This window comes from Maribacter sp. Asnod2-G09 (assembly GCF_045063795.1).
Lineage (GTDB): Bacteria > Bacteroidota > Bacteroidia > Flavobacteriales > Flavobacteriaceae > Maribacter.
Map to the genome: position 1 here is coordinate 1614801 of NZ_JBEFOA010000005.1, position 230686 is coordinate 1845486.

Consider the following 230686-nt stretch of genomic DNA (forward strand, 5'->3'; position numbering starts at 1 on the left):
AGAGTAAATTACGGCTGTAGTCATTAAGGTTACGAATACTACAACACTGTGTACTACCCAACGCTCAACTTTCCAAGCGAATTTAGATTTATCACTTAGCTGACGAAAAGAGTCACCTGCAGTTTCAGCCAATCCGCCACAACCACAAACCCAAGAGCAATACCAACGTTTACCGTATTTATAAGTTAAAAAAGGAGAAATTACAAAGATTGATATAATACCGAAAAACAACATCGTCATACCAACACTGCCAGAATCGATGAACCCGTTAATACGGTAACGTTCAAAGTTGTAATAGTTTAAAGGCCACATGTTTTTAAGGTCATAATATGGCAAATCGCCATTTAAACGGGCCATAATTTCGGGAATGAAAAAAGCGAATGCGGTCTGAAAAAACATAACACTGACCGTTCTCAATTGCTCGTATTTATTATGACGGTATTTCCAAATGAATTTAGCGCCAAAAGCCAAAATAGCAACGGTATACATAGTACCGTAAACGAACCATTGGCTGGCAGGGTTTCCACTTAGTCCTTTACTTAAGGGGTCAAATAAAGCAATTAAACCCGTGTTGTCCCCATCTTTTACCAGACCTAAATACTGCGGATAAAAATAGAGCACAATATAAAACCCTGTTAAGGCGATACCACCCATCCAAGCAAGTACACCGCGGCTAGAAATAGATTTAAACCAAACACCATCATTTTTAATACCCTTGTGTTTGTGGGCATATGCAGCTTGTGAAAACCAGATGATTCCCGCGAAAATGGCAACAATTGAAACCGTTAACCAGAGCGCAGTATTACCAAGGTTTAAATTGAACAATTGTAAAATGAGAATGCCCAGACCGATCATTCCTGTTACTACTGCCAATTTTTGGCCTGTATTTAATGCTTTAGGCGGCTCTCCCGCAAGTGACATACTTCTGTCAAAATTACCCATATTAGGTGTTGTTTGTGTTTGTTATTTAGTTAGGCGATACTGAAAATACGTTTCCAGCTTTTTTTCTTCGGACTGATGTTCTTGTTGAAATCAGCATTGTATTTAGCGATAATCTCATCCTCATAAAGTTTAAAGAACTCTGGGTCGAAATTGGCATCTTTTAAATAGGTCATGACATGGTCAATATCTTTGTTTTCTGTCAACCACTGATCAAAAATTTCGTGTCGCATTCGAATACCAAAAGTGTTTAGACCTAAGAATTGATGGCTGTCTTTATCAAAGGCAACGGTTATACATATCTTTTCAGTAGCGTGACGCCAGTGAAAATGGTGTTCATTATCTTTTTTGCTACGTTCGCTAAAAACCCATCCGTAGGTTTGGTATTCTACATCTAAAAATTTAGCTGAATTGAACCAGTGCCCAGGGTTGTATTCTCTTGGTTTGCCGCAAATGGTTTGGGCCAACGCTTCGCCCATCATTCTGCCTGTATACCAAACAGCTTCAATTGGTCTTCTGCTGCCAATACCCTCATGCTGTTCTGCACAATCGCCAATGGCAAATACATCTTTCACGTTGGTCTCTAAAAAACGATTAACCTTAACGCCTCTGCCTAATTCAATACCAGAATCTTTAAGAAAATCGATATTTGGTGTTACACCAGCAGTTAAGCCAACTACGTTACATTCAATGGTTTCGCCTTTGTCCGTGACTACAGCTTTTGCTCGCCCATTGTCATCGGAAATTATCTTTTCAAGGTTGGTGTCTAACTGTAAATCAATATGATGTTCTAGAATATGTTCGTTAATCATTGCAGATTCACCTGCCGGTAATACTCCGTTCCAAAAGCTCTTTTCACGAACCAAAAAAGTAACCGGTATTTCGCGAGAACGCAGCATTTCTGCCATTTCAATACCTATGAGTCCGCCACCGACGATAACCGCACGGTTACAAACCTTTTTATTAGGGGCATTTTTCTCAAGCATTTCTAGATCTTGTTTAGAATACAGACCTTGTACACCCTTTAAATCTTGACCAGGCCAACCAAATTTGTTCGGTTTAGAACCTGTTGCAATAATTAGCTTATCATATGAAATAGAAGAACCACCTTTTAAAAGAAGCTTCTTGGAGTCGGTCTCCACTTTTTCCACAAATCCGTTAACGAGGTCGATTCTGTTTTTTTTCCAAAACCAATTTTCGTAAGGTTGTGTATGTTCAAATTTCATGTGCCCCATGTATACATACATTAATGCGGTACGGGAGAAGAAATAGTCGCTTTCTGCAGAAATAATGGTGATTCTTTTGTCTGATAGCTTTCGTATATGCCGAGCTAAGGTGACCCCTGAAATGCCATTACCAATAATTACAATATGATCCATAAAATGCTTTTGTTGATGGTTGTGTCGGTATTAAAGGTAAGAACTTAACAGCCTACTTTTAATTTAGAAAGATTATAAACTTGTTATACTTCTGTGATACTTTTAAACGTAGTTTGCGTTTTAATAGAATTAAAACGGATTTGTAACATACAGTAAATCAGTGTTTAATTGGCTTAAAAATTTTAAATAAAATAAATTATTTTTTTTAGGAAGTGTATGTTTTTGAAAAAAGCCACGACCTAAACAAACTCAAAAGCGAATTTAAATTTCGAATATCATGAAAAGAACTTTACTACAGACACTATTTTTTCTTTTAATAGTAACTAACATATCTGCACAAGATGTAGCCACCTTTTTTAGTAAGAGCGATAGCTTTTTTAAAACCAATGTAGTTGACGGTAAAGTGAAATATGCAGGGATAAAAAACAATCCTGAAGCTTTGAATGCGGTATTGGCATCAGCAAAAGGTATTACAGTATCGAAATCTGACGCTACCATTTATCAATCTTTTTGGATCAATGCTTATAATCTACTCGTTATAGATGGCATTGTTAAGAATTATCCATTAAAATCGCCTTTAGATGTATCTGGATTTTTCGATAAAACAAAACACGAGATTGGTGGAAAATCAACAACCTTAAACGGAATAGAGAATGATTTGCTAAGAGCACAATTTCCAACAGAAGCAAGATTCCATTTTGTTTTGGTATGTGCAGGCTTAGGTTGTCCACCAATTATAAATACGGCATATAAGCCAGCTACTCTAGAGAGTCAGTTACAGAAGCAGACCGTTTTAGCGTTGAACAATCCTAATTTTATTAAAGTAAATAAGAATAAAGCTCAGATTTCACAATTGTTCGAATGGTATAAAGGAGATTTTGAACGAAAAGGAAGTACAGTAGATTTTATCAATACGTATAGAAAAGAGCAATTACCAGAAAATGCAAAGGTTTCTTATTACCCTTACGACTGGTCTTTGAACGAAGCTAAATAATTAACAAAACCTAAAAACCTTATTATGAGTATTATAACTAGAAATTTATTTCTTGCAGTGGCTTTTTGTGCCTTTTTTAAAGGGTATAGTCAAGATACTTGGCAACAGAAAAGTAATATACAGCAGTACACACCTTCAAAATTAGTAGGCAAAGGGCAATACGATATTAAATGGTTTAATAATTTATATACCCAAACCGAAAGCACATTTACAGAAGGTAAAGAACCTAGGCAAACATTTTTCACATCTACCATTGAAGGGTATACTGGTGTTGGTACTAACAAAAGATGGAATGTAGGTGCCATTTTGGAATTCAGATCCAATGTGATTGGGGATAGAAGTGCCTTAGATGTATTCAAATTCGATGGGGAAAACAACACCGCTAGATCCGGGTTAACATCTATAGCGCCTTCGGTAAAATTTGTGCCAATTGCTTCCGTCAGTAATTTTTCTATTCAGAGTTCATTCTTTATTCCGTTGGTAGATAATGAAACGGAGAACGGAGTCTTCCTAGATCAAAAGGGATACATCTGGCAAAATAGATTCTTTTATGACTATACTTTTCCAGGTGATAAATGGCAGCTTTTTAGTGAGATCAACTCAGAATTAAGCTTTGGTGACAAAGAAGAGAGTTTTGCAAATAATAGTTTAAATCTTAGTCCGGGTTTATTTCTTAGCTATTTTCCATCAAGCAAGTTTACCATTTTGGCATTGGCGCAACATTCTCAGCGTTTAGATTTAGGTAACAACTTTACACAAGATTTTACGGCCTTAGGCGGTGGTGCAAAATACCAACTAACAAATGCATTGAATTTAGAAGTGCTGTATACCAATTTTGTTCGTGGTAATAATACAGGGCTAGGGCAAACCTTCAATTTAGGATTGCGCGGTATATTTTAATATTAGTTTGAGTGTTCCTTTAAAGAGCCTTTAGTTGATAAAACAACTAGGCTCTTTTTTGGTATTTATAGGTATGCTTTTGAGCTATAATTGATTACGCGATTATTTTGTTCTATATTGAAAATCTTGATGAAAGATTCATTTGGGTTATAGTAGGAGTCTTTGAAAAAAAATGAAAATAAAAACACTTCTTTTTTATATACTACTGTTTGCCTTTTACTTCATGATAGGGCAAGATGTTAAGGTGGTAGAATTGAAGTTTGAGGGTGCTAAGCGTACCAAAGTATCTTTCATTGAAAATCTTGTAGATATACAAAAAGGTAAGGTATTAGATTCTGTTCTAATGGATCGAGACATACTCCGTCTAAAAAGATTACCCTCTATTTCTCATGCCTATTACAAGGTTGAAAATTTAGCAAATGAAACTTGCGAGGTAGCGTATGTAATTGAAGAGAACTTTACGTTAATTCCGTTTGCTAATCTATTTAGCTCCTCAAATGATGATTTTGCATTTAGAATTGGGTTGCAAGAGTTTAATTCTTTTGGTCGAAACATAACTTTGGGTGCTTTTTATCAATATGATAATTATAGTTCGTTCGGGTTAAGTGTACGAGCACCATATCTATTCTCTAATAAGCTTGGGCTTGCGGTAAATTATAATGATTTTACCACACTAGAACCTGTTTTTTTTCAAGATGATACAGCAGATTATAAGTACAGCAATACCGGCTTTGAACTCTTAGGGTTGTATGAATTCAATTTCAAAAATAGGATGGAGCTGGGTTTTAGCTTTTTTACTGAAGATTATGAATATGTTGAAGGCGCTACCAGTGCAGGCGTGCCATTAAACCTAAATGTAGATAAGCATTTGTTCAAGTTTATTTATGATTATAACGGTTTAGACTATTTCTATCACTATTTAGAAGGATTCAGAAGTCAATTGAATCTGCAATATGTGGGTAGTACCAATACTAATTTGCCTGAATTTTTAATTGGCTTTAATGATTTTACGTATTTCAAAAGAATAGGTGATCGAGGTAACTGGGCAAACAGGCTGCGTTTAGGTTTGGCTAGTAATGTTGATAGTCCGTTCGCACCCTTTACGGTAGATAATAATTTAAATATTAGAGGGGTCGGTAATACCATTGATAGAGGTACAGGTATGGTTGTTTTAAATACCGAATACCGACAAACCTTAATAGATAAAAATAAGTTTGTATTACAAGGAAATGTCTTTATAGATGGAGGCACATGGCGAAACCCCGCAGGCGGATTTGATGATTTACTAAAGAGTGAGAATCTTAGAATTTATCCTGGTGTCGGACTCCGGTTTATGCATAAACGAATCTTCAATGCGATTTTTAGAATAGATTACGGCTACGGAATCACAAAAGACGGTGACAACGGAATTGTCTTTGGTATTGGTCAATATTTTTAGCAATCTTTGTGCTTCAATAGTTAGTCATAAATGAATTATGGCATAGACATTGCGTTTGTTAATAGCATGAAACACAACAGTTTTACAGTTATATTTTTATTGGTTTTTAGCGTTTTTTGCGTTGCGCAAGATTCGTTGAAAACGGTTGTGGCAGAACCCGGCGACGGAATTTTATCGCTGTTAAGAAAGCAAGGTGTTAATCCGTATGAGGCTTATGATGAATTTGTAGCCCTAAATCATCATGATTTACGCGATAGTGTGCACCTCGTTGCGGGTAGAATCTATGTGCTTCCAAGAATAAAATTAGATACCGTGGCGATTGTAGATTCTTTACAATTACAGTCAAAAGAAATTAAAGAGCTAGAAACTGATTCTTATGACATTTTTGGAGAGAAGCATAAAACGGTTATTGCTAAAAGCGAACGGTTAGAAGGCAATGTTTATTATTTAGTTTCGGGTCACGGTGGTCCTGACCCAGGAGCGATGGGCGTTTATGCAGGTAAAGCGATAGCAGAAGATGAATATGCCTATGATATTACTTTACGGCTAGCTAAAGAATTATTGGCTCATGGTGCAGAAGTTTATATCATTATACAAGATGAAAATGACGGAATTAGAGATGATTTCGTTCTTGAAATCGACCATGATGAAGTGGCTTCTTTGAATAAAACAATACCGCTAAACCAATTGGCAAGATTAAAACAACGTGTAGATATCGTCAATGATCTCTATAAAGAAAATAGAGGAAAATACCAGCGATTGATTGTTACGCATGTAGATAGTAGAAGCGAAAATCAAAATATAGATGTCTTCTTTTATCACCATGAGAAAAGTAAAAACGGAGAAAAACTAGCGGAAAGCATTCATAAGACCTTCGGAGCCAAGTATAAAAAATATCAACCTAATAGAACCTATTCAGGTACTTTTGAAGATAGAACATCGCTGTATTTGGTAAAGAAAACGCACCCTGCAATGGCATACATTGAGATTGGGAATATTAGAAATAAAAAAGATCAGGTCAGAATTTTAGATCCAGACAATCGCCAGGCACTTGCCAAATGGATCAGTGAAGGTGTGTTGTTAGATTTTGAAGGGGAATAGTTTATTCCCCTTCAAAATGATATTTTTTATTGAGTACAAGTGCCTTCTTCTAATTCTTGTTGTGTTGGGTTGTATTCATTATCAGAAGAAGTAAATGTGCCAGTTAGCCCAGCCGCATCATTAATAAGTGGTAGTAATCCGCAGAATTCTGACAGCGAAGCATTTTCACGAATATCGATAGAACCGTCTACGTAGATTAGATTTTCCAATTGGTCTAAATTTGTAGCTGTAGTTCTTCTTATGGTTAAATTACCATTGATCCTTCTTAAGTTTTCTAGCTTAAGTGATTCAATAAGAAGGTTCTCTCTGCCATCGATATATAGCCCGCCATCAATTTGTTCAAAGCCTTTTTCATTAAACTTATCCATAACTCCTTGTAAGGTAATGGATAAGTATCCATGATATACACCTAAAGGTATATCTTTTTGACATTCACCATTTTTAATTTCTGAAGTGCCAGGGTTGTACTTGTTAAAACTACGGGCATAAAAAATACCGCCTATACCATCATTTATCAATAAAGGTTTTATGCCGCAGTAATTATCTAACCTGTCATTGTCTTCTATAGAAACATTGCCACTGACGGTTGTTAAATTAGCTAGTCCATTTAAATTAGTTATAAAAAAGTTTTCACTTACATTTAAATCAGTTTCGATAGATGATAAACTCATTAAACCATCAATATTTTCTAATACATCATTACCATTTATAAAAACCACCGCAGCTGTTGTAATATTAGATAGCCCATCTATATTTTTTAATAATTTATTATAACCTATTTGTAAAGTAGAGGATAAGGTTGTAATTGTAGAAAGTGCATCAATATTTAGTAAGCCATCATTTTGCAAAATAGAAAGAACACCAGTTACATTGACATTTTCTAAACCATCTAAGTTTAATAATAAAGGATTTCTTCTAATACGCAAATTCGCTACTTTGGTCAATGTGACTAATGGAGTTAAATCTACGATGTCTGTTTCGCTAAAACCATTTTCAGAACCTATGATTATGCCTTCTGTAGCTTCGGTATAACCTATGTTTCCAAAATCGTTCACCTCTTGTTGGGTAGTTAATATAGCCCCTTCGAAAACTTCATTTACTCCGGTACCAGAGCAGTTTATAGTGTTTTTACCGCTTAAGGCATTACTTTCAAATACAATTTGACCTTCATAATTTGAAACTTCAGTTGGTTCGAAGTAAACTGTTATGTCTTTTGAAGAATTGGGCGTAATAGTTACGCTGTTCAAATCTAAGCTATATCCAATTGGCGCTGTAATTGATGTAATGACAAGATTGGCATCGCCAGTATTTGAAACAGTAAAAATTTTTGAATCACTACTGTTTGCTACTTTTTTGTCAAATTTCAGTGAATTTTCTCCAAGTTCGGTGCTAATGGCGATTATGGCATTAGCGGTAATTTCATTCTCTTCTTTAGTTATGATTACATCGTCATCATTATCAGATGAACTACAGCTAATTATTAATAAAGAACTTAATAGTAGAATTGATAATTTAAAGTAATTGGTCATATGGTCTTATAGGTTTGGATCTATAAAACGATATGGATTTATTTATTATTGTAAATTTTTTTGATAGTATTTGTAAAGCTCTGAAGGACTGTAACCTAGATAATATTTTAAATGAATCATTCCGAAATGATACTGTAATTTAACCATACCTCGTTCTTCATATCGCCTGGCAGATGTAGTCACGGCAGAAGAAATAATCTTAAAAGTTTTTATTTTGTAAACCCGTCGAATGAATTCGTTGTCTTCGTAGATCACAAATTTTTCATTGAAGCCATTGAGTTGGTGAAAAAGTTTGTTGGTGATAAACAATGACTGATCTCCGCCACGACAAATTTGATGATTAATACGGGTGCACCAGGCGAAAAATTTCAAAAAGCGGCTGTTGCTATTAAAACGCATTTGAAAGCAACCTACCTCAAAACCCTTGTCGATTTCATTTAGAATAGCATTGTCAAAATCTTTCGGAGGTAAAGAATCTACATGTAAAAAATAGAGGATATCTCCAGTGGCCTTGGTTGCCCCGAGGTTCATTTGCGCAGCACGTCCTTTTTTACTGTTAACAACAGATGCGCCATATTTTATAGCGTTTGCAACGGTATGATCTGTACTACCGCCATCAACCACTAGTATTTCTTTAATGCGGTCAGAGCCTGCATTGTTTGAAATAGCGAAAAGTACATCTTTAATGTACTTTTCTTCATTCAAAACTGGTATAATAATACTAATGGTTGGCTGGTGGGTACTCATACAATATTGTTTGCTTACTTATGGTAGCCAAATACTGTTAAACCTTACAATTGCTTGATTAATTCTTGAAATAATTGCACCATTTTTGGCTCTGTTTTTTCAGCAATAGCGATGATTTCGCTAATGTCTACAGGCTTTAAATTGTCTGGATCGCATTCATCGGTCAATACAGAAACAGCAACAATAGGTAATGACAAATGATTGGCAACGATAACCTCTGGTACGGTACTCATACCAACAGCATCTGCACCAATTAATTTAATCATTCTATATTCTGCCTTTGTCTCTAGTTGAGGTCCGACTACAGAAGCATACACTCCGCTTTTCAATGAAATGTTAAGCTCTTTTGCAATAGCGGTCAACTTGTTACGCATATCTAAATCGTAAGGTTCGGACATATCTGCAAAACGCTCGCCAAAATCACTAACACCTTTAAATGCTAATGGAGAACCACCTTGTAGGTTAATATGATCTTCGATCAGCATCATGTCTCCCTTTTTATAATCAAGGTTTACTGCACCGGCAGCATTAGAAATAAATAATTTAGAAATACCCAACATGTGCATAACGCGAATAGGGTAGGTGATATCTAAAAAGTCGTAGCCTTCGTATAAGTGAAAACGACCTTGCATTACCACTACTTTCTTGCCAGAAATGGTACCGTATACCAATTTACCAGTATGAAATTCAACTGTTGCCAATGGAAAAAATGGAATGTGATTGTAATGAGCTTCAATAGGGTCTTCAACACTATCAACTAATTTACCTAATCCTGTACCTAGTACAATACCTATTTCGGGTTTGTCAAAACCTTTGTTTTTAAGGTATGCTACAGATTCTAAAAGTTCATCTTTCATCATAATTTTATATGTTTTAAAAAGGGTGCAAAGTCATCGATATCCTTTATATCCTCGTAATAATCTACGTCGTTTCTTGTTTCTAAAAGGGCGGTAGTTTCATTTTTAAGGTCAGCTAAAGTGTCCTTTAAAACCGTTTCTGTTCCCCATGTTTTGTTTTTGAAAAGAGCTGGTAAAAATTTCTTCATCCCAAGTAAATAGTATCCGCCATCTTCTGCGGGACCAACCACAAAATCGTTTTTCTCTAAAGATTTAAATGCTTCTTCTAAATCTTCTTGAGAAAGATCAAGCATGTCACTACCAATGATAATGATTTTTTGATATTCATTTTGAAACCCTTGTTGAAAGGCATTTGCCATACGAACACCTAAATCTTCGCCGACTTGTAATTTTTTACCAAATTTTTGATTGTCCCAAATATCGTTTTCCCAAATTTCTTCAGAATAATACACCTCTTTTTCAGCATATAAATTTTTGGTAATCGCTACGGTATGGTCTAATAAAAATTTATAAATATCAAATGCAGCTTGGTCGCCAACAGTAGCGGCTAAGCGTCTTTTCCCTTTGCCTATTTCAGGGTTTCTAGTGAAAATCAGTAAAAGATTGTTTGAGTTTGCGAGGGTAAAATCTATGACTTTCTCGTCTCGTACTGCTTTGTTGTTTTGTAGTATTGCCAATGTAATTTTTTAATTTTCCTAACTCCTAACTCCTAACTCCTAACTCCTAACTAGTATACTTTAATTCCTTCTTGTAAAAGCTTGCCCCAGTGTTTACTAAAAGCATGAACGCTATCGGTTGCAATTTCTTTGTCGTTAAAAACGGTGCCACCTTTATTTTTCCATTCAAAAATACCACCATGTAAGTTTAGAATTTTGGTGTACCCCAATTCTTTTAGCTTTTCACCAATATCTTCTGATCTTACACCGATAGAACAATACACGATTATGGGCTGCGATTTGTCAGTAATCGTTTTCAGTACCTTTTTCTCGTCGAAATTTTTATAGCCGACCCAAATAGCATTTTTAAGGTGGCTTACTTCAAATTCTTCTTTTTCTCTAGTGTCTAAATATGCGATAGAATCTGTTTCGGGTATATTATCAAAATACGCATAAGGTATCGTTCCTTGGTTCCAAGAGTTTAGTGCCTTTGAAATTTTGTCTTGTCCCGAGCTATATTTTGAAAAAGAAAGGAAGGCAAGAACACAGAGTAATAACTTATAATTTAGTATTTTCATTACTACAAAGGTACTATAATTAGCATTTAAGAAGTACCGGTATAAAAGTGAATTTATGGTTAAAACTTTGCAAAATAAAGGTTTAGCAGTATTTGTATTACTGTGTGTTATTTTCAATTTCAGTTGTAAACAAGAGGTAAAGCAAGAGTTGATCGAAGAAGAAGAGATTCCAACCGGGTATTATATAGAAAAATATAGACCACAATATCATTTTACACCAGAAGAAAAATGGATGAATGACCCTAACGGATTGGTTTATAAAGATAGCGTGTATCACCTTTTTTACCAATATTATCCAGATAGTACGGTTTGGGGACCCATGCATTGGGGACATGCGGTTAGTAAAGATATGATGGTTTGGAAGCATAAACCAGTTGCTTTATTTCCTGATGAAAACGGATTCATATTTTCAGGTAGTGCTGTGGTGGATCATAATAATACTTCGGGCTTTGGTACAAAAGAAAATCCCGCCATGGTGGCTATATTCACCTATCATGATATGGCAGGTGAACAAGCTGGAAAAAATGATTTTCAAACACAAGGTATTGCCTATAGTTTAGATAATGGTGATAGTTGGACGAAGTATGAGAACAACCCTGTAATTGAAAATACGGGAATTAAAGATTTTAGAGATCCCAAAGTATTTTGGAATGATAAAGCTGAGCTTTGGACAATGCTTCTGGTAGCGGGAGACCATTTGCAAATATGGAATTCACCAAATTTAAAAGAGTGGAAAAAAGTAAGTGAGTTCGGTAAAGAAACCGGTGCGCATGGTGGTGTATGGGAATGCCCAGATTTGTTTCCATTAAAAATAGAAGGTACCGATGAAGTAAAATGGGTGCTTTTAATTAGCATAAACCCTGGTGCACCAAATGGAGGTAGTGGCACGCAATATTTTATAGGAGATTTTGATGGAACAACATTTACCACAGATCAAGTAGAGCATAAATGGATAGATTTAGGTAGAGATAATTATGCAGGTGTAACCTATAACGACACACCGAATGATGAACGCATATTTATTGGTTGGATGAGTAATTGGGACTATGCCCGCGAAACACCAACTGAAAAATGGCGTAGTGCGATGACAGTGCCAAGAACGTTGACGTTGCGAAAGGTTGGTGATGAAGTATCATTATTTAATTATCCGGTAATAGGTTTTGAAAAGCATGTTGCCTTGGCATACCCAGAAAGTATAATAAAGATTCTGCCTACTAGAAAAAGGATTATTCCGCTGAAATATGGTAACCAAAGCAAGACGAAATTCACCTTGTCCGTTCCGAATGCTCAAATGTATTTTAGGAATAAAAATGGAGATAGCCTAAGTATCGATATTGACAGGACTAAAAAGTTGGTTACACTAGATCGAAGAAAATCGGGCAATGTTGATTTTAGTGATAAATTTTCGCCGGGAGTTCAGCAAATGAAAATTCCGAGTTTACCAGATGGTCCAATTGAAATAGTATTTCTACTAGATCATTCTTCATTAGAACTTTTTATAAATGACGGTCAGTATGTAATGACCAATCAAATTTTCCCTAATGAATTTTTTAGGGCGATAACGATTGTGAATAATTCAGAAGAAGAGTTGGTTATAGAAGACTTTACAGAGCATAAAGTAGAACGTGTTTGGGATTAGTCTCTACAGTGTTGTCGCGTAGGTCAAGACTTCTTCATTTGTGCTTCTGCTTGCTATATTTGATTTTTATATAATTTGCTAGGTAGATTTTGGTGTCTCTAAGCTAAAGTCGGGCTAATTGTGTTTACTGAAACGTTGGTATAATGACGTGTTCGCTATTACAATAATTCTAAAACCTTATTTTATTTCAAGGAGTTTTTAAAATATCTGATTTTTTTTGTCAAAGAATAGGCGAAAATCACAACGCAATTCTATGAATTGTAAACTAACCTATATAGTTTTGTATTAGAAAGAAGGGTGTTAAAACAAAAAAATCCTTACCGTTAAGTAAGGATTTATTGTGGTGCCTCCAGGAATCGAACCAGGGACACATGGATTTTCAGTCCATTGCTCTACCAACTGAGCTAAGGCACCATGTCGCTATAAGCGGCTGCAAATATAATTTCAATTTTATGATTTACAAACAAAATCGTGAAAAAAGAAAAATGTTTTTTTAATTTTTAATCTTTGTAACATGAATTTAATAATTGATGCAGGTAATACAAACGTTAAGTTAGCAATCTTTAAAAAGTCAGAAATAATTCATTTAGAGACTGTTGTTGTCGATTTGTTTGTTGAAGCGGTTAAAAAAATCTTCAAAGAATTTCCAAGAATAAAATCTTCAATAGTTTCTAGTGTTGGATCACTTTCTAAGGAGCAAATGAAGGTTGTGGCCGTTTTTTGTGAGCTACATGAACTTTCAAATGCCTCAAAAGTGCCATTTAAGAACTCATATGCCTCACCTCAAACGTTAGGTGTGGATCGTTTGGCTTTGGCTACGGCTGCATATTATTTCAATCCGCATCAGAATAATTTGGTAATTGACGCTGGTTCATGTGTTACTTATGATATGTTGAATGATTTTGATGAATATTTGGGCGGTGCCATATCACCTGGGGTTCAAATGCGGTATAATGCCATGCATCAGCAAACGGCAAAGTTACCTTTACTCGAAAAAAAAGAACTGTTAGACTATATAGGTAACACGACAGAAAACTGTCTTCATAGTGGTGTCGTTAATGGTATAACTCTTGAAATAGACGGTGTCATTGATCTCTACAAAGCAAGATTTAAAAATTTAACAGTTATTTTAACTGGTGGAGACACACTATTTTTGTCTAAACGATTAAAAAATACCATATTTGCGGATTCCAAATTTCTCCTGAAAGGGCTTAATTATTTGCTGGAATACAACAAGCACTAAATGATCAGAAAAATTGTAATTGCAATTGTATACATAACCACCGTGGGTATGTACGCTCAAGATGGCACCGTTTCTCCCTATTCTTTCTTCGGAATTGGCGATTTAAAAAACGAAAGCACGGTTGAAAATCAAATGATGGGTGGTATTGGCGTATATGCCGATAGTATTCATATAAACTTGAAAAACCCTGCTGCTTATGGTAAGCTTGGTTTAGAGGTAATGGATAGAGAAGGTCTGGTAACCTATACGGCCGGTGTCTCTAATAAACAGTATACACTTAAAAGTTTTACCGAAGAACAACAAAGTTCCATTACTAATTTAGATTATTTGGCATTAGGTTTTAGTGTAGGTAATGGTCTAGGTATGGGGTTTGGTATTATGCCATATTCTTCAGTTGGTTATAATTTGGTTGAAGAACGTACAAATGCAAGTGGCTCAGATTTAGTTAATGTATATAATGGAGAAGGCGGTTTAACACGTGCTTTTTATTCTATAGGATATGAAGTTGTTAAAGACTTGAGTATTGGGGCTACTGTAAATTTCAACTTCGGTACCTTAGATAGTGAAAGATTGCAACAGGTAGAAGATATTCAATTTGGTACTTTTGATAGAAGAAGTTCTCGAATAAACGGATTTGATTTTAACTACGCATTAAATTATACGCCAATAATAAAAGGAAGACAACGACTACATTCTTCTATTCGTGTAAATACCCAAGGTAATTTAGTTTCTAAGAACGATAGACAAATAGGTTCTTTCTCGGTTGCTAATGGTGGTACAATAGAAGAGGTAGAAGTAAACTTGGCTGCTCAGAATTTGAGTAATACCGAGTTGAAGATACCTACGACTACTACATTAGGTTTAGGTTATGGAGAAGATTATAAATGGTTTATAGGTGCTGAATATAGTTTTCAAGAGATGAGTTCTTTTGAAAATTCTTTCTTAGGTGCTGATAGTATAGCATACGAAGATGCAAGTTCGTTTGCATTAGGTGCTTTTATAACACCAGATCATAATTCGTTTTCAAGTTACTTAAAACGAATTACTTACCGTGCAGGTATGCGTTTAGATAAGACTGGTATGTTGGTGAACGATGTTGATATAAATAACTTTGGCATAACTTTTGGATTAGGCTTACCACTGGGTAGAAGTTTCTCTAATCTTAACTTAGGTTTTGAGTTTGGCAAAAGAGGAACGACTAGAGCTAACCTAATCGAAGAGAGCTACTTTAAATTCAATGTAGGTCTTTCGTTGAACGATCGTTGGTTCCAGAAAAGAAAAATCAATTAATAAAAAATTAGTACATTAACCATTTAAAAAGAGAAATATGAAATCGAAACTTTACTTCACGGCAATAATGTTCCTAGGGATGATGGGAGTAAGTAATGCACAGGCACAGAACCCTGAATGTATGACTAACTTATCTATATTTTCTGAGCATTCGAAAGTTAAAAATTATGATGCGGCTTATGAGCCATGGAAAATGGTTTATGAAACTTGTCCTCAACTAAATAACGCTATCTATGTATATGGTGAACGTATACTTAAAGATAAGATGGGTAAGGCGACAGGTGCTGATAAAGAGAAGTTTGCTACTGATCTTATGGGTCTTTATGATAATAAGTTGAAGTATTTTGCATCTAAAACTAGCCAAGGCGAGACTGAAGTTGATAAAGCTTTAGTAATGTATGATAATAAAATGGCTGATGATGCTAAAATGTACAGCATGTTGAGTGATGCCTTTACAAAGGATAAAGAAAACTTCACAAACCCTAAAGCGTTATATATCTATTTCTCTAGTTTAGTTGATGAGAATAAAGCAGGTAGAAAAGATTTGCAAGAAGTTTTTGATGTATACGATGCTGTTACAGAGAAAATTGAAGTAGAAAACGAAAAAATCACTGGTAAAATTTCAAAGCTTTTACCTAAAGAAGAAGCTGGTACATTAACTTCTAAAGAAAAGTCTCGTTTAAAGTCTTACAATTCTTATTCTGAAGTTTACGGTAAAATCGCAGGAAGTATCGATTCTAAATTAGGTCCTTTAGCTGATTGTAGTAACTTAATTCCTCTTTACGAAAAGAGTTTTGAAGAGAAGCAGAACGATGTTGTTTGGGTAAAAAGAGCGGTTGGTCTTATGTTCAACAAAGAATGTACAGATGATCCAATGTTCCAGAAATTATTCGAAGCGCAATTAAGATTAGATCCATCTGCCGATGCTTATGTATATGGTGGTACTTTAAAGATGAAAAACGGAGACACTAAAGGTGCTCTTGCAGATTTCGATAAAGCATTGTCTTTAGAAACGAATAATGAGAAAAAATCTAAGATTGCTTACAAAGTAGCGGTTATTAATAAGAGAAAAGGTAGTAAGTCTACAGCTCGTAGCTACGCACAGAAAGCGATTGATGCAAATGCATCTAACGGTCGTGCTTATTTATTAATTGCTAACTTATATGCAACAAGTGCAAACAGTTGTGGTACATCTGCTTTCGAGAAAAGAGCTATCTATTGGAAAGCTGCAGATATGGCAAGAAAAGCTGGTAGAGTAGATCCATCATTAAGTGGTTCTTCTAGTCAAGCTGCAAACAGCTATAGTGCAAAAGCACCTACTAAAGAAATGATTTTTAGTGCAGGTATGGCTGGTAAAACTGTTACTTTCAACTGTTGGGTTGGTGGTAGCGTGAAAGTACCTTCTTTATAGAAAAAATGATACAGATTAAAAATTTTAAAGGCATTGCCGTGGTATGTACCATGGCAATGCTTTTTTTATCTTGTAAAGATGATTACAAGAGAGTTGGTGAAGAAGCGGTAAAGGAAGTTTTTCCTAGAAGTGTAGCAGAAAACTTCGTGGCCACTTATACCGAATCTCCTGAAAAATTAGGCTCTGAAGATGAGGGATCTTCTAGAGTTATGGCGGTGCTATCAGGACCTATAAGAAACGATTTTGAGCAGCTGTCTTTTCCATATCAAACCTTTCCAGAAGGCTTATTGGTAGAGATTTTTAATGAAAAAAATGAAAAAACAACAATAGAAGCAGACTACGGGGTGTTGTACTCTAAGACTTCTATCGTAGATTTGCGCGGTAATGTGCTTATAAAAAGTGATGATGGTAAGAAATTAGCAACATCTCAATTGTATTATGATCGCGGTAATGAATGGGCATTTACGCAAGAGAAATTTACATTTACCAATCCTGATGATGGAACGGTGATGGATGGTGAGGGAATGGATATTCAGAAAGACCTTAAGTTTTTGAATGCGCATAAAACCTACGGTCTTATGTTGATAAAAGAAGATAAAGAACAAGAGAATGATTAATATTTTAAGGTATACAGAGTACTTGTATGTTATAGTAGCCGGTTTTTCAATTTTTAGAATTTTTACAGATTGGAATACAGATAGAAGTATGGCTTATTTTTTCATATTTTTTGCTATAGTATCTATAGGTATGTTCTTGTTTAGAAGAAACTACAGAAAAAAATTCGAACAACGTAAACGGGATAATCAAAACAAATAGTGGGTACAGCCGGTATTATCATTATACTTTCCTTGATTTTTTCAGCATTTTTCTCAGGAATGGAAATTGCCTTTATTTCTGCGAACAAAATCCATATTGAAATAGAGAAAAAACAAGAAGGCTTTTTGGCTAGGGTATTAACTAGATTAACCAAAAAACCATCTAAGTTTATTGCGACCATGCTTATTGGTAACAATATAGCCCTAGTTATTTATGGTCTTTTCATGGGCGAAGTACTTATGAATTGGTTTGCGGGTATTGTGCCAGATAATGCTCTTTTAAAGTTGTTGATAACAGATTTTAGTCTGTTGACCCAAACATTTATTTCTACCTTCGTTATTTTAATAACAGCAGAATTTTTGCCAAAGGTGCTCTTTCAGATTTATGCAAATAACCTGTTGAAGTTATTGGCAATCCCTGCATTTTTATTTTACATATTATTCTCGTTTATATCAGATTTCATTATTTGGATTTCTGATTTGATATTGAAATATGTTTTTGGAACATCGGGTGATGAAGTGCAACTCGCCTTTAGTAAACTAGAGTTAGGTGATTATATTACCGAACAGATGGAAACCATAGAGGAGGAAGATGAGGTAGATACCGAAATACAGATATTTCAGAATGCATTAGAATTTGCGGCTGTAAAAGCCCGCGAGGTTATGGTTCCAAGAACTGAAATCGTAGCTGTAGAAATGTATGAGAGTCCGAAAAACTTAGCTAAGATATTTACAGAAACAGGCTACTCCAAGATATTAGTATTTAATGACACGGTAGATAATGTCATTGGCTATGTGCATTCTTATGAGTTGTTCAAGAAGCCAAAGACAATTAAAAGCATTTTGTTGCCTGTAGAGTTTGTGCCAGAAACAATGCTAATTCAAGATATACTAAACGTGTTGATCAAAAAACGCAAGAGTATAGCAGTGGTTTTAGATGAATATGGTGGTACTTCGGGTCTTGTAACGGTCGAAGATATTGTAGAAGAGTTATTTGGAGAGATAGAAGATGAACATGATACTACAGATTTAAGAGAAGAAGTAGTTGATGAACGTCACTTTTTGTTCTCTGCAAGATTAGAAGTTGATGATATTAATGAAAATCATAAATTAAATCTTCCGGTATCAGATGAATATGAGACCTTAGGTGGTCTTTTGGTGCATACCCTAGGGGAAATTCCAGATAAAGAAGTAGAGCTTACCATAGCGTCTTATAAGTTTACTGTGCTAGAAGTTTCTAACACCAAAATCGATTTGATTTCGATAGAAGTTTTGGAAGAGGAATAACAGTGCATCAATCAATAAATTAGGAGTCTTTTTAGTTTTTATTATTTCAATTAAAAATGGTAGTTTTGCCTCCCAATAACCACAAACGATTATTTTAAACGTTAATTAGAATGGCAGTATTAGAAAATATTAGGAAACGTACAACAGTGTTGATCTTGATAATAGGTTTAGCACTTTTTGCATTTGTTATTTCTGGGGTTTTTACCAGTAGCAATTTTGGAGGAGAAAAAGTAGGCTCATCAGTAGCTGAAATTAATGGAGAAGATATTTCTATTGATGAATTCAGAAGAGAAGTTGAAGTAGCTTCAAATAGAGTTGGTCCAACAGCATCATCTATGCAGGTTGTAAACCAAGTTTGGGAAAATAAAGTAAGAAAGACAATCTTAGGGGAGCAATTTGAAGATTTAGGTATTGGTATTGAGCAAGATCAAATTGTTGATTTTCTTAGAACTACCGGTTATGCACAGAATCCTCAGTTTCAAGATCAGAACGGTCAGTTCGATGCTAACATGTTTAGACAGACTGTAGCAGATTGGAAAGTAAACAACCCTGCACAATACGAAGCTTGGTTGCAAACAGAAGATGAAATTATTGAATTGGCAAAAGAGCAGACTTACTTTAATATGGTAAGAGCTGGTGTTGGTGCTACTTTGAAAGAAGGTGAGTTAGATTATAAGTTGGCTAACGAAAAAATGGACATAAAGTACGTAAGAGTACCTTATACTTCAATTGCCGATAGTACTATTTCTGTTAATAAAAGTGAAATTGCTGATTATGTAAGTAAGCATAAAGAGGAATATAAGCAAGATCCTGCTAGAGATTTACAATATGTATATTTTCAAGAAAAACCATCTGAAGCTGATCAAGCTGCTATTAAAGCTGAGATCACTAAACTTTTAGATGATACAGTTGAGTACAATTCTCAAACAGATCGTAACGATACTATTAAAGGTTTTAGAAATACAAAAGATGTTACTTCATTTTTAGATAGGTATTCAGACACTAAGTTTGATACTATCTTTAAAGCAAAAAAGAATTTGCCTTCTAGTGTTGCCGATACATTGATGAGTTTAAATGTTGGTCAAATCTACGGTCCTTATAAAGATGGAGATTCTTATAAGATTTCTAAAATGATCGCTAGAAAGCCAAATGGTTCTGTAAAAGCTAGTCATATTCTATTGGCTTACGCAGGTGCAACTAGAGCTAACCCTGCTGTAACAAGAACAAAAGAAGAAGCTGAAGCTAAAGCAAAAGAATTATTAAGAGAGGCTAAGAAATCTGGAGTAGTATTTTCAGAGTTGGCAAGAGATAACTCAGACGGACCATCTGCACCAAACGGTGGAGATTTAGGATACTTCCAAAAAGGAGTTATGGTTCCTAAATTCAATGACTTTGCTTTTAATAATAATGAAGGGTCAATTGGTTTGGTTGAAACTGATTTCGGTTTTCACGTTATCAAAATAGATGACAAAGAAGATGTAGTTCAAGTTGCTACGATCTCAAGAGAAATTGTTGCATCAGAAGAAACAATAAATACATTGTTTACAAGTGCTACTAAATTTGAAATGGAAACTACAGATGATGAAAGTGCATTTTCAACATTGGCTAAGAAAGATGAATATGTAGTTCGTCCGGTAAATAAGATTAAGGCTTTAGATGAAAATCTTCCTGGTTTAACAAATCAAAGAAACATTGTTCAATGGGCTTTTAATGGTGATACTAAAGTTGGCGATGTAAAGAGATTCAACATTAACAACGGTTATGCTGTAGTTCAGTTGACAGGTAGTTATGCTGAAGGTGTAATGAGTGCTGAAGATGCTTCTGTACTTGTTTTACCTATTATCAGAAAAGAACGTAAGGCAGCTCAAATAATAGCGGCTAACAAGGGTAAAGATATGAGTGCTATTGCATCTGATAACGGTGTAAGTATTTCAAATGGTTCTGCGTTAACAGTGAAGTCTCCAACAATACCTGGTGCAGGTAGTGAACCAGTTGTAGTAGGTACTGCTTACGGAATGGCTGCTGGTGCAACTTCAGGGTTGATTCAAGGAAACACGGGTGTTTTCAAAATTGAAATCGTGAAGAAGACAGAAGCTCCGAAATTAGATAACTACAGTGTATATGCTAATACTTTAAAAACAGGAGCAGCTAGCCGTGTGAACACTGCAGTATACAACGCGTTAAAAGACGGTTCGGAAATAGAAGATAAAAGAGCTGCTTTCTACTAGTAGTTATTTTAAGATTTATAAAAAAAAGAGCATCCATTTTGGATGCTCTTTTTTTTATAGTATCATTTTTGAGTAGGGGAGAATAGTATTGTAACCTTTTTTCTTGAAGTATTGCATATCATCTTCGGTACCTGTGGCTAGCACAAAATCGCCACCCCAGGCTCCTAAGCTCTTAATAGTTCTGGAATAATCAGAAAAAAGAGCTGCTTTAATAGTAGGTATTTGAAGCGTTTCTGATAAAATAGCTTCGTGTTCGTTCAATAAACCTTCAAACTCAGCTATGGCAGCACTCTTTTGAATGTTATCGGTTATAGCATCAATCTTGGTGATAAGAGCCTCTTTGTTAATGTCTAAACTACGGTAGCTATTAATGGCATCTCTACTATTCTTTTTCTGGTTTAGATAAACAAAAAATAGCTCACCCTTAAAATCCGGATTAAAAATCACCTCGTTTATTTTGGGTTCAAAACCATTTCTTTGGTAGGTAATAGCGGTATTATGTGTGGCACATGCAATATCATAACCACTGCCGCCAAATGTAGCTTCTAATAATTCATACGGATTAACATTTGCCCATGTAGACATATTTGCAATCAACGTAGAAGAAGTACCTAAGCCCCAGTCTTTAGGGAAGGTAATTTTAGCTTCAATTACACTATATGTAGAAATACGTGATAAGAACTCAGAATTCAACTTTTGCGTTTCAGTCAATATCTGTTGTAATCTATCTGAAACGGCTTCGTCAGTTGTATTAATAGTTTTAAAATCTGACTTAGAAAATTCAGCATAAAACCAAGTGTCGTCATTCTCGTCTACACTAAACCAGTGAATGGTTTCAGAATTTTTATTTCTAAGTTTTAATGATTGTCCGAAAGATGTAGGTAAGGCCAAACCTTTTGCACCGTCAAGAATGGCATATTCACCTGTGAGCAATAATTTTCCATTACTATAAAATTCTTTCATAGATACCTTACTTTCTTAAGTTACTTAGTTGAATTTCTACACCGTGGTGCGTAACAGGGTTGGTTTTAAAATACTCGACCAATGTAGTTTTTTCGTTTTCATTTGCACCTAATTGGTTTAATATGTTCAGCAGGTGCATTTTCATATGTCCTTTTTGAATTCCGGTAGTAACCAAAGAACTAACTGCGGCAAAGTTTTGTGCTAGTCCTGCGACCGCTACAATTTGCATGAGTTCTTCTGCAGATGGTCGTTGAAGTATCTCCATATTTAACTTCACTAACGGATGCAGGTTTGTGAGTCCGCCAACAGTTCCCAGTGCTAATGGTAGTTCAATCCAGAATCTAAAAATTCCGTTTTTAATTTCGGCATGTGTTAAGCTGCTGTATTGACCATTTCTACAAGCATATGCATGTACACCGGCTTCTACTGCTCTAAAGTCATTTCCTGTAGCTAGAACCACGGCGTCAATGCCGTTCATGATTCCTTTATTGTGTGTAACCGCGCGATATGGTTCTACTTTAGCGATTTTAATCGCCTGTATAATTTTTTCTGCGGTATGTTGTGGTGTTAATTCTGCTGTTAGTTTTAAATCTTCAACAGGGCAGCTGACCTCGGCGCGAACAGTACAATTGGGTACATAGTTAGAGAGTATGCTCATCACAACTTCCACATCTTTCTCTAGGGCTGAGAAGTCATCATAATTGGCAGCTTCTTTTTTCAATGTAGCCGCAAATTGTTCTAAGCAGCTATTTATGAAATTAGCGCCCATGGCGTCTTTCGTTTGAAAAGTGGCGTGTAGTTGAAAGTAATTTTCTAGTTCGCTAGTTTTATCCTTGAGAATAATATCAGAAATACCACCGCCTCTTTTTTCCATGCTAGTAGTCAAAGAGGCACTTTCGGCAAGTAAAATAGGTTTTACATAGGTGAAAAAGGAATTCAGCTTCGTTGCTTCCCCTTTAAAAATAAAATGAACTTGACCTACTTTTTCGGTGCCTATAATCTCAGCTTTGAATCCGCCTTTGTTTAGCCAAAATTTCGCTGCTTTACTAGCAGCTGCAATAACCGAACTTTCTTCAATAGCCATGGGTATGGCATAAAGCGTTTCGTTAATTAAAAAATTAGGGGCAATGCCTAAGGGCATATAAAGATTGGTGAGTGTATTTTCGATAAACTCATCATGTAATTGCTGAATACTAGAATTTTCATTCCAATAGGTTTGCAATATTTTCTTTGATTGCGTTGCGTTTTGGGTGTAATTAGTGGTGACCCAATCTATTTTTTCTTCTTTCGTAAGCTTGGAGAAACCGCTTATTGGCTTGGTCATTTAGGTATAACTTTCAACTAATATTCAATGTTATGTAAAGGTCTAGATTTAGAAAAATACTACACATTTTTACGGTTGTAAAGATAAGCATATTGGCAAGAATCTATTTTCTTAAGGCAAAGCGTTAAAAGCGCTTTCTTTTTCACCTTAAAGCGTGTTTTTTTGAGGAAATAGTGGTAAACTTGAGAGATTTAACAAAATTCAAATTTTTATGCGAAAAACACACTTATTTGCGTTGATTTTACTTTCGTTCACCGCAATTACTTGGGCACAGGAAAAACAGATTGAAGTTGCTGAAATATATCAAGGCGCTTTTAGAACAGAAGGGATGGATGCCCTTAGATCCATGAAGAATGGCACCCAGTATACGGTTCTTAATTCGAATAGGTTCAGCCAGATTACTACGGTTGATAAATACGATTACAAAACATTAGAAAAAGTAGGGACAGTAGTTTCTTCTGCAGATTTAGCAGATATTCCTTCATTTTCATCTTATGACTTCAGTTCAGATGAAAAAAAGATTTTATTATCTACAGAAGTAGAGCCTATTTTTAGACACTCTACATTAGGTATTTTTTATGTGTACGATATAGCTACAAAAAAAGTAGTGAAAGTTAGTGCAGACAAAATACAAGAACCGTTATTGTCACCAGACGGCAGTAAAGTGGCTTATGTAAAGAATAATAATATCTACATTTTTAATTTGGGTTCGGGTGAAACCAAGCAGATTACTACGGACGGAGTAACAAATAAAATTATCAATGGCGTTACCGACTGGGTTTATGAAGAGGAGTTTGCTTTTGTTCGTGCTTTCGAATGGAATGCCGATGGTTCTAAAATAGCTTTTTTACGTTTTGATGAAACCAATGTTCCAGAGTTTTCTATGGATGTTTATGGAACGGGATTATATCAACAACAACATGTATTTAAATATCCAAAAGCTGGCGAGAATAATTCTATAGTGACGTTGCATCTTTTAGATGTTGCAAGTGGAGCGATTTCTGCAGTAAATACCAATAATGCAAATTACATTCCGCGTATTAAATGGATGAACAATAAAAATATGTTGAGTGTCCAAACCTTGAACAGGCATCAAAATCATTTGACCATGTATGCGGTGAATGCAAAAAAAGGTGAAGTGGCTGTTCTATTAGAAGAGAAAGATGATGCGTATGTTGATATTACAGATAACCTAACATTTTTAGAAGATGATAGCTTTATCTGGACTAGCGAAAAAGATGGTTATAACCATATTTACCTTTATGGGGAAGATGGTAGTTTAATGAACCAGATTACAAAAGGTGATTGGGAAGTAACCAAGTACTACGGTTACGACCAAAACGAAGATAAAATTTACTATCAATCAACTGAAAATGGGTCTATAAACCGTGGGGTCTATAATATTAGCAGCGGTGGTGATGATAAAAAAGGTTTAGCAGTAACTAAAGGAGCTAATAATGCATCTTTTAGTACTGATTTTACATATTTCATTAATACATTCTCTAGTGCAGAAATGCCTCAGGTATATACCTTGCATCAAGCCATTAATGGTAAGAAGGTTAAAGATATAAAAGACAATAGTCAATTATTGAAGAGGTTAGAAGGGTACGCTGTTAGTCCAAAAGAGTTCTCTACAATTGCTATTAATGGCAATGATCTTAATATGTATATGATTAAACCAAAAGATTTTGATCCTTCAAAAAAGTATCCTTTATTTATGTATCAGTATAGTGGTCCCGGTTCACAAAATGTGAGCAATAGTTGGATGGGCGCTAATGATTACTGGCACCAAATGTTAGTAGCTGAAGGGTATATTGTTGCTTGTGTTGATGGTCGTGGAACCGGATTCAAAGGAAGAGATTTCAAAAAAGTTACTCAAAAAGAATTAGGAAAATACGAGGTAGAAGACCAAATAGCCGCTGCTAAAAAATTGAGTGAGTTACCGTATATAGATGAAGAAAGAACTGGTATATGGGGTTGGAGCTATGGTGGCTTTATGTCAACGAATTGTATTTTAAAAGGTAATGATACTTTTGAAATGGCAATTGCTGTTGCGCCTGTTACATCATGGGCTTTTTATGATACTATTTATACGGAGCGCTACATGCAAACTCCGCAAGAAAACCCAAGTGGTTATGATGACAACTCACCATTTAATTACCCGCAGTTATTAAAAGGTGATTATTTGTTGATACATGGTACTGGTGATGATAATGTACATGTACAGAATTCTATGCGTATGATAGAAGCTTTAATTCAGGCTGACAAGCAATTCGATTGGGGAATCTATCCAGATAAAAATCATGGAATTTACGGTGGAAACACTAGAATTCACCTTTATAACAAAATGACCAATTTCATAAAAGAGAAATTATAACTAACTAATTGAACTATGACTGAAAGTACTGAAATTTCAGACCAAAAACAGATTTTTGGACACCCGCAGGGTTTATTTTACTTATTTTTTGCAGAGTTGTGGGAGCGTTTTAGCTTCTACGGTATGCGAGCGTTGCTGACGCTTTACATGATTGATGTAATCTTTAAAGCCTTGGCAGAAAGAGATTATGCAACAGCAGCTGTTTACTCTTCTTATGGTTCATTGGTTTACGCCTCTACGGTTATTGGGGGGAAATTATCGGATAAGATTTTAGGGATGCGAAATTCCATTTTCTTAGGGGGAATCTTAATGTCTATAGGTCACTTTGTTCTGGCTGTTGAAAATGATATTGCTTTTTTCTTGGCGCTATCATTGATCATTGTAGGTAACGGATTTTTTAAGCCAAATATTTCCACATTTGTTGGTACGTTATATGAAAAAGGAGATCCCAAAAAAGATTCTGGTTTTACCATTTTCTACATGGGTATTAATATTGGTGGTTGGGTTGCTCCACTTTTATGTGGTTGGCTAGCGGCTACCTATGGTTGGCACTATGGTTTTGGTTTAGCAGGTATTGGTATGTTAACTGGTCTAATTGTTTTTTGGAGAGGTATACAAGCAAACGTTTTTGGAGATAGAGGCTTGCCACCTAATGAGCATGTATTAGAAAAAAAAGTACTTGGTGTTAAACAAGGTATTCTTGTGCCTGTACTTGCTGTATTGGCAGCGCCATTAATAGCACTATTATTGTCATCTTATAAAGCGATTGCTACAGATGGAATGTTCGCAGATCAGAATATCGTTAATGTGATTTTTACAGGTATCGGTATTGCAGTATTGGCGTATTTAGCATATGAGATGTTTAAGGCAAATGTTAAGGAGAGAAAAGAGCTGTTCGTAGCTGTATTGCTAACTTTTTTCATGACCATATTCTGGGGTTTCCATGAGTTATCTGGTAGTGTTATTACCTTGTTTGCAGCTAGAAATATTGATTTAGATGGTATCATGTCTGCGGCACAAACTAATTCATTAAACTCTATGTTCATTATTATCTTGGCTATTCCGATTTCCATGATGTGGACTTGGTTAAGCAAGAAAAATTGGAATCCTAGAACTCCTTATAAATTCGGATTAGGATTACTTTTTGCCGGTATCAGTTTTTATGTTTTAGCATTAAGTGGTGGTAGCGCCAATGAAAGCGGATTTGTTCCTTTTACATACCTTTTGTTAATGTATTTCTTATTGTCGGTTGGTGAGCTGTTTATGTCACCAGTAGGCTTATCTAAAATGACCGATTTAGCACCAATGCGTTTAATCGCCTTTATTATGGGTGTTTGGTTTTTATCATCTGCATTTGCATTTCAGATTGTAGGTTTTATTGGAAAACAACTAGCTATCGAAAGTACAGATGGCGATGTAAGCGGATTTGCAACTTTAACTGTATATACAGATGGCTTTATGCTTATTGCAAAATATGCTTTAGGTGCGGGTGCTATAGTTCTTTTAGCATCACCGTTAATTAAAAAGTTAATGGGTAAGGTGCATTAATTTACACTACTCAAAATAATAAGCTCCCTTTTCGCCAGTATAGTGAAAAGGGATTTTATTTTTTATACAAGTAGCTTCCCAACGAGCAATGTAGCTTTTGTAGTTACTACCATCTGCGATAATTACTTTTGGGTTGATGCTATCGAGCAATCTGTCGAGATTAATTTTCGGTGATTGTATTAGTAGAATTTTATTGGATGCCGACTTCGGATAAATTCCCGCACTATCAATTATCAAAAGCAATTCATCTTCAAAAGTATAGCTGTTTTTTAAAGAATCATATCGAACAGAATCTATACGTTCAGCAGTTTTGTGTTCCGAAATTAAATAATCCGGAGTGTTATTTGAATTTGTTAGGATGGATAAATCAACTCCATTTCTGTTAAAAACGAGACTCTTTCTCGTTTGATGAAGCACTAATACTTTCGACTTGTTTTGAGCTTCATATTCCTGATAGATTGTATAACCTTGAAAACATAGAATACTTAATAAGAAGAAAACTATTCGTTTGTAGTTGAATTTTGTGCAAAGTTCTATGCCCATTACCAGAACCAAAACACTTAATAACAGCTGAATAAAATCAAAAGAGATAGCACTGAAAATATAATTTTCTTGTTTTGCCACCCAAGCTATTAAGCTATTCATTAAACCAATAATTTCATTGTAAAACCATGCTAATGGAGAGGGAAGCCAATTTAATAATGATAATGCAATCACTAAAATGCCCATACCTAGAATCAATCCTAAAGCAGGCACAATTACTAAATTCGAAACAAAGAACAATCCTGGGAATTGATGAAAATAAAATAAGCTAATAGGTAAAACACCTAATTGCGCGGCGATGCTAACACAAAGCAGTTGCCAAAAGTATCGTACCACTTTATTCTTCGGAAACCATAATTGTTTAAGTAAGGGGAAAATCCAAAGTATGGCAAAAACAGCAGCATAACTCATTTGAAATCCGACTTGAAACAATAAATTCGGATTGATGAATAGTAGAATAAATAATATGGAAAGCGCAAGTATATTGAAGGTGTTACTAGGTCTATTTAAATACAGTGCATAAGCCACAAAAGTGAACATGGTGGTTGCACGAATAATACTAGCAGACAACCCAGCAATAAAGGCAAAAACCCATAAAAAGAGAACCGATAGAATTAAAATAAGGGTTCGCCCATTAGGGATGTTTTTTAGCGGACTCAATAAAAATTGAATTACTAAAAGTAGAATACCAATGTGTAGTCCAGATACTGCTAAAATATGCACGGCACCCGCTTTCTGATAGTTGGTATACGTTTCTTCTGATATATCTGAACGCTGCCCAAGTAATAGTGCTTGTATGACTCCTAATTCATCTGCTCCGAAATTTTCTTTATCAAGTTTTTTAATAATATGATTTCTAGCTCTTGCAGCGATGCCGAGAAGGGTAGTTTGCGAACTTTTAATTTTCACAAGCTTATCATGTTCTATTTGTATACTATGATATACACCTAGATTCTCCAAATATTTTTTATAATCAAATTGATGTGGATTTAACGGAAAGGAAATAGCTTTAGCTTCGGTATAGGTTACAAATTCATCATCGATAGCTAAGCTTAAATTCGCTGAATCTCTGGGTATGGTGAGAAGAATAGTGCCACTTACATGCTCATTCTCGATATTTTTTACAGTGGCAAAATAGCGGGTCGAAAACTGATTAGGTTTTAGAACCTCTTTAATCTTTAGCGTCCATAATTCGTTCTTGGTGCTTTGGTGATTACTGTAATGACTGTTGTGATTTATGGGTTGTGCAGCAGTATAACTGTAGACGCCTAATGATACAAATGTTAGCGCGGCAATGGTTCCAAATAAAACCGATTTTGTATTCTTCTCAAAAAAGAAAATTGCAGCAAGTAACAGAAAAAGAAAAACGGTGAGGAGAAGCGTATATAATAAGTTAAAGGAAAAAAAGTAACCTATTAAGATTCCAAGGATGAGTAAGAGCGTTAATCTGATAGGAATAAACGCTAAGAGCTTCATGCTATAATATTCTTGTAGCCTTTACGAATGCTTGGTTCCAGAATCCGTCTCGTAAAGATGAAACGGTAACGCCACGAGATGTTGATGCGTGTATAAATGTAATTTCGTTATTGTCTGTACCGACAACCATACCTACATGGTTAATACGTTTAGAACCTCTTGAAGTCTTAAAAAATAGTAAGTCGCCCTTCTCTACATTTTTAACCGTAACACGATGCCCTTCTTCCGCCATGTGAATAGAAGTTCTAGGCAGTTGCACATCATGTTCACCAAAAGAAATATATAGCAGACCAGAGCAATCCATTCCTTTTTTGGTGGTACCACCAAACTTATAACGTGTTCCAGAAAATGAAAGGGCGGTGTTGATAATCTCGTCAGCCTTTGTGTTCGATGAAGAAGTTATTACTCTTCTTTCTTCAGTTCTTGTAGGTTGGGCAACATTACCTGTTCTGGCATTATTTGCTGCAGCAACAGATATTTTACGCTCCTTGTCAGAAGTGCTTGTCTTTTTGACTCCGCAACTGGCTAAAAAGCAAATGATTAAAAAGTATGGTAATATTCGCATAAAATAGAGTGTACCCTGTAGTACGTGTAACTCCAAAATTATAGAATTATTTTTTAAAATTAATAAAGCTATGAAACTTTAGCATTTGCAATGATAAGCGAAGCAGCCTCGGCACTAGCTCCAGAACCACCCAATTTAGCAATTAGCTCATCATAAGAAGCCAGTTGTTTAGTTCTTGCTTCACCATCTAAAATTAGGGTCAGTTCCTTTTTTAGATTCTGTTTCGTGAAATCATCTTGTATCAATTCTTTAACTACTTCCTTTTTCATGATAAGGTTTACCAAAGAAATATATTCTAAAGTGATAATACGTTTTGCAATTTGGTAAGAAATCCAGTTTGCCTTGTAGCAGACCACCTGTGGTACTTTGAACAAAGCAGTTTCTAAAGTGGCGGTACCACTGGTAACTAAGGCAGCAGTTGATATAGAAAGTAAATCGTAAGTTTTGTTTTGAATGAATTTTACATTCGCATTGGTAAGAAAAGCAGCGTAAAATTCTTTGTCTAAACTTGGTGCACCTGCAATAACAAATTCATATTCAGCAAAGTCGTTGGTTAAAGAAAGCATCAAAGAAAGCATTTTTTGAACTTCTTGTTTTCGACTGCCAGGAAGTAAGGCTATAATTGGTTTGTTTGGATTTATGCCATTCTCTGATCTAAATAGACTTTCGTTTAATTCTGGTCTATTATCAATGGCGTCTAGTAAAGGGTGTCCTACAAAGTTGACCGGGTAATTGTGTTTCTTTTCGTAAAAATCTTTCTCAAAAGGGAGAATCACATACATGTGGTCAACCGTAGCTTTTATTTTCTCGATTCTACCTTCTCTAGAAGCCCAAATCTGTGGAGAAATGTAATAGTTGGTTAGAAAGTTGTTTTCTTTTGCCCACTTAGCAATTCGTAAATTAAATCCTGAGTAATCAATAAAAATTATAGCATCTGGGTTGAAGGCTACTATGTCTTGCTTACAGAATTTTATGTTTTTGAAAATGGAGTTTAAGTTCAAAAGAACTTCAAGAAATCCCATGAAAGCCAATTCCTTATAGTGTTTGGCTAAAGTTCCGCCAGCTTGTTGCATTAAATCTCCGCCCCAACATCTAATGTCGGCATTCGGGTCTTGTTTTTTCAGAGCCTTAATTAAATTAGAGCCATGAAGATCACCAGAAGCTTCGCCTGCAATTATGTAGTATTTCATTTTAAAATACTTTGTAGTAAAGAATTGCGAAAGCGGTTAATATGGTAGCAATCAAAACCCCTTTAGCTCTATTATCTCTCTTAATTCTTAGAAATCCGAAAAAAGCAACTAAGTTTAGAATGGCGCCTAATGCCAAAAGGCTGCCAACATGTTCTTGGTTAACAGCGGCTTCAAAAGTTTCGGCAATGCTTAATTCTGAAAATATAAGAATGTATAGTAATGTACCAAGCGTGTTTGCAATGATGCCTACTATAAAACCTATTAGAATTTCTTTTTTAGTATTCATTTAAAATAGTTGTGCGTAATAATTAAATCTTTAAACTGTGTTTTCCTAAAGCTCCCAAGTATTCAATTCTTGAATTACATGATGGGCAGTTAAATCGAATTGTACAGGCACAACAGAAATGTAACCATTTGCTAATGCCCATTCGTCGGTATCTTCGCCTTTGTCGAGTAGTTCAAATTCACCGGTAAGCCAATAGTAATCTTTACCCATGGGATTAGTTCGCTTATCGAACTTTTCTTTCCAATTTGCTTTTGCTTGTCTGCACACCTTAATACCTTTTATCTCATTTTTGGTAAGCTTAGGTATATTTACATTTAACACGGTACCTTTTGGAATTCCGTTGGTTAAAGCTTGGGAGACAATACTGTGAATAAAATCATGAGCTTGCTCAAAATCAGCATTCCAGCTATAGTCACATAACGAAAAACCAATAGCAGGAATTCCCTCTATACCAGCTTCTACCGCAGCACTCATAGTACCTGAATAAATAACATTAATTGAAGAATTAGAGCCGTGATTAATGCCGCTAACACAAATGTCGGGTCTTTTTGGTAGTATTTCTTGAAGCGCTAATTTTACACAATCTGCAGGTGTACCGCTACAGCTATATTCGTCAATACCATCTTGGTCTAGATCGATTTTCATTTTTTTAGAAAAAAGGGCAGTATCTAAGGTAATTGCATGACCCATGCCAGATTGCGGACTGTCAGGTGCTACGACAACTACATCGCCTATTTTTTTCATTATCGTGATTAACATGCGTAAACCAGGCGCAGTAATTCCGTCATCATTCGTTATTAAAATCAGTGGTTTTTCCATATCATATACTTTCTGTAGTAAAAATACGTTTTTAAATATGATAAGCCCGAAATGCCGTTTAACAAAAAATTAGTTCTAAGCACATTTAATTGGCATGGTTTTTTCTTTACCTTAGGGGTTTAAGTAACTTTTAATGTTGCTTACAACCCTCAAATTCGGAGATATTGAAAAGGAAAGTAAAAGATAATTTTATGAAAAGAAATTTAGCCTACGTACTGTTGTTGATGCTCGCAGCTGTAGCATCATGCAGTTTTACAAATAAGACTTTTGAAAATGACGATAAGGACAAATTGTTGTTAGATTTAATAACCTATGTGTTAGAAAAAGGACATTATGAGCCTAAAGCGCTTAACGATGATTTTTCGGTACATGTGTTTGAAGATTTTATTGATGTTATTGATCCTACCAAAAGATACTTTATAGCATCTGATATTGCTGAATTTGAAAAGTACAAATATCAGATAGATGACGAAATCAAAAATACAGATATCACATTTTTCAATGTAGTATATGAAAGATTGATGGAACGTATGGGCGATGCAAAAGGAATTTATAAAGAAGTCTTAGAAACTCCTTTTGATTATTCTGAGAATGAAAGCATCAGTATTAAATATGATGAAGAGCCATTTGCTGCAAATAGAAAAGAGCTTAAAGAACGTTGGAGAAAGCAATTGAAATATGCAACTTTAGGTACGTATGATTCTAAAATTTCTCATATGGAGAATGATGAAATCGAAAGTACAGATGAGCATGATCATACTGCACATTCACAAAAAGAAGCAGAAGAAGAATCAAGAAAATCTACAGAAACTACTTTAGATGAGTTCTTTGATTTTGTAAATGATTTAGAGCGTAAAGATTGGTTCGTACAGTATATTAATACTATTGTTGATGAATTTGATCCACATACATTTTACTTCGCTCCAGAAGAAAAAGAGAAGTTTGATACCAGCATGTCAGGTAAGTTTGAAGGTATTGGAGCAAGACTTCAGAAAAAAGCGGAAGGTGCAAAAATCGTAGAAATTATTTCTGGTGGACCAGTATGGAGGGATGCAAGATTAGAAGTTGGTGATGAAATTATAAAAGTTGGTCAGAATGGTGAAGAGCCTATTAATATAGTTGGTATGCGTTTAGACGATGCCATTAAATTAATAAAAGGTGCTCAAGGTACTATTGTAGATTTAACGGTTAAAAAAGTTGATGGTTCTTTAGATGTTGTTTCTTTAACAAGAGACGTTGTAGAACTAGAAGAGTCATATGCGAAATCTGCCAACATTATAAAGGGAGAAGAAAAATTCGGAATTATTAATCTTCCAAAATTCTATGTTGATTTTAATGATTACAGCGAAAGAAATGCGGCAACAGATGTTGCTAAAGAAGTAGAGCGTTTAAAAGAAGAAGGCATGGAAGGTCTTATTTTAGATTTACGTGACAATGGTGGCGGATCTTTAAAGACCGTTGTTGAAATGGCTGGTTTGTTTATTAAAGATGGTCCTATTGTGCAAGTGCAGTCTAGAGATAAGGGTAAAGATGTATATGATGATAAAGATGAAAGAATTCAATGGGATGGTCCATTGGTAATTCTAGTAAATGAGTTATCTGCTTCTGCTTCAGAAATTTTAGCAGCTGCGATGCAAGATTATAAAAGAGCTATTGTAATAGGTAGTAAGCAAACATTTGGTAAAGGAACGGTACAGAACGTTATTCCTTTGAACAACATGTTGCGTAGTAACGAGCACGGAGATTTAGGTGCTATTAAAATTACTACTCAGAAGTTCTATAGAATTAATGGAGGTTCTACGCAATTAGAAGGTGTAAAGAGTGATATTGTGGTGCCAGACAGATATAGCTATATTGATTTAGGAGAAAGAGATCAGTCTAATCCGTTAGGATGGGATAAAATCACACCTGCAAATTATAAAGCTTGGGACGGTTATATTAATTATGAGAAAACTATTGCCGATAGCGAAAAGAGAATGGCAACGAGTCAACAAATTAAGTTGATAGAAGAAAATGCAAAGTGGTTAAAAGCCGAGCAAGACGAAACGGAGATCTCTTTAAATTTCGATACTTATAAGGAAGAAAAAAACAAGGATAAAGAACAATCGAATTACTTTAAGAAGTTAACCGATTACGATTCTCAACTTACGTTTAAGTCTTTAGGATATGAAGAGCAGTTATTTACTAAAGATTCTGTGTTACGAGAGAAGCGTAATAGATGGCATAAAAATTTAGCAAAAGATGTTTATGTTGAAGAAGCAGTAAATGTTTTAGAAGACTTAAAAATGAATAATATTAAGCAAGGTAAATTGGCTAGTGTAAAGAACTAGAGTTCTTATATTACACATTAAAAAAGCCGCTATATAAATTATATAGCGGCTTTTTTAATGTGTAATTTTTTTAAATAAACTTAGCGTGCTTATTTTTTCCAAATTCAGCTAACTCATTGTTTGTGTTGCGTATTTTTTTACTTTGAATATAGGTTACAAATAAAAGTACAGTGCATATTACCGCAGATGCTCCATTGCCATCTTTAACTGCCAAGTGAGCAATAGCACCCAATGTGTAATTCATAAAGAACCCGGCATAAATCCATTCTAATGACCAGTGCGATTTATTGAATATGATCATTAAAAGACCAATGGATTGGAATACGCCAAGAAGATATATGAGGTAAGTAGGATAGCCAAGTTTTTCAAAGGTAATGGCAACTGTATCAAAATTAATAATGGAGTTAATGATTGAACCAGCAACGGCGATAGCGAAAAGCCCTAATGCGATGTAGTAAAAAGATTTTTGAGAATTCATAATAAGTAGGTTTTAATGTTATGATGTCTCAAAAATAAGTTCACCTATAAAAAGTTTTAAGTTTTTATAGGTGAACTGAAAATTGCTGTAGTTGAATAGAATATCTCTTAAGTTAAACCGGACTACATATTAAGATAAAAGTTTGTCTGCATGTAATTGTCTAAGTTTAGCCAACTTTGGGTTGATTACAACTTGGCAATATCCTTGTTCAGAATTGTTCTTGTAATAATCTTGATGATACACTTCAGCATCGTAGAAAATACCTAAAGGACTTAATTCAGTTACAATTGGCTTCTCATATACTGCCTGCATTTCATTCAATACTACTTTTGCTTTTTGCTCTTGTTCGTCATTATGAAAATAAATAACAGAACGGTATTGAGTACCAGTATCAGCTCCCTGCCTGTTTAAAGAAGTAGGGTCATGTGTAGTCATGAAAATAATTAATATATCTTCATAGGAAATGATACTAGGGTCAAAAGTAACCTGAACTACTTCTGCATGACCGGTTAAGCCAGAGCAGATTTCTCTGTATGTTGGTCTTCCCGGAGCTTTTCCGCCTGTGTATCCAGAAACTACTTTATGTATACCTTTTACCTCTTGAAATACCGCTTCGGTACACCAAAAGCAACCACCACCAACTGTGGCGATTTCTAGATTCGTATTAGCCATTAGCTTCCTCCTTTTCTAATTGCATAGATTCAGAATTAATGCAGTAGCGTAATCCACTAGGTTCTGGTCCATCAGGGAATATATGTCCCAAATGCGCATCGCAAGTATTACACATTACTTCTACGCGTATCATACCAAAGGTTGTGTCCTTATGATATTTTATAGCATTCTCTTTAATGGGTTGTGTAAAACTAGGCCACCCAGTGCCAGATTCAAATTTAATAGTAGAATCAAATAATGGTGTGCCACAACAAACACATTCATACTTGCCAGCTTCGTGAGCAGTGCAAAGCGCACCAGAATGCGGAGCTTCAGTACCTTTTTTTCGAGTAACTCTAAACTGTTCAGGTGTCAAAATCTCTTTCCATTCCTGTTCTGTTTTTTCAACTCTTCTATCAGGTTCAGGGTTACCATTCACTGAAAAATGAATTACATCTTTCCAAGTTAACATCATAATTTTCCTTTCGTTTAGACTTTGTTTACTAGGTTTATTGGTCGGTAATTTACCATATATCTTACAAAATTAGGTAATTTTGGCGTATGGCATACCGCAAAAAAAATGGATCTCTGTATAGTATTTTAATTCTTGTCTGTATTGTTGGTTTTTGGCTGTTTGAAAACTTTTATACTCCCGCAACATATTCTGAAAATGAAGAGGGTGTTATTTCAAATGAGTTTCCAAAAGAATTACTGCCTTCATCAACAACGGGCGAAATTGTAAATCATGAGTATTTTACCTTGTCTTACAATGAGCCTTATGAGCAAGCCGAATGGGTAGCATATACACTGAGTAAAAGTCATTTGACTTATGATGATAGAAAGCGCCCCTATTTTATAGAAGATCCATTTGTTTCTTCTAAATCTGCAGATTGGCGAAATTATAAAGGGTCGGGTTATGATCGTGGACATTTACTACCAGCTGGTGATCGTAGATTCTCGTTACAGGCATACAATGAGACTTTTTATACGAGTAATATAAGTCCGCAAGACAGAGAGTTCAATGCAGGTATTTGGAACGACTTAGAGCAGCAAACAAGACGCTGGGCAAAACAGTACGGAACTTTATATGTATTTACAGGTGGGGTGTTAGAAAGTGGATTAGAAGAGATCGGAGAAGAAGATGTAGATGTGCCTGATACTTTCTATAAAATCATTGCCCGTAAAAAGGGAGATAAGATATATACCCTTTCTTTTTTAATGCCAAATAAACCTCAGTTTACTTCTTTGCGCAATTTCGTAGTGTCTATTGATGATATAGAAAAAGAAACAGGAATCGACTTTTTTGCTAAACTAACAGAAAAGCAACAAAGTGCTTTTGAAGGAAGTAAGAATACTACTGGGTGGAAGTTTTAGAAACTCTCCTTTAATCTGTTCGTATCTAGCCTTAAGAAAATAAAGAGTAGAATAGTAAAGAATAGGAGTCCTGATCCACCATAACTAAAGAAGGGTAGTGGAATACCAATAGTGGGCAGAATACCGATTACCATACCTATGTTAATGAAATAATGGATGAGTAGAATTGAAATTACCCCATAGCCATACATTCTTGCAAAGGCATTTTTCTGTCGTTCTGCCAAAGAAATTAAGCGCAGAAACAAGACGGTGAATAGAATAATTACTGTTGCAGTACCTAAGAAGCCCCATTCTTCACCAACGGTACTAAAAATATAATCTGTGTGTTGTTCAGGTACAAAATCTCCTTTTGTACGGGTTCCTTCTAAAAATCCTTTACCGAAGAATCCGCCAGATTCAATTGCCTTTTCAGATTGATAAGTATTATATCCAATCGACTTTCTAATCTGCTCTAATTTTTTCGGATCTTTTTCTAATCGCAACCATAAGCCAAAACGATCTCTATGGCGTTGCTCGAACACGTTATTGAAAACGAAATTTACCGAAAGCGAGAATAGAATAACAGCTACACTAATTAGACTAAGCGGTATTACAGGAATTTTTAATGTTTTACGTTTGGTAGCGAATAAAATTATAATCAATAATGCCAAGCCAATAATTAGCCAAACGGTGCCGAACATTAAGGTTGTGACAAAAACGAGAATTAAACTCAATATAATTACTAAATAATACAATGGTAATCCTTCTCTAAAAATCACGAAAATCATTGCAAAGAATACTAGTGCACTACCGGGATCAGGTTGTGGTATAATTAAAATGGCTGGTACAAGTATAATAAGAAGTGCATAGAACTGATCTTTTCTACGTTTAATATCTGTTTGTATATCGCTGAGATATTTAGCGAGTGCTAGTGCAGTAGCTACTTTTGCAAGTTCAGAAGGCTGTAAATTGAAAAAACCAAGGTCGTACCAAGATGTTGCACCGGCAATAGTTTTACCGAAAACAAACAGGCCTAGTAGCGAGACCATAGAAATGAGATATAGTAAACTAGCAAAACGTTCATAAAAATTGACCTCTAAGGCAAGTACCACAACTATAGTGACTAAACTAACCCCGATAAAAAATAACTGCTTTCCATAAAGCGTACTGAAATCAAAGATAGAGCTATGCTCGTCGGTAAATGTACTAGAGTAAATATTGATCCAGCCAATAAAAACAAGTGCGAAATAGATGAAAACACTTAGCCAGTCAATTCTTTTTAAGATGCTTCTACCAGACACGTTCGTTTATTTTAAACTCCTCCCCACTGTAGGGTTTCGCGTATTCTGCTTCTAGTGTTTTATCTAGCATTCTCTTTTCAAGGGTCTTCAAGGTAATTTCACCTTTAAGGTATTTTTCAATCATAAGAGTAGCGATATGTCCGGCGTATCTCGATCCAAAATATCCATTTTCAATATATACCGCTATAGCAATTTTAGGGTCATCGACAGGTGCGAACGCTACGAAAACCGAGTGGTCTGTTAATTGTGTACGAACACCATCTATTTTAGTAAAATTCTCGGCAGTACCTGTTTTTCCGGCCACTTCAATACCTGGTATTTGCAACCATCTTGCGGTACCACTTACATAAACATCTGCCATACCTTGAACCACAGGTTCGAAATGTTTAGGGTCGATTGTGGTATGTTTAGCTTCGGTAAATTTAGGTTCAGTGATATTCTTACCTTCAATTTTCTTTAAAATATGCGGAGTAAAATAATGTCCTCTATTAGCAATGGCAGCCGTCATATTTGCCAATTGTACCGGTGTAGCCAATATTTCTCCTTGTCCAATTGAATTCGATATGATATAGGAAGAACTCCATCTGTTATCTCCGTACCATTTATCGTAGTATTCTTTGCTAGGTATACGCCCTTTTTGTCCGAATGGTAGATCGTAACCTAAATAGTCGCCCAGACCGAAGCTTTTCATATGTTTTTCCCACACATCCATACCTTCATCAGTAGTTTCGAACTTTTCATATATTTTTCTGAAAGCTCCTGCGAAGTAAGCATTACATGATTGCGATATTCCTTTATTCAAACTTCGTAAACCACCACCACAGTGACAACCTCTTTTTTTCTTGCCCACATAAAACCCGTGGTAACATTGTATGGTCGTATTTACATCTAGAACACCTTCCTGTAAGGCTATTAATGCATTCAAGGTTTTAAATGGTGAACCAGGTGGTTGCTGTGCGTGAATAGAGCGATCCCAAGTTGGGTTCGCTATTGTGTCATTATACAGTTTTGTGTAATTTTTAGAACGTTCTCTACCAACTAAAAGAGCAGGATCATAAGTTGGTCCTGAAATCATGGAAAGGATTTCACCTGTTGCAGGCTCTATAGCTACAATTCCGCCTCTTTTACCATTCATTAATAATTCTCCATATTCTTGCAATGCTTTGTCAATGGTGATGCTTATTTGTTTCCCTTGCTCAGGTAGAGTATCTATGGTTCCGTTTTTATACGGACCGATATCCCTATTGAATCGATCTTTCTGAATGTATTGTACGCCTTTGCGACCTCTCAATAAATCTTCGTAGTAACGTTCAACTCCCGTTCTACCTTTCAGTTCGCCTTGAACATAATACTTATTGACTGCTAAGTCACCTTCATTTACTTCACTGATATAGCCTAAAACATTTGCCGCACTAGGGGTGTCGTAATAACGTAAAGATCTTTTTTGGATATAGAAGCCCTTATACTTACGCATTTTCTCTTGAAGCTTTGCGTAATCTTGTTTTGAAAGTTGTGGAACCAATACAGAAGGTAGTCTTGGTGAGTACACCCTTGCTCTTCTAAGTTTTTCTACGAATTTTTCTTTGTCAATACCTAATAATCCGCAAAATTCAAGAGTATCTAAAGGTTGAACTTCTCTAGGAATAACCATGACGTCATAAGCAGGGTCATTACCAACTAAAAGATGACCGTTTCGGTCATAAATGTAGCCACGCTCAGGATAATCATATATCGCCTTAATTGCGGGGTCCTCTAAAACTTGCTCTGCAGAAAAGCTAAAAATTTGCAAATAAGATAGCCTTCCCAGAAAGGTAATTGCGATGACAACTATAATTAATGATAAAAGAATTTTTCTCATTCTTTTTTACTGCTGAATAAAGTACTGAACAATATGCCTAAAATCAACGTAGATACACCCACTGTTAGTGTTTTTTGCAAAATTAGCAAGCTGTTAGAAAAGCTAAAAATTTCTAACGTGAAGTATACCAAGTGATGTATTATAATCAATAACGCTAAAAACGTAAATTGTTGTGCCTTTGTACTGTTGTTTAACTTAAAACTTTGAAATTCATAATTGACACCAAAGACAAAACGCATAATGGTTGGTCGAAGATAAGCTATGGTAACGGTAGCTGCTGCGTTTATGGCAAGTGTGTCAGAAAAAATATCTACGCATAATCCTAAGAAAAAGCATAATATTATAAAGGTAGTTCTATTTTGTTTGATAGGATACCAATACAAGAAAAGAATATAGATTAGCGGATTTATGTAGCCAAAGAAATTCAGCTTATTGAATACTAGCACCTGTAGTAGCACCAATAAAATAAATCGGAGTACAATTAAAAATGAAGTACTATTAATCATTGGCTTCTGTTTCTGCTTCTAATTCTAAAACCTCTTTACGGTTCAAATTTCTAATAATATAAATATTGTCAATATTTGTCATATCATTGAAAAGTTCTACATCTATAAAATAGAAACTTTTTGAGTTATCTAAATCAAATCTTTTAATCGTACCAATAGGAATGTTTTCTGGGAAGATGCTACTCATGGCTCCCGTAACAATAGTGTCACCTATGGTCAATGGTACCAGTCTTGGAATGTCGATTAATTGAACAACATTATAATCTGTGGTATTTTCCCAAACTAAAGATCCAAAGTGATTAGAGTTTTTGATTTTTGCATTTATGTTCGATTTGTCACTTAAAATACTCTGTACGGTAGAAAATTTATCTGATGTATTTTCAACGATACCTAAAATACCCTTGTCTGTAATAACACCCATATCTTGTACAATACTATCATTTTCACCTTTGTTGATAGTGATGTAGTTACGCTGGTCCGCATAACTGTTATTGATGACACGACCTCTTACCACTTCATAGTCCACAGAAGTAGAATCTATTAGTGAAGGTGAAAGAACTACATTGTTAAAGAGCTTATCTCTAAGTCTTTTGTTTTCTTCAACAAGCTTGTTGTTTTCTTCCCTTAAGCCAAAATACGAAGTTACATTATCTGAAAAAGTATAAATACTCCCAGAAATATAGTTGGAGGAATTTAAAAATTTAGATTGATGGTACGAGTGCGATTGAAACGTAAAGATGCAGGAAATCAATAACAGAAAAAGGTAAAGTAAAAATATCTTATACCTAATTAGAAAATTTATGATCTGTTGCATTCACCCTTAAATTTTTACTCGATAATCGAGATTTAAACCTGACTGCCGTTAGGCAAGCTACTTCGAGGCTTGCCTCGAAGTTCTATCAATACTTAATACTAAATAGCTCTTGAAATTTTTTCAAGGTTTTCTGCCATTATTTAAGAAGTTGTTCGCAAAATGAACTTCTTACTTAATTAATATGCTCTTGTAGCGTTCTAAATTCTTTAATGCGATTCCTGTACCACGTACTACGGCACGTAATGGGTCTTCTGCAATATAAACTGGTAAGTCGGTTTTTTGAGATAACCTTCTGTCCAATCCACGTAACATAGAGCCACCACCTGCAAGGTAGATACCAGTATTGTAAATATCGGCAGCTAATTCTGGGGGAGTCTGAGATAATGTTTCCATAACCGCATCTTCAACACGCAGAATAGATTTATCTAAAGCCTTCGCTATTTCTCTATAAGATATTTGAACTTGTTTTGGTTTTCCTGTCAGTAGATCACGTCCCTGTACAGATTTCTCATCTGGTGGAGATTGTAAATCTTCTGTTGCAGAACCTATTTCAATCTTAATTGCTTCAGCCGTACTTTCACCAACATATAAGTTGTGCTGTGTACGCATGTAATAAATGATGTCGTTTGTGAAAACGTCACCTGCAATCTTTACAGATTTGTCACAAACGATACCGCCTAATGCAATAACCGCAATCTCGGTAGTACCACCACCTATATCAACGATCATATTTCCTTTTGGTTGCATAATGTCCAAACCGATACCAATAGCTGCAGCCATTGGTTCATGAATAAGATACACCTCTTTACCGTTTACACGTTCTGCAGATTCCTTTACCGCACGCATTTCAACTTCAGTAATACCAGAAGGTATACAGATTACCAAACGCAATGCTGGCGGAAACCATTTTTTCTTTAATGCAGGAATATTCTTGATGAACATCATCAACATCTTTTCAGATGCGTCAAAATCTGCAATTACACCATCTTTCAATGGTCTAATTGTTTTTATGTTCTCATGGGTTTTACCTTGCATCATGTTGGCTTCTTTACCAACTGCAATGATTTTTCCGCTAATTCTATCTCTGGCAACGATGGATGGGCTATCGACAACTACCTTGTCATTATGAATGATAAGAGTGTTAGCTGTACCTAAATCTATAGCTATTTCCTCGGTCAAGAAATCAAAAAATCCCATATGTGATATTTAAATTTTAGATAAAAGGGTGTATTTCATCGACAAAAGTAATGAAATTAATGCTTGAAATGACGTGTGCCTGTCATCACCATTGAAATTTTGTGCTCGTTGCAATAATCTACACTTAATTGGTCTTTAATAGATCCGCCAGGTTGAATAACACTAGTAATCCCGGCTTTGTCTGCAATCTCCACACAATCAGGGAAAGGGAAGAAAGCATCACTTGCCATAACTGAACCTTTTAAGTCGAAATTAAAGGTCTGGGCTTTGTGTATTGCTTGGTTTAAGGCGTCAACTCTACTTGTTTGTCCAGTGCCACTTGCGCAAAGTTGTTTGTTTTTTGCGATTACAATAGTATTTGACTTCGTGTGCTTACAAAGTTTAGATGCAAAAATTAAATCTTCTAATTCTTGTTCTGTTGGCTTTGTGTGGGTGGCATTTGTAAGATCGGCAAGCGTATCTGTTTTATGATCTTTTTCTTGAAGAAGCATACCGTTTAAACAAGTTCTTACTTGCATCTCTGGCATTTCAACTTCATTCTGGATTAGAATGATTCTATTTTTCTTTCCTTTTAATATCTCAAGCGCCTCTGCATTATAACTTGGTGCTATAACTACTTCACAGAATAATTTATGAATCTCTTCTGCCGTAGCTTTATCAATTTCTTTGTTGCTAATAAGAACTCCGCCAAAAGCAGAAACAGGGTCACCGGCTAGAGCGTCAACATAAGCTTGGTGTAAAGTATCTCTTTGCGAAAGTCCGCAGGCATTGTTGTGTTTCAATATTGCGAAAGTCGGAGCATCATTTTTAAATTCCAACATCAAATTAACTGCAGCATCAACATCTAAAAGGTTGTTGTATGATAATTCTTTACCGTGCAATTTAGAGAACATAGCATCAAAATCGCCGAAGAAGAATCCTTTTTGGTGTGGGTTTTCTCCGTAGCGTAAAACTTTACCTTGAGTTTCGCTAACTTTTAAAGCAGCGATATCATGGTTTTTATTGAAATAGTTAAATATAGCAGTATCGTAATTAGAAGAAACATTAAAAGACTTAGCGGCAAAACGCTTTCTGTCTTCTAAGCTAATGTTGCCATTATCAGCAGAAACAACGTCAAGAAACTCTGCATAATCTTCCATGGAAGAAACACAGGTAACATCTTTAAAGTTTTTTGCTGCAGCACGAATAAGAGAAATTCCGCCTATATCGATTTTCTCAATGATATCTTGTTCAGAAGCACCACTGGCAACTGTTTTTTCAAAAGGATATAAATCAACAATGACGATATCTATTTGTGGAATTTCAAATTCAGCTAATTGGGCAACATCACTTTCGTTGTCCTGTCTGTTTAAAATACCACCAAATACTTTTGGGTGTAAAGTTTTTACTCTTCCTCCTAGAATAGAAGGGTAGCTGGTTACATCTTCTACAGGAACCACGTCGATTCCTAAATCAGTTATGAATTTTTCGGTTCCTCCGGTGGAGTAAATAGTGATTCCTAATTCTTGAAATTTTCTTACTATTGGCTCTAATCCGTCTTTATGAAAAACTGAAATTAAGGCTGAAGACGCTTTTTTTACACTGCTCATTGTATGATGCTTAAATGTTTTTAATAAGCAAGCAAAAGTAATTTTTTTGCAGTTATAAAATGAGCTAGTTTATCAACAAAAAGCCTAAAGTTTTAAAGAATTTTGGCTACTTCAAAATTTACGAATTCTAAAAAGGTCTCATCTGCCTCTGTAAAAGGGTCAGGAGTGTTAGAGTCGATATCTATTTGACCAATGTTTTCACCATTAACAAATAACGGTACCACTATCTCTGCTTTAACGGTTATGCTACATGCGATGTAGTTGTCTTGAGCTTGTACATCTGGTACTACAAAATTCTCGTTACTTTCAGCCACTTGACCACAAATACCTTTTCCGAAGGGAATAATAATATGATCCGTTGGCGCACCAGCATAAGAACCTAGTTTTAGTTCGCGCTTATCGCCATTCTTAAAATAAAACCCTACCCAGTCATAATGCGGAACGTTAGCTTTTAAAAGCTCGCATATATCCTGCATTTTTGCATCTGAGGTTTTGTTAGAATCAATAATAGAACTTACTTGAGGGCGTAGCGCTTTGAACATAACTTTTTTTTGCAAAAATACATATTGTTGTAATGTAACGGTGAACGCTAAAACAAAAAAAGAGGATGTTTTTTGAAACATCCTCTTTTAAAACTAAATTTTATTTGTAAAACTTATGGTTGAATCTTAACATCGAACTCAATAAAGTCAGCATTACCAAATCCTGGTTGTATGGAAGTAACTTTAATTAATCCTTTTTTACCGTAGTTGTCAACGAATTCAATAACATCACCTACGCTTAGGTTAGTGATTTTTTGAGCATCTGGAGTTGCTGTAAAATCGATATCACCAGATAATGTTATAGCGTCAAATGCAGCAGCATCTGTAGCGGTAGAAGTAGCAAAAAACATTTGGTTCAATGTTTCTGTTGCTGCGTTCTCTTCGTCTGCACCTGGCTCTAAACCTTCTACATCAAATCCAAAAGAAGCGTCATATTGTTCAGTTGAAGCAAAAGAAGCATTGTCATCTGCAGAGATACCGGAAGCACCGTAGTAGTATCCGAAATCCCAGAATGCTCTAAACTCAGGTCCAACATTAATCTTGTAAACAGTTTCGTTCAATAAAGAAAAGAATGTTTCTGTATTACCATTTACATCTGGTGCAAATAATTTTACATCATTAAATTCTCTTATTGCAGCAGCAGGGTTGGCACCTGTACCAACTGTTACTGTAATTTGACCAGCACCTAAGGCCAATCTTTTGGTAGAATCTCTAAAATCTCCTTTACCAGTAGTTGTCCAAAAAGTATATACTATCTCACCATTGTCAATATCTGGAACTGGAAGAGGAAAAGAAAAATCGATTTCTTTCTTTGTAGCGCCATCTAAGTCAATAGATCCATCAGCTTTTAAGGCTTTTGTTAAATCATCACTTACCAAATCAAAAGAACTAAAAGGCATTTCTCCTTGTCCTAAATAATTTTGGGTAATATACATTCTACGTTGTGTAGTAGCGTCTGAAGTAAAAATAACTCTACCAGTAACGTTAGTACCTGCTTCTCCGCTTGCAGATGCTGTTGTAATGTTTACAGAAGGTAATGCTTCGTTAAAAACTATCGTAGCCACTTCTGGCTCATCAGAGTCATCAGCGCCATCATCTCCTGTAGTATCATCTGGTAATGGAGTGTCAAAAATTGATCCATCGTCAGAGCTACAACTGCTTATAAATAGGGCAATAGTGCATATTAAGAAGACCTGTTTAATTTGTTTTTTCATAATTTTTAATTTTGATGATTAGTGTTTATTGATTGTATTTGTTAATGTGTTAACTCTTTTAACTTAAAAATATTAAGAATCGTATATATTCTACTTAGTTTATTTTGTAGGATATTTCTTAAATAAATGTTTTGTTAAAGAAATGCTGTAAAAGCTCTTGGCTATTCAATATTTTGTAATTTTACAGTGTGAGACAATTGCTACATAAACTATTTTCTGTGTTCATGGCAATGCTATTATTACTGTCAACAATTTCTTGGACAGTAGAAAAGCATTTGTGTATGGGTCGTGTTATGGACGTTGCATTGTTTAATCACGCAGATGATTGTGGCATGGAAGCTGGTCTGTCTTTATTGGAAGATGCACCTAAAGTAAAAAAGCACTGTTGTAATGACGAAGCTTTTACCGTGCAAGGTCAAGATGATTTAACACATGATATTTCTAGTTTTGATTTTTCACAGCAGGTATTCTTAATCTCTTTTACAAGTTCTTATATAGGCTTGTTTGAAGAAACTACAGATGAGAATATCGATTTTAATTTATATCCTCCGCCTTTATTGGCTGAAGATTTGAATATTCTACACCAAGTTTTCTTGATTTGATTTCAACTGATGATTAGCGTTAGTTCGCAAATACAGTGTAATCAATTACTACTTTTAACTATTTACTTTTTTATAATGCTGTAAAGCAAGTCTACCTCTATGTAGTTGTTTTATATGTAGATTTTTAAAAGTTAGTGAATACGATTAGTTTAAATAGTAGAAACAGTTTGTAATAACTGGAAGAAATCATAATCTCATTATGAAAAATACATATCAAATTCACGGAATGACTTGCAATGGCTGCAGAGGTCATGTTGAGCAAACCTTGGCTAAAATTAGCGGAGTATCGAATGCTGCGGTGAATTTAGAAAAGGCTGAAGCAGTTTTGGAAATGGATAATGAAATTCCCTTAAAAACTCTGCAGGCGGCTATGGAAGCTGACGGAGGGCATTATTCCATCCATGAACTGGGTGCTCATGTGCATGAGGCTACAAAACCCAAGGCGGTAGAGAATGGTAATGGCGTTTTTTACTGCCCAATGCATTGCGAAGGGGAAAAGACATATACAGAACCTGGCGATTGCCCAATTTGTGGTATGGATTTGGTAGAAGAGGCGAGTGCCACAACGAATAAAGGTCAAGAGTATACGTGCCCAATGCATCCAGAGGTTGTTAGTGATGAACCTGGCGATTGCCCAATTTGTGGTATGGACTTAGTACCGAAGCAAGCAGATATTTCCGCCGAAGAAAAGAGCTATCAAAAACTACTGAATAAGTTTAAAATAGCAGTAGGGTTTACGTTGCCGATTTTTTTAATTGCAATGTCAGAAATGATACCTAATAATCCGCTTCAAAATATTTTGAGTTTAAAATATTGGAACTGGGTACAATTTGCATTATCGATACCTGTGGTGTTTTATGCCACGTGGATGTTTTTTGAACGTGCTTATCGTTCTGTTAAAACATGGAATTTAAACATGTTCACATTAATAGGTATTGGAGCAGGGGTGGCGTGGTTGTTTAGTGTATTCGCTATTTTAGTGCCCGATTTTTTTCCGCCACAATTTAAAACAGAGCAGGGTACGGTTCATGTATATTTTGAAGCTGCTACGGTGATTTTGACTTTAGTATTATTTGGTCAGTTATTAGAAGCCCGCGCACATAGTAAAACGAATTCTGCGGTAAAAGAGCTTCTGAAATTAGCGCCTTATAAAGCTGTTAAGATTGTTGAAGGTAAAGAAGAGAGCATTTCTATTGACCAGATTTCAAAAGGAGATTTACTTCGTGTAAAACCAGGCGATAAAATACCTGTAGATGGAAGTATTTATGAAGGTGAAAGTACCGTGGATGAATCTATGATTACGGGTGAACCTGTCCCAGTTCAAAAAGTGGTTGGTGATATAATAAGTTCAGGTACTATAAATGGTAAGGGTTCTTTTATAATGACAGCAGAGAAAGTAGGGGCAGATACGTTGTTGTCGCAAATCATCGATATGGTGAACAAGGCGAGTCGTAGCCAAGCGCCTATTCAAAAACTAGCAGATAAAATATCTAGTTATTTTGTACCGGCAGTTGTCTTTATTTCTATTGTAACCTTTATAGTTTGGATTATTTTCGGACCTGAGCCAGCTTATGTATATGCGTTGGTAAATGCTATTGCGGTATTAATTATTGCTTGTCCGTGTGCATTAGGTTTGGCAACACCCATGTCTGTTATGGTAGGTGTGGGTAAAGGAGCGCAATCTGGTGTGTTGATTAAAAATGCCGAAGCACTTGAGCGTATGGATAAAATTGATACGCTAATTATAGATAAAACAGGAACTATAACCGAAGGGAAGCCATCGGTAGAAAAAGTAGGGAGCATAGCAGAAAGTGACTCAGAAAAGGTGCTGCAGTATATCGTTTCTTTAAATCAGTTAAGTGAGCATCCATTGGCAGATGCTATCGTTAATTACGGAAAATCTCAAAATGTAGAACTATTAAAAGTTGATGATTTTAATTCTATTACAGGTATGGGTGTTGCTGGTAAAATTAATGGAGAATCTGTTGTTTTAGGAAATGATAAAATGATGGGTGAGGCTAAAGTGGCTATTCCTGAAAATTTACAAGTAGTTGTTGTTGCTCATCAAAAGCAAGGTAAAACAGTTTCTTATGTAGCGATCGATGGTAATGCTGTTGGTTTTGTGGCTATTGGTGATCAAATTAAAGAGACAAGTAAAAAGGCGATTGAAGCGCTTCAAAAATCTGGTATCTCGGTAATCATGTTAACAGGTGATAATTATGATACGGCAAAGGCTGTAGCTGAACATTTGAATTTAGCAGAATTTAAAGCAGGAATGCTCCCTCAAGACAAGCTAGCAGAAGTGGAACGTTTGCAGTCAGAGGGTAAAAAAGTTGCTGTTGCTGGCGATGGTATAAATGACGCGCCTGCATTAGCAAAAAGTGATGTTGGTATTGCTATGGGTACAGGTACAGATGTTGCTATTGAGAGTGCAACTATTACGCTGGTTAAAGGTGACTTACATGGTATTGTAAAAGCACACAACTTGAGTAAAGCTGTTATGAAAAATATCAAGCAAAACTTATTTTTTGCACTGATTTATAATACCGTTGGTATCCCAATTGCTGCTGGAGTTTTGTATCCGTTTTTTGGATTGTTGCTATCGCCTATGATTGCCTCTTTAGCAATGAGTTTCAGCTCTGTTTCAGTGATTGCAAATGCATTGCGATTAAGAGCAGCAAAAATTGATTAATAAAATTGAATAAAAAATTAAATGAATAAATATATAATACTAATAGTAGCCATGTTGCCCTGGTTTGCTTTTTCTCAAGAAAAGGTAGAAGGTGTAGTGTTAGATTCTGAAGGATCTAATGCGTTGACACTTTCGGGTGCAAATGTCTATTGGCAAGACTCTCAGACGGGAGTGGTGACAGATTTTGACGGTAAATTTTCAATTCCGTATAAAAATGAATTTAATAAATTAATAATTAGTTATGTCGGTTTTGAAACTGATACATTAACAATAAATGAACCAAAGACAATTCGCGTAAGTTTAAAACCATCTAATGAATTAGATGAGGTTGTGGTTCAACAAGAGCGAGATGCAATACAGAAGACGTATTTCAGTCCGCAGAACGTCATTACCGTTAATAGTGCTGAGTTATTGAAAGCAGCTTGCTGTAATTTGGCGGAGAGTTTTGAAACCAATCCATCTATAGATGTAAATCTTTCTGACGGATTAACGGGTACCAAACAAATACAAATGTTGGGATTAACGAGTCCATATTTATTAATCACCCAAGAGAATATTCCTATGGTTCGTGGAGCATCACAGGCATACGGCTTAACATTTACACCTGGTACTTGGATAGAGAGTATTCAAATTACCAAAGGTGCAGGTAGTGTTGTAAATGGGTATGAAAGTATATCCGGACAAATAAATACAGAGTTGGTAAAACCATTAACTGATAATGCTGTTTTTGTAAACGGATATGCCAATCAAAATGGACGTTATGAACTGAATACGCATTTTAATAGAAAGTTGACCGACAAGTGGAGTACAGGGTTGTATATTCATGGAAACAAGCGAACACAAAAAGAAGATAATAATAAAGACGGATTTTTAGATGCTCCTTTGGCTGATCAAATAAATGTAATGAACCGTTGGCAGTATCAAGATGCAGAAAAGGGGTGGGTTAGTTTTTTTAATGTTCGTTTTTTAAATGATGAAAAACAAGTGGGGCAAGTAGATTTTAATCCTGATAGGGATAAGTTTACGACCAACGCTTGGGGAAGTGAAATTAATACGCGTAGGTTCGATACTTCATTAAAACTGGGTTATGTTTTTCCTGAATTGCCCTTTCAAAGTTTAGGTTTTCAAACATCATACAGTTTACATAAACAAGATTCCTATTTCGGATTTAGAACCTATGATATCAATCATGAAAGTTTGTATAGTAATTTGCTTTTCAATTCTATAATTGGCGATACTAGAAATAAGTTTAAAACTGGAATTACATTTGCTTATGATGGTTATGATGAAATGGTTGCTGCAACAGATTATTCTAGAGACGACACGTCTGTAGGAGCATTTTTTGAATATAGCTATGAGAATCTAGAAAAAGTAAGTCTTACTGCTGGTTTACGAGTAGATAACCATAATAGGTTAGGTACTTTTGTAACGCCTAGATTTCATATTAGATATACACCATGGGAAAAAGGGAGTCTAAGAGGTTCATTTGGTAGAGGTAAAAGAGCTGCAAATATTTTTGCAGAGAATCAGCAGTTATTTGCATCCGCAAGGCAAATTAATATAGGCGATACAGGTGGTAAAGTGTATGGTTTGGATCCGGAAGATGCATGGAATTACGGAGTAAGCTTTTTGCAGGGATTCAATTTTTTAAATAAAAAAGGAGATATTTCGTTGGATTATTACATCACCGATTTTGAAAATCAGGTAGTGGTAGATTGGGAAAATCCGCAAGAGGTTTCTTTTTATAATTTAGATGGAGATAGTAGTGCTAAGAGTTTTCAAGTTGAGGTTAATTACGAGCTATTAACGCGTTTAAATTTTAGAACGTCATATAAGTTTTATGATGTATCGACCGATTATAATAGCGGCAATCTACAAAAACCGTTATTGGCTCAAAACCGATTTTTTGCTAATTTAGGTTATGAGACCGAAGCAAAAGAAAACGGTGCACAGTGGAAGTTCGATTATACTTTGCATGCTTTAGGTAAAATGAGATTACCTGATACCAGTGTTAATGAGCCGGCGTATCAATTAGGCGAATATTCATCACCCTATAGTTTAATGAATGCCCAAATAACCAAGGTGTTTTCTAATAGGATAGAGTTATATATAGGTGGCGAGAATTTAACGGGAGAACAACAAAATAATCCAGTTTTAGGAGCAAATGACCCTTTTGGTCCCAATTTTGATACAACCATAGTATATGCGCCAATTATGGGAAGAATGTTCTATGGCGGATTCAGATTTAAAATTCAGTAACTAACGATTAATATAAAAACAATGAAAGCAACGATTTTATCAATAGCAATGATGCTTATTGCAGTAGTAACCTATGCACAAGACAAGAACAAGAAAGTGACTTTTGATGTTAATGGTAGATGTGCCATGTGTAAAGAGCGTATAGAAGAAGCAGCCTTAAATGTGAAAGGTGTAAAATATGCAAATTGGAGTATACCAACACATCAGCTAAATATAATAATGGATGAGCGTAAGACCGATGCCATGAAGGTTAAAACAGCAATAGTTGCTGTGGGTCACGATACCAAAGAATTAAAAGCAACTGATGAGGCATACAATAGTGTGCACCCTTGCTGTTTGTATAGAGAAGACAATTCTGATGATGGAAAACACCATGAAAATAAGTAGTAAATACTGCTTTTATTTGGGTTTGATTTGGAGTTGAAAATTGGTTAAAAAGTTTTAGTTAATTTTTTGCCAACGCAATTATCACGAATCAAAATCTGAAATACATTAGCTATAGATTTATCTTTAATTCTATAACAATGGCACAGGCAAAATCAGCAGGCAAACCAGCTGCAAAACCTTCTCCGGCAAAAGCTGGAAAAAAGGCTGCTCCAAAAGCTGCTCCTAAAAAGAAGTAGTTAAGTTATTGCCTTTAGAAGGCGATACCGTTTGGACGATAAAACCACCTTCTGTAAATAAAGTAGGTGGTTTTTTTGTTGGTATAGGTATAAAAAAACCGTTCTTGAAATTTCAAGAACGGTTTTAAATAATATAAACTGTAAGAACAAGCTAGTAATTGCCTGTCGACTCACGACACTACATCATGCCTGGCATTCCACCACCACCCATAGGAGGCATAGCAGGAGTATCTTCTTTAATGTCAGTTAAAGCACATTCGGTAGTTAAGATCATACCGGCAACAGAAGCAGCGTTCTCTAATGCTACTCTAGTTACTTTCTTAGGATCGATAATACCAGCTTTAGTCATTTCAACATACTGCTCAGATTTAGCATCGTATCCGAAATCACCTTTACCTTCAAGTATTTTAGCGATAACTACAGAACCTTCACCACCAGCATTAGAAACGATAGTTCTTAAAGGAGCTTCGATAGCACGGGCAACAATTTGTAAACCTGTAGCTTCATCTTCATTTTCAGTAGAAACCTTCGCAAGAACTGATTTAGCTCTTACCAATGCAACACCACCACCAGCAACAATACCTTCTTCAACGGCAGCTCTTGTAGCGTGTAATGCATCGTCAACACGGTCTTTTTTCTCTTTCATTTCAACTTCAGAAGCTGCACCTACGTAAAGTACTGCAACACCACCAGCTAATTTAGCTAGACGTTCTTGTAGTTTTTCTTTATCGTAATCAGATGTAGTTGTCTCAATTTGAGATTTAATCTGGTTAACTCTAGTTTTGATATCTTTTGCAACACCACCACCATTAACGATAGTTGTATTGTCTTTGTCAATCTGTACTTTTTCACAAGTACCTAACATATCTAAAGTGGTATTGTCTAAAGAAAAACCTCTTTCTTCAGAAATAACGGTACCACCAGTTAAGATTGCGATATCTTCTAACATTGCTTTTCTACGGTCGCCAAAACCTGGAGCCTTAACAGCAGCAATTTTTAAAGAACCTCTTAATTTGTTTACCACCAATGTAGCTAATGCTTCACCATCAACATCTTCAGCGATAATCAATAAAGGCTTACCTGATTGAGCAACTGGCTCTAATACAGGAAGTAAATCTTTCATTGAAGAGATTTTCTTATCGAACAACAAGATATAAGGACTCTCTAATTCAGAAACCATCTTTTCAGAATCGGTTACGAAATAAGGAGAAAGGTAACCTCTATCGAACTGCATACCTTCAACAACATCAACATATGTATCTGTTCCTTTAGCTTCTTCAACAGTAATAACCCCTTCTTTACCAACTTTACCGAAAGCTTGTGCGATTAAATCGCCAATAGTTTCGTCATTGTTAGCTGAGATAGAAGCAACTTGCTTAATTTTTTCAGAAGAATCACCAACTTTTTTAGCTTGTTTAGCTAAATCGGCAACAATAGCTTCAACAGCTTTATCGATACCTCTTTTTAAATCCATTGGGTTTGCACCTGCGGCAACATTTTTCAAACCTTCTTTTACGATAGCTTGAGCTAAAACTGTAGCGGTAGTAGTACCGTCACCGGCTAGGTCATTGGTCTTTGAAGCAACTTCTTTTACCATTTGTGCGCCCATGTTTTCTAATGGGTCAGCCAATTCAATTTCTTTAGCTACAGTAACACCATCTTTAGTTACTTGTGGTGCACCAAATGATTTACTGATAATAACGTTTCTACCCTTTGGGCCTAATGTTACTTTTACAGCATTTGCCAATGCATCAACACCTCTTTTAAGGCCGTCTCTTGCATCTATATCAAACTTAATATCTTTTGCCATTTTTAATTTTATTTTGATTTATGACTTTTTGCACTCGGCGTAAAGTCAAGAAAATTGTTAATTTTTTAAATGAAAATTCAAAAGGCTAATGACTTTGAGTCAGCAGCCAGTTGCTATTTTTAGATAATAGCAAGAATATCACTTTCTCTCATCATCAAGTAATCTGTGCCTTCTAACTTCAATTCGGTTCCGGCGTATTTTCCGTAAAGAACGGTATCACCAACTTTAACGGTAACACTGTCATCTTTTGTTCCAGGACCCACGGCTACAACTTTGCCTTTCTGTGGTTTCTCTTTTGCAGTATCAGGAATATAAAGTCCAGACGCAGTCTTAGTTTCAGCTGCCATTGGCTCGATAAGAACTCGGTCTGCCAATGGTTTGATATTAACTTTAGCCATAATTATTAATTTTTAAATTGATTTTTAGTTTCGTGGTAATATAAAGGCAGAAATTATGCCATTGCCTATTTCCTGACAAATTGTAAACGAAAAATGCCAGCTTATGACAAGCTGGCATTTAAATATTATATAGTAATAATTTTATAAACTATTCTGAAGGTGTTTCATCATTAGTTACAGGCGGTGTTACTGTCTCTGGTAGTGTTTCTGGCACTACAGTTTCGATATCATCACCTTGTAATAATTTTGAATCTGCATCACCATAATTACCTTTAAGGGCAACATTAGATGCTAAGATTAAAACTATTAATAAACCTGCTAGAGTCCATGTACTTTTATCTAAAAAGTCACCTGTTTTTTTAACTCCACCAACAACTTGGTTACCTCCTCCACCAAAAGAAGAAGAAAGTCCGCCACCTTTTGGGTTCTGTACCATAATCACTAATACTAACAATAAGCAAACGACAATGATAAGTATTAGGAAAATTGAAAATGTACTCATTCTAAATTATTTATTATCTTTTCGTAATTTTTCTACCGCTTTTATTCGGTCTGCAAAGAAACTACTTTTTTCTGGATATTTCAAAATTAAAATTTTGTAAGCCTGAATTGCATTTTTGTACTTCTTTTGCTCTAGATAAACCCTCGCTAAAGTCTCTGTCATCAGTTCGTTATGGTCAATTCTTGAGGACTTTGAAATGTCTATAACTGTACTCTGCTCTGTAGGCACTATTTTAGGGTTAGAGGCTATGAACTTATCTATACGGTCGTATTTCTTTTTAATTGCCTCGCTTTTAACCTTAGGTTTTCTGATAGGTTTCGGCGTAATTTTAAGCTCTTTTACCTTTTGTACCGTCTTTTTAATGTTGCTTTCTCTTACCTCTGGTTCTTGCTCAATAATTTTTTCTTCTTCTTGAATCTCAGCAATTTCTTCTTCAGGCTCTTCTAATGGTTTTTTAGATGCGAGACTTAGCCATTCAGAAAAAGAATATTTTTCTTTCGCATCGAAAGTTAAAGGCTTGCCTATATCAAGGGCATCTTCTTCTTCGGTATTTGCTGGATCTTTAGTTTGAAATAATTCGGGATCTAGTATTTGGTCAGCATCATGCTCGTCTTGCGGTAGGGGCTTGTCCTCAGATGGTGTAATTAAAGATGCTACAGCTATTTCACTTGTAGAAAAATTATTTTCTTCTATAGGTATAATTTCATCTTCTGAAATCGAATCTTCAACTTCGATTTCTGTTTCAATTTCAGATACTTCTTCTACATCTTTAACAATCTCGATGTAATTTTCTTCTAAAACTTCTTCTGTTTCTTCAATTTGGTCGACCGTTTCTTTACTTTCTGATGTTACGATATCCTCTTTTGAAATATCACCATCATATTGTAGAAAATCTTTAGAGGTTATAAACTCAAAAAGTACATCTCTGTCTGTAGTGTAGGCAGCAGTTACTTTAAGTGCTTTGTTGTATTTATAGCTATTTAAATTTTTTAATCCTTTTAAATGTAAGGCACGTGCAGCTTGAAAATAAGGATATTCAGCAATAATATCTTCTAGGTGTTTTGTATGTATAGGTTCTACCACTTTGGTAGGATGTTCTAGAAAATATGTAAAGTCCTTAACGTTCATGTGGTCTACCAATCTGCCAATGAGGCGTTGAAAATATCTTGAGTTAGCCTTTCGAAAATTATCTCGTGGGCTTCACTCTTTATGCTTGCTAGTTGTGTGTCTGCAGGATAATCATAAAAGAATGAAAAACTTTGGTCAAAAGCAGCATCTTCTTTTAATTGATTGTAAAAACGCACTTTTACTCTTACAGATAGTCTGTTTTGAGCAGCTGTTTGAGCAGCGGTTGCAGACATTGGTGAAATTTTATATTCGGTTATTTCACCTTCATATAATAAATCTGGATTACCAGAAGAAATAAGATCTAAACTGGTCTGATTTAATATTCTGTCCTGTAATGCCAAAGTGAAATCTCTATCTACCCCTGGTTCAAAAGTAGAACCCGGACTTTGGGTGGCATAATTTTGAAAGTAATTTACTTTAAAGGTTTTTGCTTCGCCAACATTACCGCCGGTAAAATTGTAAACACCGCAGCTTAAAAGTAAGATGACGGGTAATATGAAGATTATAGATTTTTTAAGGTATCTCATTGAAATGGGATTCATTTTAGATTAAAGATCGTATTGTTTTATTTTACGGTAAAGCGTTCGTTCAGATATACCTAATTCTGTTGCTGCAGCCTTTCTTTTTCCACGGTTACGCTCCAAAGATTTTTTGATCAATTCTACTTCCTTCTCTTGTAAAGATAGGGTTTCTTCTTCTTGAATTTCTTCGGCAAAATGATATTTGTCTTCGTACGATTCTTGAATTAAAGAAGGCTCTTCTTTTTTAGGTTCGGGTAAATGCAAAAGATTTCTTGGCGATTCTTCTTGAGTATCATGATCGATATCTGCATCATCTTCATCGTCGTTACCGTAGATTTTACGTATCAAGTTTTCGTTATCCTTTTGAACCTTTTCCGAATCGTTGTTTTTTAACAACTCCATCGTTAACTTTTTAAGGTCGTTAAGGTCACCTTTCATATCGAACAATACCTTGTATAGAATCTCTCTTTCGTTGCTGAAATCACTTTCAGATTTAGTGTTGGAGACTACTGCAGGTAGATTGCTTGTCGTATTATGAGGTAAATACCCATTTAAGGTTGCAGCGGTAATAGCTCTGTTTTCTTCTAAAACTGAAACTTGTTCAGCAATATTTCTTAACTGACGAATGTTACCCGGCCATCTATATTTTATTAATAACGATACCGCATGGTCGTCTAATCGAATGGTAGGCATTTTATATTTCTGACTGAAATCAGACGCAAATTTTCTGAATAATAAGTGAATATCATCTTGACGTTCGCGTAATGGCGGAATATTAATTTCTACGGTACTTAATCGATAGTACAGGTCTTCTCGAAAACGCTCTTTTTTGATTGCCTCGAACATATTTACATTCGTGGCAGCAACAATACGTACATCTGTTTTTTGAACTTGAGATGATCCCACTTTTAGAAATTCACCATTTTCTAGCACACGTAAAAGTCGTACTTGGGTTGTTAATGGTAATTCGCCAACTTCATCTAAAAATATGGTACCACCATCGGCAACTTCGAAATAACCGCTTCTTGTTTGTGTAGCGCCTGTAAAAGCTCCTTTTTCATGTCCGAATAGTTCGCTGTCAATAGTACCTTCTGGTATTGCACCACAGTTTACGGCGATATATTTTGCATGTTTTCTATGAGAAAGCGAATGAATAATTTTCGGAATAGATTCTTTACCGACCCCACTTTCACCAGTAACCAAAACTGAAATATCTGTAGCCGCAACTTGCATTGCTTTTTCAATGGCACGGTTCAATTTTGGGTCTTGCCCAATAATTTCAAAACGTTGTTTTATACTTTGTATGCTTTCCATATAAAATGGGTACTATAAAATTAGTTATTGTCAGAATACCCAACAGCAACACCTTTTAAGGTTGCAGAAGTGCAGTCGTTAATTTGTACGTTTACAAAGTCGCCTACCTTGTAATTCTCTTTCGGAAAAACCACAACAGTGCTTTGAGTGTTTCTTCCTTTCCATTCGTGTTCCGATTTTTTAGAAGTGCCTTCTATTAAAACCTCTTGAATCTGACCTACATGTTTTTCTGTTCTAAACTGGCAGTGACTTCTCTGTAAAGCTATAATTTCAGAAAGGCGTCTTTTCTTTGTAGCCTCGGGCACATCATCTTCCATTTTTCTGCCGGCCATGGTGCCAGGTCTTTCAGAATATGAATACATAAATCCGAAATCATACTTTACATGCTCTAGGGCTTTTAAAGTAGCAGCATGATCTTCTTCTGTTTCTGTAGGAAAACCAGTAATGATATCTTGAGAAATTGAGCAGCCAGGTAGAATTTTTCTAATTTCATCTGTCAGTTCAAAATACTCTTCGATAGTGTGTAAACGATTCATTTCCTTTAAAATACGATTACTACCGCTTTGTACAGGTAAATGAACGTGGTTACAAATATTTTTATGCTTGGCCATGGTTCTAATCACATCCAAAGTCATGTCTTGCGGGTTCGATGTAGAAAAACGAATACGCATTTTAGGGTTTGCCAATGCGACCATCTCTAATAATTTAGAAAAGTTGGTAGCTGTCGCTTTTTGCATATCAGAAGCATTCACAAAATTTTTCTTGAGTCCGCCGCCATACCATAAATAACTATCCACATTCTGTCCAAGTAATGTAATTTCTTTGAACCCGTTTTTAGAAAGTTCTTTTACCTCGCTTAAAATAGATTGTGGGTCTCTGCTACGTTCACGACCTCTGGTGAATGGTACAACACAAAATGTGCACATATTATCACAACCTCTGGTGATAGAAACAAAAGCCGTAACTCCGTTTGTATTTAATCTAACAGGTGCAATATCGCCGTAAGTTTCATCCTTCGAGAGAATAACATTAACAGCATCTCTGCCAGAATCTACTTCTTTTATTAAATTGGGTAAATCTTTATAGGCGTCTGGTCCAACGACCATATCAACTATTTTTTCCTCATCTAAAAGCTTGTCTTTTAAGCGTTCAGCCATACAACCAAGAACACCGACTTTTAAATGTGGCCTCGTTTTTTTTACCTTATTATATTCGGTTAATCTTTTACGTATGGTCTGTTCTGCTTTATCTCTAATAGAACACGTGTTTACAAGTACTAAATCGGCATCTTCTAACGTTTTGGTGGTGTTAAAACCTTCGGTCGCTAATATAGATGCTACAATTTCACTGTCTGCAAAGTTCATGGCACAACCGTAACTCTCAATGTAGAGATTACGCTTGTTCATTTCTTTTCCTTTAATTACCAAAGTTGTGCCCTGCACATTTTCGTCTATGGTTTTCTCCATTTTTGTAATACGTTGCAATAAAATATTTTGGATGGCAAAGATACTATTATAATCAAAAATATGACAAGATGACATGATTATTTAGGGTTTGTTTATGCTTTCTACTCTAAAATTATTTAGTTTTATCACCAATTATAACCACCGATACTTATGAATTTAGAAGACTTAACGCAACACATTAAAACGAAGCCAGATTTAGAATTTGGCACCATTTTCAGTAGGTCTATTGAACTATTTAAAAAAGTATGGTTGCAAGGCTTTATTATTTTGCTCTTAACATTCGTTGTAATACTACCATTTTATATTGTTTTATATATACCAATGATTGCTTTGGGTATAACAGATCCAGAGGCGCTTCAGCATAACGAATTGCCACCGATGGCCGCTATTGCAATGGCTATTCTTTTTCCAGTTTTTGCGATAGGGGTAACCACGTTCGCTTTGGCATTAAATGCAGCATTTTTAAAGATGTGTCGAGAAAAAGACTTAGGAAAAGAATCTAGCGATGACTACTTCTTTTTCTTTAAAGAAGGGCGATTAGGTAAGGTTTTCATTCTTGCTTTGTATACATTCGGACTCTCAATTCTGGGGGCGATGGCCTGTGGTGTTGGTATGTTCTATGTTATGGTTCCAGTTTCATTGATTCCTGCTTTTTTAGCGTTTTCGAATGAACTTTCTCCTTTAGAAATGGTGAAGGCTAGTTTTACCTTAGGTAATAAAAACTGGTTGGTCATATTTGGTCTGGTTTTCGTTTCGGCATTTGTAGCGCAACTAGGGTTGGTTTTATGTTGTGTAGGGGTGCTATTTACGGCAATGCTTGCTAAAGTACCGACCTATTATATGTATAAAGACGGAGTTGGTTTTAACGAAGTTGAAGAAGTTTCAAACTATTGATAACGCAACTATTACTTATTTCTTCATCTATTAGTTACAACCAGCTAAATTATAGAACATGAAGAATTTTATTTTTCTTATTTGTGCCATCGTATTGTCTGCATCAGTTTCTTGTGATGATGATGGACCCTATGAAGATTACCTAGTGGCTAGACCAATTGTGCAAGATGCAATATCGTTTAAGGCAGAAGCGATTGATATTACAGAACCTGTAGCTATTGTGTCATCAGGTAAAATATATGCTTACCAAGATTATATTTTTGTGAATGATGTCAACCTTGGTTTTCATGTTTTAGATAATAAGAAGCCGTCAGCGCCAGAAAGTATTGCTTTTATAAAGTTAGAGGGCAACTTCGATATTTCGATAAAAGACGATAAGCTGTATGCAGATAGTTATGGCGATTTGGTAATTTTTGACATATCGGATATTACAAATATTACCATTCAAAGTAGAATCGTAAATGCCATATATAATAATGATGTATGGCTTTCGAATATAGAATATCCTGAGGCAGATTTTTATGAGTATGGCGATATCGATTATGGTAAAGATATTGTTGTGGGCTGGGAAGTGAACACCGAAAGAAGGTCTGTTGAAGAGTATGAAGAGCGATATCGGTATACCGATGATTTAGCGCTTCAAACCGCAGAAAGTAATGATTCGGATCAGCCTAGTACTGGTCAAGGCGGCTCTTTGGCGCGTTTTAAAATCATAGACGATTATTTATATGTAGTAGATTATAGTAACATCAATATTTTTAACATTGCCGATGTTGAAAATGTAAAAGTTTTAGATGATGTTCAAGTCGCTTGGGATATTGAAACGATATACAGTCAAGGAGATATTTTATTTATTGGCGGTGCCCAGGGTATGTATATTTATGGAATAGAAGATCCGAAAAATCCGAAGTTTATTTCAGAGTTTAGGCATGGTACAGCTTGTGATCCTGTTGTTGTCGATGGCGATTATGCATATGTTACTTTAAAAGGAGGAGGTTTTTGTGGTAATACAGAAAGTGGATTGTATGTGATCGATATATCTAATCTTGAGAATCCAGAATTAAAAGTGATTTATCCTATGGATGGTCCAAACGGATTAGGTGTAAAAGGCAACACACTGTTTGTCTGCGACGGCGATTCAGGTTTAAAAGTATATGATAAAACAGATGCGCCAAATGTTACTTTAGTAAATACATTCGAAGATATTATCGCCTATGATGTAATACCGTTGCAATCATCATTATTAATGATCGGTGATCGCACATTGTATCAATATGAATATGTAGATAATGACATTAGGTTGTTAAGTACATTTCAATTGTAAGAATAATAAAAGGTTAAAAAAAAGGGAAGCTAGTTTAGCTTCCCTTTTTTTATTTCAGTGCTCTAATAGGTTTGTGGCTTGTTATATAGCCGCTAGAATAATGATGAATTTTATGAATTTATAGGCTAAACTCTATTGAAATATGGTAAAAAATAAATTCCTGAAATTCCAAAGTTTAATTTTTAGTATACATTTGTAAGTATAAACAAGGTTGATGGCGAAAAATTTAGTAATTGTTGAGTCTCCTGCAAAGGCCAAAACTATAGAGAAGTTTTTGGGAAAAGATTTTAAGGTTGAATCGAGCTTTGGTCACATTGCCGATTTACCTTCAAAGGAGTTGGGAGTAGATGTTGAAGGCGATTTTACACCGAAATATATAGTCGATAAAGACAAGCAAGCTTTAGTGAAAAAGCTTAAGAGTCTTGCCGATAAAGCAGAAACTATATGGCTCGCGAGTGATGAGGATCGAGAGGGAGAGGCTATTTCTTGGCACTTGGCAGAAGAGCTAGGTTTAGACAAGAAGAAGACAAAACGTATTGTTTTCAACTCGGTTACAAAAGCTGCTATCCAAAAAGCGATTGAGAACCCAAGAGAGATCAATTATAACCTTGTAAATGCGCAACAGGCGAGACGAGTATTGGACCGTTTGGTTGGGTATCAATTATCGCCAGTACTTTGGAAAAAAATTAAGCCGGGTCTTTCTGCCGGTCGTGTTCAATCTGTAGCTGTTAGGTTAATTGTTGAACGAGAAAGAGATATTGAAGGCTTTGAGCCGCAAGCTTCATTTAAGATTGCAGCGGAGTTTCAAACAGAAGCGGGAAGTACTTTTTCAGCTAAGTTGAACAAGACCTTTAAATCAGAAAAAGAAGCAAAAGCATTTTTAGAGAAAAATAAAGCTGCAGATTTTTCGGTAAGTAAATTAGATAAGAAACCAGCTAAGAAGTCGCCATCTGCGCCGTTTACAACTTCTACATTACAGCAAGAGGCATCAAGAAAATTATATTTTTCTGTGGGTAGAACCATGCAAGTTGCCCAACGTTTATATGAAGCGGGTTTAATTACTTACATGAGAACAGATAGTGTTAACCTTTCTAACGAAGCGTTGACGTCTGCAAAAGAAGCTATTGAAAAAAATTACGGTAAAGAATATAGCGAAACAAGAAATTTTAAGGGGAAGTCTAAAGGAGCTCAAGAAGCACACGAAGCTATTAGACCTACAGATATGGGTAATCAATCTCCATCATTGGAGCGTGATCAATCTAAATTATACGACTTAATTTGGAAACGTACAGTTGCATCTCAAATGAGCGATGCACAATTAGAACGTACCAATGTTAAAATTAAGGCAAGCAAGCATTCAGAAGAATTTACTGCAAACGGTGAGGTTATAAAGTTCGATGGTTTCTTAAAAGTGTACATGGAAGGTGTAGATGATGAAGATGTTGCCGAAGAACAAGAAGGTATGCTACCGGCAATGAAAAAAGGGGAGCGTTTGTTGAACAACTTTATTTCAGCAACAGAACGTTTTACAAGAGCACCATATAGATTTACAGAAGCATCTTTAGTTAAGAAGTTAGAAGAATTGGGTATCGGTAGACCATCTACTTATGCACCAACAATATCTACAATTCTTAATAGAGGCTATGTTGAAAAAGGTACAATTGAAGGTACAGAGCGTAAGTATCAACAATTAATATTAGCATCAGATATAATAGAAGAAAAGAATCTTACTGAAAATGTAGGTTCAGATAAAGGTAAAATGGTGCCAACAGATATTGGTATGATTGTTACCGATTTCTTGGTGACTAATTTTGCCAATATTTTAGATTACAATTTTACTGCACAAGTAGAGGAAGATTTTGATGAAATAGCTTCTGGTGATGAAGACTGGAAGAAAATGATGAAAGATTTCTATAAAGATTTTCATCCGAACGTAGTAGATGTAGAAGAAAACGCAGATCGTGCAAGCGGTGAAAGAATATTAGGTAAGGATCCTAAAAGCGGAAAACAAGTTTCCGTACGTTTAGGTAGATTCGGACCAATGGTACAAATAGGTACTGTTGATGATGAAGAAAAACCAACCTTCGCAAGTTTATTACCAGAGCAATCTTTAAATACCATTTCTTACGAAGAGGCAATGGATCTTTTTAAGCTTCCTAGAAAATTAGGAGTTTATGAAGGTGAAGAAGTATTGGCTAACGTAGGTAGATTTGGACCGTATGTAAAATTCGGAGAAAAGTTTATTTCAATGGATAAAGGCGAAAGTGCTTTTGAAATAGAGATGGATAGAGCAATAGAACTTATTGTTGCTAAGCAGAAAGCCGATGCGCCGATTGCTATGTACGAAGATCTTGAGGTTACTAAAGGTACTGGTAGATTTGGACCGTTCATTAAGTGGAACGGTATGTTTATAAATGTGAACAAAAAGTACGATTTTGATAATTTATCAAATGACGACATTATAGAGCTTATCGAAGTCAAGAAGCAAAAAGAAATAGATAAGGTTATTCATAACTGGGAAGAAGAAGGCATTCGTATAGAAAAAGCAAGATGGGGCCGTCATAATGTTATAAAAGGAAAGATCAAGGTAGAATTGGCTAAAACTGTCGATGTAGTTAAGATGTCTTTAGAAGAGGCTCAGAAGTTGATAGAGGCAAAGACTCCGAAGAAAAAAACTCCAAAGAAAAAGGCAAAAGCTAAACCTAAGTCAAAAAAGTAATTTAATTTTAGGTCGAAGATTAGTATAGTATTTTATGATTTCTAAAAACCTTTAATAAATGGCCTTTGATTTTCTAGTACCAGTATCAGATAAAGTTTTGGCTCATAATGAGTTACTACCTAGTCAGGCCATTGGTAAAAATACCCATATACATACCGAAAAGGATGGTTTGCCTGTATTGGCAAATGCCACGGTAGCAATAATTGGGGTTAGAGAATCTAGAAACGCCTACGAAAAGAAGCATGAGAAGTTAGATGTCTCTGCTATACGATTACAATTCTACAAACTTCTAATCGGAAACTGGAATGCAACTATTGTAGATCTAGGTGATATTGAAGAGGGTGCCACCGTAAATGACACTTATTTTGTTGTTAAAGAAGTAGTGGCCGAGTTATTAGAAGAACATGTTATACCTATTATTCTAGGAGCAACACAAGATATAACCTACCCAGCTTACAGAGCTTTTGATAGTATCAGAGACATGATAAATCTGGTAGCGATAGATAGTAGGTTCGATTTCGGAATAGAAGATGAGCTTATTTCATCGCATTCATATATGAGTAAAATCATAACAGATAAGCCGAATAATCTTTTTAATTTCTCAAATATTGGCTATCAAAGTTATTTTAATGCACAAGAAGAAATAGATTTAATGGAGCGTTTATTTTTTGACGCTTATAGACTTGGAGAGGTTGCAAACGATATTTCTTTGGCAGAACCTGTGCTTAGAAATGCGCATATGGTAAGTTTAGACTTACGATCTGTTAAGGCAAGTGAAATTTCTTCTTCAGCAAATTTTTCACCGAACGGATTTAATGGTAGAGAGATCTGTGCCATTTCTAGATATGCCGGTATTAGCGATAAGGTTTCTGTATTTGGGTTGTACGAAATGGAGAACACCGTACAGTCGCAACAGCTGATAGCGCAGATAATATGGTACTTTATAGAAGGTATCAATTTTAGAATTAAAGAATCTCCATATACCAAAACTGATGACTTTGTTAAGTATAATGTACCTAGCGAAGACGAAGAATTGGTGTTCTACAAAAGTTTATTAACAGAAAGATGGTGGACAGAAGTTCCATCTATTTTTACTTCACATACTAAAGGCCATACACCAGCGTTATTACCTTGCACCGAGAAGGATTATTTAGATGCATGTAATCAACAAATTCCCGAAAGGTGGTTTAAGGCCTACAAGAAAGGCTTTAATTAACATTATTTTTTTTAAAGCATAAAAAGACTTTAATACAATATTTTATATAAAACCTAGTTTTAGTTGTTAGAATAAATTATTGTATTCTGAGTTTAACCATAATCGAAATTTAACCTAAAGTATGAAGAAGCTATTGTTATCCTCTATGGCGTTTGTTTTTTTACTCACAAGTTGTGGGTCTAAGCAAAAAGGTGAGCTAACTGGAGTCCAGGGAAAAAAATGGTACCCGGAAAAACCATATGGAATGGAACTTATCCCAAGGGGTTCTTTCATAATGGGTAAGAGTGAAGAAGATCAAGGAAAGTTATTGAATGCGCCGACTAAGACAGTTACGGTACGTTCTTTTTACATGGATGATACAGAAATCACGAATAGTGAGTATCGTCAGTTTGTAGAATGGGTAAAGGATTCTATTGTTAGAACCAAGTTAGCCATTTTAGCTGATGAGTTAGGTATCGGCCCAGAAGAAGGCGGTATTGGTGACTATGCTTTTAAAGATGCAGATACTACAAGAGCATCTGTATACGATAAGTATATGTTGGACAATTACTCAGGTATGGGCGAAACGGGCTACGAAGGTAGAGCGTTGAGCAAAGATGAAGACCTAGTATGGAACACATCAGACTATCCAGATGAGTATTATACCGAAATTATGGATTCTATCTATCTATCTGAAGAAGAGTCTTATAACGGTCAGCGTACCATAGATGTTAAGAGTCTTAAGTATAAGTATAGCTGGATGGATATCGAAGCAGCTGCACGTGCTTCTGTAAAAGGAAACAAGAGTCGTAAAGACTTCATTCGTACAGAAGAAGTAGAGATATACCCAGATACAACAGTTTGGATCAGAGATTTCTCTTATTCTTATAACGAACCAATGCACAATGATTATTTCTGGCATGATGCGTATAGCGAATACCCTGTAGTTGGTATCAGCTGGCAACAAGCTAAAGCATTCTGTAACTGGAGAACAAAGTTTAAAAATGATGATAACAAGAGTCGTAATAGACAATTCGTTAATCAATTTAGACTTCCAACAGAAGCTGAATGGGAATACGCTGCAAGAGGTGGTATCGAAGGTGGTACGTACCCATGGGGTGGACCATATGTAATCAGTGATACTGGTTGTTTTATGGCAAACTTTAAACCACAACGAGGAGATTATGCTGCAGATGCTGCTTTATATACAGTAGAAGCGAAATCTTACGAGCCTAATGACTTTAATATGTACAACATGGCCGGTAACGTTTCTGAGTGGACAAATTCAAGTTACGATCCAAGTGCATACGATTATGTATCAACTATGAACCCTAATGGTGGTGACTCATCTAATACTAGAAAAGTTATTAGAGGTGGATCCTGGAAAGATGTGGCTTACTTCTTACAAGTGAGTACAAGAGATTACGAATACGCTGATTCAGCTCGTAGTTACATCGGTTTCAGAACAGTACAAGATTATATGGGTGAGGAAGATTCCACACAATAAATAATAATATTAACAGTTTTAATATAAATTCAAATTCATTTTTTTAACCAAATCTTTATTTTTTAAACCTTAAAATTAAATTAAACATGGCACAGTCAAAATCCACAAAAAAATTATTTAACATGGCCTACGGGCTAGGAGCATCAGTTGTAATTATTGGTGCATTATTTAAAATTCTTCACTGGGAGTTAGGACCATTAAATGGTGGTATTCTTTTAGCGATAGGTCTTATTACAGAAGCATTAATTTTCGCGATCAGTGCATTCGAACCAGTAGATGACGAATTAGATTGGGCATTAGTATACCCAGAATTAGCAGGTGGTGAAGGTAAAGCACCTAAGAAAGCACAAGCTGCAACAGAAGTAAAAGAAGCTGAAGCATCTTTATCTAAGAAATTAGATGATTTATTAAAAGAAGCTGGTGTAGACGCAAGTCTTATGGAAAGCTTAGGTTCAAGCATTAAAAACTTTGAAGGTGCTGCTAAAGGTATCGCTCCAACAGTTGATGCAATGGAATCTACTAAGAAATATTCTAGTGAAATGGTTCAGGCTGCCTCTCAAATGGAGTCTTTGAACAGTCTTTATAAAGTACAATTAGAAAGTGCTAGCAAACAAGCTTCAGTTAATGAAGAAGTTGTTCAAAATGCAAGTGCACTTAAAGATCAAATGGCATCTTTGTCTACAAACCTTTCTTCATTGAATGGTGTATATGGTGGTATGTTATCTGCAATGAGCAAAAACTAATTTGGATTTTTACCAACCCGAATCAATTATTAATAAAAATCTAAATTAAAAATCCATGGCAGGAGGAAAAAATTCACCACGTCAGAAGATGGTCAACTTAATGTATTTGATCTTCATCGCAATGCTGGCATTAAACATGAGTAAAGAAGTATTAGCCGCATTCGGTATAATGAATGAAAAGCTAGAGACTTCAAATCAAAAGACAACCGCAAGTAACGATGCGTTCTTGGAAAGTCTTGGAACTAAAGCATCTGAAGATGCTGCAAAGTACGATAAGTTATATAAGAATGCTCAAGAGATTAAAGCAATGTCTCAAGAATATTATGATTACTTAGAAGGACTTAAAACAGGTATGATGGAAGGGATCGAAGACCCTAAAGATTATGCTCGTATGGATATGGCTGATTACTTAGATCAGAAATTATTCCAAGGTGAAACTTTATCAGAAGACGGTAAAAAATTCATGAGTAACCTAACAGGTTATAGAGATCAAGTTGCGGCAATAGTGCCTGCAGCCTTAAAGCAATCTGTTATTGATCGTTTCCAAACAGGAGATGAGAACGGTAAAGTTGAAAAAAGAGACGGTACCAAGCAAGATTGGATCAACTATCACTATGAAGGTTATCCTTTAGTAGCATCTTTGGCAAAATTAACTCAGTTACAAGCTGACGTTAAAATAACTGAAGAAGCAGCGTTGAAATCAATGTTAGCAGGTGAGTTATCTAACCAAGTTTCTTTAAAGAACTTCGCAACATCGCTTTCTTCTACTAAATCTGCATACTATGCAGGTGAGAAGTATGATGGTAAGATTATTATTAGCAAAACTGATAATTCTTCTACTCCGATAAAAGCTGAGTTAACTTTAGATGGTAGAAAATTAACTGAAGGTTCTGATTATAAATTAGAAGCTGGTGGTGTTAAAATGTTGATTGGTTCTGGTTCTGCTGGTGATCATGAAGTAAAAGGTACTATCTACTTTAAGCAAGACGGTGAAGAAATTCCTGTTGAGGTTAAAAATTCATTCGCAACTATATCTAAGCCAAATGCTGCTTTAATTGCTGCTGATAAAATGAATGTTGTATATAGAGGTGTTGCTAACCCAATGTCTATCTCTATACCAGGTATACCAAATAATAAGGTAAGAGCATCTGCTCCAGGTCTTAAATCTGTAAGTGGTAGTAAGTATGTTATGACTCCAGGTACTGGAAGAAACGTTACTATTACAGCTTCAGGTACTTTACCAGATGGTCAATCTGTATCTTCTAAATCTGAATTCAGAATTAAAGATATTCCAAGACCAGAAGGTTCTGTAAGTAAGCAAACAGGTAGTATTAAACTTCCAAAAAGGAATGTTGAGATTGCTACTGTAGGTGCTGGCTTAGAAGATTTCGATTTTGATTTAAACCTTGCAGTAAGCGGATTTAAATTCAAAGTACCAGGTCAACCAACTGTTTCAGTAAGAGGAAACAAAATGAATGCTAAGGCTAAACAAGCTTTATCACGTGCTAAAAGAGGAGATATCGTTCAAATATTTGATATCGAAGCTTATATCACAAACAATAAGAGTTACAAGTTGAAGAAAGTATCTCCAGTAGTTGTGGAGATTACAAACTAAATAAATAGAATGATACCGGGTAAGCCCATTGGTCTTGCCCGGTTAATTTTAAAGTGAAGCAAACATGAATTGGAAAAATGTTTTAGTAATGGGAGCGGTAACAATGTTACCTTTATCAATGATGGCCCAAGCAAATGTATTGAATGCAAAGAAACCAGATGAGGTTGGTATTCGTACAGAAGCACAGAAAGCTGTCGATAACGATGCTCCATTAGAATATGGTTATGTAGATGATAGGGATATCCTTTGGTCTAAAACGTTATGGGAAACCATAGATTTAGATGAGAGAGTTAATTTCCCATTATATTATCCAACAGATACTATGGATATTGGCCCAGATAGAAGGTCTTTATACCACGTTCTAGTTAAAAATTTAAAAAGTGGAAAATTAGAAACTTATACAGATTCTTATTTTACACAAAAAAGAACTTTTGGCGATTTAAAAGATGCCTTGCAAATGGTCGATACTCTAGATTATGGGTATGAGCAAATGAATGCAGGCGAAACTGTTTCAGAAGAATATATTACTCGTAGAACTATTTCTGCAGCTGATATTGAAGAGTACCACGTTAAAGGAATATGGTATTTTGATAAGAGACAGGGAGAATTAAAATACCGTCTTTTAGGTATTGCTCCAGTAGCGCCAGATGTAAACTTTATGGATGATGACAATCCAGATATGGTAGAGCTTTTTTGGGTATGGTATCCAGATGCTCGTGAAATGTTACACGAAGCTAAAGTTTTCAACTCACAGAATTCAGCTCAGCCTATCTCATTTGATATGTTGTTAAATGCAAGAAGATTCGATGCCGTTATTTATAAAGAAGATAACGTACAAGGCGATAGAAAAGTAGATGATTACATTTCTGACAATGCTTTGTTCCAATTATTGGAAGCAAAACGAATTAAAGAAACAATTAGAGATAAGGAACAAGACATGTGGGCTTACTAAGCTTACTGAAAATCCAATTCACATAATAAAGACCCGATCGAAAGATCGGGTCTTTTGTTTTTATATCATGTTTTGTGCAATTGTCATTACATTTGTGTCATGGTAGATTTTATAGTGGTAGGGTTAGGATTGGCGGGTACCGCATTTTGCGAAACCTTGCGTAAAAACAACAAAACGTTTGTAGTTTTTAATGATCGATCGCAAACATCTTCTAGGGTTGCGGGCGGTTTGTATAATCCTGTTATTTTAAAACGATTTACCCTTTCTTGGCGCGCAGATGAGCAACTGCCTATTGCAACTGAATTTTATACCCAATTAGAGCAATTTTTAAATGTAAAGTTTGATGAAAAGCTCAATGTGCTGCGCAAATTTGCATCTATAGAAGAGCAGAACCTTTGGTTTGAAGCTGCTGATAAAGAAAAGCTAAAACCATACCTAGATTCGAAATTGGTAAATAATGAGAATACCTCACTTAAAGCGCCACACCAATTCGGAAAAGTATTGGAAACAGGTAAGTTAGATACCAAGTTACTTTTTAATAGCTATGCAAACTGGTTAGAGCAAGAAAACAAGTTATATAAAGATACATTTGATTATGGTCAGCTTCAAGTAGAACAAGAGGTTGTAAGTTATCAAGATATAAAAGCCAAAAATATAGTCTTCACCGAAGGTTATGGTATGATGCAGAATCCGTATTTCAACCATTTACCAATGCAAGGGTCAAAAGGGGAGTATATTGTTATTAAGGCGAAAGCGTTAAAAGAAACTCAAATAATTAAATCATCTATATTTTTAATTCCGCTAGGCGATGATTTGTACAAAGTAGGAGCTACGTATAATAGAGGTCAAAAAGACAATTTAACGACTTTAGAGGCTAAAAATGAGCTTGCGAATAAATTAGATAGCCTTTTAGATTGCGTGTATGATATAGTTGATCACGAAGCAGGTATGCGCCCTACGGTAAAAGATAGAAGGCCGTTGGTTGGTAGGCATACGCAGTATAACAACCTATGGCTGTTAAATGGTTTTGGATCTCATGGTATAACCATTGCACCTTGGGCGGCTAAATCTCTTTATGAGTATATAGAGCATGAAATTCCTTTATTGGAAGAAATGAATATAGCGCGTTTCGCTTCGAATTAAGATTTTTTATGGGTAGCGTTAGCATCGTATTTAATGAACATGTTAATCCAAATGTTACGAGATACTCTCATTATTACCGGCATAAATACAATAAGGGTAATAATTATAGCAATAAACGCTTCTATTAAGCCAGCACCAAGAAAAAGATTTGCGATAACAAACGCTGCTACGGCAAATGCAATACCGACTCCATAACTCACATACATAGCACCGTAAAAGAACGAAGGTTCTATTTTATATTTTAAGTCACAATGGCTACATCTTTCGTGCATTTTAAAGATTTTGCCCATATGGTAGGGGTTTTTATCCAAATACATGCTTTCTTCGTGACATCTAGGGCAACTTCCTGTTAAAATAGTGTAGAGTTTGTTTCCTTTTTTTAACATTTGCAAAACTTTATACTAAGGTACAATTTTAAGGTATTTTTTATGCCTGATATGTATCATGGCAAATGATAAATTTAACTTAAAAGTTATCTGTGATAAAATAGATTTTGCTTTTGAGAAAAAACTAGAATAATTAGAATTTATGTTAAACGTTCACAACCTATCAGTCTCTTTTGGAGGAGAATATTTATTTGAAGAAATATCATTTCGCTTAAATGGAGGAAATAGAGCAGGGCTAGTAGGTAAAAACGGCGCAGGTAAATCAACCTTGTTGAAATTGCTTAACAAGGATATGGCTTTGGATACCGGTGTTATTGCAATAGAAAAAGATATTAAAATCGGTTTTCTTAGACAAGATATAGATTTTGTAGAAGGTCGGTCAGTTTTAGAAGAGGCGTATCAAGCTTTTGAAGAAATTAAAGCTTTAGAGTTGAAATTAGATGAAATCAATCATCAATTGGCAGAACGTACCGATTACGAATCTGATATATACAGTCAGCTTATTGTAGATCTAAGTGATATTACACATCATTATGAGATTTTAGGCGGATATAATTACCAAGGCGAGACAGAAAAAATATTACAAGGCTTAGGTTTTAGAAGAGAAGATTTTGATAAAAAGACCGAAACCTTCTCTGGTGGGTGGCGTATGCGTATAGAGCTTGCTAAATTATTATTACAGACCAATGATGTGTTGTTGCTCGATGAGCCTACCAACCACTTAGATATAGAGTCTATTATTTGGTTCGAGCAGTTTTTGAACAATTATACGGGTGCGGTGGTTATTGTATCTCACGATAAAATGTTTTTAGATAATGTTACCAACAGAACTATTGAAATTTCATTAGGTCGTATTTACGATTATAATAAACCATATACCGAATACCTGGTATTGAGAAATGAGATAAAACAACAACAGGTAAATGCTCAAAAGAACCAAGAAAAAGAAATTCAGCAGGCAGAAAGGTTAATTGAAAAGTTTAGGGCAAAATCGACCAAAGCTTCAATGGCACAATCTTTAATTAAGAAATTAGACAAAATAGAGCGTATAGAGGTCGATGAAGATGATAACAGTGTAATGAGTCTTCGTTTTCCAATTTCTGTTACTCCTGGTAAAGTGGTGGTAGAGATAGAAGACCTATCAAAAGCTTATGGTGATAATTTAGTTTTGAACGATATCAACTTGCTTATTGAGCGGGATAGTAAAACTGCCTTTGTTGGTCAAAACGGACAAGGTAAATCTACTCTGGCAAAAATCATTGTAGGTGAGCTTAAACATGACGGACACCTAAAGCTGGGTCATAATGTACAAATAGGATATTTTGCTCAGAACCAGGCGGAGTATCTTGATGGTAATAAGACCATTTTAGATACCATGATCGATGCCGCAAACGAAAAGAATAGAAGTAAGGTAAGAGATATTTTAGGGTCGTTCTTATTTAGAGGCGATGAAGTAGATAAGTATGTAAAAGTATTATCAGGTGGTGAACGTAACCGTTTAGCTTTGGCAAAAATGTTATTACAGCCTTTTAATGTGCTGGTAATGGATGAGCCTACCAACCACTTAGATATTAAATCGAAGAATGTACTTAAGCAGGCATGCTTAAACTTTGAAGGTACTTTAATATTGGTTTCTCACGATAGAGATTTTTTGCAGGGGTTAACCAACAAGGTATACGAATTCAAAGATCAAAAAATTAGAGAGTATTTAGGTGATGTAGATTTTTATTTAGAGCAACGTAAGGTTGAGAACTTTAGGGCTATTGAGAAAAAGCAGGCTGTTGTTGTCGAAAAGGCTAAACCAAAAGCGTCTAATTCTTTTCAAGATCAAAAAAAGCTAAAAAGCTTAAAAAATCAATTGAGTTCTGTAGAAAGTAAAATAGGAAGTCTTGAAAAAGAGATTAAAGATATCGACCATAACCTCTTGGTAGACTACGATACTACTATTGCCAAGCCTGACTTTTTCGAAGGTTACCAAGCGAAAAAGAAAAAATTGGAAACATTAATGCAGAACTGGGAAACGCTTACAATTGATATTGATGAATTAGCGTAGTACTGTATTTACTGACATACAGTTTTGGCGGTTTCACAACATATTCCACTACTTTCACAACAAACAGGGGTCAGTGAACGATAAAATTTCAGTTTTCAACGTTATTAGTTCAAATTTGTAGGAGAATTCTTAGTGTAAAGAATTTATCAAACCACCATCTTATGAAAAAATTATACTATTTAAGTTTCAGTCTATTATTTCTGACAACCGTTTGTTTTGCAGAAGTATCTAAAAAAGAGAAGAAAGCGTTAATTGATCTTTACGAGACTACCAACGGTAATCATTGGGTAAAGAAATGGGATTTAAAAACTCCGGTTTCTCAATGGCATGGTGTAACGGTAGAAAATGATAAAGTAGTAGAAATTAATTTATTCCATAATAACCTTATGGGAGCAATTTCTTCACAAATAGGAAATTTGGAGAATCTTAAGGTGTTGAATCTTGCATTCAATTCACTAACAGGTGCTTTGCCTGCGGAAATAGCTAGTCTTTCTAAATTAAGAGTATTGAAGTTAGAAATGAATAGGCTTAATGGTGAGTTACCAGAAGGTATTGGTAGCTTATTACAGTTAGAAGAGCTTTCAGCTTTCAATAATTTTTTTACAGGTAAAATTCCAGCTACGGTAGGTAACCTTACAGGTTTGAAAGTATTGAACCTTTCAAGTAATGAGTTTTATGGTGACATACCAAGTTCATTAGGGGCATTATCTCAATTAGAAACGTTAGGTCTATTTGAAAATAGATTAGAAGGAGCTATACCAAGAGATATGGGTAAACTAAGCAAGTTAAAAGAATTGGTTTTGGCAAATAATAGATTTGTAGGTGACATACCTAATGAGTTTGCTGATTTGGCAAGTTTAGAAGTATTTCAAATTCAGAATAATAATTTCAGTTCTTTCAAAGCTCTAGAGTTTTTAGAAACGAAAGAGTATTTGGTGTTTGACTATGATAAAGATGATAGAAAATTAGAGTTTAAAGATGTCAACTTCAGTAAAACCAGAATGGCAGATACGAAGTTCGAAGATATAGAAGAGTAAGAGTAGTTTACACTTTTAGTTAGTTTGGTGAAAGAAAGAGATGTTGAACAGCATCTCTTTCTTGTTTTTTAGCATTATCGCTAGCTATGTATCATAAATGTATTTTTTGCACGTTATAATAAAAGTACTTTTTACACTAGTTCTGTTGAATAGCAGTCTTATAGCGTAAATGGTATGAGTGAAGTTCCCCCAAATAATATAATTTTTTTCAATATGAAAAATGTACTAACCAATGCCTGCTTAATTTTTGTGCTGACCTGCAGTTTTGTGGTCAATGCACAAATACCTAAAAGCGAAAAAGAATACCTATTAGATTTTAATAAAAGTACCATTGGAAATCAATGGCAAAATAAATGGGATGTAAAAGCTGACCCATCTACTTGGTACGGTGTAGAGGTTACTGATGGTCATGTGACAGCATTAAAGCTATATCGTAATAATCTTACAGGAGCTATTCCTGAAGGTATTTCAGCACTTTCTCATTTACAAACATTGAATCTTGCTTTTAACGTTATCGAAGGTAATTTGCCAGATGATATATTTCAATTAGAAAATTTGACATCTATGCGTTTAGAGATGAATAAACTTACAGGTAATTTACCTCAAGATTATTCAAAAATGAAGCAATTAGAAGAGTTGTCAATGTTCAATAATTTGTTGCAAGGTGAAATTCCGAATGGTATAGGAGAAATATCAAACCTAAAATCATTAAATCTTTCAAGTAACTATTTAGAAGGAAGTCTACCGAAGTCAATTGAAAAATTAAGTAAGTTAGAAAGGTTAGAACTTTTTGGTAATAAATTAGCAGGTGCTATTGAAGTAGATTTAGGGCGTTTGGTGAATTTAAAAGAATTGATTCTTTCTTATAACCAGTTCGAAGGTGATTTGCCAACTGGAATGGCAACATTAAGTAATCTAGAGTTTGTACAATTACAGGGTAACGATTTTAGATCTTTAAATTCACTGTTAAGAATGCAAAGCTCGAAACTCGCAGTTTTTGATAGTGACGATGAATTTTTAAATATGAAATTTGGCACAACAGAAGCTAGTAGAACACGTATTGTAGATACTAAATACGAAGATGTGAAACGAAATTAAAAAAACCCGAAAAATTGATAAAAAGAGATGCAATAGCATCTCTTTTTTTGTTTTTAAAATACTGAGGTTGCGACTTTTTTTATGATTACTTTAACCATTACGGCTTTCATTGTCAGAAGTGTTTTTTCGTAGTTTCGCCGATGATTAATTGATTTCCAAAAGTTTCTGGTTAAAGTCTATATAAAATTAAGGTTCAATTTTAACAATACTTTGATTGTTTAAAGACATGAAGAGCTGAATTTAAGACGTTAGTATTGATGTTTTATGGAAATAAAGTTCTGGAAGGGTTATTGAGAATTGAGCTGAAATAGAGTCAAAGTCGTTTCACTTTGAAATTTGGTCGTTTCATTTCATTAGCAAAATTCTAACCGATATTAAAAAGTATTTTTGACCCTGTGTTTTTTAAAATACGCTTATAAATTATAATAAAATGCGAAAAATTATTTTTACCGTTCTAGGTATTTTACTAATAGTAGTATCTTTTTTTCTAGCTGGAGCTATTATTGATAGTAAGAAAACTTTCAAGCCGAAATCTGAAAAGGTAGTGAAAACTGTTTTTACAGAGGTAGTAAAAAATGGCACGGTACCAATTGTAGTATCTGCAAATGGTAATCTAACCGCAAAGCAACGTGTAGAGTTATATGCTGAGGTACAGGGTGTATTTAAAAAAGGAAGTAAGCTATTTAAAGAAGGGCAAGCTTTTCGTAAAGGTGAGACTATTATAAGCATCGATGCAAATGAATATGCGGCAAGCGTACAATCTGCAAAGAGTAATCTTTTTAACCAGTTAACAGCAGTAATGCCTGATTTACGATTAGACTATCCAGATATCTATTCTAAGTGGCAAGATTACCTTTCAAACTTCGATATGTCGAAAACTACTCCGCCTCTTCCAGAATTGGCAACTGAGAAAGAAAAGTTTTTCATATCAGGTAGAGGTATATTGACCAGCTTTTATAATGTTAAGAATTTAGAGCAACGTTTATCTAAATATCGTATCGTGGCTCCATTTTCAGGGGTTCTAACCGAGACCTTGGTAACCGAGGGTACTTTAGTGAGGTCAGGTCAGAAATTAGGAGAATTCATTAATACTGAAATTTACGAACTTGAAGTAGCTATCAGTAAACGTTACACAGATTTATTAAAAGTAGGTGAATCTGTAGAATTGACCAATTTAGATGATAATAGCACGTATAAAGGAAAAGTCACTAGAATCAGCGGTAGTATTGACCAATTAACACAAACGGTAAATGCGTACATAGAAGTTGATGATAAAAATTTAAGAGAAGGTATGTACCTAGAGGCAGATTTAGATGCCAAAAAAGAGGAAGATGCTATTGAGGTAGATAGAGGATTACTTTTAGACGGAAATCAAATATTTGTAGTTAGAGATTCGATACTTGATAAAATAGATGTAGAGCCTGTTTATTTTTCTGACAAGCGTGTTGTATTAAAGAATGTGCCCGATGGCGTTACTATAGTTTCTAAACCAATTAGTGGTGCATTTACAGGAATGGCTGTAAAAATTTATGCTGAACAACCAGAAAACACGAAGGAATAATGCGTAAACTGATAGAATATTTTATTCGGTATCATGTTGCCGTTAACGTAGTTGTAATATCTTTTGCTTTATTCGGTATCGTAGGGGCAAAGGCATTAAAGTCTTCTTTCTTTCCGTTGACGGATTCTAAGAATATTGCCATTACAATTACTTACCCAGGTGCTTCGCCACAAGAGGTAGAAGAAGGTATTGTTCTTAAAATTGAAGATAACTTAAAAGGACTTGAAGGTGTTGATCGTGTAACCTCTACTTCTAGAGAGAATAGTGGTACTATTAATGTAGAGATCGAAAAAGGAGAGAATATCGATTTCATGCTTTTAGAGGTAAAGAATGCAGTAGATAGAGTGCCTACTTTTCCAACAGGTATGGAGCCTTTAATTGTTTCTATTCTAGAGACTGTTCGTCAAACGATTTCATTTGCTATTAGTGGTGAAGATATTCCATTAGCAACCCTAAAAAGTGTAGGTAGAGATATTGAAAATGATTTAAGGGCTATGGAAGGAATTTCTCAAATAGAAATTTCCGGATTCCCAGATGAGGAGATTGAAATTGCTGTTAATGAAAATGACCTTTTAGCATATGGCTTATCATTCTCAGAAGTTGCTAGTTCTGTATCAAATGCCAATATTTTAGTAACAGGTGGTAATATTAAGACCGATGCCGAAGAGTATTTAATACGTGCTAATAACCGTTCATACTACGGTAGCGAATTGAGTAACCTTGTTGTTCGTGCAGATCAATCAGGTAATGTGATCCGTTTAAAAGATGTAGCAATTGTAAGAGATCGATTTGCTGAAAGTCCTAATGCAACATTCTTCAATGGTAATTTATCGGTAAGTACAACTATTACTAGTACCAATAATGAAGATTTAATTGCGGCTGCAGATCAAGTAAATGAATATGTAGATGAGTTTAACGAAAAGTATAACAACATTACATTAGATGTTGTTTCTGATCAGTCTACGACGTTAAATCAAAGAACACAGTTATTGACAGAGAATGCCATAATGGGTATGGTATTGGTATTAATATTTCTATCATTGTTCTTGAATACAAGATTAGCATTTTGGGTAGCTTTCGGTTTACCTGTTGCGTTTTTAGGAATGTTCGTTTTTGCGGGCTTCTTTGATGTAACTATCAATGTACTTTCATTGTTCGGTATGATTATCGTTATCGGTATTTTGGTAGATGATGGTATTGTAATTGCCGAGAATATATATCAACATTATGAAAAGGGTAAATCTCCTGTTCAGGCAGCTGTAGATGGTACTATGGAGGTATTGCCTCCAATTATATCGGCGATTATTACAACAATATTAGCCTTCTCTATATTCTTGTTCTTAGATAGTAGAATTGGTGAGTTTTTTGGTGAAGTATCGGTTATTGTAATCTTGACATTAGTGGTGTCGTTAGTAGAGGCCTTGGTTATTTTACCAGCTCACTTAGCACATTCAAAAGCATTACAGCCAATAGATAACAAGCCGAAAAGTGGATTAGCAAATGCATTTGCAAAGCTTAGGGTAATCAATGAATTTGGTGACCGATTAATGGTATGGATGCGTGATAAATTATATACTCCAGTATTACGTTTCTCAATGAATCATAAAATATTCATGTTTGCTGTATTTGCATCGGCATTCATTCTAACATTAGGTTCTGTAGGTGGTGGTATTATTAGAACGGCATTCTTTCCAAGAATTGCCAGTGATAGAGTAGGTATAGAGTTAGAGATGCCAAACGGTACCAACGAAAAAATTACAGATTCTATAATCTCATTAATAGAAGAAAAAGCCATGATTGTCAATAAAGAATTGACAGAAGAGTATATTGTTGGGTCTGATAAAGATGTTTTTGAAAATGTAATCAAAAGATTGGGTCCGGGTTCATCTTCAGCAGTTTTGACGATTAACTTGTTACCAGGTGAAGAAAGACCAAACGAAATTTCTGCCGATATGGTTACCAGTAGGTTAGAAGAACTAGTTGGTCCGGTTGTGGGTGTAGAAAGTCTTATTTATGGTTCTGGTGGTAACTTTGGTGGATCGCCGGTTTCAGTTTCCTTATTGGGTAACAACATAGAACAGTTAAAAGCTGCAAAGGCAGAATTAAAGGGAATATTGACTAAAAATCCAAGATTAAAAGATATTGCAGATAATGACCCAGCTGGTATAAAAGAGATTCGATTGACTTTAAAAGAGAATGCTTATTTATTGGGGTTAGATCTTCAAGCATTAATGACTCAAGTTCGTGCAGGTTTCTTCGGGGTACAGGCACAACGATTCCAAAGGTCACAAGATGAGATTAGGGTTTGGGTTCGTTACGACAGAGATGAGCGTTCGTCAATTTCTAATTTAGATGATATGCGTATCGTAACTCCGTCAGGTGATCGAGTTCCGTTAAGTGAAATTGCAGATTATACAATTGAACGTGGCGATGTAGCTATCAATCGTTTAGAAGGTAGACGAGAAATTCAGATTTCTGCCGATATGAAAGATGTAAAGGATAGTCCAACAGAAATCATGACCGAAATTCAGAATGTACACATGCCAGAGATACAGTCAAAATATCCAACGGTAAGTGCATCATATGAAGGTCAGAATAGAGAATTAGAGAAACTTACAGGCTCATTAAAGTTGGTTGGTTTTACGGTAATATTGTTAATCTATATCACCATTGCATTTACATTTAGAAGTTTCAGTCAGCCATTAATGCTACTATTGTTAGTGCCATTTAGTTTTACGGCAGTTGCATGGGGACACTGGATCCACGATTTTCCAATAAACGTACTTTCTATATTAGGAATCATTGCATTGATAGGTATTATGGTGAACGATGGTCTGGTGCTTATCGGTAAGTTCAATTCGAATTTACGAGAAGGTATGACTTTTGATAATGCCATTTTCGAAGCAGGTAAATCTAGATTTAGAGCAATTTTCTTAACATCGATAACCACTATCGCAGGTTTAGCACCATTAATGTTAGAGACCAGTAGACAAGCACAATTCTTAAAGCCTATGGCAATCTCTATTGCTTATGGTATAGGTATTGCTACGGTACTTACCTTATTGATGTTACCATTGTTCTTATCGTTCAGTAATAACTTAAAAGCTCAGAATTTATCTTTCGCTTCAGGTCATAAGATTACGAAAGAAGAAGTAGAAAGAGCGATTAAAGAACGAAAAGAAGCTGCTCATCTAGAAGGTCATTCGCAAGAAGCAATTGAAGGTGGTGAACATCAAGAGCAAATAGAAGGTGGTTCACACCCATTTAAGAATATAGATAAGTTATAATGATTAGATTAAGATTCATCACATTATTGGTATTTCTCCCTATTTGCACAATTTTTGCACAAGAGAAAACACTTTCAAAAGAAGAGGCGGTTATAAAAGCCTTGGAAAATAATTACGGAATTGAGATTGCGAAAGGTCAGGTTGATATTGCAGAGAATAATGCCAGTATTTTAAATTCAGGGTATTTGCCTACTTTGACAGGTACCGCTGGAGCTGATTATAATAGAGATGATTCAACAATTGAATTTCCTGGTAGAATTTTGACAGAGGATGGTGTAGATGTAATTGATCCAATAACAGGAGAGCCTACTCCATTTCCTGACACCGATATTTATAAAGCTGAAGCTCAACGTTATTCTGCAGCTCTTACTGCTAACTACACATTATTTGATGGAATGGGTAGATTTTATAATTATAAAAAATTAAAAGAACAATATAATTTAAGTACGCTACAGGCTAGGGAGACTATAGAAAATACCATGATTCAAATGTTTACGGTATATTTTGAAATTGCTAGACTTACAGAGAATAAAAATGTACAAAAGCAAGCATTGGAAATTTCTACGGATAGAATTCAGAGAGCTGAATATTCATTTGAATATGGTCAAAATACAAAATTAGATATATTGAACGCTCAGGTAGATATGACTAATGATAGTATTAATCTATTGAATACAGAGCAGCAATTGGCAAATGCAAAACGCGATTTAAATGTGGTGTTAAATCAAGATTTAAGTTCTCAGTTTACAGTAGACACAACCATTGTATTTATACCAAAGTTTCAGATCATAGAGTTTATGGATCAGGCAATCACTAATAATGTTGCGGTACTACAAACGGAATCAAATTTAAGTATTAATGAATATGATATTAAAGTAAGTAAATCTGGGTATTTACCAACTGTTGGTCTTTCCGGTTCTTATGGGTGGAATTTAAATCAAAGTGCAGCTTCAGCATTCTTTCCTGGATCAAACAATGAAACTTATAATTTTGCTTTAGGAGCAAGCCTTACATGGAATCTCTTTGATGGTGGTAGCACTACGGTAAGTGTTAAGAATGCCAAGATTACATACGCTAATCAAGAATTACTACGCAAGCAGGTAGAATTAGAGGTGAGCAGAGATATGCAGAATGCAATGGCATTGTATGAGAATCTTTTAAAAATATATCAGATTCAAGAGCAGAATGTATTTACCAACCAAAACAATTTTGAGCGTTCTAAAGAGCAGTTTCAATTAGGGAGTATTACATCGATAGAATTTAGACAGGCGCAAATCAATTTGTTGAATGCGCAGACTAATAAGAACTTGGCAAAGTACGATGCAAAGTTGGCAGAGCTTCAATTATTGCAGCTTACAGGTCAGTTATTGAATATAGAATTGTAAAAGGCTTAGAGATTTTAACCTCGATTGTCGAGTAATTTAATTAGGGAATAACATGTATAGCGATAGAACAAATGGCGAGCTTATAGAGATTCTGGATCAACATTCATTACTCACTTTTGAAGCGCAGTTAAGTTTGCGAGACGAGCTTGAAAAACGAGCTGTTGTGGTAGATTTAAGTGGTTTAGAAGCAACTATTGCCAATAAGCTAGCTCAAATCAACAATCTAGAATATTTAAAGGATTTCGGATTTCAAGCAAATAAATCGGCAGACGGATTGGTGGTTACTAGAACAAATAAGGCATTGCTAACCGATGTACTTGCTGTAATCGTTGGTCTATTGGTATTCTTATTAGGTATTTATGGCTGTATCAACTTGGTATATACTTTTATAAACGGCGATGAGCTAGACGTATTTACCTTGGCATATAAATTTGCCATGGCAGGTCTAATTTTTATAGGAATAAGCTTTTTCAGCGGGTTACAACGATTGTTTGATTTCTACGGATTCGAATTGAGTAAGTTTAACGGACTGGTAACTTTAAAAAAGCGTTTTGATGTGAAGTTAGAGGAAATCAAGGTAAATCCTTCAGACATTCATTTAGATACTGATGAAGATATACTTTCCTTAAAATTGGGTCACGATACTATTTTTACTTCTAATGGCGGTAATTTAATACAGAGCCTAACCTTAAAAGAGCTTGCAAAAGAATTAAAATCATAAATTACAGTCATGTTCGAGCATTATTTTCAATGTCCGTATTGCTGGGAAGAAGTGTCTATGCTGTTAGATCCATCAATCTCACAACAGACCTATGTTGAAGATTGCGAAGTATGCTGTAACCCTATAGAGGTTACTCCACAGTTTCAAGATAATGAACTAATCGGTTTTGATGTTCAGAGTATAGAACAATAATTATTCTGGTATTGCAATTTCACCACCAAAAGTATCATCTTTATCCACAGATTTTGGATTGCCGTATACGGTAATCGATCCACCTGCTTTTACTTTAGCAATGACTGCTTCACTAGCATAAACTTCTGCGCTGCCACCAGATAGCACAATTACAGTACTACTTTTGGTCTTTAGACCTTTATTAAAAAGTCTACCTCCTGTATTGATCATCACTTCTTGATTACCACTAGTGCCAGATAATTTTATTTCACTACCGCTTGTGCTCTTTGCCGATACATTATTATAGGCAATATTTAAAGTAATGGTACTGGCATCTTGGGCTTCAATAGCTAAATCTGTACCAATGACTAATCCGGTAGAAACAATACGAGAGTTCTTATTTGCATCAATAACTGAAAGTGCTTCGGTAAAGAAAAGTTTAATGTTTAAGATGGAGTTCAGTACAGATTCCCCAGAGCACATTTTTAGTCGTAAACGACCGTCGTTTTCGGTAATGCTCAAATCTTTTTTATTCTCGGTAGATATTTCAATTTTATTCTCTTCGCCTTTCACTAGGGTAACACTAATTCTATCATATACTCGAAGCTCTGTATATTTCTCTAGAGAAATAGTTGCGACGCCTTGCCCGAAAGTAGTCAAGGTATAAAAGCAAATACAAGCAAAAAGTAGAATTGATCTCATGTAGCGTTGACTATTTAATAGTACAAAGTTAAGGTACAAATGGGTTTGTATCACAAAAGGGCAGAAGGGGATTTTACTTGTGATATTTTATTCAATTTTGAAAAATGATAGGTTCAAGCAAAACGCATTGTCAGTTCGAGTGTTTTTGAAAGAAGCGTAGCGTATTTTAAAAATGTATCGAGAACAGGTTTGGAACATGCGAGCTTCTCGATACATATTTCTTCGTGCCTTGAAATTCACTCGAAGTGACATTTGAGATAGACAAAAAAAAATAGATGAATCGGAAACGCATTGTCAGTTCGAGTGTTTTTGAAAGAAGCGTAGCGTATTTTAAAAATGTATCGAGAATAGGTCTGGAGCACGCGAGCTTCTCGATACATATTTCTTCGTGCCTTGAAATTCACTCGAAGTGACATTTGAGATAGACAAAGAAGAATAGATGAATCGGAAACGCATTGTCAGTTCAAGTGTTTTTGAAAGGAGCATGGCCTATTTTCAAAAATATATAGAGAACAGGTTTGGAATACGCTATTACATAAACCCTTTTTAAAAGTTAAATAGCACCTTAAACAGAGGTAGGTTTTGCAGTTTTGTTATCTTAAACGATAGTTTGTTCATTGTTGCATATATGAAAAAGAAATATCTCTTTGTTGTGTTATTTGTTATTGTTGGTATCGTTGGTTTTGCCGGTGCAGAATACTTTCCGGTAGCTGAAAATAATGACATTCCCGCTACTGTAGATTCAGTTGCCACGCGTAGGGATCTTCGCAGAAGTTTCTTTGATAAACGGGAGATTTTAGTGGTATATGGTGCAAAAGATACTGCATTGCAACAGCAATATAAAAATATTCTTCATGAGCTTTCTTTAAAGGAGGTTTCCAAATCTTGGCGCAGTGTAAAGGTCAGTTACCAAAATGTTGCTGAGGTAAGCAAAGAATCATTGAGCAATAGCATTGTTTTTTTGGTAGGTGCCGTAGATGAGAATCCGCTGATAAAAAAATACATGGGTGATACCCCTTTTCAGGTTTCACACTCAGAAATAAAAATAGGGGCGAAAGAAGTACCCAATAACAATTCTATATTGGGAGTCTGTTTTTATCCGAATCCCACAGATCCTAAAATACCTTTTAGTTTTTTAACTGGTACAGATGCACAAGAAGTATTTTCATTATTTGCGGAAAAAGTAGCTGAACGAGGTCAGTCGTTCTACCGCCAGAATTTAGAATATGAGGTGTATGTGAATAAAGAGCGATTGGTCATGGGTGATTTCAATACCAATTGGGGAATTGAAGGATCTACATTTTTCAATTTTGCCACGGGTACCAGAGTTTTGTTAGATACGGATGATTTTAAATTTATAAACCACCAAAAAGCTATTGAACCAGCAGATGTTGCTACTTGGCAAGCCAAGGTTATGGCATCAAAAGCAACCATTGTCGATTTTGTACATGGTAATAGTGTACCAAAAATTACTTATAATTTTTATACTTGTACAGAAGAGAAGGGTTTGATGACGGGGAATACCGATCACTCTACTTTTGATACAGTTACAAATTCGGTACATACAATTGTCAATAAAATCTATGACAATAATAACATCGGTAGAGATAATGCCTTGGTACTGCACAACCTTATTGGTAAGAGTGATAAGAATATAATTACATTAGGTCTGCCAATTTATTTTACAGAAACCTGGCAAATGAAAGGCTACCAATATTGGGCGGCAAGATTGGTAGAATCTGAGAATACGTTTACAATAGCAGAACTGTTAGATAATTCTTTTATGGAGATGGAATCATCACTTATTAGAGATTGTATGGCAGGGGCATTTACCGATTTTCTAATTACAACCTGGGGAAAAGATACGTACCTAAAACGTTACAAAAATGCATCAATCTCTGAAGGGGAAATAAAAACCCTGGAAGTAAAGTGGCAGAATTATTTAATGGGATTACCAAAAGCACATCCGAAGAAAAAAACGGAAAAGAAAAAATTACCCTACTTAAAAGGTTTCAATTTTGCACATGAAGGCTATAGTATTTACAATGGCTATGGTTCTCAAAAAGCCACGGAATCTTTATTGAAGCAAAAGAATATGGGCAGTAATGCCATGGCAATTGTACCATATACTGGCATTAACGATATAAATACACCTACGCCCTTACATTTTAGTGATAATGCCGGTAGTGAGAATGATGATGCTGTTGTGCATGCCGTTTCTATGGCAAGTGATATGGGTATGTATACGTTATTAAAACCTCAAATATATGTTGGTGGTAGCTGGCCAGGTGGTATAGATATGCCTACAGATGCGCAATGGGACAAGTTTCATGATTACTATTACCGGTGGATTCGCCACTACGCATTTTTAGCAGAAATTCATGAGATGGATGCCTTATGTATTGGAGTGGAGTTCACCAAAGCTACATTGTCACAACCCGATGCTTGGCGTGCGATGATTAAGAAAACCCGAGCACTGTATTCTGGGCAACTGACCTATGCTGCGAATTGGGGAGCCGAATTTGAGAAAATTGAGTTTTGGGACGATTTAGATTTTATTGGTTTAAACTCTTATTACCCATTGAGTAAAAAAGACAATCCTACGAACGAAGAATTAAGTCTGCAGTTCGATACGGTAAAGACGAAAATTAAAAAGGTCTACGATCATTTTAAAAAGCCCATTGTATTTACTGAAATAGGCTTTAGAAGTGTTGAAACCCCATGGAAGAATCCGCATGCTGAGGCAGACGATACCATTAACGAAGAAGCACAGCGCAGATCTTACGAAATCATTTTTGAAGGCATACAAGACGAACCTTGGTGTCAAGGTATACTGTGGTGGAAATTCCCCAGCTACATCGAATACCGAGGTGAGCATAACAGTGCTTTTACACCCAATAACAAATTGGCAGAAGAATCGGTGCGCGATTGGTTCACCAAATAAAATGTATCTGGGTTTTGAATAGAGTAAAATCAGTTTGTATGTGTCTGATTTGCCGTGTGTGGTTTTCTATTTATCCTAAAATATTTCCGCTTTTTATCCTATTGTAATCCAACAGAAAAACTTCATAATAGTCTAAGGTTGTTTTAGATGGCATTATAGACGGTTGGGTTAGTAATACCATTCGTTAGTCATATTACGCAATACCTTTGTACCATAGAAAAAAACAATTCTAAAAACTTAAAAACATACATAATGAAAAACATTAAAATTTTATCTGCAGTGGTCATCGTGGCCGTCACCTTTATGTCATTTATAGGAATAGAAAAAAATAAAGAAACCGAAAAGGCTGAAATCACCGCGATTTTCGATGATTGTGTTATCGATTTAGAAGCACAATTAGAGGCATCTTTAAAGATGGACGAATTAAACGCCAGTGACATTCAAGTGATAGAAATCAATGAAGAAATCAACTTAGGTTTCGATGCCTTTGAATATTTGCCAATAGATTTTAATGCCTATGCAGGTACAGAATTAACAGCGGAAGATTTTGAAATATTTGAAAACGAAGAAATAGTAGATTTAGGTTTTGATACCGCAGCATATTTGCCAACAGAGTTCAATGCCTATGCACTTTAAGAAGTTAATGTAGTTTAAATTAAGTTGGTCTTCGCTTGGGTGAAGACCAACTTTTCGTGGGTTACGGTTACAAACGTTTATTAAGGTATATTTGAGAGATACCGATTAGAAAAGAAGTTACATGACATTAACAAAAGTAAAACAGGGCGAGGTAATAAAGACAGCGCTATTGTTAGGTATTCTGGTATCATTACCTAAAACCATTTATTTATATAATGGTATTATGGAGGGGAATTTAGATTTCTCTATGTCTTGGGTAACAGATTTTCTATACCGTTACCTATTCTTCTTTTGTTTCTCTTGGTCTGTTATACAGCTCAATGCCAACATTGATTACGATAGTTTTAAATGGCCTCCATTTTTAAAATGGATTGTTATTTTAATTATTAACGTTGTGGTGTTATTTATGGTAATTAATGTAATTAAGCTGTGCTACCCGCTTATAAATGGTAGGGTTTTAGAATCTCGTGAAGAAGGATGGATCAATTTTACATTTATAAATTTAGCTACAGTATTATTTTTTATTGCGCGATTGTTACGTGTAAGTACCGATAAGCAAGAGAGTAGAATAGAGAACGAACAGTTAAAACAGCAGAATTTAGAGAATGAACTCGCGGCATTAAAAAACCAGATCGATCCTCACTTTTTGTTCAATTCGCTAAATTCTTTATCGTCCTTAATTAGAGATAATGAAAATGCCACCAAGTTCGTAAATAAGCTGTCGTATATGTATCGCTATATATTGCAGAGTGGCGAAACTAACTTGGTTTCAACAAAAGAAGAGTTGAAGTTTTTAGATTGTTATACCTTCTTGATGAAAACCCGGTATAGAGATCGTATTGAGATAGACGTAAATATCGATGAAGAATTTATGGATATGAAAATTCCGCCATTGGCATTGCAGTCATTGGTAGAAAATTCGGTGAAGCATAACGAAATTTCATCGACCAACCCATTGACCGTAAAAGTATACTCTAACGGAGAATCATTAGTTGTAGAAAACCCCATTCGAAACCGTAGTACATTGGCAGAGGGTATGGGAACCGGACTCTATAATTTGAAGAAGCGGTATTCTCTTTTATTGAAAAAAGAAGTACTGGTAAGTACCGAAAATGATATTTTTAAAGTAGAATTACCTTTAAAGCAACCAGCATGAAAGTAATACTAGTAGAAGATGAACTTGCTGCAAGCGATAACCTAACATATCTGCTAACGAAGATCAACCCTGCAATAGAGGTTGTAGCAGTTTTAGATACCGTAAAGGCTACCGTAGCATATTTTTCAAAGCCACATGAAGGTGTTTTGGTGTTTATGGATATTCATTTGGCAGACGGCATATCTTTCGAGATTTTTGACCAGGTAGAAATCAACATACCTATCATATTTACTACGGCATATGATCAATATGCATTAAAGGCATTTAAGGTAAACAGCATTGATTATTTATTGAAGCCGATAGACCAAGAAGAATTGTCAGATGCCTTAGATCGTTTCGAAGCTCAAAATCAGCAAAAAGGTATCGATGAGCAACAAATGCAAAGTTTAATGCAGCTCATTCAGCACAAACCCACAAATTTTAAACAAACATTCTTAGTAGGGCTGGGCGACCAATTGTTGCCGGTAAAAACAGCCGATATTGCCTATTTCTTTATTGATACAGGTCTTGTAAAAGCTGTAACGGTACAGGAACGTTCGTATGTGCTCGACATTAAATTAGAAGACATAGAAGAATCTTTAGACCCCGAAGTGTTCTATAGGGCAAACAGACAATTTATAGTGCGTAGAGAGGCTATAACCGCTATTAAGTTTCATTTTAATAGTAAGTTATTGGTAGATGTTCACCCTGTGTGTAGCGAGCGTATAGTAGTGAGCAAGGCAAAAGCATCGGAATTTAAAAATTGGGTAGGCTCTTGATTAAGCGTTACTAGAAAAGAAACCTACACTACTGATTTTCAATTTTATCGATCATCTCTTTAAAAAGGTTCAATAAAAATTTCAGTTTATCTGGGTCACCTGCGGCGGTAAATTTTTGGTTGGCAATTTTGACTCCGTACCAATCCTGTTTACTGGTTTCATTAAGAATCCAGTCTAGGTTCATAGAGGCAATAGAAGTATTGGAAATGTCAATTTCAACCTCCCATCCAGGATTATCTATATTGGTAATTTGTATAACCTCTCCATGTTCCCAATCACCATCACAATTGTCTTTAAACCAATCTTGTATCCAATCTAAAATATCCATGTGTTATGCTTTCGTGAACTTGAGTCGTAATTGTGTAATGTGCTAATATAGGTTTTTAGAGGGATTGAAAATTTATTTCAACGTATGCTGTAACAAATATGTTCAATAAGCTACCAATTAGTAGTTGCTATATATAATTCCCATTATGATGAAAAAATTAAAGACTTCATATTATTGGCACATGGTTATATTTTTGATTATGAACTTATTAGCGTTCGGGTATTTTTTTGAGTTGGGCGAGAAATTTGGAACGGCATTAGCAAAAACACATTAAATCATATACTATGAAATTCTTAAAATATTTTTTACTTACTATTGGCGTTTTAGGCTTGGTTGCTACTATTTTAAATGTTTTTTATTTTAAAGATGCTTCAAGTAGTAATATTTACAGTGCCGCAGGATGTATTTACCTAATTTGGATATCGTTCAAAGTCGAAAAAATGATCGCTCAGCTAAATTCAAAAACAAGGAGCACTTAGGGTAACGTGTATTTCGCAATGCGCCAAACGCATCACGCAAAATAAAAAGCGCGCAGCGCAAAACCATTAATTCAATAGCAAACTAGCTCACTAACAAACTATTTCACTAACCCACTATCGAACTTATTAATCATCTATCTCTGCATCCGGTAATTCCAGAATGGTCGAAGTAGATAACGCATTACCCGCAATCCCTTTAATAGAACCGAAGAGTACGTTTATATTTTCTTGTACACCCCAAATTTGCTTCTCACGAACTGCAAAATTCTTGAACGCCGCTTTCTTTTCGTAGTTCAGTTGCTTAATCATAGAATCGTAGTTCTCTATAATTCTATTAATGTTCTGTACAAACTCGTTACTGGTAAGGTAAGAATATAGCAGCTCCATCTTATCACCTTTATTCTCGTCCGAAGATTTAATAGATTGAGTTTTTAAAAGCAACTCACGCAGTACAAGCGATACACTTTTTACCTCGTTGAATCCGCAGATCCACACGCCGTTTTTCTCTCCAAACCGTTCCATATCTGGTGGAAAAGTTTCTGTTACAATCACCGCAATATCTGCCTTGCAGTTTATTTGATCTTGCTTTAATTTATTAATCCAGTCGTTACTAAAATTCTTGGTTCGCTTACTCTCATATACAATAGAGCCGCAGGTTTGCTGTAGCGAGTTAATAACCGTTTGCACGCAATCTGCACCACGTACGCCTTTGCCCACTTCATCTATATCATCAAAAGGGTAGGTAGCACGTAACAGCTCTTCTAAAGCTAATTCTTGCACCTCGCCCTGCATTTGCATAGAACCTTGCTCCGCCTTGCGCTTCATTTCATCAATAAGCTTCTTTTGGTCTTCTAGCTGCTTTTGGTATTCCTTCTCTTTCATCGCCATAGACTCGCGTTCTTTGGCTTTGGCTTTTTCTTCGATTTCTGTCTGCTTCTCCAGCAATTCTTTTTGCACGTTCAGCTTTAGATCCTCTGCTTTTTCTTTAAGCTCGTTCTCTCGTTTAAGCAAATCTATTTCTTGTGAACGTAATGCCCTGTTTTCCTCTTTCTTTTTCTCGTTCTCTTGTTGCAGGGCTTTTAACTTTTGCTCAAAAGACTCATTGGTCTGCAGTTGTATTTTTTCAGATTCTTTGGCAAGGCGTTGTGCAAGTTTTTCTTTAAAAAGCTCGTTTTCCTTCTCCTTTTTCTTCTCAAACTCTTCTACTTCTAGAGCCAGTTTATTACGCTCTTTATTAAAGATCTCTGCCTGTTCCGCTACCTTACGCTCGTACTCTGCCTTAAAATGCGCCTGCATTTTACCAGATAACGCCTCTTCAACATCAAACTCATGCGCACAATTAGGACACTTAATTTTATCTACCATTATTTATAACATACCAAATTCAACTATAAAAATACAGAACCCGTACCAAGCTTACAATATTTGGCGGCACTCTTATGAAATGAAAATTTGTAATAAGCGTAGTATTTTGATTTACTGACAATTGTCATATGATGCCTTGCAACTTCATTATATTTTTGTTACTCTAAAATAACCGACCTATGATATCACAGATGATACCCCTTGTTAATTGGAGCTATGGCGTAATTCTTATAGCCATTTTCGCAGCCGTATGTTTAGGACTTGTACTTATAGTGCTAAATTTAATGAAGAACGATAAGAAAAAGCAAGAGTAAATTTCTTATTGATACAACACATACCTAGGCGGCACCAGCCCATTTAATCGCATGGATACCAGCATTTGTGCCCTGTGGTGCGTAATATGGTCTGCCAATAGCATATAAATTTGTCGTTTGGAGCGTGTAAGTCCAAAATAATCCAATTCATTATCTAACTGTTCAGGTGCAACATCTTGTAAAAGGGCAATGGCTTCTGTAAACGTTTGGTCTATACGAGCCATCATTTCTGCCTTTGTTTTATTGGCAGGCTTAAAAACGGTGTCCGTTTGGTATACGCGTGCTTCTCGGTCGCCTATAAGTGACTGACTGTGCCAATCTAGTGCATACCCAATATGCATTAAATTCTCAGAAAAACTCAGGGACTCATCTGTTGCTTTATACCCATACTTCTCTTCGGGCATCATATCGGCAACTAGTAATAAGTACTTGCGTGAGTTTTCTAATCGCTCTATGGAGTCTTCAATGAATTTGTCTTGTTGGGCTAGAAGACAAGTTGTTGTAAATAAGAGGAAGGTGATAAGTGTGATTGTTTTTTTCATGATGATTGATGATGAGGTGAACAACTAATTTACTTCATTTGGGACAATGCACAGCCATTTTCACGTTCTTCTTGAGTTAATGTCCAAATATTGATGACTTTTTCAGTTAAGTTATTTTCATTATTTGGGGCTACCAGTTCCACTTCTGCAATACTTTCTGTAGCAATGGTATACGTGTCATGTTCCAATAAATAACCGTTTACATATACAGGGTTATTTTCATCCAAATCCAGAAAGGTGTTCAGCTCAGCTTGTGTTTTAGAGGCTATTTCCTTTTTTAATTTTGCAAACAGAATACCATTTGCCGTAAGATTATAAAAATGCGTTTCGCGACTAGGTTTATCTTTTATTACGCCTATTTCTTCAATGTCTTCCTTTGAAGTGATAATATTTTTATTGGCGATGATATGCTCATCAATCAATAGCATTGGGCAGCTGATTTTTGCTGCTTGTGGGAGTTTGTTGAAACTGTCTTGGGCATAAGCGCTTAAATAGAATAGGGTAAATACTAAGAAGATAAAGTTTCTTTTCATAACGAAATTATATTGAGATGCTCCACTAATGTATTCTATTTTTCAAAAGCGACTACTCATTAAGCTAATTCCCTGTATATGCTCTGTAATTTACAATATCTATAAAAAAGAGGCCGCCTAACTATTTAGAAAGAACAAGATTTACCACCCTTCAGGCAATGGGTCTAATAACTGCACTATGGGTGATGGTAATTGGTCTCCCGGTAACTTATGCAGAATATTGGCAAATTCACGCTCCTGAAATCCAAGGGCCGCATTCCAATATAACTCGTTAGCTCTTCCGGTACGCAGCGGTCTAATTTGACTGCCAGGCCATTCTTCTTCACCCAGAATAAAAGGTGTAATGTAATCTATGGCAAGTCGTATACTTCTACCTTCGGTGCTGCGATAGGCAAAAAGGTCAAAATCAAGATGGCGACCAAGGCGGGCAACACCTACTAGCGCCCGTGCACCGTAAATACTATAGCTTAATGCATTTGTACGAATAAGTTCTTGCGGTTGGCGACCATCTATAAAAACCTGTCCAAAAATACGTGCAGGCATGCGTTCAAGAAAGGCACGTGCAATATCAGGTTTTTCACCGTAGAGCGAAAAGAGGATTAGATGCTGATTATACCAAGCACCATGGTTATTAGGCTGCATAGCTTCTTCAATACCTTCCGGACTTTCCACCATCCAGGTAGCTAGTTCGCCAAACCACTTACGCAGTTCGGTTTGGTCTTTATTTGTCCAGCCAGAAAAGTCCTCTAGCAGAATGGCACAATCAACCATCCAATCCATTCGGTTAGATTCTAGTATGCCACCACTACTGTTATAGTCATGACCACGGCGTTTTTGACCATAGCGAAAATTAGGGTTCATTCTAGTTTCAGGATCTAAATACCAAGCACGAATTTGCTGCACGGCACGTTCGGCATACTTTTCTTCGCCCGTGAAATACCAAGCAGGAACAAGAGAAGTTACCGCTTTGTTCATTGCCTCAAGCCTAGAGACATCAGAGGTACGGCGATCTGGGTTGGTAACTCCGTCACGCCAAATGTAAGGACCATCAGGGTTTTCAGCATCTGGCCACCAATATGGGCTGTAGCTGAAGTAATCATGAGCGTCGCCACTTGGTGGCAAAGCACCTTCTGCTACTACATTTACAATAGGTTGCTCAAGTGCAGCATCTGCTTCTTCAACGATTTTTTTCAAAGCAGCCACCAAAGCAGCATTACCCGCTGCAAGCTCTTTTTTTATTCGAGGAAGTTGATCACCTTGACCAAGTAATAAAGATGGTGTGGTATTGGTGCTATTATTTTGAGGAAAGATTGAAAGGAATGAAAATAGGAAAATGATAGTAATTGCAAACTGTCTCATAATAGTTTAGTGGTAATAGGTTTTTATAGCAATACTTAATATCTGTTACTTATGAAGTTAAGCATTCATTTCTTCATACTTTCTTTTTTCTTAGATAAGTGCTTACGGCAGAGACAAGTAATGCAATGACAAGTAATAGCATTCCATAAAAAGTCAAATCGTCAGATTCACCTTCGCTTTCTCGTCCATAAATTGCTAAGGCTAGTCCAGTAATAGATAGTATGATTGAGATAATGCTTAGTAGTTTATGTTTTTTCATGAAGTAAATTTCGATAGCAAGATTATAATGAAAATTGTAATCAACAATCTAATTAGATTTATCATCTTACTTTATGCTTATAGCGTATACCAAAAATGCTATTAATGCACAGAAATAGCTGTTTTCAATAAGATGCTATTGAAAATAGTGATAATTGCTATCATATTGCTGTAAAATGGGGAGAAATTATTGAGTGGGTGTGTTTTGGTGAACAGGTTTTACGGGACAGGTTTGAAATTGATTGGGATGCTTTTAAATAGATTTTATGTAACGGTTATGTATAAGGATAGTTGCGGGTTTGTATGCGAGGATTTTCCGAAGGAAAATCAGATGCAGGCAAACACGCAATTGCCTTTGATTAAGCACTAAGCCGCAATTATTTTTATACGGTGTTATATGCTGCCTTTTTATCTTCTAAATAGTTCAGAATATTCCTCTTCATATTCATCAAATAAGTTATGTGTTTCAATAATCAGATTTCTAATTTTTATCAAAGAATTTTCATCTAGTTGATTAAACTCTTGAATTATATCATTTTCTTTAAATCGAAATTTTGTAAACGCAAAACCTTCTAGGTCAACTGAATTCCATTCTGCGTGAACAACCATATTTCTTAAACGTCCAGATTCTTTCAAATCTTCAATCATTTTCTTGTGAGTTGATACTTCTTTATCTACAATGTTTTGCATATATGAAGAATACCTGTTAAACAAATCGACTTTGGCAGAATAAGTCATATTATGAGTTAGTAATACTCCCTTTGAATCACTTCTTTCACTAATTAACAACCAAATAAATGATGTAAGTCTCTCTTCTAATAAATTAAATTCAAAAATAAGATGTCCTACGTGAGACGAAATAAGTTCTAAAAATTCTTCATTATTGTCCTCTAGGTTTTTCGTTAAGAATGAAAACTGTTCTAATGGAATTTTTTTTGATTTCATTTAAAGTCGCATTGGTTTTTGTGGTTGCATATAACGGTTACGTATAAGAATAGTGCGGTTTTGTGTGCGAGGATTTTCCGAAGGAAAATCAGATGTTACAAACACGCAACGACCTTTGTTTTGTCACTAAACCGCAATTATTTTTATACGGTGTTGTAACCAGTTTTTATTCCAATATTTTCATTCTTAGCTTATTTACTAAGTCAGATACTTCAACGCTCAACTTTTTGTAAGAATCAGTAATTTGTTCTTGACTTTTGTTAGCTAAGAAAAATAGTTTTGAAGATATTTCATATAATAGTTTTATTAGTTCCGAATTTTTGTCGAGTTTATTATCCGACAACCATCTTTTAATTGCACTATCTGAAAGACCAGTTATTTGAATATCTAAACCTTTTTGGTTGATAATCTTAATTACTTCCCTTTGAAGTTCTATTCTGTTATTAAATTCGCTCATATACTAAATAAAATTCTTTGAAACCAAGTTCTGATTATATCTAATTCCGACAAAACCATTTCAGTTTCTTTTTGTGTGATTAATTTCCCTATTCCTCTGGTTGATAATATGCGAGCTCTTTCTAATACTTTAAAAGTATCACTTGAAATTTCAAGTTTATTTGATTTTAAATGTAAAGCGGAATATCTTGAGAAATTGTAATCCTTTAAGTGACCTAATGAATAACAAGATGCAAAATTCCTTATTGCTAAAAAAATCATTGATAAATCAAATATTACTGAGCTGTTAGATTCGTTTATTGATTTTACAGAATCATTAAATAAGTTTGAAAATTTTTCCAAATCTCTCCTAGAGTTTAAATATAAATTTGGTTTACCCCATTTTTTAAACAAATTTGATTTATTAGTACTAAAAACTAACTTTGATTCAATAAACAAATGCCAAGCAAAAGGATTTCCTTCTTGCCACATTTCTTTTAGTCTTTTTACTGTGTAAACAGAAAATTTATTTATGTCGAAATTAGAATTGTCTTCTCCATTTTCAATAATAGCTAACAAGTCAACATCAGACAGTTTGTCAATTTCTCCTCTACAAATAGACCCGAAAATATAAATATACATTGGTCTATCTTTTATTATATCTCTTTAGTAAAATTGACATAAATAGACCAAATGCAATAATTCTAATTATGTAAATTATACTTAGGTAAACGTCTGAATAATCTGCTGGCTTTTCGATACTCAAAAATATTTGAGGCATTTTCACAAACGAAGTCCAATAACTTGAAATTTCATTTAAATTTCCAAATTTGAATACGTCATAAATTGTCATCAAAAGCCATAACAGTAGTCCTGAACGAAGAAGTTTTATAGTGCTTTCTCCATTTCCCCAAACAAATGCTTGCATTTTGAACCTAAACCATTTTAAATAAGCAAAGAATCTATTCTTACCTTTATATTTATTTCGGTAGTATGCCTCGTTGCTTTTCCAAGATTTTTTAAGATGAGATTCTCTTGCTTCTAGTTCGATTTGTATTGCTTTATTTGCAGATTCAGCGTCTCCTAAACCTTGAAAATTTGTTCTTAATGACCTTGCAAATTTTAATTTAAGATTGTCATAACCAGGAAATCCCGTGTCCAAAATTTCTTCATCAACTAAAGTGTTTTGAAAAGTAGCATAATCAAATTTACAGCCTAAAAACGTTGAACTAGCAAAATTTGAATTTATGAATTTACAACCATTGAAGTTACAGGAATCAAAAACACAATTCCGGAAATAGCAATTGTCGAAATAGGTATGGCTAAAATCAACATTTTTGTATGTGTCAGCTTTTGAGCCGACACGAATGAACAATTTGTTATGATAATTTACTTCAGTTAGAGTCCCATCAATTACTTTGTCGACAATATGTTCCTTACCACTTTCCTTTAAACTACTCATATTTTTAATTCTATTACTGGTGTTTCTCAAATTGGTTACAACAATTGTATATGTGTACAATTACACATATTCGCAAATAGTAAGGTATATATGCAATTGCTATTATAAAATATTTTCAGCTAAAGTGGTAGGGGGAGTGTACTTTACTTGGAACTGCAATATAAAGAAGTTTACGGTATATTTTCTTACGGGTTTCCGTAAAACTGTAAGAAAAATAAAAGAGGTGTAAAGAGATTATAACGAGCTGCGTTTGTAGTTTAAGTTAGAACACCGTAGCACCCACCCCTCAATCCCCTCCCAAGAGGGGAGGTTTTCGTTTTGTTTGCGGGTTTGTTGGTGGTTGGGGAGTTGCGTTTTTATAATGCCAGCGCTCGCCCCGACCCTAAAGGGTGCCATTGCGCAGTTCGGTGTTGATATATCTAAAAAGATGAATAATAATTATAAGCTGTTCCCCTCTTGGGAGGGGCTAGGGGTGGGTGTTTTATTCTATAATTTCATAATCAATACTAAGCTTTCGCAAAGCACGTAATGCAGAACCGGTATTTTTATCATCCAATTCTATGTCAACGGCATCACCTTCTAAAAGTATATCGGTAAGTTCATTTGCTAGCGATGCACTACAGTTAGTTGATATCTCTACAATACAATTGGCAATAGCCCTTCTGTCTGGTCTTGGGGCATCACAAGACAATAAATTGATTTTCATAATGGTAATTTATTTATGCAAGATACCAGTGTTGAGTGAGGTAAAGGGTATAGGTATGCAATTATTCATTTTTAGTCAACGGCTATTCCCTTCTTGAGAGGGGAGGTTTTTGTTATTGGTGATTGGGGAGTTGCGTTTTTATAATACCAGCCGCTCGCCCCAACCCTAAAGGGTGCCCACGCGCAATTTTGAGTTAATTTGATCAATTAGCGCTTCAAATTCATTTATTACTTGATTATTTGTAAATCTAATTTCTGAAATACCAATATCCTGTAGGTACATCGTTCTTTCTTTATCTTTTTCTATTTGTTCTTGTTTTAAATGATAGCCACCATCAATTTCAATGGATAGCTTTAATTTATGACAATAGAAATCTAGCACATAACCTGCAATAGGGTGTTGCCTTCTAAACTTGAAACCTTGTGGTTTAGTTTTAAGATAATTCCATAAAATACATTCTGCTTCGGTCATAGAAGCTCTCAGTTTTGCGGCATTTTTAAATACCGAAGGTGTTGCTCCATGATGCATTCCAGATATGTTTGCTTTATCTTTTTTCATTTCTCCATTGTAGAAAATCCACCCTTTAGGGTTGGGGTAAGATTTTCGGGCTTCTAGTTTGGGTCTGTGGTGTCTACGTTCTAAGGTTAAATAATCTCACACTACTCCACCTTCTTACCATTCATTTCTTGCCCGTTTTGAAATAGAGTTAAACTTTCAATTGCTCCGTTTTCATCTTTAATAAACTGAATTTGAGCAGCAACTTCTTTTAAGTAAAAAGTATCGTTTGATTTGGCGAGAATATCCAACATGGGCTGCCCTGTTGCTTGTGCTTTTAATTGCTTGCCTTCTTTGGTTATGGTAATTTTAAAAGTGGGCATTAATTCATAGACACCAACGTAGCTTTCTAATAGTGCTTCTGGTACTTCGAACTCTTTTGTTAAGTTACTGGTATCGACACCTAATTTTGTAAGCATATCTATGGCATTTTCATTACCAGGATTCATTTCTACCGCTTTTGTGTAGTTCTCAATAGCACCTTTGTTATCGCCTGATATCATTAATGCTTCGGCATAACTATCATATGCATTAGGCGATTTTGGATACGCGTCTACGTTCAGTTTAAAAACTTGAATTGCTTCTTTTGTTTTGTCAGACCCTAATAGTTGATATCCCGTTTGGTTCATCTCATTTTCATTGACATCAAAATCTTTATTATCCTTATTCTTGTTAAAATACGCAACCCCTGCATCAATGCCTTTCGTTTCTATGACCTCTAAAAGTTTAGATGCTAAAGGAGTTTTTGGGAGGTCGTAACTTTTATCGTTTATAATACCAAGAATTGATTGCGTGATTTTACCTAATGGGGCACCACCTGTATTATTTAAAAGCACAATCAGTGACTTGTCTGAAAGCTGTCTTGAAATTTGTGTATTGAATCCGTTAATACCACCACCATGGGTAATTACTGCGATACTATCGGTTGTGTTGCCTAGGGCTTCATTGCCAACCATCCATCCGTAGGCATAATGAAAACTGCCGAAAGCGGGTGTGTGTGGCTTAAAATACATATCCATATATTCTTGGGATAATAATTTATTGGTATACAATGCCTGGTCCCATAGATATAAATCTTCTACGGTAGCGTATAGCGAGCCTGCACCATACGGAATAGACATATCTAGGTAAGGTGAATTGATAAATCCGTTTCCATTATTCTCGTAACCTGTTGCTCTATTTTTTAGGATTTCTGAATGATGATCGAATCCGGATTCCTTCATGCCTAATGGAAAAAATATCTTCTCGTCTAGCATTTCTTCATACGTTTTACCGGATAGTTTTTCAATAAGCACTCCCAATAAAAAATAACCGGAATTACTGTAATTGAACTTTTCGCCGGGAGTAAACTCTAGCTCCATATCTTGAAACTTTGTAGTAAACTCTTCTGGAGTATAGGGATCGCGACTATCCTCTTCAAAAAACTTAGGAAATGAAGTGTAATTAGGTATGCCAGCTGTGTGGGTTAATAAATGATGGGTGGTAATTTTGTCACCGTTTTCTTTTGGGTACTCTGGTAAGTAGGTAGAAATAGGTGCCTGCAGATCTAGTTTACCTTCTGCTGCCAATTGTAGAATAAGCATGGCGGTAAATTGTTTGGTCACAGAACCTAGGCGATGTTTGGTGTTGGGGTTGTTGGGGATATCCCATTCCATATTCGCCATACCGTATCCCTTTTTAAAAATGACTTTCCCATCTTTGGCAACAAGTGCAGAGCCATTGAATTTAGTATAGGCTAGATACTCTTTTAGAAGCTCATCTATTTGTTCGGTTTTCGTTTGTCCGAATGCCATGGAGCCCGTAAATAATAATACGGAAATGCCTAGAAGAAGTGTTCTGATTAAAATGTGTTGTGATGATTTCATGATGTTCGTTTTTTTATTGATTGGCTATTTTGCTGCAACGTTATTTTTACTTTTTATTCTTATAAATGACTCCGTTTTTCATAACAAACTTTACATCTTCTAAAGTGGAGATATCATTTATGGGGTTGGCATCTACGGCAATAATATCTGCCAGTAAACCTTCTTTTACTTCACCACGATCAGTAAGCCCTAGCATTTCTGCACTATTGGTAGTAGCGGTTTTAATTGCTTCTTTAGTACTCATGCCACAGTCAATCAATGCTGCGAATTCAATGGCATTTTTACCATGAGGGATTATAGGGGTATCTGTACCAAAGGCAATTTTTACATCTGCTTTAATAGCTTTTGTAAGGTTCTGTTTAGCAATAGGCATCACATAGTTTGCTTTGCCGGCCATAACAGGATCCATTTTGTCGATCATAGGCTCGATAATGGTAGCGAGCCCTCTTGTTGGTACTAGGTAAACACCATTTTCTTTCATTAACTGAATACCTTCATCATCAATAATAGATCCATGCTCAATAGAATACACACCAGCTTTAATAGCTTCTTTGATACCTTCGGTACCATGTGCGTGGGCGGCAACTTTTATATGGTGTCTTGCAGCTTCATCTACAATGGTTTTCATTTCTTCATTACTTAGCTGTTGTGCGCCAATGGCATCTTCCATAGAAAGAACACCCGCAGTAGCATGCATTTTAATGAATTTTGCTCCGTGCTTAATTTGATAGCGTACCGCTTCAATGGCATCATATTTTCCGTTGATGATTCCGTCATTTGGACCAACGGTTACTAAACCTTCAGCCAGCCCCAAAGAAATATCTCCGTGTCCGCCACTTATAGAAATCATATGTCCCGATGGGATTATTCTAGGTGCGGCGATCATCCCTTTATCAGAAGCTTCAGAAACGGCAACATCAATAAGCTCTGGTGTTATGTGTAATTGCCCTATGCTTCTTATGGTAGTGAAACCGGCCATTAAAGTTTTTTCTGCGTTGACCACAGCCCTTACAGTACCTTGACTAGCACTTTCCTTATAGACATAGTCCCAGCTGCCTCTAAAATCGCCATCTAAATGCACGTGCATATCCATAAGTCCCGGTAATAGTATCTTACCCGTTAAGTCTATGGTTTCTAAACCTTCCGGCAATACCTTTGGATTAATAGATTTAATGGTTCCGTTTTCGATGAGCAGATTAGCCGGAGAAATTAATTTTCCGGTTCTAACATCTAAATACGAATCTGCTTTTATCAGTTTAGATTGGGCATGAATGGAAATTGTAATAGTGAACAATAGTACTAGTAACAAGAGGTTTTTCATTTGAAAATGTTTGATTTTGATGGTCTTTATTTGAGTTAGATTATTTTATATGAAAGTAGTGAAAATAAGTTGTTTACGTTGCTTTTTTTATTGAAGAAGTAGCGTAATATTATCGCGGCACCCACCCCTTTATTCCCCTCCCAAAAGGGGAGAATTTCGTTTTTTGGTTGCGGTTTTTTTAATTGTTGGGGAGTTGCGTTTTTATAATGCCAGCGCTCGCCCCGTCCCTAAAGGGTGCCCACGCGCAGTTTGTTATTGATATATGGTCTTAATCTAAGAAGTCTAATTAATGTAAGAAACTGTTCCCCTCCTTGGAGGGGCTAGGGGTGGGTGTTTTTAGTTAGAATGTTCAATGAAATCTTCATCCTCCGATTACCCACCCCTCAATCCCCTCCCGAGAGGGGAGGTTTTCGTTTTTAGTTGTGAGTTAGTTGGTTGTTGGGGAGTTGCGTTTTTATAATGACGGCGCTCGCCCTGACCCTAAAGGGAGCCCACGCGCAGTTTGGTGTAGTTATGTGGTCTTAATCTAAAAAAGTTAATTACAAGTCAGAAACTATTCCCCTCCTTGGAGGGGCTAGGGGTGGGTTCTTAATGGTTACAGTGTTTATCAAAACCCAAAAATCCGCTTTAAAGAAATGTCTTTAAAGCGGATTAAATATTAATCTCATGCTGTTACACGAACAGCAAAATAATGGTTAGAACGATACCGCCAAGTGAAAAGTATAGTCCTTTTTTAAATACAGTAGTTTTAGGCATGAACATCCAAAAAGAGGAGACTACGAAGAATAATAGTGAAAGTCCGAAAAATATGTTCAGAAAATATACAGGGCTATTTGTGGTTGCCTTATGCAGGTGTTCCATCTTATCTAAAATAAAAGGAAGCTCCATTTTTTTAATGGTAGCCATACCTGTTACTGTATTGTATTCACCTTGCTTAAAGTAAACAACATCACCTTCTGTCTTTTGAGGTTTTACACCGCCTTTAATTCGCAATGCACCACTAAGCTCAGCGGTTTTTAAATTTGGTTTTAGTTGTTGTTCTATGATTTTTTCACTTTTTAGAAAGTCTGTATTTCTATAGATCATTATGATTCCGCTAATAGAGTACATTGCCATGATACCGGCTAAAAAGAAACCTAGGTATCTGTGTATAATTCTCATGCGTAAACTTGTAGTCATTTTCATGTGGTCACTTTTTGAAATTTGGTTTTGCTTGCGCTAAAATAGGCACATATTTTTATAAGTGATTAAGACATCGTTTGGAATGAAAGGTTTAATGAGAAAGATGCTAAAAAAGAAAACCCCAAAGAGAAAAATCTCTTCGGGGCTATCTCCGTTGTTTGGTATTAGTAATTATTTGAATCCTATTTCTTTTAGTCCGTCGTGACTAATTTTAATAGCATCTAACGGTTTTAATCCGTCGAAAGTCATATCCTGTTCAACCATATAATACTTCATGCCTGAAAGCTCTTTATTAGCTAGAATGTTTTGAAAGCCGATAGATCCTTTGCCTACAGGGGCAAACCTTCCTTGCTCATCCATATCTTTTACATGCCAGATTTTAAAACGACCTGGATATTTGTTGAAATAAGCGATTGGGTTGGCGCCAGCTTTGGTTACCCAAAATAAATCCATTTGAAAGTTTAATAATTTTGAATCTACATTTTCTAACAAATAGTCTATTGGTACAATTCCGTCAGTATTCTTTTTGAATTCAAAATCGTGATTGTGGTATAATAACTTTAATCCAGCTTTGTTAGCTTTCTCACCAAGAGTGGTTAGAATTTTAGCTAAATCTTCTACAGTACCGGTCATGCCCATTGTTCTATCTTCTTGGTTGAACGTGAACATACCCATTGGCGGGATTGGAACTACAAAATATTTGAAGCCTGCAGTCTTAGCATCAGCCATCATCTTATCGGCATTGTCAAGAGTTACTGCGCTTTGGTGTGTGCTAATCGGCTTTAATTTTAGAGATTTTAATAAGTCTTTAAAATCTGCCGGAGTCATACCATAATACTTGCCGTCTTCGTACCCTGCAGCTTCGATATTTTTATAACCTGCATCAGATACGGCTTGTAAAGTTGCTTTAGCATCGGTACCCATATCGTCTCTAACAGTGTAAAGCGCAAGACCGCCAAATTTCTTTTGAGCGTAGGTTGTTAAAGTACCGAACATAAGAGCTGCGAGAACGGTACATTTTAAAAAGTTGTTAAGTGTTGATTTGTTCATTGTTGTTGTTAGTTTAAGTATGTAATATTATTTAAAACTGTATAGGTATGGAGCTTTGTGGGCTTTACCTTCAAAAAGCTTTTCATGTCGTTGTAATATATCTAGAGACAACATTTTACGTTGAAAACTGGTTCGCCTTAGCGTTTGGTCTAAAAGAGCTTCGAAGACTTGTTGTAATTGCTTCATTGTAAATTTTGCAGGAAGCAGGTTCATACCTATTATTTTCTCACTAATGTTATTGCGAAGTACCTCAAGCGCTTTTTCTACAATCTCGTTATGATCCATCATTAGTTTGGGTACGCTATTAATGTCGTACCAATCAATACTATCTGAAAGGTGATCGGGTTTCGGATTAACATCTTCGTAGTTGATTAGTGCATAATGACCCACGGTAATAAAGCGGTCCATCATCCATTCATTTTTCTCTAAATTCTTGTTGTTTGCTTCTAGAATACGACGTGTGGCAGCTGGGTCGGTTCTATCTAATTTTCCGAAAATTTGAAATTGATCTAAGAACACATTTTTTAGTCCGGTGCGTTCTTCTACACCTTTATTTACTGCATCTTGTAAACTTTCGTTTTTTTTGATATATCCCCCCGGAAGTGCAAATAAACCCGTGTTGTGGTATTCTAAAATAAGAATTTTTAGATTTATTCCATTGAATCCAAAAATTACACAATCATAAGAAAGGTTAGGAATGAATTTCTTATTTTTAGGGCCTTTCATTAGTGAATTTGATAAATTTCAGTTGTCTTTATCAAATAAAGCACAAAAAAACATGTAATCAAAGAATTATTGTCATAAAGTGAGACAATAGAATTTGACTATTACATATTAAACTAGTAATTATTTAAAATGCAATAGTCAAAAAACTGTTTTCTATTCTAATAAGTCGCATGTAGCACGACTGTAAATATATCGCTTCTACCTTTTAAATACTCAGGTGATGCGTATTAATGATTTACAATTATATTGAATTTACCTTTTCTTTTCCGAGTTCAACTGCACGCTCAAATGCTGCGAAAGCTGCTTCTTTTATAAGTTCACCTACATTGTTGTTTTCCATAGAATCTAGTGCTGCACGAGTAGTACCGCCTTTACTAGCAACCTTGTCCATCCAAGAATTTGGTGATAGTTCATTTTGGTTGAAAAGTTCAATAGCTCCCGTAAATGTTTGTGCGACCAAAACTTTAGATACATTTGGTGTAAAGCCCATTTTTAGTGCAGCTTCCATCATGCTTTGCATAAAGTAAAATACATAAGCCGGACCACTACCAGATATACCGGTAGAAGCGTCAATGAAGTTTTCATTGCTTACTTGAATAGATTTACCCGTAGTGTCTAACAAACTTTCAATCGTTAACAGTTCAATACGCGTTACTTCTTTTGAGGCTACGAATGACGTTAGTCCTCTACCAATTGATGCTGGTAGATTCGGCATAGCGCGTACAATTTTTGTGAGTCCTGTTAAGTTTTGGATAGTATCTATAGTAACACCGGCCATAATCGAAATAACAATTTGACCAGGTTTTACAAGCGGATTCAGTTTTAAGAAAACACTTTCGGCGTGATATGGTTTTACGGCAATAAAAATAATATCTGCTTCTGGAGCACACTTCTTTAAATCATCAAAAGCATCGAATTGCGGATTCTCTCGTAGTTCTTCTAACTTCTCTTCAGAAGTATCGAGCACCATGATATTTCTCTTTTTAAGTAATTTCGATTTCGACATGCCCTCTGCATAAGTCAATCCCATATTGCCGGCTCCTATTACTAGTATTTTCATGAATTCAATTTTAATTATTGGATAATATGTATGATTATATAATTAGATAAATAGCATTTTTTCAATAGCGTTATTCTTACGCCTGTAATAAATTTGTCTGTAGGTGTGCAGGGTTTTTATGGGGATACCCAAAAAGTATTTCGTGATCGAGGTCACCTTTGACTTTTTGAGTCCGTTACGTGTTCTGTATAATTCTTTGGTATTGCTTTCTCTTTTAATGTAAATAAGTTTCATGTAATGGTATTTAAAACAGTAACATAACAAATGCATTACCAACTCCTAATTAGAGCTGTTAAGCTAATGTTATACTATTATAAGTGGTTAAAATGAATGTTGGAAAATATTTTTCCTAGTGATGATAAATACTGATTTAATAATTAAAGATAGGCGCGTAATAACTCGGTATTCGATGTACGTCTAAGAGATTTAATTCCCTTATCTTTTATTTGTCGTACGCGTTCTCTAGTAACATCAAAGACTTCACCTATTTCAACAAGACTCATTGCAGGCCCGTTGCCTAAACCAAAGTAAAGCCGTAAAACATCACCTTGTCTTTCTGGAATTTTTCTCAATACTTGATTGATGTCCGTTTCTAATGATTCGGCCATCATTTCTTTATCAGGACTATTTAGTTTTGTAGACTCTAACACATTATATAACGATGAAGATTCCCCGTCTTTAAAAGGAGCGTCTAAAGAAATAGATTTTCCCGAATTTTTCATGGAGCTTTTTACTTTAGAAACGCTAATATCTAATTCAGATGCAATTTCAGAAGCGCTTGGTGGTCTTTCATTAGCTTGCTCCAATGCAGAATATACTTGATAGATTTTTGAACTGACCGCAATTTTATTTTGAGGAAGACGAATAATACGAGATTTGTTGGATAGCGCTTGAAGAATAGATTGTCTAATCCACCAAACGGCATAAGAGATAAATTTAAAACCTCTAGTTTCATCAAAACGTTTAGCTGCCTTAACCAATCCTAAATTACCTTCGTTAATAAGGTCGGTAAGGCGCAGACCTCTACCTTGATACTGCTTAGCGGCAGATACCACGAACCTTAAATTGGCACTCACCAATTTGTCTAGCGCTTTCTGATCACCATTACGAATTTTCTGAGCCAGTTCTACCTCTTCGCTTGCAGTAATTAAATCTATTTTACTGATTTCTTGAAAATATTTTTCTAATGATTTGGCATCTCTGTTCGTAATTTGTTTGGTGATCTTTAGTTGTCGCATAGATTATTTTTAAGTTCATATATAACATACTATAATTTCGTTAAAATGCAAGAAAAAGACACCTTTTGTGATAAGTTTGGTTAATTTAAAGGGTTTTTTGCTTGATTTTGAGTGAAAATGAGCTGTTTTTGAAATATTTGAATTTTGGTAATTTTTACTGGTTTACTATTATGTTGATCATGTCATACATAACAGTGCACTTCAAATTTTATAGAGTTAATTCTATAATGCTAAAATTGGTTTATTTGACGTTTTGATTTAAAATACGTTTTCCAAAAATGTTAATCTTTATGACGTATTTTTATTGATGTTTAATGTAGACGTTTATCTAATTATAGATCCTTATGAATAAAGAATTTCATTTTCTTGATGATGGTGGCGAGATGGGTAAGTTAATGCGCGAAAAAGATTGGTCGTTGACTCCACTTGGTCCGCCAGTAGGGTGGCCGCAGAGTTTACGTACTACTATTAATATTATTCTGAATTCTCCTTTTCCAATGTTCTTATTTTGGGGCGACACCCTAAAAGGATTTTATAATGATGCCTATAGACCAATTTTAGGTGTAGATGGCAAACACCCTAAAATTTTAGGTTTAAACGGAGCAGAGGCTTGGTCAGAAATATGGAAAGATATTTACCCCATGCTTAGCGTAGTTACCAAAAAGGGAGAATCCATTTGGAGAGAAAATTTAATGATTCCTATTTACAGGAACGGTAGGATGGAAGATGTATACTGGACATTTAGTTATAGTCCCGTTAAAGATGAATCTGGTAACGTATCTGGAGTATTAGTTATTGTAACAGATACTACAGAGGCTGTTTTGGCAGAGCGAAGGTTACGAGAGAGTGAGCGCAGATTTAGAGAATTGGCAGACCTATCTCCAGTTTGGATTTGGATTACCGATAATGAGATAAATATAGAATATTCGAATAAGGCACTATTAGATTATGTAGGCGTAGAAAACGAATCTGAATTTACAGGGCAAGTTTGGGTAGATGTGGTTCATCCTGATGATTTAGACGTGGTATATTCAGGCTTCGGAAAAGCATTAGAAGATCAAACTGGTTTTACATTAGAGTATAGGGTTAAAAATAATAGCACCGATAAATATGAGTGGTTTAAGGTTTTAGGTGTTCCCAAGTTCGAAGAAGGTAAAATGATAGGATTTATTGGCACGGGTATGAATATTGATAAGCAAAAATCATTTGCAGATCAATTAAAAGAAGAGGTAGGTAATCGTACGAGACAGTTGGCCGATAGTAATTTAAAGCTTGAGGCTATGAATAAAGAGCTTCAGTCTTTTGCCTATATTTCTAGTCACGATTTACAAGAGCCTTTACGTAAAATTCAAATGTTTTCAGAGGTACTGATGGAAAACGAATTTGATAAACTTTCCACTTCTGGAAAGACTAAATTCGAAAAAATACAATCTGCCGCAAATAGAATGCAATCGCTCATAAATGACTTGTTATCGTACTCGCGTACAGATACCGAAAAAAGGATTTTTGAAACGGTCGATTTAAAAAATCTTGTAGAAGATGTTAAAAACGATTTAGGTGAAGAGCTTCATAAAAAGAATGGTACCATAACTATCGTAAATTCAGTTGAGATTGAAATGGTGAAATTTCAATTTCGCCAATTAATGTACAATCTGCTATCTAACTCCATTAAATATTCAAAAAGCGACGTGCCACCGGTGGTCACTATAGAAATTGAAATAATTACCAATGCGAATACCATAGACGAAAATCTATTAAATGATAAAGAATATGTTCAAATTACGATTACCGATAATGGTATTGGTTTTGATGAACAGTTCTCAGAAAAAATATTCGAAGTATTTCAACGATTACACTCCAAACAAGAATATGTAGGTACAGGTATTGGCTTGGCAATTGTAAAGAAAATTGTGCAAAACCACGCTGGGGTCATTAGTGCTTCAGGTGAGTTAAACAAGGGATCTGTCTTTACTATTATACTTCCTAGAAAACAATAAATAGCATCTAGTTTCTTATTTACATCTTTTACCATACACTCGATTTTATTAATTGAGTAAAGTGTGTATGTTATTGTAATTCATATAAATAGATATATTAAATTTATTTTTATTGAGTTAAAGCATATTTTTTTAAGGGTATTATTTGGGTGAATTCGAATCTATTTTTGAATTATGAACACTACAATTACAAAATCGGCAGGTATGGGTGCTATCATAAATGATGGTGCTGTAACCTTTAGAGTATGGGCTCCTAATGCAAAGAAAGTCTTCGTTGGCGGAAGCTTTAATAACTGGGCTAAAAAAGATATTTCACTTGAAATAGAAGATAATGGGTATTGGTCTGTTATTACAGATCAGGCATCAGAAGGCGATGAGTATAAATTCTTTATTGAATATAAGGGCGAACTTTTATCGAGAAACGATCCGTATGCTTTTGAGGTCACTAATAGCAACGGTAATTCTATCGTTAGAACCTTAGATTTTGAATGGGACGATACCGATTTTAAAATGCCAAGCTGGAACGAGTTGGTTATATATGAACTTCATGTAGGTACTTTTAATCGTTCTTCACCGGATGCCGTTGGTACTTTTGAAGATGTAATCGCCAAGCTCGACTATTTAAAAAATTTAGGAATTAACTGTATTGAATTATTACCGGTTGCTGAGTTCGCTGGTGGAATATCTTGGGGATATAATCCTGCTCACCCATTTGCAATAGAGCAAGATTATGGCGGACCAGATGCATTTGCTGAATTGGTCAATGAAGCGCATAAAATAGGAATTGCAGTAATAATGGATGTGGTATATAATCATTTTGGACCATCAGATGTAGATTTATGGCAATTCGATGGGTGGAGTGAAAATGATAAAGGCGGAATTTATTTCTACAATGATCATAGAAGCGATACCCCTTGGGGCGACACTAGACCAGATTATGGTAGAGAAGAAGTACGTCAATATTTACGTGATAATGCCTTAATGTGGATAGAAAAATACCATTGTGATGGTTTACGAATGGATGCCACTTCGTACATACGTTATGAGGGCGGAGGGTTAGGCTACGATACTGAGATTGAAGAAGGTAATATTTTAATGAGGGATATAAATTCAGAAATTAGAGAGAAATATCCTCATGTATTAACCATTGCAGAAGATTTAAAAGGCGATAGTAGGGTTACCGATGCTATAGAGCATAATGGGCTTGCATATGGTTCACAATGGGATATGAATTTTGTTCATCCAGTAAGAGAAGTCATAGAAGATACCCATGACGACAGTAGAGATCTACAGAAAATAGTTGATGCCTTAGAATTTAAGTATAGTAATGATGCCTTTTGCCGTATTGTATATACCGAATCTCATGATGAGGTTGCCAATGGTAAAGCGAGGGTTCCAGAGGAAATTCAACCAGGTGATGCAGAAAGTGATTTTGCCAAGAAAAGAGCCATATTAGGTATGGTATTAACACTGACAGCACCAGGTATACCAATGCTATTTCAAGGTCAAGAGTTTATTGAAGACGAATATTTTCAAGACACCGAAGGCTTAGATTGGGAAAAAGAAGAAAAGCACAAGGGTATAGAAAACTTGATCAGCGATATTATTAAGTTAAGAACAGGAGAAACTGAGGGTGGTAAAGGGTTAAGAAGTCAGCATATAGAGATTTTACATAATAACCACGAAACTAAAATATTGGCATATAACCGTTTCGACGGTAATGATCCAACAGAACCGGTTCTTGTAGTTTTGAATTTTAGCAATCAAGATTACCAAGACTATGGTATTGGTTTAAATGAAAACGAACCATTTGAATTAAAGATTAATGCGGGTAGTAAAATCTACGATAAAGATTTCTCAGAATTACCGGTAGATACTGTTGAAGTAGTAAAAGAAAGTACCGACGCTAAAACCTGGACAGGGAAAATAAACATTCCGGCTTATGGTGCGTTGATTTTTACGAAATCTTAATCATCTTTCTGTTATTTATTACTGTAGAAGAATTTTTTGTAGTCTAAAACTTACAATTAAAATGTTTTTTAAGTTGAGTTTCAAAAGTGCTAATAATTTATTGTATTTTGTTATATAATGTTTTTCTAAAATAATAATTTTACAAACTTTTATGCAGAGAATTAATTGTGTTTATTAAATGGAATATAGTTTCATATATAGCCCTGAAAAAATGGTTAATGAAGTGTTTAGAAAAACAATGATTGCTGCAGAAGTGAATTTTGAAATGTTGCAAGATGGGACCATTAAGTTACCTAAAGATTTAAGTGATGAAAAGCTTAAATCTATTCAGATTGAGCTTGAAGGTTTTGGTATAAAGATTCAAACAAGAGAGAATAGAGATATTGTAGAAGAGATAAAAATCTACATAAAGAAAATGGTTTATGAGGGTGATATTAGAAATGTAAAAATGTCAGAATCGCTTTCCGATCAGTTGGGTTTTAGTTATCCATATCTGTCAAATCTATTTTCTAGTAAAACGTTCACCTCAATAGAGAATTTTTATATATTAGTGCGCATTGAAAAAGTAAAGGAGTTGGTACTATTGGAAAATACAAGTTTAAGTGAAATTGCACATGACTTGAATTTTAGTAGTGTTCCTCATTTATCAAATCAGTTCAAAAAAGTTACTGGGTTAACCATTACTCAGTATTTGAAGTTTAGAAAAAAGTGAGAAGAATGGTTCTTCTTTCAATACATGAAAATTGAAAATGGATAAATTAAGAATACTACTCGTTGACGATGACGAAGACGACAGACAGTTTTTTGCCGATGCATTGGAAGGAATCGAATTGAATACAGATTTACACCAGTTAGAGAATGGTAAAAGCTGTATGGAATATTTACTGACCGATACAGACAATACTCCTGATTTGGTGTTTCTAGATTTGAATATGCCAATTATGAATGGGTTTGAATGTTTAGAAGCAATAAGACGTACTCCTCATTTAAAAGATTTATTGGTGGCTATTTATTCTACATCTTCTGCAGAAAGAGATATAGAAGAAACTTTTGAAAAAGGAGCGAACATCTATATTAAAAAGCCTTCTAGTTTCAATGAACTTAAAAAATCACTAAAACAAGTGGTTAAAATGAACTGGGCATATCATTTAAATGATTTTAAGAAAGAGAATTTTTTATTGAAAATATAAGGTCTCAAATAAAGCTATAGTAAAAAAGTTGTTTCATTCGGAACAACTTTTTTTGTTTTAGCACCAAGCAAGTCGCATAATTATCGGTTAATTCGCAGTACCTTAACTAAGGTTTGAAAAGTGATATAGTATGAAGAATAATTTAGCAGATGATATTTTTAGAACAATGGTCGATAATGCCGACACTGCTGTATTATACACTGAGTCATCTGTGCCTAATTCTTTAAATGCAAAAGAATATCTTGTTAATTATGCGAACCAAAAAGCACAAGGTTTCTTTTCTATCTCAAATGATACTAATCAAAATCAATCTTTAGAAGAAATTGTAAAATATGATGAACTTCTTATTTTGGCCAATAAAGTTCTGAAAACAGAAGAAGATGAGAACTTTAATATCATAGTAAAAGAAGGAGATAATATACTTAATTATCATGTTAGAATTAGATTGTTTAATAAAGGACTATTGTTTGCCTTATCGTTAATTAAGCCAAAGTTTATTACAGATAAAGAATCTAAGCTTCCTTTAGGTACACTACAATCTAGAAATAGAGAACTTGAAATTTCTAATCTTTTTGGTATACGAGTATTAGATAGTAATGATAGTATTATCTCTTATCTAAAACCAATTTTTAATAAGAAAGGCGATGTTGAAGACTTCCGTATAGATTATATTAATAATCGAATGGGTGAAATTGCCAATGATGATTCAGGGTTTATTGAAGGGCAGACCATACTCGAGTATTATCCTAAGAATGCGGAAAACGGAGTTTTAGAGATTCTAGCAGATGGGTATCTGTCTGGTGAGAATAAAGAATATACAAAAGAATTTATTTTTGATAAAGAGCCTGTTTGGTTGACCACCAAGGCAGTAAAAATGAACGATGGTCTAATACTATTCTCTAAAGATGTAACGCAAGAGAAGGCGTATGAAGCACAATTGTTTATACAGAACAGATTACTTTCAGAGGCTGAGCATGTAGCCAATATTGGTAGTTTTCGTTGGAATTTAGCTAAGGAGCAAATAAAATACTCAGACAATGTATACAGGTTGTTTGGCTATGACCCTAATGAGTTTGATGATAAGTATGATCGCTTACTTACATTTTTGCATCCGAATGATTTTGAGAAGGTGAAATCTAGTTTTAAAGCGGCTAGAAAGAATAAATCTAAAACTGATTTAGTTTTTCGTGTGTACACAAAATCTAAGGAGTTGAGGTATATGAACACCATTGGCGAATGTTACCAGAAAGAAGGTAATTGGTATATGGTAGGTGTTATTAGAGATGTTACCAAGCAAATAGAAGCAGAGTCTGTATTACAGATTAAGAATACAGAATTAAAAAGAACCAATGCCGATTTAGAAGCCTTTAACCGGGTGGCCAGTCATGACCTGCAAGAACCACTTCGTAAAATTCAAATGTTCGTTAGTCGGTTAGATGAAGAAGAAGAGGGTCGGTTAAGTAATCGATCACAAGGCTACTTATCTAAAATAAAGTACTCTTCAGATAGAATGCGTAACCTTATTAATAATCTACTGTCTTATTCTAAAATAGACGAGGTGGGCGAACAACCAAGGCGCGTAGACCTTAATGATGTATTAAATAATGTTCTTGAAGATTTAGGGGAACGTATAAATGATTTAGATGCTCAGGTAGCGTCTGTGAGTTTACCGGTAGTAAACGGTATTCAATTTCAGTTAGAACAGTTATTTGCCAATCTCATTGGTAATTCACTCAAATATGTAAATGAAGGAGTACAGCCCAATATTCAAATTATAGGTAGTATTGTTAGTGGCGATAAAAGTTTGGTAGAAAGTTTATTGCCAAACATAAATTACGTAAAGCTACAATTCATAGACAATGGTATAGGATTCGAAAAAAAGTATCAAGAGAAAATTTTTGAAATATTTCAAAGACTTCATGGTAAGACAGAATTTTCAGGTACTGGTTTGGGCTTATCTATCTGTAAAAAAATTGTTCAATCGCATAACGGTACCATCACGGCAAAAGGCGAGTTGAACAAAGGTGCTGAGTTCACCGTTTATCTTCCAACCTTATTATAGGTTTTACCAGTGTAAAATATACCCTTCTTAAAATTGTGTAACAGCTTCTAAAAATGTTGTAACAGATTTACATTGCGTTGGCCGCATCTTTGTATCAACAAGAAATGTAAGCCTTTATGAATAATCTTCAATATGCTAGAGTAGGTAATGTAAGACGAAAAGATTCTTATGACCAGACTTTAAATGTACAGAGTAGTACTCCTGGTTTTTCCGAAAACTTTAAAGCACAAGAGGCTTCATTAAATAATAACCATCTAAATAATATATCATGCAAATAGTTCATAATCAGTTAAGTCATTTCAATAATATTTTAGGAGGAAGTATCTCTAGTTTTCAAGGAGATCGTATTCTTCAATACGATAATGATAAAGGTACAGGTAGAATACAGACCGTTTCATTAGGATCAGGAATTTCTTATACCGAATATGATTTGGATTTGAACGATGATTTCAATTTCGATTTAAAGTTGGATGAGAATCGTAGTTTATACTTCATTTATTGCTTAGAAGGTAGTTTTAGATTTTCAAAAGGTAAAGAGACTAGTAAAGTAGAAGCTTTACAAACAGTAGTTATTGGCGGTTCTAATGAAACTATTAATATTAAACTAAGAGAGGCTACAAAATCTAACTTGTCTATTATTAAAGTAACACAAGACGGTGAGTCATTAAGTAAGAATGTTAACAATAATGAATTATATGAGCAATTGTTTGCTTCGTTTTTAAATGAAGATGGTAGTGCACACATAGGTACATTCAACCTTAAAATAAAAGAACAATTATTACAGATTAGGTCAATTACCCAAGTAGGTTTGGTAAGAAAGCTGCTTATTGAGGGTATTGTAAACTTTACATTAGCATTAGAGATTTTACACTGTAAGCAAGATATTGAAAATAGCGGTCAAGTTTCGACTATGCTAACAAAGAAAGAGCTGTTAAGAATTGAAGAAGCAGTAAATGCTATTAAGAGAAAACCAGAATTTCCTTATACAGTAACCGATTTAAGTAAAGAATACGGTCTTTCGCCAACAAAATTACAAGAAGGATTTAAAGTAATGGAAGGTACAACGGTAACCAATTTCATTAGAAATGAGCGTTTGATACTAGCGGAAGAATTAATACAAACATCTGACATGAACATTTCAGAGATAGTTTATTCTATAGGGTTTACAAGTAGAAGCTACTTCTCTAAAATCTTTAGAAACAAATTTAAGTGTACGCCAAAAGCATACTTAATGAACATTAGAAACGTATCTATTTCAGCATAGAAAAACATATATGAAAAAGATGAAGCCAGCTCAATAGAGCTGGCTTTTTTGCTTTATTATTTTAGGGAAATACTTTTTTAAGGATTGAAAAATTTAAACAGGAAAGTACTTTTAGCTAAAACCTAAGTAAGATTGTACATATAAAATGATAATATGGAGAGTATATAATAACTAGGTTAAATAGAAATAACGAACTCTTTTTCGTTTCTTTCAGAATCATTTACATAGCGTAGACATTTGTGTAAAAGTGTTTTAAGCTGGTTGTATGAAGAAGGTTTTTGTAAATATAAAGAAGCACCCATTTCATTTAAACGTGTAATCTCTTTAGGGTGATAAGATGTAGAATAGATAATTACGGGCGTATCTGCATATTTCTCTAGGTCACGAATATCTGCAAGACACTCAAATCCGTCCATCATAGGCATTTTTAAATCTAAGAATATAACATCTGGTTTCTCATCAGTATTTGATAGTAAACCTGCCATTAGGTCTACACCATTATTAAATTCAGAAATTTTAGTCTGTATAGGAATCTCTCTTAGTGCATCAGAAAAGAAAGTTCTGTCATCACTATCATCGTCAGCTAGGAAGACATTTAGTAAATTTTTGCTCATGGCAATTAATAATTTAAAACGCTAAAAAATGTTTGTTCAAAAAGACTTTGATTTAAAATTTCAATCAAAATCTAAAAGCAAGGTAAAACTTAAGGAGCCTACTCTCTAATGCGATTCGTTTAAAAAATAGCTCAATAACTAAAATATAACGATGAGATATGAGCACATATTACTATTTTATGTGAAAATGAGTAACATGTTCTGTAAGCTACATAGGCGGTTCTACTACCATTGATTTAATCTTCTTCCAAAAGTGTTTTGATGTAACATTCGTAGGTTCAATTAAATCTGCCATTAAAATTAGATTTCTCTTGAATTGCTCGTACTCGTATTTGTTAGTATTGTTCTCATCAATGGGGTAGTAGGCCATTCCCCAATTTGGGAATGTTCGCTTGCTTATTTCATCATCAGAGAAAAGAGTGACATTTTTATGGCGAGGATCCATTTTAATCTTGCGGTAAAGTTCTTCTATTCTTACTTTGTTGCCTTCTAACAGTTGAACAAAACGGCCTTTATAATAGATCAAACAACCTGTAATAGCATCACGTTGATTATTAGCACGTGCTTTTTCAAGTAATTCTTCCATTGCTGCGCTGTTAATCTTATCGGTAGCAACAGATTCATAAGTCAATGTATACATCTAAAATGAAATTGGTCTAGTCAGGCAAAAATAATAAAAATGTCAAAAAATGAAAAAGACTTCTTAAATAAGTGAATAAATGGAAGCTGTAGAAAGTGATATAAAACAAAAAAGCCCCTAAAAGGGGCTTTTGAGTGATCGCAGGAGGATTCGAACCTCCGACCGTCTGCTTAGAAGGCAGATGCTCTATCCAGCTGAGCTATGCGACCGACACCATTTTTTCAAATGTGGGTGCAAACTTAGTGATTTTTATAGACTGGTAAAACCAAAATCAATAAAAATTTAATTATTTCTTTTATCTACCTATTTAAGGTTATGAACGACCTTCATACTGGTCAAAATTTTCCCATAACTGATCAAGAACTTTATAGAATATTTCAAACTCTTCTTCAGTGATACCCAGTGTACTAACTTTTCTTAAATCGGTTATAAACGGCATTACTTGTTTTATGAGTGCAGAACCTTCGTCTGTTATTACAAGCTTGTATCTTTTTTGATCATCTCTAAATCTAGACTTTCGTAAGAAGCCTTTTTTACATAATCCGCTAATAACTCGAGAGGTTGTAGCCCTATTCCTAAAATTAGATTTGGCAATATCTGCCTGTGAAGCATCTTTACCTTCTAACTGTACACGTTGTAATATGACCCATTGCTCAATGGTCAAATCAATATTATTCTCTGCAAAAACCTGTAGAAAGGTACTCTGTACTTTTTTTAATGTACGATCAATATATACGCCGAAGCCTTCCGTCCTGTCCATAATCCAAATGTTATTCCTCCAAAAGTAACAGAGTTTATCGTTAATATTGTTGTTAGTGCAACAATAATTAAAAAAAAGTGTATATTTACTACGGATAAATTGGTCAAAAGAAGTAGAAATATGCAACTAGGTTTCAAGAAATATATATTAGAAGATAGCACCTATAAAGGTGGTGGAAAGAAAATTGTTATGCCTGATGGTGTTACGGTACACAAGCTTTCGTCTAATGAGAATCCGCTAGGGTATTCCCCAAAAGTGAAAGAAGCATTAGCTAAAACATTAGACGATTTAAGTTTCTATCCAGATAATACAGATATCAGATTACGTGAAGCATTGGTAAAGGATTTTGATGGTGCTTTAGTTGCCGACAATTTCATTACAGCAAATAGTGGTTCTGAAATTATTGATATGATTTCGAAAGCATTTTTGAATGAAGACGATGAGGTAATTGTGAGTCAGCCATGTTTTCTTCCATATACAGCATTTACCAGATGGATGGGGGCAAAGGCTATCAATGTACCCATGACCGAGAATTATGACTATAATCTAGAAGGTATCATAGCCGCAATCACAGAGAGAACGAAGTTGGTATTTCTAGCATCACCTAATAATCCGTCAGGAAATTACATTCCTATGTCGGAGTTGCGAAGCTTTATAGAGAAATTACCTGAGCATGTTATTCTGGTATTGGATGAGGTGTACAGACATTTTGCAGAAGCAGAAGATTACATTTCTGGTTTGCCTTTTGTAGTAGAAGGTAAAAATGTAATTGCTATAAATAGTTTTTCAAAAACCTATGGTTTAGCAGGTTTACGTGTAGGGTATTGCTATGCTCCGTTAGAGATTAGTAATTACATGCGTAGAATTTGTAAGCCATTTTTACTGTCTTCTTTAGCTTTAGAAGGTGCTATTGCAGCATTAGAAGATGTAGATTTTGTAAATAAAACGGTAGCATTGGTAAAGGAAGAAAGAAGGTTTGTTTTGAACGGACTTGATGCTTTACAGATTAAATATTGGCCTGCACAAGGTAATTTTGTACTAATAGATCCTCCTATCAATGATTTGGAGTTTACGGCGTTCTTAGAACAGCGAGGTATTATGGTACGCCCAGTAGGCAATTTTGGAGCACCGGGAAAAGTTAGAATTTCATTTGGAGTAAGAGAAGCAAATAAAGCACTTTTGGCAGCACTAGAGGTATTGATGAAATCTCAAACCACAACAGCATAAAAAAATTTAATATATATGTTGCAGAAGCAACAATAAACGAAATATAAATATAAAACCCAGAACTATGTCAACAACAACATTAGCACAAAACAATCACAAAGAGGCACAAGATTTTATGCCTATTAATGGTACAGATTATTTAGAGCTGTACGTAAGTAATTCTAAACAAGCAGCGCATTATTACAAAACAGCATTCGGATTTAAATCATTAGCGTATAAGGGTCTTGAGACTGGTAGTAGAGAGTTCGAATCTTATGTATTAGAGCAAGATAAAATTAGGTTGGTATTGACATCTCCTCTAAAAAGTGGAACTGATGTAGGTAGACATATTGACAAGCATGGTGACGGAGTAAAAGTTACTGCGCTATGGGTAGATGATGCTACGTACGCTTATGAAGAGGCAATGAAAAGAGGTGCCAAAAGTTATATGGAGCCTAAAACAGAAAAGGATGAAGACGGTAAAGTCGTTACCTCTGGTATCTATTCTTACGGTGAGGTCGTACATATTTTTGTAGAGCGTAAAGATTACAATGGTACTTTTTTACCTGGCTACCAAAAATGGGAAAGTGATTACCAACCAACTTCTACAGGTTTAAAATTTGTGGATCATATGGTAGGTAATGTGCATGAAGGTAAAATGAACTATTGGGTAGATTTTTATGCTAATGTTATGGGCTTTAAGCAGATTATGTCTTTTGATGATAAAGATATCTCTACAGATTTTACGGCATTGATGAGTAAGGTGATGAGTAATGGTAACGGTCGTATTAAGTTTCCAATTAACGAACCCGCGCCAGGAAAGAAAAAATCTCAAGTAGATGAGTATTTGGAGTTCTATGAAGGTGAAGGCGTTCAGCATATAGCAGTAGCAACAGACGATATTGTAAAGACAGTTTCAGATCTTAAAAGTAGAGGGGTAGAGTTTTTGAACATACCAACTACGTATTATGATGTATTGACGGAAAGAGTTGGTGAAATTGATGAAGATATAGAGTCACTTAGAAAACTAGGTATCTTGGTAGATCGTGATGATGAAGGGTATTTATTGCAGATTTTTACAAAAACTGTACAAGCAAGACCAACCATGTTCTTTGAAATTATTCAACGTAAAGGAGCAACTTCTTTTGGAAAAGGAAACTTTAAAGCCTTATTTGAAGCTATTGAGCGTGAGCAAGAATTAAGAGGAACTTTATAGGTTCAACAAATTTCTTGAGAATCTTAAAATAGATTATTTTTAAAGGAAGTATTCATGAATACCTCGAGGCTAGAACTCGGGGTATTTATAACGAAGCAATTTTGATATTTCGAGGTAAGTCTTGAGGTATTTAATCTCTATTATCGAGTAAAACGAACGTATATGCCTATATATCATAAACAAGGAGCGTTGCCACCTAAAAGGCATACGCAATTTAGAAAACCAGACGGCGAATTGTATTCAGAGCAATTGTTCGGTACCATTGGTTTTGACGGTATGTCTTCTTTACTATATCACCATAACCGACCAACAATGGTTAAGGAGATATTGAAAAGTACCGATGTTTCTCCGAAAATTGCTTTAGAAAAAAATATACGATCGTTGAAGTTGGTCAGTTTTAATGCTCCTGCAAAAGATGATTTTTTAGAGGCTCGTGAACCTTTGTTGGTGAACAGTGATATTATTATTGGAGTAGCAGCGCCACGAAAATCGTTACGAGATTATTTTTATAAGAATACTGATGCTGATGAAATGTTGTTCATTCATAAAGGTACAGGTACGTTACGAACTATTTTTGGGCAGATTCCCTTTGAATACGGAGACTATTTAATTATCCCTAGAGGTACTATTTATCAGATAGATTTTGATGGTGAAGACAATCGTATTTTGTTTGCAGAATCGTATTCTCCTATTTATACTCCGAAGAGATATCGCAATTGGTTCGGACAGTTATTAGAACATTCTCCATTTTGTGAGCGTGATTATAAATTACCACAGAATCTAGAAACGTTTACCGATACCGATGAGCACTTAATAAAAGTGAAAAAGCAAGGGGTCATGCATGAAATGGTCTACATTGGGCACCCTTTTGATGTTGTAGGTTGGGATGGATATAATTTTCCATACGGATTCTCAATTCACAATTTTGAACCCATTACAGGTAGAGTTCACCAACCGCCACCAGTACACCAAACATTTGAGACGAATGCCTTTGTAATTTGCTCTTTTGTACCAAGGTTATACGATTATCATCCACTGTCGATACCTGCACCATACAATCATTCGAATATAGATTCTGATGAAATGCTGTATTATGTTGACGGAGATTTTATGAGCAGAAACGGAGTGCAGCCAGGTAACATATCTCTGCATCCCGCTGGTATACCACATGGTCCACACCCAGGAGCAGCAGAACGCAGCATAGGTCAAAAAGGTTCAGAAGAACTAGCGGTTATGATAGATACGTTCAAGCCATTGATGGTTACCGAAAATGCCTTAAAATTAGACGACGGAGATTACTACAAATCGTGGTTGAATAAATAAAAAAACAAGCACTTGACAACACTAAATACATGGGTGTTAGTACCCGCAAATTCAGATTTTTCTATCTATAATCTCCCTTTCGGAATCTTCTCTGTAAACGGTGAAGCTCCAAAAGCAGGTATTGCCATTGGTGAGAAGATAGTTGATTTGGCAGCAGTATCAGAATTAGGTTTATTAGAAGTCAGTGCTTCTTATTTTCGGCAGAAAACCTTAAATGAGTTTATCGCATTAGGTAAGAAAATAACGAATAAGGTCCGTTTAGATATTCAAAATTTATTGATATCTGAGAATTCTCCACTAAAGAATCATCAAGAAGTTTTTGTATCGCAGCAGGATGCCAAAATGCATCTACCAGTTCATGTAGGCGATTATACAGATTTCTATTCTAGTATAGAACATGCCACGAATGTGGGTAAAATGTTTCGTGATCCGGAGAATGCATTGTTGCCGAATTGGAGACACATTCCGGTTGGGTATCATGGTCGTGCTTCGTCGATAGTGGTGAGTGGTACAAATATTCATAGACCAATGGGTCAAGTGAAAACCAATGAAATGGCAGTTCCGGTTTTTAAAGCTTCAGGAAATTTAGATTTTGAATTGGAAATGGGCTTTGTAGTTGGTAAAAGTACCGAATTGGGCGAACGCGTTTCTACAAAAGAAGCTGCTGAACATATTTTCGGCTTGGTGCTGTTCAATGACTGGTCAGCTAGAGATATTCAGAAGTGGGAATACGTGCCTTTAGGTCCGTTTTTAGGAAAGAGCTTTGCATCATCTATGTCACCGTGGATTGTAACGTTAGAAGCCTTAGAACCATTTAAAGTTCAAGGTCCGGAGCAACAACCAGAAGTCCTGTCGTATTTAAAATATGAAGGAGAAAAGAATTATGACATTCAATTAGAGGTCGGCATGTCATCAAAAACATCAGGTGAAACATCCATTAGTAAGTCTAATTTCAAATACATGTATTGGAATATGATGCAACAATTAGCACACCATACCGTAAACGGCTGTAATTTGAATGTAGGTGATGTAATGGCATCGGGTACCATATCCGGAAAAGATGAAAGTTCATATGGCTCATTATTAGAAATCTCTTGGGGCGGTAAAAAACCATTTGAATTAAAAGATGGTAGCAAACGTACTTTTATAGAAGATAATGATACGGTTACAATAAGAGGTTTTGCAGAAAAAGATGGTAAACGAGTAGGATTCGGACAAGTAACCGGAACCATTTTACCAAGTAAATAAAATAAATTTTTAAATAGCTTAATAGTAGCACAATGTCAAAGAACGAAGAAATCAATTCTATAGATCCAAACAGTATTTCTCAACAAGAATTACATGGGTATTTATTATCTGCCGTAGCGCCAAGACCTATATGTTTTGCCAGTACAATTGATAAAGATGGCAATGTTAATTTGAGTCCGTTCAGCTACTTTAATTTATTCAGTGTAAATCCGCCAATGATGATATTTTCACCTTCTAGAAGAGGTAGAGATAATACCACGAAGCATACGTTAGAGAACGTATTGGAGGTAAAAGAAACGGTTATCAATATCGTGAATTATGACATGGTAGAACAAATGTCATTGTCAAGTACCGAGTATGGTGACGGTGTAAATGAATTTGTAAAAGCAGGATTCACACAAGTACCAAGTGATAAAGTGAAACCACCAAGAGTAGGTGAGGCACCGGTAGCATTTGAATGTGTAGTTGATCAAGTAATAGCCTTGGGTGACGGACCAGGAGCAGGTAATTTAGTACTCGCAAAAGTTGTTCAGATTCACGTAAAGAAAGCGTTTTTAGATGCAGAGGGGAAATTAGATACTCCCAAATTAGATTTAGTGGCTCGTATGGGTGGTAATTGGTATTGTAGAGCCAATGGCGATGCTTTATTTGAAATACCTAAACCAATACGTACCCAAGGAATAGGGGTAGACATGTTACCCGAAGCTGTTCGTAATAGTTCCGTTTTAACGGGAAATAATTTAGGGAGACTAGGTAATTTAGAAGAACTGCCAACCAAAGAAGCTATCGCAAAGATTACAGAACACCCTGAGGTGAAATCTATATTAAATGGTGCTGAAGATAGTATTGAATTACACCAACTAGCGCAACGATGGTTAGCTGAAGGCAAAACTGAAGATGCGCTGGCATTATTGCATTTGTAGTTCTTAATTAAAGATCATCAGGTTCAATATGAATCAGTACATGTTCTAGGTTAGGGATTTCTCTATTAAGATGATCTTGTAGCAGGTGGGCAATGTCATGCCCTTCGGTAACAGAAATTTCACCATCTACCATGGCATGTAAGTCCACATGAAACTTCATTCCCGCTTTGCGAATAAAACATTTTTCGGTACCGGTAACACCTGGCACTTCTAATGATTTAATTCTAATTTCTTCTAATAGATCGTCGTAACGTTGTTCGTCCATTATTTCTCCTAAAGCTGGTCTTAGAATTAAATAGCTATTGTAAAGAATAAAGCCCGATGCCATAAGGGCGGCCCAATCATCTGCCGTTTCATAACCTTTGCCAAGTACTACGGCAATAGAAATACCAATAAATGCCATTATAGAAGTAATAGCATCACTTCTGTGATGCCAAGCGTCTGCTTTTAAAGAGGTGCTTTGGGTCTCTTCACTTTTTTTGATAATAATGCGGTACGAGATTTCTTTCCATACGATTATTATACCCAGAACAATTAATGTCCAAGCTTTTGGAACTTTATGCGGAGTCTGAATATTTTCGATACTTTCGTAAGCAATGACCGTTGCGGAAATAACTAAAAAGGCAACGACAAGAAAAGTGATGATAGGTTCTATTTTTCCATGTCCGTATGGGTGATTTTCATCTGCCGGTCTTTCTGCATATTTGAAACCTAAGAGTACAAGAATAGAAGAAAAAATATCTGTGGTAGATTCAATAGCATCGGCTATAAGGGCATAAGAATTGCCAAAAAAACCTGCAATACCTTTAATCAAAGCCAGGCATATGTTCCCGATAATGCTAAAATAAGTGGTCTTTATTGCCGTCTGTTCAATACTCATATTGCAAAGGTAAGATACTCAAATTATCAGGTTCGCTTTTTGAAATCAAATTTAGCGTTAGAAAATATTATTCTGCCTTCTCATAAGCCTCCTTCATCCAAACAATTAATTCGTCATCAACCTGACTAGCATCGTTAAGTTGTACTCTATGGGTGCACATACTACCAAATGGTCCTGAAGATTCTAGTCGGTCAGTGGTCGGCTTGTCTTTTATTTTGAGTCCGAGGTCAATTCTTGTTTTAGTTGCAGGTTTTATAAGTGCAAATTGTTTTTTACGAATAATACTTACCGTAGTTTTCTTTGGAGTGATGGTAACATCATTGCCAAATATTTTTACCACTTTTAAAAGAGTTTCGTAAATAGGGATTAAGCTTTCTTTTCCCTTGTACTGTTGGGTAACTAAGTCGGTTGGGGAGTTGTTTTCTTCTTTAGACAAAGTGACGATGGTATTCGCAAAACCATGGGTGACTCCGTGTTCTTTCTTTAGAAAATTGACACCTTCAGAATGTTTGGTAAAAGATTTTGTTTTTAAAAGTGATTTCCATTCGTTTAAAGATTTGCCTGTTTTCTCGGGCATATTATCAATCATGGTCTGTAGCGCCTTATCCATTTTCTTAGAGTTTGGTTGGAACATTCAATTTACAAAAATTAAAAATCATCGGTCTTTCCATTTTAATTCATCCACAGAAAAACAAGAATTACGTCTTAACATTAAGAATCTGTCAATAAAATACGCCGCAACTCTAAAATGAATAATAATTTTATGAATAACGGCTAGTATTCAATAATTGCTGATATTAGTGCTTATATTAGGTAGTACTGAAATCCCACCAAATTATGGCATTAAAAGTTGCAATTAAACACAAGACGAAATATATCTATGATAGAAGTATAAATCTATCTCCACACATATTCAGGTTACGACCTGCACCACACAGTAGAACACCTATAGAGGCGTATTCAATAAAAATAAAACCAGAGAACCATTTCTTCAATTGGCAACAAGATCCATTTGGTAATTATATGGCGAGAATTGTTTTCCCAGATAAGACCACAGAGCTTTCTGTTGATGTAGAAATCATAGCAGATTTAAAGACCATTAATCCGTTCGATTTTTTCGTAGAAGAAGCGAGTGAAGAATTTCCTTTCAAGTATTCTGAAGAAGCTAAAAAGGAGCTTTTACCTTATTTAGAAAAAGTGGAAAGTGGACCGCTGCTAAAAGAGTATCTCTCTAAAATAGATTTAACGCCACTACGAAGTATCGATTTCTTAATTAACCTTAATAGCAACTTGTATAATTACCTGAACTATACCTTACGTATGGAGCCTGGTGTGCAAACATGCGAAGAAACCCTAGAAGCTAAATTGGGTTCTTGTAGAGATTTTGCCTGGTTATTGGTGCAGATACTTCGTCATTTAGGTTTGGCGGCGCGTTTTGTGTCTGGGTATTTAGTACAATTAAAATCAGATGAAAAATCATTAGACGGTCCGTCAGGTCCTGAAGAAGATTTTACAGATTTACATGCATGGGCAGAAGTATATTTACCTGGTGCTGGGTGGGTTGGTTTAGATGCTACATCTGGACTCTTTACCGGTGAAGGTCATATACCGTTGGCTTGTACACCATCTTATGAAAGTGCGGCACCAGTAAGCGGATTTAGCGATTTTGCAGAAACTACCTTTGAATTTGAAAATTCGGTTACTAGAATATTCGAATCTCCGAGGGTTACAAAACCATATACCGATGAACAATGGAATGCTATATACAATCTTGGTTTTAAGGTAGAAGAAGAATTACAGGCCAATGATGTTCGTTTGACCATGGGTGGTGAACCTACATTCGTTTCTATAGATGATATGGAATCTGAAGAGTGGAATACCGCTGCAGATGGTGAACACAAAAGAGAACTGGCAAGTAAATTGTCTATTCGATTATTAGAGGTTTTTGGTAAAGGCGGCTTGTTGCATCATGCGCAAGGTAAGTGGTATCCGGGTGAGGCGCTACCTCGTTGGTTGATCGGCATACATTGGAGAAAAGACGGAAAACCAATTTGGAAAGACCCAAGTTTATTGGCATCATTTTCTGAGGAATATAAAATGCCCAGAAATATTACCAAACGATTTTTAAAGACTTTAGGTGGTTACTTAGGCTGTAAAACCAATAGTATAATGCCTGCCTATGAAGATGCATTTTACTTCTTATGGGAAGAGGGGAAGTTACCTGTAGATGTTAATCCGAAAAAATATAATAAAGATGATACCCACCTTCGTAGAAAACTAGGTGAAATATTAGAACAAGGCATAGGGAAAGTAGTAGGTCATGTATACCCGCTAACCCACAAGAACAATAAATGGTTGACCAATAAATGGGAATTCAGAAATAAAAATTTATTACTTACTCCCGGTAATTCGGCAATTGGCTTACGTTTGCCTTTAGCAGCATTACCGAAAGACCCGCCAATTCCGTCAGAACCAACGGCAGAAGTAGAGCTGTTTGAAAATACGCCCGATTTACCAACGACTGATGACGCGTTACGAAAGCGAATGAAGTTGAAATCTACTTCGCACCCACGAAAGCACCCTTATGTACGCACGGCTATTTGCGCCGAGGTTCGTGAGAAAAAGTTATTTCTATACCTGCCTCCATTAGACAGTGCCGAAGACTTTTTAGATTTGGTAGCATGTATTGAAGCTACTGCAAAAGAATTGAAAGTGCCTGTTATTTTAGAAGGTTACGAACCACCAAGAGATAATAGGTTAGAGGTGTTGAAAGTTACTCCTGATCCGGGGGTGATCGAAGTAAATGTGCATCCGGCGAAAAACTGGCAAGAGTTAACAGATAATACGTTGACATTATATGCCGAGGCAAAACAAGCCCGTTTAGGAACAGAAAAATTCATGTTAGATGGCAAGCACACCGGTACAGGTGGTGGCAACCATGTAACCTTGGGCGGAGTAACGCCAGCTGATAGTCCGCTCTTGCGAAATCCTCAATTATTACGAAGCTTATTAACCTTCTGGCAGCATCACCCAGGCTTATCTTACCTGTTTTCAGGCGCGTTTATTGGTCCTACAAGTCAGGCACCACGAGTAGATGAGGCTAGGTTAGAGAATTTGTATGAGCTGGAAATTGCCTTTTCTCAAATTCCTGATGATGAAGAAGTCCCGTTTTGGATTACCGACCGTTTATTCCGTCACCTATTAACAGATATTACGGGGAATACCCACAGGGCAGAATTCTGTATCGATAAATTATACTCGCCAGATTCTTCTTCTGGTCGCTTAGGTATATTAGAGCTACGTGCTTTTGATATGCCGCCACATGCACAAATGAGTTTAATGCAAATGTTGCTCGTGCGTACATTAGTATCTTGGTTTTGGAAAAAGCCGTACAAGCACGATTTGGTACGTTGGGGTACAGAGTTGCATGATAAATTCTTGCTAGAGCATTATGTAAAAGAAGATATAAAAGATATTGTGGCGCAATTGAACGACGCTGGTTATCCGTTTAAGTTAGATTGGTTCGATCCATTTTTTGAATTCCGTTTTCCTTTATATGGCATGGTCGAAATAAATTCAATTCAAATGGAATTGCGAATGGCGATAGAACCATGGAATGTTCTTGGTGAAGAAATGACCGGTGGTGGTACATCGCGTTATGTAGATTCGTCATTAGAACGTGTTCAGGTAAAAGTGAATAATTTTAATAGTAAACGATATATACTGACCTGTAATGGAGTAAAAATAGAACTCAGCTCGACAGGTACAAAAGGAGAGTATGTTGCGGGAGTTCGTTTTAAAGCATGGGAACCATGGTCGGCACTACACCCAACTATCGGTGTAGACACTCCGCTAGTATTTGATATCGTTGACGATTGGAACCAAAAGTCTATTGGTGGTTGCACCTATTTTGTAGCACACCCAGGTGGGCGTTCTTACGATACATACCCTGTAAATAGTTTAGAGGCAGAATCGAGAAGAATTAATCGTTTTTGGGATATTGGGGTAACACAAGATGAGGTAACACCTACAGAATTGGTCGCTTCAACAAATTTTACGGGTAGAATGGTAGAACCTAAGGCAGGTTCAAATACATTTGTATACAAAGAGATGCCGATTAACCCCGAGTATCCACATGTAACAGATTTACGTAAGAAGTAATTGAAGAGGTAATGCCAACAACAAAAACGCGCTGGTTTAATAATTATGATACCCAAAAGGGCAATGATGAAATGTATTCATTGAACAATGGTATGAAGCCCTATTGGAATAAATTATTAACCGAATTTGACACCTTAGGAATAACAGGATTAAACGCCCGTCAAAAAGATATTGACTGGTTGTTATCAGAAAATGGTGTCACTTATAATGTATATAATGACCCAAAAGGGTTGCATAGGCCTTGGAATCTGAACGTGGTTCCTTTTATGTTGCACCAAGATGAGTGGACGAAGGTAGAGGCAGGCTTAAAGCAAAGAGCAGAACTGCTTAATTTGGTACTTAAAGATGTCTATGGTGAACGAAAACTGATTAAAAACGGTATTGTGCCTTATGAAGTTATTTATGGTCACCGTGGTTTTCTAAGGCAATGTTCTGGTATGGAATTGAAACTAGAACAGTATCTATCGATTTATGCAGCAGATCTTTGCCGTGGTACAGATGGGCGTTTGTGGGTCGTAAATGATCGCACAGAAGCACCCTCAGGTATGGGGTATGCTTTAGAGAATAGATCTACCACAAGTAGAGTTTTGTCAGATATGTACGCCGAAATGAAGGTGAAGCGATTGTCTGGCTTCTTTCAAGAATTCAATCAAATGCTTATTGATGCGGCGCCAGGTAAAAAAGAGAATCCGACAATTGTAATACTTACTCCCGGTTCACATAACGAAACCTATTTTGAACATGCCTATATGGCTTCGTTCTTAGGTTACCCGTTAGTTCAGGGTAATGATTTAGTAGTACGAGATGGTTTTCTTTGGATGAAATCATTGCAAGGCTTAAAGCAGATAGATGTCGTTTTACGTAGAGTAGACGATGCTTTTACAGATCCTTTAGAGTTACGTGAAGATTCCCATTTGGGCGTTGCCGGATTGTTAGATGTGGTACGAAGAAAAAATGTAGCTGTCATCAACCCTATTGGTAGCGGAGTAATCGAAAATCCCGGATTGATTCCGTTTATGCCTGCAATTGCAAAGTATTTTCTGAAGGAAGAATTAAAACTACCTCAGATAGCGTCTTGGTGGTGTGGGCAAGAGAAAGAAAGAAACTATGTGCTAGAGCATATATCTGAATTAGTAATAAAGAGAATTGATCGCACCAATAGAGAGAGTATATACTTTTGCGAGCAAATGAGCGCTAAAGAATTAGAAGAGCTTAAAAAAGTTATTCTAGAGCGCCCGTATCGTTTTGTGGCGCAAGAGCGTATAAATTTTTCAACTGCACCGAATCTTTCCAAAGATAAATTAGAACCTCGTAATGTAGTTGCTAGATCATTTTGTATTGCATCTAAAGGTGAATATTCTGTTATGCCAGGTGGTTTAGTACGAGTAGCACCCGATGGCGAAACGGTAAGAGTTTCAAACCAAAGAGGAGGCACCAGTAAAGATTTTTGGATATTAGATGATGCTGAAATAAAAGAAGAAAAGAACAGGCATTGGCAAAAGAAATCATCGATAGCTATTTCTGGTCTTGATGATCTGCCAAGTTTAACAGCCGAGAATTTATATTGGGCGGGTCGTTATGTAGGGCGTACATTGGTAAATGCACGTTTTTTAAGAACTGTAATGCGCCAAATGGCAATTGTTCAGAATAGAGATGAAAAGCCAGATTCTGAGAAGCTTAAAGTACTGTTTAAAGCTGTTACGCAATTAACAGGTACATACCCGGGGTTCGTAGAAAAGGACAAGGACGGTAAACTGGCAATGGATAATCCGTATGAAGAAATGTTGTCGGTAATTCTCGATAAAAACAGAATAGGCAGTTTGGCGCATACCATTAGCATGTTCAGTAATTCTTATTACTCTATTCGTAATCTCTGGTCTTCAGATATGTGGCGTGTATTTGAAAATATTCAGAAACTATGGAATGCCTTGGTAGATGGCAAGGATCATTCAATCAACAAAATATTAAAAGTGTTGAATCAATTAATTACTCGCTTAATAGCATTTATGGGGTTAATTGAAGAAAGCATCATGGTGCAACAAGGTTTGTTGTTATATTTCATCGGCTTGCAATTAGAGCAAAGCACTTTAAATATCACCAAATGCAGAGCCTTATTGACTATAAAATATGATGAGCAGGTAGAGTATGACCTGTTAGAGTATTTATTGACCAGTCACGAAAGTTTAAATATTTACAGATATAGTTACCGTTCTCATATAGAGTTGGCACATGTGCTAGATTTGGTTGTATTAGATTTAGACTATGCACGTTCGTTAACCTTTATGATCAATAGAATTCAAAAGGATATTGCACGTTTACCACATTCTAAACATGACCATCAATTAAATAATTATCAAAAGTATATTTTCGAGGCATTCTCTAAGTTGAGGTTGGCAGAGTCTACAAAGTTGGCAATGACCAAGTCAGAAACAGATTTTAAACGAGAAGATTTAGATACGCTGTTAGAAGAACTAACAGATTTGTTGTACAAGGCATCGCAGTCCATCTCCAATACCTATTTCAATCATACAGACAAGCAGACCCAATTGTTTACACAGTCTTTTCCTATTTGATTATGATATTTAACGTTACACATATCACTAAGTACGATTATAACGCTCCAGTAAGCTATTGTCATAATATAGCAACGCTACGTCCCAGAGAATCTAAAGGGCAAGAGTTATTAGAATACAGTATTGATATTTCACCAGAACCGGCAGAAATAAGTGAACGAGTAGATTTCTTCGGTAATTATATTACCCGTTTTTCCATACAGACAGAACATAGAACCCTAAAGGTTACAACTCGAAGTAAAATTAAAAGAGAATACGCTCAGTTTCACGAATCTTTCAAGAGTGACACCTGTAAGATTATAACAATGAGCGAAGCATTAGCAGCATTAAATGGCATGCACCCAGAAATTCTAGAGGCAAAGCAATATATACTAGAATCTATTTTTATAAGAAGAACAGATAAGGCGATACGAGATTATGCCGAGGTTTCTTTTAAAGGGGATAGGTCTGTATTTGAAGCCGCTTACGAATTGATGCAACGCATTTATACAGATTTTGATTTTGATTCAGAATTCTCGACCATATCAACTCCGATAGAAGAGGTGATGAAAGAGAAGAAGGGTGTCTGTCAAGATTTTGCGCAAATTGCTATTGCTTGTATACGCTCTGTTGGATTGCCGGCGAGGTATATAAGTGGGTATATCGAGACATTACCTGCGCCAGGTAAAAAGAAGTTGGTAGGTGCCGATGCATCCCACGCCTGGTTCGCTATTTTTATACCAGGTTTTGGCTGGGTAGATTTTGACCCTACGAATAACCAAATACCTAAAGACCAACATATTGTAGTAGGTTGGGGTAGAGATTATTATGATGTGCCACCTTTAAAAGGAGTGGTGTATGGTAGTGGACAGAGTAAATTACATGTATCGGTTGATATTGCTGCTGTAGAGTAGTTTAGGGTGTTGGTTTAAAAATAGGCCATACCCACCAAATCGGTTAGTTCCCCCGAAATACCTTTTCGGTAGGATGGCCATAGCACTAAATATTTATAGATATTGACTAGTGTTTATTCTTGTTTTAAGTAGGGCAAAATTAATACCATTTAACGAAAAAGCATTACGGTTTTCCGTAATGTGATATGATTTTTCAGTTTTTAAATCAGCCCTAAATCTTTCACTATAGCCACAAGGTGTATAGCATTGTTGGCATTGAATTGAATACGTAATTTATTTAAACGCTTTTCGATAGAACTTAAGCTGGCAGGTGAAATATTCTCTTTTCTATATAATGCACTAATTTCATCTTGAGATAATCCTTTACTTAAATTATCTAGAAGAGAAATATCGTAATCATCTATCTCTAATTCATTTTCACTGCTAAAGGCATTAGCCACTTCAGGAGATAAAAAAGTATTGCCCTCAGCTATTTCAGTAATAGCTTGTGTAAGATTTTTGAGTCCGTTTCTGCTCTTACATACATAGGCATCAATATGATGCTGTGTAAACAAAGTTCTTACGGCTTGTAATCTATCTTCAACAGAATAGACAATAACTTTTAATTCTGGAAATTCTGTTTTTAATTTTTCTACTAGCGAATGCCCAGAAGGGTAGGTTTGTGATCTATGGTCTACTTTAAAAGATAGGTCAGATATTACCAAATCAAAAGACTCGCCATCTAAATTGGCTCTTTTAACTTTTAAGTACGCATCATCGCAATACTGTACTTGGTCTATTTGAGAAACACCTAATTCGGTCAGTAATGAAAATACACCTTTGTTGATGTCTTCCATATCTTCCGCGATTAAAACTTTTTTGAACATGCATTAAATTATTATTGATGCCTTAAAGCCATCACCTTGCTTAGATTCAAAATTAATAGTTCCATTTAAAGAAGCGATACGGGATTCCGTATGTTGTAGCCCATTTTTTTTAAAAAGATCACAACCCACCCCATTATCGCGGTAAATTATTTGAATTTTAGACCCTTCTTTTTTGAAAATTAGGGTGACAAATGATGCCTGGCTATGCTTGCGCATATTGGTCATAAGTTCTTGTAAGACCCTATAAATAGCGGTTTTCTTATGTTCTGTTACGGTATTCCATGATATTTTAGAAAGGTTACGGGTAATCACATTTACCTTGTTGTTTTTGTAGCCAAGTAATAAATCATTTAATTGAAGATCGAAATCATTTCTTAGGTCAATTGCACTATTTTCTCTTGAAATATCTCTTGTTTTGGTATAAATCTTCTCCATTTCATCAATAACCTTACTGTCAATACCCGAATTATTTTCAAGTGAGGTCATCACTTTATACATATCATTAGCTACTTCGTCATGTACTTTTTTAGCAATTCTGGTTTCTGTTTTATAGATTTCTTCAATTTTAGCTTTGCGGTATCTGTTCCGATAGATAAAATAAGAACCAACTAATATTAAAAAAATGATAAAGGCAAGCGATTGATATGCCAGTCGCTTACGAGATTCAATTTCTTGAAGTAATATACTGGCTTGCGTTTTTTTCTGTTCTTCGGCAACATTATATTTTAGAAAAGCATTTTTGTTTTCTGCTATTTGTTTGGCATTGGTAATACTATCGTTTAATCTTATATATTCATGAACAAGCGGATTCTTATTTAGATTCATGAGTAAAGAAATAGCTTCGATCTTAAATGAGCTACTATTTATTTTATTTGATAATGCCAGTGTTTTTTCAGCAAATACCAATGCCTTGGTCGTGTCTTTTCTATCTAAATAATATTGAGACAAATGTGTGGTGCTAGAGTGTAAACCAATAATATCATTGTTTTTTTCACGAATATCAAAAGCCCTTTTTAAATTCTTTAATGCATCTGGTTGGTTTAGTTTGGCCTGCACGTGCCCTAAGTTATCGACTACTAAACCTAGTTCGTAATTGTTTAATTGCGATTGTTTTTGGTGAAGTAACCTATATATTTCGAGGGCTTTAGAATAGGATAATTGGTCGGTGTATATATTGGCTTTATTATTCAGTATAATAACACTGTCCTTTAGTTTTGTGGCTATTTGTAAAGCCTGATCAAATGAATTAATAGCTTCATTAAAATTATTAGAGGTTCTATAAATTCTGCCTAATTGATTGTATAAGCCTACTCTGGCGTTAATCAACGTGTCTTTGGTAGCCATAGAATTGATGAGGTTCAAGGCTTCCACAACATGGTTTTCACTATTGAAATTGTTTCCTATTTTAAATTCAGCAATAGATAAAAGCCTTAAATCGTAAATGACTTTTAGTGTGTCGTGCAATTCTAAATGATTCTCTTTTTGCTTTGTAAAAAAGTTAATACCTGATGGAAGGTCTTGAGGTTCAACCGGATTTACAATCGAATTTCGAAAAAAAAGCGAACTATCAGATGGGGTTTGTGCAGCAGAGCTTAAAGAAAAGCAAAATGCAAAAACGTAAAGAATTAGAGTAGGTAGAATAAATGAAACTTTGTTGTATTTCATTCCTCTAATGTAGAAACTTTTTAGGTATTAGTTTAGGTCTTATATAAGCAAAAACAATAATATCTACTTAAAACGTAATTGTGGGCTTTATTGTTTTATCTCTTTAGTAAATATTGTGCATTCTGTTTTCTAAGAGATTAAGATGCTATTATTAAAATTGAGTCTTACTATAATGTCTTAAAGATCTTTTTTATATATTATTGTCTTTTTTAAATCATAGATAGCTAAGATGACCTTATACGATAAAATAAATAGTTTAAGAGAAATTAATACTCTTTCTAAGCACGAACAACTGGTCAATGGTATTATACAGGCTATCGATGAAAAGATCTTAGAAAGAGGTGATAAGTTGCCATCCATAAATCAAATGGTGTCGCAATTGGGTTTTGCAAGACAAACAATAGTCAAGGCTTATGAAGAGCTTAAAGATCGAGGTTTAGTAGAATCAAAAAAACTAAAAGGTTACTTTGTTGTCAGTAATGAGACCAAGGTAATATTAAAGGTTGCGCTAATAATGTTCTCTTTTCAGCGATTTCAACAAGATTTTTATGACTCCTTTAGAAAAGGATTGGGTAAAAAATATCAAATAGATGTTTTCTTTCATCATAATAACTTAGAAATATTTAATAGTATATTTCAAAATATTCAGGGTAAATATGGCATGTATGCTATTGCCCCGATACAAGATCCTAGTTTACGTCAGGTATTAGAATCTATTCCGCCTTCCAATTTATTAATAATAGATAGGTTTATTGAACTTGATAAATCGTACTCTTATATCTCACAAGAGTTTGAAGAATCTACCTATGCAAAGCTGGTAGAACTATTATCTGAAATTACTAAGTATAAAAAGTTTGTATTATTCTTTAAGGAAGATGCAGATTACCCGATCGGAATTTTAAAAGCGTTTAATAGGTTTTGTGAAGATTACGATATAGAGGCATCTGTTATAAGTAAGTATAAATCGAAATCTATAAAAAAAGGAAGTTTATACTTTTTTGTGAGTGATACTTATATATGGGATGTTTTAAAAGATATTAGAAACAGTGAATATAAAGTGGGTAAGGAAATCGGGATCTTATCACATAATGATCACGTAGTAAAAGAAATTATATTTGGAGGTATTACCACCATTTCAACAGACTTCAAAGAAATGGGAAAAAAGGCAGCTAGCCATATCAAAAACCACGGTGATACTCATATTATTATGCCTTCAGACTTGATTATAAGGCATTCTCTTTAGTAATATAATCACTTATTTTATTCTCATATTATCAAATCTTCACTATTAGTATAGATAAATTATTATATCCTAAATTTTAACTTAATATTTTGATAGTATCCAAATATTTATATATTTGCATAATAGCATAGACTGGCATAGTACAATTTTATGTCAATCAGCTAAAATCAACTAACGAAAAAAAATTATTAACAGACATTAATTTTATGATGGGAAAAACACTCAAACAAATTATGGGTTTTGCTTTTGCACTACTTGGTAGTATTGCTTTTGCGCAAACCACACAGGTATCTGGGACGGTATCTGATATGCAAGGACCATTACCCGGCGTTAACATTGTAGTAAAAGGAACTACGAATGGGGTTACTTCAGATTTTGACGGAAATTATACTATTTCCGATTTAAATACTGATGATGTTTTAATATTCAGTTACATTGGGTTTACTACCCAAGAAATAGCAGTTTCAGAACGTTCTATTATTGACGTACAACTTAATGAAGATTCTGCTCAACTTGATGAAGTAGTGGTTGTGGGTTATGGTACTCAAAGCCGAAGAGAGGTTACCGGTGCTATTGCTTCTATTAAAGCAAAAGATATCGCACAGGTAGTTACGGGTAATCCTACGGCTGCCCTTCAAGGTAAACTGGCAGGTGTACAAGTAGAAACATTTGGTGGTCAGCCTGGTGGATCTGCAAACGTCTTTGTTCGTGGAATTGGTTCTTTAACCAATTCTTTTCCATTATATGTAATAGATGGAACTTTTGCCGAAAATATGGATTTTGTAAATCCAAACGATATTGAGTCGATAGAGGTGTTAAAGGATGCTTCATCTGCGGCAATATATGGATCACGTGCTTCAAACGGCGTGGTTTTGATTACCACTAAAAAGGGAAATAGAGGTGATATTTCGGTTAATCTTAATATAAGGGGAGGGTTTGAAGTAGCTTCTAAAAAGTTGGATTTTCTGAATAGCGAACAATTTTTAGATTACAGAAGAGACTTTGAAGCAAACGATGCAAGTGGTTTTCAAATAGACCCTGCTAATTTTTCAGAGAACGGAAGCTTAACTTATACAGATTGGCAAGATAAATCTTTAAGTACAGGTCCTATTCAAGATTACGGTGTTTCAGTAGCAGGTGGCAGTGAAAACTCGAGGTATTTTTTTTCTACCAATTATTATAACCAAGATGGTATTCTTATTGGATCTGGTTTTGAAAGAATCAATGCACGTGTTAATGGCGAATTTAAGATCGGGAAAATTACAATTACGGAGTCTATCGGTTTAGCGCAAAGTAAAATTCAAGAGAACGAATATTTCGGATTTGAAGCAGCTACAGCTCCCATTTTAAGATTTAACGTACCAGAGAATGAAGGTGGGTTTGAAGCTCCAGTTAGAGAAACCGCAGGTTTCGGGGGTATAAATAATTATGCGCTAGCTGTATTAGATGATAATCTTGAAACTAGAAGAAACTTGTTAGGTAATGTTAGTGTTGCTTATAAAATAGTAGATGGTTTAACGGCAAAATTAAATCTTGGTATAGATTACACAAACAGTTTTCGTGAAACGTTCAGACCAACTTATTTTATGAGTCCGACCGATGCCCGTTTTAATGATAACCCTCAAAATGATTTAACTCATGTTCGTTCAGAATTCTTAAGAACTCAGATAGAACCTACGTTAAACTATAATAAAGAATTTGGTGATCATAAGGTAGACGTTGTTGTTGGTTATGGTCAATTAAAAACTCGATATGATGTGTTGGCAAACTATGTTGGTAACTTGCCATCTAATAATATTCGTACAACTGGTGCTGCAGGTGTTGACAATATTATAGGGAACGCTGGTTTCAAAGAAATTGACGGACTAATCTCTTCATTTGGGCGTCTTAACTATTCATTTGGTGGTAAGTACTTGTTTTCAGGAACTATTAGACGTGATGAATCTTCAAAATTTGCGGAAGGATTCCGTTCAGATGTTTTCCCTTCTTTCTCCTTAGGTTGGAGAATAAGTGATGAAAACTTTTTCCCTAAAGATGGTATTATTTCAGAAGTTAAATTACGTGGAGGTTACGGTGAGTTAGGAGCACAGAATGTTGGTAATTACCTTTATCAATCTGTTGTAGGTACTACCTCTTCTTCTTCATTCGGTAATTCTATATTACCTGGTTTTGCCCAAACTTCATTTGCGAATGACGGCTTACAATGGGAAACCTCCTCTACGGCAAATTTTGGAGTTGACTTTGGTTTCTTCGATAATGCTTTAACCTTTTCGGCAGAATATTATAAAAAACAAATTGAAAATTTATTAGTAGCCGTGCCTATACCAAGTTCGAATGGTACCAATGTTCCTTTAACACAGAATGCAGGTGGTCTAGATAATAGTGGTGTAGAATTTTTGTTGAACTATAGAAAAACCGAGGGAGACTTCAAATTTAATGTTGGTCTTAATCTTGCTACACAAAAGAGTACTTTGACTCAGGTGCCAAGTGAATTTTTTGGTCCTTCTGTAAATGAAGGTATACAGAGTGTAAATATTTTTAGGGCTGGGGAAGATCCGGGTTCGTTTTATGGTTTTGTTGTTGATGGTGTGTATGATGATCAAGCTCAAATTAATAGCGATCCTAATAGAATTAACGACCCTAATATTTCAGCTCTTTCTCCGGGTGATTTTATAAAGAAAGATATAAATGGTGATGGGCAAATCAATAATGATGACCAAACAATTTTAGGTAGTCCGGTTCCTGATTTTACTTATGGTATAAATTTAAGTGGAGAGTATAAAAAATTCGATTTCAGTATATTTTTTAATGGTGTGCAAGGAAATGAAATTTATAACCAAGCTCGTGTGTTCAATACATTAGGGGCTGACGGTAATAAGTTTACAGATGTTTTAGATAGATGGTCACCACAAAATACGACAGGAAGTCTACCTAGACCTACATCAACAGACCCTGGACAGAATGCACTACCTTCATCATATGCAGTTGAAGACGGTTCTTTTCTTAGATTACAAAATCTTACTATCGGATATGATTTTTCAGAATACATCAAAACAGAATGGATAAAGCGTTTTCGTTTGTCTGCCACTGGTCAGAATTTGTTTGTAATCACCAATTACTCGGGTTATGATCCCGATGTTGCTTCTACTAATGGGGCTCGTTCCAATGAAAACAATGGTTTTTTTGGATTTAGGCCTACTGTAAATTCAGTAACTGGTCGTGGTATAGATATTAGAGCATATCCAAGAGCTACTGGTATTATTTTCGGATTAGAGGTAGGATTTTAAAAAAAAATAAAACATAAGACTATGATAACTATAAAACAATTTAAAATCATTGCAATGGTCGGGTTACTCGTTCCCTTTGGATGTAGTGATGAGATTCTTGATCAAACAAATCCTAATGAAATTGCTGTGCAAGGATTTTGGAGAAATGCAGAAGATGCAAAATTAGCTGTGAATGGAATGTACCACCCGATAACCGGAACTTTTTTCTGGGGTCGTATAGTTCATGTTGGTGCATTATTGAGAACAGATGCAATCAATCCTATTCCTTCAGGGGGTAATACTTCACTATCAACATTTCAAGGTAGTCCAGGTGTAGCCCGTTGGGCACAAGAGCCCTGGGAAGAAGCTTATAAATCAATATTTAGAGCAAATTCAATTCTTGAGAACGTTAATGAAGAAAATGTTCCTAATACAAGTGATCGTAATGAAATATTAGGACAAGCACATTTTTTTAGAGCCTTCGTATATTTCTACATGGTAAATATATACGGGAATGTTCCTTTAGTGGACAAAACCCCGGACCCTAAGAACGATGATGAGTTATTTCCAACTCAGGCATCTCAGCAGGCCGTGTGGGATTTAATTATTGAAGATTTGCAACTAGCAGAGTCTATGTTGCCAGATAGTTGGTCTTCAGATAATTTAGGTCGTCCTACCAGTTGGTCTGCGACTGCGCTAAAGGGTAAAAGCCATTTATATAGAAGTGGTTTGCTTAATGTTGATGAGTATGCAGTGGCTGAAGCTGCTTTATTAGAAGTAGTAAATAACGGGCCGTTTAACTTGTTACCTTCTGAGCAGTACCAAGATAACTTTACACAAACGAATGAGAACAATGTAGAGTCTGTTTTTGAACTACAGTACCATCCTATAGGTAATGGTAATTTTGTTTGGGGACAAGATATTCCAAGAGCAGGAACTCAAGGTAATTTTGTTATTGAATATGCTCCGCCAAGTCAAACACCTGATAATGGACATGTGATTAATCCATGGGTGAAAAATGTATTTGAGAGCAATAATGATGAGGTGAGAAGAAATGCAACCTTGGCTTATGATTATCCAGGTAGTGTTATTAATGTTGATGTTCCTTTTACAGAGGGTCTAGCATCTGATATTGAAACAGTAAATTCTTTGCTAGGTCAGCCACAGAATACTGGTCTAGAACCGATATTCACACGTAAATATTCTGGTTTGGAACTACCTGCGGGGGCTACAGGTTTCTTAGGTGACGATTACGGTGTAAACTGGAGAATAATTCGTTATTCTGATGTTTTATTGATGTTGGCAGAAGCTATTAATGAGCAAAATAGACCAGCAGATGCAGAACCTTTTTTAAATCAAGTAAGAACTAGGGCCCAAATAGATGTAATTACAGGACTAGATCAGGTTAATATGCGTCAAGCGATTATAGATGAACGTGTAATGGAACTTACGGGTGAAGGGCATAGGTTTTTTGATTTGGTAAGATGGAATTTAGCGGAAACATATTTAGGTGCGAATTCAGCACATGAAGGTCCGCACCCAAAATCAATTGCTGGCGGTTTTTTCCAATCCAGTAAACATGAGTTGGTATTTATTCCACAGAGTGAATTGCAGTCAAATCCTAATTTAATTCAGAATCAAGGATATTAAAAAGTTTGTTAGTTTTAGTTGTTGAGTTTAATAAGCCAAGTATGTTGAGATACTTGGCTTTAAACTTAAATTATTATATTTCTTATGAATAGATATGCTTCCTTATTATGTTTTCTACAGCTATTTTTAAGTAGCTGCGATTCTAATAACGAAGGTTTTGTTTTCAATACTGTTTCAGAGCAAACAACACATATCAATTTTTCAAATACAATTACTGAAACCGAAGAAATCAATATTATCGATTTTCAATATTGCTACAATGGTGGCGGTGTTGGTATAGGTGATTTTAATAACGACTCGCTTCAAGATATTGTCTTTACGGGAAACCAGGTATCATCAAGAGTTTATTTGAATAATGGAAATTTAGCATTTACAGATATTTCTGAGAAAGCTAAATTTTTTACAGATTCTTGGGTTACAGGTGTTTCGATCGTAGATATTAATTCTGATGGTTGGGACGATATTTACCTAAATGTCGGTGGTGCAAATTGCAATAATGATTGTCCGAATTTATTATTTGTTAATCAAGGTTTAGATAGAGAAGGTATTCCATTTTTTAAAGAAGAAGCAAAGGCATATGGTCTAAATGATGCAAATTATGCGCAGCAAGCTGTTTTTTTTGACTATGATCAAGATGGTGATTTAGATGTCTATATAGTTCATAACGGTAATACTACACATGATAAAAATACTCCAATGCCTAAAAGATATTTACCAAGGCATTTATCAGATTATCTGTTAAAGAATGAAACTGTAATGGGTTTAGACCATCCTGTTTATAGAAATGTTTCAGACACTTTACATATTACGGGCAAAGGTTTTGGTCTAGGGGTTGGTATACATGACTTTAATGGAGATAATTTACCAGATATATACGTGTCCAATGATTTTATAACAGATGATTTTCTGTATATCAATAATGCTTCGATATCGAACGAGGATCCGGCTTTTAAAGAATCTAGTAAAGATTATGTATCTCATGAAACATATAATGCCATGGGTGTAGATATTGCAGATATTAATAACGATGCTATACCAGACATTTTGGTGGTAGATATGTTGCCCAATCAATATAAAAGGCAAAAGTTGATGTTGGGCAGTATGAATTATGATAAATACCTCTTGTCACAGACAAATGCGTATACTGATCAGTTCATGCGAAACACACTTCAGTTAGGTAACGGTTTTATAGATAAAAAGCCTTTAAAGTATAGCGAAGTAGGTTTTCAAAAAGGAATTTCAAGTACCGATTGGAGCTGGGCTCCGTTAATGGTAGATTTTGATAACGATGGCGATAAAGACATATATATTACCAATGGTTATGTAAAAGATATTACAGATTTAGATTTTATCAACTATTCTAACGAAAACAGCATATTTGGTACACAAGAAGCAAGAAGTAAAAGGGTTAAAGAGTCTGTCTCGAAATTACCGGGTATTCATTTACCTAATTTTATTTATGAGCAAGTTTCAAGTGATAACTTTAACGATGTTTCTACAACATGGATTAAAGAAAAAGAATCATTTTCGAATGGTACGGCATATGCAGATTTGGATAATGATGGCGATTTAGATTTGGTGGTCAATAATATCAACGAGAAAGCCTTTGTATTAGAGAATACAACATCAAAAAATAAGTCTACCAATTATTTACGACTAAGTCTAAACGGAGGTGTTTACAATAAAAAAGCTATAGGAGCTAAAATTTCGATTTACCATAATGGTAGTGTTCAAAATCAATATCATTCTGTAATTAGAGGGTATTTATCATCAATGGAACCAATTGTACATTTCGGCTTAAAAGACACCATAATTGATTCGTTAAAAGTACAATGGCCCAATGGTAAAACCACTATGAAGTATAGTGTAGAGGCGAATCAAATATTGACTTTAAAGGAGCGTGACGCAAAATTAAAAATAGAAAACCATAAACAAAAAACACTTTTTTTTGGATCAGATACTACGTTGTTAAACTATACACAAGATGACACACCTTTAAACGAATACACATTTCAGCATCTATTAGTAAAGCAAAATACGGCAAAAAGTTCTTGTATAGTAGCGGCGAATATTGATGGTATTGCTGGTGATGAATTATTTATAGGCGGCAGTAAAGGTAAACCTAGTAGTATATGGTTTCAGAATACCTATGGTACATATATGCCTGTTCAGTTTTTAGATACAGAATATGATGATGTGGCTGCGGTTTTTTTCGATGTTGACCAAGATGGTGATTTAGACTTATATGTTGCCAGCGGTGGTAATAGATTTGAAGATGGCTCTGCAAATTATCAAGACAGAGTCTATTTAAATAATGGTCATGGAGTGTTTACTAAAAGTAAAGGTATAGTGCCTGCAATTCATGAAAGTACTAGTACGATTGCTGCAGAAGATTTTGATAGAGACGGTGATATTGATGTTTTTGTTGGGTCAAGACTAACTCCAAAAGAGTATCCGTTACTACCAGAAAGTACATTTCTGATAAATGAAAAAGGAAGATTTCATAAAAAGTTTCAATCACTATTCGAAGGATTGGGGATGGTAACCAGCGCATTATGGGAAGATGTAGACAATGACTCATGGAAAGATTTGGTCGTGGTTGGAGAGTTTATGGAAATCACCATTTTTAAGAATAATAAGGGCGATTTAAATCGCATGCCAATAGCATGGCTAAATGATAAGGATGAAAACATAAACACATCTGGATGGTGGAATAAGGTTGTAGCAACCGATATTGATAACGATGGTGATATAGATTTCATCTTAGGTAACCAAGGTACAAATGGCTTTATGAAACCAACACAAGCCAAACCAGTATATGTGTATACCAGAGATTATGATAAGAACGGAAGTTTTGATCCTGTTTTGGCAATGTATTTTAATACAGAAGAAGGTGAGCAATTATTACCGGTGCATTCTAGAGATGATGTTATGAAACAGCTTACCGTTTTAAAGAATGACCACACCTCTTATCAAGACTTTGCAAATGCGAGTTTTGAAGAGTTGTTGAAAATTAAAGACCTATCATTAGAAACCCTACAGGTGTCAATTTTTGAAAGTAGTTATGCAGAAAATTTAGGAAACGGAAAATTCAGATTGGTAGCACTGCCAGATAAATGTCAAGTAGCACCAATTCAAGATATTTTGGTCGATGATTTAGATAACGATGGTAATATAGATGTGCTTTTGGTGGGTAATGACCTAACAACAGAAACTCATTACGGTAACCAAGATGCACTGTCTGGTTTACTAATAGAAAGAGATAATAATGAATTTGTGGTGTATGATAGTAGAGATTCTGGTTTTTACGTGCCCGGGCAATCGAATCACCTAATTCAAGCAAAAGATAAAAATGGGAGGACTTTTTTAATGGCGACCCAATATAATAACGAAGCAAAAGTATTTTTTAAAAACTAATTAAAGAATTTTTTATGAATGTTGATAGTATTGATGCTACTATAGAAGCTATGGAAATAATAGGAGATGATGCCAATGTGTCTTCTTCCATCCAAAAAATAAGTGCTGATAATGGCTTAGAAATTTATCAGTTTCACGTCTCGTGCAGTGAAAAGAAATTTCCAAAACCAATAACATTAAGGTGGAAAGTACCTGCCGTAAATGTAAAAGGTGTATGGAAACCTACAACAGATTTCTCAAAAAGAATTCAGGCAGATTGGGAGTTGGATCATATGGAATCTAGAATTTCTATCGATGCTCCAGTAATAAGTTTGTTTGGTCATAATGATGAAAATATAATCACCTTCGCATGTTCTAATGCAATAAATAAATTGCAAATGAACGCGCGAATTAGAGAAGAGGATAATTACTTCTATTGCCATATTACTTTCTTTTCTGAAGAAGAGCAGGCTCTTGAAAATTTCGATGCACAAATTCGAATAGATACTAGAAATACAGGCTTTTCCACAGCGTTAAAAGAGGTATCTAAATGGTGGGAAACTTTTGATGATTTAAAACCGACAACAGTACCTGCAATAGCGAAAATGCCATTGTATTCTACTTGGTATCAATTTCACCAGAATTTAGATTTAGAACTTTTACTTGAAGAATGCAAGCTAGCAAGTAATTTAGGATATAAGGCGATAATTATTGATGACGGCTGGCAAACTTTCGACAATAACAGAGGTTATGATTATACGGGCGATTGGAAACCAGAACGTATACCGAATATGGCAGCATATGTAAAACAAATACATGATACCGGGCTAAAAGCTGCGATATGGTATTCAGTGCCATTCTGTGGTCCAAAATCAGAAGCTTTCAAGAGGTTTAAAGGTAAGTTTTTAACAGAAGATCATAGATGGGCACCAGTTTTCGATCCAAGATATCCAGAAGTAAGGGATTATTTGATCGGTATTTATACAAATGCAGTCAAAGAATGGAATTTAGACGGATTAAAACTTGATTTTATTGATGATTTTAGGTTGTACGAAAGCACGCCTTTGGGCATGGAGAATGGTAGAGATTACGCATCTATAAATGAAGCGGTAGACAGATTGATGACCGATGTAATCAAAAACTTGCAAGCAATTAAGCCAGATATTTTTATTGAGTTTAGACAAAAATATGTTGGTCCGGCTATGCGTAAATTTGGTAATATGCTTCGTGCATTCGATTGCCCGGGCGATGCGACCATGAATAGAATTCGTATAGCAGATATTAGAATGTTATGTGGCAATACCGCTGTACATTCAGACATGGTTACCTGGCATGATTCTGAACCTGTAGAAATTGCAGCGCTTCAATTGATCAATACACTTTTTGGGGTTCCACAGCTATCCATGTTTATTTCAAAAGCTTCTATTGAGCATAAGAAAATGATAGCTTTTTATACCGATTATTGGAATAAGAATGCAGATGTGCTTATGAATGGAGATTTTACGCCGTATAGACCATTAGCCAATTATCCGTTGCAGAAAGTCACTACGCCTGACAAGACAATTTTTGGAGTATATGATGCATATGTTATCGATTTAGAAAATGTGGGTAGTGAATTCCATATTTTAAACGGACAAATTGCTGATTCTGTTATCATCAGAAATGCAAACGATTTTGAAGATTACCAATGTTACGTATATGACTGTCAAGGTCAGCTTGTAGCAGAAAAATCAATATCGTTTAACAAAGGTATACTAGAGGTAGCCATACCGCCATGTGGAATTTTAATTGCGAAGAAAGCTTAAATCTGCAATATGAGCGAAAAAGAAAAAATGACCCAAGGTCTACCTTACGATCCAAACGATGCAGAATTGGTTAAAGGTAGATTAAGTGCTCGCAGATTATTGCGAGAAATTACGGCGATATCAGAAGATGATGAGCAAGATCGAAAAATCTTGTTTAGAAAACTCTTTGCAGAGACTGGTAACGAATTTTATATTGAAAATCCGTTCATATGCGATTATGGTTTTAATATACATTGGGGTGAAAATGCGTATGCGAATTTTGGTTGCATCATTTTAGATGCCGCCCCGGTTTATATAGGTAAGAATGTAATGATGGCGCCTGGGGTTAGATTGATGACGGCGACGCATCCTTTAGATTATAAGGCACGTAATTCAGGTATTGAATTTGCAAAACCTATTCATATTGGTGACAATGTATGGATTGGTGCGGGTGTAATAGTAAACCCAGGGGTAAAGATTGGTAATAATTCTGTCATAGGTTCTGGTAGCGTTGTAGTAAAAGACATTCCAGAAAATGTGGTTGCCGTAGGTAACCCTTGTAAAGTGCTGAAAAGCATTGATAATCCAGAATAATTGTCAAGTAATCTAATAGTAACTAACAACTAAAATATAATAAGCATGCTCTCAATTATTTCTTTTTTAGGTTTCACAATTTTAGTTGCAGTAATAGCTTGGTACAACACACGCAAAACAGATGAGAAATCTGCAGATGGTTATTTTCTTGCAGGTAGAAGTTTGGGCGCAATTACTATTGGCGGGTCTATACTCTTAACCAATCTTTCGGCAGAACAAATAGTTGGGCTAAATGGACAGTCTTTTGCTCAAGGAGTTTTAGTAATGGCATGGGAAACTTTGGCTGCTATAGCATTAATATTTACCGCTATATATCTTTTGCCAAAATATATGCGAGCGGGTATAACTACGATACCTGAGTTTGTAGAAGAACGTTTCGATTCGCAAACGAAATCAATATTGGCATTACTTTTTTTAGTTGCCTTTGGTATAGTATTATTACCTACCATTCTTTATTCGGGCTCTATAGCTTTTAGCACAATGTTCGATTTACCCGAGTTATTGGGTACATCACAATCTACCGTAATTTGGATCTGCGTATGGTCTATTGGCTTAATAGGTTCTGTATATGCGATTTTCGGAGGATTGAAAGCTGTTGCGGTATCAGATTTAGTGAATGCAATAGGCTTGTTGATCGGTGGCTTGTTAATACCTGTTTTTGGGTTAATGCTTATCGGTGACGGTAGCGTTTCTGATGGCTTTAGCGAATTATGGACTGCAAACCCAGATAAGTTTAATGCCAAGGGTGAAGTTGATTCTTATCTGCCGTTTAGTACATTGTTTACTGGTTTAATGATTGCTCAAATGTATTATTGGGGAACGAACCAATCTATATTACAAAGAGTGTTCGGTGCAAAAAGTTTGGCAGAAGGTCAAAAAGGAATGATACTAGCTGGCTTCGTAAAGTTTTTGATTCCGATTATTGTGGTTCTACCAGGTATAATTGCGTGGCATATATTTGGTGCTGAATTAGAGAATCCGGATCAGGCTTATCCAGCTTTGGTTAAAAAGGTTTTGCCAGGGGCATTTCTTGGCTTCTTCGCTGCAGTATTGTTCGGTGCAATTTTGAGTTCTTTCAATAGCTTGTTAAATAGTAGTTCAACACTTTTTGGTATTGATTTATATCGTCAGTATTTCAATAAAAATGCATCAGACACCCAAATGGTGCGTGCAGGTAAGATTTTCGGTTTGTTTTTAGCGTTTATATCAATGATTCTGGCTCCGTTTATCGCGAATGCACCAGATGGTTTGTTTGCCTATATTCAAGAATCTTTGGGCAGTTTAAGTGTTCCTATATTAGCTGTTGTAGTTATAGGTATGTTGACAAAAAACGTACCTGCAAAAGCAGCGAAAATTGTTTTAACAGGCGGTGTTGTAATGTATTTAGTAAGTCAGTTTGTATTGAGCCCCTATTTTATTGATACAGCAATGGCAGAAGCAGCCGCGAATGGTATAACAAATGCCAAAGAGCTAGGTATTATAAAGGCACAGGCATATCCTCATTTTCTGCATGTAATGGGCATATTGTTTGTTATCAATGTTGGTTTTTTATTGCTAATGGGTAAAATGTACCCTAATAAGAATACGTATAATCCTAAAGTTACAGATCAAATAGATGTAACGCCGTGGAAACATGCCAAGCTAGTAGGTCTACTTATTACGGTATTAGTATTAAGTACGTATTTGATTTTTTAAAGAAGATAAAATTATATGAAGAAATATGTCATCGCCTTAGATCAAGGTACAACAAGCACGAGAACTATTGTTTTCGATAAAGAAGGTACTATTATTTCAATTGCTCAAAAAGAATTAAAGCAATATTATCCGCAATCTGGTTGGGTAGAACATGATGCATTAGAAATTTATAACGACCAATTAGAAACTTTTAACGAGGCGATAGAAAAATCTGGTATAGATCCTAATGAAATAGCATCTATAGGTATTACAAATCAAAGAGAAACCACCGTAGTTTGGGATAGAGAGACAGGTGAGCCCATACACAAAGCTATTGTTTGGTTAGATAAAAGAACTACGGCTATTTGTAATGATTTAGAGGAGAAAGGCTTAACGAATTATATAAGGCAGAATACGGGTCTAGTAATTGATTCTTATTTTTCTGGAACAAAGTTAAAGTGGATTTTAGATCATGTAGATGGTGCTCAAGAAAAAGCCGAAGCTGGTAAATTAATGTTCGGTACTATCGATAGTTGGTTGATATATAAATTTACGGAAGGTGAAAAACATGTAACGGATCATACCAATGCATCGCGTACCTTAATTTATAATATTAAAAAATTAGAATGGGACGATAAACTACTTGAAGAATTAAATATTCCCAAATCATTACTGCCAAAGGTTCAAAACTCATCTTCAGATTTTGGAGCAATAAATTATAAAGGTATTCAGATTCCAATTTATGGTGTAGCCGGTGATCAACAAGCCGCTTTATTTGGTCAAGGTGGTTTTGAAGAAGGTATCGCTAAAAGTACATTTGGTACTGGTTGCTTTATACTTTTAAATACAGGTGGAAAACTGGTAAATTCAAAAAGAGGCTTGCTGTCCACATTAACCTGTAGTTTAGAAAATGAACCCGTACACTATGCATTAGAAGGCAGTATTTTTGCTGGTGGTGCTTCTATACAGTGGTTGAGAGATAGAATGAAGGTGATAGATAGCGCGAGCGAAACAGAAGCTATTTGTACAAGTATACCTCCTTTAAAAAATGTATATGTAGTACCCGCTTTTGCAGGTTTAGGTGCTCCACATTGGGATTCTGAGGCAAAGGGAAGTATTTACGGAATGACGTTGGATACCGGTAGAGAAGAATTGATTAAGGCGACCGTAAACTCATTGGCATATCAGACCAAAGATGTTATCGGTGCAATGGAAAAAGATTGTAAGAGTAAGAGTGTTACCTTAAAGGTTGATGGTGGTGCTAGCGCAAATAATTATTTGATGCAGTTTCAATCAGATATTTTAAATGTAGAGGTAGATCGTCCAAAAATGATAGAGGTTACGGCATTTGGTGCAGCTTTACTTGCAGGTATTAAAGCAGGTGTTTGGACTAAAAATGATATAGCAAAAATTAGAGAGGTCGATACGATTTTTAGTCCTAAAATGGACAAAAAGGAAAGAAAATCGAATTATAAAGGCTGGAAAAAAGCAGTTAAACGTACAAAAACAAAGTAAGGAAATGAAGGAGGGTACTATGTTGGAATTTTCGGTATTAAATAGAGCAGAGCAAATCAAAAAATTACAAGATGGTAAGTTTGATTTAGCTATAATCGGTGGTGGTGTAACAGGTGCAGGTATAGCCTTAGATGCAGCTTCAAGAGGATTGAAGGTTTGCTTGGTAGAGAAGAATGATTTTGCATCTGGCACAAGTAATAAATCTACCAAACTTATACATGGAGGGCTAAGATATCTTAAGCAATTCGAAATTGGTTTAGTTAGAGAATCAGGTTCTGAGCGGGCAATAGTTCATAAATTGGCACCACATTTAGTAATACCGGAAAAAATGCTGCTGCCCTTAGTTGAAGGTGGTACATATGGTAAAATGATGACCTCAATTGGTTTGCAGGTATATGATTTTCTAGCAGATGTTAAAGGTGATGATAGGCGAAAAATGCTCGATAAAGCAGAGACCATAGAAAAAGAGCCCTTGCTTAATGAAAGTGTAGTTTTAGGTGGTGGTCTTTATGCTGAATATAGAACAGATGATGCTCGACTAACCATAGAGATATTAAAAAAAGCAGCATCGTATGGGGCAACGATTATCAATTATTGTGAGATGGAGTCGTTTGATTACGATGAAAATCATAAAATAAAAGGATTAAACTGTAAAGACGGTAATACCGGAGAGGAATTAAAAATAAAGGCTAGAAATTATGTTTCTGCTGCAGGACCGTGGGTCGATACTTTGAGAACTAAAGATCAATCGATGAACAATAAGCATTTGCATTTAACCAAAGGGGTGCATATTGTTTTTCCGTATGAGAAATTACCGGTAAATCAGCCTTTGTACTTTGATGTACCTGATGGCAGAATGATTTTCGCGATACCAAGAGGTAGAGCGACTTATGTAGGTACTACAGACACAAATTACTCTGGTAGTCTAGATAGGGTAGTAGCAACAGAAGATGACGCTAATTACATTCTAAATGCGATTAATGGTACTTTTCCTGATGTGCATCTTACTGTAGGTGATATAGAATCTAATTGGGCAGGTTTACGACCTTTAATTCATGAAGAAGATAAAGATCCGTCTGAGTTGTCTAGAAAAGATGAATTGTTTGTTTCTGATAGCGGATTGATTTCAATTGCAGGTGGTAAATTAACGGGATACCGAAGAATGGCAGATCGTGTAATTGAAGCCGTGTTGAAAACCATGAAGAAAAAGCATACTGCTGATTTAAAAAAGTCAGATACGTCTAAAATATCTTTGGTATCACCTTCTCTTGATAATTCTAAAAATGTATCTACATATCAAAAGGAATTAGAGGTAAGACTTAAAGAAATGGGTGTTGTTGATACGTATCATGCTTGGTATTTATGTACAACTTATGGTAAGCAAGCAGAAATCGTCCTAGATAAATCTAAAACATTTAAAAATGAAGATGCTCTAGAGAGAATTATTAGAGCAGAATTGTGGTTCTGCATTCATCATGAAATGACAAACACACTTACCGATTTCTTTGTACGTAGAACAGGTAGATTGTATTTTGATATTCCTAGCGTTAAAAAGTACGCAAATATAATTCTAGATGATTGTGTAGTGTATTTGAACTGGAATGATGCGTATGCTAATAATGAAAAAGAGAAATTAGAAGTGTTGATTACAGATGCAACTACGTATTATGTTAAAGAGTTTGTTTAAAATATAATTAAAACAAAAAGAGCACCAAACTTCAGCGTAATGCCTAAGTTTAAATGCCCTTTTCCAACTAACAACTTAAATATGCACTTTTAAAAGGCAGCACTTAGTGAATGTTGAATTCACATGGTGTTGCCTCTATACTTTATGAACGTAACTTTTTTATTCTAGCTAAAGTATCTTTAACCAATGCTTCTAAACCAGCATAATCTTTATTTGCTAAAATATCTTTACTTATTAATTTTGATCCCATACCAACACAAGTAACACCTGCATCGAACCAACCTTTAAGGTTAGCTTCATCGGTACTAACACCACCTGTCGGCATAATGCTTGTCCAAGGTTGAGGTCCTTTGATTCCTTTAACGAAACCAGGTCCGTAAAGGTCACCAGGGAATAATTTTACAATCTCACAGCCCATTTCTTCGGCTTTGTTGATTTCGGTTAATGAACCACAACCAGGAGACCATAAAACTTTTCTACGGTTACAAACAATTGCAATATCTTCTCTTAAAGAAGGGGTTACAATGAAATTTGCACCAATAGACATGTAGTATGAAGCGGCACCGGCATCTGTAATAGACCCTACACCCATAATCATACCTGGTAAGTTTTTGATAGCATATTTGTTTAATTCTGAAAATACTTCGAAAGCGAAATCGCCACGAGCGGTAAATTCCATTAAACGTGCACCACCATCGTAACAAGCTTGTAAAACCTTTTTACCTAACTCTACATCTGGGTGATAAAATAAAGGAACCATACCAGTTTCCTTCATTACGTTTGCTACTTCTATTCTTGAATATTGTGCCATCTATTTTTTTATTTCTCAGTTAAAATTTTGTTGAAATCGTAGTCCGAAGGATTGTCTACATATTTTTTTGCATTCTCATAATCGTCTTCACCTATATAGAATAAGTTTTGAAAGCATAATTCTGCTAATTCTGAATTGATATCTACCAAACGCGGGGCAATTTTACCGTTCTCATCTTGAATTTCAGATAAGAATAACGGTGTAATTTCACCTCTAGAATTTGCAGTAACCATACAGCCACTTTTACCTTCGTCAAATAATTTTTTTACGCCAAGACCTAGAACCGTACATAAAGTAAGGTCAAAACCAATAGGTCTGCAACAGCGTAATTCGTAGCCTAGTTCTACTGGTCTACTTTTAATATCAATACCTAACTCTTTTAATTTCTTTTGAACGAGCATATTAAAAATATGCGCTTTACTTACATTTCCTAACTCTGGGTGCCCATGGTCATCATAGGTGAATTTAATATCACACTTATTTAATTCGGAGTCTGGCATATTATGAAAAACCCCTTCACTAATTAGTGCTACACCGTAATTGATATTTTCAATTTTACGTTTGATCATTGAAGAAATGACCATTCTTACTACCTTATCAAAAGTGATAGAAGTGCGGTCAAACATTTCTGGAATAATCATCATAGGGTAGTGGCAGCTAGCTGCAATACCGAATGCTAAATGACCCGCAGAACGACCCATGGTAGACATTACAAACCAGTTTTGACTGGTGCGAGCGTCTTCATAGGTTGTGTTACCAATACGCACACCTTCATCTTTTGCAGAATGGAAACCAAATGTTGGGTTTCTATCTGGTAACGGTAAATCGTTATCAATGGTTTTAGGTACGTGAATGTTAGCAATTGAAATACCTTCTTTCTTTAAAAACCCAGTAATTCTGTTGGCAGTAGAAGCAGTGTCGTCACCACCAATACTTACCAACAGTTTTACATTATTATCAATAAACAGGTTAGTGTTTAGTTTTTCGTTTTTAGGTTTAAAACGGCTCATTATTAATGTTGAGCCACCTCTACTGAAAATCCTATCGGCATGGAAAAAATCGAATTCCTTGATTTGCGGATTTTCATCAAAAATTCCTTTAAAGCCTTCGTGTAATCCTAAAACGCGATAATTATCTTTTAAGAAAGCCTTTGCTACGGTACTGATTACGGTATTTATACCAGGTGCAGGTCCGCCACCGCAAAGAATTAAAACAGATTTTTTCGACATTTTTAGTTTTTAGGAGGTCTAAAGCAATTTGTTAATTATCTAGCAACTCTACCAGAAGCATCACCACCCATTAGTTTCTCAACTTCAGAAACCGTTACAAGGTTGGCATCACCTTTAATAGTATGCTTTAAACAAGATGCAGCAACTGCAAAGTCAAGTGCATTCTGGTCATCTTCTGGGTATTTCAATAATCCGTAGATCAAACCACCCATAAAAGAATCTCCACCACCAACACGGTCAACTATATCTGTAATTTGGTATTGACGAGTTTCGTACATTTTAGTACCATCCCAAAGTACACCTGCCCACGTATTGTGAGATGCAGAAATAGAACCTCTTAAGGTTGTAATTACCTTTTTAGCTTTAGGGAATTTCTTCATCATCTGCTTACAAACAGATAAGAAAGCTTCCGCTTTAACATCGGCACCATCTTTATGAACATCAAGTCCTTCTGGGTGAATTCCAAAATGCTTTTCAGCATCTTCTTCGTTCCCTAAAATAATGTCACAATATTCGGTTAATCCCGCCATTACTTTTTCTCTGTGAGCATCGTCACAGTATGTCCAAAGTTTAGCTCTATAATTTAAATCTGTTGAGATTGTAATTCCTTTTGCACTAGCAGCTTTAACAGCTTCTAAACAAACATCTGCAGCTCCTTGAGAAATAGCTGGTGTAATACCTGTCCAATGAAACCATTCAACATCTTCAAAAACAGCATCCCAATCGATCATTCCAGATTCTATTTCTGAAATAGCTGAATGAGCTCTATCGTAAACTACTTTACTACCTCTAGATACCGCTCCGGTTTCTAAGAAATAGATTCCTAAACGATCACCACCGTAAACAATTTTATCTACGCCAACGCCTCTTTTACGCATTTCCATCATTGCACATTCCCCAATATCATTTTTTGGTAAACGTGTTACGAAATCTACAGGAACACCATAGTTAGCTAAAGATACAGCTACGTTAGATTCTCCACCTCCGTAAACTACATCGAAATTGTTAGCTTGAGAAAATCTTAAAAATCCTTGTGGTGCTAAACGAAGCATGATTTCACCGAATGTTACTACTTTTTTCATGTTGTTTTATAAGTTTAATAAGTACTGATTTAAAATTTGTTTAATCGATTAACCACTTTAGGTAAAAAATAACCAAAACAGACATTTTTTGTTAAAGTTAATTAAAGTCTTACTTTTGGTTAATCGATTAAACAAATATATACAAACTAATTGAATAAAAAAAGAACAACTTTAAAAGACATTGCAAATGTTTTGAGTATTTCGACTGCGGCTGTTTCAAAAGCTTTAAACGATGATGCGCGCATAAGTGTAAAAACTAAGAAAGCCGTAAAACAGGTAGCAAAAGAATTAAATTATCAACCTAATCATTTGGCAAGTGCCTTAAGGAAAGGGAAAAGTAAGTTAGTAGGCTTAATAGTGCCTAGAACTAATAGTAATTTCTTTTCTTCTGTAGTAGAGAATATGGAAGAGGTTCTTAATAAAGCCGGATACAATATTATAATAACCCAGTCTAACGAGTCTTTTGAAAAGGAATGTGATAATATAGATACGCTATTGTATTTACAGGTTGATGGTATTATCGCATCCATGGCAAATGAAACAGTTGATTTATCTTTCTATGAGAAAATAAAGTCTAACGGAATTCCTTTAGTTCTTTTTGATAGGGGGGAGAACGATTTAAATGTTGATTATATAGGGATCAATGATTATGATAGTAGTCATATGATTATAGAGCATTTGATAGCGCAAGGTTGTAAACGAATAGCCCATATAGGCGGTTACCGGAGAACACGAATATTTAATAACAGAATACGAGGTTATATAGATGCAATTAAAAAGCACAACCTACCACATGATGATGAATTACTTATTGAAAGTAGCCTGACATTAGAAGATGGGAGACATCAAATAGAAAAATTATTGGCGTTAAGAAATAGACCCGATGCAGTGTATGTAGCAAGTGATTATGCTGCCTTGGGAGCATTGCAGGTTTTAAAAGAGAGAAATATTAAAGTACCGGAGGAAATAAAACTAGTAGGTTTTGGTAATGAACCCTTTACTTCTTTGGTAACACCTTCAATTACAAGTATTAGTCAGCACAGTAAGCAAATAGGAAAATTGGCCGCAGAAACTTTTTTGGGTTATGTTGATAAAGAGGTGATACGGCAATCTTTGAATAAGATAATTCTAGATTCGGAATTAATTGTACGAGATTCCTCTAAATAGAAAAAGCGTTATTGTGAATTCACAATAACGCTTTTTTATAAAGTATGGACAATTATTAGATACCTAAAGCTTGACCACCACCAATTTGTACAGTTTCGGCAGTAATGAAAGCAGCATCTTTGCTAGCTAAGAAAGAAACAACACCAGCAACATCTTCTGGCTGACCTAATCTACCTAACATAATGTTATTTGCCCAAGAAGCGAAAACTTCTGGTTTTGTAGCTTTAATTTGAGCATGGAAAGGAGTGTCAATAGTACCTGGAGATACTGCATTTGCTCTAATACCATATTCAGCTAAATCTTTTGCTAATGCTCTAGTTAACGCATGAACTCCTGCTTTAGAAGTACCGTAGATACCAGCACCTGGTCCACCAGCTGTCCATCCTGCGTTAGATGTATAGTTAATTATAGAAGGGTGATCACCTTTTTTAAGGTAAGGTATTGCAGCTCTAGAAGCAAAGAAAGCTGAATCTAAGTTCAAAGCCATTACACCTCTGTAGAATTCAGTAGTCATTTCTTCGAAACGAGCTCTACCACCTAGACCGCCTGCATTGTTTATAAGGGTATCTATTTTACCGTATTTTTCACCTATTGCTTTAATGTTTTTTGTTACAGCTTCTTCGTCGGTAACATCAAATCCTAAGTACTCAGCAGTAATACCTTCTGCAGTAAGTTCTTTAATTCTTTCAGCACCAGCTGCGTCATCTATTCCGTTTAAGATAACGGTGTAACCATCTTGTCCTAATCTTTTAGCAACTGCAAATCCGATTCCTCCAGTTGCTCCTGTAATTACTGCTACTTTTCCTTCTGTACTCATGTTATAATTTATTTAATCTATTCTTAATTCAGTTTATTTATTTTCATTTAACGGCTCAATTTTACCGCATAATAACCAGATACTTGCTAGAGCTATAATTGCCATTGTCGCACCTATAACAAATGCAGGTGTATAATTACCACCAGAAGTTAACCAAGGCACTAAATAAATTAATGCGGCAGCTGTTAACTTAGCGGCCATTCCTGCTATACCTGATAAAGTTCCAATTGTTTTGCCTCCAAAAAAATCACTAGGCAAAGTTTGAACATTACCGATTGCGGTTTGGAAACCAAATAATATAAGTGCCATTATTAATACAGCACCAGTAGGTCCACCAGGGTTCGCCATTGCCAGTAAACTCGGTAGCATAATCAAACAACCAATTGTAATTATAATTTTTCGCGTCTTGTCTACAGTCCATCCAGCTTTCAAGCGATTCTGAGCAAATAGTCCGCCGAACCAAGCACCTAGCATTGCACCTACATATGGCACCCATCCATAAATACCTATTGTTTTTACGTCCATACCGTAAACCTCATTTAGATATATAGGAATCCATACAACAAATAGCCACCAGATTGGATCGATAGCTGCTGATGCAATGATTACACCCCAACTTTGTTTGTGCTTTAAAAGTTTAGAAGTATCTGGATTATATCCATCATCTGGAGTGCCATCGTTATCTATATCTTGATTTTTTTGACCTGTTAAGATGTAATTTCGTTCTTCATCAGAAATCCAAGGGTGTTTTTTTGGTGGTGCTTTAACTAAAATCAACCAGGGTATTAACCATAATAGCCCTAATACACCAACGATAACAAATATCATCTGCCAACTAAAATAAACGGTCATAAATGCGATAGCTGGTATTGCGATAATACCACCGATAGCAGCACCAGAGTTAAATAAACCCTGAGCAAATGCACGTTCTTCAGTGGGAAACCATTCTGCATTTGCCTTGGCCGCTCCTGGCCAGTTACCAGCTTCTGCAATTCCTAAAATTGTTCTAAAGAAACCAAAACTTAAAACACCTTGAGCTAATGCATGAAGTGCAGTAGCAATAGACCAAACACCAATTGAAATAGCAAAACCGATTCGTGTGCCAACCCAGTCTAAGATTTTACCAAAAATGGCTTGTCCAAAAGCATAAGCGAACATAAAAACAACTGAAATAGTTGCAAAAATTTCTTTCCGTTCATCATTTGTGCTTTCTGGGAATAAATCTTCTGCAATATCAGGCCAAAGAACTCCGATAGACTGACGATCAATATAATTGATAATAGTGGCTATTGCAATCAGAGCAATAACCCACCATCTTAATCCTTTAATTTTCATAATTCTGTTCTTTATTGGTTATGGCTTGTTGATGAAAATAAATTGGTAGACCTAGGTTTGAAATCTAAAAAAAACCTTACTATTTTCAATCTGTTGGTTAATAGAGATACTATCGTTTGTCTCTTATAAGTTGTAACAATATTTATAAAGTTCAACAAAATGATCTTTCATCATTTGTTTTGCTTTTTGTGTATTTTGTTCTTTAATGGCTTCAAAAATATCTTGATGCTCTTTTAATCTTTTTTCACTCTGGTTTTTATCGCAGACGTGGTACTTTTCAAAATTGTTAATGATCTCTGGCGTAATAATCAACATCATTCTATTAATGGTACTGTTGCCGCATGCCTGAGCAATTGCTAAATGAAAAAGTAAATCTTCTTGAACAGCGTCTTCATTGTTCAGTACTTTTTCTTTGAAAGCCTCTAATGCCGATTCCATTGATTTTAAATCGTCATCGGTTCTTCTTTTTGCTGCTAGTCTAACTGTTTTTAGTTCTAACAGAATTCTTGTTTCAACCAGTGATTTAAAATCAGGGTCTTCTAATCCAAGAATATCATCCATCATGCCGTTCATGGCTACTTGCCCAATATCGGCTACGAATGTTCCACTTTGTGGTTTCGATTTTAAAATACCGTAGAATTCTAGTTTTTGAATTGCTTCACGAACATTACTTCTACTAACTTCAAATTTTTCAGAGAGCATACGCTCAGAGGGTAATTTGTCGCCTGGTTCAAGATTTTTGTTGTTTATTAAATCTCTAATATTGGCAATAATATCATTGTGAAGTTCTTTGTGTTCATTTCTTGTAAGAATCTCTAGCTTCATATATCACATTTTATTACTGAAATAAATTGGTTAACCAGATTGGTTTATCAAATTTATGAAAATAACTGTGTTATCAAATTTTTCAAGAGCTTAATATTGAGAACTTCATGGAAAATATTGATTATGAAAGATTGCTGACCCGCTTAACAAGCCAGCAATCTTAAAAACAACTAACTCAAACAACTTTCTTTAAACAATGCTTTAATTTTTAATATCGATATATTCTATTAGCTAATTCATGAATTTACAGATAGCAAAAATTAAAGCCTATAACTTAATACCCTGGGTTTTGTGTAATTACACCATCACTTGCAAGTATTTCAGATGGTGGAATTGGAAACACATAATAATTACTGTCAATAGCTTGACCCATTGTTGCATCAACACTACCGGTTCTAACTAAATCGAACCATCTTTGTCCCTCAAAGGCCAGCTCTAATCTTCTTTCTTGAGCAATAACAGTTCTTACTTCAGCTTGTGAGCTTGCAGTACCTGTTAAACTTGTTAAGCCTGCTCTTGTTCTAATAGGGTCTAATAATGGAAGTACTGTAGAAGCGGGTTCACTAGTTTCATTTAGCGCTTCTGCATACATTAGTATAACATCAGATAATCTTAGTTCAATAAAATCTTGATCTAGACCACCTAAGTATTTTACACCTTTTCTTGCAGCCACATCAACTGTTAAAGCTTCTCTTAAGTCAGTACCACCACCAGCGCTAGCACTTGCCTCAAAAGCATCTATTAAACTTAAGGTAACGTTTTGTTCATCAGCCTTTGTATCACCACCTTGAAACCATCCAGAAAAAATAGTTCCACTAGCTGAATTTGAAATAGAGCTTGATATTTGAGTTGCAAATAAAATTTCTGAACTTTCGTCTATTACAACATTGGCAAAATCAGGTTCTAAAGTAACTCCTGCGCCGGCAGCTGCATTGACAGCAGTTTCAAGAGCAGTTTTTGCATTTGGGTAATCATTGATGTACATGTATACTTTACCTAATAATCCCTGAGCTGCGATCTTAGATGCACGCCCCGTAGCCAATCCTGCATTATCTAAACCAGCTATTGCGCTAGTTAAATCTGGAATGATTATTTCAGAATAAATATTTTCTGCTGGTTGTCTAGTTAAAAGAGACAAATCGGCTGAATCTGGTGAAGGAGATAAATTTACCGAGACATCACCAAATGCGACAACTAATTTAAAATAAGATAATCCTCTCAAAAATTGAGCTTCGGCTATTTGTGTAGGGTCGTCAGAATTATCAATTACATTGTTAGTACTTAAAATTGACTTATATAAATTGCTGTAAAACGGGCGAAAAAATATTTCTGATACTGCTAAACCTCCTAGATCTGAATTGTACTTATGAAAATCTGGATAAGGTGGTTCGTCATCAAAAATGATATTGTCTGCTCTAAATTCACCCATTACCGCTTGTGGTGTAACAACACCTGTATGGTAATAATAGGCAGCATTTAAAACTCCTTCGAAATTTGTTAAAGCACTAGATTCAAGTTCTACAGGGGGTGTTTGATCTAGTTCATTGTCACATGATATCATCAACATCATGGAAATGGCTATTATGGATATAGATTTTATTTTTATCATCGTTTCTTTATTAAAAATTAACATTAAGACCAAGAGTGAAGCTTCTTACAATAGGGCTTGCACCTTCTTGATAACCATAGGTTGTTGGACCTGCATAGCCAGAATTTTCAACTTCTACACCTTCTGGGTTAAATGAGGTGTAATTGTCTGCCATGATATAAAGTAAGTTCGTCGCTGCAGCGTAAAGTCTTAAAGAACTAAGACCAACTCTTTCAGTTAAATCTGAACTAAGCGTATAACCTAAAGTAAGGTTTCTTAATGCTACATATGAAGCATCTTGAACAAGTGCACCGTGGGCATTTCTAGTTTCAACATAATGCTTGCCTGCGTTAGGACCAATATTAGCAATACGATCACCTTCAGGATCAAAAGCATCTGTTAATCTACCACCGAACTGAGATTTCCAGTATATTGGGTCAAGGTTATAAACTTCTGCACCTTGAGAACCTTGAAATTGGAACGCAAAATCAAAATTCTTATAAGTCATATCACTAGAAAGACCCCAATAAAAATCTGGAGTAGCAGATCCTAGTTTCACATAGTCACCCTCATAAGTGATTTCTCCGTCACCATTTTGATCAACTACATACCATTCTGAACTACCGAAACCTATATTTCTTGAAGGATCATTAATAAATTGTGTTTCAACTTCGCTTGTAACTGCATATCCCCACATTTCACCAATTTCACCACCAACGTAGTTTCTAAATTCTGCACCTCTACCACTTGGACCACCATAAACTTGTCTTGGTAATTCATCTAATGCACCTAAACTTGTAATTTCTGAATTTACAGTAGAATAGTTAGCACTAACATTCCACGAAAAGTTTTCATTGGTTATTAGTTTTGTAGTTAATTCTAGTTCTAAACCTGAACTTGTAACATCACCACGATTTAAAGCTATAGAAGGTGTACCATTAACTTCAGATATACTTTGATTAATCAACATATCATTAACATCAGAAGTATAATAATCAGCACTTAGTCTAAAACGATTATTGATGAAGCCAAAATCAACACCATAGTTGGTCTCTGTGTTCGTTTGCCATGTTAAATTTGGATTAGCTACATCTTCTGGTATAAGGAAACCTGTTCCGAATGCGGTTGGGGAAGTTCCTAAAATACTTAATGATTGGTATGAGCCTAAGAAAGCAGCAGTACCTAAAGAACCTGTACTAAATCGTAATTTAAGTAGGCTTAATTTTTCGTTATCCTCTAAAAAAGATTCGTTGCTTACATTCCATCCTAAAGAAAGTGCTGGGAAAACTGCATATTTTTCATTTGCTCCAAAACGAGAGTCACCATCTCTTCTTAAAGAAGCAGATATTAAATAACGGTCATCGTACGCATAAGCAACTCTACCAAAGAAACCTCTTCTTGACTGTGCTTCATCTATAGTGGTTGTATTAACATCTTCTGGACTTACAAAAGAATAGTTAAGAGGTAAACCAAATGGTAAATTTGTAGCATCCGATGATGTTCCTTTAAAATAAGTGTTAACAAATTCCATACCTATTACAGCAGAAACATCGTGTTTTTCAGCAAATGTTTTTGCGTAACTTAAGGTTGTCGTGCTTAAAATAGTAGATTTCTTAATACTTGAATTTGATAACTGAGAACGATCTGATCTTTGTTGACCATCTGTTACTTGACCATGGTACTCATAGGTTTGAGTATCTTGAATATCAGCTCCGAATATGGTTTTTAAATTTAATCCTTCTAAAAGTTCATATTGTAAATAAGAACTAGCGTTTGCAAAATATGTTTTTTTGAATCTTCTAGATTCATTGAATTTAGAACCGACACCAGCATCACCAGTTCCACCAATACCATTTTGGTTTCTACCATATTGCCAATCGTTAACTACATCACCTGGCTGTAAATCGTAAATACTTGTAGGGTCTAAGCCTATACCTCTATAGTTGCTATCGAATGAACTACTAAGTTGCGATATTGGCTCTCCACGTGCAACACTAGCATCGTACACCGATTGTCTAGTTTGATCTAATTGTTGAACGAAATCAATAGACTCTTGTGTGTGGTAAACAGGGCTAATACTATAAGCTCTTAAAAGATCTCTCATTTCCCAAGGCACAATTTCTTGATCACCAACAAATCCGTTCATGCTAATACCTGCCTTTAATTTTTCACTTAAGTTGGCGTCAATGTTTACACGACCATTGTATCTTTCATAACCTTGACCTCTTACGATACCATCGGTGTTTAAATAACCTAATGAAGCAAATGCTTTTAAGTTTTCAGAACCACCGCTTACGCTAACATCATGGCTAGTTGAACTACCATTTCTAAATAACCAATCTTCCATACTAATTACATCAGGTGCATTAGTATAAGCATCTAATCTATATTGTAATAAAGCTGGGTCTGTATTAGATAAATCATAGTCACCCGATTGTAAATCTTGAGCCCATTCACCTGCAGTCTTAAGCATTTCAATGTCTTTAACATATTTGCTAGAAGTACTAGTATAGGTATTGTAATTAAAATTAACTTTCCCTTTCTTTCCTTTTTTAGTAGTCACTAATATAACACCATTAGCGCCCAAAGAACCATAAATAGCAGCAGAAGCAGCATCTTTTAATACTTCTAAACTTTCAATATCGTTCGGGTTAACTGTTGCTAGGTTACCTGAAATAGGAAATCCGTCAACTACGATAAGCGGGTCAGAATCTCCAGAAACCGAAGAAGCGGCTCTAATCTGAATTTTTGGAGCAGAACCTGGTTCTCCACTTTGATTTTGAATTCTTACCCCAGGTAACTTACCTGCTAATGCATCATCTACACGCGCAACTTGAACAGCGGCAACCTCTGCACCACCAATTTTTGCCACAGCACCTGTAAGGTGAGATTTTTTAATAGTACCGTAACCTACAACAACCACCTCTTCAAGTTGGCTAGCATCTTCTGCCAGTATAACATCTAAAGTTTGTTGACCAGTTATAGCAACTTCTTTTTTGGCATAACCAATAGAAGAAAATTCTAATACGTCACCATTTTTAACAGTAATAGAAAAATTACCGTCAAAATCGGTAGAAGTACCGGTGGTTGTATTTTTAATAACAACATTGGCACCTGGCACTGGTATACCGGTATTGTCATTTACAGTACCGGTAACATTGTACCCGTCTTGTGCAAACAATGTTATGTTGAATAACATAATCATCATTAATACTAATTTTGTTTTTAAATTCATTTGTTGTCTTGTTATGTTAATTTAAGTTCGACTAACTAAAGTCTGATTAAAGCATTCTAAAATGAAAATTGAGTTTTGTTTCATTTTTATTCTGTTACATTTTTTAATTCTTTTGCCTAGAAGTTTGTGTTAACAGTTTAATAATATTCTTATCTAACAATAAGAGGTTTTTAGTAAATGTTTTAGGGTGTTTTTTGTCATTGAGTTTTAATTAATATTAAGTTCGATAATAATTTGAGTAAGCTATTATTTTGGTTTCCCAAATTGGTTATCCAATTTGGTTTACCAAATATATGTTATTTATTCGTTAAAAAAAGAGAAATATACATTTTAACAACTTTGGGCTTGATAAATTTTTTGAATTCCTCTTTTAAGCACTACAAATATTGAGGATATGGTATTTTGTTAACAAATGAAGTGTTTTTTTAAATGAATATTTTTCAGGCTGTTTAGAGCATTTTTTTATCTATAATTCACGTATAAATTGCTAGATTTGAACGGTTTTCCTCTCTAAATTTTCAAAAAGTCATTTGGTTTTAGGATAAAATACATGAATTCAACATTTTGATTTTCATTGATTTTCATTGATTTCCATGATTTTTAATGAACACTAATACATTATTATGAATACTGATTTTGAGCAATACGCGTATATACCTTTAAAACAATTTTCTAACAGAGTTTGGCGAACTTATGAAGGTGGAGCATTAATTGATAAATGGAAAAAAGATGTTCCAGAAGTAGATGGTAGCATGCCAGAAGAATGGATTATGTCTACTGTAACTGCAAGAGGCAATGGTCGCCCTGAAAACGAAGGGCTCTCTCTTGTGGAAACTCCGTCAGGTACTCATTCGTTAAAAGAATTGGTTGCCTCGAACAAAGAGCTGTATTTAGGTAAAGCATTAGCTGATAAATTTGGTACTACGGGAGTATTGATAAAAATGCTCGATTCTAAAGAAAGGTTAACGATACAAGTTCACCCAGATAAAGATTATGCCAAGACCATGTTGAATTCCGCTTTCGGAAAAACTGAGTCATGGTACGTTTTGAATAAGAGAGAAATAAATGGAGAGAAGAGTGTCATTTATATGGGCTTTAAAGAAGGTGTGACTAAAGAGCAATGGGAAACCTTATTTGTTGCTCAAGATATAGAAGGTATGTTGAACAGTCTTCATAAGATAGAGGTAAACCCTGGTGATGCATATATGATATATGGTGGTGTACCACATGCAATTGGTAGTGGTTGCTTTTTAATGGAAGTTCAAGAGCCTACAGATTATACCATGCGTGTAGAAAAAGTTACTCCTGCAGGATTAACAATTTCTGATGAATTAATACACCAAGGGGTGGGGGAGCAAAATATGCTTGATTGTTTTCATTACGATGGTTGTTCTTATGAAGAAGCAATAAAAAGATGGAAGGTTTCCCCTAAAACGATAGATTCATCAGATACCCATACCTTAAATACGATTTTCAATGAAACTCATACAGATTGTTTTGGTCTAAGTGAGTTAGATTTAAACGGATCACATACCATTAAAGCAAATGGAAGCTTTTTTGTAGCTGTTATTTACTTTGGGGAAGGAACTATAATTAGTGGTGGTAATGAATACAGTTTTACGGAAGGTGATGAAATTTTCTTTTCTGCAGCAATAGACCAAGTAGAGTTTAAGTCTACTATAGCATCGAAAATCTTATTATGTTACCCACCAAAATAAGGAGTTTGGAAATTAAATATAACAGCGGAAACCAGAAATTATCTTAATATAGAATTTTTAGCTTCTGCTGTTCTTCTACTTTAATTTCACCAGAATTTATAGTTGAATTATTCTTATGATGATTATTCTTTTCTCCCCATAAAAGAGCAGCATAGCTAACAGGATTGTTCTTGAAAGTGTTATCTGCAATTAGCACGTTGATTATACCCTTGGTTTTTAATAGGATATCACTTTTTTCATTCTTTCCACAATTTGTAAAGCTGCTATTTTTTATTGTAAAATAACCACCAATAGTAGATTCGTCATAACCACCTCTATAAAAATCTATGACATTCTGCCCAATATTTTCAAACTCGCATTGGTCAATAGTAACCATTTCGGCATTGTAATCGCCTTTTTCGTCTGCAGCGAGAACTATGCCGTTTAGACAATTATTGAAAGCAGTATTTTTAAGTGATATACTATTTGCAAAAGAGCCTTTGTAAGCTTTTAAAATAAAGGCGAAATTGCTTAATTCACAACCCACTATATCTAGTTTGTAGGCAGATGACATATCTGTTGTCAATGGAGCAAAAGCAATCTGGTTATCTAAGCCTTTTACTATAATATGTTCCAATCTTAAATTCCCTTTAGGCTTCATTTTAAAAGCCACGCTATCGCTATCATTAGTGAATACTAACTGAGCTTTAATAGTAGCGTCTTTTGAACGTATGGTGATACTTTTGTCAATAGCTATGGGAGTATTTATTTGATAAATGGCATCGGTTAATTCTATAATGTCACCAGCGTGTGCCTGTTGAATTTTAGCAACAAGTTCACCTTCTGCAGCGGTGGCTTTTATTATTTGAGGTTCATAAACTTCTTCTTCGGGCGAGAACCAATCGGGTCCGTACTTTTTCTTGTCGATTATAAATTTTTTAGCTGAAGAAAGGTCGTTTATGGCACCTGGGCGATTTTTATCGCTTCGTGATGCACCAAAAATATCTTTGTCGATTTTGCTAAAATTGAATCCGTTATACACCACTTTCGAAATACTATCTTTAAAATTGGCAGGAGCAAAGAGCCATTCATTAATTTGCTCCATTTTTACTTCTCCATTTTGTAGTACATCATACTCAGAATATACAGTGCCATTATTGTCAATAATATTATTCTTAAATAAAATGCCATCCATTTCACTGTGATTTATAATAGGAGTTTTATCTGACTCCGAATTATAGATCAGGTTGTTCGCAACGATAGATCGTATAGGTGGCGCAGATCGAATTTCACTCGCAGGCAGTACACTGGCACTTTCTAAATTTTGACCAATACCTATTTGCCAAGGTGATGTGCAATCTACCCAGGTATTAAAAGCGACCACAACATCTGATACTTGTAGATATCTGTTTAAAGGAGTCATTGGTATGCCGTTCATAATCGCAAGTGGTGACCTAAATTCTTCACCTCTGATTTTGTAGAAATAATTATTGGTAATCCAATGACCTGCATTTACAACTCTAATGCCACCATAAAATTCAGAATCATCACCACCTATAAAAATATTACCATTTACTTTAGCGTAATTACTATGTCGTAATACCAAAGAGCCTTCAGATTTGTAAAAGATATTATGATTGAAAGAATTGAAGTTTGTCTTGTCTGATATTATCTCGACCTCACCATTACAGGCGTCAAAATAATTATCTGATACGTTTACATAACCTGGTGAAAAACGGGTTTTACTATCACCTATACGTATAGTCTCACCTCTAGGGCCTCCTTTTCTGGGACGTGGTCCAAAATAGTTGTTTACTATTTGATGGTGATTTTCTATATGTTGGTTACCCGTGAAGAATACTCTTAGCGTTTCTCCGTCATTCGATTTTCCGGATATATAATTATGGTCGAATTGGTTGTGTTTACCGTAAAGCTCTATCCAACGGTCATTGGTATACCTATTCAGTTGATTAAAATCTTTTATTACGGTATTGGTTACTCGGCAATGATTGGCAACGCTATCTTCGTTGATCATAAAGCGAATAATAGCACCGTTAGGGGAGTAGCCATTTCTAAAGTAGAAATCGCTGACGTTTAAATATGCTCCACCTAGTTCTAGAAATGAATTGCCTTCTAGAAATACTTTTCCAGGCGTTTCTGCGCTAATGGTAATTGGTTCTTTTTCCGTACCGTGACCGTAGAATTTAATGGCAGCATCTTTCCAAATACCATCGGCTAATAAAATCTTATCTCCTGGGCTTGCTTTTGATATTGCTGTGTTTAATTCAGAAATGTCATTAACAACAAGACCTATTTTAGAGGTATGTTCTGTACAAGAAGTTAGTGCAATAATAACCGTAATCGCTAGTAGAAAATTCTTCATAAAAGTTACTTGTTAAATAAAATGAACTAGCGTTTGTTTGTCTACTGAATGAAATCAATAAATCCGTTTAACGCAACGTAAAGCATATAACAGTTGAAAATAAAAGTGGCACCTAAAGCCAAATTCATACCGACACCTACTTTGTACTCTTTCATGATACTCTCTTTGTTTAAAAGGATAATTAGAAAAAGTGTAATCAATGGCATTACAAACGGGCTTAATGCTTGTGACGCAATTAATATCCAAACTGGTTTTCCTCCTAGTATTGGAACAATTAAACCAGATAGTGCTACCAAAACTACAATTAGTTTATACAGCGGTTTTTTCATGTCGCGTTCTGTACCTGTGTAATCAGCAACTAACCAAGGGAATAATAATAGGTTGGGAAAGATGGATGACAAACCCGCACCGATAATACCTAATGTAAATAGGGTAAGGGCAAAATCGCCAGCCCATGGTCCCAATGCGTGCATCATATCTGTAGCGTCTTCAACAGGAGCTCCTTTAAAATATAATGTACCCGTTGCGCTGATCATTATGGCAAGACTTATAAAAAAAGTCATTACCATAGAAGACATCGCATCTTTGTTTTCAGTTTTTAAATCTTTTAGTCCCCAGTTTTGCTCTTGAACAAGAATGCTTCGAGATGCTAAACAAACACCTGCCATAGTAGTACCTACTATACCGGCAATTACCAATCCGTTATTATCACCTTTAGGCAATTCTGGAAAAAATTCGGTAATAGAAGTACCTGCTTCTTTAACCACCATAAAGCTGGTGATAATAAAAGCTAGAGCCATAAAGCCAACCATAATACTCATGGCTTTTATGAAATTTTCGTGTTTGCCGGTCCAAAAAAGACCGATAAGTAAGGCGATAAAAAAGATGGAAACTACAGGTTTGTTAAGAAATGAAATGGAAGTTTTTACTGAAATCCATTCTATTGTTACTTCTGCCACTACGCCCATAACACCTATGCAAGATGAAACTATAGAGACGAGTAAAGCAGTAATAATAAAAATAGTGAGTGGTTTACCGAATGTCTTTTTAAAATTGAACATTAGGGTATTTCCAGAAACAATGGTCAATTTACTAATAGAGACCAATAAGAAGTAGGTAAAAAAACAAGAGAGTAGTAATGCCCATGAAAGGCTAAGACCATATTTGGCACCAGACACTACCATTGAGGTAACACTACCAGTACCTACAACATAACCAATAATAAAAAATGCTGGACCAAAATCTTTGAGACGTTTTTTGAATTTTCCTGAAAAGGACATATTTCCTGTTGTCATAAGTATTGGTTCAGCATTTAATATGATATAAAATAGTACTTCAAAAAATCTATTTAAAGCCGCAAAAAGTAACTGTAAATAGATTAGGTCTTACTCTTTGTCTCCGAAATAAGATGGACCCACACCACTTAAGAAATCTTCTCTTACAGGGCTAAAAGTATCAATAAGTTCCCCTTCTTCAAGGCAAACAGCACTATGTAATAAATTTGGTTCAATATAAACTCCGTCACCTGCTTCTACTATTTGCTTCTCACCGTCAATTACAAATTCGAATTTACCTGAAACGCAATAGGTAGCTTGTGTGTGAAAATGTTGATGAGGGGCACCTAATGCACCTTTGTCAAATTTTACTCTAACCATCATAATTTGGTTGTCATAACCTAAAAACTTTCTTGATACTCCTCCTCCAAGTACTTCCCATTCCATGTCTTTAGTGATGACGTATTTTTCACTGAATCTTTTCATAATTTTTATTCTTTTAATTTTTATTTAAAATAATAAGAACCAGACCACTCATAATTCTTATCGTTAATTTTTAATGTATGTGTAGCTTCTTTTGAAGCATTGGTATTTGCAATAATAAATAGTTTAGTAGTTCCTTGAACAGTTGTAATTGAAATAGCAGTGTAATCTACAGTGTCTAAAACTATTTTTAATGCTGAGATTGAACTATTGGAATTAACAGCTGATTCGGAAACCGGACTATAGCTTCCATGCGCTTCTATAGTTGAGACAAAAAGTGTGTTTTCAGTATCTTTTCTGCGGATAATAAAACCAGCTTCTCTTCTTAAATTAAATTCAGGGTCATTGGCACCTATTCTTACAAATCTTAACTCGTCATCTTTTGAGGTTGCAGATGTTAAGGTATAGAACTTCCCTTTTTCTAGCCAACTCAATTTAGTGTTTTCTTCTGTTGTACTTCCGCAACCTTCTGACCATAAATGTTGATAGCCGCTATCAATACCTAAAGGCTCAAGTGTTTTTGGAACTTCGTATTCAAAATTTGTGTTCAATACTTGACCCATAAAATAAAAGGGCAAATCATATTGGTTGGTACTATCAGACTTAACCCGTAGAATATCAAGCATCAAAGGTTTTTCAAATGCATCATCTTTAATAATAGCCATTGTTCTGTGCATCTCTGTTCCAGGATACGCATTAGTTTCTATTGCACTAACAATTTGTATATCGGCATTAGAATCATCAAAAAGATACAACTCTGGATTGTACTTACTACCAATATCAAATTTGCCTTGGTAGTGAGATTTCTCATTCTGCACAAGGGTGTTATGGGCAATGGTTTGCTTCGCCCAAGTTTTATTTTCTTTCAGATAATTACCACCACCTTTTTGTTCAATATTTACAAAACGAGCTAATCCGTAATCTTGCAATACTTCATCACCATTTTCGTTGTAAGAGTATGATAACTTATCATAGTGCCCATGACTTGAGCCTTGTGCTGCATATTTAAAAACAAGTTCTAAATCATCGCTTCGTAAAATACCTACACCACCTTGTTTTCCGTTAGGACCGTCAGATAAATTAATTGATTTTTTAGCGAAAGGTTTTGCTTTTCCATTTTTTACTCCAAGAGCAACAGCTAAACCAGAATCGTCTAACAATACTTTGTTTTGCTTTTCTGCTATACTTAATAATCCAGGGTCTTGGTTTCCGAAATAATAAGAAATATCTACAGCAGTAACTAAGGCATCATTGTAATAAGACATTCCTTTTTGCCCGTCGTTAAGGGGAAAGAAATCTCCATCTGCATCAGATAAATTTAAAAGGGCATTGATTGATTTTAAAAGTACTCCGTCCTTGTATTCAAAAATTGTCAATTCTGGTTTTACATTGTGTAATCCTTCTGCAAAAATTAAAAATGGATACATGGCATAACGCTGGTAGTATGGACCTTCGTTATAATACCCATCAGGAGAAAAAGGTTCTTCAATGTTTGCTAGAAATCCGGCTTTACCTTCTTTATTAATAAATCCGCCATCATCGTCTTTAGCGGTTTTGTCCATTTCTAAATCTGGAATACCGTATAAAGCACGATCAATTAATTCTTTATCGTTCATTACTAAACCAATCATACCAACAGCTGCATTACCCCATGTACTATGATTGTGTACTCTTTGGTAAAACTGCGGACTATCAACTGAAATGTGATCTGCGAATGGTTTAAAAAGATTTTTCTCTAGCTTTTTTCTTTCGGCTGCACTTAAATAATTATATACACAATCGTAAGCTTGGCTAACGTACACCAGCCAGTTAGAATCGTTTAAACATTGCCAAAATAGCTTACCTCGTGCATAAGATCTGGTTTTGGGGTGCAGAGGTAATGTTTTATACATTCCTTCATATTGCATAAGCATGTCTTTTACATACTTTGCATACTTTTCGTCGTCTAAAATTTGATATAACACCCCAGCTTGTTGCATTACAATCATGTTCCGTTTATGACGAACATGAGTATAGCCGCCAGAATAATCTTTTGGTATAGGAGTGTCTATGCCTAAAGCTATTTCGGCATCGATCTCTGCTTTTAACTTTTGTAACGAGGCATCAAATAAAGGAACAGAACCTAATTCTGCTCTTATTTTTTCAACTCCCTCTTTAGTGAGAATAAGGCTAGGGTGTTCTTGTGCAGCTGCGCTGAACGTTATTAAAATAGCGCAAATAAAAATTTGCAATGTTGTTAAGTATTTGATCATGCTTGTTATTCGTTTTTAAGTAGGCCTAAGTCTTTGCCATCAGTACCTTTTCCTTTCAATGGAGAATCTGAAGGTAATGCGTAGTTGGTGTCTTTAGAAAATTCAGGGACAAGTTCCCATTGATTTTCCACTTGGTATTTTTGATTGCCTGTGACCATTAGTTTTTCTGAATTACTCAAAGCATTATTAAGAACTTTTACAATTGGCTCACCGACTACAAGGTGCATGTTAATAGCCTTACTATCTTTAAAAATATTGTTTTTAATGGCTGTTTCTTGAACTCCGTATAAAGAAACGGTAGCATCATATTTATTTTTAGAACCGTAACCAACATGGTCAAATACATTGTGCTCCATTTCTAAAAATGGTCCAAAGGTACTTTCGTCTTTACCACCTCTATACAAACGTAATGCAGCGCCTTGTAAATCATTAATGGCATTGTTTTTCATTAAAAAGTATTCCACATTGTAAGCACCGATATCATCAGTTTCTTTATCTAAGGCTGCAATGCTACCAGAGATGTTTTTAAAGCTAGAATTTTGAATACTAATAGTGTCGGCAAAAGTTCCTTTTGAAACTCGTAGTACATCAAAAGAGTGGTTTACGATCATGTCTTTAAACTCACATCTATCAATGAATAATTTATAATTATCGATCATTGATTTTTTACTAGTACTAATAACCGAGTTGCCTGCGTAGTCTGGGGATTTGGTACCGTCAAAAGTGATATTTTTTAAAGAAAGACTACCGCCATTTTCAATTTCAAAAGCCATCATTCTTTCAAATAAGATTGTAGCTTTTTCTTTGCCAAGTGTTTTAAAGGTAAGAGGATGGTTGATTTTTACCGCTTTGGTCAGTAAATAAGTTCCACCATCTTCAAGAATGATGATATCACCAGGTTTTGTTTCTTTTACTTTATCGTACAAGGTATTTATACCAGCAGCTACGTTAATAGTATTACCAGAATTTAACGCAACCGTATTATCTGCTTTTGAATACCAAGATGCTCCCGTATTTTCTTTAGTTGCGATTTTAGGACTAATAAAAACTTTAGTTTTAATCTTGTTTGAAGTAGGAATCGGGAATCCGTTTTTGTCTTTTACCAGTTTAATCTTAGCATTCTTAAAACCTTCTTCAATAGTTGTTTCTGAATTTTCACCAAGGATGTTGTTCTTGAAAGTTATACCACTAATATCGTCATCAATAGTAAACACATCTTTTTTGGTATCGTTGTAAATAATGTTTTCTGAAAACTCAGAGGTTCTTGGTGCCTGACTTCTTTCAGCATCGCTACCTGCACCAAAAAGAATATTATCGCAGTTTACAAAAGTGTTGTTGTTTACTTTAGAATCGATAACGGGTACATACCTATTTGGTGGTGAATTAGGTACACCGTTCATCATTACAAAGGCACCTCTAAAACGATATCCTGTCAAGCCAACATGGTAGTTGTTAATAACTGTTTGCGTTTCATTAATGACACGAACGCCGCCAGTACTTGGTTTATTATTTCCTATAAACACATTACCATCTACCAATGTTTCGTTGCCATGGCGCATAGTCAAGGTACCAGCGCATTCAAAAAATGTATTGTACTTAAAAGTGTTATTACAAGATTTATTAGAGATGATTTCGTGCTCTCCGTTAGTTCTATCAAAATAGTTAGATTCAACCAAGGTGTTGGATTTTTCTAATGCATGGTGGCTAGTTCCTATTCTTAAGGTTTCTCCTCCATTGTTTCCGTAGGTAGGGCGTGGTCCAAAATAGTTATGATCTATTTGATGATTGTTCGCTCTACTGTCTTCAGTATCTAAACCAACAATCATAGTAACTCCTAAATTCTTTTTACCTGCAATATGGTTATGGTCAATTCGGTTATTTTTTCCGTAGATGGTTATCCAATAATCTTGAACTTGACGCTCAGGATTATTAAAGTTATCGATTACACATTCGGTAAGGCGAGAATTATTAGCCATTTGTTCTCTACTTTTTCTGAAGGAAATAACAGCGTTGGTCGGCGTATAACCGTTTTTGAATACAAGACCTTTTACGATTAAATGATCACCGGCGATTCTTAAATTAGATGCGCCAGATAAAATCACTTTTCCTTTTTCTTCTGCTATAAGCGTAATCGGATTTTCTGCGGTACCATTTGCTTCGAAGAGTAGTTCAGAATCCATCCAAACACCATTGGCGAGAACGATACTATCACCAGGCTGTACTTTTTGAAGTATAGCTGTAAACTCTGCTACATTTTTTACGTTATAAGTTTGTTGTGGTGTTGAAAAGGAATATGCTAGGCATATAAAAACAGATAAGAATAGAAGGTGATATCGTTTCATGAGTTGAAATTGGTTAACCAAATTGGTTTACCAAAAATAAGGATATTTGCAAGACTAGCAAATATTTAACATAAAAAGGGTGGTTTAAATTACGAATCGATAAATATCTACTTTAAAAATCATCAATTAGATAAATTTCATTACTTGTAAATCTATCAGTAATTAGAAGTCTATTTGGTCACATAAAAAGTGATTTGTTTATGGTCTAAATAAACTTCAAAATAACCCTATAAGAAAACTGAATGCTATTCCTCATTTGGTTTAGTACCTGCACCTACCGTTGCTTCTCTAAACCACACTTCTGCATAATCACCATTTGCATATTGCTTTGCAATATCGCCATCATAAGTATCGGCACCAGTACTCCATACGATATTATCTTCAGGAGATTTACCATTGGTTTGGTTGTAAGCCCCTTGTTTGAAATACTGAATCTCACCAGCATATGCATTTTCACGTTCTAGGCCATCACGCCCTATTGAGGCATATAGTGTTTTAATTTGCTCAGGTAAGGTTTTAGTAAATTCTGACGCCAATAGGTTTTTGGTGAATTTTACGGTTTCATGACCTTCACTTGTAAAAGTTAGGTACATGATGCCTTTATAAACATTGATTTCATAGCTGAACTCTTCACCTAGTTCAATACCATTTTTTGGTTCTTCTGGAGCGGTCGTTGCGTCTGATCCAACAACAGACATGTCATTACCCCAAACAGCTGATGAGTAATCCCATCTTTTTGAATTATCACCTTCTGTGTTGATTTCATAATTCCAGAAAACAGATCCTTTTGTATGTCCGGGAAATTTCTTGTAGAATATCTTTATAGGTTCATTCTCATGTCCCTCATCACTATGTATTTGTCCTACTACAACAGCATAAGAAGCGGCAACTCTTGCATCGCCAGAGGTAGATACGTGTTGTACTTTTAAAGTTCCGGTTAATTTTCCGCCAGTTTCTGGTATCCAATGTGCTTTTTGTCCTAGTTCTGTTCTTGTATTGCTAGATGTACGAGATGTTATGCCGCTATTTGGTGTTTTGTAAACTACCCAATCCGTTTTTCCGTCATTAGCAACATAAAAGAAATCATCTTTGGCGTAATCTTTAAGGTTATCCTCGTAGGTGCCATCACCTAATAGAATTTTCCATTCGGCCATAAACGGAATAACATCACTTGGGTATTTAACGGCAGTTTCACCTTCGGTCGTTGATTCTTCATTAGAAACTGTAGTTTTCTTTGAGTTGTCTTTACAGGCAAATAAAGCTACTACTGCTATGATGGTAATTATTGATTTTTTCATTGGTAATATATTTTTGCGTGGTATTAATACATAAGTTTAAGGGGAAGGTTTTCTTGTACAACCAGCTCCCCGGAATTTTTTATTTCATTGTTAGAAGCCTTGTTGTTTTTTGCACCCCAAAGGCGCGCGACTATTTTTACAGGGTTGTCAATGAATTTATTGTTAGCAAGGTTTACATTGATAATACCGTAAGTATTAAGAAGTAGTCCTTCTTCAGCTTTAGATCCGCAATGTGTGAATGTGCTGTTAGTTACTATTAAATTACCACCAACCGTAGATTCATCATAGCCACCTCTATAGTAGTCCAGGACATTACTCGCAATCCCATCAAATAAACAATTTTCAATGGTGATGTTCTCGGCATTGTATTCCCCCTTATCATCTGTTTCTTCAGACAATTCTAAACCATTTGCGCAATCTTTAATTTGAGTAGATTTGAAAGTAATATGTTCAGAGAACGAAAGCTTGTATGCTTTTAAAACATAAACGAAATTCGATATTTCACAATCGACAACGGTTAAATTGTACAGGCTCGACATATTGTTCTTTAAACTAGCAAAAGCATACTGTTCTTTAGCTCCAATAAGTTGAACATTTTTAAGTGTAAGTTGCCCTTTAGGATTCATTTCAAAAGCCGGAGTTTCAGATGCTCCTTTATATTGAATAATGGCTTTTGTATCAGAGGTAGTAGCCATTATGGTAATACCTTTATTAATTATTAAAGGGGTATCTAAATTGTAACGCTCGGCAGATAGTACAATAGTATCTCCACTATTTGCAGTTGCAAGGGCGCTGGTAAGCTCGGCAACGGTACTTGCTGAATGTGTTTTGTTTTCGGTGCTCGTAGAAGTTGTTTTAGAATACCAGTCAGGACCATATTGCGATACATCCATCATATCTTTTTTATTCACTGGCTTACCAATAACAGCACCGACCAAATTTTTGTCAGCTCTAGAGTTACCGAACAAATCGGCTTTGATCTGGTCAAATTCAAATCCGTTATAAAGTTCAAAGCTAGACAACGAACTATCTGGCATTAAAATATCACCATCGGCTACAGTGGTACCGAAATCTTTTTGGGTAAGTCCGTCAACAGCCTTAAACATCACCCCTTGATTATTGATTACATTACTTTTAAAATCAACACCATCAATAGAATCGTGCTCAACGATAGGTTGCTTGTCACCCTTATCATTATAAATAAGGTTATTTGCTACAATAGTTCGAATTGGAGTAGCAGATCGAATCTCAGATTTAGGTAAAATATCTTTTTGATCGGTATTTGATCCTACACCAAATTGCCAAGGTGATTCACAATTTACCCAAGAATTATTGGCTACAACAACATCTGTAACTTGTAAATATCTATTCAAAGGTGATTTTGGAATTCCGTTCATTACGGCAAGCGGACTCCTAAAAGTTTTACCATTTAAGTTATAGAAATAATTATTGGTCACCCAATGTCCTGTTCCTATTAATCGAATACCACCTATTTGTTCAGAATTTTCATCTCCTATAAATACATTGCCATCAATAATGCAGTAGTTACCATGCCTTGTAACAAGAGAACCTTCGCTTTTATAAAACACATTATTTCTAAATTCATTGAAATTGGTTTTACTAGAAATAATCTCTACTTCACCATTACAGTGGTCAAAAAAGTTATTTTCAACTAAAGTATAACTAGGGGCCATAGAGGTAAAGCTATTACCAAGTTGAATGGTCTCGGCACTAGGTCCGCCTTTAGGTGGTCGAGGTCCAAAATAGTTATTGGTAATTTTATGGTAATTCTTAATACTATTATTACCTGCCAAATCAATTCTAACCGTTGGTCCTCTATTCGACTTTCCTGAAATATAGCAATGGTCTAGCTCATTGTGCCGACCTTTAAATAATACCCATAAATCTGTTTGATTACGTTGTGCTTTGTTGAAATCTATAATAGCAGAATTGGTAATCTTACAATGGTTTGCAACGGAGTCTTCACTAATACCGAAATCGATAACTGCTGAAGATGGAGATGATCCATCAGTGAAGGTTAAGCCATTTACATTCAAATACTCACCGGCAAGTTTTAAATCAGAAGTACCGGTAATTAATACTTCGCCAGGAGTTTCTGCTCGTAAAGTAATAGGGTTTTGCTCATTACCGTAGGCAACAAATTTGATGTTTACGTCTTTCCAATCTCCATTAACCATAACAATATCATCGCCAGGTTTTGCTTTTGATATAGCTGTATTCAATTCATTAATATCGTTTACAGTGATAGCGTTACTGGTTGATTCTTCACCACAAGAAAGTAGTAAGAAAACGGAAGCTAATAGTATGAAATACTTTTTCATTAGATAGTATATTAATCTGGTTTGAAACTCAATGTAGGTCTGTGATTTATTGTGCAATCACTATAAACTGGTTAACCAGTTTGGTTGACCAAAAATACATATATTTGTAAGAATGACAACTAATTAACACAAAACCTATTAATAAAATATAAAAGAGATATCAAAAATGAGAGAAGATAAAAAGGGTGTTTCTAGAAGGAATTTTGCGAAAAAATCAGCTATGGCTTTGGCGGGCATACCTTTGGTACAGTTAGATAGTGATTTTCTAAAACCATTTTTAACTACAGATGATAGTGCTGAAGTACACCTATTCTCTAAACATTTACAATTTCTTGATTATAATGAGATGTCTGCCGCAACAGCAGAAATGGGTTTTAATGGGTTAGATTTAACAGTACGCCCCAAAGGGCATGTATTACCAGACAGGGTAGATGAAGATTTACTGGCGTCAGTAGAAGCCATGAAAAAATATGGATTGAAGCCCAAGATGATGACCACCAATGTTTGGGATATTACAGATGCCGGTCAGCAAAAAGTTTTAAAGACAGCTAGCACTTTAGGGTTCCAATATTACCGAACGGGTTGGTTAAGCTATCCCGAAGAAAAATCAATAGAAGAAAGTCTGGCATTATATGCCACGCAGGCTAAACATTTAGAAATCTTAAATAAGGAATTAGGATTAATCGGATGCTATCAAAATCATGCAGGTAATCACGTAGGGGCACCAATTTGGGATTTGCCTACAATTTTTTCAAAAACGGATACTGAATTTTTAGGATGTCAGTATGATATAAGGCATGCAGTAGTAGAAGGCGGCAAAAGTTGGGAGTTAGATTTGCGACGCATTCAGCCGTATATTAAATCTATAGTTATTAAAGATTTTAAATGGGGAAAGAAAGATGGAGTATGGGAGCCTATCAATACACCTTTAGGGGAAGGTATGATAGATTTTAACCGATACTTTTCTTTACTTAAAAAGTACAAAATCAACGTGCCAATATCATTACATTTAGAATATGATCTGGGCGGGGCAGAGCACGGTGCATCAAAAATTACAATAGATAAAAAAGAAGTGTTCGCTAAGATGAAAAAGGATTTAACCTTTATCAAGGAAGCATGGAAAAAAGCGGAATAATATAAATTTTCAGATCAAATAGAATGACCAAAATAGCTAAAGCAACAAAAGATAAATTAAGAAAGGTTAGTACGGCAACCGTTGCAACCTGTTTATTTAAAAAGGGATTAAAAAATCAGTTTATACAACACGTAAAACCATTAAAATTAGGTCGACCGACAATGGTGGGCGAGGCGTATACCTTACGTTACATACCTGCGCGAGAAGATCTGAATCCCATTACGGTTTTTAGAGATCCTAAGCATTTACAAAGAGTAGCGGTAGAAGAATGTCCTGAAGGTAGTGTTATGGTAATCGATAGTAGGCAAAATGCCAGAGCTGCATCTGCAGGGTCTATTTTAGTAACACGGTTAATGGTTAGAAAAGCCGAAGGTATTGTTACTGATGGCGGATTTAGGGACTCCGCCGAAATTGCCGATTTAGATTTTTCGTCATATCATAATAGACCTACAGCACCTACCAATTTGACTTTGCACCAAGCTATTGCTATAAATGATCCTATTGGTTGTGGCGATGTAGCAGTTTTTCCTGGTGATATTATACTTGGTGATGATGACGGAGTAATGGTAATACCAGCACATCTTGCCGATGAGGTTGCAGATGAATGTATTCAGATGACCTTATATGAAGATTTCGTTTTGGAAATGGTAGAAGGAGGAGAACCTGTTATAGGGCTATACCCAATGGTAAGTGATGAAGCTAAAGTAAAGTTTGAAAAATGGAAGTTAGATAACATGTAGTTGAGCCATTTAGGTAGATAATAAAATAAGGTGATTAGCGCTATAACAGCACTAATCACCTTATTTATGTAAAGTATTCTTGAAATGTATTCTACTCACCACCTCTTGCAGGGTAGTTATTTTTCTTGACGTAATCTATTGCGTTCAAAATATCATCCCAATGAGGTCTTGCAAATGGCATTGTTTGAATAGCACTTGCATATAAGGTATTGTCAGGGCGAATTAAAAATAAACCAGGTTCTGAAAATTCATCCGGTTCTTTGTCCGATGTTTTTTTAGAAACATATAATCCCCATTCTCTAGCAGTCTCAATAGGTAAATTATAACCCACAGGTAATTCTGGTATATTCCATTCTTTACCAGCTTTCTTAGCTCTTTCCTCACTATCACTACTAATAGCGATTAAGTGAACACCTCTGTCGCTAAAATCTTTCAGTTTTGTTGCAAGATCTTCCAAATAGTTTTTACAAACTGGGCAATGTAATCCCCTATAAAAAACAATCATGGTAAAAGATTTACTGGCTTGGTCATACAGGCTCCATTGTGTATCGTTAATTAAAGGTATTTTTAAATCAGGTACTTCTGTTGTGGGTTTTATCATGGTAATATTATTTTATAATTAGTATGCTGTAAAGGTATCAGAGGTTCTTTCAAAAGCTTTGTTGCATACCTTTTAGTATTAATGCAATTCATGTATATGAATTGGCTACTTATTGATTATCTGTTAACCATTGCTCGTATTTAGCATACTGTGCGCTAGACAAAATACCTTCCATTTGTCGTGTTCGCTCACTTTCAATACTACCTAACATTTCGCCACTAGCCGTATTTGCCTGTTTTGTTTTAAAACGTTCTATAGAAGATTGGAAAATGCTAATTTGATTTTCGCTCATTTCTAAGGCAGTAAACATTTCTGAATACTCGGTACCTAAACCAATCGAGCTATTTTTTGCGCCAATATTGTTCATGGCACCAGTTGATCCATTCACTTGCGTCGCCATATTATTTTGAACCATTGGTGATTCGGTAGTAGTACTTATTGTTGCTTTCGTGCTTGTTACATTTTGCTCAGTATTTGTTTCGGTACTGTTCGAAGTTGTCTTTTTAGTACTCGAACATGAGCTCAAAATGGCAGTTAATGCGAGGGTAATTATAATTTTATTTTTCATGATTTTCATATTTTAGATTCCATCGAAAATTATGGCTTAAAATAGATTTCTATAGTCGCTATCACATTTAAAATTGACTCGTAATATGTGTTTGTTATTGTAGTTAAGGGTAAACATTAACGGCGTATGAGTATTGTAAGAAAAATAACATACTTAAATTGATGTAATTGATTGAAAGTTGGTATCTTAATGATAGTTTTAAGCAGTTCTATATACCTTAATATATGTACAATCTTGTGTATAAGTCAGTTGCCAATAGCTTAACATCTGCTCAAGTTGATGAAATTCTAACGGAATCAAGAAATTTCAACGGCAAACATGATATTACAGGATGTCTTATTTACCATGATGGTTTTTTTGTGCAATACTTAGAAGGCGATGCCGAGATAGTCATGGCGTTATTCGAGAAAATTAGGGTAGATACTCGGCATTATGAAGTAATTCTACTATCTCAAGGTAATATTTATTCAAGGGAGTTCGATACATGGAGTATGGCTTACCTCTCAGATAAACTACCAAACGAAGCTTTTCAATATATTAAGTTAATGGTTAGTCCTGAATTTGAAATTCCCGATATGTCGGTTATACCTAATCCGACCTCAAAAAGATTTTGGCTAGCGGCAAAGAATTTGTTGAATAAAATAGGGCATGATAATTTTAATTAGAAATCATTAAAGACGAAAAGTATACATGCTTATATAATGACTTTGGTATCTAATCTTATATTCAAATGCTGATTTGGAATTAATTATTCAATGTCTGATGATAGTTTAGAATTATTTACGACTAGAATTAATTTCAGTAAATTTTCTGCAAATCTTTCAGAATATTCATTTAAATCGGTCAAACTTTCAATTGTTTTTAAGTCTTCATGTCTCTTGTGAAATTCTAACGTACAATTCTTACTTTTAAATTGAATTCTGGGTAGCACCTCTGAAAGTATTGTGTATACTTTTAATGCTTTGCCTTTAGTGAAATAATCGAGCTGATACTGTTTTAGTAACACTGAAAGCTCATTACTATCTTTAAATGCCATAATTTATTTTATAAATTAAATGGGAGAGCATTTGTATATTAACGCAAAAAATTAAATGTAAGTATTTTACTATAAATATTTTTATTTGTCGTATAGTTATTATGATAATTATGCTATTGAGTTATTTTTCCATTTTATTGGTCGAATTTTAAATACGACTTTCTATTAATTTTGAAGGACTTACTGTTCTTGTATAGAAATAATGAAAGATTTGAAAATATATATTGCGGATGATGATTTTGATGACCGCGATTTTTTTATGGATGCATTGAAGAGTATTGATATAAATACAGAAGTATCTCAATTTGATAATGGCGTCGATTTAATGGATAGATTATTCTCTGATGTTACCTTGCCACATGTAATATTTCTAGATTTATATATGCCTATTATGGATGGTTTTGAGTGTCTTATTGATATCAGAAATTTCAAAAAATTTAAGGATATATACATCATTGCCTATTCTTCAATTTATAGAGATAGAGAAGTGAATCAGCTTAAAGAAGATGGGGCTAATCAATTCTTAAAAAAATCATCTTCCTTGAAAGAATTAAGAGAGCTGTTGTCGAAGTCTTTGAGAAAGGTGCCGTTCAAGAATGATGAAGTAGTACATAAAGATGAATTCGTTGTTCTATTGTAAATGAAGTGAACTTTGCTATAATTTTTATAATCGATTGATGGTGTTATGTAATGCTAAAAAACGATTCCTTTTTTTATCATCCCTAAATTAATATTTAGAACTATTTTTCTGTATTTTTAAATAACAAATACATCCATCAAAATAGAAATTATGAATAATATTTTACGAACACTTTTAGTAGTTATTGTAATGATTGCTAGTGGCACACAAGCATATGGACAAAAAAAATTAGACGAACAAGCTGTTGCTGATTTACAGAAAACACCTAAATATGGTTTTATACTTACTACAGAAAGACATTTTAAGGGTGTGCTAAGTATGTATGACCTTCTTATTGAGAACGGCGTTAAAATAGAGGATTATGAAATTGTGGTAAAAGGTAAAGTGGTGACCCAATTGGTAAAAGGTTCAGAGCTTGAAGAGTTCTTTAAAAAATATAAGGGAAAGGTGAAAGTAAGTGTATGCAGTGTTGCTATGGAGAAACTAGGTGTAGCAGAAGAAACACTTTTTGATGGTCTTGATGTTACGCCGACCGCATCGGTACGTGTACTGCAACTACAAGCAAACGGTTACAATACGTTAACCTATTAAGAGAATACATGAAAATTAAAATTACCCTATTTTTTTTGAAAGGATTTTTTTTTTGAACACTCTGGTAATTGGCATCATTTTTATGTTAGCTAAATAACTAGAATTAAAAAGCTTCTAAAACTCAGTTTTAGAAGCTTTTTATATACTATTACCTATGACAAACTATTTCTATATTTGTCCAAATAAAAATGTCCGACGGTTGTGAATTTTAGTTATCATAAATAATATGACTGCTTAGACTAAGATCAATGCCTAAATCTTTAATTTTCAATTCATAAAATGAAAGTCTGTATTGCCGAAAAACCATCTGTAGCTCGAGAAATCGCTTCCGTTCTTGGGGCAAATACCAAACATGATGGTTATTACGAAGGCAATGGCTATGCAGTAACATACACTTTCGGACACCTTTGCACGCTCAAAGAGCCAAATGATTATAAGCCACATTGGAAAAGTTGGGATTTAAATAATCTACCAATGTTACCCGAACATTTTGAAACCAAAGTGACAAAAGATTCTGGTATTCAAAAACAGTTTAAAATTATAAAGCAATTATTCGATAAGGCAGATGTTGTTATAAACTGTGGTGATGCCGGGCAAGAGGGAGAATTGATACAACGTTGGGTATTAAATCAAGCGAACTATAAAGGCAAAGTTGAAAGACTTTGGATTTCATCACTTACCACAGAAGCTATAAAAGAAGGGTTCAATAATTTAAAATCATCTGCAGATTACGATAATTTATATTATGCAGGCTTTTCTCGTGCTATTGGCGATTGGCTTTTGGGTATGAATGCCACTCGTTTATACACTTTAAAACATGGTGGCTACAAACAAGTATTGTCTGTTGGGCGTGTACAAACACCGACCTTGGCTATGCTGGTAGACCGGTTTAAGGAGATAGAAAATTTTAAGCCACAACCCTATTGGGAGCTGCAAACATTATATCGCGAGACCTTGTTCAGTTATGAAGAAGGTCGTTTTTTGAAAGTAGAAGATGGCGAAAAACTTGCCAATATTGTAAAAGAACACGATTTCGAAATTGTTTCCACTACCAAAAAAGCGGGGAATGAATATGCACCAAAACTTTTTGATTTAACAGGGTTGCAGGTGTATTGTAACACCAAATTTGGATTTAGTGCAGACGAGACATTAAAGATTGTTCAGAAATTATATGAGCAAAAAGTAGTAACCTACCCAAGAGTAGATACCACATTTTTGCCTAATGATGTGTACCCTAAAGTGCCGGGAATACTTAAGAAACTTACGAAGTATGATACGTTAACGAAGCCTCTTGATGGTAAAAAAATAAAGAAAACCAAAAAGGTTTTTGACGATAGTAAGGTTACAGATCACCACGCTATTATTCCTACCGGTCAACAAATGAACTTGCAATACAACCAGCAGCAGGTTTATGATATAATTGTCCGTCGTTTTATTGCGGTGTTTTATCCAGATTGTAAAGTTTCGAATACTACAGTGATAGGTAAAGCTGAAACAGTAAAGTTTAAAACCACAGGGAAAGAGATTTTAGAAAAGGGGTGGCGTGTTGTTTTTGAAACACCTGATTCATCATCAAAAGAAACGGGAATATTGCCAACTTTTAAGAAAGGCGAAAAGGGACCACACGAACCTTCATTTCTAGAAAAGCAAACAAAGCCACCAAAGCAGTATACAGAAGCTTCACTCTTGCGTGCAATGGAAACAGCAGGTAAAAAGGTCGATGACGATGAACTTCGTGAGCTAATGAAAGAAAACGGAATTGGTAGACCTTCTACACGTGCCAATATCATTGAAACATTGTTTCGCAGAAAATATATAAAGCGAAATAAAAAGCAAGTGATTCCCACCGTTACAGGAATTCAGTTAATAGATACCATTCAAAATGAAATGCTGAAGTCTGCCGAACTTACCGGTAAATGGGAAAAGCAATTAAAAGATATAGAGAAAGGTACTTTTAGTGCAGGTAGTTTCATTAAACAGATGAAACAAATGGTGGATCAATTGGTTTACGACGTTCGAAGTGAAACTAGAAAGGCTAATATTTCGGCTGTAAATAATAAACCGGCAGCAGCGACTTCTAAGAAAATAGCAATTAAAAAGGCTACAGGAATAACATCAGAGGTTTGTCCTAAATGTAAGAAAGGAACCATACGAAAAGGGAAATCAGCCTATGGCTGTTCTGAGTTTAATAAGACTTGCGATTTTGTAATTCCTTTTAAGTTTGAAGGAAAAACTATTTCAGAAAAACAATACATTAGGCTGTTTCAAAAAGGTTCGACAGTAAATTTAAAAGGCTTTAAAGTCAACAATGCTTCCGTTGAAGGTTTGGTTAGATTTGATGAAAGCTTTAAGCTGAAGTTAGAACCTAAGAAGTCTAAAGTTCAAGCAAAGAATACTACTGAAGAAAATAAGTGTCCTAAATGTAATAAAGGTACTATAGTTAAAGGAAAAACTGCGTATGGCTGTAGTGAATACAAAGCAGGTTGTGATTTTAGGTTTAGTTTTGAAACTATTCGCCAAAAAGCAAATGGTCAGCCTTTGACCAAGGACTTGGTTTTTCAAATATTTACGGGAGCATAAAAATATCCATCAGTTTACTGAAAAGCTTTTTTTATCGAGAACAAAACTCCGTCCTGTGACTTTCGGGTTATGATTTCAAAAAAATCCCTACTTTTTCCAAAGGTTTAATTTTCCATGGATTTCGCTGAGTATAACTTGAAATAATTTTAGCGGTATGGTACGAATGTTTTTTTGGGTCAAGCATATCCTTTAAGTCTTCTAGACTAGATACCGATTGAGAATTATCAAGAAAACCGAAGCCTTGGTAAACACCATGAAGAACTAAAACAAAACCACGTTCTTCTTTGGTTCTTCCTTTTTCAAAAAGTACATAATTGTCTTTTTCGTTGTTGAGATAATCTAAGGCATTTTCAACTTTCTCGTTATATAATCCTACTGCTTCTTCTCCAGTACAGATTCCATCGCATTCATTATATTCGCCGTGGGTACATCTACCTAACTTGCTTTTCAACCCTGTTTGTAAAGGACATAAGCTATACTTTTTAGTCAGTTCTAATAAGCGTTTAATGGCATCACCTCGCTTTAAGAATATTTCGGTAGGGGAGTGTTGAAAAGGCCTTCTTTCTATTTTTAATTGTAGAATGCCCTTTCTATTTTTTTGTGGTACGATATGGTAGGTGACATAACTTTTCTTTTGAATATAATTAAACGGTGGGTCTAATTTATCGATCAGGTCCGCCTCTCGTAATAGGGCAATCAGTTCGCTACCGGTAGTTTCAAAATCTATGTGGTAAGTAGCATCACAAAGAGTTATTTCTTTCTCGCTCGAGTTATAGAAATGGCTCAATACCCTTTTTTTAATATCCTTGGCCTTACCTACATAAACTACTTCACCTCTTTGGTCCTGAAACTTATAAATTCCGGGGGAGCTAGGTAAAGAGTTTAGTTTTTGATAAGCTATATTTTTGGGTGCTATATTTTCTTTCTCAACTTTAGGTTCTAAGAATTTAGAGATGACCATTTCATCATCATCAAGCAAAATCAATCTTTGAAATAGTAGGGCAACCGCAGCATTGTCATCGTCCAAATCATTTGATTCTATGTAGGGAATATTAAGAACACTGCTCAAATAAGGCAGTTCATAACTGGTCATATTTGGTATTAACTTCTTCGCCAATCGCACGGTACATAGCTGGGGAGTTTTAAAAGAATACCCCAAATATTTAAATTCAGATTGTAAAGCATAATGTAAAAATGATGCGTTATGACCAACCAATATGTGGTCTTCAAGTTCTCTTAATATAGTATTAGCAATTTCTAAGAAGGTAGGTGCCTTCAACAACATGGTATCTGTCAAGCCTGTTTTTTGCTGAATGTAATTTGGTATACGTTCTTCAGGGTTAATGTTAGTTTGAAATATAGGTTCGTAATAATCACCATTAAGTTTGCTTATAGTCAGCTGAACTATTCTTAAGGGATTTGGTTTGTAACCAAAAGTGGACATCGAAATAATGGCAAATTTTCTTTCTGGCATTCCTGATATTTAGCTAAAATCCATCCCTGAAGATAAGTCCATATTGTTCGGTTCTGCGGCATCCTTCACAGGCTTAAAATCGTAACCAATGGTTTCTTGTTTTACCAATCCGTCAGGTATAGCCGTTAAAAAATACGTTTCTGCGTCATCTGCTTTCTGACCTGAATTTGTGGGAAGAGATTTACCATGAATTGCTGATATAGAAGCGGTATTTCTAGTAATAATTAATCTGTTCTTAGCACGTGTTAATGCGACATACAAAACCCTGCGGTCTTCCTCAATGGCATCTACATCATCTAAAGACCAAGCGGAAGGAAATGCCTTCGGCGATACATTTAAAACAATACAAACATCGGCTTCCAGTCCTTTTGCGGAGTGAATGGTTGATATAACTACATGATCTTTTTCTTCATCGGTCTCTAATTGCGATTCACTTAGCACAGGTGCGCCGTTCATCTTTTCTGCATTATCTAATAGTCCTTCACCAATAAACTCGCCTAAGCTCGAGTAACTATTTGCCAGAAGTTTTAAAACGGGGAAATCTCCTTTGCGCTTTTCTATCCAATCTTTTCGGTATCTAAAAGCCATCCCTAATGACATGGCATCGTAGGCAATGTCTACCATTTTACCGACTTTACCCTTCTCTTTTTGTACGGCATTATATAGTTCTGCAATTTTGATTCCGTCTTTTCCAGGTATGGCACCTTGTAATAGCGTAGGGATATCGGTTTTACCTTCATCTGCAATAATAACGGCCATAATTCTAGAGGCTCTAACTTCACCGATTCCTTCCCAAAAAGTCAGGAATCTCACCCAAGCAATTTCATCGTATGGGTTGTTGACTATTCGCAATAATGAAACTAAATCTTTAATATGTGCAGCTTGTAAAAATTTGCGCCCGCCATAAGTGACATAGGGTATTTTTCTTCTTATAAATACTGCCTGTAATGTTTTTGTGTAATACTGAGAACGCGATAGAATTAAATGATCAGCAAACTTACGGTCCTCATCAGTATAGTTTTTTAAGATTTCATCAGCTACCCAATTGGCTTCTTGCCATTCATCACTTACATTTAATAATACAGGTACTTCTCCGCTTCCTCGTACAGACTGTAATTGTTTTTTGTAATCTATGGGCGACTTGTCTAACAACCAATTTGAAATATCTAATATTTCTTGCGTAGAGCGGTAATTTTTTTCAAGCTTATAAACCTCAGAGTTGGGTACACGTTCTTTAAATTGATGCACATTTCTAAAATCTGCCCCTCTAAACGAATAGATCGATTGCGCATCATCACCAACGCAGAACAAACTGCAAATATCTATGAATGGAGAAAGTAGCTCCCATTGCAAGGGGTTGGTATCTTGCATTTCATCAACAAGAAGATAATCAAGGTCTTGAGATAATAGCTTTCTAGCCTCTGGGTTAGATTTTAGTTGAGTGGATACCACCAACAGCAAATCATCATAATCTAGATAATGTTGCTCCATCTTTTTCTTTTGATATGCCCTAAGTAAAATTTCTACATTAGGTTTCATAGCAGTTATCTCGTACTCGGTATCCTTATCTTCTTTACCCTTATAAACTAGGGTACGTATAGATTCGGTCAAATTCTTTTTAGTGTTTCTGGCATAAGAATAGACATCTAATAACTGCTGCGGTTTTATACGAAGTTTACCATAAACATCGCTATGGCTACCAGAAACCATTTTCATTAAACCTAACTGATCATCTGGGTCAATTACCGTAAAATTAGCGGCACCGAACAAGTTAGGATACTTTATGATAAGTTGATTACACCATGAGTGGAATGTGGCGCCGTTAAGCGTACGCCCGCTAGATTGTGGTAAGCTTGCTTTTACACGCTCAACAATTTCGTTAGCAGCTTTCTTGGTAAACGTGAGTATTTGAATTTTCGACGGGTTAGCACCATTTTCAATTAAATAGGCAGCCCTCGCAATTATTGTACGTGTTTTTCCTGTACCCGCACCGGCAAGTACCAAAAGATGTTTACCTGAAAATTCGACAGCTTTTAACTGTTGCTTGTTAAGTTCTTCTTTTAAACTCATGTAGTCTTAATATTAAATTAGAGTCCTCATATTACTTGCCTTATCACTAATAATTAAAGCTAGAATGAGGTTCTAAATCTTCTATAAATTACTGCGGTCCTGCTTAAAAACATAACTCTAATTGTTTAATGATTAACGGTATAAAAAATAGTAGGGAATATGTTTATATTATCTACTGTTGTAGGCTGTACTAAATTTTTTAGCTTCAATATTTTTATACAAGGTCTTCAATTTGAAAGTGTTCGTCTACCTTATTTCCGGAGCGGTTTTTCTCTTTTCTGCCCATTGTTAATAATATTTTCAAAATTACATTAAATTATTTGGATAATATCCTGAAATTTGGACAATGTCCAAAACAGTATTTAGAAATTACGATCTTAAGTGCATAAAAGCCCTTCTTAAAGAGATAGGGAAGGAGCGATATGAAGGTGCATTGAAAGACAATGGGCTGTTCGAAAGCAAGCCGATTGTTATGGATGGATTTTTTGTGGAGTACGAGACCGATACCCAAGATGTTAATCTGTATTATAAATACCCTTCTCGGGTAGTTTGTTTTATAATGCCGGTACTCGGCTTTTGGAATGTACCGCATGATCATTGGGTTCGGGAACGAAAAAAATAGGAATACGATTTAAAGTTATGATTGTAGAAGACAAACATTTAATTAAAAAATCAGATAATAACCATAGGGTCAAAAGTCCGACACAGACGGGTTTTTCGAGTCCGGCAACACATTATAGTGAACCTCGAATCGATTTGAACGAAGTATTGGTATCTAATTCATCGTCGACATTTTTTATAAGGGTAGTAGATGATGAGTTTAAGGAGTTCGGTACTTTTAAGAATGATGTTTTAATTGTCGACAAATCGTTGACTCCAAAATTTAATCAACTCGTAGTAGCTGCCGTAGACGATAGTTTTAAAATCGTTCGAATAGATAAGACCTGTACCTCTCGATTGAATGTTTGGGGAACGATAACCTACATTATAAAGTCGGTATTATGATAGCATTAGTAGATTGTAATAGTTTTTATGCTTCATGCGAGCAAGTCTTTAGACCAGATTTGATCAACAGGCCAGTAGTTGTTTTAAGTAATAATGACGGATGCATCATTGCGGCAAATAAACAAGCTAAAGCGTTGACAGACATCCCCATGTTTCAGCCCATATTTGAGATTAAAAAATTGCTTGATGAGAATGATGTTACTTATTTCTCATCGAATTATACCTTGTACAGTGATATGTCTAGAAGGGTGATGGATACTTTGATGACATTTTCACCTAGAGTAGAAGAATACAGTATTGACGAAAGTTGGGTTGATTTAGGGTGCATTAAGGTTGGTGATTACAATGCAATTGCTCATACGATAAAAGATACGGTCCATAAAAATACAGGAATACCAGTGGGAGTAGGTATTGCTAAAACAAAATCGTTATCGAAGTTGGCTAATAAATACGCCAAGAAAATCCCGAAAAACAATAATGTCTATGTGGTAGATAGTGAACGGAAAAGACAACATTTATTACGTAACCTTGACGTGAAGGATATCTGGGGAATAGGGAAAAAGCATGCTATTCGACTTCAAAACAATGGCATACATACAGCATTGGATTTTGCTAATATGCCCGTTGCATGGGTAAGAAAAGAAATGACTGTAATCGGTGAGCGTTTATGGCGAGAATTGAATAATGTACCTTGCTTAGAATTGGAGACCGAAACAAATGCAAAAAAGGGTATCGGAACAGCGAAATCATTCGGATTCAAGCTCTCCGACTACTCTCTTATTGAGGAAGCGTGTAGTTATTATGTTGCAGAAGTAGCAGATTTATTACGGCAGCAACATAGTCTAGCCGCTCAACTAGAAATCTCATTGCAGACCAATCAACATAGTGCAATTGATAAGCAATATAGAAACAGCATTAGTATTAATTTAGATACACCGACAGATAGTACCATCAAACTAACGAAAGAAGCATTGAAAGGTTTGCAACAGATATTTAAACCAGGATATCGTTATAAAAAGGTAGGTGTAAACCTGACTCAATTAGTACACCGAAACGAAGTGCAGACAAACATGTTCGATGATCCACATAAGAGTGAGAGTGATGTTATTACCAATCTTATCGATAATCTAAATGGCAAGTATGGCAAGAATAAAATCAAGGTTGCAACGGTAGGTAATCGCAGTAAAGAATGGGCGCTAATTAAAGAGCATCGCAGTCCGCGGTTTACCACGCAATGGGGAGAACTGATGACGCTAGGTAAAACATAAAACCTCTATTTTTTGATGAACTGAATTAAAACAATCAACTTTTTCATTAACTTAATGTCTGTGTAAATAAACGTGAAAGAATAAATGTTCCAACTAACCTACCAGTCCAAAATATCACCAGAATTAACTATAGCGGAAATTGAGAGTATTCTCATTAATGCACGGAAAAGGAATAATACACATGAAATAACCGGATGCCTAGTGTACTTTGAAGAAAGTATCGTGCAAATTTTGGAAGGTGAGGAGAGTAATGTACTTCAGTTGTTTGATAAAATCAAAAGTGATAGTAGACATCATACTTTAGATTTATTGTGGGAAGGTCCGTCAAGACAAAGATATTTTCCAAAATGGGATATGGCGCTTTATGCACCTGTTGATGATTCTGAATATTATGATTCAAAAGAAGCTTTTGTTACGAATATGACCTTGCTCGCTGATCTTTCTAAAAAAACGACTTCAGCATTATTATCTTTTTGGTCGACAGTTCGAACGAATTTGAATTCGTAGTATCTGGGCAATCTTATATGTATGATGATTTTTTTAAAGCCGAACAAAATACAGGTCTTTGTAGCGGTTACTGGACTCGAACCAGCGACCTTCGGGTTATGAGTTCAAGAAAATTCCTACACTAAAAAATTAACTAATTGATTATCAGTAATTTATATTTTTGATTTTACCGAAAATTGCTTTTTACCGTATGCGGTAACGTATTCGGTATATACTAAAGTGAAAATAATAATAATTTAGTTGTTATGCCGATTATTATTTTGCAATTAACTGTTGTACAAAATATTAGCCTTTTTGTAATTGAATAATCATCTTCAGATTGAAAATCACTAGAAATTAATTTAAATGTCTAATAAATTGCGTTAATGTAAGATATAGCAGTAAATTATCTTAAATATGTGATTTTGATAAAAATAAAGTGAAAATATTATTATATATTTAGTTTCAGAATATTTGAATTTAATTGAATTGTAATTTTTTACAATATTAAATTTTAGCAATAGGCATTATGAAACTAACCTATAAACAAACCGACAGAAAGCCCGAAAATTCATTTTTAGCACGACAAGACACGATACCTTGTATTGAGCAAGATTGGCATTTTCATCCAGAGATAGAGCTGATCTATTTTTTGAAAAGTACGGGTACACGTTATGTGGGTAATTCGATTGGTAATTTTGAGGAGGGTGAGCTTTATATGATAGGTAGTAATGTGCCACATTTGTTCAGAAACCATCGTGAGTATTATGATGGTTTAGACGAAAATAACTCAGCAGATTTAATTGTAGTAAAATTTGAACGTGATTTTTTAGGAGAGGCTTTTAAAGAATTACCCGAAGCAAAAAGATTACAAATACTTTTTGATAATGCAAATAGGGGTCTTAAGTTTTCTAAGGCTGCAACCTATTTAGTACATACTCATATGATGGGTCTTGTCAGGGGGCAAGGGCTTTCACGAATCGTTGGGTTATTGAAAATATTAGATATTTTGTCGGTAAGCGAGAATTTTAATTTTCTATGTTCCAATGGTTTTGATAATTCATACAAGAAAAGTGAGAAAGAGCGAATGGCTAGAATAATCTCATATCTCAATGAGAATTTTGAAAATAAGATAGAGTTAGAGACCGTAGCATCTATTGCTCATATGGCACCAAATGCCTTTTGTAGGTACTTTAAAAAAAGAACGCAAAAGTCATTTGTGCAGTTTTTAAATGAAATTAGAATTGGGCACGCGTGCAAATTATTAATAGAAGGTAAACTACAGATTACTACAATTTGCTATCAATCTGGTTTCAATACTGTCACAAATTTCAATCGTCAATTTAAGGCATTAATGAATATGACTCCAACTGAATATATGGAACCTTATATTTCAGGTCAAAAGGTAGAGTTAGAAGATGTTTAGGCAATTGATGCACTACCGATTTAGGTGCTTTTATAAGTTTTATATATGTTAATATAGTGTTTCTTTAGGGTAATCGTGTAGCTATAGTTAACCGCTGTTTCTGTTAAGTTTGTAAGAGGAATGTTATCAATAAACAATTAATTGAAATTAACTTTCCGTAGAATTAAAAGAATATGACCTCGCTTTTTATTTTAATTTCCTGCATAATATTACTAATCGTTGGTGTTACGATATTTAAGGTGCACCCTATTCCTGCGTTATTAATTGCAGGTTTAATTTTAGGTTTGGCAACCGGTAATTCGGTCGAAATCGTAACTGAAAGTCTTTTAAGTGGTTTTGGTAATACCTTAAAATGGATAGGCTTGGTGATACTATTTGGTACCTTGCTTGGTGAAATTTTGGCAGAGACCGGTGGGGCAGATGTAATTGCCGAAAGTATCATAAAGCTATTCGGGATCAATCGATTGCCATTGGGCATGGCGGTAATTGGTTTTCTAGTAGGTATACCGGTATTTATGGATGTTGCCTATTTGACTTTATTGCCAACTATGGTAGCACTTTCAAAAAGATCAGGTCAGTCTATTTTAGTTTTGGGCTTATCACTTGCAATGAGTTTAACGGTGGCACATGCACTTATTCCTCCTACTCCTGGTCCTTTGGCAGTAGCTGCACTTTTAGAAATCAATATTGGTGATATGATACCATTTAATGTTATGGTCGCATTGGTTGCCGTTATTGGAGGCTTAATATGGATAAAACTCAATACAAAGAGATTGAAAATGCCAAGTTCAAATTCACTAGAACAAGATACCGATATTACAGATAAGAAAGAATTAATTGGTTATAAACGAATATTACCCTTTGCCTCATTACTTGTTCCTTTAATTTTAATGTCTGTAGGAAATATATTTTCGGCTAACAATCCGTTTATAGACTTTATTAAGAATCCGGTTTGGGCATTAATGATTGGTGTTTGCTTTGCGCTTCCTTTAATAGGTAAAGTGAATTTCTCATCACGTCTAAATTCGTATTTTCAGTCTGCAGGAGCCAAATGCGCCATAGTAATACTTATTACTGGTACAGGTGGTGCCTTTGGTCAAGTAATTAAAGATACCGAGATTGTAAATTCCTTATTTTCAGAAGTGGATATAGGCAGTCTTTCTGTATTAGGTGTTATTATCCCTTTTTTGCTTAGTTTTTTATTCACTACGGTTACTGGTTCTATAACCGTTTCTTTAATAACAACAGCTTCTATAGCTGCTCCTTTAGTAACTGGTGGAGTCTTGAACCCTGAATTAACAGCTGCTGCAATTGGTGCTGGATCTTTAGGTATTATACATGTAAATAGTAGTTTTTTCTGGTTGTTTAAAGAGGTGCATGATATTTCAGTAACCAGATTATTAAGGTCATTTAGTGTACTATCTGGTGTAGTGGCAATTAGTGGAGGTGTGTTGGTTTTAATATTATTTTGGTTTTTCAACTAAGAATAACACAGTTAAATATCTCTATTTCTTCGAATTACATTTAAAAATCTTCAAAATTTATTGAAATTATCTGTTTGACTCTTTGAATTTTATCAAATTGATAATATTGTGCAGTCCTAGGTTAATAATTGCATAGTGGCTCTTCTTGATAACCACGTACTTTGAATTGTTAGTTGAATTAAGACAATTATAGTTGTTGAGTTAGTTGTTGCATATAAGCACGGTAATAATTTACATGTATTGCCGTGTTTTATATTTTACTCTGATAATTAATAGTGTCAATTATTTATTCTTAAATAATATTAAATCAGCTTCATGTCTTTATAATAAATGAAATTAAAACGAGGGTAATATTGTGTTTGTACATGAAGAATTCAAATCGTACAAATTTTTCAAATTTCTCTTTTTTGTATAAAGTAAACTTATGAATATTGAATTCCTTCCTTTGGTATTAGTGCTCTTAGCAAGTTTTTTTCAAGGAACTTTTGGTTTGGGTATGAAATATATGGCTCCTTTAAAATGGGAAGCTTGGTGGCTGGTTCATGCTTTTGTTGCAATGATTCTAGTTCCTGTTCTTTGGGCAGTTTTGGTTATTCCTGATCTGTTCGAAGTCATTGCTTCAATAGATAGTAGTGTATTGGTGCTGCCTGCTTTATATGGTGCTTTGTGGGGTATTGGGGGTATTCTTTTCGGAGTTAGTGTAGAAAAGACCGGTATCTCTATTACCTATGGGGTGGTTATGGGTTTAGCTGCTTCGGTGGGTTCGATAATTCCTTTGTTTCAAATTGAAGGGGCTTTTTCACAGCCTTCCTTTCCTATCATAATGATTGGTGTAGTTCTTTTAATAGTAGGGGTAGCAATTACTGCTGTAGCGGGTGTACGCAGAGATAAATTAAAAACTGATGAATCATCTACCAACACGGCTATTAAAACCGGTGTACTAATAGCTATACTATCTGGTGTTCTTTCTGCTTTTTTAAATGTAGGTTTTTCAAATGCAGCATCAATTGCACAGGTTGCTGTTGATGATTTTGGTGTCGGTACTCAAAATGCAAGTTTAGCATCTTGGGTAGTAGTGCTTATCGGCGCATTTCTTGTTAATGGCGGCTATGCTGTGTTTAGATTGATACAGAATAATTCTTGGAGTTCTTACAAAGTTGCTAATAGTGGTAAAGCTTATATGTGGGCAATTGTGTCTGGTATATTTTGGTTTTCGGCACTTGGGGTGTATGGGCAAGGCGCTGCGCTAATGGGTGAAATGGGACCTGTAATAGGTTGGCCGATTCTACTTGGTTTAGCATTGATTATTAGTAATATCTGGGCATATAGAGCAGGAGAATGGAAAAATGCAAAGGCACCATTTAAGTTGCTAATGATTGGTCTTGCCGTGCTCATTTTGGCAATATGCATATTAGGATATGCTAATTATTAATTAGTTACCGTAAGGGTATAAATTAAATTGATTTTAAGAAGTAAATAATATATAAAAATGAAGATAGCGAAAATCGAACCTTATATAATAGTACATAAGCTAGACACTCCTTTCTATTTTTCTCAATGGCAATATGATACGCGTAGAATTTGTATTGTAAAAGTTACTTTAGAAGATGGAACCTATGGTTGGGGAGAAGGCTATGGGCCAGCAGGTGTTATTAAGGCAGGTATTGAATTTTTCACACCTTTTCTTTTAGGTAAAGATGCCTTGGGTCATGAGATATTATGGCAAGAAATGTATCGCCGTTCATTAGACTATGCTCGAAGTGGAAGTCTTCAGGCAGCTATAAGTGCAATAGATGTTGCGCTATGGGATATTAAAGGGAAATTATTGGACCAGCCCGTTTCTGTATTGTTAGGAGGGATTAAAAATCCTATAATTCAACCTTATGCTACCGGATTGTATTTTACCAGAGTAGAAAATCTTGAAGAAACATTGGTTGAAGAAGCGCTACTATATAAAAGTCAAGGTTTTAAGGCGGTAAAGATGAAAGTAGGTCTTGGAGTTGAAGAAGACCTTAAATATATTTCTGCAATAAGAAAGGCTATCGGGTCAGATATCAAACTAATGATTGATTCTAACCATGCATATAACTACCGTGAATCTTTAAAGCTTGCGCAACAAGTAGAAAAGTTTGATATTTCATGGTTTGAAGAGCCTGTTTCTCCAGAAGATTATGAGGGCTATAGAAGGTTGAGAGAGAATACCACAATACCTATAGCTGGTGGTGAATGTGAATATCTAAAGTTTGGTTTTAAACGCTTGTTTGAGAATGAGTGTGTAGATATTGCCCAACCAGATATTTGTGCAACTGGCGGCTTAACAGAAGCTAAGCGCATAGCATCTTTGGCACAAGCATATAGTAAAGATGTTGTACCGCATACGTGGGGTACTTGGATCGCCATTAGTGCTGCTGTACATTTTGTGGGTAACCTAGATATGAATCCTGGTAGAATGTACTGCGAATTACCAACGATGGAGCTTGATCGAACCGAAAATGCACTTAGAGATTTAGTTACAAAAAGTGATGTCAAAGTGGTAAATGGTTTAATAAATGTACCAGATTCGCCAGGGTTAGGCGTAGATGTAGATATAGATGCTTTAGAAAAATTTAAGGAGAAAGAAACAAATACAAATAATGAAAGCATTAAAATTCGGTCATAAAAAATTATATATAGACGGGCAATTAACTGAAGCTTCTAATGGAAAGACTTTTGAAGTAATTTGTCCTGCAGATGAGAAGCCTAGTGCTACCATTGCATGGGCAAGTATTGAAGATACCAATAGAGCATTAAAATCTGCACAAAAAGGTTTCGAGACATGGTCAGTAATGCCATTAGCGACCAGGTTACAGTGGATTGATAAATTAAGAAATAAAATAATAGAAAATAGCGATTTGCTACGTGAAAGTATCATGTACGAAATGGGGAAGACTTGGCAAGGATCAGAAGAAGATCTTACCAGTATCACTAACTCATTAAAATACTATTCTGACGAAATACAATTAAGAAAAGATATACCTATTGAAGATAAAGACGGTAGTCATGAACATCATATGGTGTCTCAGCCATTAGGTGTTGCCGTTGCTTTTTTAGCATATAACTTTCCGTTATTAAATTTAGGTTTTAAACTCGGTCCCGCATTGGCATCAGGATCTAGTATCATATTAAAACCATCAGAATTTTCACCTTTGTCGGCTTATATAATCGGGGAGCTTTGCGCTGAAATCAATTTTCCGAGAGGTGTTGTCAACGTAATTTGTGGTGATTTAAAAGATGTAGGTATTCCATTATGTGAGAGTAAAATACCTAGACTAATTACGATGATCGGTTCTACCGAAACGGCGCAGAAACTTATAGTTCAAAGTGCGCGAACATCTATTAAAAGATATAGTATGGAGTGTGGCGGTAATGCCCCTTTTATTGTAATGGATGATGCTAACTTAGAGTTGGCCATAAATCTCGGAGCTGCATTGAAAATAGGAAATACAGGTCAAATCTGTGTAGCGCCTAATCGCTTCTTCGTTCACGAATCGCTTATCGATAAATTTACGGAAGGCTTGGTTACAAAATTCAGTAATGCTAAAATCGGATTCGGACGTGAAAACAATCCTGATATGGGACCATTGGCAAATGAAGGATCGGTTAAAAAAGTGCAGGCTATTGTGAAAGAGGCAATTAAGCAAGGGGGAGAGCTTATATATGGTGGCAATTCTATTGATGGAAAAGGCTATTATTTCGAACCGACAGCTATCCGCATGAAAGACAATAATGCAGAAATACTTCAGCATGAAATTTTTGGTCCTGTTGCAATAATTGTTCCTTTCAAAACTAAAGAAGAGGTTATCGAATTAGCGAATAATACAGACGCTGGGTTAGCTTCGTACGTTTTTGCAGAAAATAAAGACACCTTAAACTATTTTGCTGAGAAGTTAGAATTTGGCGAGGTGCAGCTGAACGGTGTTAAATATGATATTTATCTGCCTCATGGCGGAGTAAAAAATAGTGGTATAGGTGTAGATTGTTCTACATATGCATTAGATGATTATTTGATTAAAAAGAGAGTTTCTCTGGCTTTGAACAAATGAAAATTCCTGATTATTTTATTAGTTGCGACTGGGGTACCTCTAACTTTAGACTTAGGTTGGTAGAAACTGAAACGTTAAATGTTTTGGTCGAACATAAAACAGATCAGGGTGTAAAAGTTGTCTACCAAAAATTCTTAAAGCAGAATGAGATAGGTCAAACTAAATTCTTCAAGAATTATCTCGAAAGTCAGATCAATAATCTTGATGAGCATCATAAGGCAGGTTTGGTTATTGCTGCTGGTATGGCATCTTCAAATATTGGTATGAAGGAGTTGCCTTATGGCGAGATACCTTTTAATGAACAGGGAGATGGTCTACATTGGGAAATATTACCATTCAAAGAAAATTTAAATATCGTATTGATTTCTGGAGTAAAAACAGAAACCGGTATGATGCGTGGAGAAGAGATACAAGCATTTGGTTTGGCTAAATATTTGGAGTCTTATCAATCTGGTATTCTTATTTTACCGGGTACGCATAGTAAGCACATTAATTATACGAAAGGGCAATTCGATTCTTTAAAAAGTTTCATGACAGGTGAGGTTTTTGAGTTGTTGTCTCGCAACAGTATTTTATCGAATAGTGTAGAAAAGTGTCATTGGATCAATAAAAGGCATGATGCATTTAAACAGGGGTTAGAAATTGGCTTTAGCGGAGAATTAAGTGCAAATCTGTTTTCTATAAGGGCTAGGCATATACTGAACGATGCTAATAAAAAAGATAACTTCTATTTATTGAGCGGTATGTTAATAGGTGATGAGCTTTCTTATTTAAAGAACACAGATCAGACAGTTTTTCTAGCGGCTACCGAGCCTTTTTATAGTATGTACAAATTGGCGTTAGAAACTATTCTTAATACAACGCAAGTAATATGTTTTGGTGACAAGGTTTTGGAAAAAGCCTTGTTGATAGGTCAAAAAAAAATAATACAACTTCATGCAAAATAAAACTGTTTTTTCTTGGGAAAGATATCATAAAACACCTGTAGTAGGTATAGTTAGAGGTTTAGGTATAGACACGGTAAGGCAGATTGTTGAGGCTTATATCGCTGCAAAATTCTACACTATAGAAATTACTATGAATACGCCTAACGTAGCTGAGATAATAGCAGAGTTACGTATAAATTACCCCGATTTAAATGTAGGTGCGGGTACAGTGTGTAACATGGCAGACTTAGATAAAGCAATTGCTGCAGGAGCCCAATTTATTGTAACTCCAATTATTGATGAAGAAGTCATTAAAAAATGTGTAGCAATGCAAATTCCAATTTTTCCTGGTGCATATACCCCAACTGAAATTTATAGGGCTTGGTCTTTGGGGGCATCTGCGGTAAAAGTATTTCCTGCAACCCAATTGGGCCCGAAATATATAAAAGATGTATTGGCACCTTTAAATCAAATCAAGTTAATGCCAACAGGTGGGGTGTCAAAAGAAAATATCAAATCTTTTTTTGAAGCTGGCGTAGTTGGTGCTGGTATGGGCAGTTCATTATTTGATAAGCAAATGATTAAATCAAATGATTTTGAAGCTTTACAGAATCATTTTACGGCAATACGAAACGAAATAAACCTTTTTGTAAAAAATTAGTATTATGAAATATCAGTTCAGTCATATAGGGATACCAACACAAGAAGAAAAAGATTGGGATGGCTATTATGAGCCTGGTAAAATTCATTTTACAGATTTTAATACTGATGAATATGCAGTAGAATGGGTGAAGTTCGATGCCGATAGCCCAATGCCAGAATTGATGCGTACAATACCTCATGTTGCTTATCTAGTCGATAATATTGAAGAGGCCTTGTTAGGTAAAGATATATTAGTAGAAACTTTCTCTCCCGCTGATGGTGTTCGTGTTGCTTTCATCAAGCATAATGGTTCTCCTGTTGAATTTATGGAGGTTTCAGAATAACTTATATTACACTATCTACACTTTTTTTATATCGTTAATCTTACGGGTAACCGGTAAAAAGTTGATTCTTAAGTACCTCCTTTAAGCTATTCTTACTCAAAGACTTTATTTTTTGATATGTGTTTAAAATGCGTGTGTCATAATATTATATTCGCAAAATTTAACCCTAAAATTTAGTAAGAAATCAAAAAGGTTAGAATAATGCTAGTACTAGGTAATTTTTTGGTGTTAAAACAGAGCAGCTTCCGCTTCTTTTGTAAAAGAATTGTTAAAGATGAGTTAAGGGTATTCCGTATTCGACTCAAATTCAAACAAGTAAACATAATGAAATACTTAAACTAAACTTAAATTAACAACAGAAAGCTTTATGGAAAAATTGAAAAAAGCAATCGCTAAAAAAAACAACCCTAGGTGGGGTGGTTTTTATTTTAAAGAATTTCATAGAATGAGACTTTGTGCTTTTCTATGTGCATTCATGAGTATTACAAGCGTTTTGGCGCAAGATGTAGTAATCTCAGGTACTATTTCAGATGCTCAAGGCCCTTTGCCGGGTGCAAGTGTTGTAGTAAAAGGTACTACTACTGGTGCTCAAACAGATTTTGATGGAAACTACTCCTTAACCGTAAACAATGGTGAAGTATTGGTTTTTTCCTATATCGGTTATGCAACACAAGAAGTTTCGGTTGACGGCCAGTCTCTAATTAATGTAACTCTTGAAGAAGACGCTTCTAAATTAGACGAAGTAGTCGTTTTAGGGTATACGACCAAGAAAAAAGGGGAAGTTACCGGTTCTGTAAGTACCATTAGTAGTGAGGCTATAGAACAGTCTTCTAGTAAAGATATTGCCAAGTCATTGGCGGGTAGGGCTTCGGGTTTAATTATTAGTGACCGTGGTGGAGTTCCTGGTGCTGGCAATGGTGCTGGCGGCAATACGGATGACGATGCTACTACCATCTTAATTAGAGGAAAGTCCACTCTTGGAAATAACAGTCCATTAATACTTATAGATGGTGTTCCTTCAGATTCATTCTCACAATTGGCTCCACAAGATATTGCATCGCTTACCGTACTTAAAGATGGGTCGGCTGCGATTTATGGATCACGAGCTGCAAACGGGGTTATTTTGGTAACCACTAAAAGAGGTAAGAGCGGAAAGCCAAAAATTAATTTCTCTAACTCTTTCAATATTTCATCTTTTACTAAACGACCAGAATTGATGAATGTCAATCAATTCGCTACGTATGAGAATGAAATAAATGCAAGGGTTAATGGCGCCGATGCTGACCCAGTGTTCACTCCTGAGCAAATTGCGGGTTTTCCAAATACCAACTGGGCTGATGAAGTTTTGGCAAAAAGCGCACCAGAATCGAGAACTTCTCTTTCTGTATCTGGGGGTACCGATAAAGCTAAGTATTTTGTTAGTGGTGATTTTATTGACCAAAAGGGTTTGTATAGTTCTGGTGCGTTAGGTTTTAAGCAATACCAGCTACGTTCTAATATCGATGTCAATTTATCGGATAGCTTTAAATTAGGAGTGGATTTGTCAACGCGTTTTGGCAAAAGAACTGCACCAGGTGTAGATGCCAATAATATCTACAAATTAATTTATGGTTTACCACCGAACGAAATAGCTAGATTCCCAAATGGATTGCCAGCACGTGGTGGCGATGAGGGTAATCCAATTTTAACCTCTAGTAATGACTCTGGTTTCGAAGATAATTTTACGAACACCATAACAGGTCGTTTTACGGTAGATTGGAATTTAGATAAAATTTTAAAAGGTCTAAGCATCAAAGGATTTACAGGATTCAGAAAAATAGAAAACAATACAAAATCTTGGTACACACCATGGACATTTTACGCACAATTGGATGATGGAACTTTTGAACCTAGAATTGGTTCTAACCAGCAAGGTACAGAACGTATTTTGACCGAAAGTTTTAGCAAATTTGATGAGCAAATTTATAACGCACGTTTACATTATGATAATACTTTTGGCGACCACTCCATAAGCACCTTTGTAGGAATGGAAAGGTTGACGAACGATGCAAATAATTTCTTTGCTACAAAAGTTGGCGGATTTCCTGATGCTAGTAGAGGAGAATTGTTTCAAGGTAACAATGATGACAGACAGTCGTCTGGAGGAACTAGCTCTGAATTTAAAAGACAAGATTTCTTTGGGTCTCTATCTTATGATTTTAAGAAAAAATATTTTGTTGACTTTACAATGCGATATGATGGGTCTAGTAGATTTGGTGAAGGTAATCGTTATGGAACATTTCCAAGCGTTGCTGCATCTTGGGCAATAGACAAAGAGAGTTTTTTAGAAAATGTAAGTTGGATCGACGGTTTAAAACTTAGGGCTTCTTGGTCAGAAATGGGTAATGATCGTATTGGTGCCAATCAATTCCTTTCCTTATTTGATCTTGGAACAAATACAGGAAACGCAAATAACCCATTAGGCACAAGATTTCCAAATTACTATGTTTTAGGTGCAGGTGGAGAAAGTTTTTTCAATACCTATAATCTTGCTAGGCTAGCAAATACCGATGTAACTTGGGAAACGGCTAAGCTTTGGAACGTAGGTTTGAACTTTACGTTTTTCGATAACAAATTATCAGGTGATGTCAACTACTACGAACAAGACAGGTCAGATATTTTAGTAAATAGATCAGGAGCAATTCCTGGGTTTATAGGATTGCAGAACAGTCAAATACCAGCTGAAAATATCGGTGAGACCAGAAGTTGGGGTTACGAATTTGAATTGGCATGGAACGACCAGGTAAACGATAATTTCTCTTATAACTTAGGAATGAACTTTACCAAGGCTCGTAACGAAGTAATTTCGTTACCAGAAGGTGAAAATATATTAGACTCTCAAAAGCAAAGTGGTAAACCTATAGATTCATATTTGGTTTATCCGACTGATGGAATTTTTAGAGATCAAGCCCAAGTAGATGCCACTGAAATAAAAAGAGACGGTACTGTAGAAGGGGAGCCTATTTATCTTGATATAAATGATGATGGTGTAGCCGATGCGAATGATTTTATTAGAACATCAACATCTAATATACCTCAAATTCAATATGGTATTTTCGGAGGCATCAATTACAAGTCCTTTGGATTAAATTTCTTGTTGCAAGGTCAAGCAGATGCAGAAACATTGGTATTCTTTGATCAATCAGGATCAAAACCAGAATTCGTATTTAACGAAAGATGGACGCCAGAGAATAGAAATTCAATTTATCCAAGAGCCTTTGCACAGGGTGATGCGATCAGCGGAGGGCAAGTTGATGGTACTTCAGGTTTTGCCGATATTTATTATTTTGACGCCTCTTTTGTACGCCTTAAAGAAGTTGAATTATCATATACCCTTAAGAGTGAAGTAATCAAGTTTGCTGATGTCCGCTTATTTGCTAGGGGGTACAACCTAGCTACTTTCTTCTCAGATATTTGGGATTTAGGTCTTGACCCAGAAGCTACGGGTTATAACAATTTTAGAGGAGCACGTTATACTCCGTTAAAGACATATTCTATAGGTGTTAATTTTAGTTTCTAAAAAAAAATAATCATGAAAAATTATAAATCAATAAAAAGATATAGTACGATAGTACTAACATTCATTCTCCTTACACTGGGGGCTTGTGAAGATAGTTTGGAAATAGATGTAAGGGATTCTTTTGCAAGTGATTTGGTATTGAGTACGCCCGAGCAAGTAGAATTACTAATGCTTACAACGTATAATAGTACAGAATCATTTGGGGCCGGAAGTCAATTTTGGGCCCGATACATGAATGTGGAAATAGCCTCTTTTGAAGCGAGAATGAATTTTAATGCGACAACACAGGCATTAGATCAATTTGCTGTACTAAGAGGGTGGACATCTGCAAATGTTGGTCAGTTAGGTCAAAAGTGGCAAGATTTATGGACCTATGTAAGACAGGCCAATGTATTTTTAGAATTAGTAGAAGGTAGTGAAGCACAAATAAATTATCCTGATGAAATTGAAGCACTAAAGGCTGAGATGCGTTTTTTAAGGGCTAACCAATACTCAAAATTATTAAAGTTTTTTGGGGGTGTGCCATTGTTGACTTCAGCGGCAACACTAGATGATGATTTTAATATTCCTCGTAATAGTTATCAAGAAGTTGTAGAGTTTATAGTAAGTGAAATTGATGAAATTGCGCCACTTTTACCTTTAACTAGAGATAGTGGAGAATTTGGTAGAGCTACAAGGTTGGCTGCTCTGGCTCTTAAATCTAGAACTTTATTATATGCAGCGAGTGATTTGCATGACCCATCTTTAGCTCCGCAGTCATCTAATTTAGAATTGTATACGTATAACAAAGCCGGTAAATGGCAAGATGCTGCTGATGCTGCCGCAGCCGTTATAGATTTGGTAGAGGATCGAGATTTGATCAGTACGCCAAATGCAAAAGCTTACCAAGAACTATTTTTATCAGAAAATCAAGATATCTTGTTTGCGAGACCTTTTGGGGGAAGTGTTTTCGGTTTCGGTACCGATGTTACTACCCAACCTGACAATGCGCAATCACCTAGAGGTTTTGATGGATGGGGTCTTTCTACACCATTGCACAACTATACATTAATTTATAATATGAACGATGGTAATACCACCGATAGTCCTTCTTATGATACTGCAAACCCGTATGAAAACCGTGAAATGCGTTTTTATGCCAATATCAATTATCAAGGGGCGATTTTTAGAGGAAGACCAATTGATTATTCTATTTCTGTAGATAACACGGTTGTTCCAGATGGTTTGGACTCTTTTTCACAAGACCAACAAACCTTAGGTAACTTTAGACACGGATCTACAACTGGGTATGCAATGCGTAAATTTCAAAATGAGGCATTAGGTACAGATGTAAAACAAGCTAGCCCAGGAAGACCTTATATCATCTATAGACTTGCAGAAATTTATTTAAATTATGCAGAGGCTTCATTTAGAGCTGGTGATGAAGAAACGGCAAGAAGGTATGTAAGTAGAGTTTCAGAAAGAGCTTTACAACCAGCTATTACAGCTAGCGGACCAGAACTTTTAGAAGCCATAAAAAGAGAACGACGCGTAGAACTTGCCTTTGAAGGTCACAATTTCTTTGACGAACGACGTTGGTTAAATGAAGATAACCTTGGCTTTGACGTGCAAGGTTTGCGATGGGCAAAAGATCTTGATGAAAATGTTTCTTTCGAAGAGTTTACTATTGAAACAAGACCATTTGATCAAAAACAGTACTACTTGCCAATACCGCAATCAGAAACAAATAGAACTGAGGCACTTATTCAAAATGTAGGGTACTAATTAGTTATTACTTATTTCATTTGAATACGATAAAAAGCCGGGGCATGTCTCCGGCTTTCCTTCACTAAAGTATTTTGAACATTAAAATAGAATAGTAATGAATAAAATAATATTCGCAACAGTTTGTCTTTTGACCTTGTGTTGTTCGGCACAAGAAAAACCCAATATCGTGCTCTTATTTTCTGATGATGCAGGTTATGCCGATTTTGGTTTTCATGGCAGCAAAATAATGAAGACACCCAATCTAGATAAACTAGCAACCCAAGGGGTGCGCTTTTCACAAGCGTATGTTTCTGATCCTACATGTGGTCCGTCAAGGGCAGGGTTGATTACAGGTAAATATCAACAACGATTTGGTTTTGAAGAGAATAATGTACCTGGTTATATGAGTGCTGTATCTGCAGCTGATGACCGAGAAATGGGTGTGCCTGTAGAAGAAGTTACTATTGCCGACTATTTAAAGAAGCAAGGATATGCCACTTCATTTTATGGAAAATGGCACTTAGGTGGCGATGACCGTTTTCACCCAACAAAACGCGGTTTCGATGAGTTTTATGGTTTTAGAGGTGGCGCAAGAAGTTATTTTCCATATTCAGATGCACCAGCAAGTGAAATGGATTTAATGGAACGCGGATTTGCAAATTTCGTAGAACCAGAAAAATATTTGACAGATGCCTTGGCAAAAGAATCTGTAGATTTTATAGAAAGAAACGCAAAAGCATCTAAACCATTTTTCACCATACTATCGTTCAATGCGGTTCATACCCCTATGGATGCAACCGAAGATGATTTAAAACAATTTCCTGGTTTAGAAGGTAAACGGAAAACTGTTGCCGCCATGACTTTGGCACTAGACCGTGCTTGTGGTAAGGTATTAGATAAATTAAAGGAATTAGGTATTGAAGACAATACCATTGTAATTTTTACGAATGATAATGGCGGACCTACAGATAAAAATGCAGGAGTAAATTATCCGTTAAGCGGCACTAAATCAAGTCATTTAGAGGGCGGTATACGTGTGCCATTTTTAATGAAGTGGCCAGGTAAGGTAAAACCGAATTCAGTATATGACTACCCTATAAGTACATTAGATCTGCTACCTACATTTTATGCTGTAGCAGGCGGTAATGAAAAAGAACTAAAAGATATTGATGGTGTAAACCTTATACCTTACATCAATGGCATAGATAAAAATAGACCACATGAAACGCTTTTTTGGAAAAAAGATGCCAGGGGTGTTATTCGTAAAGGAGATTGGAAACTTATAAGATATCCAGATAGGCCTGCAGAACTTTATAATATACCGGCAGATATTTCAGAAACTAATAATGTGGTAGCAGACCATCCTGAAATGGTAAAAGAACTTTTTAAAGAGCTTTTCTCTTGGGAACTTACCCTTGAAAGACCTCGTTGGATGCTGAAGAAGTCTTTTGAAAAAGTCGATATAGATCGTATGGATCGGTATAGAGATCAATCAAAGTATTTAAACGGAGAAACTAACAAATAGAAATCAAATCTTATGACCAAGAAACGATATAATATGCTTGCCTTAATTTTTGGTAGTGTAGTTATCAATTATTTGGACAGAACGAATATATCGGTTGCGGCTCCGGCTATAAAAGAAGCTTTGAATCTTTCATCGGTACAGTTAGGGTTAATATTTTCCGCTTTTGGGTGGACTTACGTTGCGCTTCAAATACCAGGAGGTATCGTCGTTGACAAAATCGGTGCTAGATTGTTATATGGTCTAATGCTTTTCTTTTGGTCGATATCGACCCTGTTACAAGGTTTTGTAAATTCATTTATAGTCTTGTTAGGTTTACGAGCCAGTATTGGAATATTCGAGGCACCAGCATATCCCGCAAATAATGCCATCGTTACCAAGTGGTTTCCTGAAAATGAAAGGGCTTCTGCAATAGCTATTTATACTTCGGGGCAATTTATTGGATTGGCTTTTTTGTTTCCTGTTCTTACCGTAATTCAAGATCAATTGGGGTGGCGAGGCTTATTTATAGTATCGGGTATTATAGGTGTACTTTGGGCTATTGTTTGGTATGCTTTTTATCGTGATCCAGATAATCATAAATCGGTAAGTACCGAAGAGTTGGCGCATATAAGAGAAGGCGGTGGTTTGGTAAAGGCAAGTAATTCATCTGCTGAAAAAACAAAATTTAGCTGGTCAGATTTAGCGCAGGCATTTAAGCACAGAAAATTGTGGGGAGTATATCTTGGTCAATTTTGTGTAGGATCCGTTTCTATATTTTTCTTGACATGGTTTCCTACCTATTTAGTAGAATACCGAGGATTAGATTTTATAAAATCGGGGTTCTTGGCATCGTTACCTTTTCTTGCAGCATTCGCTGGGGTTTTACTTTCTGGGTTTACATCAGATTATTTAATAAAAAAAGGAAAATCTATTGAGTTTGCGAGAAAAACACCTGTATTATGTGGGTTACTATTATCGGTAACGATTATAGGTGCCAATTTTACAGATGATACTTTTTATGTCATTTTGTTTATGACCCTAGCTTTTTTTGGCAATGGTTTGGCATCGATAACATGGGTGTTTGTGTCACTAATGGCGCCAAAGCATTTAATTGGATTAGTAGGCGGAGTGTTTAATTTAATAGGTGGATTATCTGCGGTAATAGTCCCTGTAGTAATAGGAATCTTGGTGAATGATGGAGATTTTAGTCCCGCATTATATTTTATAGGTGCCATAACACTTCTTGGTTTTTTATCCTTTTTGTTGGTTGTTGGCAAAGTAAAACGAATAGAAGTGGCAGAACCCTTAGCATAAAAATTATATATGAAGATTACGGCAGTAAAAACATTTCCCATCAATATTGGATTTGGTAGTCAATTGATTATTAAAGTAGAAACCGACGCTGGTTTTTACGGCTGGGGAGCATCAGGTCTTTCTGGTAGAGAGTTAGCGGTTATAGGTGCAATAGATCATTTTAGACCTAATTTAATAGGTAAAGACCCTCGACAAATTGGGGCTATTTGGCAAGATTTATATAGAGGGCAGTATTTTGAAGGAGGTCGGGTATTAACTGCGGCTATTTCTGCAATTGATATTGCCTTATATGATATTAAAGGTAAATCTTTAGGTGTGCCTGTCTATGAATTGTTAGGTGGTAGACAAAGAAACCATGTAGACTGTTTTGCATCGTTAAGATTTACTACCGAAGAAGAACTCATTAGTAGAGCTCAGGTTTTAATCAAAGAAGGTTGGAATGTGCTTCGCTTGGCACCTGCGGAATATGAGGAGAACAGTCAAGCTGTTTTTGAACCTAGAGAGTCCATTGGAAAAATATCAAAATGGATTACAAAATTAAGAGAGGTAATAGGGCCTGACCCGGTTATAGGTATCGATTATCACCATCGTCTTTCAGCGGCCGAGACGTTTTCATTTCTCTCAAAAATGCCGCATGGAACTTTAGATTTTATTGAAGAGCCTATTAGAGATGAAACGCCAGAAGCATATGAAAGTCTTCGTAAAATGGTAGATATACCATTTGCTATAGGAGAAGAATTTGCAAGTAAATGGCAGTTTTTGCCCTATATAGAAAGAGGTATAACACAATTTGCTAGAGTAGATGTTTGTAATGTGGGCGGTATAACAGAAGCGATGAAAGTTGCTGCTATGGCAGAAGCACATTATATTGACTTAATGCCGCACAATCCGTTAGGTCCGATCTGTACTGCGGCTTCTATTCATTTGGCAGCAGCATGCCCCAATGTAGCATGGTTAGAGGAAATTAATACACCTGCAGAACAACCAGGTACCAATGCTGCTGAATTTTATCCGACACAACCCAAATTAGATGGTGCTAAATATATTATACCAAATGTGCCAGGTTTGGGTGTTGAGTTTAATGAAGAATTAGCCTTATCGAAAAAATTTATTCCAGTAGAGACGCCTCGCTTAAAAAAGAGAGACGGATCCTATACAAATTGGTAAAAAAATAGAATTATGAGCACTCGCCTAAAGATTAGATTGTCAAGAATATTGTTAACTGTAACATTTGTTTCTGCCTGTTCAATTTTGCAATCACAAGATCGCCCTAATGTTATTATTATGATGAGCGACGATCAAGGTTATGGTGATATAGGATCTCACGGTAACCCGTTTTTGAAAACCCCTAATATGGAATCAATTGGAGAGCAAGGTGCAGAAATGACGCATTTTTTTGCGTACCCAAATTGTTCTGCATCTCGTGCAGCAGTTTTAACAGGTCGATACCCATATAGAACTGGGGTGACTGCAGTAACTCAGGTAGATCATTTTATGAATACTTCTGAAGAGACCTTGGCAGAAATTCTTGCAGAGAACGGATACAGAACGGGTATTTTCGGAAAGTGGCACTTAGGCGATAATGCACCGATGAGACCAACAGATCAAGGTTTTCAAGAAGCTTTGGTGCATAAAGGTGGCGGAATAGGGCAGGCTGCAGGTCCTGCAGGAAACTCGTATTTCGATCCAGTTTTAGAGCATAATAATGTTTCTAAAAAGTATGAAGGCTATTGCGATGATATTTTTACTGAAGCCGCTATAGATTTCATCGGTCAAAAAAACAAAAAACCTTTTTTAGCTTATTTAGCGACCAATCTTCCTCATTTCCCATTACAGGTTCCTGATGAACGTGCAGAACCTTATCGTAAAAAAGGATTGCATGAAGACAATGCGCTAACCTATGGAATGATTGATAATATAGATTACAATGTTGGTCGTGTATTAGAAAAATTAAAGGAACTAGGTATAGAAGAAAACACGATCGTCATTTTTTTATCTGACAACGGTCCAAGAAATAGAAGAACTAAAAACGATGTATACCCTGGTCGTTGGACGGCTAATTTAAGAGGGACTAAAACAAGTGTATATGAATGTGGAATAAGGGTGCCGTTTTTTGTCAGATGGCCAGGCAAAATAAAACAAGGTCAAACTTCAAAAACCATGGGTACTGTGATCGACATTTTGCCCACCATACTTGATGCTTGTAATGTACAGGCACCAGAAAATATTAAAATCGACGGTAAATCTCTTTTGCCATTATGGAAAGGTGAAACCGACTCTTTTGAAAACAGCTTATTTTTTACCCAAATGCATTATGGCCCTACACCTTTTAAATACATGCATTTTGCAGTTAGAGGTCAAAAATACAAATTGATCAGTCCGCATGATTTTCCACATGGTATTTTATACCAACCTAAAGATGAAGAATTGCAACAAGTACTTTCAAATTTAGAGCTCTACGATGTTGAAGAAGATCCAAGCGAAAGAATAAATCTTGCTACAAAACACCCTGAAATGGTAGACCAGCTATTGGCTGAATATGAAAATTGGTTCGATGAGGTTACCGAAGAACGCGATGCCAAAGGCATTCAAAGAATACATTTAGGTACCGCGCAACAACCAGAAGTAAACCTTTCTAGATTTGATTGGGGAGGACCACGGGTAATTTCAAAAAACGAATTGGGGCATTGGCGGGTTACTACAGAATTAGGGATGTATACTGTAAGTTTAGATTTACCAGAGGTTGCTGCCGATGGTATTGCACATTTAAAATATAATGACCTTCACCTTGAAAAACCAATTCGTAAAGGTCAGGAAAATGTAGTATTTAACGATATTTCATTGCTAAAAGGGGAAGGTAATTTTCATGCCTATTTTAAAATTGGTAGGTTGGCAACAGGACCGCTTTTTGTCGATGTAAAACGAATTGATATTAAAGGGAAGTAAAGACATGTTCTCACTTATAAGAAATGTAGTGCTCTTATAGCAAAGAGTAATTAGAGATTTTCTGAGTTTTAAATAAAGGGTAATATAGTGTAGGTCTTAGTTAATAATTACATCACCCTTTATACTGAATTTACGTTACTTGTAATCCTTATTTCAACACTCAATAAAATGAAAAAAATAACTTTACTCAGCTTATGTCTATTTGCCTTATTCTTCTCTTGTAAAGAAAATAAAGAAACGGCATCAACAGATATAAATCAAAATAAGAAAGTTTTAGCACTTGATAAAAACGGTGGTATAGTAAACAATACAAATAGTCCGCATGTTAAACTTAAAAGCATTGATATAGGCGATTGTCGCTGGACCGAAGGTTTTTGGGCAGACAAATGGAGAGTCGCCGAAGAAGTCATGATTCCGCATATGGGAGAAATCTTAAAAGGTGATGTGGGTCATGGATATAATAACTTTAAAATTGCGGCAGGGCTAAAAGAAGGAGAACATAAAGGGTTTTGGTGGCATGATGGGGATTTTTATAAATGGATGGAAGCCAATTTGTACTTGTACGGTGTAAACAAGAATGAAGCTATAGCAAATGAACTTGATGAAATCATTGAGGTTATTGGTAAGGCACAACAAGAAGATGGTTATTTGTCAACCCCTATTATAATTAATGATACCATTGATCCTTTTACCAATAGAAGGTATCATGAGTTGTATAATAGTGGGCATTTATTGACTGCGGCTTGTATTCATAATCGTGTTACAGGTAAAACTAACTTTTTAGATATCGCAATTAAACATGCAGATTATTTATACGAGTTATTCGTGCCAATACAAGATTCATTGAAAAGATTCGGTTTTAATCAAACTCAAATAATGGGTTTGGTAGAGCTTTATCGTACTACAAAAGATGAGCGCTATTTAGAACTTGCAGAACAGTTTATTAACCTTAGGGGAACGTTTGATATTGTTGAAGATTCTACGACAAAGGGTTATCCTATTGGTGATATGGTTCAAGAAAGAGTTCCGTTAAGAGAAGAGACAGAAGCAGTAGGTCATGCGGTTTTAGCACTTTATTATTATGCCGGTGCCGCAGATGTTTATGCTGAAACAGGCGAGAAAGAATTAATGGATGCTTTGAACAGACTTTGGGATAATGTAACGAACAAAAAAATGTACGTTACCGGTGCAATAGGGCAAACACATTATGGTAGGTCATCTCGATTAGATAAAATTGAAGAAGGCTTTATTGATGAATATATGATGCCTAATATGACTGCGTATAACGAAACATGCGCCAACATTTGTAATTCAATGTTCAACTATAGAATGTTGACGTTGAGCGGAGATTCTAAGCATGGTGATGTTATGGAGTTGGTACTACATAATAGCGGACTTTCAGGTATTAGTCTTGAAGGTAAAGATTATTATTACTCCAACCCTTTACGTAAAGTTGATGGCGCTTTGGATTATGATAAAATGAATGTTGAGTTTCCTGAGCGTCAACCTTATCTAAAATGTTTTTGCTGTCCGCCAAATTTAGTGCGTACCATAGCAAAATCTCCAGGTTGGGCGTACAGTAAATCAGAAAATGGTATTGCCGTAAACTTATATGGCGGTAATAAACTTGAAACAACCTTGTTAGATGGTTCGGCTATTAAACTGAATCAAAAAAGTAATTATCCTTGGGAAGGAGAAGTAAAGATTACAATAGAAGAAACTAAGCCAGAGGCTTTTGAAATGTTATTAAGAATACCAGCTTGGGCAGAAGGTAGTACACTTAATGTTAATGGCGAAGCAATTGAAAATGTAGTAGCTGGCAGTTTTGCTAAAATAGAACGTGAGTGGAAAGCTGGCGATGTTATTACGTTAGATATGCCAATGGATGTGAAGTTTATAGAAGGGCATCCTAGAATAGAAGAAGTTCGTAACCAAGTTGCCGTTAAAAGAGGACCTGTGGTTTATTGTGTAGAATCTGCCGATTTACCAAAAGACACTAGCATATTTGATGTGTATGTTAAAGGTAGTAACGAATTGAAACCAACTTATAGACCAGATTACCTTGGTGGTATGGCTACCTTAGATGGTGAGTTTATGATCCGTAAAGACAAAGCCTTAGGAATGTATCAAGAGGTAGGTATGCCAAAATTTGACACTTATAAAACCCATTTAATTCCATACTACGCTTGGAGTAATCGAGGTGTTGGTGAAATGACGGTATTTATGCCTATGATTTGGAATTAATCAAAACTTCTGATTTCATGAAAAGCAATAATATGCAGTACAAAACAAAGGTGTTTGTAATTATCAATATTATTTTTTTAGGGTTTGTATTAAATGTATGGTCTCAAGAAAAAGCGGACGTAGCATCTTTGTTCAAAGAGAATTTAGAAGATTTTCCTAGAAAAGAAGTGAATCTTAGAAAATGGGATGCTCCCGTAGTTGCGGATTTAGATAAAGATGGTTACCCAGATTTAATTCTAAACGATCACGGTCTAGGTATCAGTGTTTGTTGGAATAACAAAGGCAAATTCGCAAAACCTTATGATGTTATCATGGGTGATTTACACGGGGTTGCTATTGGTGATTTCGACTTTGATGGTGTTAACGAAATGGTATTGTCTAGAGGTGGAGGGTCTGGTAGCAACGCACGTAACTCAAAAATGTATAAAATTACTAAGAAGCGAGAGTTTATACCTATGCCAGATTTTAATGTTCCGTTAGAAATGATGAGAGGCAGAACCTTAAAATTTTTTGATGGTGATATGGACGGTGATTTAGATCTGTTGAATTTTGCTTTTCCATCCAAAGAAAAAAAAGGGCAATCTGAAAATTACATTTATGAAAATGATACCCAAGGTCAACTTCTTTTAAAAGCTACTTTGCCCATGATAAAGGCAGATGGACAAAAATCTACCTTAACTGACTTTAATGATGATGGTATTGTAGATGTACTTTTATATGGAAACGGCAAGGTTAAAATTTACCAAGGTAATGGTGACTTAACTTATGTTGAAAAAACGAATGTTCTTCCTTTTGATATAGAAGAGGTCACGGCTATAAGTGAAATCGATTTTGATAATGATGGCGATTTTGATTTGATCATGACCAGAGGTAAAGAATTTGAAATCGGTGAAACATTTTTAAACAAGGAAACCCAAACTTGGGGATTTTTCACTAAACGGGGAGATTTTCAATTTCAAGATTTATTAGTTGGTGATGTCCTGAATATAAATAATTTTCAGTCGCAATGGCCATTTAACGATGCATATTATATCGGCGAATCTGCCTACAAATATGAATTTTCAGGAGAAACACACTCTGGAAAAGACATACGTTTGGTGAATAGCAATGCATTAGGTTTTCCAGATGTATTAAATCCAGAAGGTGGTATACATGTTGGGTACGTAGGGAATGATAAGTGGCGTATTGCCGGTAGTACTTTTGCACCAACTACAGGTGCAATAATAGGTGTTAAAGAATATCCTGACTATAAACACCCGAAGGGGCTTTCAGATGTTCTGTTAGAAAATAAAAATGGAAAATTTGTAGATGTAACAAAAAAAGCAAACCTTCTGCTAGAAGATCATACCGTAGGTGTTTCGGTTGCAGATTTTGATAATAATGGATCAGAAGATATACTAGTTATTAGAAGAGGTGAATTGGTCTTTGAAAACAACGCGGTTATCTACTTGAATCAAGGTGATTCTACATTTAAGCAATTAAATTATAATGGAATTTCAACTTCGGATATTGGATCAATGGGTATGGCTGTAGAAGTGTTAGATTATGACTTAGATGGCGATGTTGATGTTGTCATTGGCAATGAGCGAGGTAAATGGCACTTATTTGAGAATTCGGAAATTTCAAAATCCAAAAATAAATTTATAACTGTTGAGGTAGGTAACGCACCTTCAGGAAAAGCAACGGCATTAGGAGCATTGGTGAGGCTTACTAATTGTAAAAACAAACAATTAAAAAGAGTAGGGGCTACAGGTTCTGCTTATTCATCATCTTTTAATTCGTTCATGCATTTCGGCACAGGTACTTGTACTGGAACTTTAAAGGTAAGCGTAACTTGGACTAATGGGGAAAATGCTACTGAAAATTTTCATAATAACACTAAGGTCTTTGTTGGAAAAAAATAATTTATGTTTAATAATTCTTTAGAGTACAGTTAGACTATTAGCCTTTTAAAATATGGAATATATACTGCTTAAATTTTCTAGAATTGTTTTTGGGTTTTTAATACTACTTGTTGTAAGCTGTAAAAATGATTCTAAAGTTAAAAATGTAGAAATTACTGAATTCGATACGAAACCTAATATTGTTATTATATATGCAGATGATTTAGGGTATGGTGAATTAGGTGCTTATGGGGCTACAGAAATTAAAACACCTAATATAGATATGCTTGCAAATGGTGGTTTGCGTTTTACCAATGGTTACGCATCTTCTGCAACTTGCACACCTAGTAGATATGCCTTGCTTACGGGTATTTACCCATGGCGAAATAAAAGAGCGAAAATATTACCAGGTACAGCGCCATTAATTATTGATACGGCTCAGAATACGATTCCTAAAATGTTGAAAAAACAAGGGTACCATACAGGTATCGTTGGTAAATGGCATTTAGGTTTGGGTAGTGGAGATGTAAATTGGAACAAACGTATTGCTCCAGGACCTAACGAAGTAGGTTTTGATTACAGTCATATTTTAGCGGCAACACAAGATAGGGTGCCTACAGTGTATATTGAAGATGGTCGTGTAGTAAACCTTGATCCAAACGACCCTATTCAAGTAAGCTATGAAAAGAATTTTGAAGGAGAACCAACGGGGTTGGAAAATCCGGAAATGCTTAAAATGAAATGGCATCATGGGCACAACAATAGTATTGTAAACGGTATTCCTCGTATTGGTTTTATGAAAGGTGGAGAAGCTGCCAAATGGGTAGATGAAGATATGGCCGATTATTTTTTGGCCGATGCGCAAAACTATGTTAAGGAACATAAAGACAATCCTTTCTTCCTGTATTATGCAATGCAACAACCACATGTTCCAAGAACACCGAATAAACGATTTGTTGGTTCGTCAGGAATGGGACCAAGAGGCGATGTAATTGTTGAAGCGGATTGGATGATAGGTGAATTTATTAAAACATTGGAAAAAGAAGGTATTCTTGAAAATACACTGATTATATTTTCAAGTGATAACGGTCCGGTGATAAATGATGGATATTACGATGAAGCCGTAGAGAAACTAGGAAACCATAAGCCCGCTGGACAATTACGAGGTGGAAAATATAGTCTGTTCGAAGCAGGTACTAAAGTTCCGTTTTTCACCTATTGGAAAGGTCATATTGAACCTGCGGTCTCAGATGCTATGGTGTCTCAATTAGATTTGTTTTCATCTTTGGCTTCGCTTGTAAATAGTAAAGATAGAACAAACGACAGTCAAGAATTGATTGATCTCTTTCTGGGTAAAACAGATAATGGGAGAGATGAAATGGTTATTGAAGCCGCTTCTAGAACAGCTTTTAGGCAAGGGGATTGGGCAATGATTCCACCTTACAAAGGTCCGGCCGTAGCTAAACAAGTCAATATCGAGCTGGGTAATGCAAAAGACTATCAGCTGTATAATTTAAAAGAAGACATTTCCCAACAAAATAATCTTGCCGGTAATAATCCAGAAAAACTTCAAGAAATGATTTCTGCATTTGAAGCTATTCGTGGAACAAAAAAAGAAAAAGTACAGCAACTAGAGTTGAAATAAGATTCAATAATAAAATGAAAGTTTCATTTTTAAAAATCTAAGAACAGATTTTTGGAGGCTTTCTATAATGTTAAGTGAAAAGCATATTACAAAATAAAAACGCATTAGTATGAAAAGAATATACTTATTTATTCTATTAAATATGTTACTATTAAGCTGTAAGGCTCAAATAGAAAAACCATCAGACGACTCTGTTAATAAACCGAATATTCTTTTTATTGCGATAGATGACCTTCGTCCAGAATTAGGCGCTTATGGGTCAGAAGTTGCAATAACCCCAAATATGGACGCTCTTGCGGCTCAAGGCCTTTTATTTAATAACGCCTATTGTCAAGAAGCTATTTGTAGTCCATCTAGGGCTAGTGTAATGACGGGTGCACGACCAGAGACTATTAAGGTCATTGAGAATTTCTCTTATTTTAGAGACCTAAATCCAGATATCGTAACCTTGCCTCAACATTTACGGACAGAAGGTTATGAGACCGTTTATGCAGGCAAAATATTTCATCCTGGGTATACGGATGAGGAACTCTCATGGAGTAGAAAAGCATATTCAGGACCTAATGTAGCGGCAATGCCAGAAAGGGTAAGAGGGTATGTACTTCCCGAAAATCAAGAGATGTTCAAGAAAAACCGAGCTGAGGTTGTTGCCAAATACGGTAAAAATGCACCAAGAAATGGTTTAGGCAAAGGTCCGGCTTATGAATTCGCAGATGCACCGGATAATACTTATGAAGATGGTCATAATACAGAATTGGCGATTGAGACCATGAAAGAAATGTCAAAAAACGAAAAGCCATTTTTCTTGGGGCTTGGTTTTTTAAAACCCCATTTAGAATGGATAGCACCAAAGAAATATTGGGATTTGTATGAGGGTAAAGATTTGCAATTGACAGGTCAACATGAAGGTCCGAAAAATGGTGCCGCAATGGGTCTTCACGCTTCGTTCGAATTACGTGCAAGAGCGGATATTCCTAATTATGGTGATATTGATGAAGAGCAGGCTAAAAATCTAAAACGTGCTTATTTAGCAACGGTAAGTTATGTTGATGCACAAATAGGTAAGATGTTAAAGGCCTTGGAAGAAGAAGGGTTAAGAGATAATACGATCATTATGCTGTGGAGCGATCACGGTTGGCATTTGGGCGATATGGGTATTTGGGGAAAGGCTACTAACTACGAGATAGCAACTCGGGTGCCATTAATCGTTTCAACACCTAACATGCCAGCAGCTGTAAGGGGAACTAAGACTGATGCTTTAGTTGAGTTAGTGGATATGTACCCGACATTATGCGATTTAGCGGGAGTTTCAATACCAGCGACTTTAGAAGGGCAAAGTTTTAAACCTTTATTGTCTGATCCAAACAGAAAATGGAAAGAGGCTGCATTTACTCAGTTTCCTAGTCCGGCATTACGAGAATGGGCTGCTAACCCTTTATCTAAGGGAATGAGAGAAACATCTTTTGGACCTTTATTAGAAGAAGTTGAAGAAAAAATTAAGCTACAACAAGGTGATAAATGGAATAGAGACCTCTTTGAAAATAGATTAATGGGGTATTCTATGAGAACGGCCGACTATCGTTTTACCCTTTGGAAAGATTATACCGACAAAGAATCTGAACCCGTATTTTTTGAACTGTACGATCACAAAAATGACCCTACAGAAACAGTTAATATCGCAAATGAAAAGCCTAAGATAGTGCAAGAGCTCTTGGCTCAATTTAATAAGGGTTGGCAAGGTAATATGGCGATACTTAATTAATAATTTAAAATCATGAAAAAATATATCTTCAGCTTCGCAATCGGTCTTTTTTTATTAATCTTGGGTAATAGCTGTAAAGAAGTCAAAAAAGATGATGTTGCCCAATTGGTTCAAACAGATAAAAGACCGAATATTATACTGATCGTAGCAGATGATTTAGGGTATGCTGATGTGGGTTTTAATGGCTCAAAAGATATTACTACTCCGCAATTAGACGAACTGGCAGCTAACGGTACAATTGCAACTTCTGGTTATGTTGCTCATCCATTTTGTGGTCCGAGTAGGGCAGCATTATTGACAGGTAGGTATCCGCACACAATTGGTTCACAATTTAACTTGCCGGCAAATAGCGAGGTAAACATAGGTAAGGGTATACCGCTACAAGAAACTTTCATGAGTAAAATGCTACAAAATGCCGGTTATACAACTGGGGCGATTGGCAAATGGCATTTAGGCGCAGTAGCCGATTATCATCCGAATAAAAGAGGGTTTGATGATTTTTATGGATTTTTAGGTGGTGGTCATAAATATTTTCCAGAGGAATATACGGCAACCTATAATAAGCAAAAAGCAGCAGGGCGAGAGGTTATTTTCGATTACCTAAAACCTTTAGAGCATAATGGGGTAAATGTAGAAAACCCGACAGAATATCTAACAGATGAGCTATCTAGAAAAGCGGTCGACTTTGTAAAAACTTCCAGAACCGACGAAAATCCCTTCTTTTTGTATTTGGCATATAATGCACCACATGTACCTCTCGAAGCAAAAGCAGAAGATTTAGAGTTGTTTAAACATATTGAAGATAAAGACAGAAGAACGTATGCTGCCATGGTGTATGCCGTTGATAGAGGAGTGGGTGAATTAGTTAAAGCGCTGAAGGCTAAAAAAGAGTTTGATAATACACTTATCGTATTTTTAAGTGATAATGGAGGCAAACTTTCTAAAGGCGCAAATAATTACCCTTTAAGAGAAGGAAAAGGAAGTACATGCGAAGGTGGTTACCGCGTGCCAATGTTTTTTCATTGGTCAGGTACAATTGCAGCAGGTCAGAAGTTTGATAATCCTGTCTCTGCATTAGATTTTTATCCTACGTTTGCGACATTGGCCAACACTTCTATTCCAAAGGACAAAAAATTAGATGGTAAAGATATTTGGCAAGATTTACTTAGTGGTATCAACCCGAGAAAAGATGAGCCTGTATTTGTTTTAAGACATAGAGAAGGGTACAGTGATGTTGGTGTAAGGCAGAATGAATGGAAGGCACTTAAAACGAATAAAAACCCTTGGAAACTTTTTAATATTGAAAATGACCTAGGCGAGAATAATGACCTGAGTAAAGAACATCCAGAGCAGTTAAAGCAAATGGTTTTAGAGGCTCAGAACTGGAGTAGGACCCATACAGAACCACAATGGTTCGATCCAGAAGAATTACAAAAAGATTGGGAGGAACAAGAAATGGCAAAGTTTAATGGAACTTTTGAACTAGAAGAAAATTAAATAATAGAGGGTAATCTATTTTTGTAATTACTTTATTCAATAGGATATAACAAAAAAGCCACTGAATTTTCAGTGGCTTTTTTCTTAGTAGCGGGGACTGGACTCGAACCAGCGACCTTCGGGTTATGAGCCCGACGAGCTACCTACTGCTCTACCCCGCGATATGGGTTTTTATCTCACTTGTCTTGCGACTTCAGGTCATTAAGCTGACGAGATAAAGGTGCGCTACTATTTGTAACGGGCTGCAAATATACAACACATTTTCTCTATATTCAAAACTTATTTTAATAATATTTTTTGAGGAGCATTATCTTTTAAAAAACATTAAATCCATAACTTCGGTTTTTTACAATTCTATGGATACAATTAACGACTTTATAGCCAGCGCACTACCGTATACCGAGTGGCCAATGTTCTTATTATTAATAGGTGGCGGACTCTTTTTGGTTTTTTATTCTAAACTAATGCCGTACCGTTTTTTCGGTCATGCAATAGCTATTACGGCGGGTAAATATGATAATAAAGACTCAAAAGGAGATGTAAGTTCTTTTCAGGCTTTATCGGCAGCTGTGGCAGCAACGGTCGGTTTAGGTAATATATCAGGAGTAGCCATTGCAATACATGACGGTGGTCCCGGGGTAGTTTTTTGGATTTGGATGACCGCATTGATAGGTATGTGTATTAAATTTTACTCTTGTAGTTTGGCGATTATGTATCGTGGTACAGATTCTGAAGGCAAGTTACAAGGTGGTCCCATGTATTATATAACAAAAGGACTGGGTGAAAAAGCTCGACCGTTAGCTATATTTTTTGCGGTTTGTGGGCTATTCGGATTTTTAGGTGTTTTCACTGCCAATCAGTTTACAGAGACATTTATGAGTGTTGTTGATCCTGGGGCGACTATAATAGATATGAGTGATGAAAATTGGAAATGGACCATTGGTTTAGTTTTGGCTGTAATAACTTCTTTCGTAATTTTTGGTGGATTGACCAATATAGCCAGAGTAGCATCTGCTATTGTGCCTTTTATGGTAGCTGTATATTTAATTGCAGTTATTGCGGTAATGGTGATGAATTCAGGTCAAATATTACCGGCTTTAAAAATGATAATTACAGAAGCTTGGAACTTTAAGTCGTTGGCAACTGGCGGATTTTGGGGTCTTGTTATAATAGGTGTCCGAAGGGCAATGTTTTCTAACGAGGCAGGTTTAGGTAGTGCGCCAATGTATCATGGGCAATCTAAAAATGATGAACCTATACGCGAAGGTCTGGTGGCGATGCTAGGTCCGTTTATCGATACCATATTGGTATGTACGTTTACAGCGATTGTTATCATATTAAGTGGAGCTTATTTAGAAGATTCTAGTGGTATAGTAATGACCTTGTCTGCATTCGAAAGAACATTATTTGGTTGGGGAGATGTATTGTTAATGGTTATTGTAACTGCCTTTGCATTATCTACCTTGTTTACCTATTCCTATTATGGTGTAAAATCATTGTCTTTCTTGACAAATGCCAAAATTGGTAGATTTTATAACTGGTATTTTGTAATAATGATTGTCTTTGCAGCAGTGGCATCATTAGAGTTGGTAAAGAATTTAATTGATTTGTCTTATGCACTAATGGTGATACCCAATATGATTGCCGTACTTTTGTTGGCTCCAAAGGTAAATGTGGAATTGAAGAAATATATATTAAAGTATAAGGATGGCAGATCATAAGGCAGGCTTCGTGAATATTATTGGTAATCCTAATGTTGGTAAATCAACGTTGATGAATGCATTTGTGGGTGAAAAATTATCCATAATTACATCAAAGGCACAGACAACTAGGCACCGTATTTTAGGAATTGTAAATGGGGATGATTTTCAAATGATCCTGTCCGATACTCCTGGTATTATTAAACCAGCATATCAGCTTCAGAGTAGTATGATGGATTTTGTTAAATCTGCCTTTGAAGATGCCGATGTACTATTATATATGGTTGAGATAGGTGAAAAGGCGTTAAAAGATGAAGCTTTCTTTGAGAAAATAAAGAATAGTAAGATTCCAGTTTTATTGCTTTTGAATAAAGTAGATACGGCTACGCAAGAATTACTGGAAGAGCAAGTACAATATTGGCAAGAAATGTTGCCAAGTGTAGAGTTGCATCCTATTTCTGCGTTATCTAATTTTAATGTAAAAGGTGTTTTTGAGCGCATTATAGAATTGTTGCCAATGTCACCTGCATATTATCCTAAGGATCAATTAACAGATAAGCCAGAACGTTTCTTTGTAAATGAGACCATCCGCGAGAAAATCCTATTGAACTACAAAAAGGAAATTCCGTATGCAGTTGAGATAGAAACCGAAGAGTTTTTTGAAGACGAAGACATTATTCGTATGCGTTCGGTAATTATGGTTGAACGAGATTCACAAAAGGGGATTATCATAGGTCATAAGGGAGCTGCATTGAAAAAAGTAGGTGTAGAATCGAGAAAAGATTTAGAAAAATTCTTTGGTAAGCAAGTCCACATAGAGTTGTACGTAAAAGTGAATAAAAACTGGCGTAGTAATTCACGTCAATTGAAACGTTTTGGGTATAATAAGTAGTCGGTTGATGTGCTAAGCTAATATTATCTTTTATTTTTTAATTCAGTCATTAAATTTGATAATCTAGGAGTGTCTAGTTGTCAGACGATTGGATTCTTTCGCCTTTGTTTATTGACTTTTTTCAAATTATTTTTACCTCAATTTAAGGTTTAATTCATCTTTTAAAAAAGAATAGTCTATTTTTGATTTATCGATTAAGTGTACAAAATCCCCGATGAAATGCAAAATGTAATTATTTTTGGAGCCTCAGGTCATGGTAGTGTTGTGTTGGATTGCTTAGAAAAAGAGGGTAAATATAATGTTGTAGGTTTTGTAGATTCTTTCAAGCAAAAAGGGACAAGTATTAATGAGTATCAAGTTTTAGGCTCTGAAATAGATTTGCCATTTTTGATTGATAGATTCAATATCGTGGGTGGTATTGTAGCTATTGGCGATAATTGGATAAGAAAACTTATAGTCGATAAAATTTTTAAAATAGTACCCAATTTTAGTTTTATAAATACAATTCATCCTAAGGCTATTCTTGGAAAAGATATTCTCTTGGGTTGTGGTAATGTGTTTATGCCTGGTGCAATAGTAAATGCAAATTCTATTGTACATGACTTTTGTATTATAAATACAAATTCTTCTTTAGGTCATGATGGTATAATGGATTCATATTCAAGTTTAGCTCCCTCTGTATGTACGGGCGGAAATTTGAAACTAGGTAGGTTCTCTGCAGTTAGTCTAGGAGTAAATATTATAAATGGTATTGAAATAGGTCAACATACTGTTATTGGAGCTGGTTCGCTTGTTGTGGATCATTTCGGGGATAACGTTCTTGCATATGGTTCACCGGCGAGAATTGTTCGCAAAAGAGCTGCGGGAGAACCTTATTTATCTGCACCTAAAAAACAACAACTTTATAAATTTGAAAGTTTTGATGATATTCAATCAAATCTCTCTATTTAAGATATATAGTGTAGTTGCCACTTTAAATATTACCTTTGCACCAAATTTAAGCTATGGGTGCTATTGTTGCCATTGTAGGGAGACCTAATGTAGGAAAATCAACATTTTTTAATAGATTAATTCAAAGACGTGAGGCTATTGTTGATGCCGTTAGCGGTGTTACTCGTGATCGCCATTATGGTAAAAGTGATTGGAACGGAAAGGAGTTTTCAATTATTGACACCGGCGGATACGTTGTTGGTAGTGACGATGTTTTTGAAAAAGAAATTGATAGGCAAGTAGAACTAGCAATTGAAGAAGCAGATGCTATAATTTTTATGGTAGATGTAGAAACTGGTGTAACCGGTATGGATGAAGATGTAGCTAAATTATTAAGACGCGTTAAAAAACCAGTTTTTTTAGCGGTAAATAAAGTAGATAATGCCAAAAGAGCAGAAGATGCTGTTGAGTTTTATTCATTAGGTCTTGGTGAGTTTTATACCTTATCTAGTATTAATGGTGGTGGTACAGGTGAGTTGCTAGATGATTTGGTAGAGAAGTTGCCAGACGTAATTGAAGAGAAAAGTGACCTTCCAAGATTTGCCGTTGTTGGTAGACCTAACGCAGGTAAGTCATCTTTTATAAATGCACTTATTGGAGAGGATAGATATATTGTAACTGATATAGCGGGTACCACAAGAGATAGTATTGATACAAAGTATAATAGATTCGGATTTGAATTTAATCTGGTTGATACCGCTGGTATCCGTCGTAAGGCCAAGGTTAAGGAAGATTTAGAATTTTATTCAGTAATGCGGTCAGTAAGAGCAATTGAACATTGCGATGTTTGTATTTTACTTTTAGATGCTACAAGAGGTTTTGATGGTCAGGTAGAGAATATCTTCTGGTTAGCTCAGCGTAACCATAAGGGGATTGTTATTCTTGTTAATAAGTGGGATTTGGTTGATGACAAAGAGACCAATACGATAAAACACTATACTCAAAAAATTAAAAAAGCTATTGAGCCATTTACAGATGTGCCAATTCTTTTCGTCTCTGTACTTACTAAACAGCGTATTTTTAAAGCAATTGAAACCGCTGTTGAGGTATATAATAATCGTAACAAAAAGATTATTACCCGTAAGTTCAATGAAACGATGTTACCAATAATTGAAAATTATCCGCCACCGGCGTATAAAGGTAAATTCGTTAAGATCAAATTCTGTACGCAATTGCCGACTCCGTATCCGCAGTTTGCATTCTTCTGTAACTTGCCACAATATGTACGTGAGCCTTACAAGCGTTATCTTGAAAATAAGATACGTGAAGAATACGATTTCTCTGGTGTACCTATTACAGTGTTTATGAGAAAGAAGTAAGTTTTTTTGTATTTTTCTGTAGTTGAATTCAAAATTTGATGCAGAAAAATACAATTATATATTTATTATTTGCTTTTACTTTTTGGGGCTTCTCTCAAGAAGAAAAAGAACGTCTAACTACTGTTGATGGCTCTAATCAGCTCCTAGAAAATATATACCTCCATTTAAATAAGACTTCATTTGCTTCTGGTGAGCATGTGTGGTTTACTGCCTATATTCAAAATCAAAAAAGACTACTTCCTTCCGATATTACCGAAAATCTTTATGTGGGTATTTATGATGATTTTGGAAAGGAAATGTATAGAAAATTATTAAAGGTTGATAGCGGAATCGCATATGGTGATTTTGAAATTGACAGTGCCTTTGAAAAAGGGTCATATCATATAATTGCTTGGACCAATTATTTAAGGAATTTTGAAAAGTTAGAGCCTTTTCAACAGCAAATCGAAATTCTTGGCAATGCTACTGACAATGAAATTAAAGCTACGTCCAAAACTGAATTGAATGTTTACCCAGAAGGCGGAACTTTAGTAGACGGAGCATTTAATTATATAGGAATTCACTTAAAGAATAATTTTGGTGATCATAAGCCAATTATTAAATTATTAGATGATAATGGAGAGGTTTTGGTTTCTAGCATAAGTATTAGTGATGAAGGTTTTGGTAAAATTGGATTCTTTATAAAAGAAAATCAAAATTATTTTTTTGAAATTGAGAATTCGTACGGAGAGATATCTACCCTTCCTCTTAAAAAGTCTTTAGGTTTAATTGGGTTAAGTATCGATAATACAGGTAGTAATCAGTTATTAGCTAAACTTGTATTGTCAGAAGAATCGCTCTCAAAGAATAATAATAGAGCCTATTCTTTAGCTATTGTTCAAGAAGATTCTGTTTTTGTACAAGATTGGGTTGTAAATAAGAATCAACTTGTAGTGTCCATAGATAGAGAATCAATTCCGTATGGTGTTAACAAAGCTATCTTATTTGATGAGCTACAAAAACCAATAGCATATAGACTTTTTTACAATCATTCAAATAAGAGCAGTAGGGTTACAGAAATCAACGTAAGACATCAATTAAATACTTCTAGAGATTCACTAGAATTATGTTTTTCCGCGCTACGGGCTCAGTTTTTAGTATATGATTTGAGTGTTTCTGTTTTACCTTTAGATACCGAAGCATATAATCCTCAAAACACTTTAACGAGTTCTTTTTTGATTACGCCTTATGTAAATGGTCGGTCAAATTACAAATATCAGTTTTATGATTTTAATGGATTTCAGAATTATGACCTCGATGTTAAATTAATGATTGAAGGGTGGGGAAAATTTAACTGGGAAGATAGTTTGATAATCAATGATCATATTCAATTTGAATCAGAGAAAGGAATGTTAGTGAAAGGTAGAATACCTGATGCCGATTTAACCGAAGAAAATCAAGTGCTCTTAATAACTGATGTATCGAAAGCTATTAATTACGAGCAAAATTACGAAGTGATAAGACATTTGAAACCCATATGGCTTTATATGAGAATGATTCGTTAGCGGTAACTTTAATAGGAAAGAAAGGGGTTTTACGCAAACCTAAATTAGAAATACAGGTAGATACTACTTGGGTCGAAAATAAAATTGACGTTGGAAAATATTTAGATAGATTCAAACGAACTATCAATTCTTTAAATACATCTAGTGAAGAGGAGACTTTAAGTTTTAAGCAAAAAGATAGTGTTATTGTTTTAGATGAAGCAGTTGTTCAAGCTGACAAATGGAGAGATAATAGGCTTAAAATAAATTCAGCTGAAATAGAGGGTAGGGAAATTGGAGATTATGAAATAGAAAAATATCCAAATATTTCAAGCTACCTTCGAAAATTAGGATTTCTTATAGGTGGTGATGTAAATGGTAAAACCGTAGTAAAGTCTAAGTCAATAGATTTAAGAACAGGCTCAAATCTTATTGTTCCATTATATGTAGTTGGTATGGGCAGAGCTGAAGATTTTGCATTAAATATGCCACTTAATAGAGTGCAAACTGTTGTTCATGATGCGAGAAAAAATGGTTTCGTTACTATTGCTTTAAAAGATGATATATACGTATATCCTGAAAATCGGAATAAGTATATCAAGCAATTTATTCGTAATGGTTACGCAAAACCAGATGAGTATTTTAATCCTGGGTACGAAGATTATGAATCGCGAATATTTAAAAGGTTTGGGGCATTATATTGGAAACCTAATATCGTAGTTTCTGAAAATGAATCTGCTACTATTAAAGTGCCTTTAAAAAATCAAGATGGTGTAAAAGTTTTTGTAGAAGGTATATGTGAAGATGGTACTCTTATTTCTTTTGAAAAGAAAATTGATTTAAAATTAGAGGTAAATAACTAATATCTTTAATCAGTTTTTTTAGCCAACAAACCCACAGCGATAAACGTAATACTCCCCTCCTTGGAGGGGACAGAGGGGTGGGTACTGCGATGATGAAGATTTTAACAAACTCACAAACAAGAACCCACCCCTAGCCCCTCCCAAGAGGGGAGCAGATTCTGGTTTGAATTATTCATTTTAGGTAAAGCAGGTTAAGTGATACTTTTAGAAACATTGCTCCCAGTACTCAACAATCTCAAAATAAAAAACGCAAACCTCCCCTCCTGGGAGGGGATAAAGGGGTGGGTAATACCATGATGAAGATTGTAACAAACTCACAAACTAGAACCCACTCCTAACCTCTCCCAAGAGGGGAATAGTTTCTGACTTGAATTATATATTTTAGATAAAGCAGGTTAAGTGATACTTGTAGAAACATTAATCTCGGCATCCAACAAACTCACAACCAAAAACGCAAACCTCCCCTCTTGGGAGGGGATAAAGGGGTGGGTACTGGGATGATGAATATAGTAACAAACTCACAAACAAGAACCCGCCACTAACCCCTCCCTAGAGGGGAACAGATTCTAACTTGAATTAAATATTTTAGGTAAAAGAAATGAAATAACTTTTCTGGTAACAAAATTACCACCCTCCAGAAGCACCGCCGCCGCCAAAGCCGCCGCCGCCGAAACCTCCTCCGAATCCGCCACCGCCAAAGCTTCCGCCTCCACCGCTGCCGAACCCGCCACTAGAACCACTTGAGCGTCCCATGTTGCTTAGAATAATCATGTCCCACGGACTTAATCCGCCACGTCTTCTGCCGCCATTACCGTCGTTGTCATCATTTTTGCGACTCCAAAGAATGAAAAGGATTACAATAAAAATGATAAAAGGTAAAAGAGATGAGAATGGAGTGCCATCGTTATCACCAAATGTTCTATCTTCTTGAAATTCGCCGTTTAATACTTGAAAAATGACATCAGACCCTTTGTTTAGTCCGCCATAATAATCTCCAACTCTAAATTCGGGTAGAATAACATTTTCTATGATTCGTTTAGAAAGGGCGTCGGTTAGTGAGCCTTCAACACCGTAGCCAGTGCTAATAGCAACTTTACGGTCGTTTTCCGCAAGTATAATAAGTATGCCATTATCCTTTCCTTCTTGTCCGATTCCCCATTTCTGACCCCAGTTAGCGCCTAGGTAATTGATATTTTCTCCGTTAGTACTCGCTATGATAGTGACTACAATTTGTGTAGATGTGCTGTCGGAATAACGAACTAATTTTTGGCTTAAAGCTACTTTTTGTTGGTCGGTAAGAAGATTGGTGTAATCGTAAACACTAGTTTCTAATGCCGGTTTTTCGGGTATTTCAAACTGGCTCCATGACGGAGTGCACCAAAGAAAAAGAATTACAAGGCTAACCTTTAGATATCTCATTGCTTAATTCGTTGGTGTCATCTGATTGCCAAGGAAAATGACTTCTTAATTCTTCGCCAGCTTTTAAAACTCCGGCAACTAGACCGTCTTTAAAAGCTCCTTTTTCAAAATGTGTTTGAATGCTATTTCTAGTAGTTTGCCAAAAGTCTTTAGGTACCACATTGTCGATGCCTTTGTCACCACAGATGACAAATTTCTTGTCAGTTACGGCTACATATATCAAGACTCCGTTTTCTTGCTTGGTATTATCCATTTTCAATAAATGAAAAACCTCTTTAGCACGCTCGTAATGATCTTTACGGGTGTGCCCTTCAATATGTACCCTAATTTCGCCAGAAGTATTCTTTTCCGCTTTAAGAATAGCCTCTACTACCTCTTGCTCTTCTATTGCCGATAAAAATTCTTCTACTCTTGACATATGTTATTAATCAAAATCAAAATCTACGTCTGGTGCATTTTCTGAACCAGCATCTGCTTTGTAATAAGCAAGTTCGCCAAAGTTGAATATACCCGCTAAAATAGAATTCGGGAATTTTTTAATGTGTAGGTTGTAAGGCTCAACTGTAGCGTTGAATCTATCTCTTGCTACGTTTATTCTATTTTCTGTACCTTCTAATTGCGATTGTAGCTCTAGAAAGTTCTGATTAGATTTTAAATCAGGGTAGCGTTCTACAGTTACCAATAATTTACTTAATGCACCACTTAGTCCGCTTTGAGCTTGGTTGAATTGTGCTAGTTGCTCAGGTGTAATATTAGTAGGGTCAATGCTAACCGATGTTGCTTTTGCTCTTGCTTCGATAACATCTGTTAATGTGCCTCTTTCAAAATCGGCAGCACCTTGTACTGTTTTTACAAGATTACCTATTAAGTCGTTTCTACGTTGGTAGGCACTTTCTACATTTGCCCAAGTCTTTGTAGATGTTTCTTTTAATGCAACAGCAGTGTTGTTGAAACCAACGCCCCACTGGTATAGTCCGAATGCTATGACGGCAATGACGATTAATGCAATTAGTCCTTTTTTCATAATGGTTGTGTTATAACTGGTCTTTAATTTTATTTAGTTCTGCTTTAACGCGTTCTAATTTTTGAATAATATCAAAATTAGAAAGTGTTTTCTGCTTTTCTTCTTTTAAATGTGTTTTGGCACCATCGAGAGTAAAACCTCTTTCTTTTACCAAATGATATATTAATTGAAGATTTTTAATGTCTTGGGGAGTGAATTTTCTGTTTCCCTTCGCATTTTTTTTAGGTTGAAGCACGTCGAATTCTTTCTCCCAAAAACGAATTAGTGAAGCGTTTACGCCAAAGGCACGGGCGACCTCGCCAATACCATAATATCTTTTTTCAGGGAGTTCTATCTGCATTAATCCAGAGATTGGTT

Annotated in this window: 189 protein-coding genes and 3 tRNA genes (2 of these 192 only partly in view); 104 read left to right on the top strand and 88 right to left on the bottom strand. The window is 35.4% G+C overall.

Annotated features, from left to right (window positions below; translation table 11 throughout):
* Together ACJJVT_RS19010 and ACJJVT_RS19015 are read right to left on the bottom strand one after the other, a co-directional pair.
* On the bottom strand, positions 1-942 hold the 5' portion of the coding sequence (locus tag ACJJVT_RS19010) for a 4Fe-4S dicluster domain-containing protein (protein WP_282076124.1). The gene continues 642 nt to the left of window position 1, outside the view; the window shows 942 of its 1584 coding nt (coding positions 1-942); the start codon lies at positions 940-942; the stop codon falls past the left edge of the window.
* A gap of 29 nt (positions 943-971) precedes the next feature.
* Positions 972-2318 carry an NAD(P)/FAD-dependent oxidoreductase gene (locus ACJJVT_RS19015; RefSeq protein ID WP_405400831.1) on the bottom strand — a complete coding sequence of 449 codons (1347 nt, stop codon included), beginning with the start codon at positions 2316-2318 and terminating at the stop codon, positions 972-974.
* A 277-nt stretch (positions 2319-2595) separates the two neighbouring features.
* Here ACJJVT_RS19015 and ACJJVT_RS19020 point away from each other — a divergent pair, with 277 nt between their 5' ends.
* From ACJJVT_RS19020 to ACJJVT_RS19035, 4 genes are all read left to right on the top strand, one after another.
* A complete protein-coding gene (locus ACJJVT_RS19020) occupies positions 2596-3312 on the top strand; it encodes a DUF547 domain-containing protein (protein WP_405400832.1) in 717 nt (238 codons plus the stop codon).
* Between the two features lie 24 nt (positions 3313-3336).
* Positions 3337-4212 (top strand): hypothetical protein, encoded by an 876-nt coding sequence (locus ACJJVT_RS19025; protein ID WP_405400833.1) that lies wholly within the window; start codon positions 3337-3339, stop codon positions 4210-4212.
* A gap of 172 nt (positions 4213-4384) precedes the next feature.
* Complete coding sequence (locus ACJJVT_RS19030; RefSeq protein ID WP_405400834.1) at positions 4385-5650, top strand: outer membrane protein assembly factor; 1266 nt, start codon at positions 4385-4387, stop codon at positions 5648-5650.
* Between the two features lie 66 nt (positions 5651-5716).
* Positions 5717-6751, top strand: a complete 1035-nt coding sequence (locus ACJJVT_RS19035) for an N-acetylmuramoyl-L-alanine amidase (protein WP_405400835.1) — start codon at positions 5717-5719, stop codon at positions 6749-6751.
* 26 nt (positions 6752-6777) lie between these two features.
* Here ACJJVT_RS19035 and ACJJVT_RS19040 read toward each other — a convergent pair whose 3' ends face one another.
* From ACJJVT_RS19040 to ACJJVT_RS19060, 5 genes are read right to left on the bottom strand one after another with little or no spacing between them, the layout of a single operon-like run.
* Positions 6778-8280 carry a hypothetical protein gene (locus ACJJVT_RS19040; protein WP_405400836.1) on the bottom strand — a complete coding sequence of 501 codons (1503 nt, stop codon included), beginning with the start codon at positions 8278-8280 and terminating at the stop codon, positions 6778-6780.
* A gap of 45 nt (positions 8281-8325) precedes the next feature.
* Positions 8326-9027 (bottom strand): TIGR04283 family arsenosugar biosynthesis glycosyltransferase, encoded by a 702-nt coding sequence (locus tag ACJJVT_RS19045; RefSeq protein ID WP_405400837.1) that lies wholly within the window; start codon positions 9025-9027, stop codon positions 8326-8328.
* Positions 9028-9071: 44 nt separating this feature from the next.
* Positions 9072-9887 (bottom strand): purine-nucleoside phosphorylase, encoded by an 816-nt coding sequence (locus ACJJVT_RS19050; RefSeq protein ID WP_405400838.1) that lies wholly within the window; start codon positions 9885-9887, stop codon positions 9072-9074.
* Positions 9884-10555, bottom strand: coding sequence for a TIGR04282 family arsenosugar biosynthesis glycosyltransferase (locus ACJJVT_RS19055; RefSeq protein WP_405401059.1), 672 nt, complete (start codon positions 10553-10555; stop codon positions 9884-9886). Before ACJJVT_RS19055 ends, ACJJVT_RS19050 begins: the two co-directional genes overlap by 4 nt.
* Before the next feature lie 56 nt (positions 10556-10611).
* Positions 10612-11118: a rhodanese-like domain-containing protein gene (locus ACJJVT_RS19060; RefSeq protein ID WP_405400839.1), complete on the bottom strand. Its 507-nt coding sequence runs from the start codon at positions 11116-11118 to the stop codon at positions 10612-10614.
* Between the two features lie 55 nt (positions 11119-11173).
* Between ACJJVT_RS19060 and ACJJVT_RS19065 the strand changes: the two genes are divergently transcribed.
* Positions 11174-12757, top strand: a complete 1584-nt coding sequence (locus ACJJVT_RS19065; RefSeq protein ID WP_405400840.1) for a glycoside hydrolase family 32 protein — start codon at positions 11174-11176, stop codon at positions 12755-12757.
* A 341-nt stretch (positions 12758-13098) separates the two neighbouring features.
* Here the strand turns inward: ACJJVT_RS19065 and ACJJVT_RS19070 are convergent.
* Positions 13099-13171, bottom strand: a tRNA-Phe gene (locus tag ACJJVT_RS19070).
* 100 nt (positions 13172-13271) lie between these two features.
* On the opposite strand from ACJJVT_RS19070, the gene ACJJVT_RS19075 reads away from it, so the two are divergent.
* From ACJJVT_RS19075 to ACJJVT_RS19105, 7 genes are all read left to right on the top strand, one after another.
* A complete protein-coding gene (locus tag ACJJVT_RS19075; protein ID WP_405400841.1) occupies positions 13272-14000 on the top strand; it encodes a type III pantothenate kinase in 729 nt (242 codons plus the stop codon).
* Entirely contained in the window at positions 14001-15290 is a 1290-nt protein-coding gene (locus ACJJVT_RS19080) for a hypothetical protein (protein ID WP_405400842.1), read from the top strand.
* 37 nt (positions 15291-15327) lie between these two features.
* Positions 15328-16701: a tetratricopeptide repeat protein gene (locus ACJJVT_RS19085; RefSeq protein ID WP_405400844.1), complete on the top strand. Its 1374-nt coding sequence runs from the start codon at positions 15328-15330 to the stop codon at positions 16699-16701.
* Positions 16702-16706: 5 nt separating this feature from the next.
* Positions 16707-17318 carry an LPS export ABC transporter periplasmic protein LptC gene (gene lptC, locus ACJJVT_RS19090; RefSeq protein ID WP_299322435.1) on the top strand — a complete coding sequence of 204 codons (612 nt, stop codon included), beginning with the start codon at positions 16707-16709 and terminating at the stop codon, positions 17316-17318.
* Positions 17311-17517 (top strand): hypothetical protein, encoded by a 207-nt coding sequence (locus ACJJVT_RS19095; protein WP_299322438.1) that lies wholly within the window; start codon positions 17311-17313, stop codon positions 17515-17517. The genes lptC and ACJJVT_RS19095 overlap by 8 nt, the downstream gene beginning before the upstream one ends.
* On the top strand, positions 17517-18803 hold the full coding sequence (locus ACJJVT_RS19100; protein WP_405400845.1) for a hemolysin family protein: 1287 nt from the start codon (positions 17517-17519) through the stop codon (positions 18801-18803). Before ACJJVT_RS19095 ends, ACJJVT_RS19100 begins: the two co-directional genes overlap by 1 nt.
* Before the next feature lie 110 nt (positions 18804-18913).
* Positions 18914-21031 (top strand): peptidylprolyl isomerase, encoded by a 2118-nt coding sequence (locus ACJJVT_RS19105; RefSeq protein ID WP_405400846.1) that lies wholly within the window; start codon positions 18914-18916, stop codon positions 21029-21031.
* 54 nt (positions 21032-21085) lie between these two features.
* On the opposite strand, the gene ACJJVT_RS19110 is transcribed toward ACJJVT_RS19105, so the two are convergent.
* Together ACJJVT_RS19110 and ACJJVT_RS19115 are read right to left on the bottom strand one after the other, a co-directional pair.
* Complete coding sequence (locus tag ACJJVT_RS19110; protein WP_405400847.1) at positions 21086-21994, bottom strand: GYDIA family GHMP kinase; 909 nt, start codon at positions 21992-21994, stop codon at positions 21086-21088.
* Positions 21995-22001: 7 nt separating this feature from the next.
* On the bottom strand, positions 22002-23318 hold the full coding sequence (locus ACJJVT_RS19115) for a hydroxymethylglutaryl-CoA reductase, degradative (protein ID WP_405400848.1): 1317 nt from the start codon (positions 23316-23318) through the stop codon (positions 22002-22004).
* A gap of 211 nt (positions 23319-23529) precedes the next feature.
* Between ACJJVT_RS19115 and ACJJVT_RS19120 the strand changes: the two genes are divergently transcribed.
* Positions 23530-25695, top strand: a complete 2166-nt coding sequence (locus ACJJVT_RS19120; protein WP_405400849.1) for a S9 family peptidase — start codon at positions 23530-23532, stop codon at positions 25693-25695.
* 15 nt (positions 25696-25710) lie between these two features.
* Positions 25711-27243 (top strand): peptide MFS transporter, encoded by a 1533-nt coding sequence (locus ACJJVT_RS19125; protein ID WP_299800622.1) that lies wholly within the window; start codon positions 25711-25713, stop codon positions 27241-27243.
* Positions 27244-27249: 6 nt separating this feature from the next.
* Here ACJJVT_RS19125 and ACJJVT_RS19130 read toward each other — a convergent pair whose 3' ends face one another.
* From ACJJVT_RS19130 to surE, 5 genes are all read right to left on the bottom strand, one after another.
* Entirely contained in the window at positions 27250-29262 is a 2013-nt protein-coding gene (locus tag ACJJVT_RS19130) for a ComEC/Rec2 family competence protein (RefSeq protein WP_405400850.1), read from the bottom strand.
* A gap of 1 nt (position 29263) precedes the next feature.
* Positions 29264-29827: a C40 family peptidase gene (locus ACJJVT_RS19135; RefSeq protein WP_405400851.1), complete on the bottom strand. Its 564-nt coding sequence runs from the start codon at positions 29825-29827 to the stop codon at positions 29264-29266.
* Between the two features lie 68 nt (positions 29828-29895).
* Complete coding sequence (gene lpxB, locus ACJJVT_RS19140) at positions 29896-31017, bottom strand: lipid-A-disaccharide synthase (RefSeq protein WP_405400852.1); 1122 nt, start codon at positions 31015-31017, stop codon at positions 29896-29898.
* 1 nt (position 31018) lies between these two features.
* Positions 31019-31303, bottom strand: coding sequence for a hypothetical protein (locus tag ACJJVT_RS19145; protein WP_299322476.1), 285 nt, complete (start codon positions 31301-31303; stop codon positions 31019-31021).
* Positions 31304-31348: 45 nt separating this feature from the next.
* Positions 31349-32122 carry a 5'/3'-nucleotidase SurE gene (gene surE, locus ACJJVT_RS19150; RefSeq protein WP_299322481.1) on the bottom strand — a complete coding sequence of 258 codons (774 nt, stop codon included), beginning with the start codon at positions 32120-32122 and terminating at the stop codon, positions 31349-31351.
* 191 nt (positions 32123-32313) lie between these two features.
* Between surE and ACJJVT_RS19155 the strand changes: the two genes are divergently transcribed.
* Complete coding sequence (locus ACJJVT_RS19155; RefSeq protein WP_405400853.1) at positions 32314-34452, top strand: carboxy terminal-processing peptidase; 2139 nt, start codon at positions 32314-32316, stop codon at positions 34450-34452.
* A 70-nt stretch (positions 34453-34522) separates the two neighbouring features.
* Here the strand turns inward: ACJJVT_RS19155 and ACJJVT_RS19160 are convergent, their stop codons facing one another.
* From ACJJVT_RS19160 to msrB, 3 genes are all read right to left on the bottom strand, one after another.
* Positions 34523-34930 carry a DoxX family protein gene (locus ACJJVT_RS19160; RefSeq protein WP_405400854.1) on the bottom strand — a complete coding sequence of 136 codons (408 nt, stop codon included), beginning with the start codon at positions 34928-34930 and terminating at the stop codon, positions 34523-34525.
* Positions 34931-35059: 129 nt separating this feature from the next.
* The gene (msrA, locus tag ACJJVT_RS19165; protein WP_405400855.1) at positions 35060-35602 is read right to left on the bottom strand and encodes a peptide-methionine (S)-S-oxide reductase MsrA; all 543 of its coding nucleotides are present in this window, start codon (positions 35600-35602) and stop codon (positions 35060-35062) included.
* A complete protein-coding gene (gene msrB / locus ACJJVT_RS19170; protein ID WP_324028393.1) occupies positions 35595-36053 on the bottom strand; it encodes a peptide-methionine (R)-S-oxide reductase MsrB in 459 nt (152 codons plus the stop codon). Before msrB ends, msrA begins: the two co-directional genes overlap by 8 nt.
* Before the next feature lie 89 nt (positions 36054-36142).
* Here msrB and ACJJVT_RS19175 point away from each other — a divergent pair, with 89 nt between their 5' ends.
* On the top strand, positions 36143-36955 hold the full coding sequence (locus ACJJVT_RS19175) for a DNA/RNA non-specific endonuclease (protein ID WP_405400856.1): 813 nt from the start codon (positions 36143-36145) through the stop codon (positions 36953-36955).
* Here the strand turns inward: ACJJVT_RS19175 and rodA are convergent.
* The 8 genes from rodA to ACJJVT_RS19215 form a co-directional block, all read right to left on the bottom strand.
* The gene (gene rodA, locus ACJJVT_RS19180; protein ID WP_405400858.1) at positions 36952-38235 is read right to left on the bottom strand and encodes a rod shape-determining protein RodA; all 1284 of its coding nucleotides are present in this window, start codon (positions 38233-38235) and stop codon (positions 36952-36954) included. The genes ACJJVT_RS19175 and rodA overlap by 4 nt on opposite strands.
* A complete protein-coding gene (gene mrdA / locus ACJJVT_RS19185; RefSeq protein ID WP_405400859.1) occupies positions 38225-40093 on the bottom strand; it encodes a penicillin-binding protein 2 in 1869 nt (622 codons plus the stop codon). The genes rodA and mrdA overlap by 11 nt, the downstream gene beginning before the upstream one ends.
* Complete coding sequence (gene mreD / locus ACJJVT_RS19190) at positions 40090-40599, bottom strand: rod shape-determining protein MreD (protein WP_299800634.1); 510 nt, start codon at positions 40597-40599, stop codon at positions 40090-40092. The genes mrdA and mreD overlap by 4 nt, the downstream gene beginning before the upstream one ends.
* On the bottom strand, positions 40592-41413 hold the full coding sequence (gene mreC / locus ACJJVT_RS19195; RefSeq protein ID WP_299800635.1) for a rod shape-determining protein MreC: 822 nt from the start codon (positions 41411-41413) through the stop codon (positions 40592-40594). Before mreC ends, mreD begins: the two co-directional genes overlap by 8 nt.
* A 168-nt stretch (positions 41414-41581) precedes the next feature.
* The gene (locus ACJJVT_RS19200; protein ID WP_027066022.1) at positions 41582-42610 is read right to left on the bottom strand and encodes a rod shape-determining protein; all 1029 of its coding nucleotides are present in this window, start codon (positions 42608-42610) and stop codon (positions 41582-41584) included.
* A 56-nt stretch (positions 42611-42666) separates the two neighbouring features.
* The gene (gene purH / locus ACJJVT_RS19205; RefSeq protein ID WP_299800637.1) at positions 42667-44199 is read right to left on the bottom strand and encodes a bifunctional phosphoribosylaminoimidazolecarboxamide formyltransferase/IMP cyclohydrolase; all 1533 of its coding nucleotides are present in this window, start codon (positions 44197-44199) and stop codon (positions 42667-42669) included.
* 92 nt (positions 44200-44291) lie between these two features.
* Positions 44292-44741, bottom strand: coding sequence for a GAF domain-containing protein (locus ACJJVT_RS19210; RefSeq protein ID WP_405400860.1), 450 nt, complete (start codon positions 44739-44741; stop codon positions 44292-44294).
* A gap of 113 nt (positions 44742-44854) precedes the next feature.
* Positions 44855-45955: a hypothetical protein gene (locus ACJJVT_RS19215; protein WP_405400861.1), complete on the bottom strand. Its 1101-nt coding sequence runs from the start codon at positions 45953-45955 to the stop codon at positions 44855-44857.
* A 197-nt stretch (positions 45956-46152) separates the two neighbouring features.
* Between ACJJVT_RS19215 and ACJJVT_RS19220 the strand changes: the two genes are divergently transcribed.
* The 4 genes from ACJJVT_RS19220 to ACJJVT_RS19235 all read left to right on the top strand — a co-directional run bounded on the left by ACJJVT_RS19220 (position 46153) and on the right by ACJJVT_RS19235 (position 51895).
* Positions 46153-46557 carry an HYC_CC_PP family protein gene (locus tag ACJJVT_RS19220; RefSeq protein WP_299322539.1) on the top strand — a complete coding sequence of 135 codons (405 nt, stop codon included), beginning with the start codon at positions 46153-46155 and terminating at the stop codon, positions 46555-46557.
* Between the two features lie 199 nt (positions 46558-46756).
* The gene (locus tag ACJJVT_RS19225) at positions 46757-49249 is read left to right on the top strand and encodes a heavy metal translocating P-type ATPase (RefSeq protein ID WP_405400862.1); all 2493 of its coding nucleotides are present in this window, start codon (positions 46757-46759) and stop codon (positions 49247-49249) included.
* 21 nt (positions 49250-49270) lie between these two features.
* A complete protein-coding gene (locus ACJJVT_RS19230) occupies positions 49271-51508 on the top strand; it encodes a TonB-dependent receptor (protein ID WP_405400863.1) in 2238 nt (745 codons plus the stop codon).
* Between the two features lie 21 nt (positions 51509-51529).
* On the top strand, positions 51530-51895 hold the full coding sequence (locus ACJJVT_RS19235; RefSeq protein ID WP_405400864.1) for a heavy-metal-associated domain-containing protein: 366 nt from the start codon (positions 51530-51532) through the stop codon (positions 51893-51895).
* A 414-nt stretch (positions 51896-52309) separates the two neighbouring features.
* Here ACJJVT_RS19235 and groL read toward each other — a convergent pair whose 3' ends face one another.
* The 7 genes from groL to miaB form a co-directional block, all read right to left on the bottom strand.
* Positions 52310-53941 carry a chaperonin GroEL gene (gene groL / locus ACJJVT_RS19240; protein ID WP_405400865.1) on the bottom strand — a complete coding sequence of 544 codons (1632 nt, stop codon included), beginning with the start codon at positions 53939-53941 and terminating at the stop codon, positions 52310-52312.
* A gap of 119 nt (positions 53942-54060) precedes the next feature.
* The gene (gene groES / locus ACJJVT_RS19245) at positions 54061-54339 is read right to left on the bottom strand and encodes a co-chaperone GroES (protein ID WP_036156781.1); all 279 of its coding nucleotides are present in this window, start codon (positions 54337-54339) and stop codon (positions 54061-54063) included.
* Between the two features lie 148 nt (positions 54340-54487).
* Positions 54488-54841: a preprotein translocase subunit SecG gene (secG, locus tag ACJJVT_RS19250; RefSeq protein ID WP_303600502.1), complete on the bottom strand. Its 354-nt coding sequence runs from the start codon at positions 54839-54841 to the stop codon at positions 54488-54490.
* 6 nt (positions 54842-54847) lie between these two features.
* Positions 54848-55969 (bottom strand): tetratricopeptide repeat protein, encoded by a 1122-nt coding sequence (locus ACJJVT_RS19255; RefSeq protein ID WP_405400866.1) that lies wholly within the window; start codon positions 55967-55969, stop codon positions 54848-54850.
* Positions 55970-55974: 5 nt separating this feature from the next.
* The gene (locus ACJJVT_RS19260; RefSeq protein WP_405400867.1) at positions 55975-56496 is read right to left on the bottom strand and encodes an LptE family protein; all 522 of its coding nucleotides are present in this window, start codon (positions 56494-56496) and stop codon (positions 55975-55977) included.
* A gap of 21 nt (positions 56497-56517) precedes the next feature.
* Positions 56518-57804: a sigma-54 interaction domain-containing protein gene (locus tag ACJJVT_RS19265; RefSeq protein WP_405400868.1), complete on the bottom strand. Its 1287-nt coding sequence runs from the start codon at positions 57802-57804 to the stop codon at positions 56518-56520.
* A 20-nt stretch (positions 57805-57824) separates the two neighbouring features.
* Positions 57825-59270: a tRNA (N6-isopentenyl adenosine(37)-C2)-methylthiotransferase MiaB gene (gene miaB, locus ACJJVT_RS19270; protein WP_405400869.1), complete on the bottom strand. Its 1446-nt coding sequence runs from the start codon at positions 59268-59270 to the stop codon at positions 57825-57827.
* Between the two features lie 150 nt (positions 59271-59420).
* Between miaB and ACJJVT_RS19275 the strand changes: the two genes are divergently transcribed.
* The 9 genes from ACJJVT_RS19275 to ACJJVT_RS19315 all read left to right on the top strand — a co-directional run bounded on the left by ACJJVT_RS19275 (position 59421) and on the right by ACJJVT_RS19315 (position 71362).
* Complete coding sequence (locus ACJJVT_RS19275; RefSeq protein WP_405400870.1) at positions 59421-60164, top strand: hypothetical protein; 744 nt, start codon at positions 59421-59423, stop codon at positions 60162-60164.
* Between the two features lie 58 nt (positions 60165-60222).
* Positions 60223-61488 carry an LVIVD repeat-containing protein gene (locus ACJJVT_RS19280; protein ID WP_405400871.1) on the top strand — a complete coding sequence of 422 codons (1266 nt, stop codon included), beginning with the start codon at positions 60223-60225 and terminating at the stop codon, positions 61486-61488.
* 214 nt (positions 61489-61702) lie between these two features.
* The gene (topA, locus tag ACJJVT_RS19285) at positions 61703-64207 is read left to right on the top strand and encodes a type I DNA topoisomerase (RefSeq protein WP_405400872.1); all 2505 of its coding nucleotides are present in this window, start codon (positions 61703-61705) and stop codon (positions 64205-64207) included.
* Between the two features lie 58 nt (positions 64208-64265).
* Positions 64266-65423, top strand: coding sequence for a formimidoylglutamase (locus ACJJVT_RS19290; RefSeq protein WP_405400873.1), 1158 nt, complete (start codon positions 64266-64268; stop codon positions 65421-65423).
* 121 nt (positions 65424-65544) lie between these two features.
* Positions 65545-66909 carry a gliding motility lipoprotein GldK gene (gene gldK / locus ACJJVT_RS19295; protein ID WP_405400874.1) on the top strand — a complete coding sequence of 455 codons (1365 nt, stop codon included), beginning with the start codon at positions 65545-65547 and terminating at the stop codon, positions 66907-66909.
* Between the two features lie 86 nt (positions 66910-66995).
* Positions 66996-67652, top strand: coding sequence for a gliding motility protein GldL (gene gldL, locus ACJJVT_RS19300; protein WP_073240527.1), 657 nt, complete (start codon positions 66996-66998; stop codon positions 67650-67652).
* 55 nt (positions 67653-67707) lie between these two features.
* Positions 67708-69267, top strand: coding sequence for a gliding motility protein GldM (gene gldM, locus ACJJVT_RS19305; RefSeq protein WP_405400875.1), 1560 nt, complete (start codon positions 67708-67710; stop codon positions 69265-69267).
* A 64-nt stretch (positions 69268-69331) separates the two neighbouring features.
* Positions 69332-70219 carry a gliding motility protein GldN gene (gldN, locus tag ACJJVT_RS19310; protein ID WP_405400876.1) on the top strand — a complete coding sequence of 296 codons (888 nt, stop codon included), beginning with the start codon at positions 69332-69334 and terminating at the stop codon, positions 70217-70219.
* 99 nt (positions 70220-70318) lie between these two features.
* The gene (locus ACJJVT_RS19315; protein ID WP_405400877.1) at positions 70319-71362 is read left to right on the top strand and encodes an NAD(P)/FAD-dependent oxidoreductase; all 1044 of its coding nucleotides are present in this window, start codon (positions 70319-70321) and stop codon (positions 71360-71362) included.
* Here ACJJVT_RS19315 and ACJJVT_RS19320 read toward each other — a convergent pair.
* Positions 71359-71748 carry a DUF983 domain-containing protein gene (locus ACJJVT_RS19320; protein ID WP_405400878.1) on the bottom strand — a complete coding sequence of 130 codons (390 nt, stop codon included), beginning with the start codon at positions 71746-71748 and terminating at the stop codon, positions 71359-71361. The genes ACJJVT_RS19315 and ACJJVT_RS19320 overlap by 4 nt on opposite strands.
* Before the next feature lie 142 nt (positions 71749-71890).
* On the opposite strand from ACJJVT_RS19320, the gene ACJJVT_RS19325 reads away from it, so the two are divergent.
* The 8 genes from ACJJVT_RS19325 (at position 71891) to ACJJVT_RS19360 (ending at position 83082) form a co-directional block, all read left to right on the top strand.
* On the top strand, positions 71891-73801 hold the full coding sequence (locus ACJJVT_RS19325) for an ABC-F family ATP-binding cassette domain-containing protein (protein ID WP_405400879.1): 1911 nt from the start codon (positions 71891-71893) through the stop codon (positions 73799-73801).
* 161 nt (positions 73802-73962) lie between these two features.
* Entirely contained in the window at positions 73963-74838 is an 876-nt protein-coding gene (locus tag ACJJVT_RS19330; protein ID WP_405400880.1) for a hypothetical protein, read from the top strand.
* Positions 74839-75051: 213 nt separating this feature from the next.
* On the top strand, positions 75052-75936 hold the full coding sequence (locus ACJJVT_RS19335) for a hypothetical protein (protein WP_405400881.1): 885 nt from the start codon (positions 75052-75054) through the stop codon (positions 75934-75936).
* Between the two features lie 430 nt (positions 75937-76366).
* On the top strand, positions 76367-77497 hold the full coding sequence (locus tag ACJJVT_RS19340; RefSeq protein WP_405400882.1) for an efflux RND transporter periplasmic adaptor subunit: 1131 nt from the start codon (positions 76367-76369) through the stop codon (positions 77495-77497).
* Complete coding sequence (locus tag ACJJVT_RS19345; protein WP_405400883.1) at positions 77497-80784, top strand: efflux RND transporter permease subunit; 3288 nt, start codon at positions 77497-77499, stop codon at positions 80782-80784. Before ACJJVT_RS19340 ends, ACJJVT_RS19345 begins: the two co-directional genes overlap by 1 nt.
* Complete coding sequence (locus ACJJVT_RS19350; RefSeq protein WP_405400884.1) at positions 80784-82169, top strand: TolC family protein; 1386 nt, start codon at positions 80784-80786, stop codon at positions 82167-82169. The genes ACJJVT_RS19345 and ACJJVT_RS19350 overlap by 1 nt, the downstream gene beginning before the upstream one ends.
* Positions 82170-82221: 52 nt before the next feature.
* Positions 82222-82890 (top strand): hypothetical protein, encoded by a 669-nt coding sequence (locus tag ACJJVT_RS19355; RefSeq protein WP_405400885.1) that lies wholly within the window; start codon positions 82222-82224, stop codon positions 82888-82890.
* 9 nt (positions 82891-82899) lie between these two features.
* Complete coding sequence (locus tag ACJJVT_RS19360) at positions 82900-83082, top strand: CPXCG motif-containing cysteine-rich protein (RefSeq protein WP_036156737.1); 183 nt, start codon at positions 82900-82902, stop codon at positions 83080-83082.
* Here ACJJVT_RS19360 and ACJJVT_RS19365 read toward each other — a convergent pair whose 3' ends face one another.
* Positions 83083-83763 carry a head GIN domain-containing protein gene (locus ACJJVT_RS19365; protein ID WP_405400886.1) on the bottom strand — a complete coding sequence of 227 codons (681 nt, stop codon included), beginning with the start codon at positions 83761-83763 and terminating at the stop codon, positions 83083-83085. It abuts the gene before it with no gap.
* Between the two features lie 628 nt (positions 83764-84391).
* Between ACJJVT_RS19365 and ACJJVT_RS19370 the strand changes: the two genes are divergently transcribed.
* The 4 genes from ACJJVT_RS19370 to ACJJVT_RS19385 all read left to right on the top strand — a co-directional run bounded on the left by ACJJVT_RS19370 (position 84392) and on the right by ACJJVT_RS19385 (position 89257).
* A complete protein-coding gene (locus ACJJVT_RS19370) occupies positions 84392-86707 on the top strand; it encodes a glycoside hydrolase family 113 (RefSeq protein WP_405400887.1) in 2316 nt (771 codons plus the stop codon).
* Positions 86708-86959: 252 nt separating this feature from the next.
* Positions 86960-87343: a hypothetical protein gene (locus tag ACJJVT_RS19375; protein WP_405400888.1), complete on the top strand. Its 384-nt coding sequence runs from the start codon at positions 86960-86962 to the stop codon at positions 87341-87343.
* A 121-nt stretch (positions 87344-87464) separates the two neighbouring features.
* Positions 87465-88499: a sensor histidine kinase gene (locus tag ACJJVT_RS19380; protein WP_405400889.1), complete on the top strand. Its 1035-nt coding sequence runs from the start codon at positions 87465-87467 to the stop codon at positions 88497-88499.
* Positions 88496-89257 (top strand): LytR/AlgR family response regulator transcription factor, encoded by a 762-nt coding sequence (locus ACJJVT_RS19385; RefSeq protein ID WP_405400890.1) that lies wholly within the window; start codon positions 88496-88498, stop codon positions 89255-89257. The genes ACJJVT_RS19380 and ACJJVT_RS19385 overlap by 4 nt, the downstream gene beginning before the upstream one ends.
* A 28-nt stretch (positions 89258-89285) precedes the next feature.
* On the opposite strand, the gene ACJJVT_RS19390 is transcribed toward ACJJVT_RS19385, so the two are convergent.
* Entirely contained in the window at positions 89286-89585 is a 300-nt protein-coding gene (locus tag ACJJVT_RS19390; protein ID WP_405400891.1) for an immunity 53 family protein, read from the bottom strand.
* Between the two features lie 284 nt (positions 89586-89869).
* Between ACJJVT_RS19390 and ACJJVT_RS19395 the strand changes: the two genes are divergently transcribed.
* Entirely contained in the window at positions 89870-90064 is a 195-nt protein-coding gene (locus ACJJVT_RS19395; RefSeq protein ID WP_073240507.1) for a hypothetical protein, read from the top strand.
* A 126-nt stretch (positions 90065-90190) separates the two neighbouring features.
* Here the strand turns inward: ACJJVT_RS19395 and ACJJVT_RS19400 are convergent, their stop codons facing one another.
* Positions 90191-91429: a DUF2130 domain-containing protein gene (locus tag ACJJVT_RS19400; RefSeq protein ID WP_405400892.1), complete on the bottom strand. Its 1239-nt coding sequence runs from the start codon at positions 91427-91429 to the stop codon at positions 90191-90193.
* 179 nt (positions 91430-91608) lie between these two features.
* On the opposite strand from ACJJVT_RS19400, the gene ACJJVT_RS19405 reads away from it, so the two are divergent.
* The gene (locus ACJJVT_RS19405; RefSeq protein WP_299800670.1) at positions 91609-91743 is read left to right on the top strand and encodes a hypothetical protein; all 135 of its coding nucleotides are present in this window, start codon (positions 91609-91611) and stop codon (positions 91741-91743) included.
* Positions 91744-91748: 5 nt separating this feature from the next.
* On the opposite strand, the gene ACJJVT_RS19410 is transcribed toward ACJJVT_RS19405, so the two are convergent.
* The 17 genes from ACJJVT_RS19410 to ACJJVT_RS19490 all read right to left on the bottom strand — a co-directional run bounded on the left by ACJJVT_RS19410 (position 91749) and on the right by ACJJVT_RS19490 (position 106980).
* Entirely contained in the window at positions 91749-92285 is a 537-nt protein-coding gene (locus ACJJVT_RS19410) for a DinB family protein (RefSeq protein WP_405400893.1), read from the bottom strand.
* 29 nt (positions 92286-92314) lie between these two features.
* A complete protein-coding gene (locus ACJJVT_RS19415; RefSeq protein WP_405400894.1) occupies positions 92315-92818 on the bottom strand; it encodes a hypothetical protein in 504 nt (167 codons plus the stop codon).
* Positions 92819-92959: 141 nt separating this feature from the next.
* Entirely contained in the window at positions 92960-94177 is a 1218-nt protein-coding gene (locus ACJJVT_RS19420) for an alginate lyase family protein (RefSeq protein WP_405400895.1), read from the bottom strand.
* Positions 94178-94843: 666 nt separating this feature from the next.
* Positions 94844-95380, bottom strand: coding sequence for a hypothetical protein (locus ACJJVT_RS19425; protein ID WP_405400896.1), 537 nt, complete (start codon positions 95378-95380; stop codon positions 94844-94846).
* Between the two features lie 166 nt (positions 95381-95546).
* Positions 95547-95837, bottom strand: coding sequence for a hypothetical protein (locus tag ACJJVT_RS19430; RefSeq protein WP_405400898.1), 291 nt, complete (start codon positions 95835-95837; stop codon positions 95547-95549).
* Positions 95834-96457: a nucleotidyltransferase domain-containing protein gene (locus ACJJVT_RS19435; RefSeq protein ID WP_405400899.1), complete on the bottom strand. Its 624-nt coding sequence runs from the start codon at positions 96455-96457 to the stop codon at positions 95834-95836. Before ACJJVT_RS19435 ends, ACJJVT_RS19430 begins: the two co-directional genes overlap by 4 nt.
* A 4-nt stretch (positions 96458-96461) precedes the next feature.
* Positions 96462-97277, bottom strand: a complete 816-nt coding sequence (locus ACJJVT_RS19440; protein ID WP_405400900.1) for a pentapeptide repeat-containing protein — start codon at positions 97275-97277, stop codon at positions 96462-96464.
* A 481-nt stretch (positions 97278-97758) separates the two neighbouring features.
* Entirely contained in the window at positions 97759-97983 is a 225-nt protein-coding gene (locus ACJJVT_RS19445) for a hypothetical protein (RefSeq protein ID WP_027066067.1), read from the bottom strand.
* A gap of 165 nt (positions 97984-98148) precedes the next feature.
* On the bottom strand, positions 98149-98541 hold the full coding sequence (locus ACJJVT_RS19450; RefSeq protein WP_405400901.1) for an endonuclease domain-containing protein: 393 nt from the start codon (positions 98539-98541) through the stop codon (positions 98149-98151).
* Between the two features lie 101 nt (positions 98542-98642).
* The gene (locus tag ACJJVT_RS19455) at positions 98643-100403 is read right to left on the bottom strand and encodes a serine hydrolase (protein WP_405400903.1); all 1761 of its coding nucleotides are present in this window, start codon (positions 100401-100403) and stop codon (positions 98643-98645) included.
* Positions 100404-100449: 46 nt separating this feature from the next.
* Positions 100450-101724 (bottom strand): amidohydrolase family protein, encoded by a 1275-nt coding sequence (locus ACJJVT_RS19460; RefSeq protein WP_405400904.1) that lies wholly within the window; start codon positions 101722-101724, stop codon positions 100450-100452.
* 672 nt (positions 101725-102396) lie between these two features.
* Positions 102397-102909: a hypothetical protein gene (locus ACJJVT_RS19465; RefSeq protein WP_299800684.1), complete on the bottom strand. Its 513-nt coding sequence runs from the start codon at positions 102907-102909 to the stop codon at positions 102397-102399.
* A 168-nt stretch (positions 102910-103077) separates the two neighbouring features.
* Complete coding sequence (locus tag ACJJVT_RS19470) at positions 103078-103956, bottom strand: sugar phosphate isomerase/epimerase family protein (protein ID WP_405400905.1); 879 nt, start codon at positions 103954-103956, stop codon at positions 103078-103080.
* Between the two features lie 27 nt (positions 103957-103983).
* Complete coding sequence (locus ACJJVT_RS19475; protein WP_405400906.1) at positions 103984-104682, bottom strand: NrtR DNA-binding winged helix domain-containing protein; 699 nt, start codon at positions 104680-104682, stop codon at positions 103984-103986.
* Between the two features lie 241 nt (positions 104683-104923).
* Complete coding sequence (proC, locus tag ACJJVT_RS19480) at positions 104924-105742, bottom strand: pyrroline-5-carboxylate reductase (protein WP_405400907.1); 819 nt, start codon at positions 105740-105742, stop codon at positions 104924-104926.
* Positions 105743-105784: 42 nt separating this feature from the next.
* Positions 105785-105976, bottom strand: coding sequence for a hypothetical protein (locus ACJJVT_RS19485; RefSeq protein ID WP_299800687.1), 192 nt, complete (start codon positions 105974-105976; stop codon positions 105785-105787).
* 143 nt (positions 105977-106119) lie between these two features.
* Complete coding sequence (locus ACJJVT_RS19490) at positions 106120-106980, bottom strand: RNA polymerase sigma factor RpoD/SigA (protein WP_405400908.1); 861 nt, start codon at positions 106978-106980, stop codon at positions 106120-106122.
* 344 nt (positions 106981-107324) lie between these two features.
* Between ACJJVT_RS19490 and ACJJVT_RS19495 the strand changes: the two genes are divergently transcribed.
* The 7 genes from ACJJVT_RS19495 to ACJJVT_RS19525 all read left to right on the top strand — a co-directional run bounded on the left by ACJJVT_RS19495 (position 107325) and on the right by ACJJVT_RS19525 (position 115464).
* A complete protein-coding gene (locus ACJJVT_RS19495) occupies positions 107325-108977 on the top strand; it encodes an ATP-binding protein (protein ID WP_405400910.1) in 1653 nt (550 codons plus the stop codon).
* Between the two features lie 174 nt (positions 108978-109151).
* Positions 109152-110948, top strand: coding sequence for an alpha-amylase family glycosyl hydrolase (locus ACJJVT_RS19500; RefSeq protein WP_405400911.1), 1797 nt, complete (start codon positions 109152-109154; stop codon positions 110946-110948).
* A gap of 178 nt (positions 110949-111126) precedes the next feature.
* Positions 111127-111660 carry a helix-turn-helix domain-containing protein gene (locus tag ACJJVT_RS19505; RefSeq protein WP_405400912.1) on the top strand — a complete coding sequence of 178 codons (534 nt, stop codon included), beginning with the start codon at positions 111127-111129 and terminating at the stop codon, positions 111658-111660.
* A gap of 37 nt (positions 111661-111697) precedes the next feature.
* Entirely contained in the window at positions 111698-112138 is a 441-nt protein-coding gene (locus ACJJVT_RS19510; protein ID WP_073240486.1) for a response regulator, read from the top strand.
* Between the two features lie 130 nt (positions 112139-112268).
* Positions 112269-114200, top strand: a complete 1932-nt coding sequence (locus tag ACJJVT_RS19515) for an ATP-binding protein (RefSeq protein ID WP_405400913.1) — start codon at positions 112269-112271, stop codon at positions 114198-114200.
* Between the two features lie 116 nt (positions 114201-114316).
* Positions 114317-114478 carry a hypothetical protein gene (locus tag ACJJVT_RS19520; RefSeq protein ID WP_405400914.1) on the top strand — a complete coding sequence of 54 codons (162 nt, stop codon included), beginning with the start codon at positions 114317-114319 and terminating at the stop codon, positions 114476-114478.
* On the top strand, positions 114469-115464 hold the full coding sequence (locus ACJJVT_RS19525) for a helix-turn-helix transcriptional regulator (RefSeq protein ID WP_299322781.1): 996 nt from the start codon (positions 114469-114471) through the stop codon (positions 115462-115464). The genes ACJJVT_RS19520 and ACJJVT_RS19525 overlap by 10 nt, the downstream gene beginning before the upstream one ends.
* A gap of 176 nt (positions 115465-115640) precedes the next feature.
* Here ACJJVT_RS19525 and ACJJVT_RS19530 read toward each other — a convergent pair whose 3' ends face one another.
* The 4 genes from ACJJVT_RS19530 to ACJJVT_RS19545 form a co-directional block, all read right to left on the bottom strand.
* Entirely contained in the window at positions 115641-116078 is a 438-nt protein-coding gene (locus tag ACJJVT_RS19530) for a response regulator (protein WP_299322785.1), read from the bottom strand.
* Positions 116079-116286: 208 nt separating this feature from the next.
* Positions 116287-116718 carry a BLUF domain-containing protein gene (locus tag ACJJVT_RS19535; RefSeq protein ID WP_299800698.1) on the bottom strand — a complete coding sequence of 144 codons (432 nt, stop codon included), beginning with the start codon at positions 116716-116718 and terminating at the stop codon, positions 116287-116289.
* Positions 116719-116853: 135 nt separating this feature from the next.
* Positions 116854-116927, bottom strand: a tRNA-Arg gene (locus tag ACJJVT_RS19540).
* Between the two features lie 104 nt (positions 116928-117031).
* Positions 117032-117478 carry a MarR family winged helix-turn-helix transcriptional regulator gene (locus ACJJVT_RS19545; RefSeq protein WP_299322790.1) on the bottom strand — a complete coding sequence of 149 codons (447 nt, stop codon included), beginning with the start codon at positions 117476-117478 and terminating at the stop codon, positions 117032-117034.
* Between the two features lie 120 nt (positions 117479-117598).
* Between ACJJVT_RS19545 and ACJJVT_RS19550 the strand changes: the two genes are divergently transcribed.
* From ACJJVT_RS19550 to ACJJVT_RS19570, 5 genes are all read left to right on the top strand, one after another.
* Positions 117599-118705 (top strand): pyridoxal phosphate-dependent aminotransferase, encoded by a 1107-nt coding sequence (locus tag ACJJVT_RS19550; protein ID WP_405400915.1) that lies wholly within the window; start codon positions 117599-117601, stop codon positions 118703-118705.
* 64 nt (positions 118706-118769) lie between these two features.
* Complete coding sequence (gene hppD / locus ACJJVT_RS19555) at positions 118770-119900, top strand: 4-hydroxyphenylpyruvate dioxygenase (RefSeq protein WP_299800700.1); 1131 nt, start codon at positions 118770-118772, stop codon at positions 119898-119900.
* Positions 119901-120062: 162 nt separating this feature from the next.
* Positions 120063-121223 (top strand): homogentisate 1,2-dioxygenase, encoded by a 1161-nt coding sequence (locus ACJJVT_RS19560; RefSeq protein WP_405400917.1) that lies wholly within the window; start codon positions 120063-120065, stop codon positions 121221-121223.
* Positions 121224-121235: 12 nt separating this feature from the next.
* Entirely contained in the window at positions 121236-122471 is a 1236-nt protein-coding gene (gene fahA, locus ACJJVT_RS19565) for a fumarylacetoacetase (RefSeq protein WP_405400918.1), read from the top strand.
* A gap of 32 nt (positions 122472-122503) precedes the next feature.
* A complete protein-coding gene (locus tag ACJJVT_RS19570) occupies positions 122504-123394 on the top strand; it encodes a flavin reductase family protein (RefSeq protein WP_405400919.1) in 891 nt (296 codons plus the stop codon).
* Positions 123395-123401: 7 nt separating this feature from the next.
* On the opposite strand, the gene ACJJVT_RS19575 is transcribed toward ACJJVT_RS19570, so the two are convergent.
* Positions 123402-124274: a cation diffusion facilitator family transporter gene (locus ACJJVT_RS19575; protein WP_405400920.1), complete on the bottom strand. Its 873-nt coding sequence runs from the start codon at positions 124272-124274 to the stop codon at positions 123402-123404.
* 67 nt (positions 124275-124341) lie between these two features.
* Positions 124342-124884 carry a DUF4287 domain-containing protein gene (locus ACJJVT_RS19580; protein ID WP_405400922.1) on the bottom strand — a complete coding sequence of 181 codons (543 nt, stop codon included), beginning with the start codon at positions 124882-124884 and terminating at the stop codon, positions 124342-124344.
* 227 nt (positions 124885-125111) lie between these two features.
* Between ACJJVT_RS19580 and ACJJVT_RS19585 the strand changes: the two genes are divergently transcribed.
* From ACJJVT_RS19585 to ACJJVT_RS19595, 3 genes are read left to right on the top strand one after another with little or no spacing between them, the layout of a single operon-like run.
* Entirely contained in the window at positions 125112-128435 is a 3324-nt protein-coding gene (locus tag ACJJVT_RS19585) for a DUF2126 domain-containing protein (protein WP_405400924.1), read from the top strand.
* A gap of 11 nt (positions 128436-128446) precedes the next feature.
* Positions 128447-131008, top strand: coding sequence for a circularly permuted type 2 ATP-grasp protein (locus tag ACJJVT_RS19590; protein ID WP_405400925.1), 2562 nt, complete (start codon positions 128447-128449; stop codon positions 131006-131008).
* Between the two features lie 2 nt (positions 131009-131010).
* Positions 131011-131901 carry a transglutaminase N-terminal domain-containing protein gene (locus tag ACJJVT_RS19595; protein ID WP_405400926.1) on the top strand — a complete coding sequence of 297 codons (891 nt, stop codon included), beginning with the start codon at positions 131011-131013 and terminating at the stop codon, positions 131899-131901.
* A 200-nt stretch (positions 131902-132101) separates the two neighbouring features.
* Here ACJJVT_RS19595 and ACJJVT_RS19600 read toward each other — a convergent pair whose 3' ends face one another.
* Both ACJJVT_RS19600 and ACJJVT_RS19605 read right to left on the bottom strand, forming a co-directional pair.
* A complete protein-coding gene (locus ACJJVT_RS19600; protein ID WP_405400927.1) occupies positions 132102-132767 on the bottom strand; it encodes a response regulator in 666 nt (221 codons plus the stop codon).
* Between the two features lie 3 nt (positions 132768-132770).
* Positions 132771-134432 (bottom strand): tetratricopeptide repeat protein, encoded by a 1662-nt coding sequence (locus ACJJVT_RS19605; RefSeq protein ID WP_405400929.1) that lies wholly within the window; start codon positions 134430-134432, stop codon positions 132771-132773.
* Between the two features lie 229 nt (positions 134433-134661).
* On the opposite strand from ACJJVT_RS19605, the gene ACJJVT_RS19610 reads away from it, so the two are divergent.
* The 9 genes from ACJJVT_RS19610 to ACJJVT_RS19650 all read left to right on the top strand — a co-directional run bounded on the left by ACJJVT_RS19610 (position 134662) and on the right by ACJJVT_RS19650 (position 151241).
* Positions 134662-135675 (top strand): GntR family transcriptional regulator, encoded by a 1014-nt coding sequence (locus ACJJVT_RS19610; RefSeq protein ID WP_405400930.1) that lies wholly within the window; start codon positions 134662-134664, stop codon positions 135673-135675.
* A 209-nt stretch (positions 135676-135884) separates the two neighbouring features.
* Complete coding sequence (locus ACJJVT_RS19615; protein WP_405400931.1) at positions 135885-138962, top strand: SusC/RagA family TonB-linked outer membrane protein; 3078 nt, start codon at positions 135885-135887, stop codon at positions 138960-138962.
* A 21-nt stretch (positions 138963-138983) separates the two neighbouring features.
* Positions 138984-140591 (top strand): RagB/SusD family nutrient uptake outer membrane protein, encoded by a 1608-nt coding sequence (locus tag ACJJVT_RS19620; protein WP_405400933.1) that lies wholly within the window; start codon positions 138984-138986, stop codon positions 140589-140591.
* 84 nt (positions 140592-140675) lie between these two features.
* Positions 140676-144008 carry a VCBS repeat-containing protein gene (locus ACJJVT_RS19625; RefSeq protein ID WP_405400934.1) on the top strand — a complete coding sequence of 1111 codons (3333 nt, stop codon included), beginning with the start codon at positions 140676-140678 and terminating at the stop codon, positions 144006-144008.
* Positions 144009-144022: 14 nt separating this feature from the next.
* A complete protein-coding gene (locus tag ACJJVT_RS19630; protein WP_405400935.1) occupies positions 144023-145792 on the top strand; it encodes a glycoside hydrolase family 36 protein in 1770 nt (589 codons plus the stop codon).
* Between the two features lie 9 nt (positions 145793-145801).
* On the top strand, positions 145802-146365 hold the full coding sequence (locus tag ACJJVT_RS19635) for a sugar O-acetyltransferase (RefSeq protein WP_405400936.1): 564 nt from the start codon (positions 145802-145804) through the stop codon (positions 146363-146365).
* A gap of 45 nt (positions 146366-146410) precedes the next feature.
* Entirely contained in the window at positions 146411-148060 is a 1650-nt protein-coding gene (locus tag ACJJVT_RS19640) for a solute:sodium symporter family transporter (RefSeq protein WP_405400937.1), read from the top strand.
* A gap of 15 nt (positions 148061-148075) precedes the next feature.
* Complete coding sequence (glpK, locus tag ACJJVT_RS19645) at positions 148076-149554, top strand: glycerol kinase GlpK (RefSeq protein ID WP_405400938.1); 1479 nt, start codon at positions 148076-148078, stop codon at positions 149552-149554.
* Positions 149555-149558: 4 nt separating this feature from the next.
* Positions 149559-151241 carry an FAD-dependent oxidoreductase gene (locus tag ACJJVT_RS19650; protein ID WP_405400939.1) on the top strand — a complete coding sequence of 561 codons (1683 nt, stop codon included), beginning with the start codon at positions 149559-149561 and terminating at the stop codon, positions 151239-151241.
* 142 nt (positions 151242-151383) lie between these two features.
* Here the strand turns inward: ACJJVT_RS19650 and ACJJVT_RS19655 are convergent, their stop codons facing one another.
* Genes ACJJVT_RS19655 through ACJJVT_RS19665 form a run of 3 tightly spaced genes read right to left on the bottom strand, consistent with a single transcriptional unit; the run spans position 151384 to position 154363 of the window.
* Positions 151384-152052 (bottom strand): bifunctional 4-hydroxy-2-oxoglutarate aldolase/2-dehydro-3-deoxy-phosphogluconate aldolase, encoded by a 669-nt coding sequence (locus tag ACJJVT_RS19655; RefSeq protein WP_303600833.1) that lies wholly within the window; start codon positions 152050-152052, stop codon positions 151384-151386.
* A gap of 8 nt (positions 152053-152060) precedes the next feature.
* A complete protein-coding gene (locus ACJJVT_RS19660) occupies positions 152061-153281 on the bottom strand; it encodes a 6-phosphofructokinase (RefSeq protein ID WP_405400940.1) in 1221 nt (406 codons plus the stop codon).
* Between the two features lie 35 nt (positions 153282-153316).
* Positions 153317-154363, bottom strand: a complete 1047-nt coding sequence (locus ACJJVT_RS19665; protein ID WP_405400941.1) for a PfkB family carbohydrate kinase — start codon at positions 154361-154363, stop codon at positions 153317-153319.
* A 150-nt stretch (positions 154364-154513) separates the two neighbouring features.
* On the opposite strand from ACJJVT_RS19665, the gene ACJJVT_RS19670 reads away from it, so the two are divergent.
* Positions 154514-155530: a LacI family DNA-binding transcriptional regulator gene (locus tag ACJJVT_RS19670; protein WP_405400942.1), complete on the top strand. Its 1017-nt coding sequence runs from the start codon at positions 154514-154516 to the stop codon at positions 155528-155530.
* A 55-nt stretch (positions 155531-155585) separates the two neighbouring features.
* On the opposite strand, the gene ACJJVT_RS19675 is transcribed toward ACJJVT_RS19670, so the two are convergent.
* From ACJJVT_RS19675 to ACJJVT_RS19695, 5 genes are all read right to left on the bottom strand, one after another.
* The gene (locus ACJJVT_RS19675; protein WP_405400943.1) at positions 155586-156347 is read right to left on the bottom strand and encodes an SDR family NAD(P)-dependent oxidoreductase; all 762 of its coding nucleotides are present in this window, start codon (positions 156345-156347) and stop codon (positions 155586-155588) included.
* Positions 156348-156380: 33 nt separating this feature from the next.
* The gene (locus tag ACJJVT_RS19680; RefSeq protein WP_405400944.1) at positions 156381-157682 is read right to left on the bottom strand and encodes an MFS transporter; all 1302 of its coding nucleotides are present in this window, start codon (positions 157680-157682) and stop codon (positions 156381-156383) included.
* 123 nt (positions 157683-157805) lie between these two features.
* Complete coding sequence (locus tag ACJJVT_RS19685) at positions 157806-158507, bottom strand: FadR/GntR family transcriptional regulator (RefSeq protein WP_405400945.1); 702 nt, start codon at positions 158505-158507, stop codon at positions 157806-157808.
* A 274-nt stretch (positions 158508-158781) separates the two neighbouring features.
* The gene (locus ACJJVT_RS19690; protein ID WP_405400946.1) at positions 158782-160116 is read right to left on the bottom strand and encodes a RagB/SusD family nutrient uptake outer membrane protein; all 1335 of its coding nucleotides are present in this window, start codon (positions 160114-160116) and stop codon (positions 158782-158784) included.
* 10 nt (positions 160117-160126) lie between these two features.
* Positions 160127-163330, bottom strand: coding sequence for a SusC/RagA family TonB-linked outer membrane protein (locus ACJJVT_RS19695; protein WP_405400947.1), 3204 nt, complete (start codon positions 163328-163330; stop codon positions 160127-160129).
* Positions 163331-163953: 623 nt separating this feature from the next.
* Here ACJJVT_RS19695 and ACJJVT_RS19700 point away from each other — a divergent pair.
* The gene (locus tag ACJJVT_RS19700) at positions 163954-165048 is read left to right on the top strand and encodes a type I phosphomannose isomerase catalytic subunit (protein WP_405400948.1); all 1095 of its coding nucleotides are present in this window, start codon (positions 163954-163956) and stop codon (positions 165046-165048) included.
* Positions 165049-165091: 43 nt separating this feature from the next.
* Here the strand turns inward: ACJJVT_RS19700 and ACJJVT_RS19705 are convergent, their stop codons facing one another.
* The 7 genes from ACJJVT_RS19705 to ACJJVT_RS19735 all read right to left on the bottom strand — a co-directional run bounded on the left by ACJJVT_RS19705 (position 165092) and on the right by ACJJVT_RS19735 (position 177401).
* Positions 165092-167410: a chondroitinase-B domain-containing protein gene (locus ACJJVT_RS19705; protein WP_405400949.1), complete on the bottom strand. Its 2319-nt coding sequence runs from the start codon at positions 167408-167410 to the stop codon at positions 165092-165094.
* A gap of 41 nt (positions 167411-167451) precedes the next feature.
* Positions 167452-168705: an Nramp family divalent metal transporter gene (locus ACJJVT_RS19710; RefSeq protein ID WP_405400951.1), complete on the bottom strand. Its 1254-nt coding sequence runs from the start codon at positions 168703-168705 to the stop codon at positions 167452-167454.
* A 90-nt stretch (positions 168706-168795) separates the two neighbouring features.
* A complete protein-coding gene (locus tag ACJJVT_RS19715; protein ID WP_036156630.1) occupies positions 168796-169170 on the bottom strand; it encodes a cupin domain-containing protein in 375 nt (124 codons plus the stop codon).
* A gap of 20 nt (positions 169171-169190) precedes the next feature.
* Positions 169191-171419: an alginate lyase family protein gene (locus ACJJVT_RS19720; RefSeq protein ID WP_405400953.1), complete on the bottom strand. Its 2229-nt coding sequence runs from the start codon at positions 171417-171419 to the stop codon at positions 169191-169193.
* Positions 171420-171424: 5 nt separating this feature from the next.
* On the bottom strand, positions 171425-173761 hold the full coding sequence (locus tag ACJJVT_RS19725; protein WP_405400954.1) for a chondroitinase-B domain-containing protein: 2337 nt from the start codon (positions 173759-173761) through the stop codon (positions 171425-171427).
* 245 nt (positions 173762-174006) lie between these two features.
* A complete protein-coding gene (locus ACJJVT_RS19730) occupies positions 174007-175059 on the bottom strand; it encodes a polysaccharide lyase family 7 protein (RefSeq protein ID WP_405400955.1) in 1053 nt (350 codons plus the stop codon).
* A 23-nt stretch (positions 175060-175082) separates the two neighbouring features.
* A complete protein-coding gene (locus tag ACJJVT_RS19735; protein WP_405400956.1) occupies positions 175083-177401 on the bottom strand; it encodes a chondroitinase-B domain-containing protein in 2319 nt (772 codons plus the stop codon).
* A gap of 166 nt (positions 177402-177567) precedes the next feature.
* Here ACJJVT_RS19735 and ACJJVT_RS19740 point away from each other — a divergent pair, with 166 nt between their 5' ends.
* Together ACJJVT_RS19740 and ACJJVT_RS19745 are read left to right on the top strand one after the other, a co-directional pair.
* On the top strand, positions 177568-178536 hold the full coding sequence (locus ACJJVT_RS19740) for a sugar phosphate isomerase/epimerase family protein (protein ID WP_405400957.1): 969 nt from the start codon (positions 177568-177570) through the stop codon (positions 178534-178536).
* Between the two features lie 23 nt (positions 178537-178559).
* The gene (locus ACJJVT_RS19745; protein ID WP_405400958.1) at positions 178560-179276 is read left to right on the top strand and encodes a ribonuclease activity regulator RraA; all 717 of its coding nucleotides are present in this window, start codon (positions 178560-178562) and stop codon (positions 179274-179276) included.
* Between the two features lie 91 nt (positions 179277-179367).
* On the opposite strand, the gene ACJJVT_RS19750 is transcribed toward ACJJVT_RS19745, so the two are convergent.
* On the bottom strand, positions 179368-179877 hold the full coding sequence (locus ACJJVT_RS19750) for a peroxiredoxin-like family protein (RefSeq protein WP_405400959.1): 510 nt from the start codon (positions 179875-179877) through the stop codon (positions 179368-179370).
* 109 nt (positions 179878-179986) lie between these two features.
* Complete coding sequence (locus ACJJVT_RS19755) at positions 179987-180445, bottom strand: hypothetical protein (protein WP_405400960.1); 459 nt, start codon at positions 180443-180445, stop codon at positions 179987-179989.
* A 224-nt stretch (positions 180446-180669) separates the two neighbouring features.
* Here ACJJVT_RS19755 and ACJJVT_RS19760 point away from each other — a divergent pair, with 224 nt between their 5' ends.
* Entirely contained in the window at positions 180670-181110 is a 441-nt protein-coding gene (locus tag ACJJVT_RS19760) for a BLUF domain-containing protein (RefSeq protein ID WP_405400961.1), read from the top strand.
* 83 nt (positions 181111-181193) lie between these two features.
* Here ACJJVT_RS19760 and ACJJVT_RS19765 read toward each other — a convergent pair whose 3' ends face one another.
* Positions 181194-181481: a hypothetical protein gene (locus ACJJVT_RS19765; protein ID WP_405400962.1), complete on the bottom strand. Its 288-nt coding sequence runs from the start codon at positions 181479-181481 to the stop codon at positions 181194-181196.
* A gap of 202 nt (positions 181482-181683) precedes the next feature.
* On the opposite strand from ACJJVT_RS19765, the gene ACJJVT_RS19770 reads away from it, so the two are divergent.
* The 3 genes from ACJJVT_RS19770 to ACJJVT_RS19780 all read left to right on the top strand — a co-directional run bounded on the left by ACJJVT_RS19770 (position 181684) and on the right by ACJJVT_RS19780 (position 185292).
* The gene (locus ACJJVT_RS19770; RefSeq protein WP_405400963.1) at positions 181684-182121 is read left to right on the top strand and encodes a response regulator; all 438 of its coding nucleotides are present in this window, start codon (positions 181684-181686) and stop codon (positions 182119-182121) included.
* Between the two features lie 150 nt (positions 182122-182271).
* Positions 182272-182712: a DsrE family protein gene (locus ACJJVT_RS19775; protein ID WP_299800734.1), complete on the top strand. Its 441-nt coding sequence runs from the start codon at positions 182272-182274 to the stop codon at positions 182710-182712.
* A gap of 279 nt (positions 182713-182991) precedes the next feature.
* On the top strand, positions 182992-185292 hold the full coding sequence (locus ACJJVT_RS19780; protein ID WP_405400964.1) for a DNA topoisomerase 3: 2301 nt from the start codon (positions 182992-182994) through the stop codon (positions 185290-185292).
* 67 nt (positions 185293-185359) lie between these two features.
* Here the strand turns inward: ACJJVT_RS19780 and ACJJVT_RS19785 are convergent, their stop codons facing one another.
* Positions 185360-186766: an exonuclease domain-containing protein gene (locus ACJJVT_RS19785; RefSeq protein WP_405400965.1), complete on the bottom strand. Its 1407-nt coding sequence runs from the start codon at positions 186764-186766 to the stop codon at positions 185360-185362.
* A 9-nt stretch (positions 186767-186775) separates the two neighbouring features.
* A complete protein-coding gene (locus ACJJVT_RS19790) occupies positions 186776-188836 on the bottom strand; it encodes an ATP-dependent helicase (protein ID WP_405400966.1) in 2061 nt (686 codons plus the stop codon).
* Positions 188837-189182: 346 nt separating this feature from the next.
* Here ACJJVT_RS19790 and ACJJVT_RS19795 point away from each other — a divergent pair, with 346 nt between their 5' ends.
* The 23 genes from ACJJVT_RS19795 to ACJJVT_RS19905 all read left to right on the top strand — a co-directional run bounded on the left by ACJJVT_RS19795 (position 189183) and on the right by ACJJVT_RS19905 (position 220599).
* Positions 189183-189458, top strand: a complete 276-nt coding sequence (locus tag ACJJVT_RS19795; RefSeq protein ID WP_405400967.1) for a hypothetical protein — start codon at positions 189183-189185, stop codon at positions 189456-189458.
* A 17-nt stretch (positions 189459-189475) separates the two neighbouring features.
* Positions 189476-189841: a S24 family peptidase gene (locus ACJJVT_RS19800; protein WP_405400968.1), complete on the top strand. Its 366-nt coding sequence runs from the start codon at positions 189476-189478 to the stop codon at positions 189839-189841.
* Positions 189838-191109, top strand: coding sequence for a Y-family DNA polymerase (locus ACJJVT_RS19805; RefSeq protein WP_405400969.1), 1272 nt, complete (start codon positions 189838-189840; stop codon positions 191107-191109). The genes ACJJVT_RS19800 and ACJJVT_RS19805 overlap by 4 nt, the downstream gene beginning before the upstream one ends.
* Positions 191110-191193: 84 nt before the next feature.
* Positions 191194-191616, top strand: coding sequence for a BLUF domain-containing protein (locus tag ACJJVT_RS19810; protein ID WP_405400970.1), 423 nt, complete (start codon positions 191194-191196; stop codon positions 191614-191616).
* A gap of 508 nt (positions 191617-192124) precedes the next feature.
* Positions 192125-193021: an AraC family transcriptional regulator gene (locus tag ACJJVT_RS19815; protein WP_405400971.1), complete on the top strand. Its 897-nt coding sequence runs from the start codon at positions 192125-192127 to the stop codon at positions 193019-193021.
* Between the two features lie 173 nt (positions 193022-193194).
* Positions 193195-194505 carry a GntP family permease gene (locus tag ACJJVT_RS19820; RefSeq protein ID WP_405400972.1) on the top strand — a complete coding sequence of 437 codons (1311 nt, stop codon included), beginning with the start codon at positions 193195-193197 and terminating at the stop codon, positions 194503-194505.
* A gap of 424 nt (positions 194506-194929) precedes the next feature.
* Positions 194930-195937 (top strand): L-rhamnose/proton symporter RhaT, encoded by a 1008-nt coding sequence (locus ACJJVT_RS19825; protein WP_405400973.1) that lies wholly within the window; start codon positions 194930-194932, stop codon positions 195935-195937.
* Positions 195938-195994: 57 nt separating this feature from the next.
* Positions 195995-197164 (top strand): mandelate racemase/muconate lactonizing enzyme family protein, encoded by a 1170-nt coding sequence (locus tag ACJJVT_RS19830; protein ID WP_405400974.1) that lies wholly within the window; start codon positions 195995-195997, stop codon positions 197162-197164.
* Positions 197139-198587: an aldehyde dehydrogenase family protein gene (locus ACJJVT_RS19835; protein ID WP_405400975.1), complete on the top strand. Its 1449-nt coding sequence runs from the start codon at positions 197139-197141 to the stop codon at positions 198585-198587. Before ACJJVT_RS19830 ends, ACJJVT_RS19835 begins: the two co-directional genes overlap by 26 nt.
* Positions 198584-199534 (top strand): 2-dehydro-3-deoxygalactonokinase, encoded by a 951-nt coding sequence (locus ACJJVT_RS19840; protein WP_405400976.1) that lies wholly within the window; start codon positions 198584-198586, stop codon positions 199532-199534. The genes ACJJVT_RS19835 and ACJJVT_RS19840 overlap by 4 nt, the downstream gene beginning before the upstream one ends.
* Entirely contained in the window at positions 199524-200174 is a 651-nt protein-coding gene (locus ACJJVT_RS19845; protein ID WP_405400977.1) for a bifunctional 4-hydroxy-2-oxoglutarate aldolase/2-dehydro-3-deoxy-phosphogluconate aldolase, read from the top strand. Before ACJJVT_RS19840 ends, ACJJVT_RS19845 begins: the two co-directional genes overlap by 11 nt.
* A gap of 4 nt (positions 200175-200178) precedes the next feature.
* Complete coding sequence (locus ACJJVT_RS19850; RefSeq protein WP_405400978.1) at positions 200179-200499, top strand: hypothetical protein; 321 nt, start codon at positions 200179-200181, stop codon at positions 200497-200499.
* Positions 200500-200866: 367 nt separating this feature from the next.
* On the top strand, positions 200867-204058 hold the full coding sequence (locus tag ACJJVT_RS19855) for a SusC/RagA family TonB-linked outer membrane protein (RefSeq protein ID WP_405400979.1): 3192 nt from the start codon (positions 200867-200869) through the stop codon (positions 204056-204058).
* Between the two features lie 12 nt (positions 204059-204070).
* Entirely contained in the window at positions 204071-205822 is a 1752-nt protein-coding gene (locus ACJJVT_RS19860) for a RagB/SusD family nutrient uptake outer membrane protein (RefSeq protein WP_405400980.1), read from the top strand.
* A gap of 97 nt (positions 205823-205919) precedes the next feature.
* Positions 205920-207329, top strand: a complete 1410-nt coding sequence (locus ACJJVT_RS19865; RefSeq protein WP_405400981.1) for a sulfatase — start codon at positions 205920-205922, stop codon at positions 207327-207329.
* Positions 207330-207341: 12 nt separating this feature from the next.
* Positions 207342-208622 carry an MFS transporter gene (locus tag ACJJVT_RS19870; protein ID WP_405400982.1) on the top strand — a complete coding sequence of 427 codons (1281 nt, stop codon included), beginning with the start codon at positions 207342-207344 and terminating at the stop codon, positions 208620-208622.
* Positions 208623-208631: 9 nt separating this feature from the next.
* The gene (locus ACJJVT_RS19875; protein WP_405400983.1) at positions 208632-209789 is read left to right on the top strand and encodes a mandelate racemase/muconate lactonizing enzyme family protein; all 1158 of its coding nucleotides are present in this window, start codon (positions 208632-208634) and stop codon (positions 209787-209789) included.
* Positions 209790-209801: 12 nt separating this feature from the next.
* The gene (locus ACJJVT_RS19880; RefSeq protein ID WP_405400984.1) at positions 209802-211568 is read left to right on the top strand and encodes an arylsulfatase; all 1767 of its coding nucleotides are present in this window, start codon (positions 209802-209804) and stop codon (positions 211566-211568) included.
* 168 nt (positions 211569-211736) lie between these two features.
* Entirely contained in the window at positions 211737-213812 is a 2076-nt protein-coding gene (locus tag ACJJVT_RS19885; RefSeq protein ID WP_405400985.1) for a glycoside hydrolase family 127 protein, read from the top strand.
* A 17-nt stretch (positions 213813-213829) separates the two neighbouring features.
* Entirely contained in the window at positions 213830-215716 is a 1887-nt protein-coding gene (locus tag ACJJVT_RS19890; protein WP_405400986.1) for a CRTAC1 family protein, read from the top strand.
* Positions 215717-215768: 52 nt separating this feature from the next.
* Complete coding sequence (locus ACJJVT_RS19895; RefSeq protein ID WP_405400987.1) at positions 215769-217340, top strand: arylsulfatase; 1572 nt, start codon at positions 215769-215771, stop codon at positions 217338-217340.
* A gap of 109 nt (positions 217341-217449) precedes the next feature.
* Positions 217450-219102, top strand: a complete 1653-nt coding sequence (locus ACJJVT_RS19900; RefSeq protein WP_405400988.1) for a sulfatase — start codon at positions 217450-217452, stop codon at positions 219100-219102.
* Between the two features lie 12 nt (positions 219103-219114).
* Positions 219115-220599, top strand: coding sequence for a sulfatase-like hydrolase/transferase (locus ACJJVT_RS19905; protein ID WP_405400989.1), 1485 nt, complete (start codon positions 219115-219117; stop codon positions 220597-220599).
* Between the two features lie 88 nt (positions 220600-220687).
* Here the strand turns inward: ACJJVT_RS19905 and ACJJVT_RS19910 are convergent.
* A tRNA-Met gene (locus ACJJVT_RS19910) sits at positions 220688-220760 on the bottom strand.
* 195 nt (positions 220761-220955) lie between these two features.
* Between ACJJVT_RS19910 and ACJJVT_RS19915 the strand changes: the two genes are divergently transcribed.
* The 6 genes from ACJJVT_RS19915 to ACJJVT_RS19940 all read left to right on the top strand — a co-directional run bounded on the left by ACJJVT_RS19915 (position 220956) and on the right by ACJJVT_RS19940 (position 227886).
* Complete coding sequence (locus ACJJVT_RS19915) at positions 220956-222320, top strand: alanine/glycine:cation symporter family protein (RefSeq protein ID WP_405400990.1); 1365 nt, start codon at positions 220956-220958, stop codon at positions 222318-222320.
* Positions 222307-223191 carry a GTPase Era gene (era, locus tag ACJJVT_RS19920; protein ID WP_073240368.1) on the top strand — a complete coding sequence of 295 codons (885 nt, stop codon included), beginning with the start codon at positions 222307-222309 and terminating at the stop codon, positions 223189-223191. The genes ACJJVT_RS19915 and era overlap by 14 nt, the downstream gene beginning before the upstream one ends.
* Positions 223192-223410: 219 nt before the next feature.
* The gene (locus ACJJVT_RS19925; RefSeq protein WP_405400991.1) at positions 223411-224142 is read left to right on the top strand and encodes a NeuD/PglB/VioB family sugar acetyltransferase; all 732 of its coding nucleotides are present in this window, start codon (positions 223411-223413) and stop codon (positions 224140-224142) included.
* Between the two features lie 53 nt (positions 224143-224195).
* Positions 224196-225500 (top strand): ribosome biogenesis GTPase Der, encoded by a 1305-nt coding sequence (gene der / locus ACJJVT_RS19930; RefSeq protein WP_405400992.1) that lies wholly within the window; start codon positions 224196-224198, stop codon positions 225498-225500.
* Positions 225501-225538: 38 nt separating this feature from the next.
* Positions 225539-227044, top strand: coding sequence for a hypothetical protein (locus tag ACJJVT_RS19935; protein ID WP_405400993.1), 1506 nt, complete (start codon positions 225539-225541; stop codon positions 227042-227044).
* Positions 227017-227886, top strand: a complete 870-nt coding sequence (locus tag ACJJVT_RS19940; protein ID WP_405400994.1) for a hypothetical protein — start codon at positions 227017-227019, stop codon at positions 227884-227886. Before ACJJVT_RS19935 ends, ACJJVT_RS19940 begins: the two co-directional genes overlap by 28 nt.
* Positions 227887-228510: 624 nt before the next feature.
* Here the strand turns inward: ACJJVT_RS19940 and ACJJVT_RS19945 are convergent.
* The 5 genes in view from ACJJVT_RS19945 to ACJJVT_RS19965 are tightly spaced (at most 10 nt apart) and all read right to left on the bottom strand, a layout consistent with a single transcriptional unit that may run on beyond the window.
* Positions 228511-229305, bottom strand: a complete 795-nt coding sequence (locus ACJJVT_RS19945; protein ID WP_405400995.1) for a TPM domain-containing protein — start codon at positions 229303-229305, stop codon at positions 228511-228513.
* A complete protein-coding gene (locus ACJJVT_RS19950) occupies positions 229286-229723 on the bottom strand; it encodes a TPM domain-containing protein (protein ID WP_405400997.1) in 438 nt (145 codons plus the stop codon). Before ACJJVT_RS19950 ends, ACJJVT_RS19945 begins: the two co-directional genes overlap by 20 nt.
* 6 nt (positions 229724-229729) lie before the next feature.
* Positions 229730-230329: a LemA family protein gene (locus ACJJVT_RS19955; RefSeq protein ID WP_405400998.1), complete on the bottom strand. Its 600-nt coding sequence runs from the start codon at positions 230327-230329 to the stop codon at positions 229730-229732.
* A gap of 10 nt (positions 230330-230339) precedes the next feature.
* A complete protein-coding gene (locus ACJJVT_RS19960) occupies positions 230340-230669 on the bottom strand; it encodes a MerR family transcriptional regulator (protein ID WP_027066328.1) in 330 nt (109 codons plus the stop codon).
* Positions 230669-230686: the end of a M23 family metallopeptidase gene (locus ACJJVT_RS19965; protein WP_073240362.1), read on the bottom strand. 960 nt of this gene lie beyond the right edge of the window; only the last 18 of its 978 coding nucleotides appear in the window; the start codon falls outside the window, past its right edge — the gene reads right to left on this strand; its stop codon occupies positions 230669-230671. Before ACJJVT_RS19965 ends, ACJJVT_RS19960 begins: the two co-directional genes overlap by 1 nt.

Excerpts from the sequence above, each read along its gene's own strand:
- ACJJVT_RS19015 (WP_405400831.1), bottom strand. The coding sequence starts at position 2,318 with ATGGATCATATTGTAATTATTGGTAATGGCATTTCAGGGGTCACCTTA.
- ACJJVT_RS19020 (WP_405400832.1), top strand. The coding sequence starts at position 2,596 with ATGAAAAGAACTTTACTACAGACACTATTTTTTCTTTTAATAGTAACT.
- ACJJVT_RS19025 (WP_405400833.1), top strand. The coding sequence starts at position 3,337 with ATGAGTATTATAACTAGAAATTTATTTCTTGCAGTGGCTTTTTGTGCC.
- ACJJVT_RS19030 (WP_405400834.1), top strand. The coding sequence starts at position 4,385 with ATGAAAATAAAAACACTTCTTTTTTATATACTACTGTTTGCCTTTTAC.
- ACJJVT_RS19035 (WP_405400835.1), top strand. The coding sequence starts at position 5,717 with ATGAAACACAACAGTTTTACAGTTATATTTTTATTGGTTTTTAGCGTT.
- ACJJVT_RS19040 (WP_405400836.1), bottom strand. The coding sequence starts at position 8,280 with ATGACCAATTACTTTAAATTATCAATTCTACTATTAAGTTCTTTATTA.
- ACJJVT_RS19045 (WP_405400837.1), bottom strand. The coding sequence starts at position 9,027 with ATGAGTACCCACCAGCCAACCATTAGTATTATTATACCAGTTTTGAAT.
- ACJJVT_RS19050 (WP_405400838.1), bottom strand. The coding sequence starts at position 9,887 with ATGATGAAAGATGAACTTTTAGAATCTGTAGCATACCTTAAAAACAAA.
- ACJJVT_RS19060 (WP_405400839.1), bottom strand. The coding sequence starts at position 11,118 with ATGAAAATACTAAATTATAAGTTATTACTCTGTGTTCTTGCCTTCCTT.
- ACJJVT_RS19065 (WP_405400840.1), top strand. The coding sequence starts at position 11,174 with ATGGTTAAAACTTTGCAAAATAAAGGTTTAGCAGTATTTGTATTACTG.
- ACJJVT_RS19075 (WP_405400841.1), top strand. The coding sequence starts at position 13,272 with ATGAATTTAATAATTGATGCAGGTAATACAAACGTTAAGTTAGCAATC.
- ACJJVT_RS19080 (WP_405400842.1), top strand. The coding sequence starts at position 14,001 with ATGATCAGAAAAATTGTAATTGCAATTGTATACATAACCACCGTGGGT.
- ACJJVT_RS19085 (WP_405400844.1), top strand. The coding sequence starts at position 15,328 with ATGAAATCGAAACTTTACTTCACGGCAATAATGTTCCTAGGGATGATG.
- lptC (WP_299322435.1), top strand. The coding sequence starts at position 16,707 with ATGATACAGATTAAAAATTTTAAAGGCATTGCCGTGGTATGTACCATG.
- ACJJVT_RS19095 (WP_299322438.1), top strand. The coding sequence starts at position 17,311 with ATGATTAATATTTTAAGGTATACAGAGTACTTGTATGTTATAGTAGCC.
- ACJJVT_RS19105 (WP_405400846.1), top strand. The coding sequence starts at position 18,914 with ATGGCAGTATTAGAAAATATTAGGAAACGTACAACAGTGTTGATCTTG.
- ACJJVT_RS19110 (WP_405400847.1), bottom strand. The coding sequence starts at position 21,994 with ATGAAAGAATTTTATAGTAATGGAAAATTATTGCTCACAGGTGAATAT.
- ACJJVT_RS19115 (WP_405400848.1), bottom strand. The coding sequence starts at position 23,318 with ATGACCAAGCCAATAAGCGGTTTCTCCAAGCTTACGAAAGAAGAAAAA.
- ACJJVT_RS19120 (WP_405400849.1), top strand. The coding sequence starts at position 23,530 with ATGCGAAAAACACACTTATTTGCGTTGATTTTACTTTCGTTCACCGCA.
- ACJJVT_RS19125 (WP_299800622.1), top strand. The coding sequence starts at position 25,711 with ATGACTGAAAGTACTGAAATTTCAGACCAAAAACAGATTTTTGGACAC.
- ACJJVT_RS19130 (WP_405400850.1), bottom strand. The coding sequence starts at position 29,262 with ATGAAGCTCTTAGCGTTTATTCCTATCAGATTAACGCTCTTACTCATC.
- ACJJVT_RS19135 (WP_405400851.1), bottom strand. The coding sequence starts at position 29,827 with ATGCGAATATTACCATACTTTTTAATCATTTGCTTTTTAGCCAGTTGC.
- lpxB (WP_405400852.1), bottom strand. The coding sequence starts at position 31,017 with ATGAAATACTACATAATTGCAGGCGAAGCTTCTGGTGATCTTCATGGC.
- ACJJVT_RS19145 (WP_299322476.1), bottom strand. The coding sequence starts at position 31,303 with ATGAATACTAAAAAAGAAATTCTAATAGGTTTTATAGTAGGCATCATT.
- surE (WP_299322481.1), bottom strand. The coding sequence starts at position 32,122 with ATGGAAAAACCACTGATTTTAATAACGAATGATGACGGAATTACTGCG.
- ACJJVT_RS19155 (WP_405400853.1), top strand. The coding sequence starts at position 32,314 with ATGAAAAGAAATTTAGCCTACGTACTGTTGTTGATGCTCGCAGCTGTA.
- ACJJVT_RS19160 (WP_405400854.1), bottom strand. The coding sequence starts at position 34,930 with ATGAATTCTCAAAAATCTTTTTACTACATCGCATTAGGGCTTTTCGCT.
- msrA (WP_405400855.1), bottom strand. The coding sequence starts at position 35,602 with ATGGCTAATACGAATCTAGAAATCGCCACAGTTGGTGGTGGTTGCTTT.
- msrB (WP_324028393.1), bottom strand. The coding sequence starts at position 36,053 with ATGTTAACTTGGAAAGATGTAATTCATTTTTCAGTGAATGGTAACCCT.
- ACJJVT_RS19175 (WP_405400856.1), top strand. The coding sequence starts at position 36,143 with ATGGCATACCGCAAAAAAAATGGATCTCTGTATAGTATTTTAATTCTT.
- mrdA (WP_405400859.1), bottom strand. The coding sequence starts at position 40,093 with ATGAGAAAAATTCTTTTATCATTAATTATAGTTGTCATCGCAATTACC.
- mreD (WP_299800634.1), bottom strand. The coding sequence starts at position 40,599 with ATGATTAATAGTACTTCATTTTTAATTGTACTCCGATTTATTTTATTG.
- mreC (WP_299800635.1), bottom strand. The coding sequence starts at position 41,413 with ATGCAACAGATCATAAATTTTCTAATTAGGTATAAGATATTTTTACTT.
- ACJJVT_RS19200 (WP_027066022.1), bottom strand. The coding sequence starts at position 42,610 with ATGGGATTTTTTGATTTCTTGACCGAGGAAATAGCTATAGATTTAGGT.
- purH (WP_299800637.1), bottom strand. The coding sequence starts at position 44,199 with ATGAGCAGTGTAAAAAAAGCGTCTTCAGCCTTAATTTCAGTTTTTCAT.
- ACJJVT_RS19210 (WP_405400860.1), bottom strand. The coding sequence starts at position 44,741 with ATGTTCAAAGCGCTACGCCCTCAAGTAAGTTCTATTATTGATTCTAAC.
- ACJJVT_RS19215 (WP_405400861.1), bottom strand. The coding sequence starts at position 45,955 with ATGAAAAAACAAATTAAACAGGTCTTCTTAATATGCACTATTGCCCTA.
- ACJJVT_RS19225 (WP_405400862.1), top strand. The coding sequence starts at position 46,757 with ATGAAAAATACATATCAAATTCACGGAATGACTTGCAATGGCTGCAGA.
- ACJJVT_RS19230 (WP_405400863.1), top strand. The coding sequence starts at position 49,271 with ATGAATAAATATATAATACTAATAGTAGCCATGTTGCCCTGGTTTGCT.
- ACJJVT_RS19235 (WP_405400864.1), top strand. The coding sequence starts at position 51,530 with ATGAAAGCAACGATTTTATCAATAGCAATGATGCTTATTGCAGTAGTA.
- groL (WP_405400865.1), bottom strand. The coding sequence starts at position 53,941 with ATGGCAAAAGATATTAAGTTTGATATAGATGCAAGAGACGGCCTTAAA.
- groES (WP_036156781.1), bottom strand. The coding sequence starts at position 54,339 with ATGGCTAAAGTTAATATCAAACCATTGGCAGACCGAGTTCTTATCGAG.
- secG (WP_303600502.1), bottom strand. The coding sequence starts at position 54,841 with ATGAGTACATTTTCAATTTTCCTAATACTTATCATTGTCGTTTGCTTA.
- ACJJVT_RS19255 (WP_405400866.1), bottom strand. The coding sequence starts at position 55,969 with ATGAACGTTAAGGACTTTACATATTTTCTAGAACATCCTACCAAAGTG.
- ACJJVT_RS19260 (WP_405400867.1), bottom strand. The coding sequence starts at position 56,496 with ATGAGATACCTTAAAAAATCTATAATCTTCATATTACCCGTCATCTTA.
- ACJJVT_RS19265 (WP_405400868.1), bottom strand. The coding sequence starts at position 57,804 with ATGGAAAGCATACAAAGTATAAAACAACGTTTTGAAATTATTGGGCAA.
- miaB (WP_405400869.1), bottom strand. The coding sequence starts at position 59,270 with ATGGAGAAAACCATAGACGAAAATGTGCAGGGCACAACTTTGGTAATT.
- ACJJVT_RS19275 (WP_405400870.1), top strand. The coding sequence starts at position 59,421 with ATGAATTTAGAAGACTTAACGCAACACATTAAAACGAAGCCAGATTTA.
- ACJJVT_RS19280 (WP_405400871.1), top strand. The coding sequence starts at position 60,223 with ATGAAGAATTTTATTTTTCTTATTTGTGCCATCGTATTGTCTGCATCA.
- topA (WP_405400872.1), top strand. The coding sequence starts at position 61,703 with ATGGCGAAAAATTTAGTAATTGTTGAGTCTCCTGCAAAGGCCAAAACT.
- ACJJVT_RS19290 (WP_405400873.1), top strand. The coding sequence starts at position 64,266 with ATGGCCTTTGATTTTCTAGTACCAGTATCAGATAAAGTTTTGGCTCAT.
- gldK (WP_405400874.1), top strand. The coding sequence starts at position 65,545 with ATGAAGAAGCTATTGTTATCCTCTATGGCGTTTGTTTTTTTACTCACA.
- gldL (WP_073240527.1), top strand. The coding sequence starts at position 66,996 with ATGGCACAGTCAAAATCCACAAAAAAATTATTTAACATGGCCTACGGG.
- gldM (WP_405400875.1), top strand. The coding sequence starts at position 67,708 with ATGGCAGGAGGAAAAAATTCACCACGTCAGAAGATGGTCAACTTAATG.
- gldN (WP_405400876.1), top strand. The coding sequence starts at position 69,332 with ATGAATTGGAAAAATGTTTTAGTAATGGGAGCGGTAACAATGTTACCT.
- ACJJVT_RS19315 (WP_405400877.1), top strand. The coding sequence starts at position 70,319 with ATGGTAGATTTTATAGTGGTAGGGTTAGGATTGGCGGGTACCGCATTT.
- ACJJVT_RS19320 (WP_405400878.1), bottom strand. The coding sequence starts at position 71,748 with ATGTTAAAAAAAGGAAACAAACTCTACACTATTTTAACAGGAAGTTGC.
- ACJJVT_RS19325 (WP_405400879.1), top strand. The coding sequence starts at position 71,891 with ATGTTAAACGTTCACAACCTATCAGTCTCTTTTGGAGGAGAATATTTA.
- ACJJVT_RS19330 (WP_405400880.1), top strand. The coding sequence starts at position 73,963 with ATGAAAAAATTATACTATTTAAGTTTCAGTCTATTATTTCTGACAACC.
- ACJJVT_RS19335 (WP_405400881.1), top strand. The coding sequence starts at position 75,052 with ATGAAAAATGTACTAACCAATGCCTGCTTAATTTTTGTGCTGACCTGC.
- ACJJVT_RS19340 (WP_405400882.1), top strand. The coding sequence starts at position 76,367 with ATGCGAAAAATTATTTTTACCGTTCTAGGTATTTTACTAATAGTAGTA.
- ACJJVT_RS19345 (WP_405400883.1), top strand. The coding sequence starts at position 77,497 with ATGCGTAAACTGATAGAATATTTTATTCGGTATCATGTTGCCGTTAAC.
- ACJJVT_RS19350 (WP_405400884.1), top strand. The coding sequence starts at position 80,784 with ATGATTAGATTAAGATTCATCACATTATTGGTATTTCTCCCTATTTGC.
- ACJJVT_RS19355 (WP_405400885.1), top strand. The coding sequence starts at position 82,222 with ATGTATAGCGATAGAACAAATGGCGAGCTTATAGAGATTCTGGATCAA.
- ACJJVT_RS19360 (WP_036156737.1), top strand. The coding sequence starts at position 82,900 with ATGTTCGAGCATTATTTTCAATGTCCGTATTGCTGGGAAGAAGTGTCT.
- ACJJVT_RS19365 (WP_405400886.1), bottom strand. The coding sequence starts at position 83,763 with ATGAGATCAATTCTACTTTTTGCTTGTATTTGCTTTTATACCTTGACT.
- ACJJVT_RS19370 (WP_405400887.1), top strand. The coding sequence starts at position 84,392 with ATGAAAAAGAAATATCTCTTTGTTGTGTTATTTGTTATTGTTGGTATC.
- ACJJVT_RS19375 (WP_405400888.1), top strand. The coding sequence starts at position 86,960 with ATGAAAAACATTAAAATTTTATCTGCAGTGGTCATCGTGGCCGTCACC.
- ACJJVT_RS19380 (WP_405400889.1), top strand. The coding sequence starts at position 87,465 with ATGACATTAACAAAAGTAAAACAGGGCGAGGTAATAAAGACAGCGCTA.
- ACJJVT_RS19385 (WP_405400890.1), top strand. The coding sequence starts at position 88,496 with ATGAAAGTAATACTAGTAGAAGATGAACTTGCTGCAAGCGATAACCTA.
- ACJJVT_RS19390 (WP_405400891.1), bottom strand. The coding sequence starts at position 89,585 with ATGGATATTTTAGATTGGATACAAGATTGGTTTAAAGACAATTGTGAT.
- ACJJVT_RS19395 (WP_073240507.1), top strand. The coding sequence starts at position 89,870 with ATGAAATTCTTAAAATATTTTTTACTTACTATTGGCGTTTTAGGCTTG.
- ACJJVT_RS19400 (WP_405400892.1), bottom strand. The coding sequence starts at position 91,429 with ATGGTAGATAAAATTAAGTGTCCTAATTGTGCGCATGAGTTTGATGTT.
- ACJJVT_RS19405 (WP_299800670.1), top strand. The coding sequence starts at position 91,609 with ATGATATCACAGATGATACCCCTTGTTAATTGGAGCTATGGCGTAATT.
- ACJJVT_RS19410 (WP_405400893.1), bottom strand. The coding sequence starts at position 92,285 with ATGAAAAAAACAATCACACTTATCACCTTCCTCTTATTTACAACAACT.
- ACJJVT_RS19415 (WP_405400894.1), bottom strand. The coding sequence starts at position 92,818 with ATGAAAAGAAACTTTATCTTCTTAGTATTTACCCTATTCTATTTAAGC.
- ACJJVT_RS19420 (WP_405400895.1), bottom strand. The coding sequence starts at position 94,177 with ATGAGACAGTTTGCAATTACTATCATTTTCCTATTTTCATTCCTTTCA.
- ACJJVT_RS19425 (WP_405400896.1), bottom strand. The coding sequence starts at position 95,380 with ATGAAATCAAAAAAAATTCCATTAGAACAGTTTTCATTCTTAACGAAA.
- ACJJVT_RS19430 (WP_405400898.1), bottom strand. The coding sequence starts at position 95,837 with ATGAGCGAATTTAATAACAGAATAGAACTTCAAAGGGAAGTAATTAAG.
- ACJJVT_RS19435 (WP_405400899.1), bottom strand. The coding sequence starts at position 96,457 with ATGTATATTTATATTTTCGGGTCTATTTGTAGAGGAGAAATTGACAAA.
- ACJJVT_RS19440 (WP_405400900.1), bottom strand. The coding sequence starts at position 97,277 with ATGAGTAGTTTAAAGGAAAGTGGTAAGGAACATATTGTCGACAAAGTA.
- ACJJVT_RS19445 (WP_027066067.1), bottom strand. The coding sequence starts at position 97,983 with ATGAAAATCAATTTATTGTCTTGTGATGCCCCAAGACCAGACAGAAGG.
- ACJJVT_RS19450 (WP_405400901.1), bottom strand. The coding sequence starts at position 98,541 with ATGAAAAAAGATAAAGCAAACATATCTGGAATGCATCATGGAGCAACA.
- ACJJVT_RS19455 (WP_405400903.1), bottom strand. The coding sequence starts at position 100,403 with ATGAAATCATCACAACACATTTTAATCAGAACACTTCTTCTAGGCATT.
- ACJJVT_RS19460 (WP_405400904.1), bottom strand. The coding sequence starts at position 101,724 with ATGAAAAACCTCTTGTTACTAGTACTATTGTTCACTATTACAATTTCC.
- ACJJVT_RS19465 (WP_299800684.1), bottom strand. The coding sequence starts at position 102,909 with ATGAAAATGACTACAAGTTTACGCATGAGAATTATACACAGATACCTA.
- ACJJVT_RS19470 (WP_405400905.1), bottom strand. The coding sequence starts at position 103,956 with ATGAACAAATCAACACTTAACAACTTTTTAAAATGTACCGTTCTCGCA.
- ACJJVT_RS19475 (WP_405400906.1), bottom strand. The coding sequence starts at position 104,682 with ATGAAAGGCCCTAAAAATAAGAAATTCATTCCTAACCTTTCTTATGAT.
- proC (WP_405400907.1), bottom strand. The coding sequence starts at position 105,742 with ATGAAAATACTAGTAATAGGAGCCGGCAATATGGGATTGACTTATGCA.
- ACJJVT_RS19485 (WP_299800687.1), bottom strand. The coding sequence starts at position 105,976 with ATGAAACTTATTTACATTAAAAGAGAAAGCAATACCAAAGAATTATAC.
- ACJJVT_RS19490 (WP_405400908.1), bottom strand. The coding sequence starts at position 106,980 with ATGCGACAACTAAAGATCACCAAACAAATTACGAACAGAGATGCCAAA.
- ACJJVT_RS19495 (WP_405400910.1), top strand. The coding sequence starts at position 107,325 with ATGAATAAAGAATTTCATTTTCTTGATGATGGTGGCGAGATGGGTAAG.
- ACJJVT_RS19500 (WP_405400911.1), top strand. The coding sequence starts at position 109,152 with ATGAACACTACAATTACAAAATCGGCAGGTATGGGTGCTATCATAAAT.
- ACJJVT_RS19505 (WP_405400912.1), top strand. The coding sequence starts at position 111,127 with ATGGAATATAGTTTCATATATAGCCCTGAAAAAATGGTTAATGAAGTG.
- ACJJVT_RS19510 (WP_073240486.1), top strand. The coding sequence starts at position 111,698 with ATGGATAAATTAAGAATACTACTCGTTGACGATGACGAAGACGACAGA.
- ACJJVT_RS19515 (WP_405400913.1), top strand. The coding sequence starts at position 112,269 with ATGAAGAATAATTTAGCAGATGATATTTTTAGAACAATGGTCGATAAT.
- ACJJVT_RS19520 (WP_405400914.1), top strand. The coding sequence starts at position 114,317 with ATGAATAATCTTCAATATGCTAGAGTAGGTAATGTAAGACGAAAAGAT.
- ACJJVT_RS19525 (WP_299322781.1), top strand. The coding sequence starts at position 114,469 with ATGCAAATAGTTCATAATCAGTTAAGTCATTTCAATAATATTTTAGGA.
- ACJJVT_RS19530 (WP_299322785.1), bottom strand. The coding sequence starts at position 116,078 with ATGAGCAAAAATTTACTAAATGTCTTCCTAGCTGACGATGATAGTGAT.
- ACJJVT_RS19535 (WP_299800698.1), bottom strand. The coding sequence starts at position 116,718 with ATGTATACATTGACTTATGAATCTGTTGCTACCGATAAGATTAACAGC.
- ACJJVT_RS19545 (WP_299322790.1), bottom strand. The coding sequence starts at position 117,478 with ATGGACAGGACGGAAGGCTTCGGCGTATATATTGATCGTACATTAAAA.
- ACJJVT_RS19550 (WP_405400915.1), top strand. The coding sequence starts at position 117,599 with ATGCAACTAGGTTTCAAGAAATATATATTAGAAGATAGCACCTATAAA.
- hppD (WP_299800700.1), top strand. The coding sequence starts at position 118,770 with ATGTCAACAACAACATTAGCACAAAACAATCACAAAGAGGCACAAGAT.
- ACJJVT_RS19560 (WP_405400917.1), top strand. The coding sequence starts at position 120,063 with ATGCCTATATATCATAAACAAGGAGCGTTGCCACCTAAAAGGCATACG.
- ACJJVT_RS19570 (WP_405400919.1), top strand. The coding sequence starts at position 122,504 with ATGTCAAAGAACGAAGAAATCAATTCTATAGATCCAAACAGTATTTCT.
- ACJJVT_RS19575 (WP_405400920.1), bottom strand. The coding sequence starts at position 124,274 with ATGAGTATTGAACAGACGGCAATAAAGACCACTTATTTTAGCATTATC.
- ACJJVT_RS19580 (WP_405400922.1), bottom strand. The coding sequence starts at position 124,884 with ATGGATAAGGCGCTACAGACCATGATTGATAATATGCCCGAGAAAACA.
- ACJJVT_RS19585 (WP_405400924.1), top strand. The coding sequence starts at position 125,112 with ATGGCATTAAAAGTTGCAATTAAACACAAGACGAAATATATCTATGAT.
- ACJJVT_RS19590 (WP_405400925.1), top strand. The coding sequence starts at position 128,447 with ATGCCAACAACAAAAACGCGCTGGTTTAATAATTATGATACCCAAAAG.
- ACJJVT_RS19595 (WP_405400926.1), top strand. The coding sequence starts at position 131,011 with ATGATATTTAACGTTACACATATCACTAAGTACGATTATAACGCTCCA.
- ACJJVT_RS19600 (WP_405400927.1), bottom strand. The coding sequence starts at position 132,767 with ATGTTCAAAAAAGTTTTAATCGCGGAAGATATGGAAGACATCAACAAA.
- ACJJVT_RS19605 (WP_405400929.1), bottom strand. The coding sequence starts at position 134,432 with ATGAAATACAACAAAGTTTCATTTATTCTACCTACTCTAATTCTTTAC.
- ACJJVT_RS19610 (WP_405400930.1), top strand. The coding sequence starts at position 134,662 with ATGACCTTATACGATAAAATAAATAGTTTAAGAGAAATTAATACTCTT.
- ACJJVT_RS19615 (WP_405400931.1), top strand. The coding sequence starts at position 135,885 with ATGGGAAAAACACTCAAACAAATTATGGGTTTTGCTTTTGCACTACTT.
- ACJJVT_RS19620 (WP_405400933.1), top strand. The coding sequence starts at position 138,984 with ATGATAACTATAAAACAATTTAAAATCATTGCAATGGTCGGGTTACTC.
- ACJJVT_RS19625 (WP_405400934.1), top strand. The coding sequence starts at position 140,676 with ATGAATAGATATGCTTCCTTATTATGTTTTCTACAGCTATTTTTAAGT.
- ACJJVT_RS19630 (WP_405400935.1), top strand. The coding sequence starts at position 144,023 with ATGAATGTTGATAGTATTGATGCTACTATAGAAGCTATGGAAATAATA.
- ACJJVT_RS19635 (WP_405400936.1), top strand. The coding sequence starts at position 145,802 with ATGAGCGAAAAAGAAAAAATGACCCAAGGTCTACCTTACGATCCAAAC.
- ACJJVT_RS19640 (WP_405400937.1), top strand. The coding sequence starts at position 146,411 with ATGCTCTCAATTATTTCTTTTTTAGGTTTCACAATTTTAGTTGCAGTA.
- glpK (WP_405400938.1), top strand. The coding sequence starts at position 148,076 with ATGAAGAAATATGTCATCGCCTTAGATCAAGGTACAACAAGCACGAGA.
- ACJJVT_RS19650 (WP_405400939.1), top strand. The coding sequence starts at position 149,559 with ATGAAGGAGGGTACTATGTTGGAATTTTCGGTATTAAATAGAGCAGAG.
- ACJJVT_RS19655 (WP_303600833.1), bottom strand. The coding sequence starts at position 152,052 with ATGGCACAATATTCAAGAATAGAAGTAGCAAACGTAATGAAGGAAACT.
- ACJJVT_RS19660 (WP_405400940.1), bottom strand. The coding sequence starts at position 153,281 with ATGTCGAAAAAATCTGTTTTAATTCTTTGCGGTGGCGGACCTGCACCT.
- ACJJVT_RS19665 (WP_405400941.1), bottom strand. The coding sequence starts at position 154,363 with ATGAAAAAAGTAGTAACATTCGGTGAAATCATGCTTCGTTTAGCACCA.
- ACJJVT_RS19675 (WP_405400943.1), bottom strand. The coding sequence starts at position 156,347 with ATGAGTACAGAAGGAAAAGTAGCAGTAATTACAGGAGCAACTGGAGGA.
- ACJJVT_RS19680 (WP_405400944.1), bottom strand. The coding sequence starts at position 157,682 with ATGAAAATTAAAGGATTAAGATGGTGGGTTATTGCTCTGATTGCAATA.
- ACJJVT_RS19685 (WP_405400945.1), bottom strand. The coding sequence starts at position 158,507 with ATGAAGCTAGAGATTCTTACAAGAAATGAACACAAAGAACTTCACAAT.
- ACJJVT_RS19690 (WP_405400946.1), bottom strand. The coding sequence starts at position 160,116 with ATGATAAAAATAAAATCTATATCCATAATAGCCATTTCCATGATGTTG.
- ACJJVT_RS19695 (WP_405400947.1), bottom strand. The coding sequence starts at position 163,330 with ATGAATTTAAAAACAAAATTAGTATTAATGATGATTATGTTATTCAAC.
- ACJJVT_RS19700 (WP_405400948.1), top strand. The coding sequence starts at position 163,954 with ATGAATACTGATTTTGAGCAATACGCGTATATACCTTTAAAACAATTT.
- ACJJVT_RS19705 (WP_405400949.1), bottom strand. The coding sequence starts at position 167,410 with ATGAAGAATTTTCTACTAGCGATTACGGTTATTATTGCACTAACTTCT.
- ACJJVT_RS19710 (WP_405400951.1), bottom strand. The coding sequence starts at position 168,705 with ATGACAACAGGAAATATGTCCTTTTCAGGAAAATTCAAAAAACGTCTC.
- ACJJVT_RS19715 (WP_036156630.1), bottom strand. The coding sequence starts at position 169,170 with ATGAAAAGATTCAGTGAAAAATACGTCATCACTAAAGACATGGAATGG.
- ACJJVT_RS19720 (WP_405400953.1), bottom strand. The coding sequence starts at position 171,419 with ATGATCAAATACTTAACAACATTGCAAATTTTTATTTGCGCTATTTTA.
- ACJJVT_RS19725 (WP_405400954.1), bottom strand. The coding sequence starts at position 173,761 with ATGAAACGATATCACCTTCTATTCTTATCTGTTTTTATATGCCTAGCA.
- ACJJVT_RS19730 (WP_405400955.1), bottom strand. The coding sequence starts at position 175,059 with ATGAAAAAATCAATAATTACCATCATAGCAGTAGTAGCTTTATTTGCC.
- ACJJVT_RS19735 (WP_405400956.1), bottom strand. The coding sequence starts at position 177,401 with ATGAAAAAGTATTTCATACTATTAGCTTCCGTTTTCTTACTACTTTCT.
- ACJJVT_RS19740 (WP_405400957.1), top strand. The coding sequence starts at position 177,568 with ATGAGAGAAGATAAAAAGGGTGTTTCTAGAAGGAATTTTGCGAAAAAA.
- ACJJVT_RS19745 (WP_405400958.1), top strand. The coding sequence starts at position 178,560 with ATGACCAAAATAGCTAAAGCAACAAAAGATAAATTAAGAAAGGTTAGT.
- ACJJVT_RS19750 (WP_405400959.1), bottom strand. The coding sequence starts at position 179,877 with ATGATAAAACCCACAACAGAAGTACCTGATTTAAAAATACCTTTAATT.
- ACJJVT_RS19755 (WP_405400960.1), bottom strand. The coding sequence starts at position 180,445 with ATGAAAAATAAAATTATAATTACCCTCGCATTAACTGCCATTTTGAGC.
- ACJJVT_RS19760 (WP_405400961.1), top strand. The coding sequence starts at position 180,670 with ATGTACAATCTTGTGTATAAGTCAGTTGCCAATAGCTTAACATCTGCT.
- ACJJVT_RS19765 (WP_405400962.1), bottom strand. The coding sequence starts at position 181,481 with ATGGCATTTAAAGATAGTAATGAGCTTTCAGTGTTACTAAAACAGTAT.
- ACJJVT_RS19770 (WP_405400963.1), top strand. The coding sequence starts at position 181,684 with ATGAAAGATTTGAAAATATATATTGCGGATGATGATTTTGATGACCGC.
- ACJJVT_RS19775 (WP_299800734.1), top strand. The coding sequence starts at position 182,272 with ATGAATAATATTTTACGAACACTTTTAGTAGTTATTGTAATGATTGCT.
- ACJJVT_RS19780 (WP_405400964.1), top strand. The coding sequence starts at position 182,992 with ATGAAAGTCTGTATTGCCGAAAAACCATCTGTAGCTCGAGAAATCGCT.
- ACJJVT_RS19785 (WP_405400965.1), bottom strand. The coding sequence starts at position 186,766 with ATGCCAGAAAGAAAATTTGCCATTATTTCGATGTCCACTTTTGGTTAC.
- ACJJVT_RS19790 (WP_405400966.1), bottom strand. The coding sequence starts at position 188,836 with ATGAGTTTAAAAGAAGAACTTAACAAGCAACAGTTAAAAGCTGTCGAA.
- ACJJVT_RS19795 (WP_405400967.1), top strand. The coding sequence starts at position 189,183 with ATGTCCAAAACAGTATTTAGAAATTACGATCTTAAGTGCATAAAAGCC.
- ACJJVT_RS19800 (WP_405400968.1), top strand. The coding sequence starts at position 189,476 with ATGATTGTAGAAGACAAACATTTAATTAAAAAATCAGATAATAACCAT.
- ACJJVT_RS19805 (WP_405400969.1), top strand. The coding sequence starts at position 189,838 with ATGATAGCATTAGTAGATTGTAATAGTTTTTATGCTTCATGCGAGCAA.
- ACJJVT_RS19810 (WP_405400970.1), top strand. The coding sequence starts at position 191,194 with ATGTTCCAACTAACCTACCAGTCCAAAATATCACCAGAATTAACTATA.
- ACJJVT_RS19815 (WP_405400971.1), top strand. The coding sequence starts at position 192,125 with ATGAAACTAACCTATAAACAAACCGACAGAAAGCCCGAAAATTCATTT.
- ACJJVT_RS19820 (WP_405400972.1), top strand. The coding sequence starts at position 193,195 with ATGACCTCGCTTTTTATTTTAATTTCCTGCATAATATTACTAATCGTT.
- ACJJVT_RS19825 (WP_405400973.1), top strand. The coding sequence starts at position 194,930 with ATGAATATTGAATTCCTTCCTTTGGTATTAGTGCTCTTAGCAAGTTTT.
- ACJJVT_RS19830 (WP_405400974.1), top strand. The coding sequence starts at position 195,995 with ATGAAGATAGCGAAAATCGAACCTTATATAATAGTACATAAGCTAGAC.
- ACJJVT_RS19835 (WP_405400975.1), top strand. The coding sequence starts at position 197,139 with ATGAAAGCATTAAAATTCGGTCATAAAAAATTATATATAGACGGGCAA.
- ACJJVT_RS19840 (WP_405400976.1), top strand. The coding sequence starts at position 198,584 with ATGAAAATTCCTGATTATTTTATTAGTTGCGACTGGGGTACCTCTAAC.
- ACJJVT_RS19845 (WP_405400977.1), top strand. The coding sequence starts at position 199,524 with ATGCAAAATAAAACTGTTTTTTCTTGGGAAAGATATCATAAAACACCT.
- ACJJVT_RS19850 (WP_405400978.1), top strand. The coding sequence starts at position 200,179 with ATGAAATATCAGTTCAGTCATATAGGGATACCAACACAAGAAGAAAAA.
- ACJJVT_RS19855 (WP_405400979.1), top strand. The coding sequence starts at position 200,867 with ATGGAAAAATTGAAAAAAGCAATCGCTAAAAAAAACAACCCTAGGTGG.
- ACJJVT_RS19860 (WP_405400980.1), top strand. The coding sequence starts at position 204,071 with ATGAAAAATTATAAATCAATAAAAAGATATAGTACGATAGTACTAACA.
- ACJJVT_RS19865 (WP_405400981.1), top strand. The coding sequence starts at position 205,920 with ATGAATAAAATAATATTCGCAACAGTTTGTCTTTTGACCTTGTGTTGT.
- ACJJVT_RS19870 (WP_405400982.1), top strand. The coding sequence starts at position 207,342 with ATGACCAAGAAACGATATAATATGCTTGCCTTAATTTTTGGTAGTGTA.
- ACJJVT_RS19875 (WP_405400983.1), top strand. The coding sequence starts at position 208,632 with ATGAAGATTACGGCAGTAAAAACATTTCCCATCAATATTGGATTTGGT.
- ACJJVT_RS19880 (WP_405400984.1), top strand. The coding sequence starts at position 209,802 with ATGAGCACTCGCCTAAAGATTAGATTGTCAAGAATATTGTTAACTGTA.
- ACJJVT_RS19885 (WP_405400985.1), top strand. The coding sequence starts at position 211,737 with ATGAAAAAAATAACTTTACTCAGCTTATGTCTATTTGCCTTATTCTTC.
- ACJJVT_RS19890 (WP_405400986.1), top strand. The coding sequence starts at position 213,830 with ATGAAAAGCAATAATATGCAGTACAAAACAAAGGTGTTTGTAATTATC.
- ACJJVT_RS19895 (WP_405400987.1), top strand. The coding sequence starts at position 215,769 with ATGGAATATATACTGCTTAAATTTTCTAGAATTGTTTTTGGGTTTTTA.
- ACJJVT_RS19900 (WP_405400988.1), top strand. The coding sequence starts at position 217,450 with ATGAAAAGAATATACTTATTTATTCTATTAAATATGTTACTATTAAGC.
- ACJJVT_RS19905 (WP_405400989.1), top strand. The coding sequence starts at position 219,115 with ATGAAAAAATATATCTTCAGCTTCGCAATCGGTCTTTTTTTATTAATC.
- ACJJVT_RS19915 (WP_405400990.1), top strand. The coding sequence starts at position 220,956 with ATGGATACAATTAACGACTTTATAGCCAGCGCACTACCGTATACCGAG.
- era (WP_073240368.1), top strand. The coding sequence starts at position 222,307 with ATGGCAGATCATAAGGCAGGCTTCGTGAATATTATTGGTAATCCTAAT.
- ACJJVT_RS19925 (WP_405400991.1), top strand. The coding sequence starts at position 223,411 with ATGCAAAATGTAATTATTTTTGGAGCCTCAGGTCATGGTAGTGTTGTG.
- der (WP_405400992.1), top strand. The coding sequence starts at position 224,196 with ATGGGTGCTATTGTTGCCATTGTAGGGAGACCTAATGTAGGAAAATCA.
- ACJJVT_RS19935 (WP_405400993.1), top strand. The coding sequence starts at position 225,539 with ATGCAGAAAAATACAATTATATATTTATTATTTGCTTTTACTTTTTGG.
- ACJJVT_RS19940 (WP_405400994.1), top strand. The coding sequence starts at position 227,017 with ATGGCTTTATATGAGAATGATTCGTTAGCGGTAACTTTAATAGGAAAG.
- ACJJVT_RS19945 (WP_405400995.1), bottom strand. The coding sequence starts at position 229,305 with ATGAGATATCTAAAGGTTAGCCTTGTAATTCTTTTTCTTTGGTGCACT.
- ACJJVT_RS19950 (WP_405400997.1), bottom strand. The coding sequence starts at position 229,723 with ATGTCAAGAGTAGAAGAATTTTTATCGGCAATAGAAGAGCAAGAGGTA.
- ACJJVT_RS19955 (WP_405400998.1), bottom strand. The coding sequence starts at position 230,329 with ATGAAAAAAGGACTAATTGCATTAATCGTCATTGCCGTCATAGCATTC.
- ACJJVT_RS19960 (WP_027066328.1), bottom strand. The coding sequence starts at position 230,669 with ATGCAGATAGAACTCCCTGAAAAAAGATATTATGGTATTGGCGAGGTC.